General features: G+C 53.6%; 225 protein-coding genes, 2 tRNA genes, 7 pseudogenes and 1 other annotated feature (1 of these 235 cut by a window edge). Of the genes and pseudogenes, 186 read left to right on the plus strand and 48 right to left on the minus strand.

The features are described 5' to 3' along the window. Positions 1-63 precede the first annotated feature (63 nt). From DWZ82_RS05185 to DWZ82_RS05275, 17 genes and pseudogenes are all read left to right on the plus strand, one after another. Positions 64-951 carry a hypothetical protein gene (locus tag DWZ82_RS05185; protein WP_118479271.1) on the plus strand — a complete coding sequence of 296 codons (888 nt, stop codon included), beginning with the start codon at positions 64-66 and terminating at the stop codon, positions 949-951. A 2-nt stretch (positions 952-953) separates the two neighbouring features. Further along, positions 954-4,049, plus strand: a complete 3,096-nt coding sequence (locus DWZ82_RS05190) for a type I restriction endonuclease subunit R (protein ID WP_118479273.1) — start codon at positions 954-956, stop codon at positions 4,047-4,049. 1 nt (position 4,050) lies between these two features. After that, a complete protein-coding gene (locus DWZ82_RS05195) occupies positions 4,051-5,637 on the plus strand; it encodes a hypothetical protein (RefSeq protein WP_118479275.1) in 1,587 nt (528 codons plus the stop codon). A gap of 74 nt (positions 5,638-5,711) precedes the next feature. Beyond that, on the plus strand, positions 5,712-7,028 hold the full coding sequence (locus tag DWZ82_RS05200; RefSeq protein ID WP_118479277.1) for a site-specific integrase: 1,317 nt from the start codon (positions 5,712-5,714) through the stop codon (positions 7,026-7,028). Further along, positions 7,021-8,916, plus strand: coding sequence for a hypothetical protein (locus DWZ82_RS05205; RefSeq protein ID WP_118479279.1), 1,896 nt, complete (start codon positions 7,021-7,023; stop codon positions 8,914-8,916). The genes DWZ82_RS05200 and DWZ82_RS05205 overlap by 8 nt, the downstream gene beginning before the upstream one ends. Next, positions 8,885-10,219 carry a hypothetical protein gene (locus tag DWZ82_RS05210; RefSeq protein ID WP_118479281.1) on the plus strand — a complete coding sequence of 445 codons (1,335 nt, stop codon included), beginning with the start codon at positions 8,885-8,887 and terminating at the stop codon, positions 10,217-10,219. The genes DWZ82_RS05205 and DWZ82_RS05210 overlap by 32 nt, the downstream gene beginning before the upstream one ends. A 320-nt stretch (positions 10,220-10,539) precedes the next feature. Continuing rightward, positions 10,540-11,220, plus strand: a complete 681-nt coding sequence (locus tag DWZ82_RS05220) for a hypothetical protein (protein ID WP_118479285.1) — start codon at positions 10,540-10,542, stop codon at positions 11,218-11,220. Continuing rightward, positions 11,213-11,797 (plus strand): zinc-ribbon domain-containing protein, encoded by a 585-nt coding sequence (locus DWZ82_RS05225; protein ID WP_118479287.1) that lies wholly within the window; start codon positions 11,213-11,215, stop codon positions 11,795-11,797. The genes DWZ82_RS05220 and DWZ82_RS05225 overlap by 8 nt, the downstream gene beginning before the upstream one ends. 273 nt (positions 11,798-12,070) lie before the next feature. After that, entirely contained in the window at positions 12,071-14,677 is a 2,607-nt protein-coding gene (locus DWZ82_RS05230) for a zinc-ribbon domain-containing protein (protein WP_158575091.1), read from the plus strand. An 856-nt stretch (positions 14,678-15,533) separates the two neighbouring features. Continuing rightward, entirely contained in the window at positions 15,534-18,233 is a 2,700-nt protein-coding gene (locus tag DWZ82_RS05235) for a transporter substrate-binding domain-containing protein (protein WP_243022889.1), read from the plus strand. A 337-nt stretch (positions 18,234-18,570) separates the two neighbouring features. Continuing rightward, positions 18,571-18,792 (plus strand): annotated as a pseudogene (locus tag DWZ82_RS15985) (zinc-ribbon domain-containing protein); the annotation flags it as partial. A 155-nt stretch (positions 18,793-18,947) separates the two neighbouring features. Beyond that, on the plus strand, positions 18,948-19,871 hold the full coding sequence (locus DWZ82_RS05250; protein ID WP_118479293.1) for a type II secretion system protein: 924 nt from the start codon (positions 18,948-18,950) through the stop codon (positions 19,869-19,871). Positions 19,872-20,024: 153 nt separating this feature from the next. After that, positions 20,025-21,059: a rod shape-determining protein gene (locus DWZ82_RS05255; RefSeq protein ID WP_116705143.1), complete on the plus strand. Its 1,035-nt coding sequence runs from the start codon at positions 20,025-20,027 to the stop codon at positions 21,057-21,059. A 132-nt stretch (positions 21,060-21,191) separates the two neighbouring features. Then, a complete protein-coding gene (locus tag DWZ82_RS15340) occupies positions 21,192-22,214 on the plus strand; it encodes an SHOCT domain-containing protein (protein WP_199667394.1) in 1,023 nt (340 codons plus the stop codon). A gap of 7 nt (positions 22,215-22,221) precedes the next feature. Next, positions 22,222-22,722 carry a tRNA adenosine(34) deaminase TadA gene (gene tadA / locus DWZ82_RS05265; protein WP_118479295.1) on the plus strand — a complete coding sequence of 167 codons (501 nt, stop codon included), beginning with the start codon at positions 22,222-22,224 and terminating at the stop codon, positions 22,720-22,722. Between the two features lie 92 nt (positions 22,723-22,814). Continuing rightward, positions 22,815-24,182: a sodium-dependent transporter gene (locus tag DWZ82_RS05270; protein WP_118479297.1), complete on the plus strand. Its 1,368-nt coding sequence runs from the start codon at positions 22,815-22,817 to the stop codon at positions 24,180-24,182. A gap of 529 nt (positions 24,183-24,711) precedes the next feature. Further along, positions 24,712-25,263: a hypothetical protein gene (locus DWZ82_RS05275; RefSeq protein WP_118479299.1), complete on the plus strand. Its 552-nt coding sequence runs from the start codon at positions 24,712-24,714 to the stop codon at positions 25,261-25,263. A 63-nt stretch (positions 25,264-25,326) separates the two neighbouring features. On the opposite strand, the gene DWZ82_RS05280 is transcribed toward DWZ82_RS05275, so the two are convergent. Together DWZ82_RS05280 and DWZ82_RS05285 are read right to left on the minus strand one after the other, a co-directional pair. Then, complete coding sequence (locus DWZ82_RS05280) at positions 25,327-26,685, minus strand: C40 family peptidase (protein ID WP_118479301.1); 1,359 nt, start codon at positions 26,683-26,685, stop codon at positions 25,327-25,329. 71 nt (positions 26,686-26,756) lie between these two features. Beyond that, complete coding sequence (locus tag DWZ82_RS05285) at positions 26,757-27,053, minus strand: hypothetical protein (RefSeq protein WP_110437114.1); 297 nt, start codon at positions 27,051-27,053, stop codon at positions 26,757-26,759. 486 nt (positions 27,054-27,539) lie between these two features. On the opposite strand from DWZ82_RS05285, the gene mtaB reads away from it, so the two are divergent. The 4 genes from mtaB to DWZ82_RS05300 all read left to right on the plus strand — a co-directional run bounded on the left by mtaB (position 27,540) and on the right by DWZ82_RS05300 (position 31,151). Next, positions 27,540-28,817 (plus strand): tRNA (N(6)-L-threonylcarbamoyladenosine(37)-C(2))-methylthiotransferase MtaB, encoded by a 1,278-nt coding sequence (gene mtaB / locus DWZ82_RS05290; RefSeq protein ID WP_118479303.1) that lies wholly within the window; start codon positions 27,540-27,542, stop codon positions 28,815-28,817. Between the two features lie 83 nt (positions 28,818-28,900). Further along, positions 28,901-29,071 (plus strand): hypothetical protein, encoded by a 171-nt coding sequence (locus DWZ82_RS15345; protein ID WP_199667396.1) that lies wholly within the window; start codon positions 28,901-28,903, stop codon positions 29,069-29,071. A 1,395-nt stretch (positions 29,072-30,466) separates the two neighbouring features. Continuing rightward, a complete protein-coding gene (gene efp, locus DWZ82_RS05295) occupies positions 30,467-31,033 on the plus strand; it encodes an elongation factor P (protein WP_110437112.1) in 567 nt (188 codons plus the stop codon). Positions 31,034-31,075: 42 nt separating this feature from the next. Beyond that, positions 31,076-31,151 (plus strand) — tRNA-Val (locus DWZ82_RS05300). A 166-nt stretch (positions 31,152-31,317) separates the two neighbouring features. On the opposite strand, the gene DWZ82_RS05305 is transcribed toward DWZ82_RS05300, so the two are convergent. The 4 genes from DWZ82_RS05305 to DWZ82_RS05320 form a co-directional block, all read right to left on the minus strand. Beyond that, positions 31,318-32,394: a tyrosine-type recombinase/integrase gene (locus tag DWZ82_RS05305; RefSeq protein ID WP_158575092.1), complete on the minus strand. Its 1,077-nt coding sequence runs from the start codon at positions 32,392-32,394 to the stop codon at positions 31,318-31,320. Positions 32,395-32,477: 83 nt separating this feature from the next. Beyond that, positions 32,478-33,428 (minus strand): DUF4236 domain-containing protein, encoded by a 951-nt coding sequence (locus DWZ82_RS05310; protein ID WP_118479307.1) that lies wholly within the window; start codon positions 33,426-33,428, stop codon positions 32,478-32,480. A 47-nt stretch (positions 33,429-33,475) separates the two neighbouring features. Continuing rightward, positions 33,476-33,898: an ImmA/IrrE family metallo-endopeptidase gene (locus DWZ82_RS05315; protein WP_118479309.1), complete on the minus strand. Its 423-nt coding sequence runs from the start codon at positions 33,896-33,898 to the stop codon at positions 33,476-33,478. Between the two features lie 4 nt (positions 33,899-33,902). After that, positions 33,903-34,229, minus strand: coding sequence for a helix-turn-helix domain-containing protein (locus DWZ82_RS05320; RefSeq protein ID WP_158574651.1), 327 nt, complete (start codon positions 34,227-34,229; stop codon positions 33,903-33,905). Between the two features lie 146 nt (positions 34,230-34,375). On the opposite strand from DWZ82_RS05320, the gene DWZ82_RS05325 reads away from it, so the two are divergent. The 54 genes and pseudogenes from DWZ82_RS05325 (at position 34,376) to DWZ82_RS05565 (ending at position 69,372) form a co-directional block, all read left to right on the plus strand. After that, a complete protein-coding gene (locus DWZ82_RS05325; protein ID WP_158574652.1) occupies positions 34,376-34,573 on the plus strand; it encodes a helix-turn-helix transcriptional regulator in 198 nt (65 codons plus the stop codon). After that, a complete protein-coding gene (locus DWZ82_RS05330) occupies positions 34,574-34,789 on the plus strand; it encodes a helix-turn-helix domain-containing protein (RefSeq protein WP_118479311.1) in 216 nt (71 codons plus the stop codon). A 33-nt stretch (positions 34,790-34,822) separates the two neighbouring features. Beyond that, positions 34,823-35,269 (plus strand): helix-turn-helix domain-containing protein, encoded by a 447-nt coding sequence (locus tag DWZ82_RS05335; RefSeq protein WP_118479313.1) that lies wholly within the window; start codon positions 34,823-34,825, stop codon positions 35,267-35,269. Beyond that, positions 35,266-35,556 (plus strand): hypothetical protein, encoded by a 291-nt coding sequence (locus tag DWZ82_RS05340; RefSeq protein ID WP_118479315.1) that lies wholly within the window; start codon positions 35,266-35,268, stop codon positions 35,554-35,556. Before DWZ82_RS05335 ends, DWZ82_RS05340 begins: the two co-directional genes overlap by 4 nt. Further along, positions 35,549-35,758, plus strand: a complete 210-nt coding sequence (locus DWZ82_RS05345) for a hypothetical protein (RefSeq protein WP_118360495.1) — start codon at positions 35,549-35,551, stop codon at positions 35,756-35,758. The genes DWZ82_RS05340 and DWZ82_RS05345 overlap by 8 nt, the downstream gene beginning before the upstream one ends. After that, the gene (locus tag DWZ82_RS05350; protein WP_118479317.1) at positions 35,755-36,528 is read left to right on the plus strand and encodes a hypothetical protein; all 774 of its coding nucleotides are present in this window, start codon (positions 35,755-35,757) and stop codon (positions 36,526-36,528) included. The genes DWZ82_RS05345 and DWZ82_RS05350 overlap by 4 nt, the downstream gene beginning before the upstream one ends. Then, positions 36,516-37,817: a replicative DNA helicase gene (locus DWZ82_RS05355; protein WP_118479319.1), complete on the plus strand. Its 1,302-nt coding sequence runs from the start codon at positions 36,516-36,518 to the stop codon at positions 37,815-37,817. Before DWZ82_RS05350 ends, DWZ82_RS05355 begins: the two co-directional genes overlap by 13 nt. Next, complete coding sequence (locus tag DWZ82_RS15105) at positions 37,814-37,984, plus strand: hypothetical protein (protein WP_158575093.1); 171 nt, start codon at positions 37,814-37,816, stop codon at positions 37,982-37,984. Before DWZ82_RS05355 ends, DWZ82_RS15105 begins: the two co-directional genes overlap by 4 nt. Beyond that, the gene (locus DWZ82_RS05360) at positions 37,977-38,210 is read left to right on the plus strand and encodes a hypothetical protein (protein ID WP_117490881.1); all 234 of its coding nucleotides are present in this window, start codon (positions 37,977-37,979) and stop codon (positions 38,208-38,210) included. The genes DWZ82_RS15105 and DWZ82_RS05360 overlap by 8 nt, the downstream gene beginning before the upstream one ends. Continuing rightward, positions 38,200-38,421: a hypothetical protein gene (locus DWZ82_RS15110; protein WP_158575094.1), complete on the plus strand. Its 222-nt coding sequence runs from the start codon at positions 38,200-38,202 to the stop codon at positions 38,419-38,421. Before DWZ82_RS05360 ends, DWZ82_RS15110 begins: the two co-directional genes overlap by 11 nt. Before the next feature lie 25 nt (positions 38,422-38,446). Next, complete coding sequence (locus tag DWZ82_RS05365) at positions 38,447-39,208, plus strand: ParA family protein (RefSeq protein ID WP_158575095.1); 762 nt, start codon at positions 38,447-38,449, stop codon at positions 39,206-39,208. Between the two features lies 1 nt (position 39,209). Beyond that, positions 39,210-40,562, plus strand: a complete 1,353-nt coding sequence (locus DWZ82_RS05370) for a ParB/RepB/Spo0J family partition protein (RefSeq protein WP_118479323.1) — start codon at positions 39,210-39,212, stop codon at positions 40,560-40,562. After that, positions 40,559-41,020, plus strand: a complete 462-nt coding sequence (locus DWZ82_RS05375) for a hypothetical protein (RefSeq protein ID WP_118479325.1) — start codon at positions 40,559-40,561, stop codon at positions 41,018-41,020. The genes DWZ82_RS05370 and DWZ82_RS05375 overlap by 4 nt, the downstream gene beginning before the upstream one ends. A gap of 68 nt (positions 41,021-41,088) precedes the next feature. Further along, a complete protein-coding gene (locus DWZ82_RS05380) occupies positions 41,089-41,697 on the plus strand; it encodes a hypothetical protein (RefSeq protein WP_118479327.1) in 609 nt (202 codons plus the stop codon). Positions 41,698-41,874: 177 nt separating this feature from the next. Further along, entirely contained in the window at positions 41,875-42,705 is an 831-nt protein-coding gene (locus DWZ82_RS05385) for a rolling circle replication-associated protein (RefSeq protein WP_147356906.1), read from the plus strand. Continuing rightward, a complete protein-coding gene (locus DWZ82_RS15990) occupies positions 42,644-42,880 on the plus strand; it encodes a cysteine-rich KTR domain-containing protein (protein WP_118479331.1) in 237 nt (78 codons plus the stop codon). The genes DWZ82_RS05385 and DWZ82_RS15990 overlap by 62 nt, the downstream gene beginning before the upstream one ends. A gap of 59 nt (positions 42,881-42,939) precedes the next feature. Further along, the gene (locus DWZ82_RS05395) at positions 42,940-43,143 is read left to right on the plus strand and encodes a hypothetical protein (RefSeq protein WP_118648596.1); all 204 of its coding nucleotides are present in this window, start codon (positions 42,940-42,942) and stop codon (positions 43,141-43,143) included. Beyond that, complete coding sequence (locus DWZ82_RS05400) at positions 43,133-43,507, plus strand: HNH endonuclease (protein WP_117490899.1); 375 nt, start codon at positions 43,133-43,135, stop codon at positions 43,505-43,507. Before DWZ82_RS05395 ends, DWZ82_RS05400 begins: the two co-directional genes overlap by 11 nt. A 180-nt stretch (positions 43,508-43,687) precedes the next feature. Then, entirely contained in the window at positions 43,688-44,329 is a 642-nt protein-coding gene (locus DWZ82_RS05405; protein ID WP_118479335.1) for a ParB/Srx family N-terminal domain-containing protein, read from the plus strand. Between the two features lie 55 nt (positions 44,330-44,384). Next, a pseudogene (locus tag DWZ82_RS05410) lies at positions 44,385-44,966 on the plus strand (DNA-methyltransferase); the annotation flags it as partial. A 10-nt stretch (positions 44,967-44,976) separates the two neighbouring features. After that, a complete protein-coding gene (locus tag DWZ82_RS05415; protein ID WP_118479337.1) occupies positions 44,977-45,495 on the plus strand; it encodes a phage terminase small subunit P27 family in 519 nt (172 codons plus the stop codon). Positions 45,496-45,897: 402 nt separating this feature from the next. Further along, positions 45,898-46,452 carry a LemA family protein gene (locus tag DWZ82_RS05420; protein WP_118479339.1) on the plus strand — a complete coding sequence of 185 codons (555 nt, stop codon included), beginning with the start codon at positions 45,898-45,900 and terminating at the stop codon, positions 46,450-46,452. Next, positions 46,433-47,164, plus strand: coding sequence for a hypothetical protein (locus tag DWZ82_RS05425; RefSeq protein WP_158575097.1), 732 nt, complete (start codon positions 46,433-46,435; stop codon positions 47,162-47,164). The genes DWZ82_RS05420 and DWZ82_RS05425 overlap by 20 nt, the downstream gene beginning before the upstream one ends. A 173-nt stretch (positions 47,165-47,337) precedes the next feature. Continuing rightward, entirely contained in the window at positions 47,338-47,670 is a 333-nt protein-coding gene (locus DWZ82_RS05430; RefSeq protein ID WP_118479343.1) for a hypothetical protein, read from the plus strand. Positions 47,671-47,905: 235 nt separating this feature from the next. Further along, entirely contained in the window at positions 47,906-48,169 is a 264-nt protein-coding gene (locus tag DWZ82_RS05435; RefSeq protein ID WP_118479345.1) for a hypothetical protein, read from the plus strand. After that, a complete protein-coding gene (locus tag DWZ82_RS15115) occupies positions 48,166-48,321 on the plus strand; it encodes a hypothetical protein (protein ID WP_158575098.1) in 156 nt (51 codons plus the stop codon). The genes DWZ82_RS05435 and DWZ82_RS15115 overlap by 4 nt, the downstream gene beginning before the upstream one ends. Positions 48,322-48,333: 12 nt before the next feature. Beyond that, on the plus strand, positions 48,334-49,602 hold the full coding sequence (locus DWZ82_RS05440) for a phage portal protein (protein ID WP_118479347.1): 1,269 nt from the start codon (positions 48,334-48,336) through the stop codon (positions 49,600-49,602). After that, entirely contained in the window at positions 49,602-50,702 is a 1,101-nt protein-coding gene (locus tag DWZ82_RS05445; RefSeq protein WP_118479349.1) for a phage tail sheath C-terminal domain-containing protein, read from the plus strand. The genes DWZ82_RS05440 and DWZ82_RS05445 overlap by 1 nt, the downstream gene beginning before the upstream one ends. A gap of 38 nt (positions 50,703-50,740) precedes the next feature. Further along, positions 50,741-51,940: a phage major capsid protein gene (locus DWZ82_RS05450; protein ID WP_118479350.1), complete on the plus strand. Its 1,200-nt coding sequence runs from the start codon at positions 50,741-50,743 to the stop codon at positions 51,938-51,940. A gap of 60 nt (positions 51,941-52,000) precedes the next feature. Beyond that, a complete protein-coding gene (locus DWZ82_RS05455; protein WP_118479352.1) occupies positions 52,001-52,429 on the plus strand; it encodes a phage tail tube protein in 429 nt (142 codons plus the stop codon). Positions 52,430-52,440: 11 nt separating this feature from the next. Continuing rightward, a complete protein-coding gene (locus DWZ82_RS05460) occupies positions 52,441-53,184 on the plus strand; it encodes a Clp protease ClpP (RefSeq protein ID WP_118479354.1) in 744 nt (247 codons plus the stop codon). Next, positions 53,181-53,495, plus strand: coding sequence for a head-tail connector protein (locus tag DWZ82_RS05465; RefSeq protein ID WP_118360511.1), 315 nt, complete (start codon positions 53,181-53,183; stop codon positions 53,493-53,495). Before DWZ82_RS05460 ends, DWZ82_RS05465 begins: the two co-directional genes overlap by 4 nt. Next, positions 53,476-53,832, plus strand: a complete 357-nt coding sequence (locus DWZ82_RS05470) for a head-tail adaptor protein (protein WP_117490923.1) — start codon at positions 53,476-53,478, stop codon at positions 53,830-53,832. The genes DWZ82_RS05465 and DWZ82_RS05470 overlap by 20 nt, the downstream gene beginning before the upstream one ends. Continuing rightward, positions 53,822-54,268 carry an HK97 gp10 family phage protein gene (locus DWZ82_RS05475; RefSeq protein ID WP_118479356.1) on the plus strand — a complete coding sequence of 149 codons (447 nt, stop codon included), beginning with the start codon at positions 53,822-53,824 and terminating at the stop codon, positions 54,266-54,268. Before DWZ82_RS05470 ends, DWZ82_RS05475 begins: the two co-directional genes overlap by 11 nt. Then, entirely contained in the window at positions 54,265-54,693 is a 429-nt protein-coding gene (locus DWZ82_RS05480) for a hypothetical protein (protein ID WP_118479358.1), read from the plus strand. Before DWZ82_RS05475 ends, DWZ82_RS05480 begins: the two co-directional genes overlap by 4 nt. After that, positions 54,686-55,069: a hypothetical protein gene (locus DWZ82_RS05485; protein WP_118479360.1), complete on the plus strand. Its 384-nt coding sequence runs from the start codon at positions 54,686-54,688 to the stop codon at positions 55,067-55,069. The genes DWZ82_RS05480 and DWZ82_RS05485 overlap by 8 nt, the downstream gene beginning before the upstream one ends. Before the next feature lie 14 nt (positions 55,070-55,083). Then, positions 55,084-55,269 carry a hypothetical protein gene (locus DWZ82_RS05490; protein WP_118479362.1) on the plus strand — a complete coding sequence of 62 codons (186 nt, stop codon included), beginning with the start codon at positions 55,084-55,086 and terminating at the stop codon, positions 55,267-55,269. Then, complete coding sequence (locus DWZ82_RS05495) at positions 55,262-57,211, plus strand: hypothetical protein (protein WP_118479364.1); 1,950 nt, start codon at positions 55,262-55,264, stop codon at positions 57,209-57,211. Before DWZ82_RS05490 ends, DWZ82_RS05495 begins: the two co-directional genes overlap by 8 nt. Positions 57,212-57,224: 13 nt before the next feature. Next, positions 57,225-57,641, plus strand: a complete 417-nt coding sequence (locus DWZ82_RS05500; protein WP_118479366.1) for a hypothetical protein — start codon at positions 57,225-57,227, stop codon at positions 57,639-57,641. Between the two features lie 13 nt (positions 57,642-57,654). Next, a complete protein-coding gene (locus DWZ82_RS05505) occupies positions 57,655-59,514 on the plus strand; it encodes an XkdQ/YqbQ family protein (RefSeq protein WP_118479368.1) in 1,860 nt (619 codons plus the stop codon). Positions 59,515-59,574: 60 nt separating this feature from the next. Then, positions 59,575-59,838, plus strand: a complete 264-nt coding sequence (locus DWZ82_RS05510; protein ID WP_118479370.1) for a hypothetical protein — start codon at positions 59,575-59,577, stop codon at positions 59,836-59,838. Positions 59,839-59,855: 17 nt separating this feature from the next. After that, a complete protein-coding gene (locus tag DWZ82_RS05515; protein ID WP_118479372.1) occupies positions 59,856-61,505 on the plus strand; it encodes a terminase large subunit in 1,650 nt (549 codons plus the stop codon). A gap of 18 nt (positions 61,506-61,523) precedes the next feature. Beyond that, positions 61,524-61,976, plus strand: a complete 453-nt coding sequence (locus tag DWZ82_RS05520) for a DUF2634 domain-containing protein (protein WP_118479374.1) — start codon at positions 61,524-61,526, stop codon at positions 61,974-61,976. Beyond that, positions 61,963-63,021 (plus strand): baseplate J/gp47 family protein, encoded by a 1,059-nt coding sequence (locus DWZ82_RS05525; RefSeq protein ID WP_118479376.1) that lies wholly within the window; start codon positions 61,963-61,965, stop codon positions 63,019-63,021. Before DWZ82_RS05520 ends, DWZ82_RS05525 begins: the two co-directional genes overlap by 14 nt. Continuing rightward, the gene (locus DWZ82_RS05530) at positions 63,014-63,544 is read left to right on the plus strand and encodes a putative phage tail protein (RefSeq protein ID WP_118479378.1); all 531 of its coding nucleotides are present in this window, start codon (positions 63,014-63,016) and stop codon (positions 63,542-63,544) included. The genes DWZ82_RS05525 and DWZ82_RS05530 overlap by 8 nt, the downstream gene beginning before the upstream one ends. A gap of 11 nt (positions 63,545-63,555) precedes the next feature. Further along, the gene (locus DWZ82_RS05535; protein WP_118479380.1) at positions 63,556-65,544 is read left to right on the plus strand and encodes a hypothetical protein; all 1,989 of its coding nucleotides are present in this window, start codon (positions 63,556-63,558) and stop codon (positions 65,542-65,544) included. A gap of 519 nt (positions 65,545-66,063) precedes the next feature. After that, positions 66,064-66,957 carry an RNA-directed DNA polymerase gene (locus DWZ82_RS05540; RefSeq protein ID WP_279217435.1) on the plus strand — a complete coding sequence of 298 codons (894 nt, stop codon included), beginning with the start codon at positions 66,064-66,066 and terminating at the stop codon, positions 66,955-66,957. Further along, entirely contained in the window at positions 66,926-67,303 is a 378-nt protein-coding gene (locus tag DWZ82_RS05545) for a hypothetical protein (RefSeq protein ID WP_147356908.1), read from the plus strand. The genes DWZ82_RS05540 and DWZ82_RS05545 overlap by 32 nt, the downstream gene beginning before the upstream one ends. Positions 67,304-67,361: 58 nt before the next feature. After that, on the plus strand, positions 67,362-67,529 hold the full coding sequence (locus DWZ82_RS15350; protein ID WP_243022890.1) for a hypothetical protein: 168 nt from the start codon (positions 67,362-67,364) through the stop codon (positions 67,527-67,529). After that, complete coding sequence (locus DWZ82_RS15120) at positions 67,522-67,662, plus strand: hypothetical protein (RefSeq protein ID WP_158575100.1); 141 nt, start codon at positions 67,522-67,524, stop codon at positions 67,660-67,662. Before DWZ82_RS15350 ends, DWZ82_RS15120 begins: the two co-directional genes overlap by 8 nt. A 12-nt stretch (positions 67,663-67,674) precedes the next feature. After that, the gene (locus DWZ82_RS05550; RefSeq protein WP_118479386.1) at positions 67,675-67,881 is read left to right on the plus strand and encodes a hypothetical protein; all 207 of its coding nucleotides are present in this window, start codon (positions 67,675-67,677) and stop codon (positions 67,879-67,881) included. A 15-nt stretch (positions 67,882-67,896) separates the two neighbouring features. Next, on the plus strand, positions 67,897-68,220 hold the full coding sequence (locus DWZ82_RS05555; RefSeq protein WP_118479388.1) for a hypothetical protein: 324 nt from the start codon (positions 67,897-67,899) through the stop codon (positions 68,218-68,220). Positions 68,221-68,230: 10 nt separating this feature from the next. Next, positions 68,231-68,500 carry a phage holin gene (locus DWZ82_RS05560; RefSeq protein WP_118479390.1) on the plus strand — a complete coding sequence of 90 codons (270 nt, stop codon included), beginning with the start codon at positions 68,231-68,233 and terminating at the stop codon, positions 68,498-68,500. Positions 68,501-68,508: 8 nt separating this feature from the next. Next, positions 68,509-69,372 (plus strand): peptidoglycan recognition protein family protein, encoded by an 864-nt coding sequence (locus DWZ82_RS05565; protein ID WP_118479392.1) that lies wholly within the window; start codon positions 68,509-68,511, stop codon positions 69,370-69,372. A gap of 45 nt (positions 69,373-69,417) precedes the next feature. Here DWZ82_RS05565 and DWZ82_RS05570 read toward each other — a convergent pair whose 3' ends face one another. The 10 genes from DWZ82_RS05570 to DWZ82_RS05610 form a co-directional block, all read right to left on the minus strand. Further along, positions 69,418-69,687, minus strand: coding sequence for a DUF1653 domain-containing protein (locus DWZ82_RS05570; protein WP_118479394.1), 270 nt, complete (start codon positions 69,685-69,687; stop codon positions 69,418-69,420). After that, positions 69,674-70,135 carry a hypothetical protein gene (locus tag DWZ82_RS05575; RefSeq protein ID WP_118479396.1) on the minus strand — a complete coding sequence of 154 codons (462 nt, stop codon included), beginning with the start codon at positions 70,133-70,135 and terminating at the stop codon, positions 69,674-69,676. Before DWZ82_RS05575 ends, DWZ82_RS05570 begins: the two co-directional genes overlap by 14 nt. Further along, a complete protein-coding gene (gene dcd, locus DWZ82_RS05580; protein WP_158575101.1) occupies positions 70,125-70,751 on the minus strand; it encodes a dCTP deaminase in 627 nt (208 codons plus the stop codon). The genes DWZ82_RS05575 and dcd overlap by 11 nt, the downstream gene beginning before the upstream one ends. A 487-nt stretch (positions 70,752-71,238) precedes the next feature. Then, the gene (locus DWZ82_RS05585) at positions 71,239-72,336 is read right to left on the minus strand and encodes a M56 family metallopeptidase (protein WP_158575102.1); all 1,098 of its coding nucleotides are present in this window, start codon (positions 72,334-72,336) and stop codon (positions 71,239-71,241) included. A gap of 52 nt (positions 72,337-72,388) precedes the next feature. Then, positions 72,389-72,811 carry a BlaI/MecI/CopY family transcriptional regulator gene (locus tag DWZ82_RS05590; RefSeq protein ID WP_117490976.1) on the minus strand — a complete coding sequence of 141 codons (423 nt, stop codon included), beginning with the start codon at positions 72,809-72,811 and terminating at the stop codon, positions 72,389-72,391. A gap of 441 nt (positions 72,812-73,252) precedes the next feature. Next, on the minus strand, positions 73,253-73,642 hold the full coding sequence (locus DWZ82_RS05595) for a DUF1284 domain-containing protein (protein ID WP_118479402.1): 390 nt from the start codon (positions 73,640-73,642) through the stop codon (positions 73,253-73,255). Continuing rightward, positions 73,639-74,208 carry a biotin transporter BioY gene (locus DWZ82_RS05600; protein ID WP_118479404.1) on the minus strand — a complete coding sequence of 190 codons (570 nt, stop codon included), beginning with the start codon at positions 74,206-74,208 and terminating at the stop codon, positions 73,639-73,641. The genes DWZ82_RS05595 and DWZ82_RS05600 overlap by 4 nt, the downstream gene beginning before the upstream one ends. Positions 74,209-74,348: 140 nt before the next feature. Next, entirely contained in the window at positions 74,349-75,398 is a 1,050-nt protein-coding gene (locus DWZ82_RS05605; protein ID WP_118361558.1) for an FUSC family protein, read from the minus strand. Between the two features lie 311 nt (positions 75,399-75,709). After that, positions 75,710-75,862: a hypothetical protein gene (locus tag DWZ82_RS15125; RefSeq protein ID WP_158575103.1), complete on the minus strand. Its 153-nt coding sequence runs from the start codon at positions 75,860-75,862 to the stop codon at positions 75,710-75,712. 105 nt (positions 75,863-75,967) lie between these two features. Continuing rightward, the gene (locus DWZ82_RS05610) at positions 75,968-76,681 is read right to left on the minus strand and encodes a tetratricopeptide repeat protein (protein WP_118479406.1); all 714 of its coding nucleotides are present in this window, start codon (positions 76,679-76,681) and stop codon (positions 75,968-75,970) included. 255 nt (positions 76,682-76,936) lie between these two features. Between DWZ82_RS05610 and DWZ82_RS05615 the strand changes: the two genes are divergently transcribed. The 3 genes from DWZ82_RS05615 (at position 76,937) to DWZ82_RS05625 (ending at position 80,396) form a co-directional block, all read left to right on the plus strand. Next, positions 76,937-78,211: an SPFH domain-containing protein gene (locus DWZ82_RS05615; RefSeq protein ID WP_118479408.1), complete on the plus strand. Its 1,275-nt coding sequence runs from the start codon at positions 76,937-76,939 to the stop codon at positions 78,209-78,211. 87 nt (positions 78,212-78,298) lie between these two features. Further along, the gene (locus DWZ82_RS05620; RefSeq protein WP_118479410.1) at positions 78,299-79,405 is read left to right on the plus strand and encodes a hypothetical protein; all 1,107 of its coding nucleotides are present in this window, start codon (positions 78,299-78,301) and stop codon (positions 79,403-79,405) included. 13 nt (positions 79,406-79,418) lie between these two features. Further along, positions 79,419-80,396 (plus strand): TPM domain-containing protein, encoded by a 978-nt coding sequence (locus DWZ82_RS05625; protein WP_118479412.1) that lies wholly within the window; start codon positions 79,419-79,421, stop codon positions 80,394-80,396. 67 nt (positions 80,397-80,463) lie between these two features. Here the strand turns inward: DWZ82_RS05625 and DWZ82_RS05630 are convergent, their stop codons facing one another. Together DWZ82_RS05630 and DWZ82_RS05635 are read right to left on the minus strand one after the other, a co-directional pair. Continuing rightward, the gene (locus DWZ82_RS05630; RefSeq protein WP_118479414.1) at positions 80,464-81,321 is read right to left on the minus strand and encodes a hypothetical protein; all 858 of its coding nucleotides are present in this window, start codon (positions 81,319-81,321) and stop codon (positions 80,464-80,466) included. Further along, positions 81,321-81,794: a hypothetical protein gene (locus DWZ82_RS05635; RefSeq protein WP_118479416.1), complete on the minus strand. Its 474-nt coding sequence runs from the start codon at positions 81,792-81,794 to the stop codon at positions 81,321-81,323. The genes DWZ82_RS05630 and DWZ82_RS05635 overlap by 1 nt, the downstream gene beginning before the upstream one ends. A 315-nt stretch (positions 81,795-82,109) precedes the next feature. Here DWZ82_RS05635 and DWZ82_RS05640 point away from each other — a divergent pair, with 315 nt between their 5' ends. From DWZ82_RS05640 to DWZ82_RS05675, 8 genes are all read left to right on the plus strand, one after another. Continuing rightward, a complete protein-coding gene (locus DWZ82_RS05640; protein WP_118479418.1) occupies positions 82,110-83,174 on the plus strand; it encodes an FkbM family methyltransferase in 1,065 nt (354 codons plus the stop codon). An 80-nt stretch (positions 83,175-83,254) separates the two neighbouring features. Further along, complete coding sequence (locus tag DWZ82_RS05645; RefSeq protein ID WP_242988075.1) at positions 83,255-83,695, plus strand: HIT family protein; 441 nt, start codon at positions 83,255-83,257, stop codon at positions 83,693-83,695. A 372-nt stretch (positions 83,696-84,067) separates the two neighbouring features. Beyond that, positions 84,068-85,117 carry an FAD:protein FMN transferase gene (locus DWZ82_RS05650; protein ID WP_158575104.1) on the plus strand — a complete coding sequence of 350 codons (1,050 nt, stop codon included), beginning with the start codon at positions 84,068-84,070 and terminating at the stop codon, positions 85,115-85,117. Beyond that, the gene (locus DWZ82_RS05655; protein ID WP_118479422.1) at positions 85,107-85,478 is read left to right on the plus strand and encodes a NusG domain II-containing protein; all 372 of its coding nucleotides are present in this window, start codon (positions 85,107-85,109) and stop codon (positions 85,476-85,478) included. The genes DWZ82_RS05650 and DWZ82_RS05655 overlap by 11 nt, the downstream gene beginning before the upstream one ends. A 12-nt stretch (positions 85,479-85,490) precedes the next feature. Beyond that, positions 85,491-86,006 (plus strand): Gx transporter family protein, encoded by a 516-nt coding sequence (locus DWZ82_RS05660; RefSeq protein ID WP_118479424.1) that lies wholly within the window; start codon positions 85,491-85,493, stop codon positions 86,004-86,006. 50 nt (positions 86,007-86,056) lie between these two features. Beyond that, complete coding sequence (locus DWZ82_RS05665; protein ID WP_118479426.1) at positions 86,057-86,392, plus strand: hypothetical protein; 336 nt, start codon at positions 86,057-86,059, stop codon at positions 86,390-86,392. 1,105 nt (positions 86,393-87,497) lie between these two features. Next, on the plus strand, positions 87,498-89,150 hold the full coding sequence (gene gltX / locus DWZ82_RS05670; protein ID WP_118479428.1) for a glutamate--tRNA ligase: 1,653 nt from the start codon (positions 87,498-87,500) through the stop codon (positions 89,148-89,150). Positions 89,151-89,285: 135 nt separating this feature from the next. Then, positions 89,286-90,947, plus strand: a complete 1,662-nt coding sequence (locus DWZ82_RS05675; protein WP_118479430.1) for a glutamine--tRNA ligase/YqeY domain fusion protein — start codon at positions 89,286-89,288, stop codon at positions 90,945-90,947. A 177-nt stretch (positions 90,948-91,124) separates the two neighbouring features. Here the strand turns inward: DWZ82_RS05675 and DWZ82_RS05680 are convergent, their stop codons facing one another. The 3 genes from DWZ82_RS05680 to DWZ82_RS05690 form a co-directional block, all read right to left on the minus strand. After that, the gene (locus tag DWZ82_RS05680; protein ID WP_118479432.1) at positions 91,125-91,784 is read right to left on the minus strand and encodes a hypothetical protein; all 660 of its coding nucleotides are present in this window, start codon (positions 91,782-91,784) and stop codon (positions 91,125-91,127) included. A 17-nt stretch (positions 91,785-91,801) separates the two neighbouring features. Then, positions 91,802-92,482, minus strand: coding sequence for a hypothetical protein (locus tag DWZ82_RS05685; protein WP_118479434.1), 681 nt, complete (start codon positions 92,480-92,482; stop codon positions 91,802-91,804). 100 nt (positions 92,483-92,582) lie between these two features. Next, entirely contained in the window at positions 92,583-93,824 is a 1,242-nt protein-coding gene (locus DWZ82_RS05690) for a 6-phosphofructokinase (protein ID WP_110437089.1), read from the minus strand. A gap of 76 nt (positions 93,825-93,900) precedes the next feature. Here DWZ82_RS05690 and DWZ82_RS15845 point away from each other — a divergent pair, with 76 nt between their 5' ends. The 5 genes and pseudogenes from DWZ82_RS15845 to nrdG all read left to right on the plus strand — a co-directional run bounded on the left by DWZ82_RS15845 (position 93,901) and on the right by nrdG (position 98,528). Continuing rightward, a complete protein-coding gene (locus tag DWZ82_RS15845) occupies positions 93,901-94,029 on the plus strand; it encodes a hypothetical protein (protein ID WP_256372130.1) in 129 nt (42 codons plus the stop codon). A gap of 55 nt (positions 94,030-94,084) precedes the next feature. After that, the gene (fba, locus tag DWZ82_RS05695; protein ID WP_118479436.1) at positions 94,085-95,053 is read left to right on the plus strand and encodes a class II fructose-1,6-bisphosphate aldolase; all 969 of its coding nucleotides are present in this window, start codon (positions 94,085-94,087) and stop codon (positions 95,051-95,053) included. 416 nt (positions 95,054-95,469) lie between these two features. Beyond that, positions 95,470-97,803, plus strand: coding sequence for an anaerobic ribonucleoside triphosphate reductase (locus DWZ82_RS05700; RefSeq protein ID WP_118479686.1), 2,334 nt, complete (start codon positions 95,470-95,472; stop codon positions 97,801-97,803). Between the two features lie 75 nt (positions 97,804-97,878). Continuing rightward, positions 97,879-98,019: pseudogene (gene nrdD, locus DWZ82_RS05705) on the plus strand (anaerobic ribonucleoside-triphosphate reductase); the annotation flags it as partial. Continuing rightward, positions 98,019-98,528, plus strand: a complete 510-nt coding sequence (nrdG, locus tag DWZ82_RS05710; protein WP_117487896.1) for an anaerobic ribonucleoside-triphosphate reductase activating protein — start codon at positions 98,019-98,021, stop codon at positions 98,526-98,528. The pseudogene nrdD and the gene nrdG, both read left to right, overlap by 1 nt. A 123-nt stretch (positions 98,529-98,651) precedes the next feature. Here the strand turns inward: nrdG and DWZ82_RS05715 are convergent, their stop codons facing one another. From DWZ82_RS05715 to tsaE, 5 genes are all read right to left on the minus strand, one after another. Then, on the minus strand, positions 98,652-99,236 hold the full coding sequence (locus DWZ82_RS05715) for a GNAT family N-acetyltransferase (protein ID WP_118479440.1): 585 nt from the start codon (positions 99,234-99,236) through the stop codon (positions 98,652-98,654). Between the two features lie 71 nt (positions 99,237-99,307). Then, entirely contained in the window at positions 99,308-99,673 is a 366-nt protein-coding gene (locus tag DWZ82_RS05720; protein ID WP_118479442.1) for a hypothetical protein, read from the minus strand. A 76-nt stretch (positions 99,674-99,749) separates the two neighbouring features. After that, positions 99,750-100,379, minus strand: coding sequence for a uracil phosphoribosyltransferase (upp, locus tag DWZ82_RS05725; protein ID WP_118479444.1), 630 nt, complete (start codon positions 100,377-100,379; stop codon positions 99,750-99,752). A 234-nt stretch (positions 100,380-100,613) separates the two neighbouring features. Then, positions 100,614-101,315: a tRNA (adenosine(37)-N6)-threonylcarbamoyltransferase complex dimerization subunit type 1 TsaB gene (gene tsaB, locus DWZ82_RS05730; protein ID WP_118479446.1), complete on the minus strand. Its 702-nt coding sequence runs from the start codon at positions 101,313-101,315 to the stop codon at positions 100,614-100,616. Continuing rightward, a complete protein-coding gene (gene tsaE / locus DWZ82_RS05735; RefSeq protein WP_110437081.1) occupies positions 101,312-101,737 on the minus strand; it encodes a tRNA (adenosine(37)-N6)-threonylcarbamoyltransferase complex ATPase subunit type 1 TsaE in 426 nt (141 codons plus the stop codon). Before tsaE ends, tsaB begins: the two co-directional genes overlap by 4 nt. A gap of 193 nt (positions 101,738-101,930) precedes the next feature. On the opposite strand from tsaE, the gene DWZ82_RS05740 reads away from it, so the two are divergent. After that, positions 101,931-102,770, plus strand: a complete 840-nt coding sequence (locus DWZ82_RS05740; protein ID WP_117487883.1) for an undecaprenyl-diphosphate phosphatase — start codon at positions 101,931-101,933, stop codon at positions 102,768-102,770. A gap of 306 nt (positions 102,771-103,076) precedes the next feature. On the opposite strand, the gene DWZ82_RS05745 is transcribed toward DWZ82_RS05740, so the two are convergent. Beyond that, complete coding sequence (locus DWZ82_RS05745) at positions 103,077-104,414, minus strand: MATE family efflux transporter (RefSeq protein ID WP_243022891.1); 1,338 nt, start codon at positions 104,412-104,414, stop codon at positions 103,077-103,079. Between the two features lie 78 nt (positions 104,415-104,492). Continuing rightward, positions 104,493-104,918: a MarR family winged helix-turn-helix transcriptional regulator gene (locus tag DWZ82_RS05750; RefSeq protein WP_118361509.1), complete on the minus strand. Its 426-nt coding sequence runs from the start codon at positions 104,916-104,918 to the stop codon at positions 104,493-104,495. 812 nt (positions 104,919-105,730) lie between these two features. Here DWZ82_RS05750 and DWZ82_RS05755 point away from each other — a divergent pair. Next, complete coding sequence (locus DWZ82_RS05755) at positions 105,731-106,090, plus strand: VOC family protein (RefSeq protein WP_118479448.1); 360 nt, start codon at positions 105,731-105,733, stop codon at positions 106,088-106,090. Between the two features lie 161 nt (positions 106,091-106,251). On the opposite strand, the gene DWZ82_RS05760 is transcribed toward DWZ82_RS05755, so the two are convergent. After that, complete coding sequence (locus DWZ82_RS05760) at positions 106,252-106,590, minus strand: DUF4363 family protein (protein WP_118479450.1); 339 nt, start codon at positions 106,588-106,590, stop codon at positions 106,252-106,254. After that, positions 106,587-107,264 carry a DUF421 domain-containing protein gene (locus tag DWZ82_RS05765; RefSeq protein WP_158575105.1) on the minus strand — a complete coding sequence of 226 codons (678 nt, stop codon included), beginning with the start codon at positions 107,262-107,264 and terminating at the stop codon, positions 106,587-106,589. The genes DWZ82_RS05760 and DWZ82_RS05765 overlap by 4 nt, the downstream gene beginning before the upstream one ends. Positions 107,265-107,449: 185 nt before the next feature. Continuing rightward, positions 107,450-107,699: a binding site (T-box leader), on the plus strand. Between the two features lie 107 nt (positions 107,700-107,806). Here DWZ82_RS05765 and ilvB point away from each other — a divergent pair. From ilvB to DWZ82_RS05795, 6 genes are all read left to right on the plus strand, one after another. Continuing rightward, the gene (gene ilvB, locus DWZ82_RS05770) at positions 107,807-109,471 is read left to right on the plus strand and encodes a biosynthetic-type acetolactate synthase large subunit (protein ID WP_118479454.1); all 1,665 of its coding nucleotides are present in this window, start codon (positions 107,807-107,809) and stop codon (positions 109,469-109,471) included. A 13-nt stretch (positions 109,472-109,484) separates the two neighbouring features. Further along, complete coding sequence (gene ilvN / locus DWZ82_RS05775; protein WP_118479456.1) at positions 109,485-109,961, plus strand: acetolactate synthase small subunit; 477 nt, start codon at positions 109,485-109,487, stop codon at positions 109,959-109,961. Between the two features lie 153 nt (positions 109,962-110,114). Continuing rightward, positions 110,115-111,110: a ketol-acid reductoisomerase gene (ilvC, locus tag DWZ82_RS05780; RefSeq protein WP_110437072.1), complete on the plus strand. Its 996-nt coding sequence runs from the start codon at positions 110,115-110,117 to the stop codon at positions 111,108-111,110. Between the two features lie 334 nt (positions 111,111-111,444). Then, complete coding sequence (gene ilvD / locus DWZ82_RS05785) at positions 111,445-113,106, plus strand: dihydroxy-acid dehydratase (RefSeq protein ID WP_270554114.1); 1,662 nt, start codon at positions 111,445-111,447, stop codon at positions 113,104-113,106. 154 nt (positions 113,107-113,260) lie between these two features. Next, positions 113,261-113,749: an Lrp/AsnC family transcriptional regulator gene (locus DWZ82_RS05790; RefSeq protein ID WP_118361494.1), complete on the plus strand. Its 489-nt coding sequence runs from the start codon at positions 113,261-113,263 to the stop codon at positions 113,747-113,749. Next, positions 113,743-114,924 carry a pyridoxal phosphate-dependent aminotransferase gene (locus DWZ82_RS05795; protein ID WP_116705107.1) on the plus strand — a complete coding sequence of 394 codons (1,182 nt, stop codon included), beginning with the start codon at positions 113,743-113,745 and terminating at the stop codon, positions 114,922-114,924. Before DWZ82_RS05790 ends, DWZ82_RS05795 begins: the two co-directional genes overlap by 7 nt. 110 nt (positions 114,925-115,034) lie before the next feature. Here DWZ82_RS05795 and pyrE read toward each other — a convergent pair whose 3' ends face one another. After that, positions 115,035-115,697: an orotate phosphoribosyltransferase gene (gene pyrE / locus DWZ82_RS05800; RefSeq protein ID WP_110437067.1), complete on the minus strand. Its 663-nt coding sequence runs from the start codon at positions 115,695-115,697 to the stop codon at positions 115,035-115,037. 251 nt (positions 115,698-115,948) lie between these two features. On the opposite strand from pyrE, the gene DWZ82_RS05805 reads away from it, so the two are divergent. From DWZ82_RS05805 to DWZ82_RS05850, 10 genes are all read left to right on the plus strand, one after another. Further along, positions 115,949-116,650, plus strand: coding sequence for a DUF2461 domain-containing protein (locus DWZ82_RS05805; protein ID WP_118479458.1), 702 nt, complete (start codon positions 115,949-115,951; stop codon positions 116,648-116,650). Further along, a complete protein-coding gene (locus tag DWZ82_RS05810; protein WP_118479460.1) occupies positions 116,647-117,315 on the plus strand; it encodes a 3'-5' exonuclease in 669 nt (222 codons plus the stop codon). Before DWZ82_RS05805 ends, DWZ82_RS05810 begins: the two co-directional genes overlap by 4 nt. Then, entirely contained in the window at positions 117,312-117,617 is a 306-nt protein-coding gene (locus DWZ82_RS05815) for a hypothetical protein (protein ID WP_118479462.1), read from the plus strand. Before DWZ82_RS05810 ends, DWZ82_RS05815 begins: the two co-directional genes overlap by 4 nt. Positions 117,618-117,671: 54 nt before the next feature. Beyond that, entirely contained in the window at positions 117,672-119,021 is a 1,350-nt protein-coding gene (locus DWZ82_RS05820; RefSeq protein ID WP_118479464.1) for an AI-2E family transporter, read from the plus strand. Positions 119,022-120,042: 1,021 nt separating this feature from the next. Continuing rightward, on the plus strand, positions 120,043-120,957 hold the full coding sequence (gene murB / locus DWZ82_RS05825) for a UDP-N-acetylmuramate dehydrogenase (RefSeq protein WP_110437063.1): 915 nt from the start codon (positions 120,043-120,045) through the stop codon (positions 120,955-120,957). A gap of 60 nt (positions 120,958-121,017) precedes the next feature. After that, positions 121,018-121,875 carry an RNase adapter RapZ gene (gene rapZ, locus DWZ82_RS05830; RefSeq protein WP_118479466.1) on the plus strand — a complete coding sequence of 286 codons (858 nt, stop codon included), beginning with the start codon at positions 121,018-121,020 and terminating at the stop codon, positions 121,873-121,875. Positions 121,876-121,927: 52 nt separating this feature from the next. Then, positions 121,928-122,821 carry a DNA-binding protein WhiA gene (gene whiA / locus DWZ82_RS05835; RefSeq protein WP_118479468.1) on the plus strand — a complete coding sequence of 298 codons (894 nt, stop codon included), beginning with the start codon at positions 121,928-121,930 and terminating at the stop codon, positions 122,819-122,821. Between the two features lies 1 nt (position 122,822). Further along, entirely contained in the window at positions 122,823-126,341 is a 3,519-nt protein-coding gene (locus DWZ82_RS05840; RefSeq protein WP_118479470.1) for a DNA polymerase III subunit alpha, read from the plus strand. A gap of 130 nt (positions 126,342-126,471) precedes the next feature. Continuing rightward, positions 126,472-127,446 carry a 6-phosphofructokinase gene (gene pfkA, locus DWZ82_RS05845; RefSeq protein ID WP_118479472.1) on the plus strand — a complete coding sequence of 325 codons (975 nt, stop codon included), beginning with the start codon at positions 126,472-126,474 and terminating at the stop codon, positions 127,444-127,446. A 1-nt stretch (position 127,447) separates the two neighbouring features. Next, positions 127,448-128,161, plus strand: coding sequence for an SDR family NAD(P)-dependent oxidoreductase (locus tag DWZ82_RS05850; RefSeq protein WP_118479474.1), 714 nt, complete (start codon positions 127,448-127,450; stop codon positions 128,159-128,161). 45 nt (positions 128,162-128,206) lie between these two features. Here DWZ82_RS05850 and DWZ82_RS05855 read toward each other — a convergent pair whose 3' ends face one another. After that, complete coding sequence (locus DWZ82_RS05855) at positions 128,207-128,779, minus strand: N-acetylmuramoyl-L-alanine amidase family protein (RefSeq protein ID WP_118479476.1); 573 nt, start codon at positions 128,777-128,779, stop codon at positions 128,207-128,209. A 105-nt stretch (positions 128,780-128,884) separates the two neighbouring features. Here DWZ82_RS05855 and DWZ82_RS05860 point away from each other — a divergent pair, with 105 nt between their 5' ends. The 6 genes from DWZ82_RS05860 to DWZ82_RS05885 all read left to right on the plus strand — a co-directional run bounded on the left by DWZ82_RS05860 (position 128,885) and on the right by DWZ82_RS05885 (position 133,778). Beyond that, positions 128,885-129,373: an LURP-one-related/scramblase family protein gene (locus DWZ82_RS05860; protein WP_158575106.1), complete on the plus strand. Its 489-nt coding sequence runs from the start codon at positions 128,885-128,887 to the stop codon at positions 129,371-129,373. 11 nt (positions 129,374-129,384) lie between these two features. Next, positions 129,385-130,251: an NAD(P)H-hydrate dehydratase gene (locus DWZ82_RS05865; RefSeq protein ID WP_118479481.1), complete on the plus strand. Its 867-nt coding sequence runs from the start codon at positions 129,385-129,387 to the stop codon at positions 130,249-130,251. A gap of 45 nt (positions 130,252-130,296) precedes the next feature. After that, positions 130,297-130,842, plus strand: a complete 546-nt coding sequence (locus DWZ82_RS05870; RefSeq protein WP_118479483.1) for a hypothetical protein — start codon at positions 130,297-130,299, stop codon at positions 130,840-130,842. 38 nt (positions 130,843-130,880) lie between these two features. Continuing rightward, positions 130,881-131,999, plus strand: coding sequence for an alanine racemase (gene alr, locus DWZ82_RS05875; RefSeq protein WP_118479485.1), 1,119 nt, complete (start codon positions 130,881-130,883; stop codon positions 131,997-131,999). A 405-nt stretch (positions 132,000-132,404) separates the two neighbouring features. Then, the gene (locus tag DWZ82_RS05880; RefSeq protein WP_110437051.1) at positions 132,405-132,767 is read left to right on the plus strand and encodes a type II toxin-antitoxin system PemK/MazF family toxin; all 363 of its coding nucleotides are present in this window, start codon (positions 132,405-132,407) and stop codon (positions 132,765-132,767) included. Between the two features lie 483 nt (positions 132,768-133,250). Beyond that, complete coding sequence (locus DWZ82_RS05885) at positions 133,251-133,778, plus strand: hypothetical protein (protein ID WP_118479487.1); 528 nt, start codon at positions 133,251-133,253, stop codon at positions 133,776-133,778. A gap of 167 nt (positions 133,779-133,945) precedes the next feature. Here the strand turns inward: DWZ82_RS05885 and DWZ82_RS05890 are convergent, their stop codons facing one another. Beyond that, on the minus strand, positions 133,946-135,256 hold the full coding sequence (locus DWZ82_RS05890) for a DUF1015 domain-containing protein (protein ID WP_118479489.1): 1,311 nt from the start codon (positions 135,254-135,256) through the stop codon (positions 133,946-133,948). A gap of 208 nt (positions 135,257-135,464) precedes the next feature. Between DWZ82_RS05890 and ptsP the strand changes: the two genes are divergently transcribed. Further along, positions 135,465-137,180, plus strand: a complete 1,716-nt coding sequence (gene ptsP / locus DWZ82_RS05895) for a phosphoenolpyruvate--protein phosphotransferase (RefSeq protein ID WP_118479491.1) — start codon at positions 135,465-135,467, stop codon at positions 137,178-137,180. 311 nt (positions 137,181-137,491) lie between these two features. Here the strand turns inward: ptsP and DWZ82_RS05905 are convergent. Then, positions 137,492-137,623, minus strand: a pseudogene (locus DWZ82_RS05905) (alpha/beta-type small acid-soluble spore protein); the annotation flags it as partial. Between the two features lie 27 nt (positions 137,624-137,650). Further along, positions 137,651-137,713, minus strand: a pseudogene (locus tag DWZ82_RS15995) (hypothetical protein); the annotation flags it as partial. A gap of 36 nt (positions 137,714-137,749) precedes the next feature. Here DWZ82_RS15995 and DWZ82_RS05915 point away from each other — a divergent pair. The 5 genes from DWZ82_RS05915 (at position 137,750) to DWZ82_RS05935 (ending at position 142,003) form a co-directional block, all read left to right on the plus strand. Beyond that, positions 137,750-138,562 carry a ParA family protein gene (locus tag DWZ82_RS05915; RefSeq protein ID WP_118479493.1) on the plus strand — a complete coding sequence of 271 codons (813 nt, stop codon included), beginning with the start codon at positions 137,750-137,752 and terminating at the stop codon, positions 138,560-138,562. Further along, entirely contained in the window at positions 138,522-139,454 is a 933-nt protein-coding gene (locus DWZ82_RS05920; RefSeq protein WP_118479495.1) for a ParB/RepB/Spo0J family partition protein, read from the plus strand. Before DWZ82_RS05915 ends, DWZ82_RS05920 begins: the two co-directional genes overlap by 41 nt. A 123-nt stretch (positions 139,455-139,577) precedes the next feature. After that, complete coding sequence (locus DWZ82_RS05925; RefSeq protein ID WP_118479497.1) at positions 139,578-139,877, plus strand: hypothetical protein; 300 nt, start codon at positions 139,578-139,580, stop codon at positions 139,875-139,877. Beyond that, positions 139,874-140,695 carry an LPD28 domain-containing protein gene (locus DWZ82_RS05930; protein WP_118479499.1) on the plus strand — a complete coding sequence of 274 codons (822 nt, stop codon included), beginning with the start codon at positions 139,874-139,876 and terminating at the stop codon, positions 140,693-140,695. The genes DWZ82_RS05925 and DWZ82_RS05930 overlap by 4 nt, the downstream gene beginning before the upstream one ends. 108 nt (positions 140,696-140,803) lie before the next feature. Continuing rightward, positions 140,804-142,003, plus strand: a complete 1,200-nt coding sequence (locus DWZ82_RS05935; RefSeq protein ID WP_118479501.1) for an ATP-binding protein — start codon at positions 140,804-140,806, stop codon at positions 142,001-142,003. Here DWZ82_RS05935 and DWZ82_RS14960 read toward each other — a convergent pair. Next, entirely contained in the window at positions 141,967-142,356 is a 390-nt protein-coding gene (locus DWZ82_RS14960) for a hypothetical protein (protein WP_147356909.1), read from the minus strand. The two genes, DWZ82_RS05935 and DWZ82_RS14960, sit on opposite strands and share 37 nt — an antisense overlap. Before the next feature lie 568 nt (positions 142,357-142,924). Between DWZ82_RS14960 and DWZ82_RS05940 the strand changes: the two genes are divergently transcribed. The 15 genes and pseudogenes from DWZ82_RS05940 to DWZ82_RS16000 all read left to right on the plus strand — a co-directional run. Next, positions 142,925-143,275 (plus strand): TnpV protein, encoded by a 351-nt coding sequence (locus DWZ82_RS05940; RefSeq protein WP_243022892.1) that lies wholly within the window; start codon positions 142,925-142,927, stop codon positions 143,273-143,275. A gap of 668 nt (positions 143,276-143,943) precedes the next feature. Then, the gene (locus DWZ82_RS05945) at positions 143,944-149,973 is read left to right on the plus strand and encodes a DEAD/DEAH box helicase family protein (RefSeq protein ID WP_442861218.1); all 6,030 of its coding nucleotides are present in this window, start codon (positions 143,944-143,946) and stop codon (positions 149,971-149,973) included. After that, on the plus strand, positions 149,970-150,731 hold the full coding sequence (locus tag DWZ82_RS05950; protein ID WP_118479505.1) for a DUF3848 domain-containing protein: 762 nt from the start codon (positions 149,970-149,972) through the stop codon (positions 150,729-150,731). Before DWZ82_RS05945 ends, DWZ82_RS05950 begins: the two co-directional genes overlap by 4 nt. Positions 150,732-150,735: 4 nt before the next feature. Continuing rightward, positions 150,736-151,140: a hypothetical protein gene (locus DWZ82_RS05955; protein WP_118479507.1), complete on the plus strand. Its 405-nt coding sequence runs from the start codon at positions 150,736-150,738 to the stop codon at positions 151,138-151,140. A gap of 11 nt (positions 151,141-151,151) precedes the next feature. Continuing rightward, entirely contained in the window at positions 151,152-152,123 is a 972-nt protein-coding gene (locus DWZ82_RS05960; RefSeq protein ID WP_118479509.1) for a DUF3991 and TOPRIM domain-containing protein, read from the plus strand. A gap of 155 nt (positions 152,124-152,278) precedes the next feature. After that, entirely contained in the window at positions 152,279-152,584 is a 306-nt protein-coding gene (locus DWZ82_RS05965; protein ID WP_118479511.1) for a plasmid mobilization protein, read from the plus strand. 1 nt (position 152,585) lies between these two features. Then, positions 152,586-154,055 carry a relaxase/mobilization nuclease domain-containing protein gene (locus tag DWZ82_RS05970; RefSeq protein ID WP_118479513.1) on the plus strand — a complete coding sequence of 490 codons (1,470 nt, stop codon included), beginning with the start codon at positions 152,586-152,588 and terminating at the stop codon, positions 154,053-154,055. Further along, positions 154,012-154,446 carry a PcfB family protein gene (locus tag DWZ82_RS05975; protein WP_243022897.1) on the plus strand — a complete coding sequence of 145 codons (435 nt, stop codon included), beginning with the start codon at positions 154,012-154,014 and terminating at the stop codon, positions 154,444-154,446. The genes DWZ82_RS05970 and DWZ82_RS05975 overlap by 44 nt, the downstream gene beginning before the upstream one ends. Further along, the gene (locus DWZ82_RS05980) at positions 154,443-155,408 is read left to right on the plus strand and encodes a cell wall anchor protein (RefSeq protein WP_118479517.1); all 966 of its coding nucleotides are present in this window, start codon (positions 154,443-154,445) and stop codon (positions 155,406-155,408) included. Before DWZ82_RS05975 ends, DWZ82_RS05980 begins: the two co-directional genes overlap by 4 nt. After that, complete coding sequence (locus DWZ82_RS05985; protein ID WP_118479519.1) at positions 155,299-156,123, plus strand: class D sortase; 825 nt, start codon at positions 155,299-155,301, stop codon at positions 156,121-156,123. Before DWZ82_RS05980 ends, DWZ82_RS05985 begins: the two co-directional genes overlap by 110 nt. Before the next feature lie 76 nt (positions 156,124-156,199). Continuing rightward, positions 156,200-156,472, plus strand: a complete 273-nt coding sequence (locus DWZ82_RS05990; protein ID WP_118479521.1) for a type II toxin-antitoxin system Phd/YefM family antitoxin — start codon at positions 156,200-156,202, stop codon at positions 156,470-156,472. Continuing rightward, positions 156,453-156,767, plus strand: coding sequence for a type II toxin-antitoxin system RelE/ParE family toxin (locus tag DWZ82_RS05995; protein WP_118479523.1), 315 nt, complete (start codon positions 156,453-156,455; stop codon positions 156,765-156,767). Before DWZ82_RS05990 ends, DWZ82_RS05995 begins: the two co-directional genes overlap by 20 nt. Positions 156,768-156,924: 157 nt before the next feature. Continuing rightward, positions 156,925-157,599 carry a thioester domain-containing protein gene (locus DWZ82_RS15900; RefSeq protein WP_330423318.1) on the plus strand — a complete coding sequence of 225 codons (675 nt, stop codon included), beginning with the start codon at positions 156,925-156,927 and terminating at the stop codon, positions 157,597-157,599. A 33-nt stretch (positions 157,600-157,632) separates the two neighbouring features. Further along, positions 157,633-161,841, plus strand: coding sequence for a SpaA isopeptide-forming pilin-related protein (locus tag DWZ82_RS06000; protein WP_330423319.1), 4,209 nt, complete (start codon positions 157,633-157,635; stop codon positions 161,839-161,841). A gap of 306 nt (positions 161,842-162,147) precedes the next feature. Further along, positions 162,148-162,852: pseudogene (locus DWZ82_RS16000) on the plus strand (type IV secretory system conjugative DNA transfer family protein); the annotation flags it as partial. A 96-nt stretch (positions 162,853-162,948) separates the two neighbouring features. Here DWZ82_RS16000 and DWZ82_RS16005 read toward each other — a convergent pair. Next, positions 162,949-163,074, minus strand: a pseudogene (locus DWZ82_RS16005) (hypothetical protein); the annotation flags it as partial. A gap of 81 nt (positions 163,075-163,155) precedes the next feature. Between DWZ82_RS16005 and DWZ82_RS16010 the strand changes: the two are divergent. From DWZ82_RS16010 to DWZ82_RS06080, 17 genes are all read left to right on the plus strand, one after another. Continuing rightward, entirely contained in the window at positions 163,156-163,728 is a 573-nt protein-coding gene (locus DWZ82_RS16010; RefSeq protein ID WP_243038493.1) for a TraM recognition domain-containing protein, read from the plus strand. Further along, a complete protein-coding gene (locus tag DWZ82_RS06010; RefSeq protein WP_243038492.1) occupies positions 163,673-163,939 on the plus strand; it encodes a glutamyl-tRNA amidotransferase in 267 nt (88 codons plus the stop codon). Before DWZ82_RS16010 ends, DWZ82_RS06010 begins: the two co-directional genes overlap by 56 nt. Positions 163,940-164,006: 67 nt before the next feature. Further along, a complete protein-coding gene (locus DWZ82_RS06015) occupies positions 164,007-164,849 on the plus strand; it encodes a hypothetical protein (protein ID WP_118479527.1) in 843 nt (280 codons plus the stop codon). A gap of 115 nt (positions 164,850-164,964) precedes the next feature. Next, positions 164,965-165,210 carry a hypothetical protein gene (locus DWZ82_RS06020; protein ID WP_117487783.1) on the plus strand — a complete coding sequence of 82 codons (246 nt, stop codon included), beginning with the start codon at positions 164,965-164,967 and terminating at the stop codon, positions 165,208-165,210. A gap of 47 nt (positions 165,211-165,257) precedes the next feature. Further along, positions 165,258-165,608 (plus strand): PrgI family protein, encoded by a 351-nt coding sequence (locus tag DWZ82_RS06025; RefSeq protein WP_118479529.1) that lies wholly within the window; start codon positions 165,258-165,260, stop codon positions 165,606-165,608. Beyond that, on the plus strand, positions 165,605-167,935 hold the full coding sequence (locus DWZ82_RS06030; RefSeq protein ID WP_118479531.1) for a VirB4-like conjugal transfer ATPase, CD1110 family: 2,331 nt from the start codon (positions 165,605-165,607) through the stop codon (positions 167,933-167,935). Before DWZ82_RS06025 ends, DWZ82_RS06030 begins: the two co-directional genes overlap by 4 nt. Next, complete coding sequence (locus DWZ82_RS15555; protein WP_243022893.1) at positions 167,932-169,806, plus strand: C40 family peptidase; 1,875 nt, start codon at positions 167,932-167,934, stop codon at positions 169,804-169,806. Before DWZ82_RS06030 ends, DWZ82_RS15555 begins: the two co-directional genes overlap by 4 nt. Positions 169,807-170,051: 245 nt before the next feature. Beyond that, positions 170,052-170,591, plus strand: a complete 540-nt coding sequence (locus DWZ82_RS06040) for a recombinase family protein (protein WP_243022894.1) — start codon at positions 170,052-170,054, stop codon at positions 170,589-170,591. Between the two features lie 286 nt (positions 170,592-170,877). Next, entirely contained in the window at positions 170,878-173,784 is a 2,907-nt protein-coding gene (locus DWZ82_RS06045; protein ID WP_147356910.1) for an S-layer homology domain-containing protein, read from the plus strand. After that, a complete protein-coding gene (locus DWZ82_RS06050) occupies positions 173,781-176,915 on the plus strand; it encodes an S-layer homology domain-containing protein (protein ID WP_118479535.1) in 3,135 nt (1,044 codons plus the stop codon). Before DWZ82_RS06045 ends, DWZ82_RS06050 begins: the two co-directional genes overlap by 4 nt. Positions 176,916-176,958: 43 nt before the next feature. Further along, the gene (locus DWZ82_RS06055) at positions 176,959-180,117 is read left to right on the plus strand and encodes an S-layer homology domain-containing protein (RefSeq protein ID WP_118479537.1); all 3,159 of its coding nucleotides are present in this window, start codon (positions 176,959-176,961) and stop codon (positions 180,115-180,117) included. A gap of 325 nt (positions 180,118-180,442) precedes the next feature. Continuing rightward, positions 180,443-182,275 (plus strand): sensor domain-containing diguanylate cyclase, encoded by a 1,833-nt coding sequence (locus DWZ82_RS06060; protein ID WP_118479539.1) that lies wholly within the window; start codon positions 180,443-180,445, stop codon positions 182,273-182,275. A gap of 2 nt (positions 182,276-182,277) precedes the next feature. Further along, on the plus strand, positions 182,278-182,460 hold the full coding sequence (locus DWZ82_RS06065) for a BRCT domain-containing protein (RefSeq protein ID WP_117490412.1): 183 nt from the start codon (positions 182,278-182,280) through the stop codon (positions 182,458-182,460). Positions 182,461-182,689: 229 nt separating this feature from the next. Further along, positions 182,690-183,121 carry a sigma-70 family RNA polymerase sigma factor gene (locus DWZ82_RS06070; RefSeq protein ID WP_158575107.1) on the plus strand — a complete coding sequence of 144 codons (432 nt, stop codon included), beginning with the start codon at positions 182,690-182,692 and terminating at the stop codon, positions 183,119-183,121. After that, complete coding sequence (locus tag DWZ82_RS06075) at positions 183,099-183,353, plus strand: helix-turn-helix domain-containing protein (RefSeq protein WP_118479543.1); 255 nt, start codon at positions 183,099-183,101, stop codon at positions 183,351-183,353. The genes DWZ82_RS06070 and DWZ82_RS06075 overlap by 23 nt, the downstream gene beginning before the upstream one ends. A 364-nt stretch (positions 183,354-183,717) precedes the next feature. Then, the gene (locus DWZ82_RS15130; protein ID WP_158575108.1) at positions 183,718-183,870 is read left to right on the plus strand and encodes a hypothetical protein; all 153 of its coding nucleotides are present in this window, start codon (positions 183,718-183,720) and stop codon (positions 183,868-183,870) included. 49 nt (positions 183,871-183,919) lie between these two features. Continuing rightward, positions 183,920-185,593: a recombinase family protein gene (locus DWZ82_RS06080; RefSeq protein ID WP_158575109.1), complete on the plus strand. Its 1,674-nt coding sequence runs from the start codon at positions 183,920-183,922 to the stop codon at positions 185,591-185,593. 44 nt (positions 185,594-185,637) lie between these two features. On the opposite strand, the gene DWZ82_RS06085 is transcribed toward DWZ82_RS06080, so the two are convergent. Then, positions 185,638-185,760, minus strand: coding sequence for a small, acid-soluble spore protein, alpha/beta type (locus tag DWZ82_RS06085; RefSeq protein ID WP_118479547.1), 123 nt, complete (start codon positions 185,758-185,760; stop codon positions 185,638-185,640). Positions 185,761-186,448: 688 nt separating this feature from the next. On the opposite strand from DWZ82_RS06085, the gene DWZ82_RS06090 reads away from it, so the two are divergent. From DWZ82_RS06090 to DWZ82_RS06110, 5 genes are read left to right on the plus strand one after another with little or no spacing between them, the layout of a single operon-like run. After that, positions 186,449-186,676, plus strand: a complete 228-nt coding sequence (locus tag DWZ82_RS06090) for a hypothetical protein (protein ID WP_118479549.1) — start codon at positions 186,449-186,451, stop codon at positions 186,674-186,676. Then, positions 186,670-188,355 carry an efflux RND transporter periplasmic adaptor subunit gene (locus DWZ82_RS06095; protein WP_118479551.1) on the plus strand — a complete coding sequence of 562 codons (1,686 nt, stop codon included), beginning with the start codon at positions 186,670-186,672 and terminating at the stop codon, positions 188,353-188,355. Before DWZ82_RS06090 ends, DWZ82_RS06095 begins: the two co-directional genes overlap by 7 nt. A gap of 13 nt (positions 188,356-188,368) precedes the next feature. Continuing rightward, the gene (locus DWZ82_RS06100) at positions 188,369-189,106 is read left to right on the plus strand and encodes an ABC transporter ATP-binding protein (RefSeq protein ID WP_117490400.1); all 738 of its coding nucleotides are present in this window, start codon (positions 188,369-188,371) and stop codon (positions 189,104-189,106) included. Then, on the plus strand, positions 189,103-190,359 hold the full coding sequence (locus tag DWZ82_RS06105; RefSeq protein ID WP_118479553.1) for an ABC transporter permease: 1,257 nt from the start codon (positions 189,103-189,105) through the stop codon (positions 190,357-190,359). Before DWZ82_RS06100 ends, DWZ82_RS06105 begins: the two co-directional genes overlap by 4 nt. 21 nt (positions 190,360-190,380) lie before the next feature. Continuing rightward, positions 190,381-192,756 (plus strand): S-layer homology domain-containing protein, encoded by a 2,376-nt coding sequence (locus tag DWZ82_RS06110; RefSeq protein WP_118479555.1) that lies wholly within the window; start codon positions 190,381-190,383, stop codon positions 192,754-192,756. A 183-nt stretch (positions 192,757-192,939) separates the two neighbouring features. Here the strand turns inward: DWZ82_RS06110 and DWZ82_RS06115 are convergent. Further along, positions 192,940-193,015 (minus strand) — tRNA-Pro (locus tag DWZ82_RS06115). Between the two features lie 241 nt (positions 193,016-193,256). Continuing rightward, positions 193,257-194,459 carry a dicarboxylate/amino acid:cation symporter gene (locus DWZ82_RS06120; protein ID WP_117751173.1) on the minus strand — a complete coding sequence of 401 codons (1,203 nt, stop codon included), beginning with the start codon at positions 194,457-194,459 and terminating at the stop codon, positions 193,257-193,259. Positions 194,460-194,737: 278 nt separating this feature from the next. Between DWZ82_RS06120 and DWZ82_RS06125 the strand changes: the two genes are divergently transcribed. From DWZ82_RS06125 to DWZ82_RS06135, 3 genes are read left to right on the plus strand one after another with little or no spacing between them, the layout of a single operon-like run. Further along, entirely contained in the window at positions 194,738-195,949 is a 1,212-nt protein-coding gene (locus DWZ82_RS06125) for a M20 metallopeptidase family protein (protein ID WP_118479557.1), read from the plus strand. Next, positions 195,946-196,632: an alpha/beta hydrolase gene (locus tag DWZ82_RS06130; protein WP_118479559.1), complete on the plus strand. Its 687-nt coding sequence runs from the start codon at positions 195,946-195,948 to the stop codon at positions 196,630-196,632. Before DWZ82_RS06125 ends, DWZ82_RS06130 begins: the two co-directional genes overlap by 4 nt. A gap of 10 nt (positions 196,633-196,642) precedes the next feature. Then, positions 196,643-197,053, plus strand: a complete 411-nt coding sequence (locus tag DWZ82_RS06135) for a peptide deformylase (RefSeq protein ID WP_117751176.1) — start codon at positions 196,643-196,645, stop codon at positions 197,051-197,053. 271 nt (positions 197,054-197,324) lie between these two features. Here the strand turns inward: DWZ82_RS06135 and DWZ82_RS06140 are convergent, their stop codons facing one another. The 3 genes from DWZ82_RS06140 to DWZ82_RS06150 all read right to left on the minus strand — a co-directional run bounded on the left by DWZ82_RS06140 (position 197,325) and on the right by DWZ82_RS06150 (position 203,012). Further along, positions 197,325-197,663 (minus strand): histidine triad nucleotide-binding protein, encoded by a 339-nt coding sequence (locus DWZ82_RS06140; RefSeq protein ID WP_118358512.1) that lies wholly within the window; start codon positions 197,661-197,663, stop codon positions 197,325-197,327. A gap of 68 nt (positions 197,664-197,731) precedes the next feature. Then, positions 197,732-200,359: an alanine--tRNA ligase gene (gene alaS, locus DWZ82_RS06145; RefSeq protein ID WP_118479561.1), complete on the minus strand. Its 2,628-nt coding sequence runs from the start codon at positions 200,357-200,359 to the stop codon at positions 197,732-197,734. A gap of 1,285 nt (positions 200,360-201,644) precedes the next feature. Beyond that, entirely contained in the window at positions 201,645-203,012 is a 1,368-nt protein-coding gene (locus DWZ82_RS06150; protein ID WP_118479563.1) for an MATE family efflux transporter, read from the minus strand. 178 nt (positions 203,013-203,190) lie between these two features. Between DWZ82_RS06150 and DWZ82_RS06155 the strand changes: the two genes are divergently transcribed. The 5 genes from DWZ82_RS06155 to DWZ82_RS06175 all read left to right on the plus strand — a co-directional run bounded on the left by DWZ82_RS06155 (position 203,191) and on the right by DWZ82_RS06175 (position 208,702). Beyond that, positions 203,191-204,054, plus strand: a complete 864-nt coding sequence (locus DWZ82_RS06155) for an AraC family transcriptional regulator (RefSeq protein WP_118479565.1) — start codon at positions 203,191-203,193, stop codon at positions 204,052-204,054. 68 nt (positions 204,055-204,122) lie between these two features. Continuing rightward, positions 204,123-206,345 (plus strand): ComEC/Rec2 family competence protein, encoded by a 2,223-nt coding sequence (locus DWZ82_RS06160; protein WP_118479567.1) that lies wholly within the window; start codon positions 204,123-204,125, stop codon positions 206,343-206,345. Between the two features lie 3 nt (positions 206,346-206,348). Beyond that, positions 206,349-207,401, plus strand: coding sequence for a DNA polymerase III subunit delta (holA, locus tag DWZ82_RS06165; protein ID WP_118479569.1), 1,053 nt, complete (start codon positions 206,349-206,351; stop codon positions 207,399-207,401). Beyond that, a complete protein-coding gene (locus DWZ82_RS06170) occupies positions 207,398-208,009 on the plus strand; it encodes a toprim domain-containing protein (protein ID WP_118479571.1) in 612 nt (203 codons plus the stop codon). Before holA ends, DWZ82_RS06170 begins: the two co-directional genes overlap by 4 nt. A gap of 111 nt (positions 208,010-208,120) precedes the next feature. Continuing rightward, complete coding sequence (locus DWZ82_RS06175; protein WP_118479573.1) at positions 208,121-208,702, plus strand: xanthine phosphoribosyltransferase; 582 nt, start codon at positions 208,121-208,123, stop codon at positions 208,700-208,702. Positions 208,703-209,884: 1,182 nt separating this feature from the next. Here the strand turns inward: DWZ82_RS06175 and DWZ82_RS06180 are convergent. After that, positions 209,885-211,456, minus strand: coding sequence for a hypothetical protein (locus DWZ82_RS06180; RefSeq protein WP_117492392.1), 1,572 nt, complete (start codon positions 211,454-211,456; stop codon positions 209,885-209,887). Positions 211,457-211,590: 134 nt separating this feature from the next. Beyond that, positions 211,591-211,905 carry a DUF2584 family protein gene (locus DWZ82_RS06185; protein ID WP_117492390.1) on the minus strand — a complete coding sequence of 105 codons (315 nt, stop codon included), beginning with the start codon at positions 211,903-211,905 and terminating at the stop codon, positions 211,591-211,593. Between the two features lie 285 nt (positions 211,906-212,190). Between DWZ82_RS06185 and DWZ82_RS15135 the strand changes: the two genes are divergently transcribed. The 16 genes from DWZ82_RS15135 (at position 212,191) to DWZ82_RS06260 (ending at position 226,775) form a co-directional block, all read left to right on the plus strand. Beyond that, positions 212,191-212,346 carry a hypothetical protein gene (locus tag DWZ82_RS15135; RefSeq protein ID WP_158557260.1) on the plus strand — a complete coding sequence of 52 codons (156 nt, stop codon included), beginning with the start codon at positions 212,191-212,193 and terminating at the stop codon, positions 212,344-212,346. Further along, positions 212,333-213,400, plus strand: a complete 1,068-nt coding sequence (locus DWZ82_RS06190) for a DNA cytosine methyltransferase (RefSeq protein ID WP_117492388.1) — start codon at positions 212,333-212,335, stop codon at positions 213,398-213,400. The genes DWZ82_RS15135 and DWZ82_RS06190 overlap by 14 nt, the downstream gene beginning before the upstream one ends. Positions 213,401-213,428: 28 nt before the next feature. Continuing rightward, positions 213,429-213,752: a YdcP family protein gene (locus DWZ82_RS06195; protein ID WP_117492386.1), complete on the plus strand. Its 324-nt coding sequence runs from the start codon at positions 213,429-213,431 to the stop codon at positions 213,750-213,752. Positions 213,753-213,775: 23 nt separating this feature from the next. Further along, positions 213,776-214,183 (plus strand): YdcP family protein, encoded by a 408-nt coding sequence (locus DWZ82_RS06200; RefSeq protein WP_117492384.1) that lies wholly within the window; start codon positions 213,776-213,778, stop codon positions 214,181-214,183. A 5-nt stretch (positions 214,184-214,188) separates the two neighbouring features. Then, positions 214,189-215,589, plus strand: coding sequence for an FtsK/SpoIIIE domain-containing protein (locus DWZ82_RS06205; protein WP_117492382.1), 1,401 nt, complete (start codon positions 214,189-214,191; stop codon positions 215,587-215,589). Beyond that, positions 215,586-216,008 (plus strand): hypothetical protein, encoded by a 423-nt coding sequence (locus DWZ82_RS06210; RefSeq protein WP_117492380.1) that lies wholly within the window; start codon positions 215,586-215,588, stop codon positions 216,006-216,008. Before DWZ82_RS06205 ends, DWZ82_RS06210 begins: the two co-directional genes overlap by 4 nt. 256 nt (positions 216,009-216,264) lie before the next feature. Then, positions 216,265-217,455 carry an XRE family transcriptional regulator gene (locus DWZ82_RS06215; RefSeq protein WP_117492378.1) on the plus strand — a complete coding sequence of 397 codons (1,191 nt, stop codon included), beginning with the start codon at positions 216,265-216,267 and terminating at the stop codon, positions 217,453-217,455. 48 nt (positions 217,456-217,503) lie between these two features. Beyond that, entirely contained in the window at positions 217,504-217,725 is a 222-nt protein-coding gene (locus DWZ82_RS06220) for a hypothetical protein (RefSeq protein ID WP_110436175.1), read from the plus strand. A gap of 43 nt (positions 217,726-217,768) precedes the next feature. Continuing rightward, complete coding sequence (locus DWZ82_RS16015) at positions 217,769-217,942, plus strand: helix-turn-helix domain-containing protein (RefSeq protein ID WP_382737162.1); 174 nt, start codon at positions 217,769-217,771, stop codon at positions 217,940-217,942. Positions 217,943-218,012: 70 nt separating this feature from the next. Beyond that, positions 218,013-218,507 carry an antirestriction protein ArdA gene (locus DWZ82_RS06230; RefSeq protein ID WP_442861144.1) on the plus strand — a complete coding sequence of 165 codons (495 nt, stop codon included), beginning with the start codon at positions 218,013-218,015 and terminating at the stop codon, positions 218,505-218,507. A 175-nt stretch (positions 218,508-218,682) separates the two neighbouring features. Beyond that, on the plus strand, positions 218,683-219,588 hold the full coding sequence (locus DWZ82_RS06235; protein WP_117492376.1) for a radical SAM protein: 906 nt from the start codon (positions 218,683-218,685) through the stop codon (positions 219,586-219,588). A gap of 16 nt (positions 219,589-219,604) precedes the next feature. Then, on the plus strand, positions 219,605-220,000 hold the full coding sequence (locus DWZ82_RS06240; protein WP_117492374.1) for a conjugal transfer protein: 396 nt from the start codon (positions 219,605-219,607) through the stop codon (positions 219,998-220,000). Next, positions 219,984-222,431, plus strand: a complete 2,448-nt coding sequence (locus DWZ82_RS06245; RefSeq protein WP_117492372.1) for an ATP-binding protein — start codon at positions 219,984-219,986, stop codon at positions 222,429-222,431. Before DWZ82_RS06240 ends, DWZ82_RS06245 begins: the two co-directional genes overlap by 17 nt. Positions 222,432-222,484: 53 nt before the next feature. Next, the gene (locus DWZ82_RS16020; RefSeq protein ID WP_181969001.1) at positions 222,485-224,851 is read left to right on the plus strand and encodes a CD3337/EF1877 family mobilome membrane protein; all 2,367 of its coding nucleotides are present in this window, start codon (positions 222,485-222,487) and stop codon (positions 224,849-224,851) included. Beyond that, positions 224,848-225,849, plus strand: coding sequence for a bifunctional lytic transglycosylase/C40 family peptidase (locus DWZ82_RS06255; RefSeq protein WP_117492370.1), 1,002 nt, complete (start codon positions 224,848-224,850; stop codon positions 225,847-225,849). Before DWZ82_RS16020 ends, DWZ82_RS06255 begins: the two co-directional genes overlap by 4 nt. Before the next feature lie 23 nt (positions 225,850-225,872). Continuing rightward, positions 225,873-226,775 (plus strand): conjugal transfer protein, encoded by a 903-nt coding sequence (locus tag DWZ82_RS06260; protein WP_117492395.1) that lies wholly within the window; start codon positions 225,873-225,875, stop codon positions 226,773-226,775. Positions 226,776-226,820: 45 nt separating this feature from the next. Here the strand turns inward: DWZ82_RS06260 and DWZ82_RS06265 are convergent, their stop codons facing one another. Genes DWZ82_RS06265 through DWZ82_RS06275 form a run of 3 tightly spaced genes read right to left on the minus strand, consistent with a single transcriptional unit; the run spans position 226,821 to position 228,042 of the window. Continuing rightward, entirely contained in the window at positions 226,821-227,261 is a 441-nt protein-coding gene (locus DWZ82_RS06265; protein ID WP_110436182.1) for a hypothetical protein, read from the minus strand. Positions 227,262-227,272: 11 nt separating this feature from the next. Continuing rightward, the gene (locus tag DWZ82_RS06270; protein WP_110436183.1) at positions 227,273-227,668 is read right to left on the minus strand and encodes a hypothetical protein; all 396 of its coding nucleotides are present in this window, start codon (positions 227,666-227,668) and stop codon (positions 227,273-227,275) included. Further along, on the minus strand, positions 227,665-228,042 hold the full coding sequence (locus DWZ82_RS06275; RefSeq protein ID WP_158574423.1) for a PadR family transcriptional regulator: 378 nt from the start codon (positions 228,040-228,042) through the stop codon (positions 227,665-227,667). Before DWZ82_RS06275 ends, DWZ82_RS06270 begins: the two co-directional genes overlap by 4 nt. Positions 228,043-228,240: 198 nt before the next feature. On the opposite strand from DWZ82_RS06275, the gene DWZ82_RS14965 reads away from it, so the two are divergent. From DWZ82_RS14965 to DWZ82_RS06290, 4 genes are all read left to right on the plus strand, one after another. Next, on the plus strand, positions 228,241-228,666 hold the full coding sequence (locus DWZ82_RS14965) for a hypothetical protein (protein ID WP_147323851.1): 426 nt from the start codon (positions 228,241-228,243) through the stop codon (positions 228,664-228,666). A gap of 109 nt (positions 228,667-228,775) precedes the next feature. Further along, on the plus strand, positions 228,776-229,600 hold the full coding sequence (locus DWZ82_RS06280; protein WP_110436185.1) for a hypothetical protein: 825 nt from the start codon (positions 228,776-228,778) through the stop codon (positions 229,598-229,600). Beyond that, entirely contained in the window at positions 229,597-230,259 is a 663-nt protein-coding gene (locus tag DWZ82_RS06285) for a hypothetical protein (protein ID WP_118479575.1), read from the plus strand. The genes DWZ82_RS06280 and DWZ82_RS06285 overlap by 4 nt, the downstream gene beginning before the upstream one ends. A gap of 28 nt (positions 230,260-230,287) precedes the next feature. Further along, positions 230,288-230,686, plus strand: partial view of an ABC transporter ATP-binding protein gene (locus DWZ82_RS06290; RefSeq protein ID WP_117555250.1) — the 5' portion only. 231 nt of this gene lie beyond the right edge of the window; 399 of the gene's 630 nt are visible here — the first part of the coding sequence; the start codon lies at positions 230,288-230,290; its stop codon lies beyond the right edge, outside the window.

The raw sequence follows: 230,686 nt of genomic DNA on the forward strand, positions 1-230,686 counted from the left end.
TCTGTGCTGTCCAACTTTAAGCCGCTAAATTATCGTTTATAATAGAATATAAAGGAGCTTTCTATGGATGATATTCTAACATGGCTGAAGAAACATAAAGTAATTACTTTTATTATTGCATTTCTGGTGTTTTGTGGTCCGTTAATTATCGTGCATGCACTCTTCAAATATCATCCTGTCAATACCTTTTGGACTGCTGAATGGACAGCTGGCGATGTTATCGGCTATATTGCTGGATTTGAAGCGCTGGTTGGAACAGTTATGCTGGGAATAGTATCTATTTCATTGGCTAAGCAAGCTAATACAACAAATGACAAAATTCTGAATATAACTCGAGAAACTGAAAAATTGGCTGTCATTCCATACTTTTCGTTCAATAAATATATTGCACGATATAGTGGCTCTTTGGTGGGAACGATGCGCGAACAAGGCAAGAAGATGGGAAAACTGACGCTGGAGCCATGGCAACGGGAGGACATATTACTTGACAGACTGGTTTATACGGTTAGAAAAAACAAGATTACCTTATCAAATCAATTAACAGAGGAGCAATCTAGAGTACTATCTCAACCATATTCGGTGAATGCGGGAGAGGCAGGGATGATGCTTAAGCCGGTGATGCAGCCATACATTAAAATACTTGTACAGAATTGCGGAAATGGTGCGGCAATCAATGTAAAATGTCGTTTGGCCAAGTGTGGACATGAGCATGATGAGAAGATGGATTTGAGTTCACTGCTGTTTTGTGTGCCGACAACGCACAAATTTGATTTAGAGGTTTTTATAGAGTGTCCGCCAGAATGTGCAGGTAAATACACGATTCAACTACAGTACCAAGACATATATGCAACCAAATATGAGCAAAATATTCTGTTAGAAATCATGGCTGAGAGATATACAATCGATTTAAATGCAGAGCAAGTATGTTGCCTAGCGTATGAAGGGGTGTAATCATGCAAGGAGTATATACAGAAGCAGATTATGAAAATTCGATTATTGAGTTGTTTAATCAAAATTTGGGCTATACCTATGTCTATGGCCCGGATGTAGAACGTGATTATCATTCTCCGCTTTATGAAGATTTGTTGTTACCCTGCCTTCAGCGTGTAAATAAAGACTTATCTATGAACGCTTTGAATGAAGCAATATATAAACTGAAAAATTTTGAAACGGGTACCCTGCTGCAGAAAAATATGGTGTTCATGGATTATCTGCAAAATGGTGTTCCTGTAAAATATATGGACAATGGCGAGGAACGCGCTGGCCTCGTTTATCTTATTGACTTCAAAAATACTGCCAATAATGAGTTTACGGTGGTTAATCAATGGACTTTTATTGAGAATTCTGAAAAACGACCGGATATTATTCTCTTTGTGAATGGATTGCCGCTGGTTGTTGTTGAGCTGAAATCCCCGTCCCGCGAGGAAACGGATGCATCGGCGGCTTATCGTCAGTTGCGTAACTACATGTATGAAATTCCGTCGATGTTTGTCTATAATGCGATTTGCGTAATGAGTGATATGACAACTTCTCGCGCGGGTACGATTACATCTGGCGAGGATCGCTTTATGGCATGGAAGACGGTTGACGGCAGTTATGAGAATACACAATATGCAACGTTTGATACTTTCTTTGAGGGAATGTTCGAGAAAACACGTTTCTTGGATATTCTGAAGAACTTCATTTGCTTTAATGTGGATGGGCAAAATACGTTTAAAGTGCTTGCAGGATACCATCAATATTTTGCTGTCAAAAAAGCACTGGAGTCTACCAAACATGCGACGGTAACGGATGGTAAGGGTGGCGTGTTCTGGCATACCCAGGGCAGTGGTAAATCCTTATCTATGGTTTTCTATGCGCATGGCTTGCAAAAAGTGTTAGAAAGTCCTACGATTGTAGTTATCACAGACCGAAATGATCTGGATAACCAGCTTTATGGTCAATTCTCTCGCTGTAAAGATTTTCTGCGCCAGACTCCACAGCAGGCAGAAAGCCGCAAACATCTGAAAGAACTTCTGGAAAATCGCCAGGCAAATGGTATTATCTTTACGACCATGCAGAAGTTCGAAGAAAGCAGCGAGCCGTTGTCGGAACGTAGAAACATTATTGTAATGGCAGACGAAGCGCATCGTGGACAGTATGGACTTAATGAAAAAGTTGTTGTGACGCAAAAGGATAACGGTGAAGTTGAAGCGAAGACCGTTATCGGTACTGCACGTGTCATTCGAGATAGCCTGCCTAACGCTACATATATTGGATTTACGGGTACCCCTATTTCTACGAAAGATCGCAGTACACGAGAAGTTTTCGGTGATTATATCGACATCTATGATATGACACAAGCAGTCGAAGATGGCGCAACACGACCGGTCTATTATGAAAGCCGTGTTATACATCTCAAACTTGACGAAGCAACGCTGCATCTAATTGACCGTGAATACGATATTATGGCAGAAAATACAGATCCATACGTTATCGAAAAGAGCAAAAAAGAGCTCGGTCAGATGGAGGCGATTTTAGGCGCTGATCAGACTATTAACTCGCTGGTTGACGATATCCTTGATCATTACGAGAATTACCGGCAGAACATTCTGACGGGCAAGGCGATGATTGCAGCGTATTCACGTCCGATTGCGATGAAGATTTATAAGCGGATTCTGGAACTTCGTCCGACATGGACAGAAAAAATCGGCGTAGTCATGACACAGGGTAATAACGATCCTGAGGAATGGCGGGAAATTATCGGAAATAAAGCACATAAAGATGATATGGCGCGGAAGTTTAAGGATAATAACTCACCGCTGAAGATTGCCATTGTCGTAGATATGTGGCTGACAGGATTTGATGTACCATCGCTGGCAACAATGTATGTGTACAAGCCGATGTCTGGTCATAATTTAATGCAGGCGATTGCGCGTGTAAACCGTGTTTTCAAGGATAAAGAGGGCGGTCTGATTGTCGATTACGTTGGCATTGCTTCAGCTTTGAAGCAGGCCATGAATGACTATACTGCTCGTGATCGCAAAAATTACGGTAACACGGATGTCAGTAAGGCAGCATATCCGAAATTCCTTGAAAAACTGGAAGTTTGTCGAGACTTTTTCCATGGATTTGATTATTCTAAATTTATGAATGGTTCAGACTTGGAAAGGGCAAAAACAATCAGCGGCGGTGTGAATTTTATCCTCGGGAAAAGTGTAGCCGAACATGACTTGCCGGATAAGGAAAAGACACAGAATATCTTTATCAAGGAAGCACTGTTACTTCGACAGGCTCTTTCGCTATGCAGCAGTTTAGTCAATGAACAGATTCGCATTGAAGCGGCGTTCTTTGATGCTGTAAGAACGATGGTTGTTCGATTGCTCACAGGCGGAACTGGGAAGAAATTCACACTTCCAGAGGTAAACGAGCGAATCAACGAATTGCTCAAGAACAGCATCAAGAGTGAAGGCGTGATCAACCTGTTTTCGGATGTTCAGACAGAATTTTCGATTTTCGATCCCAAGTTTCTTGAAGAAATCGCGCGGATGAAAGAAAAGAATCTTGCTGTCGAACTGCTGAAAAAGCTGATTGCGGAGCAGGTATCAGTTTACCGAAAGACAAACGTTGTGAAGTCTGAAAAGTTCTCGGAAATCATTCAGAGTGCAATGAACCGGTATTTGAACGGTATGCTGACAAACGAAGAAGTCATTGAAGAGCTGCTGAAATTGGCAAAGGACATTGCAGCAGAGGCGGCAGCTGGTAAAAAGCTAGGGCTGACAGCAGAGGAATTGGCATTTTATGATGCTCTGACAAAACCCCAAGCAATTAAGGATCTTTATAAAAATGAAGATTTGATTGCGCTTACCAAGGAGCTGACAGACCTTCTTCGTAAAAACCGTACCATCGATTGGCAGAAAAAAGAGGGCGCACGGGCGAATATGCGCCGTTTAGTAAAGCGACTTTTGAGACATCACCATTATCCGCCGGAAGGCATGGAAGATGCAATCCAGACTGTAATGAGTCAGTGTGAAATGTGGACGGATAATGTGATGGGATCGGAGAATTAAAATGAACGCAGTAGCACAAGTATTTGTAGATGCCTATGAAAAGGATAGGGATATTACGCCGAAAGAGCTGATTGATGCTGGGTGGACATATAAATATTTGACGGTATATATGCATTGCTGTGAAGTAATTCGAGCAATTGGTATCACTTGGGGACGACTGTGGTTAAAAGGAGAAAGCGAACAAAAAGCAACTGTGCGAGAGTATTGTTATGGTGAATTAGAAAAGATTGCTGAACAATTAACTATATTGATCGGCGAGGAAATTCATATCGATCTTGCAGTAGCTTCATTTTTTAATTATTCTTATGCTGGATCGTCAGGTGGTTTGTTTCAGGTTCGCTGCCGTAATAATTACGATAGCAATTCAAGCGAGTGGTTTAGTTGCCTTTTGAAAAATGAGGAATATGCTTTCTCCACTATTAGCTTTTTCATTGGAAAATATATTGTCAAAGGTGTTATGGTGGAACTTTCGTCACGAGAGGATATATCTCAATTAAGTATAGCAGAAGCAAATCATAAAAGGGATGTCTTAAAATCTAAGCTATACACACTTGAGATGAACGAACCTGATTTTTACGAAGATGAGACGCTGAAAGACTTTTTATCTGTTCATAAATACGGAAAACAGATAGGAATATTTATTCAAGATCAAGAGGATTTTGAAGGAGAGATTGAAGAATTAGATGATTATTTGAGCGATCCACAAAAGTATATACAACATAAAAAAGAGGTAGCGCTATACAGGCGTTGTTTGGTTTTGAGAATAAAATTTAATTTGTCTAGAAAAGACGGGGTTCCATCCAGCGCATGTTTGTCTGTCATTTTGGGCAGTAAAAATGAAAATCATGAAATATTTCTTATAAGTGATGCGCGTGAAAAATCGGATACAAACTTTTGGATTCACCGAGGTTTTTCGCAGACTATTCTTGCAACCTTGATGCAAGGTTTACGGGATTTTGAGTACAAAGGCGAAAAACACCATATTTGCGAAGCAACTATACTAAGCGATGCAGCTATCGACATTCTTGGTGATGATACATTCCGTAATCCGAATAAAATTACAACAGTTTATGTGTATTCGCATAAGCATATCAGTAATATTGAGCAGAATTACACACCGGTTACAGCCTATGTGCTATGCGCAAACAGAAATATGCCGGTTCCGTTCAATGTCTATTATGATAAACAAGGGGATCGGTATTTTATCAATGAAACTAGCTATCTGGAGTATGCAAAGCAATATGGATTCCCTTTGATGAAACTGAAAACATATGCACCGAATAGTACATCGTTTTCTATGGCTGATCTTTCGGATATGTCTACCTTGCGACTGTATGGCTATACCGTCAGCAAGAATGAGGGACTGACTGATGGACAACGGCAGGAATTGCTGAAGAATTTGATGGATTCTCGGTTGATGAGCAAAACGGATATACTGAATCATATCGAATGGCTTGTTAATACCCATGAGGGAAATTATAAATACGCTGATGCGTGCGATAAATGGATGTCGGATATTCGATTTGTAAATCAATATAGGCTAGATACGCAGAGGTCCGTATGGGCTAAATTCATTTCTAATGGCTGAAAATGAAAGATTGTTGGTTCGATGCCTACAATGATTGTTATTCTGACATAAGAGTATAGAAAATAAGGAAACGTATGACGATTGTGCTTGGAATAGTTGCAATCGCGCTGGGTGTGTATATGAGATTTGCGGTTTATAAGCACAAATTAGTCTATAAAGACACGGAACTGATACAGCGGAGTATGATTGTTCTCAAGGAAGACGATGAGGTTCTCGCCTGGACGGATTTTCATAAGTATGTGCGTGGCGGCGGCAGCCGAAGTGTTTCCAGCGATAATGCACCAGCGGCGAATAACATCGTCAAGCTGCTGAACTATGTGTTTTTCGACCAATACCATATCGATAAGCTGACTGACATAAAGAAAGAGATGGTAAGGGATTTCTTGAATGATTACGGCTTATGTCGGCTTCAGGGAGATACCCAGACTGCACATCGTGCCAGGTCAACGGTAGAGCGCTGTATTACCAATGTGATGGATTTTCTGGAGGAAATGCTGCGGCAGAATACAAGCTGCAAAATGAAAATCAGTGATCTGTACACGCAGGAGAAGAAGTACAGCAAACAGAAAAAAAGATATATCACGATTAGAAAACCAATCTTTGAGGTGCTGTACGGTAACGAGGTGCGTCCAATGTTGCGTGACCTGCCGGAAAAGGTTTTTCAGATTATTTTCAATCGGATTATGACCATCTATCCGAACTTGTTGATGCTTGCAGCACTGGGCGCTTTTGCCGGTCTGCGTCCGTCTGAGGCCTGTAATGTCCGCCGAACAGATTCACCGCTTGGCGCAGGTATTCGCTTTGAGATGGCAGACGGTAACATTAAGAATATCTTTATTGACTTGAAAAAAGAATTGGTGCTGCGCTCAGATCTGGTCAGTGTGGGTAAGATCAAAAAGGAACGCGAACAGCGCGTGTATCCGGCATTCCTTGAGGTGTTCTATGCCTGCTATCAGAGATATATGAGTTACATACAAGGCCGTAAGTACGAGGCAAAATATGGCGCACTGACGTTAACCAGAGATGGCAAGGCTTTCGCTTATGACAGCTACCGCAAGGCATTCCATGATGTTGTAGAGGCGTGTATTCCGGAAATGCTGGCAAGTGATGATTTTGAGGTAGTGACCTATGGACAGTTGCTGATGGAAAAACAGATTAGTCCGCATATCTTTCGGCACTGGTTCTCAGTGAAACTGACCTTATATGGAGAAGGCGTAGAAGGCTTGATGTACTGGCGCGGAGATAAATCGCCGGAGTCGGTGCTTACTTATATCAACAATAAAAGTGATCTGGAGCGGCAGTATGAGAAAGTCAGCAGCGAGATTTTTAATTATTCGCTTTGGAAATCGGAGAAGCAGCAAATGGCGCTAAAGGAAGGTATGCATGATTGATTTGTCTGACCAAATTGAAAAACTTAAAACAGAATATCATATTATCAATACCGAATTTATGTTTGATGTTTCCACGTTTTTCGTTAGCAACCAGTGGTTTGGAACGCAGCCTGAAGTTACGGAAAACGGCAGGATCCTGATGGAGGATGCGCAGTTTGAGCGGTGCCGTAAATCATTGGAGGAATTCTGTCAGCATTATGACTGTAATGAAGAAGAAAAAAACAAGAAACTGATAAAAAAATTAAAACAGCAGTTGCCAGCGACAGAAGCAGCATTCAGACGGTATTGCAAAGATGTGGGACTGGAAACAGAGGCAGCCAATAAGGTACTGGATTTCCTTCTGTATTTTCTGCCGGGAGAACTGGAAACTTCAACAGATCAGGAGATCGCCTCACTCATGTCAGACGGTTTCGATCATCTTCCAAAGATTTTCGGTGATATTCTGGCAGATTTTATCAACTGGACTCGGGTACACTGCAAGACACTTTACTATCGGGACTATTTTATGAATCCATACAGTACAAATTCTAAAAATGCAGAAGCCTATGATCCAGACGATTATCTGAAAATTATTTTCCATATGTTCAATGAGAATTATATTGCAGAAAACGATATGTATACCAAGGCTGCGACGTCAAAAAACTTTGTTGATACATGGCTTTTTATTTCGGTACATTTCATCAGCGTGATACGGAATACGGATATTGTGCGAATTCCGCACCCAAAACTTACGATGACGCCGGAAGAGGTACTGGAACGAGTACAGGATGGCTCGTTTGAAGATGTTGATGCCCGGCTGACACTGTACTCTATTTTATATCGCCTATCTGTGCTTCAACTTACGCCGAGCAAAACACAAGGGACTACTGGTGTGGCGAGTATCAAGTTCCATGTGCCGGAAAGCGTAGAAGTACACTTTGGCAAGCTGTTTGCTGTCGCAGAGGCATTCCATCAAATTAGTGGATTGCCTGAGGACAAGCCGCTGATTCGGACGATTGCGACGTATGAACAGATTTCGCGCTATATGGGAGAAGAAATCGGTGAGCTTTTTCTGGAGTCTAATTTCCGGTCACGCTCGGCCAACAAAGCATTCATGCAGATGATCTATGTACTGACAGATGATATTCTGAAAAATGATGACCAGTTTTCTGTCAAAGGATATATGCTGGCTGCTCTGGCGCGTTCTCATAAGGGTTCATATGGCGAATTTGCAAAGACGACCAGCGTTTATCTGCGAGACGCAAAGATGTCTGGATTTTCTCCGGAGTTTGTAGCGAGAGAGTTGTTTGAACGCGGTGTGCTGTCGTTTATACCTTCAACGCTGCTGAAGATACTGGCGGGAAAAGAGTACCAGAAGCTGTCTCTCCATACGCAGACAAAGCTGATTCAAGAACTGAATTTGACACCATCGGAAGTAGAACGGTCTGTGGGTCTGGCCCAAATGACTATGGAACGTGCCGTAAAGACTGCGCGCGAGCTTTATACTGCAGTTTCATCAAAGGATATTCTCCTGGTATTACATCGTATTGGTGCAGGTGAAGCGGTATCTAAACAGGATGAAACGCTTTGTCTGATCACGGCCTGCGGAAAAGTTTGCCCATATACGGACAGAACGAACTGTATTAGCTGTCAATATGAAATCAGCACGAAGTCTACGATGTGGCTGATGATCAGTGAAGTCAACCGTCTGAAAGCACTATATAAGAAGACAGGAAATATTCAGCAGAAGAAAAAGTATATTGCTATCCTAAAAGAGATTATTCTTCCTACTTTGGATGAAATACTGTACTGCATAGATGAGACTTATGGCACAAAGGTGAAAAACGATTTTGAACAGATCATTCGGGAGGTGAACGATGAATACAGTCGAAAAAATCAGCAAGTTTGAATCGATTTTGTCTATTCCGGATATGGATATGCGTTCGGTTGTCTCGGCAAAGAAGATCTTCCGAGGGTATCGAGAAGAACGGGTCATTGAAAACTGCGTATTTGAAGATGATGTCTGGCACCTGTGTGATGAGTACAGCAGATATAACTTCGATTTTCGGATAACAGTCGATGAATTCGGAGAGTACGCTGCCTATTTGAAGATGACTCTTGCCGAGTTTATTGATTACTGGAAAACGTATGTAATGTTCCGTATGGGTGAACTGGCACTGCTGTCGCTGCAGGAGTTCATATACAGCGTAAAGAAAGTCATTCGCTGCCCGATACGGGAACTGGCGCATATCCATGAAAAAGAAAGTATCATGAATGCTTCCCATCTGCTTGATTTTTTCGCGCTGTTGCCGCCGGAAAAACGGGAAAATGAAATCGCGGAAATCGAGGACGCTCTGCAATCGGTTGACGATGCCACACGAATGTATTCTAATGGCGGACAGAGAAAGCTGGCATCATTTGATACATATTTCCGGTTCGGAGATATTGTCGACCGGTTCTGGAAGGAAACTGAGGACGAAAGTGAAAAGCTGTTTTACTTCCCGATTTATCTTTGGTGGAAGGTTTCTGGCGTACTTCCACTGCGGCCGCGCGAGTTTGTCTTAACGCCGAAGAATTGCCTGCATCATGTCAATGGAGAATGGAAACTTACCATTCGAAGAAACCGAATAAAAGGATTGCGTAAAAGGGTATCCTACCATATTCGGGACGATTACGAAGAACGAAGCTATGTTATTCCGGAAACGTTGGGAAAGACAATTCAGTGGTATCAGGATCATATCAAGGACTGCTCGGTGAACGATATTGATACGCTGTTTGCTGCGGATGTGCACTACATGAAATGGGAACGCTGCCGGCCATATAACAGCCGGTATTTTACCTATATAAATTTAAATACTTGCCTACGCTATTTTTACAATCAGATTATATGTGAACGGTACGGATACAAGGTTCTGTATGAAAAGGATTCTACTGCATTGAAGGATGGCGAAATCCAATATATGAATCTTGGCGATACGCGGCATCTTGCATTGATCAATTTGATTGCCGAGGGAGCAACGCCGATGATCGCGATGGAGCTGGCAGGACATGATAATCCGGTGATGTCCGCACATTATTTCAGCAATATTACGAACTGGATTGAGTGCAAAACGTATCATCAGTACAAACGTCTGATTAAAGGCAAACAGGAGTATACCATCAGTCAGTATGTGCCGACTTTAGAGGTAGGAAAAATTTACACGGCTGGATAACGGCGGCAGATGTTACTCAAAACGCTTTTTGGAGGGCGATTTAAGTGAATGCTATAAGGTCAGTGGACCAGCGGGTGAAATCGGGTTTTGTCCAAGTTGCACCTACTATCGAACGGAAGACAGGCAGTTTGTCGGTTCGGAAGATTTGTATCGAAATCGAATTGTTTTGGAATGTGAGAATCTGCATAAGGTCATTACACAGGTAAGAAAGAATAATGGATCGCCGGAAGATATTATTCAGGTATTGCTGAAGCTGCAGAGTTCTGAATATTCGTACCATCAATATCTCCAGGAAAAGATAAAATGGGAGGAGAAGCATAGTGCCGAGAGCAAAGAAAATAACCTCTGAGGATCTGTGCAGGCTGGCACTTGATTATCAGCAAATCGTTGCGGGAATGAAAATTACAATTCCAGCCTTTGGCGAGTATGTGCGCAGTCAGGGATATGCGGTTGAGGATTATCTGATTCGGAGAAATAAAGAAGTCCGAGAGCATATTGAGGCTTATAATCAGGCGATTGTGCAGAGAAACATTGATGCTGTGATTGTATTTCATGGCTTGGATATAGATGCGTTTCTGGCGAAAAACAGTTCTCCACAGGCGCTAAAAGAGGCGCTTACGAAGCGTGATGCATATTATGAGAAAATTGCAAATAATGCTTCAGAGCTGAAAAAGAAAAATGAGAAGCTGGAGCAGGAAAACAACCAGTTGAAAAAAGAACTGGAGAAGGCGCAGCAAGATTTAGCTGTAAAGAGAAACCATGACCGAGATGCAGAGATTCAGACGAAAAATGAATTGATTCGCAAGCTGAGAGAGATTATCTATAGCCGTGTATATCCGGAAATGGCAAACTTGATTCTGCAAAAGGAAGGCATCTTTGAATCAGTCAATAAACTCATTATGCCGGAAGCAATAGATGCCCACATGATGACTGCAGATCAGGAAATTAAGACATTTCGGTCTAATGCAGTCAATGAACTGTTGAGTGATTTCGATGAATGATGAACGTTTTAAATGGATAGAACATAAACCGCATCAAGTACTGCAGACCGAGGAGAGACCGCTCCTGTTTCAAAAGCTGCCGGGAGCGGAAGAGATGTGGGATTATGAGCAGAATACATGCAAACCGGAAGAAATTACTTCGGCTACTTCAAAGGTAACGGTAAACTGGGTGTGCGATAAGGGACATCATTTCCAGGCGGCACCGATACGTTTCCACTATAAAGGACGGGTACATTGTGTAGAGTGTCAGAGATTAAAAGCGACCGTGTATGGCAAAGCTCATATGATGAAGTTCTGGGACTACGAACGCAATATAGAAGATCCGGCATATGTAATGGCAAAGTCTATGAATCCGGTATACTGGAAATGCCCTAACTGTGGATATGAATGGCAGGCTGTTGTTGCCAGCCGAAAAGATGATGTTTGTCCATGCTGCGATGCGGGACTGGCAGTCTGGGGTGGTGTAAACGATTTTGCGACCGTATATCCGGAATTGGGACTGGACTATGTGCAGGAACTGAATCCGGGTGTGGATGCGAAGCGTATCGGTATTGGCTCGCATGAGCGATTAAACTAGAGATGTCATGTCTGCGGATACGAATGGACAGCTCCGGTTTACGGACGTATTCGTAAGAACAAGCCGGAACGATACATTGCCAAATGTCCTGTTTGCGCAGGAAACAAGCGAGTAGAAAGTTATGAAAAGGATTTACCGCAGCTAGCAGAAATCTATTCAGAGAACAATAAAATTCCGTTATCCGAAGTGCGTTTGCACCAAAAGGAAAAATCGATTTGGAAATGTCCGACGCATGGCGAATTTACGGCATCATTTATGCAAGTATATGGCGCTTTGAAGAAAGGCAAAGGGAATATTGGATGTCCATACTGCCATGGCACCAAGGTGCGAAAAGAAGATAGTTTTGCTGTCCGTTATCCGGAACTTGCAAAAGAATGGGCTGATGAAAATGATGTTAGTCCGTATGAAGTGTCAGTTGGTTCTCAGAAAGAAATGTTGTGGCAGTGTGCGGCAGGTCATAAATGGTATGCTCGAATTTATACCCGAATATATGGGTATGGATTTTGCAGAAAATGCAAGCCGTTAAATAAAAATCAACGTTATTTTGCGGAAGTGCACCCGGAATTGAAGGCTTGGTACAGTGAGAAAAATGAAATTCCGTTTGAAGAATTCACAGCTAGGGATCAGACAAAAGTAAAGTGGCGTTGTTTAGCCAAGCAGCATGAATTTGAAGATAGTTTTTTTAATATCAATCAAAGAGTTAGGTTCGACTGTCCGATATGTGAAGGCAGAATTATTAAGCCCGGAGTTAATGATCTGCAAACATTGTATCCGGAAGCTGTGGCTATGTATGATACAGAACGGAACGAAGTGCCCGTAAACCAGATTTCACCTAAAAATGTATTAAAAAAAGTATTTTGGAAGTGCGAATATGGTCATTCGTATAGTCGCAGTCCTGCAATGCAAATCAAGTGGAAGAATGTCTGTCCTATCTGTTCGCGCCATGTATTGAGCGTAGGAGACAACGATTTAAAATCTCAGGTTCCTGAATTGGAGAAGCTATGGGATGCTGAAGCAAATGGCCCGATGGAGGGTTGCTTTGATGCACGCAGTAAGTATTACTGCTTTGCATGTGATAAAGGTCACCGTTTTTCTGCCTCAGTGCAGCAAATGATCGACAATGATTATCAGTGTCTTATATGCAAGGGAGTAAAGTTCTTTGAAGAAATCTCTTTACAAAATACAAATCCAGAATTAGTAGCGGAATGGTCTCCCAATAACACCAGAGCAGCCAACAGTGTTATGGAAACTACAAAAATGGATGTGCTATGGAGAGGTCCTAAATGTAACGGAGAATACAGGTATTCGATTGCAGAACGAAAAGTGGGTGATGATTCGTGCCCATACTGCCAGGGCCGGAAAAGATTAGTGGGATATAATGATTTGACAGTGACTGATCCGGAATTGGTAAAAGAATGGTCGCCTAATAATACCACTTCGCCGACAGAATATCGGAATACATCGGGTGAATATGCTCGTTGGATATGTCCTGAGTGCCATGGTGAATACAGTGCAATGATTCGGGGGCGAAAGGCCGGCGATAAGGCCTGCCCCTATTGTCGAGGTGAGCGAAGATTAGCAGGATTTAATGATCTCACAGCTACACATCCCAATCTGCTGAAAGAGTGGTCACCTAATAACAAACTTGGTCCAGAGAACTATATGAAAAGTTCGCATGACTATGCTCTTTGGATTTGCCCGAACTGTCACGGCGAATACAGCTCGGAAATCAAGAGTCGAGAGATTGGGGATAACTCCTGTCCTTACTGCAGAGGATGGCGTACATTAAAAGGCTTTAATGATTTGGCAACGACACATCCGAGACTGGCAGCAGAGTGGTCACCCGGAAACGAAGACTCCCCCGAATGTTATAAAAAGACGGATATCTATCGGAAACTCTGGATTTGTCCTGAATGCCATCAGGAGTACGGTGCAAAGATTCGTGATAGAGAGGAAGGCGTAAGTGCATGCCCATATTGTCGCGGTCTGTGGGTACGGAAAGGTGTGAACGATCTTACTACAACAGACCCTGAACTGGCTAAGGAATGGTCACCGAACAATAGCGATACAGCTGACTTGCATCAAAAGATATCTGGTGATTATGCTTTGTGGATATGTCCACGCTGCAAAGGTGAATATAGTGCCAAAATACAAAATCGTCAAGTTGGAGATGATGTGTGCCCGTATTGCAATGGCTTGCATGTATGGAAGGGATTTAACGATCTTATAACGACACATCCTGACTTAGCAGCAGAGTGGTCTGAGAAAAATGAGGATTCGGCAGATAAATATTATAAATCGGCAACTGCATATGTTTTGTGGCATTGCTTTGAATGTGGTGGAGATTATCGTGCCCAGATTCGAGACCGAGAAGTAGGTGATGATGCGTGTCCATACTGCAGGGGAAAGAAAGCATTGAGAGGGTTTAATGACCTTACAACGACTAATCCGGAACTGGCAGCAGAATGGTCGAGCAATAATCTGCTATCACCAGACTGTTATTTGCGTATGATGAGTGTTGATGCACTGTGGATTTGTCCACGCTGTGGTGGCGAATATAGCGAACGAATTTGCAACCGAGAAGTAGGAGATAATGCATGCCCCTATTGCAGAGGAACAAGAACCTTAGAGGGATATAATGACTTTGCGACCTTGCATCCCGATTTGCTGTCAGAATGGTCAGTTGTGGAGAATACGCTTCTTGGAATTCGCCCTAATGCTGTGCTGGACACGAATATGTTCAAGGTATGGTGGAAATGTCCAGACTGCAATCATAAGTATTATATGTCAATCAAGGACAGATTGATGAAGCAGAAACGCGGCTTCACGGCATGCACCTATTGCAATGGCAGGCGCATAAAAGAGATTCATTTTTTCTAATCAGCGGATTGGCATAGCGCTTGAAGAATACAGCGAAGGCATGTTATAATGAACAAAGTGAAACGTTCAAAATAGATGAAACGTTCATTTTGAAAAGCAATGGACGAAACGAAAAAACATAGACGGTATATAGCTTTTCGGGGCTTTTAGCGAAAAGTTCATATTTTTCCGGAGTTCCGGAAAAAATTTTTCACCGAATGAACGATAAAATGGATGATTCACAAATTTAGTGCGTAAAAGCGACTGATAAAAATAACGAGTTTTAGAGGCTACATTTTCTTATAATAAGAGAAAATGCAGCCTCTTATTTATTTGAAAATAATTGATGTAGTAAGGGCGTGGAGCAAATTTTTCGATGAGAAGAAATGTATAGAGAAAATATATTGTGTCAGATTGCGGCTGTTACTTTGCTGGCAGGATTTCTCTCGGAGACAATATCTTTAAAAATATATAGAGTAATTACCATAATATGCTATAAATCTCCTTCGGAGTCATTGCTTTGAATGCTTGTTTTGTGTATAATGACTAATAAGAGGTTATAAGATTTCCTCTCTAATAGAGATCTGCTTGCAGATGCGAAGAAATTTATGGATATAGAACGAGATATGACCAATACGTAATACTTATCGTCGTTTAGTACGTTTTGGGGACAGTAAATTTTAAGAATAACATCATGTGAGGTTAAGAGTATGGCAGAAAAGAATACATCAAATATTGGATTTGAAAAACAGATATGGGATGCAAAGCTACAGGGCCTTTAAAATGACAGCCAGTTGCGTAAAATGAGGTGCACTGTCTGTCTGAGAGTGTTTTTTTGAGGAATGACTTATCAACAGAAGATGACAGGAGATTTAATATGATTTCGAGAGCAAAGAAATATGTGGCAGTATTACTGGCTTTTGTATGCGTGTGTATGATATTTTCTCCCCAGACTGCATATGCAGCCGAGGACAGTTCGCAGCATGAAACCGTCAAAGTCGGTTTCTTTGCCATGGACGGCTATCACGAGATGGACGAAAAGGGCAACCGCAGCGGTTATGGCTATGATTTTCTTCGTCTGATGGCCCGTTATTGGGATGTAGATTACGAATATGTCGGATACGATCAGAGCTGGGATGATATGCAGCAGATGCTTGAAGATGGCGAGATCGACATGGTAACATCTGCCCGCAAAACACCGGAAAGAGAAGAAAAGTTTGATTTTTCACGTCCCATCGGAACCAATTATGGGATGCTGACCGTCCGCAGTGACAACAGCACGATTGTGGACGGCAATTACAGCACTTACAACGGTATGCGTGTGGCGCTTTTGAACGGAAACACCCGGAATGAAGAGTTTGCGGATTTTGCAGACAACAAAGGATTTACATATGTTCCATCTTATTTTGATACGACCGCAGAAATGAAGGAAGCCCTTCAGAACGAAAAAGTTGATGCGATTGTTACCAGTTCTCTGAGAAAAACAAACAATGAGCGAATCGTGGATAAATTTGGCAGCAGCGATTTCTATGTCATTGTTAAAAAAGGTAATACAGAATTGCTGAATGAGATCAATTATGCAATCGATCAGATGAATGCAGTTGAGGGTGACTGGAAAACGACACTTTATAATAAAAATTATGAAAGCATCGAAACTAAGAATCTGGAATATACGGAGAAAGAAAAAAGTATTATTTCACAGTATTCCAAGGACAACCCGCTTCATGTTCTGTGTGATCCGACCCGTTATCCATATTCTTATAATGAAAATGGTGAGATGAAGGGTATTATCCCGGATTACTTCCGGAAAATTGCAGACTATGCCGGGATTTCCTATGAGTTTCTTACACCTGCCACCAGAGATGAGTATATTGCTTATCAGAAAAATACGGAAACCACAGATATGAGCATCGATGCACGCCTGGAAACAGATAACTATGCTGAAACGAAAAAATGGGGGATTACTGCACCTTTCATTACGATGCAGTTGGCAAGGGTGACACGGCGTGACTTTGATGGAAAAATTAATGTTGTTGCTACTGTTGACCAGACAGCATCAAAGTCAATTGAAGATGCAATGGCACCCGGTGCAGAAAAGCTGATGTGCAGTACCCGACAGGAAATGATGGAAGCTGTCCGTAAGGGTAAAGCAGATGCTGCCTTCGTCTACTATTACATGGCACAGGCGTTTGTGAATAGTGACACTACGGGCACCATGACATATACTCTGCTGGAACAGCCTACATTCACCTACCGCATGGTAATTTCATCAACTGAGAACCATGCGCTGGCCGGTATTCTGACGAAAGCAATGTATGCCATGCCACAATATCTTATTGAAGATCTTGCAGCACAGTATACTACACACAAAGCAACAGAGCTGACATTTGTTGACTGGATCCGTCTGCATCCTGTTGTGACTGTTTCGGTTCTTTTTATTTTTGGATGGCTGCTGACTGCTATGGCTGTGATAATGGTGCGTCTCAGTGCAAGAAGAAAAGCTCAGAAGGCGGCCCAGGAGAAAGCTGAGGAAATGGCGGAACTGGCAGAGCATGCACAGGCTGCAAACAAGGCAAAAACAGCATTTTTGTCACATATGTCCCATGATATGAGGACACCGATGAATGCAATCATAGGATTTACCGGTATTGCAATGAAAAACAATCCGTCAGACGAAGTGAAAAATTGTCTGGAAAAGATTGACGAAAGCTCAGCGTATTTACTGTCGCTGATCAATGATGTATTAGATCTGACCCGCATCGAAAGTGGAAAAGTGAAATACAATCCGGTACCGGCGGATGTGAAAAACATTACAGATTCTGCATTGGATATTATAACAGGCTTTCTTACGAACAGGGATATCAACTTTAAGATTCAGCGTGAAGAAGCAAAGATTCCAAATGTACTTGCGGATCCTGCACGCCTGCGCGATGTGCTGGTCAATATTCTGAGCAATGCCGTAAAATACACTCCGGATGGAGGGACGATTACATTTGAAGCCCGGTGTCAGGAAAAGGGCGGGGATGGATATATAAATATGCGTTACCGCATTTCGGATACTGGTATTGGCATGAGTGAGGAATTTACAAAAGAAGTTTTTGAGGAATTTGCACAGGAAGATTCCGATGTGAGAACGCAGTACCACGGAGTTGGACTGGGGATGGCTATCGTAAAGAAGTATGTGGATATGATGGGTGGAACCATTTCCGTGCAGAGTAAAAAGCATGAGGGAACCACATTTACTGTGGATATTCCGTTGGAAATTACAGATCAGGAATGTAATAAGTCAGACACAGGTTGTTCTGAAAAGGTAGATCTTACAGGTGTGAATGTCCTTCTTGCAGAGGATAATGAACTGAATGCAGAGATTGCTGCCGTGCAATTGGAAGAGCTCGGGATGAATGTAGAAAGAGCTGTGGATGGAAAGAATGCTGTTGAGATTTTCAGAAATCATCCGAAAGGCACATTTGATGTAATCCTGATGGATGTCATGATGCCTGAAATGAATGGTTATGAAGCGACAAAAGCAATCAGGACAATGAATGACAGACCGGATGGAAAAACATTCCTATTATAGCAATGACAGCTAATTCATTTACAGAAGATGTTCAGGCATCACTGGATGCAGGAATGAACGCACATTTGTCAAAGCCGATTGTGATTGATGAAGTTATAAAAACAATTTTAAGGTATGTATATAATTGATTAGCAGAGGTTCATGAATTAGTGGAATAAAATTGACAGGAGGACTAAAGTTTGACAATGTGAGAGTGCTATGAAGCTATTGGAGGAAACTATGAAGATGTCTTGGGGCGCCTTCACAGCGAAGCACTGATTCGGAGATTTGCATTAAAGTTCCTTGAAGAGCAGAGTTATATACAGTTAAAACAGGCAATCCAGAATTAGCAGCGGAATGGTCTCCCGATAACACCAGAGCAACCAACAGTGTTATGGAAACTACAAAGATGGATGCGTTATGGAGATGCCCTAAATGTAACGGAGAATACAGGTATTCGATTGCAGAACGAAAAGTGGGAGATGATTCGTGCCCATACTGCCAGGGCCGGAAAAGATTCATTTTTTCTAATCAGCAGATTGGCATAGCGCTTGAAGAATACGGCAAAGGCATGTTATAATGAACGGAATGAAACGTTCAAAATAGATGAAACGTTCATTTTGAAAAGCAATGGACGAAACGAAAAAACATAGACGGTATATAGCTTTTCGGGGGTTTTAGCGAAAAGTTCATATTTTTCCGGAGTTGCCGAGTTGCAGTAAAGGTGCTGATAAAATGCAGAAGAAAGAGAAAAATACCTGCAAGGGATTTACGCTGGTGGAATTGATCGTTGTGCTGGTCATTCTGGCGATCCTTGCGGCATTTATGATACCGGCGCTGATACAGTATATCGAGAGAAGTCTGGAGGCATCCGACCTCATCGAGGTGCGGGCGGCGTATATTGATGTGCTGACTGCGGTTACGGAGCAGGACAGCGACAACATGAGCAAGACGGTCAGGCTGAAGCAGAAGCAGGATGACTGGCAGTCGAGAGATCCCATTACAATTGCAGGCGTTACCCATTATAAGGCGGATGGAGATACCCCAAACTGGAAAGGAACCCCTGCCGCGGGCGGGGAATGCGAGGTGTACTACGACAGCGCAGCGGCTGTGATCGTGTTTGACTGGAAAGGCAAGAGCACACCGGGCGGCACGATCGACTGGAACGAGAATCTGCACGGCATACTCGATCGGACCGGTATTTTGAAGACACTGAAGAATAATTCGAATTTTGAGATCGACTCGAAGTGCCCCAATTCCACTATGGTGCCCCTGGTGGAGAAGGAGATGAGAAGCGACAGCCTGCTGAAAAATGGCACATGGGCGTTTCTCGGCAGTTCCACGAACAAGAGTGACCGCTATTTGTTCTGGACATCGGTCGATGTCGCTACAAAGGCCGTCGGTGCGGGCAAGCAGATACCGGTCATTGTCAGCTCGGCGAATGGCGGCTATTACATCTCAGAAACGACCACCGCGGCCCGGAGCAACAACGGCCAAAGCTATGTTGCGATTGCGGACCATATCTACAGTTACAGCACCTTTAAGGATTATATCACAGGAACGAAATATGACACGCTGGCGGAGGCGTATGCAGCCTATAAAGAACGAGTGGAAAACAATGTAAAATACCGGGATTATAAGGACACGCTGCCGGAGTGATGCCGGTTTCACTGTCGAATTTTCGGTATTTGCCCCGGAGTCTTGCAAATGGCGCACAAAATCTGTATAATGGTAATACTGTCAATCCACGCGAACAGAGCGCGGAGAAAGGAATGAAATATGGCTTCTTTTCTGCAAAGAATCGCGAAAAAGATGTCGCTTTTTTCAAGCGATATCGGCATCGACCTCGGCACGGCAACCGTGCTGGTCTATGTAAAGGGCAAGGGTGTTGTACTTAACGAGCCGTCCGTTGTGGCGGTGGACAAGGTTTCCGGCAAAATCCTTGCCGTGGGCGAGGAAGCGCAGAGCATGCTTGGCCGTACACCGGGCAACATTGTCGCCATCCGTCCGCTGCGCGAGGGCGTTATTTCGGATTATGAGATGACCGAGCGCATGATCAAGGAATTCATCGCAAAGGTGCAGGGTATCCACCTGTTCAAGCCGAATGTGGTCATTTGCGTGCCGTCCATCATCACCGAGGTGGAGGAGCGTGCCGTCATTGATGCGGGCACGCAGGCGGGCGCAAAGCGCGTTTTTCTGGTCGAGGAGCCGGTCGCGGCGGCCATCGGCGCGGGCATCGATATCAACAGGGCCAACGGCAATCTGGTGGTCGATATTGGCGGCGGCACGACCGATGTGGCGGTTATTTCGCTCGGCGGCATCGTCGAATCCACGTCCATCAAGGTCGCGGGCGATAAGTTCGACGAGGCCATTGTCAAGTACGTCCGCCGCAAGCACAATGCGCTGATCGGCGACCGCACGGCAGAGGAGATCAAGCGCACGGTCGGCTGTGTGTATCCGCGCAGCGAGGAAGCAATCATGGAGGTCAGGGGACGTTGTCTGATGACCGGTCTGCCGCGCACGTTTACCGTAAGCTCGAGTGAGATTCTCGATGCACTCGAGGAGGTCTCCTCAGCGATCGTCGAGGCGGTGCACTGGGTGCTCGAGCGCACACCTCCCGAGCTGACCGGCGACATTTCTGCCAACGGCATCACCATGACAGGCGGCGGTTCGCTGATCTGGGGCTTCGATAAGCTGATCGCCTCCAAGACCGGCATTCCGACGCGCGTCGCGGACGAAGCGGTTTCGTGCGTGGCGTACGGTACCGGCAACTGTCTGGAAAACCTGTCGAAAATGCAGGACGGCACGATGAATCTGTCGCGGCAAAGACAAATGAAAGCGCGCTGACGCTTTATAGGGGGATTGGGTACCCCCTATATACGGCAGGCAGTTCCGGAAGGAAAATCTGTCATGCGGATGCAATTTGCAAGCAAATTGAAATTTTTAAGATTGGCTTTATTGTGGGGCAGGTGAATCTTGATGAGTAAAAACGTAGTTGCAACCATTCGAGAGGACGCACCGTTCGTACCGGCGGGACGTTATTACTTATTTTCTGAGTCGGCGGCGTGGACGCTGATGCCGACCGACGAGGGCAGCGGGCAGCTGCCGCTCACGCTGGACAAGGTCGCGTACACGCTTACCGCGGACGCGGCACCGACCGAGCCGGACGAAATGCAGGGCATGCTTCGTGTGTACAAGCTGCGCCCTGTCGCGTTGACATTGACATTCCGGGATAACGGCGCGAAAGCGGCGCTCACCGTGTCGTACAACACGGAAAACCTTGCGGTGCTGAAAAGCTGGGGATTCGACTGCCGCAGTGCCGGTGAGCCGATGGACAAGCCTGCGGAAACCTTCACGGTTGCCGTTAAAAACGGCGGCGGACTGCTGCCGAAGGGCAAGCTGGAGGTCTGGCGCGACGGCGATGCGCTGCGCTTTTTCCGTCGGGATAAGGGTCTCTACACGGGCAAGGGCAGCCTGCAGAGCGGTGAGCTGTCGGTTCGTTCGATTCGCTCGGTAAAAGCAGCGGGTGAAGTGCGTCGAGAGGCTTATCAGGTACACGGCACAGAGGGCGGTCTTATGACCGGCAGAGCGATCGCGATCGGTTCGGCGCTGGCACTTGTCTTTGGCTTGTTCGGTACACTTCTGCTGAATATTATCGGTCTGGTAATCGGCATCGTGATCGGCATAATCGTCGGCATTCAGACCAGTTTGCAGGAGGGTGAACCGGACCGTACGGAATACCGCGAGGTAGACGAGCGCAGCACAGCGGTAGAGATTGACGCACCGACAGGCGGTGCTGCAACCTTGTTCTTTGAACCGCAGGCAATGGAGAGCTTCGCTAAATTGCTGACGTTCGAGGAAATGCGCGGAGAAGCAAGGAAAACTGCACCAAAGGCGGATATGATCGACCAGTTGGAGCGGCTGGCTGGACTGCACGAAAAAGGGCACCTGACAGATGAAGAATTTGAGCAGGCGAAAGCGCGTCTGCTCGGGAAAATCTGAGGAATTTATGACCGAACAGGAAAAATACATGAAGGCCGCACTCAAGCTGGCGCAAAAGGCGGCAGACGAGGGCGAAGTGCCGGTCGGCGCGGTGGTTGTCTGCGCCGGCAAAATTGTCGGACGCGGACGCAACCGCCGGGAAACCCAAAAAAACGCACTGCACCATGCAGAAATCGAGGCCATCGAGAAGGCGTGTAAAAAGCTGGGCGGCTGGCGGCTGCACCGCTGCGACCTGTACGTTACGCTCGAGCCGTGCCCGATGTGCGCAGGTGCGCTCATCAACTCGCGCATGAAAACCGTGTACTACGGCGCACCCGACCCGAAGGCCGGTTCGTGCGGCTCGCTGATAAACCTGTTCGCACTGCCGTATAATCATCAGCCCGCGCTGGTGAGCGGCGTGCTGGAGCAGGAATGCGCGGACATTCTGCGGAATTTCTTCCGCGAGCTGCGTAAAAAACGGAAAGAAATCCGAAAAATCGAAAAATCCGCAGTCTCGGACGCGGAATGATAGCAATAATTGTCTAAATTGCTATACGAGAGTAAGTCATGCGTCTCGGACGCTTGATATAGTATGTAAATTAAAAGGGGTAAAAACAAGCAATGCAAAGAGAAAGACTCGGCTCGCGCCTCGGCTTCATCCTGCTTTCCGCAGGCTGCGCCATCGGCGTGGGCAACGTATGGAAGTTCCCGTGGATGGTCGGTCAGTACGGCGGCGGCGCGTTCGTCGTGTGCTATGTGCTGTTCCTGCTCATCCTCGGTCTGCCGATCATGACGATGGAATTTGCCATCGGCCGTGCGAGCCAGAAAAGTCCGGTGCGGGCGTATCAGGCGCTCGAGAAGCCGGGCAGCAAGTGGCATATCCACGGCTATCTGGCGATGATCGGCAACTATCTGCTGATGATGTTCTACACCACCGTGTGCGGTTGGATGCTGTACTACTTCTACCTGACGGTCAGCGGCCGATTTGTCGGCGCGACCGGTGAGCAGGTGCAGGCAGCCTTCCCGGAAATGCTCGGCAAGCCGGTGGTTATGACGGTCTGCATGGTTGCGGTTGTTGTCATCGGCTTTATGATCAACTCGTTCGGTCTGCAGGGCGGCCTGGAGCGCGTTACCAAGGTGATGATGATCATTCTGCTGGCCATCATGGTCGTTCTGGCAATCAACAGCATCATGACCGAAGGCTCGGGCGAGGGCCTGCGCTTCTATCTGATTCCAGATCTCGGCCGTATGCAGGAGTGCGGCATCGCCAATGTCATCGTTGCCGCGATGAATCAGGCGTTCTTCACGCTGTCGCTCGGCATCGGCGCGATGGCTATCTTCGGCAGCTATATCGGCAAGGGCCGTGCGCTGCTCGGCGAGGCCGTCAATGTTGCGATTCTGGATACGTTCGTAGCATTTACTGCCGGTCTGATCATCTTCCCGGCGTGCTTTGCCTTCGGTGTGGCACCGGACAGCGGTCCGAACCTGATCTTCGTTACGCTGCCGAATATCTTTAACCATATGGCGCTCGGCCGCCTGTGGGGCAGCCTGTTCTTCGTTTTCATGGCGTTTGCGGCCTTCTCGACCGTCCTCGCCGTGTTCGAGAACATCATGTCCTGCTGCATGGATCTGACCGGCTGGAGCCGTAAAAAGACTGCAGCCATCAACATCGTGCTGATGATCCTGCTGTCGCTGCCGTGCGTGCTCGGCTTCAATGTCTGGTCCGGCTTCCAGCCGTTCGGCGCAGGCTCGAATGTGCTCGACCTCGAGGACTTCCTCGTGTCCAACATCTGGCTGCCGCTCGGCTCGCTGTTTTACCTGCTGTTCTGCACCTCCCGCTACGGTTGGGGCTGGAAGAACTTCAAGGAGGAGGCCAACGAAGGCGGCGGATTCAAGGTCAAGGATAATATCCGCTTCTATGTAAGCTATATCCTGCCGATTATCGTGCTCATCATCTTTGCACTCGGCATTAAGGATAAGTTCTTCTAAAGAAATGCGAAAAGCACCGCGAAAGCGGTGCTTTGAGGCTGTCGAAAAACTTTGTTTTCCGAACAGCCTCTCGATTGAAACCACGCTTTCGAGCGAATCTCGAAGAAAAACCGCGTCCTGCGGACACATTTTTTCTTCCCTTGTATAAATTCCGAGATACATGCTCCCGGAATTTATGAATTTGCAAAGCAAATTCGATTGAATGCGTGCTGCCGCACGAAGCATAAAAATCGAATATTGCTTTTTCGACAAGCTGAAAGCACCGCGAAAGCGGTGCTTTTTTCGTATCCGGAGCAGTGATTGAGAATTGAAAATGGAGATTGACCCTGCGGTAAAGCAATGTTCAGATGGGTTGCACGGCGGGGCACCCCAGTGTGGCCTCTCTTGCCCTTAGGGCAATTTGCCTTGTGCCGCGGGTGCGGCGAACCTCATAGCCAAAGGTTGGCTCCAATTCCGTATCCGATAGCACGCATATAAACCCCAATCCCGCATAAGCTGTTGCAAGAAGCAAAAAAAGGAGGCACCCGCCATGCAGGAGGAAAAAAGCGCAGTCTATACCGTAATCTTAGGCGTATGCCTGCTCCTGTGCCTGCTGATGTTGGGAAATATGCTGATGGGCAGGGCGGATACCGGAACGGCGCCTGCCGCACCTGAGGAGGGCGATGCAATGGAATTTCACATCACGGAGGACGATATCGCGTCTGTGCTGACCGAAGCGCTGCCGTTTCCGGTCGAGGACACGGCGGTCAAAATCAGCCGTGACGGCACGATTGCCGTGACGGCAGCCGTAACCCGTCAAGCACTGACGGAAAGCAATCTGGTACCCGGCAAGCTGCGCACGGCGCTGCTGTTTCTGCCGGAGCGCTGCAAGCTGTACGGCGCGTGGAGCGCAGCTGTTTCAAACGGCAAACTCAGCCTTACCTGCCGGACCATCAAGCTGGAAGGCTTCACCTTGCCCGAGCAGACCGCTCAGGCACTCTCCGATGCGTTCGCCGCACAGTGGAATATCCGCATGGAACAGCGGGACTTCACGCCGCAGACCATACAGTGGCAGGACGGGGAAGCGGTGCTGCTGGGATAACTGCTCTCAACAGGCAAAAGAAAAATCCCTTCGGAAAACCGAAGGGATTTCTGGTATGTAACCTTACTCAAAAATTACGCGGCCTGCGCCCTGATAGCGGGTCGCATAGCTGCCAGTCAGCGACGAGTACTTAACCACATCGCCCGTGCTGGGTGCGTGAATAAACTGGTTACTGCCGACATAAATGCCTACATGGCTGATGGACGAGGTGCTGCTGCCGAAGAATACCAGATCGCCCGGCAGAAGATCGTCGCGGGAAACACGGGTGGTTGCATCATACTGAGCCTGAGCGACACGCGGGATGGAGCCGACCGTGTTCTTGAATACATAAGAGGTCAAGCCGGAGCAGTCAAAGCCGCTCGGCGTGCTGCCGCCGTATACATACGGAACACCGAGGAACTGTGCAGCATAGTTCAGCACGCTCTGGCGCTTTGCGCTGATCGAGACAGAAGCTGCGGTGTTCGACGGGGTGATCGCCGTACCGGACGAAGCAGTTACGAGGTAGTCCGCACTGATGTAGCCGGTCGTGCCTGCGTAGGATACCTTGCTCCAGCCGTTCGAGGTGCTCAGCACGGTAATAGCGGTGCCGTTCTTCAGCTCACCGAGAACGGTGGAAGAGGTGCTTGCCGCAGAGCGGAAGTTTACGGTAGAGGAGCACTTAACTACTGCTGCCGTACCGGTGGACGCGGACGTGTTATTGGATGCCGAACCGGTGGTCGATACATAATCCTGCTTGATGTAGCCGGTCTTGCCGGAGCAGTTTACCTTGCACCAACCGTTTGCGGTGCTGACAACGGTAACTGCAGTGCCGTTCTTCAGCTCTGCCAGAATGGAAGAGGAAGTATTGGCCTCGGAACGCAGGTTTACACTCGAGGAACACTTCACCGTACCGGCGGTGCCGGTCGTAGAGGTAACGGTGTTCGACGGAGCGATGGCGGTGCCGGCGGAGCTGCTTGCGAGCGTGATATAATCCGGATGGATATAGCCGGTCTTGCCATTGTATGTAACCTTGTACCAGCCGCTGCTTACGCCGACTACATTTACCTTGGTGCCGTTCTTCAGCTCACCGTAAGAGGTGGACGAGGTGTTCGGCGCCGAACGGAAATTTACACTGCTCGAGCACTTTACAGTGCCGGTGCCGAGTGCAACGTCGGTTGCGGTGGTGCCGGTCAGGTACTCGCCGCTGACGTAGCCTTCCTTGCCGTTTACGGATACCTTGTACCAGCTGGAGCTGTTATTCAGTACCGCAACCGTGGTACCCTTGGAGAGGGTCGTGATCACTGCACCGCCGGGGGACTGACGCAGGTAAAGCGAATCTGCGTTTACCTTGGCCTGAAATACTGCCAGCGAGTTCGGCAGGACCATCGACATCGCAAGTGCACCGGAAAGTGCGAAGCGAGCGAGTTTTTTAGAAAAAGACATGAAATTGAAGCCTCCGTTTCAAAATGGGAGAAAACAGCCTTTACACTGCCGCAGCAAGCTGCGGGGAAGTCTTACTTCGTGTGCAGTGCTCTGCCGAGCCAGATGGATGCAATATCCATCGCTGCCCACATGCTGTTCTTCTCGGTTTTCTTGACGATACGCTCTTTCATACGTACGTTGGGATCGGTCTGCTGAAGCTGTACGGATACACGCTTTGCAACCGGCAGACCCTTGTAATCACTAGATTCGAGGATCTGCATCATAATGATGTGAGAGTCACTCATCGAGCCGTAATAGATGATGTTTTCCTTACGCATCAGCGGGTGACCCTTGTATTCCAGAAGGTTATTCTTCTTGGTGGTAGGCATTATCTGCACTCCTTATAGTTACAAAATGGTTACATTCCAAAGTTACATTACGGTTACAGTATAGCATGCTTGAACAGGTTTGTCAAACATTGTTTTGAAATTTCGCATTTTTGTGATAAAATAGAGCCTGTCAAACGCGAAAAAAACGCAGGAATCGACAGCGAAAATCCACAGCGGCCGCACGCGCACGAGAGTAAGGTTACAGACGCTGTAACCCAATCAAACACCATAGGCAACACCCCACAATTAAAGCTGCGGCTTCTTGTGCAGGCTCCGGTCGCACTGCCGCGGCGCTTTGCGGTAATTTTGTGTCCTAACTTCGTTGTAATTTCACGGTAATACATCAAGTATTACCGCAAAACTACGCCTCGTTAGTACGCAAAATTCCTCGCAAATCGCTCTTGTTCAATTATGCGGTGTTACCTATTATATATAGGCGTTCACAGAGCGCGTGTCGGGCCGCTGAGAGCAAAGGAATGTACATTTGTGAAATTTGCTTTTTTCACCTTGGGCTGCAAGGTTAATTTATTTGAGACGCAGGCGCTCAGTCAGCTGGCGCAGGCGCGCGGACACGAGATTGTTGATAAGGACGCGGACGCCGTAATCGTCAACACCTGTACGGTAACATCGGTGTCCGACCATAAGAATATCCGCGCGTTCCACAAGCTGCGGAGAGACAATCCGAACGCAGTTATCGCGGCGTGCGGCTGCTTTGCACAGACCGACCCGGAGCGTGTCCGCGCCACCGGTGAGATCGACCTCATCTGCGGTACCAGGGACAGGGCGCAGGTGATCGACCTGTGCGAGCAGGCCGTCAGCGGACAGGCCGTACAGGTGCATGAGAGCGAGGACAGCGGCTTTGAAACTCTGCCTGCCGGTATTCCGCACGGCCGCACGCGCGCGCTGCTCAAGATCGAGGACGGCTGCAACAACTTCTGCACCTACTGCATCATTCCGTATGCGAGAGGGCGGGTGCGCTCTCTGCCGGTTGAGCAGGCGCTCGAGCAGACGGCGCGGCTGGCTGACGCAGGTGTGCACGAGATCGTGCTGACCGGCATCGAGATCGCGTCCTACGGCAAAGACTTCAAGCCGCAGGTGCCGCTCACCGAACTGTTAGAGAAGCTGCTGACCGCGCAGCCGAACGTGCAGTTCCGGCTCGGCTCCCTCGACCCGCGGGCGGTGGACGATGCGTTTTGTGAACGGCTTGCCGGCTTTGCCAATCTCGCACGACATTTTCATTTGTCTATGCAGAGCGGCTGCGATACCGTTCTCCGGCGCATGAACCGCCACTACACGAGTGAGGAATTTTACCAGTGTGTCGAGCGGCTGAGACGTGCGTTTCCGGACTGCTCGGTTACGACCGATTTGATTGTCGGCTTTCCGGGCGAGACTGAGGACGAGTTTACGCAGACGCTGGCCTTTCTGGAGAGATGCGCGTTCGCGTCCGTGCATGTATTCCCGTATTCTGTGCGCGAGGGCACAAAGGCGGCCGCCATGCCGTGTCAGCTCGATCAGCAGACCAAAACCGCCCGCGCCGAGCGGGCAAAACAGGTGGCAGAAACGCTCAGCATTGCCTATCGAAAGCAGTTTGTCGGCCGCACGCTGTACGCGCTGCCTGAGCACCCGACCGGCGGCCTGTGGGCGGCGCACGGACGCTACGGCTTTCCTGTATATATAGAGGATAAGGCGGAGAAAAATCATCCGGTCACCGTAAAGGTTATCGGTCTGCACAAGGACGGCGTATTGGCGAAAATTGAGAATTGAAAATTGAGAATGGAGAATGTGTAACCACTTTCGGCCTCTTACCATAGAATGTAATGAAATCTTTGATAGGAGGAAATGACAGTATGTGTTCTTCTAACGGCTTCTGGGGCGAAAATTCCTGGTGGTGGATCATCATCCTGATCATCTTGATCTGGGTATGCTGCGGTCAGGGCAGCGGCGGCTGCGGTTCCTGCGGTACCTGTGGTGATAATACCTGCGGCGGCTGCGGTAATTGCGGCAACTGCTGCTGCTGAGCAGCCGACATATCCGCAGAAGGGAGAGGCACCGCGTGAGCGGTGCCTTTTTCGTTTTCGCGGTATAGGGCAACCGGGGGGATGCGAACCGCGCAGGCGGTCTTTTCGGCACCGGCTGACCGGGGGACGCGAACTGCGTAAGCGTGTTCGCCCCTAACGGGCGGGGAGGTTTTCGCTGAACCTCAGCGGGGAGTGCGCCTACCCGGCGGGGGCACAAGAGGGTAGACACCTGCGGTTTCCACCCTCTTGTGAATTTCCCCTTTCCCTTGGAGAGTCTGGCGCAGATTGCCGACATGTGACCGCTGCGAAAATAGGGGAACGGCAGAGGATTTTTTTTACCGTAGGGGAGCACAGTGTGCTCCCATGTCCCGACATATTCGCAGCGTCAGATAAATTACTGCTACATATGTGGGTTCATCTACGCAGGCGCGACATACCCGTGTCGCGCAAATCCTTGGCACGTTGTAACGCACGGCACCTACGAATTAAGCGTTTGGTACAATTTATCCTCGTAGGTGCTGTCTATCATAACGCGCTCACGAATTGCGCGGCACTGCTATGCCGCGCCCAGCGGAGGTTTTCTGATCTGTGTAGCAGTAATGTATCTGACACTGCGAACAGGTTGAGAAAGATACGGAAGAAAAAATCCTCTGCCGTACCCCTTTTCGGAGCGGTCACATATAGGAAATCTGCGCCGGGCTAACAAACAAGGGAAAGGTAGGAGTTCAAAGAGGAAGGAAAACCGCAGGTTGTCCTTCCTTTTTGCCCCCGCCGCGGGGCGCGGCACGCTCCCGCCGTCCGCAGACGGCGAATCCCCCCGCTGAGGTTCAGCGGAAAACTTCCCGCCCGGAAAGGGCGAACCCGCCTGCGGCAGTTCGAGCACCCCGGTCCGCTGGTGCAGAAAAGGAGCCGCCCGTCAGGGGCGAACACGCTAACGCAGTTCGCGCACCCCGGCTTTCCGGTGCAGAAAAAGGAGCCGCCCCGTCAGGGCGAACACGCCTGCGGCAGTTCGAGTGCCCCGCTGGGTCGGTGCAGAAAAGGAGCCGCCCATTAGGGGCGAACACGCTAACGCAGTTCGCGCACCCCGGCTTTCCGGTGCAGAAAAGGAGCCGCCCCGTCAGGGCGAACCCGCTGACGCAGTTCGAGCACCCCGCTCAGCCGGTGCAGAAAAGGAGCCGCCCCGTTAGGGCCGAACCCGCCTGCGGCAGTTCGTGTGCCCCGGTCAACCAGTGCAGGAAAGCGCCGAGTTCCACCGCAATAAAATTTTTCAAGAAAATATGCGTTACCCTCTTGCAAAATACGTGAAAATAGGGTATTATATACAAGCACTGTTTTGTATGAACAGTCGAATGATGCTTAATGATGTAAAAAATACTATTATTTGGAGGCATAGCGATTATGACCGCAGGTGAATTTCGTAACGGCGTAACTTTTGAAATGGACGGTCAGGTACAGCAGGTTATTGAGTTCCAGCATGTAAAGCCGGGCAAGGGCGCTGCTTTTGTTCGTGTCAAGATGAAGAACGTCGTAACCGGTGCGGTTACTGAGACCTCCTTCAACCCGACTGCTAAGTTCGAGGAGGCTTTCGTAGAGCGCCGCGAGATGCAGTATCTGTACAATGAAGGTGACCTGTACTACTTCATGGACAACGAGACCTACGAGCAGATTCCGATCAGCAAGGATACTCTGGGCGACGATTTCCGTTTCGTGAAGGAGAACGAGAACGTTAAGGTTCTTTCCTACAAGGGCAGCGTTTTCGCAGTTGAGCCGCCGCTGTTCGTTGAGCTCGAGATCACTGAGACCGAGCCGGGCGTTAAGGGCAACACTGCTACTAACGTACTCAAGCCCGCTACCGTTGAGACCGGTGCTGTTGTTAAGGTTCCGATCTTCATCGAGCAGGGTGAGCGCATCCAGATCGACACCCGTACCGGTGAGTATCTGGGCCGCAGCAAGACCAAGTAAAAACTTGCAGCCAGCAGGGATGGCAGCCGCCGTCCCTGATTTGGACATTTAGCTCAGCTGGAAGAGCATCCGCTTGACGTGCGGAAGGTCAGCGGTTCGAACCCGTTAATGTCCACCAATTCAAATCCCGTCAGAAATGACGGGATTTTTTCTATATTTAAGACTTTTAGGTATTTGCGGTGGAAAATGTTCTGGAAAACGTAAAAAGCAGAATGTGCATTTCACAGCACATACAGCACAGAAAACCAACAAAAATAAAAATGATGTAGGAAACGTGTTGGAAATCAAACCTGCAATTCCCGTACATCTTCCTCGGTGACGTGGCTGTAAATATTGGCGGTGGTGCTGATGTCTGCGTGGCCCATGAGATACTGGGCGGTTTTCAGATCCACGCCCTGACGGCGCAGATTACTGCAGTAAGTGTGCCGGAGATAGTGCGGCGTGATCGCCGGATCAAAGGCGTGCTTGACAACGGCGTTGCGGTACAGCTCGGCACCGGCCGCAATGTCGCAAGCCCGGTAGAAGCTGTGCCACATGCGGCGCATTTTGGTCATGGACAGCATGCGGCCGTTTCCGATATGAAAGAAATACCTCGATTTCATGTCCAACTGTTTTTGAAGTTCGGCAGGGATGGGAACATAGCGTGCTCCGGCTGCGGTTTTCGTAGACTTCAAAGTCGGCTGGTTCGATTTCGTCTTATATTCGACGGACTGCGAGATACACAGCAGGCCATCCTTGACATCGCGGGCACCGATCGGCACGGTTTCGCCGCGGCGCAGGCCGCAGTCAAGCATGAGCAGCACCCACGGTCCGGCATAGTGACGCTTTGCGACTTCGCGCACGATCTGCTCCTCGGCGCGGGTCAGTGCACGGCGGCTTTTTTCATCCTCGCCCACAGTTTCGATACGGCGGAACGGAGAGGAGGCAATCAGGCCGTTGATCTCCGCCTGCTCAAAGATAGCGTGCGTGATGTAATGCAGTTTGGCGGCGGTGCTTGCACCGAGCGGCTTGCCTTTACTGGTCCTTGCGTTGTTCATCATTTCCTGCAGTTGGAACGGCTTCACGTTATCCAACGCCAGAAAACCAATCGCCGGACAGATGCGCAGCCGCAAGTGCTCCTCGTAATTGTTGCGCTGGCTCTCGCCAACGTGCGGCTCCTTGTAGGTGTGATACCACTGCCACGCCCACTGCTCGACAGTAACCTTGCCGGGCGTGCCGCCGCGTGCGACCAGCATTTGCACGGCGCGTACCTTGGCCTCAAATCTTGCCTTGTTGTTGTCTTGGATGTACTTGCGGATCGGTGTGCCATCGTCCTTGTGGCCGATGACAATGGTGCGCGAGTATTTGTATTTGTTAGCCATAAAAACCTCCAAAAACGTACATTTGTTCGATTGCATGATTGAAAATATAGCAGACCCCAAGGGGAGAGGTCTGCTGTTTATTTTTATGCGCACTTTTGGCAGGGCGTGCGGCTGCCGACCTGATCCATCGTGACTGCGCGGGCATTCTTGCCGGCACAGCTTGCGGAACGGTGCCAACGCTTGCCGCTGGGCGTGATGTAAACAGTCTCACTCTGCTGAGCGGCGGCCTGTTCCTGCGCTGCTTGCTGAGTCGCTGCAGCTTCGGCGGATGCCTGTTCTTGCGCAGCCTTTTCAGCGGCAGCCTTTTCAGCTGCCTCCTGCTCGGCTGCTCGATCATGGACAGTAACTTGTCCGGTCTGTTGCACATCACTGTCGGCGGCGCGAACGGTGTAGTCTGCGGTGCCTGCGGCTTTGCCAGTAAGCGTCACCTCTACGCGTGCCGGATCGCTGAGACATTCCGCCGATACGGCAAGCACATCGCTGTCTGAGGTGGTGGCATATACTGCGTCAGCGGTCATCGCAAAGTCGGACGGATCAACGGTATAGGTCAGGGTCTGACTGCTGCCGAGGTCAATCTCGGTAACAGCATCGCTTGTCTGCGTCAGCTGTGTAATGACTGCGGCCTGTGTGCCATCGTTAGCCGTATCGGTCTGCTTGTCTTTATCATCCGTGCCACCGATGCAGCTGCCAAGCGCACCGATAATCAGCAATGCAATAAAAGCATATACGGCACAGCCACAGCAGCCGTTTTTCTTCTTTTCTTCTTGCGGCTGCGCAGGCTGCAGGTCAGGTCTAATGGGTTGCGCGTTATTGGACGAGGAGGAACGGATAGAAGTCTTGCTGCCGCCGATCTTCTCGGTTTTGCTGTACGACAGACCGGTGCCAGGCAGACCGACGGTCGTAGTTTTGCGGCCGCTACTATTGACCGACACGCGGGCACCCTTGACGCCGGCAGAAATGCCGACTGATTTTTTACCAACGTTTACACGCACGCCCGGTGCGATTTTAAACGATTTACGAAATCTGAATCCCATAGCCTAAACCCCTTTATCGAGGTGTTCAATTTGAACACCTTTATTTTTTACTCAAATTTATAGTTTTTGCGCTCTGTGTAGTAGGAGAGCGCCCAACGCATGAAATCCTCGGTCACGTCAAAATACTCGGCCAAGTCCCACACTTCGGTGATGCCGTTTTTGACGGCTTGCTTGAGCTTACCCCAAGGGATAAGCCGATACACCGCCCAGGCATTTGCCTTGTTCTCGTGCTGGGCGCGGACATCAAACGGCGTGTATTTGTTGTAAAAACCACCGTAGACACAGTGGCCGAGTTCGTGCGACAGCTTGACTGCCTCGTCCGCTTCGGAGCGGATCTTGGTCGGGTCCAGAGCGATGGCGCAAGTGCCACCGATTGGAACCGAGAAAGCCTCGGCTGTCTGCATGGGGAAGTAGTCCACGTCAATGTGGTTCCGCCATGCGTATAGATATAAGCTCGTTCTGCGATCCATAAAGTTACCTTTTGTTATATTGCTCACGCTTGAAACGCGCGTAAGCCTTGATGTCCTCTAATGTTGCATCGTCTATATCAGTCGTCCCAAAAAGTGCAAATTTGATGTCATCATCGTAAATTGATGGTCGTTTATTGCTCGATCGTCCCATCAGGTACTCAATCGAAACGCCGAAAAAGTCTGACAGACGGGAGAGCGTGTCAAAATTCGGTTCGCTGTCTCCGGTTTCGTATTTAGCGTATGTGGAGCGATCAGCCCCCAAAAAATCAGCCACATCCTTCTGCGTTAGCTTGCGTGGGTCTGATTTCCGTACAGTTTTGAGGTTGTTCATAATCATCACCTGATTCAATTATATGTGAAAGAAATTCACATTGCAATGATAAGAGAAAAAACTCCACAAAATACTTGACAATGTGGAGATACTCCACTATAATAGAATCATCAAATGTGAAGAATGTTCACAAAAGAGGTGAGAACGTGGAAAAAATTAGAATTTTACGAGAATCAAAAGGCATCACACAGCAGGCAATGGCGGCAGAACTCAATGTCGATCGCAGTACAGTTGCAAAGTGGGAATTAGCAGGAACGTATCCTCGTCCGAAATTCCTGCCGATGATTGCACGCTTGCTCGGCTGCACGATTGATGCGCTGTATGACGAAAAGGAGGTAGTCTAAATGGCATCGAACAAGTACATGACGGTCGATCAGCTTGCCGAGCGCTGGATGTGCTCGCCGTCATACGTTCGCACCTTGCTCCGGAGCGGTCAGTTGTCAGCAGTAAAAATTGCAGGCTGGAAGGTCCGCCAGGATGAAGTCCTGCGTTTTGAAAAAGCAAAGGAGCAGGCCGACACAGAAGCGCTGCGGCAACAGCGTATCGGTTACATTGTGTAATTATTGTAACGCACGGCAAAGGAGGAAACCAGTGTGCGAGAGAACAGAAATATCTATCAATCTGCACGCGAGCTGAAAGGTTTGACGCAGGAAGTTGCCGCCGAGCGACTGGATCTGTCGGTTGAAAGCCTCGGGGCCTACGAGCAAGATCGCCGTCGGCCACCGGACAGCACGGTGCTCCGCATGGCGCAGCTGTACGATTTCCCGTACTTATGCTATCAGCATATCCAGTCGGGTGATTTGGCAGGTGTGATGCCGGAGGTCAACGTAAAATCACTGGAGCACGCGGCAATGCGGATCGTGCGGCTGATCGGTGGTTTTGCACGCAATGGTCAGTTCGATCAGCTGCTGCAAATCTGCGAGGATGGCGTTATCGCCGAGGAAGAACGCCCGGCATTCGACTGCATTACATCCGAACTGGGCGAGATCGTGTCTGCGGCATTGGAGCTGACATACGCATCGAAAGGAGCAGAAAAGTGAAATCCAGACAAAGAAAAAGCGCCTGCACGGCGGCAACCGTAGCAAGCGCAAATGCGAAAACATCTTACGATTATTATACCACGGCAGCAGTTAAGCGTCAAGTACCGGATTTTGAGGTGCTGAACGGCGGCTGTGCGGGCGTGCGCCCGCACATGGTCGGCATCGGCTTTGCGCTGCTGCTGCTCACGGCCGGACTGACGGACAACGGCACGCTGCCGCTGTGGGGTACGGTGCTGGCCGGTATGGTCGGCATGGCTCTGTTGATGGGAGGGGTACGCAATGCATGAAGTAAACGTGCGGCTGCCAATCCCTGACGAGCTGTGGACAGAAATTGCGGAGCTGGCAGAGAAGAAGAGCAGCCGACCGGGAGAACTGGCTGAATTTCTGGTGATGGTCGGTCTGTATCATCATCTGCGCCAGAACATCGACATGTACAAGGCAAGCATTATGCTGAGCGAGAGGCGAAAGGAGGGGAAGGTTGACACATGAATTTCCATTTTGACGGTGCTGTGGCTGAAATGTACGGCGTGGACGGTGCGGTTTTTATATCGCGCCTGCAGTTCTGGATCGAGAAGAATGCCGCCAACGACCGGCACTATCACGAAGGCCGATACTGGACGTACAATAGCCTGCGTGCCATGGAAAAACTGTTCCCGTTTTGGTCACGGCGGCAGATTGAGCGCATTGTCAAAAACCTCAAGGACAAGGGCGTTCTGCTGACCGCGAACTACGCCAGGGACAGCCATGACCGCACCCTGTTTTACGCCCTCGACGAGAGCAAATTACCCATTTCACCGTTTGGTGGTGACGTGTCACCGTTTGGTGACACCACCCCGTCACCGTCCGGTGACAACCTGTCACCAAACGGTGAAATGATTAATGAACAGTTAAAGACACAGATAAAAGAAGAGGAAGATAAGGCAAATAAGCTCGAAATAAGCAATAAGCCTCAGCAGCTTGCAGACCGGTACAACGCCATCTGCACCAGTCTGCCGAAGGTCGTCCGTCTGACGGACAAGCGCCGCCGAGCGGTGCGCCTGATCTACGGCAAGGGCTACACACCGGAGCAGCTCGATGAGGCGTTCCGCAAGGCCCAGAGCAGCAGCTTCTGTACCGGCCAAAACGACCGCAACTGGAAAGCAGACTTTGACTGGATGCTGAACGAGAGCAATCTGGTCAAGGTGCTCGAGGGTAAGTACGATAATCAGGCGGCAGCTAAGCCGCCTGAGAAGGGAGGCGGACGCAAATGGCTGAAATGATGGACCTGTACAACGAGGCCGAGAACAGCGTGCTCGGCACGCTGATCGCGGACGCCGAGGTAAACGCCTCGCTGGTGTTCACACGGGTACGGCCCGAGGATTTCGTCACCGGAATCTCGCGGCAGATTTTTGAGACCTGCCGGGCGATGTACGGCCGCGGCGATGTGATCGACCCGCTGACCGTCAAGGCGGCCTGCGGCTCTGAGTTTGCAACATGGCTCAAGGAGCTGGAGCAGATCACGCCGTCGGCACGGTACTGCGGCGCGTATGTGGACAAGCTGCTCGAGCTGTCCCGTCGGTATCGGCTGCAGAAGCTGTTCCGCGAGGCGCTGGACGGCAACTTCGCGGGTCTGCCGATGGAAGAACTCATCGGCAAGATCGAGTGCATGAACAACGTGGTCGCGGATGACAACGACCAGCGCAGCAGCACGATGACCGACCTGCTCGCGGATTTTTACACCCGCATGGGGCAGGAGCGGCAGTATCTCGATTGGGGCTTTGACGAGCTGAACCGCTATGTCAAGGTCAACCCCAAGCACTATGTCGTGGTTGGCGCTCGACCGAGTGCAGGCAAGACCGCATTTGCCCTGCAGGTGGCGTTACATATGGCCGAGAAGCATAACGTCACGTTTTTCTCACTCGAAACCGACAGCGAGACGGTCGAGGACCGCATCATGGCGGCGCAGGCCGGTGTTGACCTGGCGCACATCCAGTCCGGCAATCTGGAGGAGGCCGAAACAGTCACACTGGTCGAGGCCAAGCGCAAACTGGCCGACCGGAATTTCCACTTTTACGAGGCAACCGGCGTTACGGTCGATGAGATTCGCGCCGTGACCTGCCGAAACAAGTCGGACATCATCGTGGTGGACTATCTGCAGCTTGTCCGGTCGAGCGATCCCAAGCACATCGGCAAGGAGTACGAGACCATCACCGAGGTTACGACCGCATTGCAGCGGCTCGCCAAAAGCGGCGTGTGCGTGATTGCGCTCAGCCAGCTCAGCCGAGGCGGCGAGGGCATGGCAGCCTTGCGTGGCTCCGGCCAGATCGAGCAGGACGCCGATGTGGTTATGCTGCTCGACTACCCGTCCGAAAAGGATGTGGAGAGCGACGAGGAGGCCGCTGATCTGGAAGCAGGCCGCCTGCGCGTGATCGAGATTGTCAAAAACAAGGGCGGCCGCCGAGGGTCTATCCCGTTCTGGTTCTGCGGCTCGCAGCAGCGGTTCCTCGCCCAGTGGCAAGGATTTTACCAGTCCAAATTACGCATGATGGAGGATGATGCAACAGCATGAGATTAAGCAAAGCAATCCCGCGCCTGCGGTTTGAGCGCCGCCGGTTGTACGCGCAGAGTAAGGTCTGTCCGCCGGAAATGCGGCGGGAATACCGAGAGAGAGCCGAGGCAATCGGCGCGGTGCTTGGATATATCAAACGGAACCGGAAGGAGAAACAGCATGATTGAGATTAAAATTGACGGGACAACGGTTGAAATTATGGCAAATCCTCGTGATGATGACGATTTGCTTTGTGATTCCGCGCGAGTGCTGTGTGCCTTGCAGTATGTTGCGCGTAAATACATCATCCGCGAGATTGCAGACAGCATGATCAAGCAACTGTGCGAGATGCTGATGAATGGCGATTTTGATAGCGCCGAGTTTAAGCCACACGAGGTGCAACATGGCAGCTGAGACACGCCGCGTCATTTGGCGGCATCCGCGCGGCATCTACGAAACGGTTGAGGTATCCGGCACCGGCGTATTCGGCGTGCCGTATAGCTATCGTGAAACCGTCTACACAGCGAACCGCGACACACGCGGCGTGGCCCACAAGGAAATCCAGCCTGCACCGCCGAACGGCGGCAGACCGGCCGGAGGTCCGCGCACAAAGAAAAACCACTAAAACAAGAAAAAGGAGCGAAAACATCTTGAAAACGATTAGCATAGTGAATTTGAAGGGCGGCGTCGGCAAGACCGTCACCGCCGTAAACCTTGCAGGCATTTTGGCTGCCGACTATGGCAAGCGCGTCCTGTTGGTAGACAGCGACCCGCAGGGTGACGCCAGCCAGTACATCGGCGTAGTACCTGACGCCTGCAGCACGGCCGACCTGTTCGACGGCGGCACGGCCTACTACGAGGACGTCATCCAGCACACCATTTACCGTGATCTTGACATCGTCCCGTCCGACATGCAGCTCGCCTCGGTTGATCTGGACGCCGACATTGACCGCAAGCAGGCGGTTCGCGTGTACGCCGATCTGCGTGACGCACTGGTCGAGGATGATGCGTACGACGTGATGATCTTCGATTGTCCGCCGTCATTCAGCTTGCCGTGCATCTCGGCGATTGCTGCCAGTGATATGGTCTTCGTGCCGATCAAGCCGGGCGCGTTTGAGATGGCCGGCATGCGGCTGCTTGCCGATCAGATTGCCAGTGTGCAGAGCACCGGCCTTGCCAAGCGCAGTGTTCGCGGTCTGCTGACCATCTGGCACAACGCTGACGCAACGCGCCAGAGCGAGGACTGGCTGCGAGAGCACAGCCCGATTCAGCTGTTTACGCAAAAGATCAGACGCACCGACAAGGTGACCGAGAGCACCTACGCCGCACAGCCGGTCACGCGCTGGTCTCCGACCTCGGCGGCCGCCCGTGATTACCGGGCGTGGGTTGAAGAACTCATGGAGGTGCTTTGAGATGGCAAAGAAATTTAATCTTGCGGAGCTGATGGGCGAGGCGGTGTCCAAATCGGACACCGGAGAAATGCGGGTGGAGCAGATTCCACTCGCCGAAATCGAGGAAAACGAGAACAACAGCTACGCGCAGACCGGCATTGACGAGCTGGCGGAATCCATCAAGGTCATCGGCTTGCAGCAGCCGCTTGTAGTGCGCCGCAAGACCGAGGGCGGGTACTTACTCCTCGCAGGGCATCGCCGCCGGAACGCACTGGCGCTGCTCGACCGCAAGACCGCGCCCTGTATTGTGCTCGATGCCGACCTTGACCCGTCCATCCAGACGCTGATCCTGCACTGGACCAACACCATGGCGCGCGGCGGCGGCGGTCTGACCGCTGAGTACACCGGTCAGGCGGCAAAGGAGATTGAGGCCGCGCTCAAGGACCTGCAGGCCCGCGGCGTGGTCGAGCTGCCGGGCAAGCTGCGCAGCTACGTTGCCGAGGTGCTCAAAACGTCCGAGAGTCAGATCGCCAGGGCAAAGGCTATCAACAACGGGCTGACCAAGGCGTGGCAAGGCGATTTTAAGTGCCATCGTATCAACGACAGCGCCGCCTATGAGCTGAGCCAGTGCGATGCGGATCTGCAAAGGGAACTGCACGGCGCGTACAAAGACCGCTATTGGAGTCTGGACAGCAAAAAGATTAAAGCGCACCGCAAGGCGGCGGAATTTGACTTTACACCGCTGACCTGCCCGGAAGCATCGCCCGGCATAGAGCCTTGCACCGGAGCGGACAAGCGTGCCGCATGGGTCAAAGGCGGGCGCTGCGAGGGCTGCTGCCATGAGTGTTCGCTTGCCGCCAACTGTAACCGCGTGTGCGGCAAGGTCAAGCAGCGCATTGAGCGGGAGAAAAACAAGGTCAAGGACAACGAGGAACGGGAACGCAGACTGGCAGAGTTCAACGCTTCGCCGCTGGCAGAAGCTCGGCGCAATATCCGCTTTGCGCTGGCCTGCAAGGATATTCGGTGCGCTGATGATTTTGAGGATAAGCGCTTCCGGTGGAATATGAGTTGGCTGTGGGCTTCGCAGCCGTTCGGCTGTGTGCCTGACCTTGCGGAGCTGTTTGAGATGGCAGCATCGGTCGGTATTGACCCATTTGAGATGATTGCCGACCATCCGGCGTGCAGCATCTGGCACAAGTACACCGAGGAGCGGCCGCCGGAGGGCGCTCGGGTACTGTGCAAGCTGTGCGGCTGCACTAATCGCTATGGCGAATATGTTTACCGCGGCGGCAAGTGGTTCTTCCCGGATATCGACGATGAACAGTGCGAGGCAAACATCCTCGTCAGCGCGTGGACGGAGGTGATTCCGGAATGAGATGTGACCTTTGCCCATTATCCAGTCCGGAGGACGTCTGCCCGGAAGCGGAAGGCGCACACGGCATGGAGCACAAGGACGGCACGCTCGGCTGCAAGCACCCGCGAAGCTGGGTGGAAAAGCGGAACGCGGAGCACGGCGAGTATCTCGGTGCCATGGGACTTGACATGGGGATCGAGATGGACTTGACGCCGGAAGAACTGGAACGTGCGCTTGAGATCTGTCAGCACATGGTCGGTCTGGACTATAAGCGACCGTATCACCGACACGGAAAAGCGTTTTACCGCGCGTATCGGAATTACTACGGTGATGTGCCGGAGGGCAATCGGATTTTGGACAAAATGCCGCAGGAGCTGTTCCGCGTCCATCACAATGAGCGCGGCACGACCTACTACCTGACGCAGACCGGTCTGGATTGGCTTGGGCGGCAGCTGCATGTGAAAATTATACGGAGGTAATGAGCATGAAACTGGTTGACGCAGAGGAGATTATTCGCAAACAGCGGGAAAGCGAGAAGATGTAAAACATGAGTAAGTACAAGCCCGGTGAAATTGTCACCATTAGGGGAACGGAATTTGTGGTGCTGGATGTGGAAGAAGGCACGGCGAAGGGCGGCAAAGACAAGTTGTTTGTGCTGCTGAAAGAACCGGTAGGAATCACGATGTTCAGCAGCGACGGCAACGACTATACCAAAAGCAAGTTGCGTGAAGCGGTGGGACACTGGTTCGGAGAATTTGCATCTGATCTCAACAAGGAACTGATTTTTTCGAGAGAAATCAGCCTGCTGACGATGGACGGGCGCAAGAATTACGGCAATATGCGCTTTCTGGCAGCACCGTTGACTTTCGATGAATGGCGTAAGTATTCCCGCTATATTCCAGATTGCGAAAGAGAGTATTGGCTGGCAACCGGTGATAGCGCACCGGGTCGCGACGGCGCGACTTGCGCGCTGTTCGTGTACTTCAATGGCGGTTGGAACTACAGCGACTGTTCGGAATCGTATGCGGTGCGTTCGGCGATGTGGGTATCCGCAGAACTGTTAGACGAGCCGAAAGACGAAAAGCCGGATTTGAGCGAGTACAGCACGATGACGCTGATTCAGGAACTTGCGGAAAGGGCGATGAGGGATGAGTGAATATATTAAGCGCGAAGCGGCTGACAAGCTGCAAGCCATTTAGGATTTTATAAATCGACGGGAATGAATATTTCTTAGACTTGACAAATCAAAAATCTGCGGATATTCTATAAAACTACGCGGACGGGGACAGCCTCGTCCGCTGTGGTGTTCAATTTGGACACCGTTGGAGGGAAAATGAAGAGGAGAAAGACAATCCGAGCCGGACGGCTTGTGTGGGACATTACCTACACGGTGCCGCGGCCGAACGCCAGCAAGCAGGAGCGCAAGCGCATCCGCGAGGTGACGGAGGAGCAGGTGGCGAGAACCAACGCGAACACCGCGCAAAGAAAATTGGAAATGCTGATGGCGACCAACTTTGACGAGGGCGATTTAGTGCTGACAGTCACCTATCGAGATGCGGACCTGCCGGACAGCGCCGACGTGACACGCAAACACCTCGGCAAAGTGTTCTCGCAGATGCGGGCCTACCGCAAAGCGCGAGGCCTTCCAGATCTGAAATACATTTATGTGCTCGAGGGCAGGCACGGTGATCACCGACCTCACGCGCATATTATTATCAATGCCGCAGGCGGTGACTTGGAGCTGATGCGGTCGCTCTGGATTTGGGGCGATGATATACAGCTCAACTACATCCGCGAGCGCGGGTACGACGGATGGGCCGGTTACTTAACCAAAGAGCGGAGAGAAGCGTCGCTCAACGGCAAGAAACAGTTTGTCGGATCGCGCAACCTTGACCGACCGGTCACAACCTATGCATGGGTGGATGACGGCACGACCGTTGATGCACCGCCCGGAGCACAGGTGCTCGATGAGGGCGGCGGCAGAAATGAGATTGCATCCTGCCGGTTTGTTAAATATTTAATGCCGAAAAATACCTATTATAATACACACGCAACGCGCACACGCACGCGCGTTGTTGCTGGCTTGGAATGCTCTATAACATATGACACGGTTGTGGAGAAACGAAAGCGAACGGGTAGACATAGGAGGACGAAAGGTGTATAATCAAGACAAAAGAATAAAACTTGTGTGCCCGCGATGCAAGCGGCCGACCAACGTGGTCGCAATCAAGGGACGCACAGTGTTGCGGGATTTCCCGTTGTTTTGTAAGTTTTGCAAATGTGAGACCGTCATTGAGTTTGACGGGGAGCGCCAGCGCCTGAGAGCCAGAGCCGAATAACTGCACCGAATGGTGTGGCTATTTGGCTCTTATTTTTTGCCAGGAAGGCGGTGAGTGGCGTGCAAACAGTGCGCGAGATGATACCTGAGTACAAGCGCAACCTCGACCGGCTGCGTCAGCGGCGGCTTGATCTGCTGCGGGAGCGTGAGCTTGAACCGAGCTTTGAGAAGCGCTACAAGCTGACAGTGCGCATCTGTCGGCTCAAGAGCATCATCACGTCTACCGAGTCTGCCCTGCACGACATGCTCGAGTATGACAAGTAAGCCGCTGAGGCCGTGCCTGCATCCCGGCTGCCGGGAGCTGGTGCGGTGCGGGTACTGTGACAAGCACAGACCCAAGGACAGCGCACGGCGCAGCACAGAGAGCCGCCGGTGGCGTGGCTGGTACAGCCTGCCGATCTGGACGGACAACCTGCGGCCGGCACAGCTGCTGCGTGAGCCGTGGTGCCGCGAGTGCGCACGGCAAGGCCGCCGAGTCCGAGCGACAGACGTTGACCACATCGAGCCGCACAACGGAGACTGGCAGCGCTTTACCGACCCAAGCAACCTGCAAAGCCTGTGCCACGGTTGCCACAGCGCAAAGACCATGGCCGAAAGCAGGGCTAAAGGCAAGACGAAACGGCGCTGACCGGCGGAACGCTTGGACGGGCGCAGGCAGGTGGGTGTGCGCGAACTTGGCGAGAAATCTCAAGATTTCTCGGGGTCCCCCCCACCCTTGGAAAGTTTTGCGGCGGGGCGCTCTTGACCGCAGCCCCCCATTCGTGCGAGATTTTTTCCCAATGGAGCGGGAATTTTGGAGGTTTTGAAAATGGCGAACAAGAAAAGCGTCGGTCCGGCAGGGCCGGGCGAGGTAAAAGCGGCGTGGTTTATGCCGGAGCAGCTGGCGAGGGTGCCGATCGGCGAGCTGGTGCCGTATGCCCGCAATGCGCGGACGCATAGCGAGAGCCAGATCGCCCAGATCAGAGCGAGCCTGCGGGAGTTTGGTTTTGTCAATCCGGTGCTGATTGACAGCGACCGGAATATCATCGCCGGGCATGGGCGTGTGCTGGCGGCGCAGGCCGAGGGCATGACCGAGGTGCCGTGCGTACTCGTTGAGCATCTGACGGACGCACAGCGGCGTGCATACATCTTGGCAGACAACCGCCTTGCGGAGCAGTCCGGCTGGGACACCGAGATGCTGGCGCTCGAGTTGGGCGAGATGCAGTCCGCGGGCATGGATCTGACAATCACCGGATTCACGGCAGCGGACATGGAAATAGAGGACCCGAACGAAGAACCGCCTGCCGCCGAAGATGACGGCGATAGCGGCGAACCGGATTCCGACACGCCCAGTCGCGCCCAGGACGGCGATGTGTGGAAACTCGGTGACCACGTTCTTTTGTGCGGAAATTGTACCGAAAAAGCGTATTTAGACAAAATTTTCGGGGGGGGGGGTAACACAAAAAGTTGATTTACTACTTACTGACCCGCCGTATGGCGTTGATTACGTCGGCAAGACCGGCGACGCAATGACCATCGAGAATGATGGCGCTGACCGTGACGCGCTGATGGAACTGCTGACCGGCTCGTTTGCTGCTGTCAGCGAGTGGCTGCGAGATGGCGCAGCGTATTACATCTGGTGTGCGAGCAAAACGTGGGATGTGTTCGCTCGGGCGGTGGAACAGCTTGGATGGCCGGTGCGCGAGCAGCTGATCTGGAACAAGGATTGCTTCGTGATGGGCCGACAGGATTACCAGTGGAAGCACGAGCCGTGTCTGTACGGTTGGAAACCGGGAGCCGCGCACAAGTGGTGCAGCGACCGCAGCCAAACTACCGTGATCGACTGTCCGCGTCCGAAGGCGAACCGCGACCACCCGACCATGAAGCCGATTCCGCTGTTTGACTACCTGATTCGCAACAGTACGGACGTTGGTGACACGGTGTATGACCCGTTCTGCGGCAGTGGTACGACGCTGCTGGCCTGCGAACAGGCAAACCGTAAATGCGTGGCGGTGGAGTTGTCACCGCGGTATTGCGATGTAATTTTACGCCGATGGGAGGCGCTGACCGGCCGGAAGGCCGAGCGGCTTCAGAATTTGAGAGAGTGAGGTGAGAGATATGCCAGCCAGCAAGCCGATTCCGCGGGAGGCGGACGGTACGGTGGACATCAAGCAGGCGCGAAAGCGCATGGCAGGACACCGTACAAACGCCGAGATCGAGGCAAAAGCCAAAAGCGAGGTGCGGGGCAAGGAGCCGAAACGCATCACGGTGCCCAAGTATCTGCCGCAGGTGATGGAGGCAGAATACCGGCTGACCGCGAAAAAGCTGGTGGCGCTGCATATCTTTTCCGACCTTGACTATGACATGCTGGCGCGGTATTTTATCGCTCGCGCCGCATGGCAGAACGCCCAGAACTGGGCGAACCGTGCGATCATGCAGGGCGACGCCAAGGAGGCGGGCAGCTGGACCAAGACGGCGAACGTTTACTTTGGTCAGTGCCAGAGCTGTGCGTCGGCGCTCGGTCTGAGCGTGTCGGCGCGGTGCCGCCTCGTGATGCCGGAGCCGCCCAAGGATGAGGCCGACGAGGACCCGCTCAGCAAAATGCTGCGCGAGCGGGCAGAGCGCCGGAAGGCGTGAGACATACGTCCGAGGTTGTGACGGGCAGTGTAATGCCTGCTCGAGCTTCGACCTTTGGCGGTAGGTGAGTTTTGTGATATTTCCTCGCCTGTCCGTCAGAGCCTCGGACAGCTTCCTGCGCTGCGGCGGACGGTGGTCAGCCATTACGCCGTCCCCCACATCAAAGTGGCAAGGATACAAGCGGGTGCACCCGGAATGCAGACGAGTGGGTGCGTCCGCCGGAGCGCAGGAGGAGCAAACAATGCAAGATCGAACAATCTGTCCGGCTATGTGCCCGATGCTCAACGTCCAGGGCTTTTGCGAGAGCGCATGGAGACGGGCAGGCCAGGTGCGGGAGTGCCCGCATAAGAAAATGCGCAAAGCGGTGTCCAGTTTGAACACCGAAAATAGGAGGAAAACAAAATGAAGAAAACCACTTTAATCGTGCTGGCTATCGTGGCTGCGCTGGTACTTATGATCGCCGCTGCGTTCGTGTCGGTCAATAACCGCGCGGTATCGGCGGAGGAACAGGTCAGCTCGGCAGCAGCTGACGTGCAGGTAGCAGAGAAACGCCGTGTTGATCTCGTTTACAATCTGGTGGACGCAGTAAAGTCCTATCAGACCTATGAGAGCGACACGCTGACGAAGATTACGCAGGCTCGCACTGCTGCTGCATCGGGCAAGGTAGAAGAAGCACAGGTTACGTTAAATGCTGTTGCGGAGCAGTACCCGGAACTCAAGGCAAACGAAAATTACAAGCAACTCATGACCGAACTTGCGCTGACCGAGAACCAGATCGCGCAGTACCGCAACAACTACAATCAGCAGGTACGGGCATACAACAAGCTGGTACGGTCTTTCCCGACCGGTTTTCTGCTGAGGGTAATGAACTATCAGACAATCGACACGACCTACACGGACTACGATGCACCGGAAGATGCTCCGCAGAACCTGTTCGGTGGCGGCGATGGAGATTAAGCCTCGTGAGATTGCGTTCAGCGTTGCAATCGTGTTTGTTATGGTGGCACTGGGATTTCTGCTCGGTAGCAAAATCAGTGACCATATCGCTGAGACAAACGAGGAATTTACCACGGCAACGCAGATTACAGACGATCAGCAGTTTCAATATGCGCTGGATACCGACTTCGGGAATGTCATCGCTTACGGCAATCTGGTTGCCGAACAACCCGTTTCGGCTGATGATTTAGATGGCGAATATGCGCAGCTGACCAAAATCACGGAGCAATATACCATGCACACGCGCGTTGTAACCTCTACGGACGGAAAGGGGCACACATACACTCGCACCGAGGTGTATTGGACGTGGGACGAGGTTGACCGGAAGGAAGAAAGCACAGAAACGTTTACATTCATGGGCGTATCGTTCCCGGCGGATAAGTTTTCCGTTACAGCGCACCAACAGGGCGATACAATCTATGACAGTAAACTTGTGCGGCATTATTACGAAGTTGTGGATGCAAATATAGTTGGCAGTATATGCACGCAAATCAAAGACCATACGATCGCAGACAGCAACCGGTTTTATGCCGATGCGGAACCTCAGGCAGTTATAGACCTTGCTGTAAGACAAGGTAATATTGCCATCTTTTTGTTCTGGGTATTATGGATTGTGCTGACCGGTGGTGCAGTATATGGTTTCTGTTTGTTGGAAAACCGGTGGCTGGATTGAAAATGCGGTGTCCAGTTTGAACACCGCAGACAAAAAAGTAAAATCCGGTGCTGTGACGGGCGACCCACCCAAAACACCTTACCTAATTCTTTTGGCGGCGGCGAGGTTTTGTCCTCTTGTACCTCGTCCGTCCGTCAGAGCATCGGATGGTGCAAATTATGGAGGTTTTGACGATGTATGACCGCGAGGAGTATGAGTGGTATAAGACGCACGGCATCTGCGTCCGCTGCCGCAAGGCTAAAGCACGCCGAGGCCGCACGACCTGCGCCGCGTGTGCGGCTCAAAACACAGAGCGCACCTTGCGGTATTTTAACGAGCTGACCGCCGAGAAGCGCAAGGAATACTCTCAGCGAGCCACCGAGAAACAGCGTGAGCGGCGTGACGCTCGCTACGCTGCCGGTCTGTGCGTTATCTGTGGCAAGCGACCGCCGAGAGACAACCGCCGGACCTGTGCGCTGTGCAGCAGCAAGCGCACAGGCGCACAGCAGAAACAGGCGGAAAAGTGACAACAGCACTCCGGTGCTGTGACGGGCGGCAGCAGCTGCCCGAGAAACAACCTCCAAAAACAATTTTGCGCAGGGCACGGCGGCAACGGAACGCCGCCGCGTCCGTCAGAGCACCGGAAACCAATTTAACAGAGCCGACGCGGGAAAGCGGTAGAGAGCCAGAGCCTGAGAGCCAGAGCCAACGAGCAATTTGTCTCGTCGGCTCTTAATTTTTGCTCGGAAAGGGGTGAGAGAGATGGCAAAGAAAGAAAAACGCATCGACTACATCAGCAAAGCGGAGGATATCCGGCTGATTGCGAGCGGCGTAAACGCGGAGCACCGCACCATGACATGGCGAGAGGCGACCGAGTATTGGGAGCGCGACAACGGCACCGACGATTACGGCCGTGCGGCGCTGATGGCGTATCTCGGCATTGCAACGGCAGGCGAGTGTGCCCTGCTGGACGATCTGGTTGACGCGCCGGAGGATGACGAACCGGCAGAGGAGGAAAGTGAATGATGAAGAAAATCGTAGTCGCGCTGCTGTCTGATGCTCTGCTGTTGGGCGGCGCGGTTGTTATTATGGTTGGACTCTACACGATTTGGCCGCCGCTGGCCGCAATCGCGGGCGGTGTGCTCGCTATCTTGCTGTCGATTTTGATGGTCGTGTAAGGCGGTGCAGCAATGATCGCAGACAAGATTATGAGCCGCATCCGCGGACAGACCCGGCTGACACTGGACGACCCGACCGGCTGGAGCACGGGCGGCGCGGCGATCTTTGGCGGAAAAGAGCTGCAGGCCATGAAACTGCCTGCCGTCAATGCCTGCATCGAGATCATCTCGGACAGTGTGGCGAAAATGCCGATCTACCTGATGGACGGCGAGACCCGCGAGCGGGTGCCCGACCATCCGGCGGTGCGGCTGCTGACCGGCAGACCGACAGAGGCCCTGACCGCCTTTGACTATCACAAGCTGATGGAGAGCCGCCGCATTGCGTACGGCAACGCTTACGCGCTCATCCTGCGCGACAAGTGGGGACAGCCGGTGGAGCTGCTGCCGATCGCGCCGGGCTACATGCTGCCAATCCTCGACACCAACGCAAAGCTGTGGTATGTCGGCATCAATCCCAAGACGCACGAGTACCGCAAGTTCTGGCCGACCGATGTGCTGCATTACAAGGCATTCAGCACAGACGGCCTTGAGGGCATCAGCTATCTGCGCCGCGGTGCCGAGACCATTGAGGCGGCCCTGCAGGCACAGCGATACGAGAGCAATTACTACCGCAACGGCGGTCAGGTAAGCGGCATTCTGACCACCGACACCGACCTCTCGCCAAGGCCGACCACCATCGGCGGTGAGAAAGTGGACATCAAGAGCAAAATCCGTGCCGAGTGGGAAAGCATCCACTCCGGAGCGGACAACGCTTACCGCATTGCGGTACTCGATAACGGCCTCAAGTATACGCCGCTGACCGCCACCAACCGTGACGCGCAGTTTATCGAGAGCAAGGCCGCCAGTGTCGAGGACATTGCCCGGCTGTTTAATATCCCGTTTTACAAACTGGGCGCGGGCAAGGAGAGCTACGCCGCCAACACGCAGGCGGCGATCGAGTACATCCAGCGCACGCTGTCGCCAATCGTCAGTGAGCACGAGCAGGAGGACACGCACAAGCTGCTGCTTGAGAGCGAGTGCAGCCGCGGTCTGCAGCTGCGCCGCAACATGATGGGCGAGCTGCGCGGAGACTGGACGGCTCGGGCCGCATGGTACAAGTCCATGCGCGAGATCGGCGCGTACAGCGTGGACGATATCCGCGCACTCGAGGACCTGCCGGACGTGCCCGGCGGCGATGACCGTCTGGCAAGCCTTAACTACGTTCCGCTGGAGGACTGGCGGGACCTGAGCCGCCGCCGCAACGGAGCGGACGGCGAGGAACAGAAAGGAGTGACCCCATAATGGCAATTACAATGCCTAAAATCGACATTACGTTTGAGCAGCGTGCTGTGAGCCTAATCGGCCGCAGTGAGCGCGGTGTCGCAATCCTGATCGTGAGAGACGACACCAACAAGACATTTACGCATAAGCAGTACAGCGACCTGTCCGCCGCACAGGCAGACGAGAGCCTGTATACCGCAGACAACTACGCTGCTATCTGCGACATGCTGGGCTTTGCACCGTATCAGGCGCATGTGTTCCGCTGTGACGCGGACGGCGCTCTGGCAGATACGCTCGCCGAGATCGGCAAGCGCGTCAAGACCGGCTGGCTGACCATTGCCGGCCAGAATGCCGCTGACGGTCTGGCGCTGTCTGCGTGGGTCAAGACGCAGGCGGGCACCAAGCACAAGACCTATAAGGCGGTCTGCTACAACCTGACCACCGCACCGGATGATATGCACGTTGTCAATTTTGTCAACGAGTCGGTTACCTACACGGATGACCGCGGCAAGAAAGACGGCGTGACCTATCTGCCGAGCCTGCTCGGTATCTTCGCGGTGTGCAACGTCACCCGCGGCTGCACCAACTACCTGTGCAGCAACCTCAGCGAGGTGCAGGAGGTCGCTGACAACGACGCGGCGCTCGGCAGCGGCAAGTTTATCCTTGTCAACGATGAGGACGGCAATGTGCGCGTGGCGCAGGGTATTAACTCGATGACCACGACCGACGGCAAGACCAAAACCGAGGACATGCAGTTTATCGAGACGGTCGAGGCGATGGACATGATGCGCGACGACATTACGTCCGTATTCCGTGAGACCTACCTCGGCAATTACAGAAACTCGCGTGACAACCAGATGATGCTGGTGGCCTCGCTCAACATGAGCTATTTCCGCCAGTTAATGCAGCAGAGCATCCTTGACCCGGACTACGCCAATGCGGCAAGCATTGACGTGGACGCGCAGCGTGCCGCGTGGGTGGCATCCGGCAAGAGCGAGGCTGCGGACTGGGACGATGATACCGTCAAGGCCAACCCGTTCAAGCGCACTGTCTATCTGACGGCCAACGTCAAGATTCTCGGCTCGATGACAGATCTCATTTTCCCGATCACGATGGCGTGACCGGATAACCTACAACAACAATTAAGGAGGCAAGACCTATGAAGAAGAAACTGCTTGACCTGCTCGCTAAGAAGCGCGGCATTGTAGACCGCATGAGACAGGCGGACGCAGCAGGCGACCAGACCGCATTTGACGCGGCTCTGGCAGAGAACACCGCCGTTGACGCGGAGATTGCCCGCGTAAAGGCAATCATGGAAGCCGAGGAGAATGTACCGGCAGAGCCGGAAGGCGTACCGACCAGCGGCACCGATCCTCCGGCGGCAGAGCCGGTCAACAGCCGCGAGTGCGTGCATGCCTTTGCGGAGTGCATCCGCGCCCAGGCACGCGGCCAGCGTGCAGCCTTTGAGACCAACGCAGACGTTCTGCGCCGTGCCATGGCAGCCGAAAACGCCGGTGCCATGACCGAGGGTGTAGAGGCAGACGGCGGCCTGCTGGTGCCGCAGGACATCCAGACCCGTATTAACGAGCTGCGCCGCTCTCTGGTGCCGCTGTCCGACCTGTTTGCGGTCGAGAATGTATCGTTCCTGTCCGGCTCGCGTGTGGTAGATACCGCGCCGAACAAGGGCTTTACCAAGATTGACGAGATGGATGAGATTCCGCAGGATGACAAGCCGGCGTTCCGCAAGATCGCCTACAAGGTCGAGGACTACGCGCTGATCCTGCCGGTCTCCAACGACCTGCTGCGCGACACCGATGAGGCGCTGCTGGCGTACATCTCTCGCTGGCTCGCAAAGAAGCAGATCATCACCGAGAACAACCTACTTGTAACCAAGCTCGCCGCGCTCGACACCGGCGCCGCAGCCGCGACCGAGACGGACGTTGTAAAGGTGCTGAAGACTGCGCTTAACAAGACGCTCGACCCGGCAATCTCCGCAACGGCACACTTTGTGACCAATCAGGACGGCTTTAACGCCCTCGACCAGCTGGTGGACGGCAATAAGCGCCCGCTGCTGCAGCCTGATCCGACCGGCTCGACCGGCAAGCTGCTGTTTGGCCGCGGCATTACCGTAGTAAGTAACGGCATCCTCAAGACCGCGACCAGCAAGGCGCCGATCTACTTCGGTGATTTCACCCAGTACGCGACCCTGTTCCGCCGTCAGCCGCTTGAGATCGCATCGACCGACATCGGCGGCAACGCATGGAAGACCAACAGCACCGAGGTCCGCGCGATTACCCGTCTGGACGCACAGGTGTTTGACGCTGAGGCCGCTGCTGCGGTATCTCTGACCATTGCGTAAGGACTGACCCAAGGGCGGCGCTGCTGCCGCCCTTCCTATTTTTAGAGAGGAGGGCACAGGATGCCTGAATTTAACCCCAATCGCATTATGCACGGCAACGGCGGTCATGCGTGGTTTAACGGCAAAAAGCTGACCACGCTGCAGTCGGTTGAGGCCAAGGTTTCCGGTGATTTTGAGGAGATCAGCGTGTGCGGCGATCCGGCTACTTACCGCGTTTTTAACGGCTACTCGGGCGAGGGCACGCTGACCAAGCTCAAGATCGACAGTGATGTGCTGAGCCTGATGGCTGCGGCGTATAAGTCCGGCGAGATGCCGACCATCACCATCATCACCAGCCAGACCATGCCGGGCACGAGCAAGGCCGAGCGTGTTGCGTACAGCGACATCACGATTGACGAGCTCACGCTCGCAAAATTTGAGAAGAAGTCCAAGACCGAGGAAGAGATTCCCTTTAAATTCGGTAACTTCGAGGTTCTCGAAACCCTGTAAGGAGGTGCGGCATGAGATTCAGCTTAAACGGTCACATCGTGGCCGACAGTGACGCGCCTATCCTGCGTTGGTGGGGTATCCCGGCGGCCTGTCCGGCGGATATCCGGTCGGCGCTTGCCGAAAATCCCGCAGACGAGGAATTTGTTCTGGAGATCAACTCCGGCGGCGGCTCGGTCTTTGCGGGTTTTGAGATGTACAGCCTGCTGCGCAATGCGTCCCGTCAGGGTGTACATACCCGCGCCGAGGTGCAGAGCCTTGCCGGTTCTGCCGCGTCTGTCGTGATGGCAGGTGCGGATACGGCGGCGTGCTCGCCGGTCGGTCAGGTGATGATCCACCTGCCGAGCACGGTCACTGAGGGCAATCAGGGCGTGCACCGCGAGAGCGTGCAGATGCTCGAGAGCATCACCGAGAGCATTATCGCGGCGTACGAGAGCAAGGTCGGCGGCAAGACCAGTCATGACGCACTGCGCCGCATGATGGACCGCGAGACCTTTCTCAGCGCCCGTGCGGCGCTTGACGCCGGTCTGATCGACGAGATCATCGGCGAGACACAGCCGGGCGAGCCTCTCGACCTGAATAACATTTACAACGCTTGCGGAACTGTCCCCGATATGGACAAGCTGCGTGCGGCGTACATCGCTGCACAGAGCCAGAGCCAAGAGCCAGAGCCGCAGCCGCCGGTGTCCAATTTGAACACCGCCCGCAAGCGGGCCATCGCTATCGCTGAGGCAGAACTCCGGGCGGTGGTCGTATGATCACCGCCGAGAGACTGGATGCAATCAAGAAGTACTGTCGTGTCGATTACGATGAGGACGATGCGCAGCTGACCGGCTTTGCGGAGATGAGCGACAGCTATCTCGCGCAGTGCGGTATCACTCGTGACGGCCACGAGGCGATGTATGACCTTATTGTGCAGGCAATGGTGCTGAACCAGTACGAGGGCAAGTGTGCAGACAATGCAGCCGCTGCCCTGGCTACGGTTCCGCCGCTCGTGCGGCAGATGGTAAACCAGCTCAAACTGGTGTGTGCGTTTGGAGGTGCGGGCGATGGCAACACAGGTGCGTGATCTGCGCGACCGCGCCGAGGTATGGCTTGCCGCACCGGTGGAGCAGCCAAACGGCGAGACCGACTACTGCTACACCAAAGCCCGGACAATCTGGGCGGCCGTCAACCCGACAAGCGGGCGCACGGAGACGCTGACCGGTGACGCTGAGCGTGCCGAGATCACGCACCGCGTGGTCTGCCGGAGCGCCAGCCTGCCGGAGCTGTGCCGCGAGATGTACTTTATTATCCGCGGTCAGCGGCTGGATGTGTCGTACTGGCTGCCGATCTATAACCGCCGCGGCTGGGTGGAGATTTACTGCACACTGCGGCAGGGAGAGGTGACACGCGATGGCTCGTGATGGTTTTGACTGCTCGGAGCTGATGGCCTTTGCGGAGGAGCTGGGCGCACAGCCCAAGGAACTGGAGAAGGTGCAGAAAAAGCTGCTCCGAGATCAGGGCAGCAAGCTGCGCCGCAAGACAGCCCAGCAGGCGCGTGCAACGGTCAACCGCACAGCGGTGCACCGCAAAGAGTATGACCGCGCCGCCGGTCAGTACCACAAGAGCATTAAGCGCGGCAAGGTGTACACCAAGGACGGTCAGATGCGTATCCGCGTGTATTCGGGTGACCCAATCGGCCATTTGGTCGAGCAGGAATGGACGCCCAAAGCGCGTGACGGTTCTCGCGGCAAGAAGCAGCTGGGCCACGAGGTCTTTGACAAGGCCGCGCAGGGCTTTGATGAGCAGTTTCAGCAGGCCGCCGAGGACGCTCTGGACGAGGTGATTAACAAGCTATGATCCATTGGAAAGAGATAGATGACGCACTCGGTGCGGTGGTAAGTGCGGCACTCAAGGCCGCCAATCTGCCTGCTGTGCGTGAGCGCAAGGACGTTAAGGCGCCTCTGGTGCGGCGCAGTTACCGCATTGACGTTGGTCAGACCGACGGCATGGGCACGGACGACTACGCCGAGACCGGCTGCGACATCGAGATTTATTTTTATCCCGCCGACGGCACGCGCCCGCGGGACGAACTGAACGCCGCCGCTGACGCGATCCGCACGGCGCTGCGGGAAGGCGTGACCGTGCAGGACGTGGTGCTCATCCCGGAGGACGACATCACCTGCGACGCAGACGGCGAGACGCTGACAGTCATGCTGCGGCTCACCTGGATCGAGACCGCCGAGGAGACCGGCGAATTTATGGAGGAAATGGTATATGGATAAAAAGTTACTGGACGCGCTGGCGGCGAAAGCCGAGCAGCGCAAGGCTGACAAAGCCAAGGTCATTCAGTTTAAGGTCGGCGGTCAGCTGCTTGATTTTGTTAAGATCGGGCACACCGCCCAGCTGGACGCTTATGAGGCTTTTCTGGCAGCACGCGACCAGCCGTCGCAGATGCTGGATGTTGGCGCACAGCTGATCTACGACTGCTGCCCGGCATTGCAGGACCCGGAGCTGCACACTGCGCTCGGCGTGACCGACCCGTATGATGTGATCTGGGTGCTGATGGATGTCCGCGAGGTCAATGCGCTCGCGGCATCCCTGTTTGCTTGGCTCGGCCTGATTGCCGGTGACGAGGATGAGGACCCGGCAAAAAACTGATTGAGCGCGACCCGGTGCTCGACCTTGCAGCATTTTACGCGGCACGAGGCATCACGCCGGAGCAAATCCGGCAGATGAGCTACGCCGACCGTGCCGTGCTGCGAGTCGGGCGGGCGCGCTGGTACGTGGATATGATAAACCTGATTGCGGCAGGCATCTGCCGCGCATACGCACCGGAGGAGGGACGGAATAGTGGCTAAAAATAAGGTTATCAACACCGTCCTGACGGTGCGGGATAATATGTCTGGCGGTTTGGTCAAAGCCGCCCAGAACGCGAAGAAGTCCGGCAAAGCTATCGACAGCAGCATGATCTCCGCTACGCGCAGCGTGGTGGCGTTTAAGAATAAATCGGTCGCAGCCTTGCAGGACTATGCGAAGAAAGCCGGTGCGGCAATCGTCGCCGGTACAACTGCTGTGGCAACCGGTTTGTCGGCGCTGACACTCAAAAGCGCACTCGCTGCCGATGATCTGAACACTCTGGCAAAGCAGAGCGGTTTTTCTACTGCCGATATCCAGAAATGGCAGTACGCCTCCGACCTGATCGACGTATCCATTGATGATATTGTCAAGTCTGCAGGAAAGATGAAGAAGAACATGATCTCGACCAGCAAGACGACGATTGCGGCGTTCGACCAGCTAGGCATCAAGGTCAAGGACGGCAACGGTCAGCTGCGTAACAGCACAACGGTCTTTTACGAGACGTTGACCGCGCTGTCCAAAGTGCAGAATGAGACCGAACGCGACACGTTGGCAATGACCATCTTTGGCAAGAGCGCGGACAGCCTCGCGGGTATCGTCGATGACGGCGGTGCCGCCCTGCAGGAGTTGGCTGGTAAAGCGGAGAAGGCCGGTGTTATTCTATCGCAGGATACGCTGGACGGGGCAAACGCCCTCAACGATAAGGTGGACACGCTCAAGGCTACGGTCAAGGGCTTTGCCGGTAAGATTGGCTCGGAGCTGGCCGGTCGTGCGTCCAAGGCTCTGGATATTGTCGGCTCGCATTTTTCCCAGGCATTTAATACGTCGCCAATGGACTGGCTCAACGGCAAGCTGGACACGCTGATGGCAAAACTCGACAGCTGGATTGCCGGAGGCGGACTGGAACAGCTGGCTGATTTACTGGTCAATGGCATACAAACCGGTGCCCAGAAGGCAGGCGAGATGCTGCAAAAGGCCGGGGACGCGCTGAAATGGTGTAAAGACCACAGTGATACGCTGGTAGACGTGCTCAAAGGCTTAGCTGCTGCATGGGCTGTCAAGAAGGTGCTGGATTTTAACAATGGACTGGCCGACTGTGTAGGCAATATCGGCGGTATCATCAAGACAGTGCTGACTATGACCGGTGTACTGGGCGGTCAGGCTGCCGCAACCGGCACAGCAACAGCCGCGCAGACCGGACTTAATGCTGCAATGACGGCAAACCCGATCGGTGCAGTCATCCTTGCTATCGAGGCGCTGATTGCAGTGGGCGTGCTGCTCTACAAAAACTGGGACACAATCAAGGCCGGTGCGCAGAGCCTTTGGAATAAGTTCAAGACCGTCAGCATCAAAATCGGCACTGCCTTTTCCGGTGCGTTTGATAAGGTTAAAAATGCCGCTAAGACGGCGCTGGAATGGGTAGCAAGCAAGCTGTCGTGGCTCAATGACAAGATTGAGAGCATTCCTATCCTCGGCAGTCTGTACAAGGGTGCCAAGGGTGTACTGGGCGACGCTATCGAGTGGGTAGACAATGCCACAACGGGCAATCGCTCGGGCACGTCTACCACCGGAACAACCCAGACCAAGACCAACAGCAAAACGACAACCACGGCCGGTCCGGTCAAGACCACGACCTCGACCACTACGACGGTACCTAAGCCGACACCCAGCGGCCTGCTGAGCCTGCCGGGACTCGGCAAGGCAACCGGCACGCCCTACTGGCGTGGCGGCTTTACAAGAGTCAACGAGCGCGGCGGCGAAATTATGAACCTGCCGAGCGGCACGCAGATCATCCCGCATGATGTGTCTGTCAAGGCGGCAGGCGGTCGGAGTGTGACGGTCAATGTTACCATCCAGGGCAACGTCATCGGCAACCGTGAGTATACCGAGCAGGTCGGTGAGTACGTCGGCCGCAAGGTGCTTGCGGCGCTCGGCAACACATAAGGAGGTGCGGTGCGTGTACAAGATTATCATCTCGGTCAACAACAACGAGGAGGTTTGGACGCTGCCGCACTGTCCGCCGGATTTCCCAATTCCACAGCCGGAGCAGCACCACGAGACCTACGAGGGCCTGAGCCGAGACTATCGCCGCATCGGTCCGCTCGGTCTGCGGCACATGGAGTGGACGGCGCTGTTGCCGGTGCACAGATATCCGTTTATGCCGTCCGAGGCATCTGCGGATGGTTGGGCGTATGTCGATTTCTTCGACCGGTGGCGCGACAAGAAGATGCCGTTCCGTCTGATCGTACTCGACAGCAAGGGTGCGGCACGGCTTAACATGCCGGTGACGGTGAACAGCTTTGATGTTACCGTGCGAAAAAACGGCGATTTGGAGTATTCCATCGCCGTGACAGAATACCGATTTATCACATGAGGAGGTGCGCCGCATGGCGGCAGGCTATGTAGACGAGCACAAGCTCGTCTTGTACCGCGACGGCGCACAGCCGCGCGACATTACGGCGTTTGCCAGTGATATGACGCTGACGGATGACCTTGACACACTGGCGGCGGAGCTGACGTTTACGACGTTTATCTCGCCGTGGGACAAGTACACGCCTAAGCTGGCGCTTGCGCCGGGCGACAAGGTGCGCGTGACCAATCAGGGCAAGACCGTGTTCTCGGGCATCATTATCACGGTGACGCTGGACGGCGGTGTTACCGCCTATGACCGCGGCTGGTATCTCAACAAGAGCGAGATCGTGCTGCAGGTCAACAACCTTGCAGCCGATCAGGTCATCCGCAAGGCGTGTGCCAAGGCGGGCGTGACAGTCGGCAAGGTGTGCAGCCTGCCGACCAAGATCACGCAGTTGTGGACCGGCAGTACGCCCGCTGACATTATCAGCGATGTGCTGAACACCTGCACGTCTGCGACCGGCAAGGGCTATCGCCACAGGGTCGGTGACAGTGGTCTGGTGGTGGAAGCGCTGCCGACCGCGCCCATCAAGGCATACCACAAGCCGGCGAAAAATATCGCCGCGTTTGACATCACATGGGCGCTCGGTCAGGTGAGCGGCGAGGACAGCATTGAGGACACCTACAACGCTGTTGTCATTGCCGCCGAGGACGACGGCAAGGCGTACATCGGCGCACAGGCCAGCAACGCGGCGTCTATCAAGCGCTATGGCTTTATGCAGCATATCGAAACGGTCACGGAAAACCCCGGCACGGCTGTGCTCGGCCAGATGGTCAAAAACTTGCTGAAAAACGCCGACAAGGTAGGGCAGACCCGCTCTATCTCGGAGATTTGGGGCTGTGATGAGGTGACAAGCGGCGTAGTGCTGCGTTTTAACTCTCCGGCGTTTGGCATCAAGGGCAACTTCCGCATTACGCGCGTGGAGCATCACTACGGCGGTGCAGGGCACACCATGGCGCTGGAAATCACGGCGCTCGAGCAGGTGCGAGCCGCCGCCGAGGGCAAGACTGACGCGGCAGCCATCAAGGCCGCCAGCACGGATAAGGTGCAGGTGTTCGGCTTGCCCGACCTGTCCGGCGGCAGTGACGGCGGCTCGGGCGGCACCATTGTCAAGGCGCTGTTTACCGCCTACTATCCGGCTAATAATGCGCTGGAGGGCGGATATTTGGACGCGCAGGGCAACAGGCTCGACCCAAGCAAGCACACCTGCGCCGCACCGCCGTCTGTGCCGTTTGGCACCAAGATTACGGTGCGCGACACCGGCACAAGCCTTGACGGTACGACCTACACTGTCAACGACAGAGGCGGCGCGATCCAGATCGTGAACGGCGTGTACCACTTTGACCTGCTGATGAGCAGCAACGCCGAGTGCAATCGCTGGGGACGTAAAAACGGCTCTGCGATCATCGGCGGCTCGGGCGGCGGCTCTGGCAGCGCGGTGTCGTTTATCAACACGGCACTGGGCGAGGTCGGTTACAAGGAGTCCGGCAAGGACATCAACAAGTACGGCCAGTGGGCCGGTCACAACGGTGTTGCCTGGTGTGTTTATTTTGTTTGCTGGTGTGCGTACAAGTCCGGTGCACCTATCCCGACAAGTTACGGCTACGTTGGCGATATGAGCAGCTATTTCAAGTCTCGCGGCAAGTACAAATCGGCAGGCAGTTACAAGCCTAAGGCGGGTGACCTGATGATCCAGGGCGACCGACACATCGGCATTGTAATTTCTGCCGGAGCATCAAGCTGCGAAACCGTTGAGGGCAATTACAGCAACTCTGTCAAGCGTGTTACTCGCAGTTACGCGGAGATTTCCGGTTTCTGTACGCCGTGGGGATAACACAAGATATTGTATGCTTGTGGATAACACTGTGGAAGATGTGGAAAGGAGTGCGTGCCTATGGCATGGGATACGGCACTGGCGCGGGTCATCCGAGAGACAAGCCGTGCCGAGGTCAACCGCAAGCCGCAGCCGTGGTACAGGGCAGAGGTCGTGCAGGTAACGCCCAAGCTGATCTTTGCGATTGCAGACAAGGAATTTAAGTTTGACAGCAGCACCGGCCTGATTATGACCGCCACGGCAAAAAGCAAAACGTGGAAAGTCGGCATGCAGGCGGCGGCGCTGCTGCATGGGGCACAGCTGCTGGTTTTGGATAGTCTGTAACGGAGGAGGTGCAGCGGATGTTTGACGAGGAGCAGGCGCAGTTTGTCTGCGATTTTTTGGAGTGCCTGACGTGCTCCAGCGGTGTGCCGCTGCGCCTGATGGACTGGCAGCGCGACATGATAACCGAGTTTTACGGTCAGCTGATCGAGGACGAGGACGACCCGGCAGGCAGTTACCTGCGGCGGTACCAGTACCTGTACCTTGAGATTGCAAAGAAGAACGGCAAGTCGGAAATCGCTGCTGGTCTGGGTGTGTACCACCTGTTTGCCGACGGCGAGATCAACGGCGAGGTGTATGTCGTAGCGGCTGACCGCGACAATGCGGGCATCGTCTTTGCGGCGGCCAAGTACATGGTCGAGCAGAGTCCGGCGCTCAAAAAGCGCAGCCGCATCGTGGACAGCACCAAGACCATCTACGACGAGACGAGCGGCTCGAGGCTCAAGGTGCTGTCCTCGGAGGCGTACAGCAAGCACGGCTACAAGCCGAGCTGCGTGATCTTTGACGAGCTGCACGCCCAGCCCAATCGCGACCTGTGGGACGTTATGACGTTTGGTGCCGGTGACGCTCGCCGTCAGCCGGTGTGGATCGTACTGACGACCGCCGGAGATGACCCCGACCGAAAATCCATCGGCTGGGAAGTACACGAGAAGGCGCTTGCTATCTACCGATGGCGGCGCGGCGCGAGGGACGAGAAAGCCTACGATGACCCGCGCTGGCTGCCGATCATCTACGGCCTCGGACTGATCGAGGACGAGGACGAGCTGAAAGACCTCAACATCTACGACGAGGACCTGTGGCGGCGGTGCAATCCGTCGCTCGGCAAGACGCTCAAGCTGGCTACCATCCGCGCCCAGGCGGCGGACGCCAAGAAGAGCGAGGCCGCCGAGCGGCTGTTCCGTTGGCTCAGGCTTAACCAGTGGATTGCCACGGCGACTGTCGGGTGGATACCGATAACTATCTATGACAAAACGCAGTGGAATCCGCCCGGCTGCAAGGACTGGCGCGAGGCCGTGCAGCTGCTGCGCGGCAAGACCTGTTACGGCGGCGTTGACCTCTCCAAGAGCACCGACCTTACCGCCTTTGTGCTGGTGTTTCCGCCGCAGGAGGGTTTGGACCGCTGGGTGGCACTGCCGACCGGGTGGATGCCGCTCAACGGCATAGAGGCACGCGAGCGCGAGGACCATGTGCCGTACCGCGACTGGATACGCGCAGGCTTCCTTCATGGCTGCAAGGGCGATATCATCGACTTTGAGGATGTGGCTTACGCTGTGGTGCAGGCGGCGCGGGACTACGACCTCAGGATGGTGGGCTTTGACCCGTATCTGGGCGCGACTGTGATGCAGAACATCCGCGAGCGGCTTGCCGGTACGGTGACTGAGGTTGTCGAGATACCGCAGGGTATCCGGTCCATCTCGCCACCGATGAAGGAGCTGGAACGGCTCATCCGAGCGCATGAGATGCTGCATGTGCACAACACGGCAGCACGGCAGTGTTTCCTCAATCTGCGGTGCGTGTCGGATGATAACGAAAATATCAAGCCAACCAAAAAGCGGAGCCGCGGACGCATTGATATCACGGTGGCGTGGATCATCGCGTTTGCGACGGCGATGCTGCAGCCTGCACCGACGCTGGCAGACAGCGTGGCGGCTGCGGATTGGCACATGTGAGTTTAGGAGGTGTCGGCTATGGCCGATGTGTTTCCGGTTATCCCGGAGGAGCTGCCCGCGCAGGTTGCGGAGAGCATTGGGCGCTCTCCGGCGTTTGGGTTCCACGAGGATGGGCGCTCGGGCCGTTTCCAGCTGGTTGACGGCGCTCTGGTCGAGCGGCAGGGCGTGGAGGCTGTCAAGCAGTGGCTTGAGCTGATGCTGCGCCAGAAACCGGGTGCAATCCCGATCTACCGGACGAGCGGCACGACCCAGCCGGGCGTGGAGGCGGTCAGCCTTGACCGGCGCGTTCCGGAGGGCTGGATTTTTGCCGAGATTGAGCGCAACGTGCGGGAGACCGCCGCGTTCTGCCCGGCCATCCGGTCACTTGACAGTTTTAAGTTTATGCGCGTGCGGCGCGGCGTGGAGGTACGCTTCACGGTCCGCCTGCACACCGGAGAGAGTGAGGAGGTGACGACTTATGTCAGCGAGTGAGATTTTAGACGAGATGCTGTCCGCAATGCCGGAAAGCTATCAAAAGACCATCGGCTTTCCGACGTATGACCTTTTAGCCGCAGTCAGCCTGCGGATGGAGGGCACGGACACAACGATTGACGAGGCCAAACAGCAGCTTGACCCCGAAAACCTGCACGACAGCGCCCTTGACCGCTATATCTATCCGCGCTCCGGCCTGGAACGCAAGGCCGCGACCTTTGCCCACGGCAGCCTGACCGTCACCGGCACAGGCACGGTCGAGCAGGGCACGCTGTTTGAGTCCGGCGGCGGTGTCCAGTATTACGCAACCGAGACCGTAGCCATTGAGGGCGAGGGCACTGTACCGGTCACCTGCACGGTGGACGGCACGGCAGGCAACCTGCCCGCGCACAGCGTGACGCAGATGCCGGTGGCAGTGCAGGGCATTGCCTCGTGTGATAACCCTGAACCGATTGGCGGCGGTTATGCCGAGGAGTCGGACAGCGAGTATTATGCGCGTTATCTGGTCGTGCTGCGCACGCCTGCTACGTCGGGTAACATCTACCACTATGTGCAGTGGGCGCTGGAGGTGGCCGGTGTCGGTCATGTCAAGGTGTTCCCACGCGTACAGGGGGCGAACACGGTTGACGTGGTAATTGCCGACAACGCCGGTCAGCCTGCATCGCCTGCGTTGGTGAAGTCGGTGCAGGACTACATCGACCCCGAGAGCGAGGGCGCGGGCCGAGGACAAGCTCCGATCGGTGCACAGTGCTTTGTCACCGCTGCGACCGGCAAGGCCATCACGGTCAGCTGCACGGTGTCCAAATCGGACACCGCAGACGAGGAGAGTGTAACGGCAGCCATCAAGTCAGCGGTTGCGGACTATCTGGCCAGCACAGTGTTTGCGCAGAGCTATGTCTCGTATGGACAGGTTGCGGCGGCTATCCTGTCAGCCGACGGCGTTGCGGACTTTGAGGGTTTGACGGTCGGCGGCGGCACAAGTAACATCGCGGTCGGTGAGCGCGAGTGCCCGGTGCTCGGAGAGGTGACAATTACCTATGGCTGAGTTTGACAACATGCTGCGCAGTCTGCCGGTGGCGTACCGGACGGACAAGTGGGTGTGCGACCTGCTGGAGGCCATCCGCGGGCTGGATGAGAGCCAGCGCACGGAGATGCTGGACACGGCGGCGCAGCTCTTTCCAGCCAGCATGACGTGGCTGCTGGAGACCGAGGAACGGGCGGCCAATCTGCCGTCAACCGGCACGCTGGAAGAGCGCCGCACGGCACTGATCGCACGCTGGCGCGGTGCCGGCAAGTGTGACGTGGAGCGCATTCAGAGCGTATGTGACTCATGGCGCAACGGCGAGATCTCCGTCGGCTTTGCCGAGGGCGTGATCGTGCTGACGTTTGTAGACGCGTATGGTATGCCTGACGGCACAGCGCTGGCGGCACTTAGGGATGCGATTGAGCAGACTGTGCCGTGTCATCTGGCGGTCGAGTATTTGTGGCGCTGGCTGCTGGTGAGCGAGGTGTCTGCTATGACGGTCGATGAGCTGCAAAGGCACCGTATCGGCGATTTTGCCTTCTGAGGAGTGATATATTGAGTACAAAAACCAAAAATTTGGAGCTGTTTAAGTATGATCCAGCGACAGACGGCGCAAACACGTTTAACATCGATCAGGCGTTGAATGGCAACTGGGACAAGCTGGACAACGAAGTTGCAGCCCGCGTGAAAACCGCTGAACTTGCAGCAGAAGTGAAAAAGGTTGTCAAGGACGGCAGTCTGACCGCTGCTGACCTCGGTGCAGAAAAAGCCGGAGCGGCAGCAGCGCTTGAAGAGAAAGTAGACGCACTGGGTGCCGGTGACGTTGGTGCTGACCCGACCGGCACGGCTGCAAGCGTGGTATCCACGCATAACACGAGCGCAAGTGCGCATTCTGCACAGTTTGCCAAGAAACAGGATAAAATCAAGGGCAAAAAAGGTAAATTTGTTGGCTTTACGGCGGACAACACCGTGGGCGAGGTGGATGCACCGGCCTCCGGCGGCAGTCGAATTACGCTAGCGTTTGCAAGTGATTTTGTCGGTCAGACATGGACGCTCAAGGGCGGCGGTGAAACCTACACCGGCACGGTTGACAGCAGCAAGACGGCAACGGTAAGCGTGCTTGGCATTAACACTACCTACACCCTGAGTACTGCACTGTCCGGTACGACGTATACAACCGAGGTTACAACCAAGGCTTATTATACGGCGCTGAGTGTTAATCTTGAGAAATTCCAGTCCACGATTACCGTAACCGTAGATAGCGGTTCAACAGTTACGGCGACACTGGGCAGCACGGTATTGACCAAGACGAGCACCGGCACGGCGGTGTTTACCATCGGTAAGGCGGGTACTTGGGCAATCAAGGCCACTAAGGGTGACCAGACCGCAGAGGGTACGGTAAACATTACCGCCAGCGGGCAGAGTAAGACGTTGACCTTGACCTACGCCAATGTGTTCGGCGTGGTGTGGGATACGAGCAATTCGAGCACGGCGCTGACGCGCTTAACACCGAGCACTGACCCTTACGGATTGGTTACGCGGTCGGTGACAACTGAGCCAATTCCAGCTGTCGGAGCTGGCTCTGGAAGCAGCTTATTCGACAGCTATGCACCGTGGAGCGGTATGAAAGAGTGCAACCTTAATGCGTCCGGTGCAGTGACTGCATGGAAGGGAAACAGCGCGTTTACTCGTAGCAGTGATTATACCATGGTGTTTATCCCTGTTTTTTACGTTGCTGCTAAGAGGAGCGGTACAAAACAATATTTCTATGTGTCAGACAAACCTAAAACAGGTATGACAAAACACCCAGGCAGTGGAAAGTATATCGGCAGGTATACCTCTAATGGTGAATATGGCGGAGGCTCGGCTAACTTCGTGCCGCGCGTTAACATCTCACGAGCAGGATTTCGTAGCTTAGTAAAAAGCGGAATTACTAACGGCGCGTTTAATAGTAAATTCCATTTGTACGACTTTGCAACATACTGTGCAATCATCTTTTTGTATATCGTTGAATTTGCAAACTGGAACTGTCAGTCTAAGATCGGACAAGGATACACGAACAATAATTCCTCTGCAATCAAATCTGGTGGCACAGACAACATGACCTATCACACCGGACGCGCATCCGGTACAGATGGTAAGACCGCTGTTCAATACAGAGGTATTGAAAACCTCTGGGGCAACGTGCGACAGTGGGTAGACGGTTTTAACGCCAACGGCACGACTGCTTACTACTGCACTGACCCGAGCAAGTATGCGGACGATACCGCAACCGGCTACACCAAGATTGGTACACTGCCTGCATCTGGCTACATTAAGGATTTGATCGTAACCGACAATGGTTTACTGATTCCGAAAACTACTGGCGGTTCGGAAACGACGTACATTCCAGACTACATGGGCTCGTCCTCTGGCTGGCGCGTTCTGTGTGTCGGCGGCGGCTGGTGCGGCGGCTCGGATGCGGGTCTTTTGTGCTTCGGTGCGTACGACGCCTCGTCGCATTCGGACTCGAGCATCTCCGCGCGTCTCCTGTGCGAGGCGTAGCCGCGCACAATCCCCTGTGGGGGACCGGGGGTCGCAACCCCCGGCGCTTTGCAAAGCGTAAATTTTAAGTGAATAAGGGACTGTCTGCGCTGTCGCGGTGAGCTTGACTTCTGGGCGAACTCGTCCTCTGGCTGGCACGTTCTGTATGTCGGCGGCAACTGGAACGACGGCTCGAATGCGGGTCTTTTGTACTTCAATGCGAACAACGCCTCGTCGAATTCGAACTCGAACATCTCCGCGCGTCTACTTAGCAACTCAATTATCATTGCGCAGGCTTTCCCTCACCCCTTGGTGAAAATCATGCCCAGAGGACGGGAGTTAGTAGGTTGCTCGAATACTCTCGCAGGCAATAAGGATGTGATAACAATCCCTAAAAGAGTTGGATTCCTCTACGAAAAGATGCTCGACAGAGTATTTATAACAGAAACAATACGGCTCGCTGCAAACGGCAAGAAAAATCGTCGCAGCGTCCGACGTGTACTGGCGAACATTGACGCATACGCTGAAAAGCTGTTGGTCATGCTGCGAACGGACAGTTTTATACCGTCAAAACCGAAGGTTAAGCGCGTGTATGACGTATCAAGCCGGAAATGGCGTGATATTAAGGTTGTACCGTTTTACCCGGACGGCTGTGTGCATTGGCTTTGTGTCCGCGCAATGCAGCCGGTACTGATGCGCGGTATGCATTATTGGTCGTGTGCAAGTATTCCTGGGCGAGGTGGCGCTCGTGCTATGCGGCAGATTAAGCGCATGGTACAGCGCAGACCGAAGGACAGTAAGTATTGCGCACAGATGGACGTTCGCAAGTTTTACGACAGTATTCCGCTGGACGGTATGCGGCGTGCACTGGAACGCAAGATTAAGGACAAACGGTTTGTCCGTCTGGTGACACGCATTATTGCTGACGGTTTAGCGATTGGTTACTATATCTGTCAGTGGCTTGCAAACTACTATCTGGAAACGCTTGACCGCACGTTGTGCGCGTGCAAGGGCGTTGTCTGCGAAGTGCGTTACATGGACAACGTGACAATCTTTGGACGCTCCAAAAGAGCACTGCACAAGGCTGTCAAGGCGGCGGAACAGCACCTGCAAACACTCGGTCTGACGCTCAAGAATGACTGGCAGGTGTACCCGATCAGGAAGCGCAAGGTTGATGCGGTCGGGTATAAGTTTGGTCGCAATGCGGTCGTACTGCGTAAGCGCAGCCTACTGCGAACACTGCGACAGTTTAGACGAGCAGCAAAGCGGGAGCGTGTGTCAGCAAAGATGGCACAAGCTCTGCTTAGTCGGCTTGGGCGGCTGAAATGGTGTGCCAGCAAAACGATAATGGTTAAATATGTACGTCCGGTGGGCGTGCAAAATTTGAAAGGAGTGGTACGAATTGAGAGTGCACGGAGATGTCAAACCGCCTGAGGTTGCGGCAGGCAGTATGCCAAACAAGCCCGGTAGGGCATGGGTACGGCTGACCCAGAATGCCAAGCAGGAGAAGGACGAGGACGGTCACACCGGCTGGGTGTACGATGAGTACATTACTGAGGTGGAGGACACGCCCGGTCTGCTGGATGAGGTAAAAGCCAACTATGACAATCTGCTGCGGGAAGCCAAGGCGAACGAGAAAAGCAAGGCTGACCTCGTAGCAGAAAATGAAGAACTGGCGGCGCAGAACGCAACGCTCAAGCAGCAGGTGGTTGCACTGACAGATCAGCAGTCTTTTTATGAGGATTGCATCGCGGAAATGGCGCAAATAGTTTATGCGTAAGTTGTTAGCGGGAATCGCCTTAAAAATCTACATTTTATTATCAGAAGGAGAATTAGAAATGATGGCTATGTTATTTTCTCAGCGTGTGATTCTTGGTAAGTGTGAGTTTGAGCAGGTGCCGAAGAAGCTCCAGAAGCAGGTAGCGGGAATCCTGATCGACGAGTGCGGTATGCCCGAGCTGGTACCGTCCGAGTTCGGCGGCGCGAAGGATGCTGTAAGTGAGTGACGCACAGCTGATTGACGAGCTGTGCGGCATCTGCGTGCAGCTTGCGGAAATTGTGCGGCGACAAAGTGAAATGCTCGCACAGGATAAGGCAGTTGAGGACGCACTCGGGCGTCTGGATGCAATCGTAAAGTAAAGGAGCAGAACTATGTACGAATCGAATATCTACATCAAGAACTACGCAGAAGTGAAGAAGTACCACGGAGACATGGGCGTGCAGCTCGACCAGTACGACAACGATCACCACATCAAGCATGACGCGCTCGCGCGCGCCCAGTACAAGCACTGGCGCGCACAGCAGACCGGCGTGCCTGAACTCCTCAGCGTTGAGGATAAGCGCTTGCTGGGGCTGTAATAACGGAGGTTATCAATGACGGAAGTGATTTGCGCCGCACTCACGGGCTTTTGTGCAATCGTCTGTGCGGCCATCGCTTCTCAGGCGTCTAAGCGCGAGAAGCGTGAGAAGGAGGAGCAGGAGCGCATCAATCGCCGCGCTGAGCAGCGAGCCAAGGAAGGCCGTCTGCAACTGGCGATGATTGACGCGAACTGCAAACTGACGGTTGGTGTAGCGATGGCACTCAAGCGCGGACACTGCAACGGCGAGGTCGAGCAGGGGCTTGCCGCCGTGCAGAAAACACAGCGCGAGTACGAGCAGTTTTTAGAGGGTATCGGCATCGACCATATCACGAGATAGGAGGCAAACTATGAACTGGAAAATCAGAATCAAGAACCCGGTATTCTGGGTGCAGATCGCCCTTGGTGCGTTCGCAACGGCGCTGGCCTATGCCGGTCTGACCGCCGCGGACATGACCACATGGTCGGGCGTGTGGCAGATTATCAAGGCCACGGCGTCAAACCCGTACTGCCTGTTTTTGATTGCCTGCAACGTGTGGTCGGCGCTTAACGACCCGACCACCAGCGGCCTGACCGACTCGGATCGCGCTAAGTCGTACACTGCGCCGTTGGAAAAGTGAGGTGCGCTATGACGAATATTCCGTTTCTGCAGGCTGACTCGAGCAACTTCTATTCCGGCCGAGGCGGCAACAGTATCAAGTATATTGTCGTACACTATACGGCCGGTAACGGTGATACCGCCATGAATAATGCGCAGTATTTCCACAACAACAGCGGCTTGCAGGCATCGGCGCATTATTTTGTCGATGAGCACAGTGTTGTGCAGTCTGTCCGCGATACAGACGGTGCATGGCACTGCGGCGGTCCCCTGGAAAGCTCGCATCACCCGCTGCATAACATCTGCATGAACCGTAACAGTCTGGGAGTGGAGATGTGCAGTGACATTGTAGGTGGTAAGTACACCATCACGCAGCAGACGGTAGACCGCACGGTTGAACTGGTGCGCTGGCTGATGGACAAGTACGGCATCGACGTGGATCATGTTGTGCGCCATTATGATGTCACCGGCAAGGACTGCCCCGAGCCGTGGGTGCGTGATGAGAGCCTGTGGCGCAAGTTTAAGGCGCGGCTGACTGCGCCGGTTGAACCCGAACCGAAGAAGGAGGACGACGAAGTGGTAGAGAAGAAGAGCGTTATGCTCAACGGCAAGACCTACGAGTGTGACGTCATTACAAAGGACGCCACTAACTATATCAAGATGAGATCGCTCCAGCAGGCAGGCTTTACAATCGGGTATGACGCTGTTCGCAAGGTTCCGAGCATCACCGCACCGCAGTGCCGCACATTTGTCCCGGACGGCGATGAGGATGTACAGGCCGCAGTTGATACGCTGCAGGAGAGTGCCGGCCTTGAGAAGCAGACGATTGAGTACCTACTCCGCTATCAGTGGGGTGAGGAGCTTGTGAAGAAGCTGGCGGCAGCGGTTAAGTAAATAGTAAGGCCCTCGGTGTTCGATTTGGACACCGAGGGCCTGTTGTTATTCAGTTGGTTTTGGAGTATTGCCATCAAAAATCACATGAGCAAACCGAAAACGCTGTGTGACATTCGGATACTTCTTGTGATCTACCTCTGATGCAAACATATCGTATGGCCGTGCATAGATTTTGAAATCATCATAGAGGGCCTGATAAATTACCAAAGGCTCACTGGTTTCTGTATGCGTGGCAATGGCGAGAACCTGATATAGTTTGCCTTTGAAGTGCAGATATTTCTCGCTAACTAATATTTTTCGACTACTTGGATTCATTTTCCTCTCCTATATTGAAAAACTGGCTAATGTTCCGGAGAATTAAGCCAACAAAAACTACAACGATCAAGAATGATAAGATTGCGATAATCCAACCAGAATATCCGTCGGGACAAATATATTTAGTCAAAAGACTAGTCACTTGATTGACCAAAATGCCAATAAGGAACGCTAATAAACCGCTTTCTAAAAGAAGAGTTGTCAACTGGATAAAGCGTTCCTTTCCTACGGCACGCTTTATTTCTTTGAGCTTCTTTTTCTTTTCATCTTCTGTGATGTCACGGAGTATTTCGTTTCGAATATCTTTATAGATATCACGTTCGGCATGCTGCTGTAATCGAAGTAATTCGGATGCAGCTATACCATCAGTAGCATTATCTTTTAAGCGATCGGACACATATGCATGAATAAGTTCCTCGGTAGTGATATGATCGTTGTTATCTGTCATTGAGGTAGGCTCCGCTCATGATTTTTCTATATAGTTCTTGTGCCTTAGGTGAAAAATCGGATTCTGTAAATTTAGCACCTAAAAACTCATTTTCATTATGGTAAGAAGCATCTGCCTTAGCACTATAAACTTTTTCAGGCGAAGGCTCGCTTTTTAGTTCTTCAAAAACAATCTGAGCGATAGGCATGTCAGACGTCAAAGCGATAGAATTAGGGCTTACATTTCGCAGACCAATCTGCAGAGTTCCTCGATATCCAGGATTGCAGTGCTGATCCGAAACAATAATACCCAATCGAGTAAACTTGGTCCTTGGACGAATATGTGCAATCATATTGGAAGGAATGCAGATAGTTTCTTTCAATGTCACTAAGATGTATTCCATCGGTTTCAGAATGAATGAAGAAGAATCGGGAATAGGAACTTCTTTGTACAAAGAATCAATCGCATTTTGGTCGGTTAAAGAAATTGTTCGCACATCATCTTTGAAAACATGGATAACATCTGACATGGAAACATCGTAAGAAGCACCTTGCAGGCGAAACTCGTCGAAAGGAGATATCAAAGGATGCTCTGGCTGCGTGCAGAGGACGCGGATATCTTTATCGGATAAAATCACTCTAAACAACTCCTGCTATAATAGAACTGTAACATAATAATAAGCAAATAGTAGGGGTTTGTCAATGTTTTTATTGACATTTTTGATATGATAGGTTATACTATATAGCCTGTCATAAGCGGTTAGGCTATCAGGAATGTTGATGACTATGCTGTGTTTATGGAGAAAGGTACAGCGTAAAAGATATAACAGGGAAGATATTATAAAGAGTTTTGATAGATGTAGGAAATGTGTAGGAAAATGAGAAAAACGAACCTCGAAAAGTGACGATATATCTAACAAAATCGGCATTTTCTATAACCGCTTGACGTGCGGAAGGTCAGCGGTTCGAACCCGTTAATGTCCACCACCAAGCCACTCATTGTGAGTGGCTTTTTCTTTTGTCTGAACAAAAAGCAGCTGAGACCCCACATCTCAGCTGCTTCTATTTTCGTCCCACATTTTGCTTTTACTCTCTGTGCTGCCGCTATCCTTCGGCAGCTGCCTTTTATTGCTCGGTCTCGCGGATATATTTGAAAACCGAGTGCTCCAGATAAAATTGCACGTCACCTTCTGTCAGCTCATACGGCTTGTGGCCGTCAATGCACAGCCAGTATCGTCCGTCCGCGCTTTGCTTGAGATAGGCATTCTCGTCGTTAAAATAGACGGTCGAGCTGCTGTCAGGCTCGGCCGGCGGCTCGAATGCCGGCTGCGGCAGCACCGCATACGACAGTGCCAGCAGGACGGCAAAGCTGCCGATGAGTACGGCGCTTGCGGTTCGGCCGTTCGGCTGCTCTGCGCAGGCGAGCACGGCGGTGAATCGCTCCCGCATGGCCTTGTCCGCCTCGGCGCGAAACAGGGCCGTGGACGGCTGCGGCACCGGCTGCTGTGTGCAGCCTTGCTTCATCGCGGAGAGGATGGCGCGCAGATAGGCTGTGCGTTCCTGTGCATTCAGCGTCTGTGCAATCGCACGGTCGCATTTAAGCTCGAGCGTCTGTTCCAAATCCTTCTGCAGCAGGTATACGACCGGATTCCACCAGAAAATGATGCAGTACAGCGTTACGAGCAGCTTGACAGCCGTATCATGGTTGAGAAAATGCGTGTACTCGTGCAGCAGAATGTAATGCAGCTCGGCATCTGTGTACGTCTTGTCCGGCAGAATGATATATCGGCGCAGCACACCTACGCCAAAGGCGGATTCGATATTCGCGGTTGTACGTCCGCGAACTTTGATGGTGCGGCCGGTCTGCCGCTGGATCTCGCTCAGCAGGGAAGCCGTGCGGCTGTCCCATGGCCTGGCTTGCCGCGCAGCGCGGATGGCTTTGCGATACTGCAGCGCGTAATGAATCAGCAGAAAAACTGTGCCGAACAGCCAGATTGCACACAAAAACAGTCCGACCGATAGGTGTGTGACCGGCTCGGGCTTGCGCGTCAGAAAGCTGTAGATGCGCGGATACACGACGCTGTCGCTCACAATCACTGTGTGCGGAAACTCGAGCGGCAGCAGCAGGCGCGCGGCGCAGAACAGGTACAGCAGCACCATGGTCAGCACGCCGAAATGCGGCCGGAAGCGTGTGCGCCGCACAAGATAGATTACAATAATCAACAAACTGCTCCACAAAAGTGCAGATATAAAGGAAAACAGGGTTATTTGCATATTATTTCTCTTCTTTGTTCTGCAGCGCAGCTTCGTACTGATCGACCATTTTTTCCAGCTCGGCAATCAGCTTTTCTTCCTGCTCGGATTCATTTGATTTGGCAGGTTTTTTGAACAGCGCCACGGCGATTCGGGCAAACAGTGCCTGGTTCACGCCTTGCTCCTCGAGCATGTTCGCCAGAAATTCGTCCTTGGTGTAGCAGGGGACGAACTGCCGCGACTGATAGCGTCCGTTCTGCAGCAGACCGCTGACCTGCACCATGCCTTTTTTGACAAGCTGACCGAGCAGTTTGTCGATATAATTGGTGTTCCAGCGGGCTTCCGTAACTTTTTCGGCAAGCTGCAGCGTTGTGAGCGGACGGTTTTCCCGCCATAAGGTGTCCATCAGAATTTCCTCGGAGTTGGACAGCTTGAAGCGCTTCATTGACCTCACCTCTGTTTGGATAATCACCTGCAAGGTGTTTAGTATAAGATAAGAATAACCACCTTTAAGGTGATTGTCAATATCTTGATGGAAATTTGTAGGAATATCTGAAACTGGACATGATAAATTGTGAGAAGTGACAACATGTTTTCGGACGACAGGGGGAGAGGCACACCTTTTGGTGTGCCTCACAGCTTGTCGAAAAAGCAATATTCGATTTTTATGCTTCGTGCGGCAGCACGCATTCAATCGAATTTGCTTTGCAAATTCATAAATTCCGGGAGCATGTATCTCGGAATTTATACAAGGGAAGAAAAAATGTGTCCGCAGGACGCGGTTTTTCTTCGAGATTCGCTCGAAAGCGTGGTTTCGAGCGAGAGGCTGTTCGGAAAACGAAGTTTTTCGACAGCCTCAGAGGCACACCTTTCGGTGTGCCTCATTTCATTTTCCGCAGATATTCTTTTTGCAGGCGCTGACGGGGTACCATGCACATCCGCGACAAATATCCTCCAGCATGGCTGGGGTCATTTGTGTGTCGATTGCACGGATCAGGTCCTGATAAACATACTTGCCCTCGTGCAGATCAAAGTATTCGACCGTCTTTCGGTCAAAGCGAGAGACCTTTTCCTGTGATTCGCACAGGTCGTCAGCGGTATGGTGCGGGCAGTGCGCGCACAGAGAATCCGAGCCAAAGACAAGCCGGATTCGGGTTCCCGGTACATTTCGCAGAGAATGCACAATCGCACTCATATTTTGCACAAATTCTGTGCTATAGCCCTTGCCGGAGTAGCCTTGTGTGCAAAGCAGATGATGCGGGCGCAGCCGGATCATGCCTTTAGCCCCGGGATGCGCTTGCGAACGAGAAAGCCGATCACGGTTGCAAGAACAGCCTTGATGACAGCGGTCGGGATGAACGGCAGCACGCATGCGGTCACGCCTGCGGCGATCGAGCTGTTCATGAGTACGCAGAACATTGCTGTGCCGACAACGTAGTTGGCAATCGTGCCGACGATCAGCGCGATGACATACGCGCCGCGGAATGCATGACGGTGATCGGCGCCCCAGCCGATGATAAACGCCATCAGCGGGAAGGAGATCAGAAAACCGCCGGTAGGACCGATAAACTTGTCAAAACCGCCGGAAAAGTTCGCGAGCACCGGTACGCCGACGGCACCGAGCAGCAGATAAATTACGCATGAAACTGTGCTCAGCTTGGCGCCGAGTACGACAGCCGCCAGCGTAATCGCAAACGTCTGCATGGTCATCGGTACGCCGCCGGGCATCGGAATGGAAATCTGCGCCATGATCGCGATGACCGCCGCGAACAGTCCGGAATAGCAGATGTCGCGCACGGAAAACGCGCTGCGCTGTGCGGGCTTGCTAGAAATGTCACTCATTGGGAGTTCCTCCTCGTTGTTTTGCTTATTGCATTAAACCACAGATTTACTGCAATGTCAACTGATTTCGGAAAAATGGTTGACGGTGTACGCAAAAAAGAAACAGCCGTTCCGTGCATTTGCACAGAACGGCTGTTTGCTCAGCTTGCGGATTGCTCCCAGCGGGCGAAAATGCGGTGGAGGATCAGGCAGAACAGCAGCGCGAACACCACGCCGAACATATTCTGCGCGACACGCAGACCGACCGCGCTTTTGAGTCCGTACGCGCTGGTTGCAATAGCGAGCGCACCGAACGTGTTGAACACAGCCTGCCAGCCGTATTTCGCGGAAAAACCGACACCGATGCCGCCAATCACGCCGATATAGGCGTAAATCGAGGACGGAAGCAGAAAATACAACACTAAAAAGCAGCAAACACCTGCGATATTTCCGATGATACGCCAGCGAACGCGGTAGCGCATATCGTCCATCGCGGGAAGGATTGCGCTCATGGCGGCAATGCCCGCCCACATCGCACGCGGCATGCCGCTCAGCTCTGCAAGGAAAAGCACGAGCGGAACGCAGATGATCTGGCAAAGCTGCCATTTGGAGCGCGGATGGCGCAGATCGAAAGCAGGAAGGATGTCTCCTGCACAGAGCTCATAGGCATTGCCGCGATGGTTGCCGTAGAATACCGCGCAGACCAGAAGCGCACCGACAGCAAGTCCAAACAGGCGCATTTGATAGGCGTGCCCGCTCACATCGTAACCATATAGCAGCAGATAGCCGAGCACGAGTGTGGACTGATTGAACATTCTTGGTTCGTGGCAGCCGAACAGAATGAGCAGGGCAATCGCAGCAGCATTGATGAACAATCCGCCGACCGGGCCGGCCAGATTGGCTGCATGCGGTCCGACGGCCATAATGCCGAAAAATCCGGCGAGCAGCAGCGTGGACTGCCCTGTGCGAATGCACAGATGTGCGCTGCGGAATACGAGCAGATACAGCAGTACGACCACGCCGACAATGCTGTTGTCCGCGCCGAAGCCCAGACTGTAAAGTGAAACGAAAACAAAGCAGAATGCGACGGTTATCGCAATTTTGGTCAAGTATACGGCAATATGGTACAGCTTTTCGCGCTGTGACGCACTCTCACGGATGATTTTCTTTGAGCCTGCCTGATTGACCTGTAATTCCTGATAAAATGTCATGAAATTCCTTTCCAATCGGTGAAAATGAGTAACTGTATAACTATATCACCATCGAGAAGGAATTTCAACTGTTTTTTTCAAAATCGAACAACAGGCCGGATATACTTCCAGAAACGTACACAATCGTGCACAAAATAGAACACACGACCGGGTGCGGTATCCAGACAGCAGCCGGCGGCCGCTCGGCTCGTTCACGAACGCCATCTGCTGCTCGGCTTCGGGGGCAAGCTGCCGCAGAAGCGCGCTGACCGTTTCTAAATCCGCTCCGGGAATGCGAGCCTGCTTTTACATAAAATCCCAGTAACCGATGCTCACGTAGTTGCGAATGTATGCGAAACCTGCGACTGCGAATAGTCAAGCAGCCGGGCTAAATACGCGAGTGTCAGCGTTTCGCCCTCATGCGCACGGATACAGCGGTCAATCTCGGCGATCAGCCACAGAACATTGTCATGCCAGTTTTGCATGAAAATCCCTCCTTGTCCCTGCATTATACAGGAAAATGAGCTGTGCCGCTTGATCTGACCTGCAAAAAAAAAGAAAAACCGACGTAAAAACGCCGGTTTTCGATCTTATCCGTTCTTCTTGATGGCATTGATGAGCTGCTCGGCCTGCGGAGCGCCGTGCTTCTTGGCCTGCTCGGCCCAGTAGAGCGCCTCGCGCGCATTATGCGGCGTGCCTTCGCCGCGTGCGTACAGGATGGCGGTGTTCATCATGCACGCTGCGTTGCCGCCCTGAGCGGCCTTGAGAAAATACTGGAAGGCGAAGGCCGCATCCTGCGGAACGCCGGTACCGGTGCTGTACAGCCATGCCAGACGACCCATCGCCAGTACGTTGCCGCGGTTTGCGGCAATCTGGTACCAACGGACAGCCTCGTCCATGTCCTTTTCCAAGCCGCGGTCGCCCGTCTCGATCAGGCTGGCGATCAGTGCCGCAGCCTCCGGATGACCGTATTCAGCGGCCTTGCGGTACCAGGTGAGCGCGGTCTGCTGGTTCTTTTCCGCGCCGAAGCCCTTGTCATGGTAGCACGCCAGATTGAACATAGCAACCGGATCGTTTTGCTCAGCCGCCTTTTTTGTCCATTCAAAGGCATTCTCAGCATTCTTTTCCACGCCCTGTCCGCGCTCATACAGCGAGCCGAGCGCACGCTGCGCCGGTGCGCAGCCGTCCTCCGCAAGAGCCAGCCACTGACCGGCCGCTTCAGCAAAATTGCCTGCCTTATATGCGTCCAGAGCCTGATTGAACGCCTGTTCAACGCTCTGCTGATTTTCCTTGTTCGCTTCCATTGTTTACTCCTCCAGACAGTACCGCCTCCGAAATATGCGGTATGCAGATATCTTATTTTATCACACCGCACGTCGAAAGTCTACGAAAAAGCGAAAGAAATAGCATGGCACAACCGTATCTTGACAAAAATGTGAAATGTGTGTGAATGGACTTGCGCTTTGCGCTGAAAAAACGTAAACTGGAAATAGGATTTCTTAAACCAAGGTATAGATTGTAAAACAACGGCACTCTATCAGATAAAAGGAGAATGTCAAATGGGACTTATCAAAGCAGCAGCAGGCGCGGGCGGCGGTGTGCTGGCTGACCAGTGGAAGGAATATTTTTACTGTGATGCGATAAACGCGGACGTGCTCGCGGTCAAGGGTCACAAAAAGGTCACCAAGCGGTCGAGCAACACCAAGGGTGATGAGGATATCATCACAAGCGGCTCGGTCATCGCGGTGGCGGACGGACAGGCGATGATGATCGTCGATCAGGGCAAGGTCGTGGAAGCCGCGTTCGAGCCGGGCGAGTTCGTCTACGATTCGTCCACCGAGCCGACTATTTTCGCCGGTTCGTTCGGTGACAGCGTGTGCAAAATGTTCGCTAACATGGCCAAGCGCTTCACGTTCGGCGGAGAAGCGCCGCGCACGCAGCGTGTCTACTATTTCAACACCAAGGAACTGACCGGCAACAAGTACGGAACCGCGTCTCCGGTGCCGTTCCGCGTGCTTGACGAGCGGGCGGGCATCGACATGGATATTGGTCTGCGGTGCTTCGGCGAGTACAGCTACAAGATTGTCAATCCCATGCTGTTCTATACCAACGTGTGCGGCAACATGGCAGAGGAATACCGGCGGGAAAATCTGGACAGCCAGCTCAAAAGCGAGCTGCTGACCGCGCTGCAGCCCGCCTTTGCACGCATTGGTGCAAATGGTGTGCGCTACTCGGCGCTGCCCGCGCATACGATGGAAATTGCAGACGCACTCAACGAACAGCTTTCGTCCAAGTGGCGTGAGCTACGCGGCATCGAGATCGTATCATTCGGCGTCAACTCGGTCAAGGCGGACGAGGAGGACGAAAAGACCATCAAGGAAATGCAGCGCGAGGCCGCCTACCGCGACCCGACCCGTGCGGCAGGCTCGCTCGTGCACGCGCAGACCGAGGCGATGAAGTCTGCGGCAGCGAACGCGAACGCCGGTCCGGCGATGGCATTCATGGGCATGAATATGGCCGGTCAGGCAGGCGGCGCCAGCGTGCAGAATCTGTACGCAATGGGTCAGCAGCAGACCCGGCAGGCGCAGACGGCAGGTGAGTGGACGTGCTCGTGCGGACAGACTGGAAACACCGGAAAATTCTGCATGGGCTGCGGCAGACCCAGACCTGAGCAGAGCAGCTGGAAATGCGTTTGCGGTACGGTCAATACCGGAAAATTCTGCTCCGAGTGCGGAAAGCCCCGACCGGAGAATACGACCTGGACGTGCTCGTGCGGCGCAGTGAATCAGGGAAAGTTTTGCTCGGAGTGCGGCAAGGCAAAACCAAATATGTAAAAATGATAGACGATTCAATGCATATCGTAGGGTGAGGGCAACCCGCCCTACGGATTCACTTCAAAAATAAAAAGTGATGGTGAAGAAATGTCAGACAAAGCAACAAACTACCAATGCCCGTCCTGTACGGGACCGCTGCACTACGACGGCGCCGCGGGACGGCTGCAATGCGACTACTGCGGCTCGTCATTTGACCCGGCAGAGATCGAAAAGCTGTACGCCGAAAAGGAACAGCAGGCCGCGTCTCAGCCGGAGACGGGGAGCGACACCGGCGAATGGCAGTCCTCCGCAGATGAGGACTGGGGCACGGACGCGGACAAGATGCGCGTATACAGCTGTCCGTCCTGCGGTGCGCAGCTGATCTGCGAGGAGACCACGGCGGCGACCTCGTGCCCGTACTGCGGCAACCCGACCGTCATTCCCGGGCAGTTCAGCGGCATTCTCAAGCCGGACTACATACTGCCGTTCAAGCTGAGCAAGGAGGATGCGGTTTCCGCGCTCAAGCAGCATTACAAGGGAAAGCTGCTGCTGCCCAAGCTGTTCCGCGATAATAACCATATCGAGGAGCTGCGCGGCATTTATGTGCCGTTCTGGCTGTTCGACGGTGAAGCCGAAGGCAGCGCGAATTACATGGCAACGACCACGCGCGTGTTCCGTCACGGAGACACGGAAATCACCGAGACCAGCTTTTACGAGGTGCAGCGCGCGGGTACGCTGCCGTTCAGCCGTGTTCCGGTGGATGCATCGCGCAAGATGCCGGATGATTATATGGATTCCATCGAGCCGTTTGATTATGCCGGCCTGAAGCCATTTTCGACCGCCTATCTGCCCGGATTTTTCGCGGATAAGTTCGATGTTTCCATCGAGGAGAGCAGCAGCCGCGCGGACAAACGCTGTCGGCAGTCGCTGTCGGATGCGCTGCAGGGAACCGCGCGAAACGGCCGTCCGTATACCTCGGTCACGCCGACCGGCGAGGATATTCACCTCAAACGCACCGGCGTGCATTACGCGCTGCTGCCGGTCTGGATGCTGAATACCCGTTGGAACGGCAAGAATTACATGTTTGCGATGAACGGTCAGACCGGGCGCATGGTCGGTGACCTGCCGGTGGACAGAAAACGGTTCTGGGGTCTGTTTGCCGCCGTTGCCGCGCCCATGACTGCGGTGCTGACGGCGCTGCTGTATTTTCTGTAAGGAGGCGGCGTAGATGAAAAACAAGAGAAAACTGCGTCTGGCTGCGCTCTTAGCCGTGCTTTTGCTGCTGTTTCCGGCCTTTGCGGTTGAGGACGATATAACGGATGAGAGCGACATCTCGACCACCCAGACGGAGGAAACTGACCAGACCGCACCGCTCGGCGGCACGGATTCGATTGACCCGTCGGCAGACAAGCCGCGCGTGTTCGACTATGAAGAGGTGCTGACGCAGACCCAGATTGACACGCTCGAGGAAAAGACCAAGGCGATCGCGGAGAAATACAGCATCGGCGTCGGCATCATCACGATTGACGACTACACGCCGTACGGCGATGACGCTTATGATGCGGCAGAGCAGCTCTACAACGAGCTTGATCTGGGTGCGAGCGAGGACGGCGACGGCGTGGCGCTGCTCATCAGTCTGGATGACCGCGATTTTGCGACCTATGCGCACGGCGCGAAAGCCGAGGAGATTTTCAGCGATGCGGTCCTGCAGGATTTGGAGCCGTATTTCCTGGATAATTTCGGAAACGACGACTGGTACGGCGGCTTATCGGACTTCGTTTCCGGCTGTGAGTGGTATCTGCAGCATGTAGCCGAAGGCGGCGAAGCCGGTGTGCCGGTGCATAATGAGGTTGAGATTTCGGACAGTACGCAGGAAGACACAGCGGACGATTCGTTTACGCTCGGCGGTGCATTCGGCCTGTCGCTGCTCATTTCGTGCGTGGCGGCGCTGATCGTGTGCATGGTGTTCCGCTCGCAGATGAAATCCGTGCGTACGCAGACGTCCGCAAACCAGTATGTGGGAAACGGCGGTCTCAATCTGACGCTCAGCCGCGATATTTACCGTTATACCTCGCAGAAGCGGCGGCAGATTCCGCGGAATGACAATAATAACAACCCGACCGGCGGCGGTCACGGCGGAGCCGGATTTTCCGGCAGCGTCAGCCATACCAGCAGTTCGGGACATGGGAGAAGCGGTAAATTCTGAATGGAGGATGAACATAGCTGCATTTTCCGTAAACAAAAAGCAAAAGACAGCCGACAGGCTGTCTTTTTTATGCAAAAAACGGAGATAATTCCGCAATGTTCGCAATCGTTTTGGATTCCTCCGGAAAGTCCTTCTGCAGCCTTGCGGCACACCGTCTGCAGAAATCCTCATACAACTCGGGATTCTCCCGCATTTGCTGCTTGAAGCCCCAGATATGGGTAAAATATCCGTTCTGCGCACCGCCGAACAGCGCAGGCAGGTCACTGAGGGCAGTTGCGCGTGCGTGCTTTTTCTCGGCGCACATGGAGAGCAGCCGCTGCTCGGCGAACACCATGTAGGTGAGTGTGTCGTCGGCATCCGGTGAGCAGCGCATGAAGCGGATGGCGGTGTCCGTGTAGTACCGTCGGAACTCGTCATTGCCGAAATAGGCGAGCGCGGTATTGAACGGCTGCACCGTCCAGTCAAATGAATCAAGCGGGAAGCCTTCGGTTTTGGCGAATGCCGTTTGATCCGGATAGATGGACGGCATAATGTCCTCGCGGTGGATGGCTGCGGTGTCCGGTCCGTCGAGCAGATTACTGATGGATTTCCAGCAGATGAAATCTGTATCAAGCATCACGCACGGCGATGGCACAGCGGAGAGCGCGTACAGCTTGCCGGCCGCCCAGAAGGCTGTGGCGTTTATGTCCTCGGGCATGGTGTCCAACAGGGGATACACGCCGTCATCCCACAAACAACAAAGCCCGAGCGATTCATAATAACGCTTGGCAGGTGTGTCGCAGATCATGCGGATCGAACCGTTCTCTCTGCGCCACTCGAGCGCGGAAAGCGCGGTCGTGAGCAGTTCAAACGGCTCGATTCGGTATTCCATATGGGGATTGCGGACGAAAAACGGCCTTGTCCAGTTGGAGTGGAACGCCTGCATCAGATCAGCTCCAATCCGTAGCCGCCGACCGGGCACGAGCCGGAACCGAACCGGAACGAACCCGATCCGGAACCGGAATAACTGGTGCGGTAAGAGGTGGTGTACGAGGTCACATACGAGCCGGAGCCTGAGCCGCACGGCACGCAAACGGTCTGTATAACGGTGGTTTCACCGGATGCGGAGACAGCGGTTTCCTCACCTGCTGTCGAGGGGACAGCGCCGCCCATGATGGGCACCGGCGGGCGCTCGTCATCGGCCGGATACCAGCCCTCCGGATACGGGTCCACTGCGAAAACAGGTGCTGGTGCGGCAGACTGTGCTGGATCACTTGCTTCGGGTACGGTCTCGGGAGCAGGTGCTTCTTCGGTTTTCGGCTGGCAATGCCGCGCATAGCTGGCTTCATCGAACACAACGCCGTCGATTTCGCGGTATTTTTCCGGATTCATTGCCAGAATACCGTTCGGTTTGGACATAACACCACACACCTCTCATTCACTAATCATAATTATATATGAAGGGAGCGCAATCCGCAACCGCAAACAAGCAAAATTTTGGCTTTACAATCCGCAGACGGTTTTCGTATAATAGTAGGGAGAAAACAGATACGGTGTTCCGGTCAGTTGATTATGCCGTACCATGTAAAATATTGTAGGGGTGCGCATTGCGCATCCGTTTTATCCGGTTAGCACAATATCAATTCTGCGGATTGGATTAAACAACTACCGTGAGGCACCCGCCCTGCGGTAAAAGTTAGATAAATGTCATTTGTATATAGAATGGGAGAAATTATGGACTTTTTATCAGTAGAGCAGTCGGTCTGGCGCCGATTGCAGCAGGAAACGCGCCCGATCGCACTGTACGGCATGGGCGACGGCGCAGACAAGATACTCGCGCAGTTTGACCGTCTGGGCATTCGCGCATCCGCGGTGTTCGCGAGCGACGAATTTGCCCGCGGCAACCTGTTCCATGGGTTCTGCGTGCGCAAGCTGTCGGACACGGTGGCCGAGCTTGGCGAGGATATTGTAATTGTGATTGCGTTCGCCAGCCAAAGAGCCGAGGTGCTGCAGCTGATGTATGCGCTCGAGGACAAATACGATGTGGTGGCGCCGGACGTGCCGGTGGTCGAGGGACCGCTGTTCGATGAGGATTTCGTGCGCACGCACCGGGACGAAATGCAGCGCGCGTATGATCTTCTGGCGGATGATTTATCGCGCGAGGTTTTCCTCGATACCGTGCGCTTTAAGCTGTCCGGCAAAATGGAATACCTGCGTCACAGCGAATCCGACAAGGATGAGGTGTTTCATAATCTCCTGCGCCCGACCGCAGAGGAGCACTTCTCCGACCTCGGCGCATACAACGGCGACACCATCCGCGAGCTGCTGCACTACACGGACGGCAAATTTGCGTCCGTTACCGCCCTCGAACCCGATCGCCGCAGCTTCCGCAAGCTGAATGAGTGGGCGAGTGCCAATATCACGGGCGATGTTACGCTCGTGCAGGCAGGCGCGTGGAACGAGGACACGGTCAAATGCTTCACCGATCAGGCAGGCCGTCAGTCCCGCGTAGCGGGGCAGGGCAAAGAGACGCAGATGCGTGCGCTCGACAGCGTGCTGTCCGGCCGCCCGTGCACCTATCTCAAAATGGACGTGGAGGGCGCAGAGCGCGAAGCCATCGCCGGTGCCGAGAAAACCATTCGGCAGTACGCGCCCAAGCTGAACATTGCTGCCTATCACCGCAGTGAGGATTTTTTCCAGCTGCCGCTGCTCATCCATGCGCTGCAGCCGAGTTACCGGCTGTATCTGCGTCACCATCCTTATGTTCCGGCGTGGGATACGAATTTGTACGCAATATAAAAAACAGTGGAAATCCCGGTCGGGCCGTTGTATAATAAAGATAGATTACGGCAGGGTGTGACCTGCCGGAGAATTTATACATGAAGGAGATCATAACAATGGGTTGTTTTTACTGTGATGAGCACCATGAGGGCCGCGAAGCAATCATGTTTAAGGTTGGCGACATGAAGGCAGGTACCCTGTACCTGTTCAAGGATCAGGCACACAAGGGCCGCTGCGCACTGGCGCTTAAGAGCCATAAGAAGGAGCTGTGCGAGTGCGACGAGCAGGAGCGCAACGATTACTGTGCAGATCTGGCTGCTGCTTCCGGCGCTATTAAGAAGCTGTGGGGCTGCACCAAGATCAACCTCGGTTCGTTCGGCGACAGCAATCCGCACCTGCATTTCCACATCGTACCGAAGTACGAGGGCGGCTTTGAGTTCGGCGGCAGCTTTGCCATCACCAATCCGGAGCCGGTTATCCTGAAGGACGAGGAGTACAAGGAAATGATCGAGGCTCTGAAGAAAGAGCTGAACCTCTGATTTTTGTTCCTGATACGAGAACAGCATCGAACTTTACGGTTCGGTGCTGTTTTTTATACCTAGAGTTTAAGATTTGTTGTTTCAGGTATCGCGCGGCAGCGCGCATGAAATAGCATTTGCTCTGCAAATGCTCAAAAAGGGGGAGCATGGATCACCCTTTTTGAACTTCTGGAGGGAGAAAGTTTCTGTATAGGAACTTTCGGACGACTTTGGAACGGCCCACGGTCCGTTCCTGCTTGTCGGCGAAACTGTAGTTTCGCGACAGCCGACGGTTCGGTGCTGTTTTTTTGTCTTATATGATACTTGCGCGCTGCGGGAACGTGCGGTATAATGTACAGTGATTTCGTATTGTATAAACAAAGGAGCAATGCTATGAAACGCTATCTTGCAGCGGCGATGCTGCTGCTTGCGCTGTCCGGCTGCGGCTCAAGCGGCAGCAGTACACAGCTTTATACTACCACCGAGGACTTTTTTGCGATGGACACCTACATGTCGGTCGATGTGTCAAGTGAAAAGAGCGAAAGCGCGGCAGAGGACATGGCGATTAAGATCGAGCAGCGCGTCAACCAGCTGGACGCGGCGCTCTCGCGCACGCAGCAGGCGGGCGATCTCTACAAGCTGAATCACGCGAACGGTCAGCCGACCGAGGTGAGCGATGACACATACACCGCGCTTGAGAAAGCGCTCGAGTACGCCGAGACGACAAACGGTGCGTTTGACCCGACGATGGCGCCGCTGACCGACCTCTGGGGCATCGGCACGGACAACGCGCGTGTGCCCGCGCAGAGCGAGATTGATGAAGCGCTGACGCATGTCGGCTATCAGAACGTCAAGCTGCTCGGCAACAATCAGGTGCAGCTGCTGAACGGCGCACAGGTCGATCTGGGCGGTATCGGCAAGGGCTACGCAGGCGACATCGTGCACGAAATGGTGGAGAGCGACACCTCGGATCAGTGGCACGTTCTGGCGCGGCTGAGCGGCAATGTCGAGATGTACGGCGGCAAAACCGCAGACAGCGGCACGGACAACTGGAATATCGGCATTGCCGATCCGGACGACAACACGGACTCGATTGCGGTGGTGTCGCTGCGTGACGGCTCGGTTGTTACCTCGGGCGATTACGAGCGCTTTTTTGAGCAGGACGGCAAACGCTACCACCACATTTTTGACCCCGCAACAGGGTATCCGGCGGACAGCGGCCTGCGCGGCGTGACCGTCATTGATCCCTGCTCGACCAGGGCGGATGCGCTGACAACGGCGCTGTTCGTCATGGGTCTGGATAAGGGTATGAAATTCTGCGAGGAAAATAAGATTGCAGCGGTGTTCATTACCTCGGACAAGCAGGTGTACACCACATCCAAGACAGAGGACTACGCGTTTGAGTTCCTCGGCGAGAAAAAAGGATACAACTATGCGGAATAAGCTGAAATTCGGTGATTTCGTTATCATCGGCGTGGTTCTGGTGATGGCAGGCGCACTGGCGGCAGCGCTGGCGTTCCACAGCTCCGGTGACAAGCTGTACGCCGAGATCTGGCAGAACGATACGCTCATCGAGCGGGTACAGCTGACCGACGCGACCGACCGCACGATCAAGCTGGACGGCAACACGATTGTGCTCTCGGGCAAAACGGCGAAAATGGCGGACGCAGACTGTCGGGATCAGGTGTGCGTGCGCACCGGTACACTTACCCATGCCGGACAGGCGGCGGTCTGTCTGCCGCACCGCGTGGTGCTCAAGCTGGTCGGCGTGAATGACAGCGGCATCGACACTGTGGTATCGTAAGGGGTGCAGCACATGAAAAATGCAAAACGATTGACACTCTGCGGCATGCTGGCGGCGGTGGCTGTCGTGCTCTCACTGGTTGAGCGCATGTTCCCGCTGGATGCCATCGTGCCCGTGCCCGGCGTCAAATTAGGGCTGGCGAATGTGGTGACGCTGTTTGCGCTCACGCGGCTGAGCGCGAGAGACGCATTCGCCATCGTGGTAACGCGTGTTGCCATTTCCTCGCTGCTGATGGGCAGCGTGTCGGCGTTCCTGTTCTCGCTGTTCGGCGGTCTGCTGTCGCTCATCGTGATGGGGATCCTGCTCAAAGCCGAAGGCAGATTCTGCTCGCTGTTCGGCGTGAGCGTAGGCGGCGCCGCGGCGCATAATATCGGGCAGATGGCAGCGGCTGTGATCTGGCTGAAAAACTGGGCCGTGATCGCATATCTGCCGTTCCTGCTCGTGATGAGCGTGCCGCTCGGACTGGTGACGGGACTGACCTGCTCGGTCGTGTTACATCACCTCAAAAAAATTGATTTCGGTGCATAAATTTGAAAAAGCAGTCTCATACTAACGGAAACAGATTAGGAGGGACTGCTATGAAAAAGCTGATCGCCCTGCTGGCGGCGCTGACGATGCTGTTCGTCTGCGGCTGCGGCAGCAACAGCAAGGATAACGGCACAGACAACGGCAATGGCACCAACAACGCGGTGGATAACAACACTGTTGATGAGCGGCACGACACCAACACGAATACCGTCGGTGATGATGTTCGCAACGGCGTGGACAATGCAGGCAACGCCGTCGGAGACGCGATGGATGAGGCAGGCAACGCCATCCGCGACGGCGCAGACGCCGTGACCGGAGATAACAATAACGCGGCGAAGCAGCCGAATACGGCGAATGGGACGAATGCTCCGGCGGAGAATCCGTAAAACAGAAACGGCATGGCGTAAGCTGTGCCGTTTCCTTTGTTTTTCTGCACCGATTCACTGGGGCACACGAGTTGCGTTAGCGGGTTCGCCCTGTCCGGGCGGCAGTTTTTTCAGCACCGGCTGAGCGGGGTGCGCGAACTGCGTCAGCGTGTTCGCCCCTAACGGGCGGGGGGGGCTGAACCTCAGTGGGGGGATTCGCCGTCTGCGGACGGCAGGGACGTTGCGGCGCCCGCCGCGGGGGCAAAAAGGAAGGGACACCTGCGGTTTCCCTTCCTCTTTGAACTCCTACCTTTCCCTTATTTCTTAGCCTGGCGAAAATCGGAGAGCGGCGACCGCTTCGAAATAGGGGAACGGCAGTCGGGTTACCTCAGCGTGTCTTTCTCCGCCTTTTCGCAGTTCACAGACAGCGTACTGCTACACAGGCGGTTTACTCTACGCAGGCGCGGCATAGCAGTGCCGCGCAATTCGTCAGCGCGTTATGATGGACAGGGCCTGCGAGGATAAATTGCACCGAACGCCTAATCCGTAGGTGCTGTCCGCAAACTCCAGACTTACGAGTTGCGCGGCACTGCTATGCCGCGCCTGCTTAGATGAAATCACATGTGTAGCAGTAATGTATCTGACCCTGCGAACAGGTTGCTCAAGAGGACGGACTCCGAAGGTAGTTCGTCCGTAGCAGAGGAAAAATCCTCTGCCGTTCCCCCATTTCGCAGCGGTCACATGTCGGCAATCTGCGCCAGGCTATCTAAGGGAAAGGGGAGATTCATAAGAGGGCGGAAACCGCAGGTGTCTGTCCTCTTGTGCGCCCGCGCGGCGTCAGCGCAGTTCCGTTCGCTTCTCAAGCGACACTCCCACGTTAGGGAAAGGGTGAAAATCAGAGGGTAGAAACCGCAGGTGTCTACCCTCTTGCCCGCCGCCGCGGGTGCGGCGAACCTCCCCGCCAAAGGTTGGCGCCCATTCTATATGCGCAGGAAGCAGCGAAACCGCAGTTTACGTCTTGCACAGACCGCAATCGTGTGCTAAAATAATACTATTATGGGAAAAACACTCGTGGAGCGCACAAACCGCGTCTCCGCGCAGTCTAACGAGTTGGAGTGAGAGATAAATGGATTACAACCGTTTGGCGGAACTGCTGTTTCCGCATATCAATACCACGCCGGAGGAGATGGAGGCTCGCTATCCCAAGCGCGAGCTGCCCGAGGGCGCAAAGGTAACCCGTATGGGCCCGAGCCCGACCGGCTTCATGCACCTCGGCAACCTGTACGGCGCACTGGTGGATGAGCGCCTGGCGCACCAGTCCGACGGCGTATTTTATCTGCGTATTGAGGACACCGACCGTAAGCGTGAGGTAGAGGGCGGCGTGCAGATGATCATCGACGCGTTCAAGTCGTTCGGCCTGCCGTTCGACGAGGGTGCAACGACTGACGGTGAGACCGGCATCTACGGTCCGTACCGACAGAGCCAGCGTGCCGAGATCTACCAGACCTTCGTCAAGTCCCTCGTGCAGCGCGGCATGGCGTACCCGTGCTTCTGCACCGAGGAGGAGCTCTCCGCCGCACACGAGCAGCAGGAGAAGAACAAGGAAAACTTCGGCTACTACGGCAAGTACGCCGTATGGCGCGACCGTCCGATGGAGGACATCGAGGCAGAGCTTGCCAAGGGCACGCCGTATGTTGTTCGTTTCCGCTCGGAGGGCAGCATTGAGCACAAGATCCGCCACGAGGATCTCGTAAAGGGCAAGATGGAAGTCACCGAGAACGATCAGGACGTGGTTATCCTCAAGTCCGACGGCATCCCGACCTACCACTTTGCACACGTTGTGGACGACCATCTGATGGGCACGACCGTCGTTGTCCGCGGTGAGGAGTGGCTGGCAACGCTGCCGGTACACCTGCAGCTGTTCCGCGCGATGGGCTGGAAGGCGCCGAAGTACGCACACACCGCCCAGCTGATGAAGATCGACCCGGAGACCGGCGGCAAGCGCAAGCTGTCCAAGCGCAAGGACCCGGAACTGGCGTTGACGTTCTACGCGCAGGAGGGCTATCCGGTGCCGGCGGTACTGGAGTACCTGATGACGCTCCTCAACTCCAACTTCGAGGAGTGGCGCCGCGCAAATCCGGACCTGCCGATGAACGATTTCCAGTTCACCACCAAGAAGATGAGTGGCTCGGGTGCGCTGTTTGACATTGAAAAGCTGCGCGACGTTTCCAAGAACGTTATTTCGCGCATGACGGCAGAGCAGGTTTACGACTTTGTTGCCGAGTGGTCTGCTGTCAACGACAAGGAGTTTAACGCACTGCTGACCCGCGACCCGGCATTCTCCAAGGCGTACCTCGCCATCGGCCGCGGCGGCAAAAAGCCGCGCAAGGACCTCGCGCTGTGGTCGGATGCCAAGGGCTATATGGACTTCATGTTCGACGAGCTGTTCCAGCCGGATTACACCATGCCGGAGCGCGTTTCCGCTGAGGACGCCAAGGCAATTCTGAGCGATTTTGCAGGCATGTTCGACGAGAACGATACGCCGGACGGCTTCTTCGACAAGATGAAGCAGATCGCTGCCGCACACGGCTACGCCGCCGATACCAAGGCGTATAAGGCTGACCCGTCCACCTATAAGGGCGCCGTCGGTGATGTGTCCATGGTTGTCCGCGTAGCAGTGGCGGGCCGCCAGAACGCACCGGACCTCCAGACCGTAATGGGTATTCTGGGTAAGGATAAGGTTCTGGAACGCCTGTCTAAGTGCGCAGATGCGCTCTGAATAATGGAAAATGTAAAATGGATAATGGAGAATGAAGGAGCCGCCCAAAGGGCGGAATTAAATCATCGCGCGCAGCGCGATACCGCAATTTTCAATTTTCCATTTTCAATTCTCAATTCCAAGGGAGAATAATAAATGTTAGAGAATGTAAACAACTTCCTCACAGAAATCATCGACGAGGATATTAAAAACGGTCTTTCCGAGCGCATCCACACCCGCTTTCCGCCGGAGCCGAACGGTTATCTGCACATCGGCTCGGCCAAGGCCATCTTCATCAACTGGTCTATCGCGAAAAAATACAACGGCCTGTTCAATCTGCGCTATGACGACACCAACCCGGTCAAGGAGGATACCGAGTATGTAGACTCCATCTGGGAGGACATCAAGTGGCTGACCGGCGAGGAGCCGAGCGGCGGTGTGTATTACGGCTCGGACTACTTCGAGACCTGCTTTAGCTGCGCGGTACAGCTGATCAAGGACGGTAAGGCGTATGTTGACGATCTGACGCAGGAGGAAATGCGCCAGTACCGCGGCTCTCTGACCGAGCCGGGCAAGCCGAGCCCGTACCGCGACCGTTCGGTTGAGGAAAACCTGCAGCTGTTCCAGGATATGCGCGACGGCAAGTTTGCCGACGGCTCCAAGACGCTGCGTGCAAAGATCGACATGGCAAGTCCGAACATGAACCTGCGCGACCCGGTGATTTACCGTATCGTGCGTGCACACCATCACCGTCAGGGCGATAAGTGGTGCATCTATCCGCTGTACGACTTTGCACACCCGATTCAGGACGCACTTGAGGGCATCACGCACTCCATGTGCTCGATTGAGTTCGAGAACCACCGTCCGCTGTACGAGTGGGTGGTTGACAACTGCCCGCTGCCGCATCATCCCAAGCAGCGCGAGTTTGCCCGCCTGAACGTAACGCACACCGTTATGTCCAAGCGTTACCTGCGTCAGCTGGTATTTGAAAAGCACGTTGAGGGTTGGGACGACCCGCGTATGCCTACGCTGTGTGCGCTGCGCCGCCGCGGCTACACGCCGAGCGCTATCCTCGATTTTGTACAGCGCGCCGGCATCGCAAAGGCCAACTCGCTGGTTGACATCAAGCTGCTCGAGCACTGCATCCGCGAGGAGCTGAACGAGACCGCGCTGCGCCGCATGGCAGTCACCGAGCCGGTCAAGCTGGTTATCACCAACTATCCGGAGGGGCAGTGCGAGGAGTTCGAAGTGCCGAACAATCCGCGCAATGAGGAAGCAGGCAGCCGCAAGGTTCCGTTCACCCGTGAGCTGTATATCGAAAAGAGCGATTTCGCGGAGGTTCCGCCTCCGAAGTTCCAGCGCCTCAAGCCGGACGGCGAGGTTCGTCTGATGGGCGCGTATATCGTCAAGTGCAACGAGATCGTCAAGGACGACAACGGCGAGATCGTGGAAATCCGCTGCACGGCTGATCTTGAGACCCGCAACGGCATGCCGGTGGACGGTCGCAAGGTCAAGGGCACCATTCACTGGGTATCTGCCGAGCACGCCATCGACGCGGACCTGTATCTGTACGATAATCTGTTCACCCTCGAGAACGTTAATGACGTACCGGAGGGCACGGATTATCTGGATTACCTCAATCCGGATTCGCTCAAGAAGCTGACCGGCTGCAAGCTCGAGCCGTCGCTGGCTGATGCCAAGGAAGGCGAGCGCTTCCAGTTTGTCCGCATGGGCTATTACTGCAAGGACCGCGAGAGCGGCCGATTCAACCGCATTGTTACCCTTAAGGACAGCTTTGCAAAAACGCTGAAAAAGTAAGCACAGATAAGAAAAGCTCTCTGAACTTTGTTCAGAGAGCTTTTTTCGTTAGAGATGAATTGAGAATGGAAAATGGAAAATGAAGGAGCCGCCTGAAAGGCGGGATTAAATCATCGCGCTGTGCGCGATACCGCAATTCTCAATTCTCCATTTTCAATTTTCCATTACTGCAATCGCTTAAATGATGCGGCTTTCGATTTCTGCATCCGGTGCCAGAACCTTCACGAAGAACTCGAGCCGCCGGAGTGCGTTCTCGATAACCGCCTTATCGGTATCCGGCGTGCCGAACACGGGATGGAACACATGGCGGCTGTCCGGATGGATGCAGGTTCGGTCGTCCGCACCGGCGATCATGCTGAAAATGATACCCGAGCTATCGCGTCCGCAGATGTCCTTCGGGTAGGTATGCGTGCTTGCGGCGCGCATGCCCAGGAACGGCAGCTTTTCGCTCGGCGTGAAGATGGTCAGCGGGCCGTCCATGCGGTCGATGTCATGCGTGCCGGAGAGTACGAACGTGGTCAGCTCCAGCAGGAAGGGAACACCCATCACCGGGTCGTCCTCCGGGAAGGGACGGCCTTTGAACATCACGGATTCAAACTGCTGCATGACCGGATAGGTTTTCTTGAACTTCTTGAAGAAGCGAAAATACGGATTTTCACCGAAAACAGCCTTGCGGTCGTAGTCGGCATACTTTTCGCGCAGGGCATCCAGTTCTGCGTGAACAAGGTCGTAAAATTTCGTTATATTCCATGCAGAACGGTCGGGATAGGTGACTTCGAGGATACCGAGCGGAATATTGCGCTCGGCAAAGGTCGGGTCCTTGATGATTTCAAACATAGGAACACCTCGATTTGTTAAGCGGGTTTGTAGGAACTGTGATAATCGTCAGTGGCTTCGCCGGTCAGCACATCGTAGTAGTAGCACTGCGATTTATCCGCGCTGGTGAAGAAATACACGCCGAGGGGGTGCTCTGCGGTATCGCTGGTCAGCCGACCGACATATTCGCCGCTTGCACCGCCAGCCGCTTCTCCGGTGCGGATGATTTCGTCAACGGACACCGGATGCAGCACGGCGATCATGCCAAGCTGCGCGATGGCGTAGGACAGGTACAGCAGGAAGATGGTATAGGCGGACTGCCGCAGCGAAGCCTCCTGCAGAGGATGGTTCATGCACTTGCCGATCAGCAGGCCGATGAAGGACAGCACGATCAGCGCCGCAATCCACCAGAAGCTGATCTCATACAGCGGGTTCATGCCGGACAGCAGGGCAATAAACAGCATCAGCGCCACCAGAAAGACGAGCAGCGCCTGCGCCCAGCGGCTGTGGTCCCTGCCGTCGGGATTACTGGGTCTGCTGTTCATAAAAATGTTGAAGATGAGCGCAACCGGCGCGAACACCCACAGATAGGTGGGAGGCCCGCCGACGGCACCGTCATACACGGTGTTCCAGTGCATGGCGAGCAGGCACACGCCCACCCAGACGATGACCGAAGATACGAGCAGCAGCAGATTTTTCTTGGATTGAAAAAGATTCATACAGGAAATTCCTCTTAAAAGCAAACGGGCAGAGCCTTGCGGCTCTACCCGTTTTGATTACGCACCGCAAGGCACGCTCTGTTCAGTTAAACCGAAAAGATTAAGCCTCAGCCTTGATCTTCTTCAGGTTAGCGAAGCGCGGCAGACCGGATACCTTCGGGCCAACGTTCTCGCCGTTGATGAGCGGCAGAGCGTAGTCAACGAACTCCTGCGTTACGCCGTTGCCTTCCTCGTTGATCCACTCACGCGGAACCTTCTTCTCGGTGTTGGCAACCTCGGACAGCGGGAGCAGCTCGATCTCGCACTTGTAGCCGTTCTCGTCACGGGTGCACTTGAAGCCCGGCATGTAGTCGGTCTTGCCTGCAACTGCATTCTCAACAGCAGCCTTGCCGGACATATAGGACTCGTCAACGTCGGTCTTGGAAGCGCAGTGAGCAGCGCAGCGCTGCAGCAGGCTCAGCTCGATGCCGCGAACCTTGCAGCCCAGCTCGTTCTTAACGGTGTCAGCCAGCATGGAAGCCAGACCGCCGAGCTGTGCATGGCCGAAGCCGTCGGTAGCAGAGGTCTTAGCCTCGGATACGAAGGAGCCGTCAGCGTAGTGGATACCCTCGGAAACAGCTACCAGGCAGTTGCCCTTCTCGTCGTAGATGCGCTTTACGTCAGCCAGGAACTTCTTCATGTCGAAGTCGGTCTCCGGCAGGTAAACCAGATCCGGACCTGCGCCCATAGCGGTAGCCAGACCGGCAGCACCAGCCAGCCAGCCAGCGTGACGGCCCATGATCTCTACGATGCAGACCATGCCGGTGTCGTATACGCGAGCGTCCTGATAGATCTCCATGCAGGAAGTAGCGATATACTTAGCAGCGGAAGCAAAGCCCGGGCAGTGGTCGGTGCCGAACAGGTCATTGTCGATGGTCTTCGGAATGCCCATTACGCGGCACTCGTAGCCGGACTTCATCATATACTTGGAAACCTTGTTGCAGGTATCCATGGAGTCGTTGCCGCCGTTGTAGAAGAAGTAACGGATGTCATACTTCTTGAAGATCTCGAGGATGCGCTTGTAATCGGTGTCATCAACATCCGGATCAGCCAGCTTGTAGCGGCAGGAGCCCAGAGCAGAGGACGGGGTGTAGCGCAGAAGAGCCAGCTCGTCGCGGTCTTCCTTGTCGATATCATACAGGTCGTCGTTCAGCAGGCCCTTGATGCCGTGTGCCATGCCGAATACGCGGGTGATGGACGGATTGTCCAGTGCTGCCTCCAGCGCACCCAGAACAGAAGAGTTGATTACGGAAGTCGGGCCGCCCGACTGACCGATGACGCAAGCGCCTTTCAGTTCACTCATTGATAAAACCTCCTAAGCAAATTAAAACGCAGAGCTGTGCCATGCATTTTCTTACTCATAAAGAGTATCATATAATATGAAAAAAATCAATGAAAATCCTGCGTTTTCGGCAGGTTTGGCAATTTTGGCAAAGTTGCCGCAGGAATTCGGCGAAAAAATGACAGGATTTTTTGGATATGGACTTGATTTTAGCATGCTTAACTGATAGAATAAAAGCAGAATTTTTAAGATTCAGTTTTTATCAGAAAGGAAGTATTCCCATGCCTTTAGTTACTACTACTGAGATGTTCAAGAAGGCTTACGACGGCGGCTACGCTGTTGGCGCTTTCAACGTGAACAACATGGAGATCGTTCAGGGTATCACCGAGGCTTGCCAGGAGCAGCACGCTCCGGTAGTCCTGCAGGTATCCAAGGGCGCACGCGCTTACGCAAACCACACCTACCTCGTTAAGATGGTAGAGGCTGCTGTTAAGGAGTGCCCGGACATTCCGATCGCTCTGCATCTGGACCACGGCCCGGACTTCGAGACCTGCAAGTCCTGCATCGACGGCGGTTTCTCCTCCGTTATGATCGACTGCTCCTCCCGTCCGTTCGACGAGAACGTTGAGGAGACCAAGAAGGTTGTAGAGTATGCTCACGCTCACGGCGTTGTTGTCGAGGCTGAGCTCGGCACCCTGGCTGGCGTAGAGGACGACGTAAAGGTTTCCGCTGAGGATTCCTCCTACACCCATCCGGAAGAGGTTGAGGAGTTCGTAACCCGCACCGGCTGTGACTCTCTGGCTATCGCAATCGGCACCTCTCACGGCGCTTACAAGTTCACCCCGGATCAGTGCACCCGCAACGAGCAGGGCATTCTGGTTCCGCCTCCGCTGCGTTTCGACGTACTCGAGGAAGTTTCCAAGCGTCTGCCGGGCTTCCCGATCGTACTGCACGGTTCCTCTTCCGTACCGCGTGAGTTTGTTGACAAGATCAACAAGTTCGGCGGCAAGATGCCGGATGCAATCGGCATTCCGGAGGAAGAGCTGCGTCACGCTGCACAGCTGTCCGTCTGCAAGATCAATATCGACTCCGATATTCGTCTGGCTATCACCGCTTCTATCCGCGAGCACTTCGCTGAGCATCCGGATCACTTCGACCCGCGCCAGTACCTGAAGCCGGCTCGTCAGGCTGTCAAGGACATGGTTACCCACAAGCTGATCAATGTTCTGGGCTGCAACGGCAAGGCATAAGATCATTTTCTGATCGAAACCAAAGAACCTCGGAATCCTGTTCCGGGGTTCTTTTTTCGTCTTGCGATGGGGAATAGAACGGATACCATATATAGTGTATCTGCTTTTTTGCGGGAGAAATTACCACGGAGAAAATAAAGGAGAAACTTTGTGGAATTTGTCGCGCTTTTCTGATAAATTTTTCGAGTCAAGAGGAAAAGTTTAGAGAATGCTCCAATAAAAATAGTGCTTTTCTTGCAAATGTGCCAAAAAGAATTTAGCGCCTTGACAGGGCGGTGTTTCGGCGGTAGAATATATAAGCAAGAGATAAGCAGACACAAGATGTTGTGCGATATTGAATGCACCACTACATAATTTAGTAAATAATCAAGAAATCGCCGTTAGGCGGTTTTTGTATGAGAGAGGGATTTTTCTTTATGATTCAGCAGATCGTCAAGCGGGACGGGCGCATGGCTCCCTTTGAGATCGACAAGATCACAAATGCAATTTTCGGCGCAGCACAGGCCTCCGGCGGCCAGGATCACGATATGGCGCAGGAGCTGGCAGAGCAGGTCGAAAAAACGCTGGAGGAGACTGCTGGAACCGAAACTCCCACCGTTGAACAGGTGCAGGACACTGTTGAGAAGGTTCTGATCGAAAGCGGACATGCCCGCACGGCCAAGAAGTACATCCTGTACCGCAACGAGCGCACCCGCGTGCGTGAGATGAACACCCGTCTGATGAAGGTGTACGAGGATCTGACGTTCAAGTCCTCGCTCGAGAACGACGTCAAGCGCGAGAACGCCAATATCGACGGTGATACCGCGATGGGCACCATGCTCAAGTACGGCTCCGAGGGCGCCAAGCAGTTCTATGAGATGTTTATCCTCGATCCGGCGCATGCTAAGGCGCACCGCGAGGGCGATATCCATATCCACGATCTGGATTTTCTGACGCTGACCACCACCTGCTGTCAGATTGACCTGCTGAAGCTGTTCCGCGACGGTTTTTCCACCGGTCACGGCTTCCTGCGTGAGCCGAACGACATCCGTTCGTACTCTGCGCTGGCATGCATTGCTATCCAGTCTAATCAGAATGACCAGCACGGCGGTCAGAGCGTGCCGAACTTCGATTACTCGATGGCGCCGGGTGTGCGCAAGACCTTCCGCAAGCTGTTCCGCGACAATCTCGCCAAGGCCCTCGAGGTGTTCGGTGAGGACGACAACAACGAGGTCGATGCGCGTGCGCTGACCGAGCGTGTTGAGCAGGAGACCGGCAAGTGGGCTTGTCTGGCAGGCGGCAACGGCTACGACGAGGCGATGGCTAAGGCACTTTCCGAGACGCTTGACGAAAAGACGGTTGCAAAGTGCATGAAGTTTGCTCGCAAGTACGCGGATAAGGAGACACGCAAGGGCACCTATCAGGCGATGGAAGCGCTGGTTCACAATCTGAACACTATGCACTCGCGTGCAGGTGCGCAGATTCCGTTCTCGTCGCTCAACTACGGCACGGATACCTCTCCGGAGGGCCGTCTGGTCATGGAGCAGCTGCTGCTTGCGACCGAGGCCGGTCTGGGCAACGGTGAGACCCCGATTTTTCCGATTCATATTTTCAAGGTCAAGGAAGGCGTCAACTACAACGAGGGCGACCCGAACTACGACCTGTTCAAGCTGGCATGCCGCGTTTCCGCGAAGCGTATGTTCCCGAATTTCTCGTTCCTCGATGCGCCGTTTAACCTGCAGTATTACAAGCCGGGTCATCCGGAGACCGAGGTCGGCTACATGGGCTGCCGCACGCGTGTTATGTCCAATGTGTGCGATCCGACCCGTGAGATCACCTACGGCCGCGGCAACCTGTCGTTCACGTCGGTCAACCTGCCGCGCATCGCAATCCGCAGCCACGGCGATCTGGACTGGTTCTTCGAGGATCTCGACCGCAAGATCGACCTCGTAATCGATCAGCTGCTCGACCGTTTCCGCATCCAGTGCGGCAAGCGCGTGCGCAACTACCCGTTCCTGATGGGCGAGGGCGTATGGCTGGATTCCGAAAAGCTGGGTCCGGATGACGAGGTTGGCGAGGTGCTTAAGCACGGAACGCTGACGCTCGGCTTCATCGGTCTGGCAGAGTGCCTCAAGGCGCTCATCGGCGTACACCACGGCGAGAGCGACGAGGCGCAGAACCTTGGTCTTGAAATCGTTGGTCACATGCGTCAGCGCATGGACGAGGCAACCGAGAAATACCACCTCAACTTCTCGCTGATCGCTACCCCGGCAGAGGGTCTGTCCGGCCGGTTTGTCAAGATCGACCGTGAGAAATACGGCACGATTCCGGGCGTTACCGACCGTGATTACTACACCAACTCCTTCCATGTGCCGGTTTACTATCCGATTTCGGCGTTTGAGAAGATCGCCCGCGAGGCACCGTATCACGAGCTGACCAACGGAGGCCACATCAGCTACATTGAGCTGGACGGCGACCCGACGCAGAACCTCGAAGCGTTTGAGGCTGTCGTTCGGGCGATGAAGGAAGCCGGCATCGGCTACGGCGCGATCAACCACCCGATCGACCGCGATCCGATCTGCGGCTATACCGGCATTATCGGCGAAGTATGTCCGCGCTGCGGCCGCCGCGAGGGCGAAGGCGTTCCGCTGTCCAAGCTGCAGAAGCTGGGACTGTATAAAAATTGCAACAGCACCACGATCGGCTATCACGGCGACCCCGCCGAAGAAGCCGACCGTCAGCCGAATACATTGAAAATCGTCAAAAAGTGACAGGAAAGGGAGAATTCTATCATGGAAACTAAGAATATCGCTGTACAGGAGCCGATGATTGGTGAAGGTGTAGGCTTTGAACGTATCCGCCGCATTACGGGTTATCTGGTAGGTACGCTCGACCGCTTCAACAACGGCAAGCGCGCGGAGGAGCACGACCGCGTAAAGCACAGCGTTCCGAGCTGCTGCTCCATGCGTCAGGAGCACACCGCCTGATGGAAGGTAAAATTCGCATTGCAGGTACAGTCGGGGAGTCCATTGTGGACGGCCCCGGCTTCCGCTATACGCTGTTTGTGCAGGGTTGTCCGCATGGCTGTCCGGGCTGCCACAATCCGCAGACGCACGACTTTGAGGGCGGGCAGGATATTGAGCTGGACACGCTGCTGAAGGATATGTGCCGCAATCCGTTCATCAAGGGTGTGACGTTCTCGGGTGGCGAGCCGTTTTGTAAGGCGGAGCCGCTGTATTATCTTGCGGTGGAGCTGAAGCGCAAGGGCAAGCACCTGATGGCGTACTCGGGCTATACGTTTGAGCAGCTGTTGGAGCTGAGCGATCCGTTTGTGAAAAAGCTGCTCGGGCAGCTGGATTTACTGGTAGACGGGCCGTTTATCATGGCGGAGAAGAACATCGAGCTGCGGTTTCGCGGCAGCGCGAACCAGCGGGTACTGGATGTGCCGAAGTCGCTGGAGGCGAATGAGGCTGTCTGGGCGGAGCAGTATCGGTGAGGCTGGTCGCTTGCGAAGCGAGCGGAATCTGCCCTGATGCCGCGCGGGCGCACCGTGTAAACCGCATGCACCATTGCTAAACAATGTGTATCGCACAAAATGATAATAAAAGAGCACCGAAACTCACGTTTCGGTGCTCTTTTCATCTTCCGACAGTTCATTTTCTGATTTTGCCTTCTCCGCGAGGTGCGGATTCCGGACCACACACCGTACACACGGTGCAGTCTTGCCGAAGGCGGTATGGCTGACCTTTTCGGTCGGCTGCATACGGCAGGCAACGGCAGTATGCAGTCCTGCGAGATCATCCTTCTGCACGAAGGTGCTGACCTCGTCGGCGTGCATGGACTCGAACGCGTACAGCAGGCACGCGGCGATGCACTCGCGGCCGACGCCGATGCCGCGCAGCTCATGCCGGACGATGCAGTTCGCGGTCAGCACGCGTTCCGCGCCGACCTGCTCGTAAGTCAGGCCGCACAGAGCCGCGGGAACGCCGGTCGGCTTATCAAGTGCGAGCAGCCAGCCGCAGCCCTCGGCCTGATAGCGGCGCAGCGTATCCACCAGCCAGTCCAGCGTCTGCTCGTAGGAGAGTGCGCCGCCGAGCGTCTGCATGGTCTCCTCGCTGCGCAGGAGCGGCGTCAGCAGGTTGAGGTCGTCCGCACTCAGCTCGCGGTAGTCCATGCGGCTGGAGTTTAGTTCGTAAAATTGCATAGGTTCAATTTTCTCCCAACAAAACGGTGCGGCTCGAAAGCCGCACCGCAAAAGTGTCCTTAAAAGTGTCTCTATCTGTTTCGATACCAGAATACAAATTTGCGCACCAGTACGCCCAGCGTTAAGCCGACCAGCGAGGGAACAAGCCCGTAAAACAGGCTTTGCATCTCAGTCGAGCGGAACGTGGCAAGCGGCAGAACAATCGCCCACAGGCCGACGAACACGGGCATCAGACCGTATCGCGGCAGGGCGCGGTATGCCGCCCGAAATGTGCACAGCAACGCCGAAAACGGCAGGATCAGCCAGAAGCCGAGCAGCCAGTACCCCATTTCGTTGCCGTACAGCAGACCGGGGATCAGCCCGACCGCCGTCACAAGACCATAGCAAAGGACAAAATTCCAGTATGGAGAAAAGCGTTTGATGCCATCAAATGTCATACGGTTCACCCTCCTCTGCAGGAACGGTCGGTGTGAAATTGTACTGCAGATACCGAAAAATTCAGCGGTATATTGCTTACTTGGTGCCGAAGATACGGTCGCCGGCGTCACCCAGACCCGGAACGATATAGCCGTGGTCGTTCAGCTTCTCGTCGATACCGGCAACGAAGATCTCAACGTCCGGATGTGCCTTCTGAACAGCGGCAACGCCTTCCGGAGCAGCGATGAGGTTCATCAGCTTAATGTGCTTTACGCCGCGGCGCTTGAGGCCGTCGATCGCAGCGATAGCGGAACCGCCGGTAGCCAGCATCGGGTCGAGCAGCAGTACGTCACGCTCCTCGATGTCGTTCGGCAGCTTGCAGTAATACTCGATCGGCTGCAGGGTTTCCGGGTTGCGGTACAGACCGATGTGGCCGACCTTAGCTGCCGGAATCATCTCCAGAATGCCCTCAACCATGCCCAGACCTGCACGCAGGATCGGCACGAGCGCAATCTTCTTGCCGGAAATAACCTGTACGCGCGCATCAGAGACCGGAGTCTCGATGGTGATCTCCTTGAGCGGCAGATCGCGGGTAGCCTCGTAGCACATCAGCATTGCAATCTCAGCAGCAGCCTCGCGGAACTCCTTAACGCCGGTGGTTTTGTCGCGCATCAGCGCCAGCTTGTGCTTGATCAGCGGGTGGTCCATTTCATGTACGGTTGCCATAGTAAAAATCTCCTTTATCCTAAAACTTTTTTGCTTCAGGCAATATCGCATAATTGAACAAGAGCGATTTGCGAGTGGGTTTTGCGCACTGACAAGGCGCGGTTTTGCGGTAATACTTGGTGTATTACAGTGAAATCGGAACGAAGTCAGGGCGCAAAATTTCCGCAAAGCGCCGCGGCAGCGCGACCGGAGCCTGCGCAAGAAGCCGCAGCTTTCATTGTGCGGTGTTGTCTGCTATTTGGTCTGTGCCAGACGCGCCATGCGCTCGCGCTCTGCCTGCGGACGACGCAGATAGAAGGCGTCCAACTCCTGGGGGGAGCAGGATTTGCCTTCGCGGAACAGGGGGAGTGCGGCGGCGGCAACACCAAATCCGGTCGCAAACCGCAGCTCGGCAGGTGCGAGCCGCAGACCGGTGCAGTTCTCTTTGATAGTATTATAACACAGATCCGCGCCATCTCCAACCAGAAAATACGGCGCTTCTCCGATTTCTTCGGCAAGCTCGGTCAGCTTGATCGCACGGTCATCGCACAGACGGCGTACCCTGCCGTCCTCCACGGTGAAAAGCGCGTTGTAAACCTGACCCGCACGCGCATCCATCACGCAGCACAGGTCGCCGCCGAGTGCGCGGGCGCCCCATGCCATTGCCTCGAGCGTGGAGACACCGAGGCACGGCTTGTCTGCGCCGAGCGCCAGACCCTTGACCGTGGCCACACCGATGCGCACACCGGTAAACGAGCCGGGGCCGTGCGCGACAGCGATCGCGTCCACGTCAGCGAGTGATACGCCGCAGTTTGCCAGCAGGTTTTCCACCATCGGCAGTAGCGTGCGCGAGTGCGTCAGGCCGCAGTTCTGAAAGGACTGCGCCACCAGTTTTTCGTCCTCGGTGAGCGCGACAGACGCGCTGACCGCCGAGGATTCCAGTGCAAGAATTTTCATACAGTCACTTCTCCAATCGTAATGCGGCGGTCGTTGTCCGCATCGCCGTAGGCAATATGGACGGTTTTGTAGGCTTCCGGCAGAACGTCCGCGGCGTTTTCGCTCCATTCGATGAGCACAATGCGGCTGCCGTCGAGATATTCGTCAAAGCCGATCTCGAACAGCGCTTCGCTGTCGAGAATGCGGTACAGGTCGAAGTGCGCGACCTTGACCGTCGGCGTTTCGTATTCGTTTGCAATGGCAAAGGTCGGGCTGGTGACGCGGCCCTCGTAGCCGAGTCCGTGCAGCACGCCGCGCGTGAATGCGGTCTTGCCGGCACCGAGGTCGCCGGAGAACGCAACAACGTCGCCTGCCTTGAGGCTTTTGGCGTATTCTGCGCCGAGTGCTTCGGTCTCCTCGGGTGAGTGGGTGATATATTCCATGAAAACACCTTTCTGTCAATCATAACTATACATTTATAATATACCACGGTACACTCGGAATGGCAAGTCAGCCTGCTGCAAAGTATAACTTTTTTATGACATTTCCGCTTGTTTGCTTGCTGGATGGCATAAGTTGTGGTAAGGTATAAAATAACATAAAAAACTGAACAAAAATTTTAAGGAGGAAAACCCTGTGATAGAATTGCTCAAAGCCTTTCTGTTTGGCATTGTAGAGGGCATCACCGAGTGGCTGCCGATCAGCAGTACCGGACACATGATTCTGCTCAATGAGTTTGTAAAGCTGGATGTGTCGGAAGCGTTTTACAGCATGTTCGAGGTGGTTATTCAGCTCGGTGCGATACTCGCGGTTGTTGTCCTGTTCTGGGGACAGATTTTCCCGTTTGAGCGGCGAAAGGGCCGTCACGGCGGCGCATCCATCGTGCTGAATACGGATACCGTCAAGCTGTGGATCAAGATTCTGGTAGCTTGTGTTCCGGCGGCGATCGTCGGTCTCAAGTGGAACGACCTGTTTGAAGAACTGTTCTACAATTACCAGACGGTTTCCATCGCGCTGATCGTGTTCGGCGCAGCATTCATTCTGGTGGAGAACGCGCACAAGGGCAAGCCGGCGCGCATCAATGCACTCACTGAGCTTACTTACCCGACCGTATTTATGATCGGTATGTTCCAGCTAATCGCGGCTGTGTTCCCGGGCACCTCGCGTTCCGGCGCAACGATTGTCGGCGCGCTGCTGCTCGGCGTATCGCGTACTGTGGCTGCGGAGTTTACGTTCTTTCTGGCCATTCCGGTCATGTTCGGCGCAAGCCTGCTCAAGATTCTCAAGTTCGGCTTTGCGTTTACATCCACCGAGCTGATGATCCTCGGTATCGGTACAATCACCGCGTTCGTGTCCTCGCTGCTCATCATCCGTTTTCTGATGAGCTTTGTCAAGAAGCACGATTTCAAGGTGTTCGGCTGGTATCGTATTATCCTCGGTATCGCCGTGCTGGCGTACTTTATGCTGGCGAAGTGAATAGGGAAAAGAGGTCTGCGGGGCAGACCTCTTTTTGAGGCTGTCGAAAAACTATCGTTTTCCGAGCAGCCTCTCGCTCGAAACCACGCTTTCGAGCGAATACTGAAGAAAAACTGCGCCCTGACGGGCACATTTTTTCTTCCCTTGTATAAAAAGTCAGGTACACGCCCCGACTTTTTATGAATTTGCTTCGCAAATTCTATTTTATGCGTGCTGCCGCACGAAGCGTAAAAATTAAAATAATATTTTTTTGACAAACTGAAAAGAGGTCTGCATTGCAGACCTCTTTTGCTGTATGGTTTTCTATTAGGTACGCTGTTCCAATCCGTGCCGAATCCTTCTCCAAACCACGCACGACAGCGCAATAGTGACATAATCCGTGATGGACTGTCCGAGAACTGCGCCATTCAGACCGAAAACCGCATTCAGCAGATACAGCAGGGGAATGAGCAGCAGACCCTGCCGCAGCACGGACAGCACGGTAGCCGGAAGGGCGCGTCCGACCGACTGCATGCAGTTCATATTGACGAACAGAAAACCGATGAACGGGCCGGACAGCATGTAGGCGATCAGCATCTGCACGCCGTATGTAATAACGCCGCTGTCGTCCACGAACAGGCCGATGATCGGCTTGCGCAGGAAGAAATAGAGCGCGGTTGCCGCCAATCCGACAACAAAGCAGCACAGCTTGGTAAAACGCTCGGTATCGGTAAAACGCTTGATATCACCCGCACCGTAGCTGTAACCGAAAATCGGCTGTACACCGTTTGCAAGGCCCATTTGCAGGAAGGTGATGAACATATTCGCTTTGAATACGATGCCGATCGCCGCAACGGGCGCGTTGCCGTAGGCGACCAGAATCAGGTTGAGCACAATGGTTGAAACACACATCAGCGCGGAGAAAATGGCGGTCGGGAAGCCGGCAGAGCACACACGCACGGCAATGTGCGTGCCGCAGAGCGCGTCCTTCGGCGCAAGCGAAAACCGCCGCGACTTTTTGAGAAAATACCACAGGTAGTACAGCGCCGCAAGCATATTGCCGATGGTGGTTGCAATGGCTGCGCCTGCCGCGCCCTGTCCCAGACCGGAGACGAAAACCGGGTCGAGTACGATGTTTGCAATCGTGCCGATCATGCTGCCGATCATGGCCTCCTTGCTCGCGCCTTCTGCACGCACAACGAAGCTGGCTGCAGCCGACCAGATGACGAACGGTGCGCCGAACGCGATGTAAACCGTGTAGCCGCGGGCAAACTCAAATGTACTTGCGTCCGCGCCGAACAGATGCAGGATGGGTGCGGTGAAGCACAGCAGCACGGCGGCAAACGCTGCGCCGACGACCAAGCTCGCCCATGAGATGAACGAGGAGATTTTCTTCACGCTTGGGTGATTGTTCTCGCCGAGCGCGACCGAGATCATCGCACTGCCGCCCATGCCGAACATGTTGGCGAACGCCATCAGCAGGATGAAGATCGGGTTGGTCAGGCTGACGGCGGCTACCTGCAGGGCGTCGCCGGTCTGTCCGACGAAAAAGGTGTCCGCCATGTTGTACACCACGGTGACAAGGCTGCTGATGACGCTCGGAATCGCCATTGCGGCTACTGCACGAGGTATCGGCGCTTTGCCGAGGAGAGTGTCGTTGTCCAAGTTGTACACGTTCCTTCCTTTGGAAATTTAACGGTTGTTTTCATCGAAGCGGCAGGGCAGTCCGCCCTGCGGTAATGGTTAATCGTTTTTTTCAAAATTTGAAAGCATTTTCAGCCCGATCCGCATAAATGTGTCCCGCTCCTCGGGCGAGATGCCGCGGAGCAGCATGGCTTCGGTCTCCGTAATCTCCTGCAGGCAGGCGGGACGGAAGGCTTCGGCTTTTTCAGTGCAGACAATGCATTTGCGCCGTGCGTCCGCAGGATCGGGTTCGCGGCGGATGAGATCGGCAGCCTGCAGGGCCTGCAGCATTTCGGTTGCGGTGGAAGGCCGCAGGCCGAATTCCTGCTCGACGTCGCGCTGTACGAGCGGGTGTTTTTGACTTTCTATCAAAATATAGTTGAGAATCTGACCTTTGGTGCCGCTGATATGAATGCGTTTTTGCGTTTCCGCTGATCGGCGGCGCAGGCAGTTAGATAGCTTGTTGATAAGCCGCCCGGTATCCATGAAATCACCTCGTTTAATTACTTCGTTTCCTAAGTAATATTGTAGTCGGTGATTGCGGAATGTCAAGAGGGAATTTTACTGCTTGCCCGGGGAGATGGGAGCCGTCCGGACGGCTCCTTTTTCCTGCACTGGATGACTGGGGAACACGAACTGCCGCAGTGGGTTCGCTCTGACGGGGCGGCTCTTTTTCCTGCATCGGCTGACCGGGGCGCGCGAACTGCGTGAGCGTGTTCGCACCTAACGGGCGGAGAGTTTTCCGCTGAACCTCAGCGGGGGATTCGCCGTCTGCGGACGGCGGGAGCGTTGCCGCGCCCGCGGCGGGGGCAAAAAGGAAGGACAACCTGCGGTTTTCCTTCCTCTTTGAACTCCTACCTTTCCCTTGGATAGTCTGGCGCAGATTGCCTACATGTGACCGCTGCGAAAAAGGGGAACGACAGAGGATTTTTTCTTCCGTGTCTTTCTCAACCTGTTCGCAGGGTCAGATACATTACTGCTACACATGTGAGTTCATCCACGCAGGGCGCGGAATAACCGTGCCGCGCAATTCGTGAGCGCGTTATTATAGACAGCACCTACGAGGATAAATTGCACCAAACGCCTAAATTCGCAGGTGCCTTCCGGTATAACGGGAAAAAATCGCGCGACACTGTTATCCCCCAGGGGACCTTCTCTTGCCCTACGGGCAATTCACCTTGTGCCGCGCCTGCGCAGAGTAGCCCGTATGTGTAGCGCTAATCTCCGGAATTTCCCTATTGACACAGGCTGACTCTGCTTTGTACAATAACACAAAACAACGAAACGAGGTGCCTGCTATGCACATCCACCATTTAGCGCTCCGTGTGCGCGATTTCGAGAAATCGCTGCATTTTTACCAGACGCTCACCGAGCTCAAGATCCACACGCAGTTCTCCGCGAACGGCGGCAGCATTGCCTACCTGCAGAACGCCTCCGGCGAAACCCAGCTGGAGCTGATCGGCATGCCGGAGGGCGAGACCGTCAAGGCGTTCGGTATGTTCCTCTGCTTCGGTACGGAGGATATCGCCAGCGCGCATGAGCGTGCCGTCCTGCACGGCATGAATCCGTCCGATATCCGTCAGCCGGAGCCGGACGCGCGCTATTTCTACGTTTACGATCCGGACGGTCTGTCCGTGCAGGTGCGTGAATACCGTTAAGGGAATACCGCATAATTGAACAAGAGCGATTTGCGAGCAAATTTTGCGTACTGACGAGGCGCAGTTTTGCGGTAATACTTGATGTATTACCGTGAAACTGCAACAAAGTCAGGACACAAAATTTCCGCAAAGCGCCGCAGCTTTAATTGTGCGGTGTTGCCTTAAAACAGATTTTTAAGCGTCGGACGCTGCACATCCGGCAAATGTCTCAGTTGAGCGAGCAGCTCCGCACGGTCGAGCGCCAATTCGTCCGTCAAGCCGTTTTGCTGCGCGGCAAGCATGCGGTCAAACAGCCGGTCAGCCTGATCGATCTCGCTGTGCAGCAGCAGAGCGCCGAGTAGGGTCTGTGCTGCGTCCCATGTCTCCCGCGCTTCATTCAGGCGGTCGTTCTCTACGTCGAGGGCGACCGCCTGTGCCGTGTTATCCACGGCTCTTACGCTCCACACACTGCCGAGGATGAGCACGGTACACAGCACGGCAGCCGTCAGCAATCGCTTCATACACGGCCCTCCTTTTTCTGCAGGAACGTGTTGCCGCAGTCGTCGAGCGTCATCAGGAACACATCCTCGACCGCGATACTCTGGTTTTTCAGCCGCCGCTCGATATCCGCAGGGGAGAGGTGCAGCAGCTCGAGCGAGCGCGGAACCATCTTGCCGTCCGACACGACAACGAGCGGCAGACCGGTATCCTTGGGCGTAATGCCGAGCATTTCCGCCGTGACCGGCTGCTGCGGCTGCTTGAGGATAACCGTCAGCGTGCCGTCCGGCTCGATGACGCCGTATTTCACATCGGACACGGCTGCGACATTCTGCTTGCGGAGTGTTTCTATCACCTCGTCGGTCGTCAGCCGCATTTGCCGCAGCTTGTCAATATCGAGCTGACCCTTGCGAATGATGATGGCCGGCTGACCGTTCAGCAGCCGTCGGAATCTGCGGCTTTTGAGTGCGGCGAAGCTGAGAAAAATCTCGAGCACCACGAGCGTGGCGATCGGCACCAGACCGGAGAGCAGCGGAATCCCTAAATCCTGCATGGGCACAGCCGCCAGATCGGATACCAGAATGGTAACGACCAGCTCGGACGGGTCCAGCTCGCCGATCTGCCGTTTCCCCATCAGCCGCACGGCGCAGATGACCGCGCAGTATAAAATCAGCGTGCGCAGCAGCGGCACTGCCATACGCCCGCACCTCCTTCGCTTGTGAAAATCGCACAGTTTACCGAAGTAAAAACTGTATATGTTTGGCATTGTGTAGTATGGCGAAAAAACAAAGAAATATGCACGACAGTTTTCGCATATTTGCAGTCGGAAAGACGTTGACATTCTGAGGAAACGCCTTTATAATATAAACAACATTCAAAAAGATACAGGCTGCGAACGGAAAAGTAGCGTCCCGGACCCATGATAGAGAGCTGTCGGCTGGTGTAAGACAGTGGGAAACGGAAAGTGCGAAAGTCCTCCGGGAGCCGGATTGCTGAAATGAAATGAAACAGGGTTCAGTGTAAGCTATCCCGCATGATCTGCGTTAAACGATCGGGTGAGTGGTCATACCGCCGAATAGGGCAGTGTGGCAAAAAGAGTGGTACCGCAGAGTTTTTGGTCTTTGTCTCTTTGTGAGACAAGGGCTTTTTTGTTTATACGGTATCTTGCGGCAATCGTTATCCGGCTGCTGCATAAGTATGTATGCTATGTTGAAATGAGAGAAAGGAGGCGGATTCGCAATGGTAAAGAACGGCGCAGAGATTCTGATCGACGCACTTGTAGAGCAGGGAGTTGATACCATTTTCGGTTATCCCGGCGGTGCGGTTTTGAACATCTATGACGCACTTTACAAAAACAGCGACCGCATTCGACATATTCTGACCGCGCACGAACAGGGCGCAGCACACGCAGCGGACGGTTACGCCCGTGCGACCGGCAAGGTAGGCGTCTGCCTGGCAACAAGCGGACCGGGTGCGACCAACCTCGTAACCGGTATTGCTACCGCGTATATGGATTCCATCCCGATGGTTGCCATCACCGGCAACGTCGGCACCAGCCTCATCGGCCGTGATTCCTTTCAGGAAGTTTACATTGCCGGCATCACCATGCCGATCACCAAGCACAATTTCGTTGTGCGCGATGTGGAGGATCTGGCGGACACCGTGCGCGATGCGTTCCGCATTGCCGCTTCCGGACGTCCGGGTCCGGTGCTGATCGACATCCCGAAGGATATTACCGCCGCTAAGTGTGAGTTTATCCCGAAGGGCAAGGTTGAGATCAACGAGACCTACGAGATTTCGGACGAAGAGCTGCAGACCGTAGCGGATATGATTGCCGCCTCCGAGCGTCCGATGATCTATTACGGCGGCGGTGTTGAAACCTCTGACGCAGGCGACATGCTGCTGCAGCTGCAGCGGAAGGCGGATATTCCGTCGGCGCACACCATGATGGCCATCGGCTGTATCCCGGATACCGAGCCGCTCAGCCTTGGCATGATCGGCATGCACGGTACGGTTTCTGCCGCATGGGCGGTTGAGCGCTGCGACCTGCTGGTCTGCATCGGTGCCCGCTTCTCCGACCGCGTTGCGACCAACACCAAGCGTTTTGCACCGTCGGCAAAGGTTATCCATATTGACATTGACAATGCGGAGATCAATAAGAACATCGGCGTTGATTATGCCATTGTTTCCGATGCGGAGACCTTCCTCGAAAAGGTTATGCCGTATATTAAGGAGGCAAAGCACGACGCATGGCGCGCGCAGATTGCCGAGTGGCAGACAAAGCTCGACTATGTGCCGAAGGACGACGAGAGCGTTATCCATCCGCACCAGCTGCTCCACACGGTTGCGGAGGAGACCCCGGAGGACACCATTATCGCAACCGACGTTGGTCAGCACCAGCTTTGGAGTGCGCAGTACAACGGCCGCAAGCACGTTCGTCAGTTCCTGACGTCCGGCGGTCTGGGTACGATGGGCTTCGGCTACGGCGCGGCAATCGGCGCGCAGGTGGCCTTCCCGGACAGAACGGTTGTCCACATCACGGGCGACGGCTCGTTCCACATGAATCTTAACGAAATCTGCACCGCGGTTTCCTATAACCTGCCGGTGATCACGATCATTATGAATAACCGCGTGCTCGGCAACGTGCGTCAGTGGCAGACCATGTTCTATGGCAGCCGTTACTCGCAGACCGATCCGCACCGCAAGACAGATTACGTCAAACTGGCCGATGCCTTCGGCGCACGCGGCGTCCGTGTTACCAATATCGCCGAGCTGCGCGACGCGCTGCGGGAAGCGGTGAAGCGAACCGGTCCTGTGCTGATCGATGCACAGATCGACAAGGACGAGCGCGTCCTGCCGATGATCCCGGCAGGCGGCACGGTTGACGATCTTGTAACGGAATAAGGAAGGAGAAATCATGGAAAAGTATATCCTTTCTGTCACCGTACAGAACAACGCCGGTGTTCTGGCCCGCGTATCCAGCCTGTTTGGCCGCCGCGGCTACAACATCGACTCGCTGACCGTTTCGGCCACGACTGATCCGAAGGTTTCCTGCATGTCTATCATTGTGCAGGGCGACCATATGGTGCTTGAGCAGATCATGAAGCAGCTGGCAAAGCTGGAAGAGGTCATGCATGTTGTACACCTCGAAGAAGACAGCTCCTGCTGCAGTGAGCTGGTGTTCGTCAAGCTGCATACGCCGGACGTAAGTGTCCGCAGCGATATTCGCCAGCTGTGCGAGCTGTACGGCGCACGGGTCGTAGAAACACAGGAGAGCGAGATCATCATCGAGCTGTCCGAAGTGCCGAGCCGCATCGATGCCTTCCTCGACGTCATCTCGAACTTTAAGATCCTCGAGATGAGCCGTTCGGGTGTTACGGCAATTGAAAAATAATTTTGGTTAATTAGGAGTTAGAAATTGGGAATGAAAAGCGCTGCCGCGCCGGAGAAATGTTTCATAACCGGGGAGGAAGCACCTTGCAATCACTGATTACTGACTGCTGATTCATATAATTGACTCTTTATAAATTTTTAGGAGGAAATAAAAATGGTAAAGATGTTTTATGACGCAGACTGCAACCTGTCTCTGCTCGACGGCAAGACCGTTGCAATCATCGGCTTTGGTTCTCAGGGTCATGCTCACGCAATGAACCTGAAGGACTCCGGTGTACACGTTGTAGTAGGTCTGCGCCCGGGCTCCAAGCACGAGAAGAAGGCTAAGGACTACGGCCTGGAGGTTATGACTCCGGCTGAGGCTGCAGCAGCAGGCGATATCATCATGATGCTGACCCCGGACGAGAAGCAGGCTGACATCTACAAGGACGTTATCGAGCCGAACCTGAAGCCGGGCAACGTACTGGCTTTCGCTCACGGCTTCAACATCCACTTCAAGCAGATCGTTCCGCCGGCTGACGTTGACGTTATCATGATTGCTCCGAAGGGCCCGGGTCACATCGTTCGCCGTACATACGAAGAGGGTCAGGGTGTACCGGATCTGGCTTGCGTATATCAGGACGCTTCCGGCAAGGCTATGGACATCGCTCTGGCATACGCCTGCGGTATCGGCGGCGGCCGTGCCGGCATCATCGAGTCCACCTTCAAGACCGAGACCGAGACCGACCTGTTCGGTGAGCAGGCTGTCCTCTGCGGCGGCGTTTGCGAGCTGATGAAGGCTGGCTTTGAGACCCTGGTTGAGGCTGGTTACGCTCCGGAGAACGCTTACTTCGAGTGCGTTCACGAGATGAAGCTGATCGTTGACCTGATCAACGAGGGCGGCTTCGCTAAGATGCGTTACTCCATCTCCGACACCGCTGAGTACGGCGATTACCGCACCGGCAAGCGCATCATCACCGAGGAGACCCGCAAGGAGATGAAGAAGATCCTGCGCGAGATCCAGGACGGTACCTTCGCTACCGAGTGGATTCAGGAGAACCGTGCAGGCGGCCGTGCCAAGTTCCTCGCTACCCGTGCTCTGGAAGCAGACACCGAGCTCGAGAAGACCGGCAAGAAGCTGCGCGGCATGATGAGCTGGCTGAAGAAATAATCTCGCGCTCCGCTTGAGACTATTTCTTATAGGGGGCTTCAAAAGCCCCCTATATACAAATCATGGTTCCGTAGAAACCATGATTTGATACCCGAATGACGCGCTCCAAGAGCGCTGAGTCGGGGTGTAAAAAGTCAGGCGCATGTCCTGACTTTTTACGGCACACTTTGTGTGCCGAATGATTGCCGCAACCTTTGGTTGCGGTTAGACGTGAAGCATTTCGCGTGCTGATCGTCAGCTTTTAGCTACCCCGAACGGGCGGACGGATTTTCCCGTCCGCCCGTTTTTTCTATCAGGCAGTCTGCTGGACTGCTTTCAAAGGAGGAAAATCCCCGTGAGAAGAAGTGATAACATCACTGCAGGACCCGAGCGCATGCCGAACCGTTCGCTGCTGCGCGCCTGCGGTATGACCGACGAGGAAATGAATCAGCCGATCATCGGTGTGGTTTCGGCATATTCCGAGATCATCCCGGGCCATATCAACCTCGATAAGATCGCGGATGCGGTTAAGGCAGGCGTTCGCATGGCAGGCGGTACGCCGGTGCTCGTTCCGGCCATCGGCGTATGCGACGGCATTGCCATGGGTCACATCGGCATGAAATATTCGCTGGCAAGCCGTGAGCTGATCGCGGACAGCGTAGAGACGCTGGCGCAGGCGCACCAGCTGGACGGTCTAGTGCTCATCCCGAACTGCGACAAGATCGTGCCCGGTATGCTGATGGCCGCCGCTCGTCTGAACATTCCGTCCATTCTGGTTTCCGGCGGCCCGATGCTGGCAGGCCATTTCGGCGGTGAGGAGGTATCCCTGTCCAAGACCTTCGAGGCGGTCGGCGCTTACAAGGCCGGCATGATGGACGAGGCGACCTTCTACGAAGCCGAGTGCAATTCCTGCCCGGGCTGCGGCTCGTGCGCAGGCATGTACACCGCAAACTCGATGAACTGCCTGTCCGAAGCGATCGGCATGGCGCTGCCGGGCAACGGCACGACCCCGGCGGTTTCGGCTGCCCGTATTCATCTGGCAAAGCATGCCGGCATGAAGATCATGGAGCTGATCGAGAAGGACATCAAGCCGCGCGACATCCTCACGCCGGCAGCGTTCCGCAACGCGCTGACCTGCGAGATGGCGATCGGCTGCTCGACCAACTCGGTTCTGCACCTGCTGGCAATCGCAAACGAAGCAGGCGTTCCGCTGCAGCTTGAGACCCTGAACGAACTGTCCGGCAAGGTGCCGAATATCTGCCATCTGGCTCCGGCAGGCCCGCATCACATTGAGCAGCTTTACATGGCAGGCGGCGTTCCGGCCATCATGAAGGAGCTGACCAAGCGCGATTTCCTCGACCTGTCGCTCATCACCTGCACCGGCAAGACGGTCGGCGAGAACCTTGAGGGCGTTGTCAACAAGAACCCGGAGGTCGTTCGTCCGCTCGAGAATCCGTATTCGCAGACCGGCGGCATCGCTGTTCTGTGGGGCAACATTGCAAAGAACGGCTGCGTTGTCAAGCGTTCGGCAGTTGCACCGGAAATGATGGTGCACGAAGGTCCGGCACGCGTGTTCGACTGCGAGGAGGACGCAATTTCCGCCATCTACAACGGCAAGATCGTGCCGGGTGACGTTGTTGTCATCCGCTACGAGGGTCCGAAGGGCGGTCCGGGCATGCGCGAGATGCTCAACCCGACCTCTGCGCTGGCCGGCATGAAGCTGGATACCACGGTTGCGCTCATCACTGACGGCCGTTTCTCCGGTGCGTCCCGCGGCGCATCCATCGGTCACGTTTCGCCGGAGGCTGCTTCCGGCGGCGAGATCGGTCTGGTGCAGGAAGGCGATATCATCTCCATTGATATTCCGAACAGCAAGGTAAATGTCAATGTTTCCGACGAGGAGCTGGAGGCACGCCGTGCCAAGTACGTTCCGCGTGAGCCGAATGTCAAGTCCGGCTGGCTGTACCGCTATTCGCGTCTGGTCACCTCTGCAGATCAGGGCGCTGTGGTTCGTTGATTTTTGCGTAATGAAAGAAGTCCGAAAATTTTTCGGACTTCTTTTAATTCTTCATTCCGCAATCGCAAAATTTCTACTCCAAGCGTAGACAGAACTGCACCGCAGTGCTATAATAAAGTAATTCTTGAAAAACGAAAAAGGGAGGTCATTTATTATGAAAAACCCTGAAAAGCTGCTTGATCTGCTGGCGCAGGACGCGCGTCTGACTCCGGCACAGCTGGCCGCGATGCTCGGTGAGACCGAGGAGGATGTGGCTGCTGCGATCAACGCGTATGAGAAGAATTCGACGATCCTCGGCTACAAGACCGTGGTCGATTGGGATAAAACATCCAAGGAGAGCGTAACCGCACTCATCGAGGTCAAGATCACCCCGCAGAAGGGTATGGGCTTTGATGAGATCGCCCGTCAGATCTATTCGCACCATCAGGTGGAGAGCGTGTACCTGATGAGCGGCGGCTTCGATCTGACCGTTATCATCAAGGGACGCACCATGCGCGAGGTTGCCCGCTTTGTCTCCGAGCAGCTGGCGCCGATGGAGAACGTGCTGTCCACCGGTACGCATTTCATCCTCAAAAAATACAAGGACAACAGTGTGGAATTCGACCCGGCAGACAGCGATAAGAGAGAGGTCATGGCATGGTGAACTACGAGCAGATTCTCTCTGCGCGTGTAAAAGAGGTACAGCCTTCCGGCATTCGCCGCTTTTTTGAACTGGCGGCTAAAATGCCGCACGCGATCTCGCTCGGTGTGGGCGAGCCGGATTTTGAAACGCCGTGGCAGATTCGCCGCGCTGGCATTCAGTCTCTGGAAAAAGGACAGACCTTCTATACCTCCAACTGGGGTCTTGCCGAGCTGCGCAATCAGATTGCCGCGCTCGTGCGCCGCAAGTACCGCCTGTGCTACGATGCGGACAAGGAGATCCTTGTGACGGTCGGCGGCTCCGAGGCGATCGACAACACCATCCGCGCGATTGTCAATGTGGGTGACGAGGTGCTCATTCCGGAGCCGAGTTTTGTATGCTACAAGCCGCTGACGCAGATGGCAGGCGGTGTTCCGGTGCCGCTGCCGACCCGCGCGGAGGACCAGTTCAAGCTGACGGCGGACAGTCTGCGCGCTGCTATTACGCCGCGCACCAAGCTGCTCATCCTGCCGTACCCGAACAACCCGACCGGCGCGATTATGACGCGCGATGAGCTGCAGGCGATTGCGACGGTCATCAAGGACACGAACATCATCGTGCTGTCGGATGAGATTTACAACAGCCTGACCTACGGCCCGGATCGCCACGTCTGCTTTGCGGAGCTGGACGGCATGAAGGAGCGCACCATTGTTGTGGACGGTTTCTCCAAGTCCTATGCGATGACCGGTTGGCGTCTCGGCTGGGCAATGGGCCCGAAGGAGCTGATGCGCCACATCTGCAAGATTCATCAGTTCGGTATTATGTCCGCGCCGACGACCGCGCAGTTCGCGGGCATTGAGGCTATCCGCACCGGCGAGGACGATATCGAGCGCATGCGCGAGCAGTATGACCTGCGCCGCCGCTACCTGCTCGGCGAGCTGCGGAGCATGGGCCTAGAGTGCTTTGAGCCGCAGGGCGCGTTCTATATGTTCCCGTCGATCGAGTCCACCGGACTTTCCAGTGATGAATTCTGCGAGAGACTGCTGCATGAGCAGGAGGTCGCGGTCATTCCGGGCAGCGCCTTTGGTGAGAGCGGTGAGGGTCATGTGCGTATTTCGTATTCGTACTCGATGAACCATCTGCGCGAGGCTTGCCGCAGGATGCGTAAGTTTTTGCAGACTTTGCAGGCGGAAAAGTGAGATAAAATGAAAGCACCGCCCGAAATGGGCGGTGCTTAGTGGAAAAAAGGCAAACAAAAAGAACGCTCCATCGAGCGTTCTTTTTTTCTTATGCGATTATGCCGCGATAGTTAAAATACGCAATACTGCTTCATATAAGCATCCATCAGCGGCAGGAGATGTGCGTACTCCTCCTTATCCGCAAGATACTCACGGATATCCTGCACGGTAACGAGCGCGTGGACCTTGATGCCAAAATCCTCGCCGACCTCCATAACGGCGGTCTTGCCCGGGTTCTGGCCGACCTCACAGCGGTTTACCGAAATGAACATATCGGTAACCTTCACATCTGCGCAGCCCTTGAGCACCGGCATGGTCTCACGGATAGCGGTGCCTGCGGTGATTACGTCCTCGATGATGATAACGCGGTCGCCGTCCTGCGGCTTGTAGCCGACGATATTGCCGCCTTCGCCATGGTCCTTGGCCTCCTTGCGGTTGAAGAAGAACGGCTTGTCGATGCCGTAATTGCGGGCCAGCGCACCGGAAACCGAGGTAGCAAGCGGGATGCCCTTGTACGCCGGACCGAACATTGCGTCGAACTGATCGCCGACGGTCTCCTTGACCAGAGCTGCGTAAAACTCACCCAGACGGGAGTTCTGCAGGCCGGTCTTGTAGTTGCCGGTGTTGACGAAATACGGGGTCTTTCGACCGGATTTGGTTGTAAAATCGCCGAAGCGCAGTACGTCGGCACTCATCATAAATTCGATAAATTCCTTTTTAGCAGCAGTAAGCATGATCGTTCCACCTTTTTCTATCAATATACTTATCCTCAGTATACCAGAATTTTCGGCAGGGAACAACCCTTTCTGTCAAGCGGCGGTCAACAAATTGCACAAATACACAGGGGGATTAACGTGTTATGAACGGAAAACTGTCAAACTCCTGTTGCAGAAAATGAAAAAACGCGGTAAAATATACTTAGGTATTTCTATGCCTGAACGACGATTTACAATCGTCAAAAACAAAAAGGTGGCTAACAACACAAATGGCATTTCACGGTTTTTCCGCAGAAGGCGTGGATCTTCTGCAACTGAATCGTCTGCAAAACAGCAAAGAATTTTACGATGCACACAAGGACGAGATCAAGCGGTTATCCATCCGGCCCTTTCACGAACTGATCGCGGAAATGACGCCGGAGATGGTCAAGATAGACCCGCAGTTCGTCACCGTGCCGTCCCGCATGGTATCCCGCGTGCGGCGTGATACCCGATATACCAAGGATAAAACGCTCTACCGGGCGAACATGTGGCTGTTCTTCCGCAGAGCACGACGGGAACGCGAATCCGTTCCTGCATACTACTTTGAACTGCATCCCGAATACTGGGCCTTCGGCTGCTGGGGCGCGTGGGGCAGAGGCGAAATGGAAGCGCTGCGCGAAATGATCCTCGCAGAAGACAGGCTGTTCCTTGACGCCTTTCGTGCGGTGAACAGCTGTCCGCAGGTGCACCTTGCGGGCGAGATGTACAAGCGCCCGAAATTCCCGGACGCAAAGTCGGAATATCAGGACTGGCTGAACCGCAAGGAGATCGGCGTGGATTACACGAACGGTGAGGACTTTGCTCCGGTGCTGGACGGCACGTTTGTTCCGTTCATGCTGAAGACCATGCGGCAGCTTGCGCCGCTGTACAGACTGCTGCTCGCGGCGAAGGAACGCGCAGAGGCGGCAGGACGGGAGGCGCTGCAATGAGATATCTTGCACTGGATTTCGAGACCGGAAACGCCTCGCCGCTGAGCGCGTGCGCACTCGGCGCAAGCGTGTTTGAGGATAATCAGCTGGTAGATGAGAAAATCTCGCTCATCCGTCCGCCGGAATGCGTGGGCAAGTTCCACTGGGGCAATGTCCGCGTCAACCACATCAAGGAGAAGATGGTCGCGGACGCACCGTCGTTCGCCGAGGTGTGGGAGCCGCTCGCCGACATCGCGGAGGGCTGCGTCATCGTGTGTCACAACGCTATGTTCGATACGAATGTGCTTTGCAGCTGTCTGGCGCATTACGGACTGAAAATGCCCGAATGTCGGTACTTATGCACGGTAAAGGTGTCCAAGCGGGTATGGCCTGAGCTGGAAAATCATAAACTGGATACGGTATCTGCCGCGCTGCACATCGACCTGAACCACCACGAGGCTGGATCGGATGCGCGGGCTGCGGGACTGATCCTGCAGGCGGCTCTGCGCAGGACGGGCAGCGCGGACGCCGACGCACTGGCAGAAAAAATCGGCATGCGGCTCGGCCGGATTTCCTCGATGGGGAAAACGCCGTGCAGCATCGCCGGGGACCCCAAACCCAGGGAGCACAGGCGGACAGCGCGTCCGCGTAATACGGTAAAACGAAAAGGAGAGAACAAGCTATGAAAAAATATCTGGATAGTATTGACCGCGATGCGCTGCGCAGCCGTGCCGAGCAGATGCTGCACACCGCAGGAAACGCTTGCGATCAGGCAGGACGCTTTATGAACACCACGACCGAAAAGATCCGCGGCTTCTCGCTCATCGAGTTCTTCATCTACGAGACCTGCCTGCTGTCGTTCGGTCTGTGGCTGGGCACCTGCTTCTCTAAATTCTTCAAGAAGTTCCGCGCGATCATCTTCGCAGCGTTTGCCGCAACGTGGCTGTATCTGCTGTGGCGCGTGTTCTTTGATGAGGATGAGGACTAAGCGTATTCAATCTTCATTTTCATTCTCTGACAGCTGACAGGAAGGAGTTTATTGTTGGAAGATCCCAATCAGGAAAAAAAGTCCCGGCTTGACCTGCAGCCGCACTATATTGAGTGGGGGCTGACTGCGTTAGGTGTCATTGTAGCCTGCGTACTGGTCGTGTTCGTGCTGTTCCGCATGACAATAATCTGGGGCGTAATCAAGAAATTTTTCAGCATCCTCAGCCCGTTCATCTACGGCTTTGTGATGGCGTACCTGCTCATGCCGGTGTTCAACATGCTGTACCGCAATCTGCAGCCGCCGATGTCGCGTAAATTCAAAAACGGCACACGGCTTGCCAAAGGCTTGTGCAGCGCGCTGACGCTGGCCTTCGGTCTGGCGGTTGTAGGCGTGCTGCTGTGGATGGTGCTGCCGCAGCTGGTCACGAGTATCACCTCGCTGGTAGACTCGATGGACCTGTATATGAACGAGATATCCGGCTGGGTGGCGTCGCTGCTGCACAACAACCCGGAAATTGAGCACAGCTTCATGCGCCTGTACGATCAGTTCTCCGCACAGATAATGAACTGGGCGCAGAATGACCTGCTGCCGCAGCTCGGCAACATGATGAGCGGCGTTGTTACGACCGTAAACGTGCTGATGAATCTGCTGATCGGTGTCATTATCGCGCTGTACATTCTCAACAGCAAGGACACCTTCTGCGCACAGGCGAAAAAGATGACGTACAGCTTTTTCACGGTTGAAAAGGCGAATGCCATCATGGCTCGTGTGGCGCATATCCACCGCGTGTTCGGCGGCTTCATCACCGGCAAGCTGATGGACTCGTCGATCATCGGCGTGCTGTGCTTTATTGGTATGCGTCTTATGATCTCGTTCGGCTGGATGACCATGCCGACGTCGTACGCGCTACTGATTGCGGTTATCATCGGCGTGACCAATATCATCCCGTTTTTCGGGCCGTTCATCGGTGCGGTTCCGAGTACCATTCTGATCATGGTCATCAGTCCGGTGCAGGCGCTGTATTTCGTCATTTTTGTGCTGCTGCTGCAGCAGTTTGACGGCAATATCCTCGGACCGAAAATCCTCGGCAACGCCACCGGACTGTCGAGCTTCTGGGTCATGTTCGCCATTCTGCTGTTCGGCGGCGTGATGGGCTTCGCAGGCATGGTGATCGGCGTGCCGCTGTTTGCCGTGCTGTACAGCATGTTGACCGAGAAGATCAATCATCTGCTGAAAAAGCGCGGTCTGTCCGTGGATACGAACGACTATCGCGGGCATAAGCGCATCGACCCGGAGACACACGCGTTCGTTGAAGCGCAGGAGACAACGCCTCCGGTGAGTGCAAAAGAGCGCCGCCGTGCGGCAAATGCTGCACAGAAGCAGAAAGATCAGGAAACCAAATAATTGTGTGCAATGAGGGACACTGTGAGTTAGCGGTGTTCCTCTTTTGCGTTCTGGTGCAGAACGGCGGGAGCGTCGCCTGCGAAGCGAGGGAAATTGCGCTGACGCCGCGCGGGCGCACAAGAGGGTAGACACCTGCGGTTTCCACCCTCTTGTGAATCACCCCTTTCCCTTGGATGGTCTGGCGCAGATTACCGACATGTGACCGCTGCGAAATAGGGGAACGGCAGAGGATTTTTTCTTCCGTGTCTTTCGCAACCTGTTCGCAGCGTCAGATACCATACTGCTACACATATGGTTTCATCTCCGCTGGGCGCGGCATAGCAGTGCCGCGCGATTCTTTAGCGCGTTGTTATAGACAGGGCCTGCGAGGATAAATATTACTAAATAGATAGATTCGTAGGTGCCGTCCATAATCTCCAGACTTACGAGTTGCGCGACACTGTTATGTCGCGCCTGCGGAGACAAAACCACCTGTGTAGCAGTACGCTGTCTGTGAACTGCGAATATTTCGCGAAACAAACGCAAGAGTAACCCGACTGCCGTTCCCGTATTTCGAAGCGGTCACATGTCGGCAATCTGCGCCAGACTAAGAAATAAAGGGAAACGGGAGTTAAGAGGGTAGAAACCGTAGGTGTCTACCCTCTTGCCCCGCCGCGGGGCGCGGCGAATCCCTGCGCTCCGCAGAGCGCAACTCCTCGCTTGATTTCAAGCGAAAAACCTCCCGCCCGTTAGGGGCGAACACGCCTGCGGCAGTTCGAGTGCCCCGCTCAGCCGGTGCCGAATAGAGAAAAAACCGATTTTTAACCGAAAAAATCTGCGGAAACCCGCTTGGACTGATTGCGCATCCCATCTACATTTGTTATAATAAACAGTAAAGCAAAAACCAAAACGGCATGGCAGGACAAACCGGAGCCTGCTCCCGGTGCCGGACCTTCGATGCGCCGCCGCATGACGCGGCAGGAATTCCGAGGGTATACTACTTAAACTTTTTTATATAGATTTTTGGAGGATTAAACGCCTTATGGAACATATTAAGGATTGCATCGCGGCATTGCGAGAGGCCGCACCTGAAATAGATATTGCAGAAAATGAACTCATGCGCCGCCATACCACGTTTGCCATCGGCGGACCGGCCGACCTGTTCGTGCAGCCGAAGACCCGCAGGGAACTGACCGCGGCACTTGCCGTACTGCGCGAGCGCAATATTCCGTTCCTGCTGCTCGGCAACGGCTCCAACATGCTGGTGGCCGATGCGGGCATCCGCGGTGCGGTTGTCTGCACATCCGAGCTGGATGAAGTCCGCGTAAACGAGGATAACACCGTCTCTGCCGAGGCGGGCGCGCTGCTCAGCCGCATTGCCCGCCGCGCACAGCGTTCCGGTCTGACCGGAGCCGAGTTTGCAGGCGGCATTCCGGGCAGTCTGGGCGGCGCGGTTTACATGAATGCGGGTGCGTATGACGGCACGATGGCCGGCATTGTGCAGGAGACTGAATTTGTAGACGGCGAAGGCAATATCTGCACCCTCAAGGGCGATGAGCACGGCTTTGACTACCGTACCAGCGTGTTCCGCAAGCATCCGGACTGGACAGTGCTCCGTTCGACCATGCAGCTGCAGAACGGCGATTCGGCGGCGATTCTGGATAAGATGAACGATTTCGCGCAGCGCAGACGCGACAAACAGCCGCTCAACTTCCCGTCGGCAGGCTCGACATTTAAGCGTCCCGTGGGACACTTTGCGGGCCAGCTTATCGAGCAGGCCGGTCTCAAGGGCACGAGCGTCGGCGCGGCACAGGTTTCGGAAAAGCACGCGGGATTTCTTATCAACCGCGGCGGTGCAACATGCGATGACATGCTGCGCCTGATCGAACTGGTGCAGAACAGGGTGCGCGAGCAGTTCGGCGTGGAGCTGGAGTGCGAGGTGCGCATCGTAAAATAATCAGCAGCGCCGCTCGGCGGCGTTATCACAGCAGAAACACAGGGCAGGGGGAAAGGTAACATGTATTTTTTGATCATTTCCGGTATGTCGGGCGCAGGCAAGAGCCGCGCGGTCGCCACGCTTGAGGACTTAGGCTATTACTGCGTCGATAATCTGCCGATCTCCCTCATACCGCGCTTCGCGGAGATCTGTCTGGCGGCAACCGAACGCTATGAACGTGTGGCGCTCGTCACCGATGTGCGTGCAGGCGGCGATTTCCAGCAGCTGTTTGATTCGCTGGATTCGATCAAGAGCATGGGCTGCGATTACCGCATCCTGTTCCTCAACACGGACACGCCGACGCTCATCCGCCGCTACAAGGAGACGCGCCGCAAGCATCCGCTGATGGAAAAGGGCATGTCCATGACAGCCGCCATCGAAAAGGAACGCGAAATGCTGTCCGGTCTGCGCGACCGTGCCGACTTTGTGGTGGACACCACCGGACTGTCTGCCGCCGGTCTGCGCGAGCGTCTGCTGACGCTGTTTTCCGGCACCGAGAGCGGAGAGGTGTTCGAGGTCATCGTGCAGTCGTTTGGCTTCAAGTACGGTATTCCGCCCGAGAGCGACCTTGTGTTCGATGTGCGTTTCTTGCCCAATCCCTATTACGAAATGAGCCTGCGCGAGCGCAACGGCACCGATCCGGAGGTGCGCGATTATGTGTTCCGCGGCGGTACGGCGGATGTGCTGATGCGCTACCTGACGGGCATGATCGACTTTCTGCTGCCGCGCTATATCGCGGAAGGCAAGGCGAATCTGATCATCAGCATCGGCTGCACCGGCGGCAAGCACCGCTCGGTCGCTATCACCGAGGCGCTGAGCGAACACCTGCGCAGGAAGGAATACGGTGTAGTAACCATGCACCGCGATTACCAGAGATAAACCCGCTTCGTTCCGGACAGGCGAAGCGTGCTGTACAGAACGGAGAGAATATATGTCTTTTTCAACCGAGGTCAAAAACGAGCTGTGCCGGGTATCCATGCAGCGCGCCTGCTGCACGCGTGCCGAGGTTTACGGCGCACTGCTCCATGCCTCGGTTTTTTCGCACAAGGAGATACGGCTGTCGGCGGAGAACATGACCGTTGTCCGTCGCCTGCAGGCGCTGCTGCAGCGCGCGTTTTTTGTCGAGTGCGAGCCGCAGAAGGCAGGCCGCAAGCAGCAGCTTGTGCTCACCGAACCGGCGCAGATCGGACGCGTGTTTGATGCGCTCGGCTACGACTGCAAGAGCCATATCACCTATCATATCAACCGTAATCTGCTCGAGGAGGACTGCTGCATTGCGTCCTTTCTGCGCGGCGCCTTCCTTATGGGCGGCACGGTCGCGGGACCGGACAAGAAAAGCCATCTCGAGCTGAAAACCACCCACCAGAGTCTGTCGGGTGAGGAGACAAGCCTGATGCTTGATTTAGGTTTATCGCCCAAGCAGGCACGGCGCAGTAGCGCGTATCTGCTGTACTTCAAGGACGGCGCAAGCGCGGAGGATTTCCTCACGCGCATCGGTGCGCCGCACGCGGCGATGGAGCTGATGCAGGCGAAGGTGGAGAAGAATCTGCGCAACACGATCAACCGGCAGGTCAACTGTGAGACTGCAAACATGATGAAGGCCGCCGATGCATCGGCACGGCAGATCGCGGCGATTCAGGCGCTGATCGACAGCCGGGGGGAGGACGCATTTCCGGGCAACCTGTGGGAGACCGTGCGCCTGCGTCTGGAATACCCGACGGACAGCCTGTCCGAGCTGGCGCAGCGGTTCGACCCGCCCATCTCCAAACCGGGACTGAGCCACCGCCTGAAAAAGATTATCGAGCTTGCGGAAAAGGAGGACTAAATTGGTACCATTTGCACATCTGCATGTCCACAGCGAATACAGCCTGCTGGACGGCGCCTGCCGTATCGAAAAGCTGGTGGACCGTGTGGCAGAGCTGGGGCAGACCTCTTGCGCGCTGACCGACCATGGCGTCATGTACGGCGTGATCGACTTTTACCGCGCCTGCAAGGCGAAGGGTATCCATCCGGTCATCGGCTGCGAGGTGTATCTGGCGCCGCATTCGCGCTTTGACCGCAGCTACATCAACGGCGAGTGGCACACGCACCTCATCCTGCTGTGCGAGAACATGACCGGCTACCGCAACCTCATCCACATGGTGTCGTGCGGTTTCTCGGAGGGCTTTTACATGAAGCCGCGTATCGACATGGAGCTGCTGCGCGCGCACAGCGAGGGACTCATCTGTTTGTCTGCCTGTCTGGCGGGCGCGATCCCGCGTGCGCTGGCGGATGGTGATATGGACGGCGCGTATGACCTCTGCGAGCAGTTCCTCGATATTTTTGACCGGAAGCATTTCTATCTTGAGATTCAGGACCACGGCATTCCGCTACAGCAGAAAGTCAATGAGGGTCTGTACCAGCTTTCCAGAGAGCTGAATATCGGTCTGGTGGCAACGAACGACGCGCATTATCTGACTAAGGCGGATGCGCGCATTCAGGACGTGCTCATGTCCATCCAGATGGGCAAGACCGTGGATGACCCGACCCGCATGAAGTTCGAGACACAGGAGTTCTACATCAAGGACGCGGACGAAATGGCGGCGCTGTTCCCGGAGCACCCGGAGGCACTCGCCAACACGGTAAAGATTGCGGAACGCTGTCAGGTCGAGTTCGAGTTTGGCAAGTACCACCTGCCGGAATTCGATGTGCCGGACGGCTACACCTCGCTCGAATATCTGCAGAAGCTGTGCGATGAAGGCTTCGCAAGACGCTATCCGAACGACGACGGCACCGTGCGCAAGCGTCTGCAGTACGAGATCGACATGATCGCCAAGATGGGCTTTGTCGATTACTTCCTCATCGTGTCCGACTTTATCGGCTACGCGAAAAGTCAGGGCATTCCGGTCGGACCCGGACGCGGCTCGGCAGCAGGCTCGATCGTATCGTACTGTCTCGCTATCACTGACCTTGACCCGATTCACTACTCGCTGTACTTCGAGCGATTTTTGAATCCGGAGCGTGTCTCCATGCCGGATATCGACGTGGACTTCTGCTATGTTCGCCGTCCGGAGGTCATCGAGTACGTTACCCGCAAGTATGGCAAGGACCGCGTGGCGCAGATTGTCACGTTCGGCACGATGGCTGCCCGCGGTGCCATCCGCGATGTCGGCCGTGCGCTCAACATTCCGTACAACGATGTTGACGCGGTTGCCAAGCAGGTGCCGAACGAGCTGCACATTACGATCGACAAGGCGCTGACCATCAACGCGGAGCTGAAAAAGATGTACGACGAGCAGCCGCAGGTCAAAGAGCTTATTGATACGGCGCGTGCGCTCGAGGGCATGCCGCGCAACGCATCGACGCATGCGGCAGGCGTGGTTATCACCAAGGACCCCGTGGACACCTACGTTCCGCTGTCGCGCAACGGCGACCAGATGGTAACGCAGTTTACGATGGTGACCATCGAGGAACTGGGTCTGCTCAAGATGGACTTCCTCGGCCTGCGCAACCTGACCGTTATCGCGGACGCAGAAAAGCTGATTCGCCGTCACACGCCGGATTTTTCCATCGAGAACGTGGATATGAGCGACCCCGCGACCTATGAAATGCTCGGCAAGGGCTCGACCATGGGCGTGTTCCAGCTGGAAAGCGCGGGCATTACCAACGTCGTTACCGGTCTGCGGCCGCAGTCTATCGAGGATATTACCGCAGTCGTTGCGCTGTACCGGCCCGGTCCGATGCAGTCCATTCCGCGCTACATCGAGTGCCGTCATCATCCGGAAAAGGTAACGTACAAGCATCCGCTGCTCGAGCCGATTTTAAGCGTCACCTACGGCTGTATGATCTATCAGGAACAGGTTATGCAGGTGTTCCAGAGCCTTGCGGGTTACTCGCTCGGCAAGGCAGATATGGTGCGCCGCGCCATGAGTAAAAAGAAGATGAAGGAGCTGGAAAAGGAGCGCGTCAACTTCATCTACGGCAATGAGGAGCTGGGCATTGACGGCGCCATCAAGCGCGGCGTGCCCGAAGCTGTTGCGGCAAGTCTGTTTGACGAGATCATGGATTTCGCAAACTACGCGTTCAACAAGGCACATGCCGTATGCTACGCAGTCGTATCGTTCCGCACGGCGTACCTCAAGTGCCATTACCCGCGCGAGTATCTGGCGGCGCTGCTGACGAGCGTTCTGGATGTTTCGGATAAGATCTCCGAGTATATTCAGGCGGCGCGTGATATGGGCATCGCGGTGCTCCCGCCGGACGTAAACGAGTCTTACGATGAGTTTTCGGTTGCGGGCGAGAATATCCGTTTCGGCCTTGCTGCGGTCAAGGGTGTGGGACGCTCGTTTATGAAGCAGCTTGTCGAGGAGCGAGAGGCGAACGGCCTGTTTACCTCGTTCCAGGATTTCTGTGAGCGCATGTACGACCGCGAACTCAATCGCAGAGCCCTTGAAAGTCTCATCAAGGCAGGCTCGTTCGATTCCATGCACTACTACCGCAGTCAGCTTTTGAAAATCGTCAATCCCGTGGTAGATGCCATTGCCCAGAACCGCAAGAAGAACATCGAGGGGCAGATGGACCTGTTCGGCATGGGCAACGACGAGGTGCGCGACACGCAGATTGCGATGCCGAACATTCCGGAAGTACCCAAGCGGGAACTGCTGGCGATGGAGAAGGAGACCACCGGTCTGTACCTCTCCGGTCACCCGATGGACGAGTACCGCAGCCTGACGCAGAAGGCGCAGGCGGCCTCCGTCAAGCAGATCATCGACGACCTGACGGGCGAGAGCAGCCAGCCGGTCTACAAGGACGGCATGACCGTCCGGCTTGCTTGTGTTATCACGGCGGTGCGTCTGAAATCGACCAAGAACGGCTCGATGATGGCATATGTCACCGCAGAGGACGACACGGCGGCGATTGAACTTGTCGTGTTCCCGCGTTCGCTGCAGCAGTGCGGCGCATATCTCACCGAGGACAGCGCAGTCCTGCTCACCGGTAAGATCGACGCCCGAGAGGACGAGGCGCCCAAGGTGCTGCTGAACGAGGCGCAGCCGCTCACTGAGAGTGCGGTGGAGAGCCTGCAGCAGCCGAAAAAGGGCACGCAGAAATCGGTCTACACCGATGCGCAGGCGGCGAAGCTGGCGCCGCAAAAGCTGTTTTTGCGTATTTCCAGTCTGCAGGGCGATGAATGGACGCAGATTAAAGAGGTTTTGCGCACGCAGCCCGGCGATACGCCGGTCTATCTCTACCCGATGGACACGAAGAAAAAGACGCTCGCTGCCCGCCGGTACTGGTGCAAACCGGATATTGCATTTTTAACAAGATTACGCTTTCTCTTGCGCGAGGAAGATGTTATAATACAATAGGAGACTGTGTTTATCCGTAGGGAGAGAGACGGTTTCCGCAGAGGGAAACAAAACTGCAATACAGAGGTCAGTGCGGCATCGACTGTGCCGCTAAGAAAGAAAACAGACCCGACAACAGGGAGGCTTTATCATGGATAAACAAATTCGCAGAATCGGCGTACTTACCAGCGGCGGCGACGCACCCGGCATGAACGCACTTATCCGCTCGGTAGTCCGCAGCGCAAGCGCACACGATATTTCCGTTCTTGGCATTCGCCGCGGCTACAGCGGTCTCATCAACGGTGACATCATCGAGATGGGTGCCCGCAGTGTAGACGGCATTATCCGCAAGGGCGGCACCATGCTGTACACCGCACGCTGCAAGGAAATGCTGACCGAGGAAGGTCTGCAGAAGGCGGCTGACACCTGCCGTTACCTCGGTATTGACGGCCTGATCTGCTGCGGCGGTGACGGTACATTCCGCGGTGCACAGGCGCTTTCCCGCAAGGGAGTTCCGTGCATCGGCGTTCCGGGTACCATTGATAATGATATCGGCTGCTCGGATTACACCATCGGTTTTGACACCGCCTGCAATACCGCGATCGAGTGCATCGATAAGCTGCGCGACACCATGCAGTCCCACGAGCGCTGCTCTGTTGTAGAGGTTATGGGCCGCCGTGCAGGTCATCTGGCACTGCAGGTTGGCTGTGCAGTCGGCGCGACCGCAATCTGCCTGCCCGAGCGTCAGCTGGATTTCGACACCGAGATCGTAGAGAAAATGCGTATCGGCCGCATCAAGGGCCGCAACCACCATATCATCATCGTAGCCGAGGGCTATGGCTCCGCACAGGACGTTGCAGACCAGATTCACGAGGCTACCGGCATCGATACCCGTGTTACCATCCTCGGCCATATCCAGCGCGGCGGCTCTCCGTCTGCTATGGATCGTGTTATGGCGACTCGCATGGGTTATGCTGCGGTTCGTGCTCTGATGGAGGGCAAGACCAACCGCGTTGTTGTTTCGGATAACAGCATTGTTACCGATATCGACATTGAGGAAGGTCTGGCACAGAGCAAGGATCTGAACCAGTGTCTGTTCGAGGCACAGCAGACGGTTGCCATCTAACATGGCGCAGACTGTTCTCATCACCGGAGGCTCGCGCGGTATCGGTGCCGCCTGTGTGCGTGTGTTTGCCGAAAACGGATGGAATACCGCGTTTACTTACAGCAAAAGCAGGGAAGCGGCGGACAGGCTCGCTGGGGAGACCGGCGCACTTGCACTTTCAGCCGATCAGCAGGATACGGCGGCAGTGGAACTCGCGGTCGCGGAAGTGAAGGCGCGGTTCGGCACGATAGATGCTGTGGTCTGCAACGCAGGCATTGCCGAACAGAAGCTGTTCCAAAATATCACGGACGCGGACTGGATGCACATGTTGGATGTCAATCTCATGGGTACGGTGCGCACGATTCGCGCCGTGCTGCCCGAAATGCTGCACAACCACAAGGGAAGCATCGTCACGGTGTCGTCCATGTGGGGGGAGTGCGGCGCGTCCTGTGAGAGCCATTATTCCGCGAGCAAGGCTGCGATTATCGGCCTGAGCAAGTCGCTCGCGCAGGAGCTTGGCCCGAGCAATATCCGGGTCAACTGCATTGCACCGGGCGTGATCGACACCGACATGAACGCCATGCACAGTGCGGATACCATGCAGGAGCTTGCCGATCAGACACCGCTCGGAAGAGTCGGCGCGGCAGCCGAGGTCGCGGACAGTATTCTGTATCTGTGCTCGGATAAGTCGTCTTTCATTACCGGACAGGTGCTCGGTGTGACTGGCGGTTTCTAATAAAATAAGCGCAAAGCGAGAGGTAAAACCTCTCGCTTTTTTTCGTTAATACGGTTCAAAGTCAAAATAACTGAGCAGACCGTTATAAATGCCCTGTGCAAACCCGAACGGATCGTTTTCCAGCTTCATCGCATCGGAAGTATTGGTCAGGTATGCCAGCTCGACCAGAATCGCAGGCATCTGCGTCCGCCGCAGGACATACAGGCTTGGACGGATGCGCACACCGTTATCACGCGTGCCGACACGCGCAACGATGCCGGCGAGCACATGCTGCGCCAGCCAGTACGCCTGCGTGTTTTCCCGATAAACATACACCTCGGTGCCGTTGACGGCGGGATTTACGTTCGCGTTGCAGTGGATGCTGATGAAGTAATCCGCAGGCCACTCGTTCGCCAGCCGCACGCGCTCGGCCAGACTGGTGGCGTTGCTTATGCCGAGGATCTCATCGGGCGTATTGCGGCTCAGCCGTACCTCAAACCGCGGGTCGGCCCGCAGAAGATCGGCCAGATACACGCCGACCGCGTAGGTCACATCCTGCTCGAGCAGTCCGCTGCCTTCCGCGCCGGTGTTCGGACCGGACGGATTGTGTCCCTGATCGACAAAAATCTTGATCGCCAAAGTATCACCTCCTCGTGTCAGCCTATGCGGCGGTGCAGCGAAGCGTCCGTACTTGACGGTCAGCACACGCCGTGTTATCCTGTAAGAAAAGAGGGGGGGATCAATATGAAATTATATATCAAACAAAAGGTGTTCTCCTGGGTGGATCGGTTTACCGTGTTTGATGAAACCGGCGCCGACAAATACTACGTCGAGGGCGAATTTTTCGCGTGGGGAAAGAAGCTGCATGTTACCGACCTGACCGGCCGGGAAACTGCATTCATCCAGCAGAAGGTGTTCAGCATGATGCCTCGCTTCTTCGTGTACATCGACGGCGTGGAACGCGCGGAAATCGTCAAGCGGCTTACATTTTTTCACGAAAAATACGAAATCGAGGGTCTTGACTGGACGATCGAGGGCGATTTCTGGGCACACGAGTACCGTATTACGCAGAACGGACGCGAGATCGTGTCCATCTCCAAGGAGTGGTTCACCTGGGGTGACTGCTATCAGCTGGACATTGCCGATTCTGCAGACGAAACACTTGCGCTGGCGGTCGTGCTGGCTGTCGATGCGGTACACGCGCAGGCGAACGCGGCAGCGGCTTCGACTTGAAAGGAAACGATATGATTGAGATAAACCAGGACTTCGCGGACGGTGTACTGCATTCGCGCAATCCGGAGACAAATAAAAACGACTACGGCCGCATTCTGTGCGTGTGCGGCTCGGCAGGATATACAGGCGCGGCATATTTTTCGGCGCAGGGCGCGGTCCGCATGGGAAGCGGCGTTGTGACGCTGGCAGTTCCGCAGGGCGCGTGGCCGGTGCTGGCGGTCAAGCTGAATGAGCCGGTCGTGCGGCCCATGCCGCAGGATGAAAACGGGCTGTTTTCCATGGACGCACTGCCGAAGCTGCTTGCGCTTGCCGAAAAGGCGGACGCGCTGCTCATCGGGTGCGGACTCGGCCGTTCGGATACGCTGACCGAAATCGTGTGTACCCTGCTTGAAAAAGCCAAATGCCAGATTGTACTCGATGCGGACGGCATAAATTCGATTGCCGGGCATAAGGATATATTGCGGCGAACGGCAAAGCCGGTCGTGCTCACGCCGCACGCGGGCGAGTTCGCACGGCTTAGCGGCAAGCCGGCCGCGACCGCTGCGGATGCGGCACAGTTCGCGCAGGACTATCGGTGCATTGTGCTCTACAAGGGACACCGCACCCGCATTTTCACGCCGGACGGCGGCTGCTATCGCAATACCTCGGGCAATCCCGGCATGGCGAAAGGCGGCAGCGGGGATGTTCTGGCAGGCATGCTGATTTCGCTGTGCGGACAGGGCATTGACGCGGTTCCGGCAGCCTGTACGGCGGCGTGGCTGCACGGCAGAGCCGGAGATCTGGCTGCGAATGCGCTGAGCGAATACGGCATGACGCCGAGCGATATGCTGACGCAGCTGTCGATTCTGCTGAAACGATATAACTCGAAAACATGGTGATAAACCGGTCAAAGGAGTGGTAATCTGAACAAGCTGCTGTGTGGTTTGGCGGCGCTTGTTCTGCTCTGCGGCTGCGGCCGCTCGGCGGAAATGAGTGCCGAGGATGTGCGTGCGCATTTCGCATCGTTGGACAGCTGTACGGCGCATTTGAAAATAATCTCGGATTTGGACGAATCTGTACTGGAATTTGAAAGCGACTATGTCTATAATAAAGAGGACAGCGATTCCTTCACGCTGACCGCACCGGAGTCGGTCGCCGGTATCGGCGGACGCATCTCGGGTGAGGAGAACGGCGCGTTCACGCTGCAGTACAACGACTTGCAGCTGGATGATATTGCTCCTCGGCACACCGGACTGACCCCGGCAGATGCGTGGTTCTGTCTGCTGAACGATCTGCGGTATGCTGCGCCTGCACAGGTGTGGAGCGAGCACACAAACGGCGAGAGCCTGCTCGTGCTGCGCTATGAGAAGGCAGACGACAGTGTGGAAAAGCAGGTGTGGCTGCGGCAGAGCGATCTGCAGCCGGTCTATGCCGAGCTGTATGCGGACGGTGCGCGCGTGCTGACCATACAGGTGGAATCCTGTCAGTAAATCAGGAACCAAACGGTTCTGTTGGAGTGACGAAAACAATGGAAGTAAATCAACACCGCGCTTGGGCGGTGATCGACCTCGGTGCGATCGAGCATAATTATCGCGTGATCTGCGAGCAGGCGCAGGCGCCGGTCCTGTGTGTCGTTAAGGCGGACGCATACGGTCACGGTGCCGTGCAGGTAGCTAAGCGGCTGGAGAAGATGGACGCACCGTATTTTGCGGTAGCGACCATTCCGGAGGGTGTGGAGCTGCGGGAAGCAGGCATCGAAACGCCCATCCTCATCCTTGGCTATGTGGACGAGAAGGATATGGACACGGCGGTACAGTACGGCATCACCGTGCCGGTGTACGACCGCGAGACCGCAGAGTTTATCAGCGCGGCAGCAGAGCGCACCGGCAAGCCGGTCACCGTACACTACAAGCTGGATACCGGCATGACGCGGCTCGGCTTCCCGTCGTGGGAGTGTGAGCAGACCGTGCAGGATATCCTTGCGTGCTCCAAGCTGTCGGGCCTGATCAGCGAAGGCATTTTCACGCATTTTGCGGTTGCCGACGTGCCCTCCGGCGAGGCGTACACGGAATTGCAGTACAAGCGCTTCTCGGATGTGTGCGAGGGTCTGCAAGCGGCCGGTCTTGACCTGCCGCTGCGCCACTGTGCGAACAGCGGCGCCATCCAGACCTACGAGAAGATGCACTGCACGATGACCCGCGCGGGCATTATCCTGTACGGCTATCGGCCGGATGCCTCCGTGCCGCCGGTGCTCGATCTGAGACCCGCCATGACCGTCAAGGCGCGTGTGGTGCAGGTGCGCGATATTCCGGCGAATACGACCATCAGCTATGGCCGCACCTTCGAGACGGCAGAGCCGACCCATATGGCGGTTATCTCGATGGGTTATGCGGACGGCTATCTGCGTACCGGTTCGGGTAAGGCGCAGGTGCTGCTCGGCGGCGTGAAAGCGCCCGTGCTCGGCCGCATCTGCATGGATATGTGCATGGTGCGTATTCCGGAGGGCGTAGACGTACATCGCGGTGACGAAGTGACCGTGTTCGGCCCGGAAGGCTGGACGGCAGAGGATGCAGCAGACGCGGCGGGCACCATCTCGTACGAGGTGCTGTGCGCCATCAGCCGGCGCGTGCTGCGCTTCTATCGGTAATTTACTGACATTGCGTGCATAAGATGAAGCAAGGGATTTTCCCTCGCTTCATTTGTCTCTCAAAGTCGGTATCCTGTTAGTTTGATAGTATCGCGCGGCAGCGCTATTAAAACAGCATTTGCGTTGCAAATGCAAGAAAACCGGGAGCATGTATCACGGTTTTCTTACTTCTGGAGGGAGAAAGTTTCTGAACAGGAACTTTCGGACGACTTTGGAACGGCCTGCGGTCCGTTCCTGCTTGTCGGCGAAACTGTAGTTTCGCGACAGCTTTGAAGCGGAGGAGATTTTTCTCTCTCCGCTTTTCTGCATTATACAGTTATAATTTTGTGTGACACGGGGAAAATAGGTTTGCGGGAAAACCATCAGGCAGCACCGTAAATCTATTTCATCGGAGTGTGAACCAAAGTGGATAGCAACATCAAACGAGGCGATATTTACTATGCCGATCTCAGTCCGGTGGTTGGCAGTGAGCAGGGCGGTATCCGGCCGGTGCTGATCGTGCAGAATAACGTCGGCAATCGGTACAGTCCGACCGTGATCGCCGCCGCTATTACATCGCAGATCAACAAGGCGAAAATGCCGACGCATATCACAGTCGGTGCGCCAAACTACGGACTGACTAAGGATTCCATCATCCTGACTGAGCAGATCCGCACGCTGGACAAACGCCGTCTGCGCGAGAAAATGGGCTCGCTCGACGAAAAAGCCATGCGGCACGTCGATGAAGCACTGGCGGTCAGTTTCGGACTCGGCTCGGTGCAGGGGTAAGCCGTATAACGGCGGGAGAAAGCGCATATCCTTTTATGGGGTATGCGCTTTTTGCGTATAGACTGGGATTTGCCGTCTACGGACGTCTTTTCTGCGTCAGACAGCGCGTGCCACACTGCAATCGCAGGCGTAATCTTTGGGCGGCATAGCCGTGCCGCCCTCTGCGTAGGCTTTCCGATATGTGTAGCAGTACGCTGTCTGCGAACTGCGAATATTTCGTGAAAGAAACGCTGTGGTAACCCGACTGCCGTTCCTCCTTTTCGGAGCGGTCACATATAGGAAATCTGCGCCAGACTCTCTAAGGGAAAAGGGGAGATTCATAAGAGGGTACGTACTCATTAAATCCGCGCACGGCGCGGGAACAAGGTTTAGTGGCCTACGGGCAAAACCGCAGGTTGTCTACCCTCTTATGCGCCCCGCCGCGAAGATGAGTTTCGCTCGCTTCGTTTAACAAATTATAACTTGCAGAAAGGAGAACCGTCCATGCGCGCAGACGTATTCTGTAACGACAACCCAATCGGCACGATCGACTGGACCCCGGACAAGAGCGGCGTGCAGGTCAATCTCGACTGCGCTGTCTGCGGAGACGAACTGCTGCGCTGCTATACGGTCGTGAACGGAAACATCCTGCGGGTCGGTCTGCCTGCACCGGAGCATGGCCGTCTGCGCCTGCGCCGGCATCTCTCGCGGCAAATGCTGCATGAGACTGGCTGCGAGGGCGAACCCGAACGGTTCTACCTCGCGTCTGCGCCGGAGACTTTGCCGCAGAGCAATGCGCCGCCCGAGCCGCCGCTTGTCACCGGAGATGCGGTTCTGGACGCGCTTCTATCCAACGAAAGCGTGCAGATTCAGCCGACCGAGACCGGACTGCGTCTGCAATGCCCATTCGACCCGAAAAAGCCGTTCGCGCTGGCACCGGCGTTTGTACTTTGCCACACAGAAGGAAACACGGCAGTTCTGGAATGGAAAAAGGACGCAGCCGATGCGGCTGCGTCCTCTGAAAAAGCGTAACTTTAGGTAATACCGCATAATTGAACAAGAGTGATTTGCGAGTAAATTTTGCGTACTGACGAGGCACAGTTTTGCGGTAATACTTGATGTATTACCGTGAAACTGCAACAAAGTCAGGACACAAAATTTCCGCAAAGCACCGCCGCTTTAATTGTGCGGTGTTGCCTTTACTTTACGATGGTCTTTGCCTCCATGTAGTAGCGCTTCTCGTGCGCCTCACCCATGGAGAAGGTCTTGCGCGGCAGAACACCGTCGAAAACAACGCCGCGGAACAGGTCGTTCTTGGCGATGTCCGGCAGGATGAAGCCGAGGTTGCCCGGCTTTTCCGCCAGCGAAACAACAACGTCCGTGCCGTGGATGTAGTCGATCTTCGCGGAGGTGTGGGTTTCAAGATAAGCGTCCAGACCGGTCTGGATGGTAGCGACCGGAATGGCCCACTTCGGGTTCTCGACAACAAACACGCCCGACTTGTTCGCCGAGCAGAACGGGAAGAAGTGCACGTTTTCACTCTTGGGAGCCTCGTCGGCAACGTAAGCCTTGCAGCCTTCGCCGTTGTAGAAGTCGGTCAGTGCGCCGAGCAGCTCATCTGCGTCTACGCCGAACAGAGCACGGTGGATCGGCTCGATGATCAGGCTCTCGTCATGGATGTTGACAACCTCAACGAGTGCAAAACGTGCCGGATGGTTCTCCTGCTCCTCGGCAGTCAGGTCCTTCTTGACCTCTTCCCAGTACGCCTTTGCGGTGGCCATGGAGTGGTTGCCGTCGCCTACTGCATACGGCAGCAGCGCCTGTGCATCCGTGCAGCCGTACTTCTTGTTGAAGGTCTCACGATCGCAGAGTGCTTCGAGCTTGGCCTCGATGACCTCGGTCTCCGGACCGTTCGGCAGGAACCAGCCGGTGATATGGCCGCCGTTCTGCATCAGGTCGGTATCGTACAGCTTGTCATAAGAGGCGGTCTGCTCGAACAGCGGCTCGATGATCTGACGGTCGGGATCGTCGATCAGGATCATAATGTGCGGCAGCTCCAGGCACGCACCCTGACGAACCTTGAGACGGGGCGGAATACGCTCGACAACCGTCTTTTCGGTCGGGCGGATGAGGGATGCGGAACCGGGCGTGTATTCATACGCTTCCAGATCGACCGACAGCACGATGCCGCGGCGCGGGCAGGAGCCGCCGGACCAGCGCTCGGTCAGAACGACGCCGGCGGGCAGGGTGCGCAGCGTGCCGTCCTGCACATACTGCTGCATGGTCTGATGGATTTTCTCCGTGCGGGCAGCAACGTCCGCGTCCTCCAGATAAACTTCCGGCAGGGTCAGACGCAGGGTAGAGGGTGCGTCACCGACGGCCTTATCAGTCTCGGCCCAGTAGTCCGGCTGAGAGGTGTACTGGTCGCAGGCGATGACTGCCCACTTGGACAGATCCACGCCTTCACGCGGAAACATGATCTCGGGAATACGAGTGCAGCGATTAGCCATAATTATCCTTCCTCCAGTAGAAGTAGTGTGGAATGCCTCTATTATAGCAGACAAATCCCGAGTGCGGCACTCGTTTTTAAAAAATAAATGTCGGTTTGCAGAAAAAACTTTATTTGCTTGACGAAAGTATAGGGATGTTGTACAATATAATATAGGTTTGGTTGCGAAATTTGTATAAAAATACAATCGTAAAAACGGAGGAAAACCCATGGTTAAATTCAAGGCTATCGGCGTTTCGGAGGGTCTGGCGAAGGCAAAGGCTCTCGTTATCAAGGAAGAAGATCTTTCGGTCGTTAAGGAGACCGTTGCCGATGCGGAAGCCGAATGCAAGCGCGTTCTCGACGCAGTGGAAAAAGCCAAGCAGCAGATCGAAGTGCTGCGTGACGATGCGGAAAAGAATATCGGTGCGGCTGAGGCGGAAATTTTTGACGCGCATCTGATGATGCTCGACGACCCTGATTTTGTCGAGGGTATGACAAACATTGTAACGGATGAGAAGGTTTGCGCGGAGTACGCGTGCTTTGTCAACTGCGAGAACTTTCAGGCGATGTTCCGCGCGCTCGACGACGAATATATGCAGGCGCGTGCAGCAGACATCGGTGATATTTCTCAGCGGGTCATTAAGAATCTGAAGGGCATTGCGGACAACGCGATTGACACGATCACTGAGCCGTGCATTATTGTGGCGAACGACCTTACGCCGTCCGACACGGCGAAGATCGGCGGCAAGCCGGTTGCCGGTTTTATCACGAAGATCGGCGGCCGCACGAGCCATTCGGCGATCATGGCGCGTTCGATGGGCATTCCGGCGATTGTCGGTGCCGGCGAGAAGGCGGACGAGATCGCGGACGGCGACCTGCTGCTGATCGACGGCGCGGCAGGTGAAGTAGTCGCGCAGCCGGATGAGCAGACGCTTGCCGACTTTGCGGAGCGCCAGAAGGCCGATGCGGCGCATCGTGCCATGCTCGCGCAGTACAAGGATAAGGAGGGCGCGACCTCGGATGGCCGCCGTGTAATTATCGAGGGCAACATTGGTACGCCGGATGACGCGGTCCGCGTAGCGGAGCTTGGCGGTGAAGGCGTTGGTCTGTTCCGCTCGGAGTTCCTGTTCATGGATCGTACCGACCTGCCGAGCGAGGAAGAGCAGTTCGCCGCCTACAAGAAGGCGTGTGAGATCATGCAGGGCAAGCCGGTTATCATCCGCACGCTGGACATCGGCGGCGACAAGGAAGTGCCCGCACTGGCGCTGGAGCAGGAACAGAATCCGTTCCTCGGCTACCGCGCGATCCGCATTTGCTTGAATCAACCGGAGCTGTTCCTGATTCAGCTTCGCGCGCTGCTGCGTGCCGCGCAGTACGGCGATCTGCGCATTATGTTCCCGATGATTTCGTCGGTGGATGAGGTGCGTGATGCAAAGCAGGTGCTCGAGCAGGCGAAGGACATGCTGACCGCGGAAGGCGTACCTTTCAACCCGAACGTCAAGGTCGGCATTATGGTCGAGATTCCGGTGGCGGCTGTCTGCGCGGATGTGCTGGCGAAGGAGGTTGACTTCTTCTCGATTGGCACGAACGACCTGATTCAGTATTCCTGCGCGGTGGACCGCATCAACGAGAAGATTTCCTACCTGTACCGTCCGCTTCATCCGGGCGTGCTGCGCCTGATCGCCATGACGGCCAAAGCAGCGAACGAGAACGGTATCGAAGTCGGCGTATGCGGCGAGATGGCAGGCACGGCCGGCATGGCGCCGGTGCTGTGCGGTCTCGGCGTGACCAATCTGTCCATGTCGGCATCCGCAATGCTGGCAGCAAAGGCAGACCTTGCAAAGCATTCCTACGACGAATGCAGGGAACTGGCTAATAAGCTGCTCGCGTGCGCAAGCGCGTCTGATGCAGAGCGTATTTTCACGGACTGGAGAGAGTCCTGAGTAAGAGTAAAAAGCCGCCGTTTCCCTGTGAAGCGGCGGCTTTACACTGTTCGGATGGATAGAAATTGACTTGTATCGGAAAACGATATTGTTTATCAGGATAACAAGCATTATCTGAGCAAGTCCATGTCGTTTTCCTCGCCCAGTGCGACGCCTGTTTCGTTTTGGGCGTAAGCGCAAACGGCTGGGCGGAGTGGAAGAACAGGAATGGCAGAACACTTGATGAGCTGTTCCGCAGACAGGCAGAGAAAGCATAAGTAAAGGGACACGGAATGATTCTGTGTCCCTTTTTACGCAGGAAAGAGAAGCGTTTAGCCCTGGTTTGCCATATTCTGCTCGTAGGATTCGATCATCTTCTTCACCATCTGACCGCCTACGGAGCCGGCCTGACGGCTGGTCAGATCGCCGTTATAGCCCTGCTTGAGGTTTACGCCGACCTCCTTTGGCGTTTTTTCACCTCAAAACATACACTATTTTGTACATAGAACGCACTCATTTACATAAGAGAAATCGTCTGTTTTGCACAGACGATTTTCTTTTGCTTAAAAATAGAAAAGAAAGGAAAAAAGATGCAGACCATAGCAATCGTGAACCAAAAGGGCGGCGTGGGGAAAAGCACTACGGCGGTCAATCTGGGCGCTGGACTGGTGCGGCAGGGCAAGCGCGTGCTGCTCATCGACGCAGACAGTCAGGCGAATCTGACAGAAATGCTCGGCTGGCAGCAGCCGGACGAGCTCTCCCCCACGCTGGCCACCATGCTGGAGCGCATCATCTCAGACCGCCCCATCGAGCCGCAGAACGGTATCCTCCACCACAAGGAGGGCATGGACCTACTGCCCGCCAACATTGAGCTTTCCGGCTTGGAGGTGTCCCTTGTGAACACCATGAGCCGCGAAACGGTGCTGCGAACCTATCTGAGCGAGGTCAAGCGGCAGTACGACTACATTCTGGTGGATTGCAGTCCGTCCCTCGGTATGCTGACGCTGAACGCGCTGACGGCGGCAGATCGGGTCATTATCCCGGTTCAGTCACATTACTTACCCGTCAAGGGCTTGGAACAGCTTCTCCGTACGGTCAGCAAGGTGCAGCGCCAGCTGAATTCCAATCTGAAAATCAGCGGTATCCTCATCACCATGACAGAAAGCCGCACGAACTTTTCTAAGGAGATCAGCCAGCTTGTGCGGAACGCCTACGGCAAAGCGATACGAGTCTACGACACCGAGATACCGCGTGGTATCAAAGCGGCAGAAATGAGCGCCAGAGGCACCAGCATTTTCAGCTTTGACCCGCGCAGTCCTGTAGCGACCGCCTATGAGAAATTTACGAAGGAGGTGCTGGAGCATGAAAAGTGCCGCGAAAAATATCCAACTCGCCAGCTATGATGACCTGTTCAAGACAGACGAAGAACGGCAGGCAGACGCGCAGGAGCGTGTGCAGAGCCTTCCGCTGGATAAGCTGGAGCCGTTCCCGAACCATCCGTTCAAGGTAATAGACGATGATAAAATGCTGGAAACAGTTGAGAGTATCAAGGAACGGGGTGTTTTGGTTCCCATTCTGGTACGCCCGAAAAATGACGGCAATTTTGAAATCGTATCTGGACACCGCCGTCATCACGCCAGCCAGCTTGCGGGTCTGACCGAGATTCCTGCCATCGTGCGGGAGATGGACGATGATACCGCGATTTTGCTTATGGTGGACAGTAACTTGCAGCGCGAGGAACTGCTTCCATCCGAGAAAGCCTTTGCGTATAAGATGAAGCTGGACGCGATGAAACGACAGGGGCAACGGACGGATTTAACTTGTGCGCGAATTGCACACAAGTCAGACGGTATAAAATCGCGTGATATTTTGGCGGAGCAGGTTGGAGAAAGCAAAGACCAAATCCGACGCTATATCCGTTTGACCAGTCTTGTCCCTGACCTGTTGAACCGTGTGGATAACAAGACGATTGCGTTCAATGCGGCGGTGGAGGTGTCATACCTCACCGAGCCGGAACAGCTTATGCTTTGCGACGCTATCGAGCGCGAGGAATGTACGCCCAATCTCAGTCAGGCCAAGCGGCTCAAACAGTACAGCCAAGATGGCAAACTGGACGAGAATGTGGTGGACGCTATTATGACCGAGGAGAAACCTATCGAGGAAAAGCTGGTGCTGAAAGGCGATGTGCTGGCGAAATATTTCCCCCGAACTTATACGCCGTCACAAAAACAGAAAATCATCGTCAAGCTGCTGGAGGATTGGCACAAGCGGCAGCTTCGGCAGCAGGAGCGTTAGGCTTTGCATGGGTTTTCCCCTTACAATCCCTTTTCCTAACTAAGCCGAAAGAGAGAAGAAAACTACTGTGCCGAGAAAGAATATTCTTCTTTCGGCCAAGTAAAAAACCGAGGAGGCATGAGAATGAACGAAAAAGAGCAGGTCAATGAGGGCTATGTCATTATCGAGAGCGTGACCGTCGGCAACGCCCGGTTCGTCATCGGAGAAAATCCGAACAATCAGGCAGCGCCCTATGTCACATGGCAGGCCAATGTAAAAAATGACCCGAATAACTTTTTCTGGGGTCACTACTGCGCGACCAAGCTTGATGCTGTTGCAGACTTTGCCCAACGCATCAACGCAGAAGCCGAATATTTGCGGGAGCGTACAAAGGCCAACACAGCGCCGTTACAAGAACGAAAAGAACGAGGTGAAACCAGATGAGCTATGACGCGCAGAAGGTGACCTATCAGGAGGTCACGATTTTTGACCAACCGGCACTGTTTACAGAATACCGCGTTGACCGAGCCACCGTGCCGGAGGGTGTATATCGCTACGAGCTGCGCCACGGGGATGAGGATTGGGGCGAACCCGTTGAACTGGCCAGAAGCATTTTCGCCAACTACTACGGCACCGTCCTCACCCGTGAGCCGTTCCAACTTCCCATTGATGGGTGGATTCCAATGGAGAATGACAGTCTTTCCTTTCTGGATGGTGAGTGTCGCACCCTTGCGGAATTTCAGCAGAAGTACCCCGCCAGTGAAAAGCGGGTCATCGACTTTTTTGTAGCCGATGACACTGCGCTGCATGACCTCTGTTACTCCCAGACTGAGGAGCAGGACAAGGTCGCTGGCTGTATCGGCCATCTGCGCGGCGACTTTGGCAGCGGCAAGCAGTTTTTTACGACTTGGTGGCCGCACCAGAATGACATGCTGAACACACCTGAGTTCAAGGCAGATATTGACCGCACCGTGAATTGGTTGAGAGAACAGCCAGATTCCCCGCTGCGGGACTTTGACACCATGAAACGATGCTGCACTTACTATCAGCGAAGCTGCGCCATCAAAGATGCTATTCTTCCATCCTGCGCGTTTCTGGTGGAAAGCAAGCAGTATGTGTATATGCTGCGCTGTACGCCGACAAAGGGCGATTATAATTTTTATATGTATTGCTACCAGCGTGATACCTTTGAAAAATACCGCGCACAGCTGAAAGCCAAAGCGCGTTCCCTTGCTAAGAAGCGAGCGGAGCCGGAACGATAAGTCATATCGCCTCTGAATAGATATAAAGTTTTTACGGTTAGACCAGAAAAACTCATTGCATATCCTGATTTTTCTGGTTATACTAATAGCTATAGGGGAGGCGATATCATGATTAACAGACCGGACTATATTGAAGCTATCGAGCCGTTTATTGATAAACCGCTTGTCAAGATACTGGCTGGCGTTCGCCGCTGCGGCAAGTCTACCATTTTTGAAATGCTGAAAGAAGAATTTCTGCGCCGTGGCATATCCGAGGACCATATTATCTCCAAGCGATACACGGAGATGGACATTCCTGAAAACATCACCGCCAAGCAGATGTATGATGAACTGCTGGAAGCTATGAAAGGAAAAGACCATTGCTACCTTCTGCTGGACGAGATTCAGGAGATAGACGGATGGGAAAAAGCGGTCAACAGTCTGCTGGAGGGTGCAGATGCCGACATCTATGTAACCGGCTCCAATTCCAAACTGATGTCCAGCGAAATCTCAACCTATCTGACAGGGCGCTATGTTTCCATTCCCGTCTATACGCTGTCGTTCAAGGAGTATCTGGACTTTAAGGCAGACAGCACCCTATCACGCAGGGAACTGCTAGAGGAATATATTCGCTTTGGCGGCTTTCCCATTATTGCGCTGAGCGAGTATGATGAGCAGAGTGCCTATCAGATCGTCAACGGCATTTATCACACCGTAGTTTCCCGCGATATTGTAAAGCGCCACCGTATCAACAAGCAAGATCTTTTTGATCGCGTGGTGAAATACATCATCGAGAATATGGGCAAGACCTTTTCGGCTAACTCTATCTCTACTTTTTTGAAAAGTGAGCACCGTAAAGTTTCGGTGGAGAGCATTTACAATTATCTGCGCTGGTTGGAGCAGGCGTTCATCATTTATCCATGCGAACGCTATGACCTGCAAGGCAAGAGCATTTTGAAAACGCAGGAGAAGTATTATCTTTCCGATGTATCGCTCAAATATGCTCTGCTGGGCTATAATCGAAAGATGCTGGATGGTGCGATGGAAAACATCGTCTTTCTGGAATTGAAGCGCCGCGGTTACGATGTTTTTATCGGCAAGAACGATACGAAGGAGATCGACTTTGTAGCAACGCGCCGTGACGAAAAGATTTATGTGCAGGTCTGTGTCCAGATTCCGGCAACTTCAGATCGAGAGGTCGGAAATCTGATGGAGATTCGTGACCATTATCCTAAATATGTCGTTACGCTCAACGAAATGGATACCGGCATTGAAAACGGTATTAAAATCGTTCATCTTGTCGATTTCCTGCTTGCCGAAACATGGTGAGTAATACTTCCATATCGTAAAATTAAATCATCCGCTGAAAGCAGTCCATAAGGGCTGCTTTTTTCATACCTTTGGAAAGGAGGACAACACATTTGCCAACCAAATTTCAGTTCATCACCGAACTGTACGACCAGACCGTGCGAAGCGTCACCAGCAGCTACAAAAGCTGGACAGGCTTTCTCCGTGCGGCCTGCTATAACTACAAATGCCCGTTTGATGAGCAAATCCTGATCTATGCCCAGCGCCCGGACGCAACTGCCGTTCTGGAAATGGAACGCTGGAACCGGCAGTTTGGCCGCTGGGTCAATCGCGGTGCAAAAAGCATTGCCGTGTTCGGTGACGATGGACAGCATCTGTTGAAACTCTACTTCGATGTGTCGGATACGCACGAGTCACGATTTTCTCGTCCGCTGCCGATCTGGACAATGCAGCCTGCCTTTGAACCGGCTGTCATTGAAACGCTGGAGGCCACCTTCGGAAACCTTGCCGAGAAAGAAAATCTCGCAGAGGCGGTGCGCTCTGCCAGCCATAACGCCGTGGCAGATAACATCACGGACTATCTGCATGACCTACTGGATTGCCGCGAGGACAGTCTGCTGGAAGAACTGGACGACCTCAATCTGGAGGTATTCTACCGGGATGCACTGGAAGTCAGCGTGTCCTATATGCTACTGACCCGTCTGGGCCTGCGGGCAGATGATTACTTTTCACCTGATGAATTCGGCCATATCTATGAATTCAACACGCCTACTACCATCAACGCCCTTGGCATCGCTACCAGTGACATCGCAGAAATAGGACTGCGCGAAATCAGCCGAACCGTCATGCAGGCTCAGCGAGAGCAGTTATTTGCAAAGGACAGCAAAAACCGGTATGATTCCAATACCGAACGAAATATTGACGCTGAAAGGAGCGATGAACATGGAAATCACCTATCACGAGCAGAACGGCTTTCAGATTCCGAACCTGCTGCTTCCGCAGGAGCCGGAAGTCCATCTGGGCAAGTACGCGGAACTGCGGCGGCAGTACCTCAAGCAGCACCGCCGCGTGCTGTACACCAACTTGAAAACGAGCTGTCGGCTGACGGAACATCTGGCGGAGATCGAGCAGACCGCGCAGAGGATGGTAGCACAGGCCGTGGCGCAGATGGCGAAAGCCGAGGGCGTGACGGAGGAGTTGAAAGCGACCGATCCGCTGCGCTGGACGGGTCTGATGAACAATCTCCGGCACAGCGCGGAGGAGCAGGTACTGAACGATCTGATTTACAGCTAAACAAAACCAACGAAAGCGCTGCAGCCACCGAATTTCCTCCCTTTCTGGATACCCACCTCATTGAAGCGAACCTGCTGGACGACGGCGGGCGCAAGCACAAGCGGCAGGAGATTTTTGAGTATTTCCAGAGCCACAAGAATCTTGCAGAACGCACAGAGTTCTTGAAAAACAGCTACAACGATATATGGGTGGAAGTCATGACCGACGGCATTCGGACAGGCTACCACGCCGAAAAAGACGGACTTTTGATGTGGGAGGGTAGCTACCTCTCCCGTACTTCGGAGTCCGTTTTTTCGTGGTCAGTCATTACCGAAATGACAGAAAATCTTATTGAACGCGGCGAGTATAAGATCAAGCTGGGTCTGCAAAATGCCCCTGTCATGGCAGAGCAGCTTGCCCTGTTCGATATGGGCGGTGATACGCTGGTGTATGAGATACCCGAGGGTGAGGTGTCCGGCGTTCCTACATCCGCACGCACGGTGTCGCAGGAGGTCATTGACCAGGTACTCTGCACAGGCGGAAATGAGCCCAACAGCGCGGAGCGTATCGCCATATTTTATATGCGGGAACGGCCAGAGCAGGAAAATGAAGAGTTTTTGCGCCGGGAGTTTGGCACGGAAAATGGGCGCGGCATTGAATATGAAGGCCGCAAATATGCCGTGTGGTTCATGGAAGATGGCATCCATCTTGCTCAAGGTGACAGTATCCGCACCGGGTACAGCAAAACTGTGGTCACATGGGAGCAGGTTTCAACTCGTATTTTGGAACTGCTGGAGGTAGGTACTTACCTGTCGGCAGCAGAGTTGGAGCAGGCCCCGGACAAGGTGCTGCACGAAGCAATGGAAGCTCTGCTGATGACCGCCCGTGACCTGAACGAAGAAGGGCGCGCACAGGGCCTATTCCCACAGACATTGGCGATCCATGACCAACACAAGGGCTATCCAGAACTGAACGACGATATGGTGGCGTTTGCAAAAAACGAAGGCGGATTGCAGACGCTCTCACAGGAATACCACAATTTTCTCGATGCCTATGCCGCAGATCAGAGTATCACGAGATTCCACTTAAGCGGTTATAACACACACCGTATCGGCGTTGTGCTGGACGGTCTGAACCTGCCGGAGCGCCACTTCACCGCACAGCCAAACTTCCTGCGCCAATGCAAAATGTTCATCACGCAGGATGAAATTGACCGATATTTTCTTCGTCAGTCCACAGATACCAGACTGGCAGTTTACTCGCATTTCTGCAATTCTAACGATACAGCCGAACACCAAAAGTTTATCAAATCCCTTTTTGGCGAGTACAGCGGTTCGGCTATGGATGGTTATGATTACGAGGAAACGCACGCGGGCATTAGAATGCGCCGCCGCTATGCACGCAAGAACTATGATGAAGTCAAGCTGACAATCCCCAAGGTGGTCAAAGAGTACGAGCAGCTGATTGCACAGAAGCGGTTTCCCGGCGAGGATGCTATCGCACAAATCCCGAAATATGAGCGTGGACAGCTGGCACGAATTGTTTATCACGGTTTTTACAATGCGCCTGACGATGTTCCGCGGCCCTATCCCAAAAGTGCGGATTTCTACGAAGCTGTCCATGCTATCGAAGCACAGCTCCCGGATAGAGCAAAAGCGGCTGAGATGCTGGCGGCGTTAACCTATCGGTTGGACAGCCTGGACGAGAATGACCGGTATTTCGATTCCGTCCGCCGCGCAAAAGAGCGGCTTTCGGAGTATGTGGACGGCACTTTCAGCCTGTTCAACCATCGGCACGATACGCCACAGCAGGAACAAGCTGAATTTTCTGCTGAACCCGAACCCGTGCCGCAGGAAATCCCACCGACTATCGAAGCGGAGCAGCCGCAGATAGACGAACCCACTGTAGTACTTACGCCGCTGAGAAAGAAAAAGCAAAACGCGCTTGCCTATCCGCTGGACGCAAACGGCAGCAACTATCGCATCACCGATGACCATATCGGAGAGGGCGCGCCGCTGGAGCGTTTTCAGCGCAATTTGGATGCGATTCGCACACTGAAAACCGTGGAAACGGAGAACCGCGCCGCCACATCAGAGGAACAGGCGGTGCTGGCACAGTATGTGGGCTGGGGCGGTCTTGCCAATTTCTTCGACGGAAAGAACCCGCGATACAGCGAGTTGAAAAACCTGCTGACCGATGAGGAATACACTGCCGCCCGTGAATCCACGCTTACGGCATTTTACACGCCGCCTGCGGTGATTCGCAGTATTTACACCGCACTGGGACAGATGGGCTTCACACAGGGCAACATTCTGGAGCCGTCCTGCGGCATCGGCAATTTCCTCGGTATGCTGCCGGAAAGCATGAGCGGCAGTAAGCTCTATGGCGTGGAGCTGGACGACCTCTCCGGCCGCATTGCCCGCCAGCTTTATCAGAAAAGCAGTATTGCGGTACAGGGCTTCGAAAAAACCGCCTTCCCAGATAACTTTTTTGACATTGCCATCGGCAATGTTCCCTTCGGCCAGTTCCATGTAGCGGATAAACGCTATGACCGGCTGAATTTCCCCATCCATGAGTATTTCATCGCAAAGGCTCTCGATGAGGTCAGACCGGGCGGCGTCATCGCCGTTGTGACCTCCAGCTACACGATGGACAAGCGCACCGCCAGTGCCCGTAAATACATCGCACAGCGAGCGGAGCTGCTGGGTGCGATCCGACTTCCCAACAATGCGTTCAAATCCGCGGCAGGAACCGAGGTCGTTTCAGACATCCTGTTCCTCCAAAAGCGTGAGCGTATGGTGGACATCGAACCAGAATGGGTACACCTTGCCACCAACGATAACGGCATTCAGATGAACAGCTACTTTATCGACCACCCGGATATGATCTTGGGCGAGATGAAGATGGTGTCCGGGCCGTTCGGCCCCACGCCCACCTGCGAGCCGTACCCGGAGCAGCCGTTGGAAGCACTGCTGGCGGAGGCCGTTCAAAATATCCACGGCGAGATCACCGCCTATGACCGGGAGGAAGAACTGGAGGGTGAGGATCATTCCGTTGAGGCTGATCCCGCTGTCCGCAATTTTTCCTATACACTGGTGAACGGGCAAATCTACTACCGTGAAAACAGCCGCATGAACCCGGTGGAGGTATCCAAGACGGCGGAGAGCAGAATCCGCGGCATGATCGAGCTGCGGGACTGTGTGCGGACGCTGTTGGAATACCAGACCGAGGACTATCCCGATGAAGAAATCAAGGCGCAGCAAGCCAAGCTGAATGCCCTCTACGATGCCTTCACCCGGAAATACGGACTCATCAATTCCCGCGGCAACGCCATCGCCTTCGATCAAGACAGCTCCTATTTTCTGCTGTGCTCACTGGAAATTCTGGACGAGGATCGGAACCTGAAAAGGAAGGCAGACCTGTTCACCAAGCGCACCATCCGCAGTCACAAACCCGCTGAAAAGGTAGATACAGCGGTGGAGGCGCTGGCGCTGTCCATTGGCGAAAAGGCCCATGTGGATATGGACTATATGGGCAGGCTCACCGGCAAGGATGAGGAAACGCTGTTTTCTGACCTCAAGGGCGTGATTTTTTTGAACCCCGCTTATACCGGCGAGAACGATGGGCATGAGAAATACCTGCCCGCAGACGAGTATCTTTCCGGCAATGTGCGTCAGAAATTGGCGGTTGCCCAAGGCAAGGCAGAACAGGACCCGCAGTATCAGATCAACGCCGAGGCATTGGCGCAGGTGCAGCCCACCGACCTCACTGCCAGCGAGATCTCCGTCCGGCTGGGCGCTACATGGCTGGACACCGAATATGTCCGCCGGTTTATCTTCGAAACGTTGGGGACACCCCGCAGCGTGCAATGGGGCATGAAGGTCCACTATTCCGGCATCACCGGCGAGTGGCGCATCGAGGGCAAGAGCAAGGATCGCGGCAATGTGAAGGCCAACAGCACCTACGGCACCAAGCGCATCAACGCCTATGAGATTATCGAGGACACCTTGAATTTGAAGGACGTCCGCATCTTCGATTATGTGTACGACGCAGATGGCAGGAAAACCGCTGTCCTCAACAAGAAGGAAACCGCCATCGCCCAGAGCAAACAGGAACTCATTAAAGAGGCTTTTGCCGAGTGGATCTGGAAAGACCCTGACCGGCGCGAGGCCATCTGCAAGACCTACAATATCCTGTTCAACAGTAACCGCCCCCGTGAGTATGATGGCAGTCACATCAGCTTTTCAGGCATGAACCCGGAAATCACGCTCCGCAAGCACCAGGTCAACGCCATCGCCCATATTCTCTACGGTGGAAATACTTTGCTGGCTCATGTAGTGGGCGCGGGAAAAACCTTTGAAATGGTAGCCGCCGCCATGGAGAGCAAGCGACTAGGCCTGTGTCAAAAATCTCTCTTTGTGGTGCCCAACCACCTGACAGAGCAGTGGGCCACTGAGTTTTTGCAGCTCTATCCGGCAGCGAACATCCTTGTCGCTACCCGTAAGGATTTTGAAACCAAAAACCGCAAGAAATTCTGTGGTAGGATCGCCACCGGCGACTATGACGCCGTTATTATCGGACATTCGCAGTTCGAGAAGATCCCTATGAGCGTAGAGCGCCAGCGGGCCATTCTGGAACAGCAGATCGACGAGATCATGGTGGGGATTTCCGATGCCAAGCGAGAAAAAGCCGAGAACTTCACCATCAAACAGATGGAGAAAACCAAGAAGGGCCTGCAAGCCAAGATCGACAAGCTGAATGACCAGAGCCGCAAGGACGATGTGGTCACCTTTGAGGAATTGGGCGTTGACCGCATCTTCATTGACGAGTCGCACTATTTTAAGAACCTCTTTTTATACACGAAAATGCGGAATGTGGGCGGTATTGCCCAGACTGAGGCGCAGAAAAGCTCAGACCTTTTTATGAAGTGCCGCTATTTGGACGAGATCACCGGAGGCCGCGGCATTGTCTTTGCCACCGGTACCCCTATTTCCAACAGCATGGTGGAGCTTTACACCATCCAACGTTACTTGCAGATGTCGGCACTGGAAGAGCAGGGCTTACAGCACTTTGACGCATGGGCGGCGAACTACGGGGAAACCGTCACCGCCATTGAGTTGTCCCCGGAAGGCACCGGCTACCGCGCCAAAACGCGCTTTGCCAAGTTCTATAACCTGCCGGAGCTGATGAGCGTATTCAAAAATGTGGCGGACATTCAGACGGCGGATATGCTCAAGTTGCCCGTGCCGGAGGCGCATTACCACAACATCGCCCTGAAACCCTCCGAGTATCAGAAAGAGATTGTGGCGTCGCTGGCGGAGCGGGCCGAGAAGGTCCGCAACCGCGAGGTGGACAGCAGCGTGGACAATATGCTGATGATTACCAACGATGGCCGCAAGCTGGCGCTGGATCAGCGGCTGGTCAACCCCATGCTTCCCAGCAATCCCAACAGCAAAGCCGCCAAGTGCGCGGAAAATGTGTTTGAGATCTGGCAGCGCACCGCTGGCCAACGCTCCACGCAGATGATTTTTTGCGACCTCTCCACCCCAAAGGATGACGGAACCTTCAGCGTTTATGATGATATTCGCGCGAAGCTGCTGGAATTGGGTATTCCCGAAAACGAGATCGCCTTCATCCACAACGCCAAGAGTGAGGCGCAGAAGAAAGACCTGTTCGGCAAGGTGCGGAGCGGTCAGGTGCGTATCCTGCTGGGCAGTACCCAGCGCATGGGCGCTGGCACCAACTGCCAGCAAAAGCTCGTCGCTTTGCACCATCTGGATTGCCCGTGGCGTCCGTCCGACCTTCAGCAGCGTGAGGGGCGCATTATACGGCAGGGCAACGAGAATTCTGAGGTAGACATTTACAGCTATGTCACCGAGGGTACCTTCGATGCCTACTTGTATCAGTTGGTAGAATCCAAGCAGAAATTCATATCGCAAATTATGACCAGCAAATCGCCTGTCCGTTCCGCCGAAGATGTAGACGAACAGGCACTTTCTTATGCCGAGATCAAGGCACTGGCCAGCGGCAACCCCATGATCAAGGAAAAGATGGATCTTGACATTGAGGTGTCCAAGCTGAAGCTGTTGAAAGCCAACCATCTTTCTCAGAAATACGCGCTGGAGGACGCCATCAGCAAGGGCTTTCCGAAACAGATTGCGGAAACGCAAGAACGGCTCACTGGTTATGGCACGGATATTGCCACGGTCAAGGAGAATACCCATCCTAACGAAGATGGCTTCTCTCCGCTTACACTGACGGGCGTCACCCATGCCGACAAGAAGGAGGCGGGCGCAGCGCTGCTGACCATGTGCCAGAATATGCTCTCGCCGGAGGCAACGCAGGTGGGTTCCTACCGGGGCCTGACGCTGGAGCTGGCCTTTGATACCTTCGCACGAGAATACCGCCTGACCATGATCGGGCAGCTTCGTCACACGGTCACGCTGGGAACCGATGTGTTTGGCAATTTACAGCGCATGGACAATGCGCTGGAGGGCCTGCCCATCAAGGAACAGGCTTGCCGGGAGCAGATTTCCAATCTGCAAACGCAGTTGGAAACCGCAAAGGCAGAGGTACAAAAGTCGTTCCCCCGTGAGGAGGAGTTGAAAGCCAAGTCCGCCAGATTGGAGGAACTGAACGCCCTGCTGAACATGGATAATAAAGCGCCGGAACCGGTGCAGGAAGAAAAATACAAACGCAAGGAGGAACTGGAACGATGAGTACGACTGAAGAACGCGCCCAGATGCTTTATGACAAGGCGCTGACCGAACTGAACACCTATCTGGAGGATATGAAAACCAAACCGCCGCAGGAGATTATCAACAGTGCCTATCAAATCGTGAATAAGCAGGACTTGCTGATGATTTTGGAAAGTGCGGAGTTTACGCCAGCGGAACTCAATGTGCTGAACGAACTGGATCATCCTCTACAAGTGCTGTATGAGGAATGGCTGCCTGTGGAGGACAGGCATATGGAGGAGCTGCGTGACTCTGTACAGAGCTATCTCGACACTCGCCTGCAACACCGGGCAGAGAAACTGTACGCTGACCCGTCTGTGTTCCGTTACGAAGGCTCGTACTCGGAAGCACGCGAAAAGGGAGAGGTACATCTCTACCGCGCCAACCGAAAACGCGACCGTGCGTGTATCGATGCTTTCACAGAGAATATCAGCGATGCCAACGAAGCGCGTAGGATGCGCGAGTTTGTGCAGGAGTGGACACAGGAATTCGGACATGACCGCTGTAAATTTCTTCTTGGATACACGGTGCAGTGCGCCGACTGGGACGGACGGTACTCTGTTGCATCCAAGCGTGAAGCCGCCAAAACGAACTATCACATTACGCCGGAACATGACCCGTTTTCGGAGTTCCACACGAACGCGCATCCCTGCCTGGTAAACTATGCTTATGAATTGCTGATTGAGCAGGAGCGCGACAAGAAAAAATCCGCACCGAAGCGCGATGAGCCGGAGAGGTGACGAGATGGGGTATCAAGAAAGCTGGCTGTATGTACAGCCGCAGGTGTGTTTTTCTAATCTGATCCGTGCCTACGAAAAGACAGCCAGAACGGATTATTACCGCACGATGGGTGCTGAACCGATGTCCGTTGTCATCCTAAAACGCCCGTTTGGTGAAGTGCCGAAAGGTGTGAAACTTCTCTGGGAATGCGGCGACCGCTGTTTCCATACGCCAGTCGGCGTATTTAACGGCAATCTGAAATCTCCGGCAAAGCTGTGTTTTATTCCGGTGGAACAAGTTCTTGACCCGGATGACTACAGGCTAAAGGGAATCGACCTGAACAGCCGTGCGCCCAGTGAAAATGCCTATATGAAGCGATACAGCGTGAAAGACTACGCAGAGAAAATAAGAAATGACCGAGAACGATAGGAGTTGATTCCATGCCCTATGCAACCAAAGCGCAGATCGAGCGTGCCCGTCAGCCTGACCTGCTGACCTTTCTCCGGCGATACAAGCCGGATGAACTCATTCCCACCGGCCCCGGAGCGTATAAGCTCCGCAGCCACGACAGTCTGAAAATCTCCAACGGAAAATGGTGCTGGTGGTCCCACGATAAAATGGGTGGTGTCAACGCGCTGGAGTATCTGATCAAAGTCGAAAATATGAAATTTCCCGATGCCGTACAGCTTGTCAATGAGCAGTGCGGCTTTTTTGATGCCCGCAAAGTGCAGTCCGCACCTGTCCAAAAGGAAGAAAAGCCAAAGGCGGATTTTCTCCTGCCGGTACGCTTCCAAAACAACAAGCGTGTGACCGCCTATCTGCTTTCACGCGGCATCGACATAGCGATACTCGACTACTGTTTTCAGCATGGCCTACTGTACGAAGCCGCAGACTACCACAATGCCGTGTTTGTCGGCTATGACGGCAAAACACCACGGTACGCTACACTGCGCGGAACGCTCTCCGGCAGCGGCTTCAAGCGGGATGTGACCGGCAGCAGCAAGCAATTCTGCTTTTCCATCACCGGAAAAGGCAATGGAAAACTGAATGTGTTCGAGTGTGCCATTGACGCGCTCTCATATCTCACACAGGTAAAAATGCAGGGTGCGGACTGGCAGCAGGAGTCCGTTCTTTCTCTCGGCGGCGTCTACCAGTCCAGACCGAATGAAACGCCCAAGGTGCCTACTGCTCTGCAAGGTTACCTGAAGCGCCACATCGATGTGCAGGAAATCGTGCTGCGGCTGGACAACGATGCGGTAGGACGCGGCGCGGCCGGTGCTATTTCGCAGGCAATCAGCGACCTGCCCGTATCGGTGGAACTGCCCGCTGAGGGTAAGGACTACAATGAATGGCTCATGCGGCAGAAAGGCATTTCTCCTCGGCAGAGGGCGAGGAACGAGCCGGAACGGTGAGCCGCAGGCGGCTCAAAATTCGGTGTGGCTGCGGCCGCTCCGAATATTTTTGCAAGCATAGCAAAATGACAGCATTTTGCGAAAAGCGCCGTTCGTCACCGAACAGCGCCGCTTGTTAGGGAGTGCCCTAATACCCTAAATTGGAGGAATAACGAATGAAACTCAGAGAACGAAAAATCACCGTCCGTCTAACGGACGCGGAGCGCGATCACCTGTTGGCGCAGGCGGAACTGGCCGGATTGAAAATCGAGCCGTTTGTCCGCAATGTGATCCTCGGCGTGCAGATGCAGCCCCGGCCTAAAGAGGAATGGGCGGAGCTGCTGCGGCAGACCTCCGGCATTGCGAACAACATTAACCAGATCACTAAGCGTGCCAACTCCGGTGAGCCGGTAACGGAGGAAACGCTCCGGCTCATCGCAGATATGCAGGTGCAGATTTGGGACAAGCTCAAATCATTCTGATATGGCCATTACCAAAGTTTTTGCGATTCGGCTAGACTTTAAGCAAACTGTCCGATATGCCGTCAATGAGCAGAAGACCTCACTGGACGACATGATCGACTACGCTGTAAACCCAGATAAGACCGAGCAGCGATTGTTTGAAAGCTGTCTGAATTGCAGCAGCGTGGAAAACGCCAGCCGTGATATGGAGCGCACTAAACGGCGTTACAACAAGACGGGCGGCGTGCAAGGCTATCACATCATTCAGTCGTTCAAGCCGGGTGAGTTGACCCCAGAGCAGACCCATACCATCGGCGTGGAGTTTGCCAAACGGCTGTTCGGTGAGCGGTTTGAGGTGGTCATCGGCACCCATCTGGATAAACATCACTTGCATAACCACATCGCAGTCAATTCTGTGTCCTTTCTGGACGGCAAGAAGCTGCGCTGCAACATGAAAACCTACTTTCAGGAGATACAGAAAATTTCCGATGAACTGTGCCGGGCGCATGGATTATCCGTCATTGAGCCGAAAAGCAAAGGCAAAAGCCATCAGGAATGGCAGGCGGACAAGTTCAAACATCCAACCATCCGCGAGCAGATACGCCGGGACATTGACGGTATTATCGGCAAGTCCTTGAACTTCACCACTTTTCTGGACGAATTGCAAATGGCCGGGTATCAAGTCCGCAGCGGCAACCGAAAGCATACCGCCGTCAAGCCGCCCTACGGCAAGAAGTTCATCCGACTGGACAGTCTGGGCGAAAATTACACCGACAGCGCCATTGAGCAGCGGATTTTATCACAGCGTTCATGGAACCGACCCAAACAGTTACCTGTTACACGGCATTACACCTGCAAGGGCAGTTTCAAGAAGCACCCCAAGGTACATGGTTTTCGTGCGCTGTATTTTCACTATGTTTATCTGCTGCGCGGTGCAGCCAAAGGGCGCGGTTCCCAAAAGGTCAGCCGGTATCTGCTGGAGGACACGATACAATTTCAAAAATATCTGGCACAGCACAGGTTTCTGGCAGACTACCGAATCGAAACCGCCGAGGAACTGCAATCCACCAAGAATCTGCTCACCGTGCAGCTTGATACCGCTGTGCGGGAGCGAAAACCACTCTACGAAGAAAGAAGGCACGCCGATGAAGAACAGAAAGAGGTGCTGTCGCTGGAGATCAGCACGCGCACCGCCCAGATTAAACAGCTCCGTCGAGAACTGCGGCTCTGCCAGCAGATCGAAGCGGATGCGGAACGGGTGCAGACCCATGTTTACGATGTAAAAAATATCAAGAAGGAGGAGCGATACCATGAGTATCGGCAGCGAAACCGCCGAGCAAATGACGCGCGAGGCTATCCAAATCTCCGAAGCAGCGGCGAAGCTGGCCGCACTGGGAGCCAAGAACCTTGCGGCCCTGTGTCTGGCGCTGGCGAACGAGAATCAGAAGCTGCGGGGCAAGACACACATGAACGCCCTGCTTCGCAGCGGTAAGGAACTGCGGGTGTTCGACCTGAAAGAACAGGACTTAGCCGCCTTTCGACGCGAAGCGAAAAAGTACGGTATTCTGTTTAGCGTTATCAAGGACACCGCCAGTGACAGCGGTCATGTGGATATTCTGGCGAAAGCCGAGGATGTTTCCAAGCTGAACCGTGTTTTCGAGCGTCTGCATTATGCCGCGCCGGAAAAAAAGCCGACAGAGGACGAGCCGTTAAAAAAAGTCGAGTCCCGTGTTCCGCAAGAGAACAGATCCGCAGAGCGCGGGACTGGCTGGCCGCAAGAGATGATGGAGAGTGAACCAATCTCCATCATCGACCGGATACGGCAACACAAACAGCAGTCGCGGCAGACGCCGCCTCGGCCCGGAAAGGATAAAGAGAGATGAAGAAACCCATCACCATTCTGGTGGTGCTGCTGCTTCTCAGCACCACCGCATTTGCGGCGGAATATCCGTCGCAGGTCAGTTACAGTATGAACAACGGTATTTTCGAGGTGCGGAAAACCTACGAACTGCCGGTCGATCAAGAGCCGTCCATGCAGGCAAAGCAGAGCTTTGAGCAGGACGGTTATTCTTTTACGCTGACCGACCTGCTGCGGCAGGAACTGCCCGAACAGCAGGCCAAGGAATACACTGAAACCGTAACGGTCAGCAGCGAAAGCAAGGAACTGACCGCTATTCTGCCGCTTCTGGCGGATACCAAGGCAGTCACCACCGAGGACGGCTTCACCGGCACGCTGAAGCTGGATACCGGTTCCATCACCGTAGAGCCTGCCGGATACAAAAACAATTCGTGGACGGTATCCGCGACCCGCACCTATCCCAATCTCAGCAGCATGGATTTGGAGTACATCCCCAAGACCACGACCGAGAACGGGCGGACGCTGAATTTCTCCACGGTGGACTGGCAGACCGACAACACAGAAAATGTGGACGATGATGCCATCGGAGATCGTTTCTCCGCTATCGTAACCTACACGGGAACCGCGTCCAGTCGCAATGTGACTGGGTATACCGTCACCGCACAATACAGCGGCGAGGTGGAAAAGGTATCGCTGGATAAGGTGCAGTATGTGGCGGTGTTCCACGGCACACCGCTTGTCGTGCCGGAAGTGGAAGTCGAAGAAGCCCCGAAGATAGACTGGCGCTATCTTGCCATTCCGGGCGGACTGATTTTGCTCTGCCTTGCCGGTTTTACTGCAGCAAAAATCAAGAACAGGAAGAAAGGAAAGCACGATGATGAAACAATTCTGGACGCAGATTACACCTCTGCCGAGAACGGCAAAACTGCTGGGACTGACGCTTCTGACAGCGACCGTTCTGACCACTACCCCGGCGTTGGCTCTTGAGTACACCGAGGCGGACGCAGCCGCAGGCAGCTTCGGCAAGCCGACCAGCGTGAAGCCGGTGACGGTAGTCGGCGGCTCGAACATCTACGAAACCGATGTGAGCAAGAACGCCGCCTATATTCCGCCTGCATTTGGCAGTCCGATGGCAGATATGCCCGGTTCTGGTGAGCGGCTGACACCCAATCTGCTGACCGGTGGGTATCTGGAAAGCGGCACGGCAAGTAGCGGCACTACTGGCACTGCTACGGTCATGCCGCCTGCCGCAGAAACGCCCTCGAACAGCGGCACTACTTGGAGCAGCGGCTATACCGCTGTGACCAACAGCCTGTATTACAAGGATGGTTCCCTCGGCACGCTCTCCGCGCCTGCCATTGGGCTGAGTGCGAAAATCTATCAGGGCACGGACAATGCCGCCATGCGGAAAGGTGCCGGACACTTTACTGAAACCTCTATCTGGGACGGCAATGTAGCGTTTGCCGGACACAATCGCGGCTCCAGCAACTACTTCGGAAAGATCCACACCTTGAAAAACGGCAATACCATCAAACTGACGACCCGACTCGGCGCAAGAACCTATTCGGTGTACTCGGTGCGAAAGGTATTCGTGAACGATGTGAGCGTGCTGAACCCAACCACGGATAATGTGGTAACGCTGGTGACCTGTGTGATGAACCAGCCGCAGTACCGCTGGTGTGTGCAGGCGCGGCAGAAATAACAGTTGATTTCATGATAAAATACTGATAATATAATGATAGGAGTGATATAATAATTTCATGCGAGGAGGTAGTGTTATGATCAACATCAGACCAGTTTCCGATCTGAGAAACAAATTTCCCGAAATCGAAAAAATCGTCATGGAAACCGGTGAACCTGTTTATCTGACCAAAAACGGTTATGGTTCGATGGTCGTTATGAGCATTGAGCGGTATTCTGCACTCACGGATGAAGTAGAACTGAAATTGGATGAAGCAGATCGTATGGCAGATTCCACCGATGTTCGCTACTCCGGCGATGAAGTGTTCAAACGAGTAAGAGGTCGTATTCATGGCAGAAAAGTATTATAAACTGCGTATCCTGCCACTTTTTGAAGATGACCTGAATGAAATTGTTGATTATATCAGCATTCATCTTCAAAACCCAATCGCCGCAGAAAATTTCGTTGATGCGGTTGAAACGGCGATTTACGAGCGGCTTTCCTGTGCAGAAGCATTTGAACCTTATTCATCTGCTAAAGAGCGCAGGTACCCATACTATCGTATTTCTGTGAAAAACTACACTATTTTCTATGTAGTGATTGGTGATACAATGGAAATTCGCCGTATCATTTACAGCCGCAGAGATTTAGACAAACAGATATAGTCTACCGATCCGTCCTGAACTTTCAGGGCGGATTTTTTGCGATTAGGGAAGGGGAGAGGCACCGAAATCTAATTGATATGTAATAATCTAATAACCACTTCACAGCAGCGCAAGCCTGAATACGGTTTGCGCTGCTGCTGTTTTTCAGGAGGTTTTTATGCGAAAAAGACTGATAGCGATACTTTTGTGTGTCTCCACTATGCTGAGCCTTTGCACAGGCTTTGCTTCTGCCGCCAGCAACACCATCGGCGGTGCGCTGGGTGAGGTAAATATCACCAACGGCGGCTATAAAATGTCCTACCTCAGCATGAACGGCGTTGTCCGTTCCCAGTCCTACACTTACTTCAACTTTAAGTCGGCTAGCGGCGCGATCAAGGAAATCCCGGCCTACTGCATCAATCCTACGACAAAGGGCGTACCGCAATCGGTAAATCCCGGCGAGAGTATCAAGTACATCGCCAACGAAGCCAGCAGCGATCCGAAAATCATGGGTATCATTGCTAACGGCTATCCGCACAAAGGTTTATCTGAACTCAAGCTGGATAATAAGCAGCAAGCCTATTACGCTACAAAAATGGCGCTTTGGTGCTACCTGATAGACGATTGGAGTATTGACCGGCTAACACTTAATCCTTCACTGTCCGGTGCAGAAAAGGAGCGCGGTGAGAAAATCCTCGCGGCTGCAAAGAACATCTATAAAAACGGTATCTGGTGGAACCGTGTGCCGCAGCCTACCATCACGGTGACAGCCGATAAAGATTCGGCCTATCCCGTCACTGTGGACGGCAAGGAATACTTGCAGCAGGTATTTACGGCGGATTCAGAAACATGAGTTTGCGACTATGACATCGACATCGGTTTCACTATGCCTGATGAAGTGCCGGAGGGCACCCGCATCGTAGACATGAACAACAACGACATCACCAAGATCAGGACCTCGTCCAACGTGGCCAGCTATGCAGGTCAGTTCAAGGTGCTGTACCCCAAGGACAGCGTAAGCGACCAGACCGGCTCTGTGCAGATGTCGCTCCACGCCAATGTCTATAAGTACGCCATCTACTATGCCCTGTGTGCGGAAACCAGCAAGTATGGCACCCTCCAGCGCTATATGTGCGACACCGATCCTACGACGGAAATTCGCCAGTCTACCTTCAGCCGTTATTCTTCCACGCCGTCTGATACCCCGGACGAACCGGAAACACCCACAGAAACGACCCTTATCATCCAAAAGGTAGAAACCGGAACGAATACGCCCCTTTCCGGCGCAACTTTCGAGGTAAAGGCACCGGATGGGACTGTCCTCGGCAGTTTTGTTACGGATACCAGCGGCAAGATCATTATTCCGCTGACCCTCTCCGGCCAGTATGTCATTACAGAGAAAGCAGCGCCCAAGTGGCACCTGCTGGGCATGGAAACCACCAAGACCGTTTCCGTGGACTACGGCAACACCGCGACTGTCACCTTTGAAAATGCACCCTACGGCAATCTGCGCGTGGACAAGATCGACGCGGACAGCGGCGCTTCTCTCGCCGGTGCGACTGTGGAAATCAAGCACATCGAAAGCGGCGTCACCCAGACCGGCACCACCGACCTCGACGGCAGCGTGTACTTCGACAAGCTGAAGCCCGGTGCATATCAGGTGCGCGAGGTGTCTGCCCCCGGCGGCTATGTCAAGGACGACCAGACCTACACTGTCAATGTGACTTCCGGCACGGAAACCAGCTTTGTGCTGAAAAATCAGGCAAAGCCGGGTCTTACCATCACCAAGTACGATGAGCAGACCCATGAAGTTCTGCCCGATGTGACCTTTGAAGTTTACCGTGATACTGTCCTCATCGGCTCGTTCTCCACGGATGAGATGGGCCAGATCCGCCTGACCGACCTCCAGCCGGGAACCTATCTGGTGAAAGAGGTTTCCACCAGCGCAGGCTATGTGCTGGACAGCTCACCGCAGCAGATCGAACTGACCGCAGGCGGCGGTATAAAAACGCTGACTTTCTTCAACACTGTCAAGCCCGGTATCCACATCATCAAGGTGGACAGCCGCACGATGGAGCCGCTGGCCAATGTCAAGTTCCGCATTTCTCTGGTAGGCGGCACTTTCTCCAAGGAATATGTGACCGACAAGAACGGCGAGATCGACCTGACCACGCTGGAGCCGGGCGCGTACACCGTGGAGGAGATCACCGCGCCGAATGGTTATCTGATGGATGATGACAAGCGCGTTATCCGGATCAATGCCGGAGAAAACGCCCGTTTCGTGTTCACCAACACGGAAAAGCCGGTCCTGTCCGTGGTGAAATACGACGCGGAGAACGACACCTATCTTGCCGGTGCAACTTTCCGTATCGCAAAGATCGAGGACGGCAGCCACTACCTCGACCGCGTGACCGACACCAACGGGCGCATCTCCATCTCTGATTTGGAACCCGGCGTGTATTCAGTCAAGGAGATCGCAGCGCCCAGCGGCTATGTGCTGAACGATACGGAATACCATGTGGAACTGTTCCCCGGCAAGGACAGCACGCTGGTGGTGAACAACGAGAAGAAGCCCAACCTCAAAATTGTAAAAACCGATGCTGTGACCGGCGCACCGCTCTCTGGTGTAACTTTTACCGTCAACAAGGCGGACAGCAGCACGCTCACCACTGTCAAGACCGACGCCAACGGCGAGGCTCTGCTCACAGCCCTTGACCCCGGTGTGTATGTGGTGCGTGAAACCAGTGTGCCGGATGGTTATCTGCTGGACAGCGAACCCCAGACCATCACCCTCGTTCCCAACAAAACCGGCACGGTGCGTTTCCGCAATTATCCCAAGCCTACGCTGACCATCAACAAGGTGGACAGCATCACGAAAGACCCTATCAAGAGCGCAAAGTTCCACATCACCTATGCCAGCAACAACAGTTTCACCGGCGAGTTGAACGACCTCGGCACTTATTTCACCGATGAAAAAGGTCAGATCAAACTCACCAAGCTACGCGACGGCTGGTATCGTGTGACCGAAGTGGAACCGGCAGCTGGCTACGCCATCAAAGACCCGGCCACGCAGGACTGTTTCATTCAGGCAGGCACCGGTAAGACGCTGACCTTTGAGAACACGCCGCTTTCGGCGCTCATCATCAAAAAGGTGGACGCGGACAGCGGAGCCATGCTGCAAGGCGCGAAGTTCCGTGTGCGTTATCTGGGCGGAACCTCCGGCACCGGCGGCACGGTCATCGGAGAATACACTACCTCGGCCAACGGCACTATCGTGATCACTGGGCTGAAAGCCGGGACCTACATCGTAGAGGAAACCAAAGCTCCCGCAGGCTATGAGATCGACGACACGCCGCAGACCGTCTATCTCTCCGGTAAGGAGCAGGATGTGGTGACGGTGGAGTTTTCCAACGGCAAACACGGCGATCTTATCATCGACAAGATCGACAGCGTGACCAAGCAGCCGCTTCCCGGCGCGCAGTTCAAGATCACGACCTCAGATGGTTCGTTTGTCGGAAACTACGGCGGCACGGTCACTTCCAACGGCATTTACACCACGGACAGCAACGGCCAGATCAAGTTGGTCAACCTCAAACCAGATACCTATGTGGTAACGGAGATCAAGGCTCCGGACGGTTATGTACTGGACAGCACCTCGCAGACCGTCAAGGTTGACCGAAACGACACGCAGACACTGACCTTTACCAACACGCCTATCGGCGGCGGCCAGATCATCAAGGTGGACGCGGACAGCGGCAAGCGCATCAAGGGTGTGCAGTTTGAGATCGCCAAGATGAACGGCGAGCGCATCGGCACTTATACCACGGACAGTAACGGCGTTATCACGCTTCCGCAGCTTGCGGACGGCTGGTACACCGCCACCGAGATCAAAGCTGCAAAGGGCTATCTGCTGGATACGACACCCCACAATTTTGAGGTGAAAGCCGGAAAGACGACCTCGCTGACCGTAGAGAACACGCAGGCCAGCTCCATGCTCATCCACAAGATCGACAGTGTGACCGGCAAGGGCATTTACGGCGTGACCTTCCTCGTTTCGGACAGCAAGGGCAACCCCATCGGCCAGTGCACCTCCGACCAGAACGGCTATGTCTATATCGACAAGACGCTGACGGACGGAAAGTACCTGGTGCGGGAAATCCAGGCGGCGGACGGTTATGTGCTGGATACCACAGTTCGCACCTTTTATGTGGAATATGGCGCGACTTCTACGATTACATGGAAGAACACGCCCACGATGGGACAAATCCAAATCACCAAGAAATCCGCAGACGATAACCCATTCAATGCGCTTGCGGCCGGAACTTTTTTGCCCGGTGCAACCTTTGAAATTTATAATCGTGCTGGTGATTTGGTAAATACCGTTGTTACTGATAAGAATGGTGTTGCGAAATCAGATACCCTGCCTTTGGGACGCTATACCATCCGCGAAACCAAAGCACCGGTATTTTACAGCGCCACCACACAGCCCATCGAGGTGGAGATTGAATTCTCCGGCCAGATCGTGCGCGTGGAGGTACTGAACCAGAGCGTGTACACTAATGTTTCCGTGACCAAGCGCGGCTACAAGCAGGTCACGCCGTCCCAGACCATCCGCTACGACTTCAAGAACATCGCCAACAACTCCACCGTACCGCTGAACAGCTTCTACTGGCGCGACACACTGCCGACTTCGGCGGTGCGTCTGACCAAGATCATTACCGGCACATGGAACCAGAAACTCAGTTATAAGGTGGTCTACAAGACCAATCTGCATGACTACCGCACGCTGGCGGACAACCTATCCACTATGAAGAACTATTCGCTGGACGCTTCGCCTGCGGCACTGGGACTGGCCTCCAACGAGTATGTGACCGACTTCATGTTTGTTTTCGGCACGGTCAAGGCTGGCTTTGCACAGGTGGATGCACCCTATATTCTCTGCTGGACAAATAGCTGGCTGAACAACGGTTACCAGTTTGCAAATCGCACCGATGTAGGCGGCCTGCACGGCGGACAGTGGATCATGGCGACAGACCGCTGGGTAACAACGGTCTACAAACCGGGTGTTACTACTCTGCCTAAGACCGGCTACTAAGCCGTGAAGCGCGATTCCAACGGAAGCGCCGTCCTGCTTTGGGCGGCGCTTGCCGTTTTCGTGGTCTGGCTGGCACTGCTGGGCGGTGGGTGCTGTGGTGAAGGTCTTAGGCTGTTTGAATGGCTGAACGCCTTTTCCGCTGCATTGGAAGCCCCGTTTTCCATCCACATTACGCCATACACAAAGAAATTTGTGCTGATTGCGCTGGCGTTCTATGGCTTTGCCGTGGCGTGGTACTACTCCGAAAAAGGCAACCGCCGACCGGGTGAGGAACACGGCTCTGCCTACTGGGGGCGTCCGAAAGAGGTGTGCGCCCACTTCCGAACCAAGAAGAACGACCGCTATCTGCTCATTTCCAAGCATATCCGTATCAGCATGAATGTCCGGGCACTGCCGCCACAGCATCAAGTGAACGCAAACATTCTGGTGATTGGCGGCTCCGGCGCAGGCAAGACACGCTTTTTCATCAAGCCTAATCTCATGCAGGCGGAATGTTCCTACATCGTATGTGACCCAAAGGGCGAAACCTACCGCGCTGTGGGCGGTCTGCTGGAGAAGATGGGCTACGAGGTGACGATTTTCAACCTCATCGACATGAAGCAGTCCGACTGCTACAACCCGTTTGCCTACCTGCACACGGATATTGACGCCTTTCGGCTTATCAACACACTGATCCAGAACACCACACCGCAGAAGTCGCAAACCTCTGACCCGTTCTGGGACAAGGCGGAAACAGCGTTCCTTTCGGCGCTGATTTTGTACCTGTTCCACGAAGCACCGGAAAGCGAGCGCAACTTCGGCACGCTGATGTACATGGTCATCAACGCCGAGGCTCGTGAGGAGGACGAAAGCTACCGCAGTCCGGTGGATCTGCTGTTCGACGATTTAGAGCGTGTGGACGAGGATCACATCGCAGTGAAGAACTGGAAGGTGTTCAAGCAGGCCGGACCGAAAACCGCAAAATCCATTCTGGTATCTGCATCCACTCGACTGGCGGCGTTCAACACGGAAGAAATGGCGCACCTGACCAGCCGCGATGACCTGTCGCTCGGCACACTGGGCGACCGCAAGCGAGATTTCACGGCTGCGGCAGGTTGCCAGCACGCGCTCAAAGTCCTCCGGCAGTGCGACATTGGCGAACTCGTCCATCAGCACGCGCACCGGAACCGGCAGTCTGCCGCCGTATTTATTGTCTGCGGCATGGTACAGTTCGCGGAACGCCTGCGAGTACATCAGACCCACAAGATAGTTGAAAGTGGTATCCTCATCGGGAATAACGGCGAAAATGTCTCCATCAATATCGTCATTCAGAACATGGCGCAGCTCAAGAAGCTGTTCAAGGACAGCTGGGAGAATGTGACCGGCAACTGCGACACACTGCTCTATCTGGGCGGCAACGAGGCCAGCACCCACGAATACATTTCTAAGCTGCTGGGCAAGGCCACCATCGACACCCGAACGCGCGGCGTGACGAAGGGACGCAGCGGCTCCAGCAGCACCAATTATCAGAACGCAGGTCGCGAACTGCTCATGCCGGACGAGGTGCGGATGTTGGATAACCGCAAGGCGCTTATCTTTATTCGCGGTGAACGCCCGGTGATGGACGACAAATATCCTATTCAGAAGCATCCGAACTACCGTTTGACCGCTGACGGCGGCAAGCCGCCCTATCAAAAGAAGTTTGACATTCCCAGCTATGAGCAGAATGACCTGCCGCATGAGATCAACATCGAAAATCTTGAAATCTTGGAGGAAACTGAACATGAAGAAGAAATCCACTCTGAACCCCATCGACCGGACGCGCAAGGCAAAACGGCGTTACTTCGCCGCTGTGCTGACTTGCGTGCTGGCCTACGCCGTCTGTACGCCCGCTTTCGCCGCAGGTGAAGATCCGCTGACCGCCATCAACAACCTGTCCACCTTTGTCTTTTCCGCAATCAAAGCCATCGGCGTGATCCTGCTGGGCTGGGGTGTGGTGCAGATCGGTCTGAGCTTGCAGTCCCATGACCCCTCTCAGCGCAGCACCGGCTTTCTGACTTTCTTCGGCGGTCTGGTGATTGCATTTGCGAAAGAAATTCTGGATCTGATCTTGAAGTAAACGATATAAATAGTGACAGCCGCCTGTTTTTTCATGGAACAGGCGGCTGTTTTCTGGAGGTGATAACTTGGACGACAACTGGATCGTAGAAAATCTGGAGGGCGCATTTGCCACATGGAACTCCAAGCTGACCGAGATATGGTCGCTGGTGAGCGAAACGCCGCAGCACTTCAAGAACGGTGCAATTTGGGCGATATGCCAGAACATCAACACCGCATTACAGGCTATCGGCTACGGGCTGCTCATTCTGTTTTTCGCCGTCAGTATTTTCCGCAGCACGGCAAATTTTCAGGACTTCTGTAGACCCGAACAGGCGCTACGATACTTTATACGCTTTGTCGCAGCAAAAACCGCCGTGACCTATGGCATGGACATCATGACCACGCTGTTTACCATCTGCGGCGGTATCGTCAGTGCGGTAGCGGGCAATCTCGGCAATCTCACAGGCGCGTCTGTGACGCTCCCAGAGGAAATCAAGACTGCCATTGACGAGGTAGGCTTTCTGGCGAGTATCCCGCTGTGGCTGGTGACGATTTTAGGCAGCGTGTTCATCACGGCACTGTCTTTCGTGATGATAATGACCGTGTACAGCCGTTTCTTTCGGCTCTATATGTACACGGCGCTTGCGCCTATCCCACTGTCCACCTTTGCAGGCGATGTGACCTCGAATACCGGACGCACCTTTATCAAAAGTTACCTCGGCGTGTGCATGGAGGGCGCAGTCATTGTACTGGCCTGCATGATATTTGCCGCCTTTACCGGCGGCGGCGCACCGGGTATCGCAGACCCGGACGCTTCGGCGGTGACGATGGTGTGGAGCTATCTGGCGGAAACCATCTTCAATATGCTGGTGCTCGTAGGGCTGGTAAAGGGCGCAGACCGCATTGTGAAAGAGATGATGGCACTGTAAATTGTCCGTTTTTTCGGACAGAAGTTTTACTATGATTTTATCAGAACAGCAAAGCTGATTTTTTGCACAAAACCCCAGACTGCGTTACACTGGTACCATCAAGGAGGTGCTGACCATGTTCAGACAAATTATTTTCCCCATCTTATTTTTTCTGCTGCTCCCGTTGTGGTTCAAGCTGCTCATCAAGCTGAGGCTGGGGCCTGCGCTGGTTTATGTGATCCTCGGCAACACCGTCTGGCTGGACTGGGCGGCACACCACACGTCGCTGGCGGATGGTATCCTGTTCGCCATTCTCGGTGTAACGGCACTAAGCTGGCTCGTGACCTTTTACCGCAAAATCCGTGACCATCAAATCGAATAAACCCTGTGAGGAGTGCAAACGCACTCCTCTTTTTCTTGGAGGTGACTATGGAAATCCGTATCAATCGTGAAGTGCGAAATTATCACGAATCCATCTTTTTCGGACTGTCTGCACGGCAGTTCGGCTGCTCCCTCGGCGCTGTTGCAGTTGCCGTGGGAGCTTATTTTTTGCTCAAAGACCCCATCGGAAAGGAAAACGCAAGCTGGCTGTGTATGCTCTGTGCCGCGCCGCTGGCGGTCGCTGGATTTTTCAAATACAACGGTCTTTCCTTTGAGCGGCTGCTTTGGGCGATGTTCAAGACCCACATCCTGTGTGCCGGACGGCGGCTGTATAAGAGCGAAAACCTGTATGACCAACTTCTGCACATTCCAGAAAAGAAAGCGAGGAAACGCAAGTGAAGAAATTCGGACGAAAGAAAGAGCGTGCTTCTGTACGTCTGCCGAAAACGGCCCAGCAGTCCATTCCCATTCGCCGCATCCACCGGGATGGTATCTGGGAGGTGGACGGCAAATTCAGCCGTTGCTGGCGCTTCACCGACATCAACTATGCTGTGGCGGACGAGGAAGATAAAAAGGAAATGCTCATCCAGTATTGTGCGCTGGAAAAGGCGTTGCCGACGGACGCGATCACGAAAATCTCTATCATCAACAAGCGGCTGAATCCGCTGGAATTTCAGAAAGAAATGCTCATGCCGTCCAAGCAGGACGGGCGCGACGATTACCGCAAGGAATACAATCGTATGCTGCTCGACAAAGCCGCAGAGGGCAACGGCATTGTGCAGGAGCGGTACATCACGGTTTCCGTGGAGCGCCGCAGCATTGAGGAGGCGCGCAGCTTCTTTGCCCGTGTGGGCAGCGACCTGTCCGCCAACATGAAAAAGCTGAACTCCAAGCTGTACGAACTGGACAACAAGGAACGGCTGGGTATCCTGCATGACTTTTTCCGTATTGGTGAGGAGGATTCGTTCCGCTTTGATTTCGATACTGTGGCCAAGCGCGGACACTCGTTCAAGGACTCCATCTGTCCGGACAGTATCCAGTTTCACTCTAACTATTTTGAACTTTCGGACAGCAAAGTGGGCCGCGTACTGTTCCTCAAGGATTATCCGGCCTATTTGGAGGACAGCTTTGTAAAAGAACTGACCGAACTCAACCGCAATCTGATTTGGTCCATCGACATCCAGCCTATTCCCACGGATAAGGCGCTGAAAGAGATACAGAACCAGTCCCTTGCGGTGGAAACGGATATTACCCGTTGGCAGAACAAGCAGAATCAGAACAACAATTTCTCCGCCATTCCGCCCATGCAGCTTACCGATGCACGGGACACGATGCGTTCCATGCTGGACGATCTGACCATGCGCGACCAGCGCATGACTCTGTGCGTGATGACCCTCGTTCATGTGGCGGACAGCAAAGCACAGCTTGACGCTGACACCGACACCATCCGCAGCATTGCAGGCGGCAAGAACTGTGAAATGAGCGTGCTGACCTACCAGCAGGAGGATGCGCTGAACACCGTTTTGCCTTACGGTCTGCGGCGAATTGACACCTTGCGGACACTGACCACCGAGAGCGCCGCCGGTCTGGTGCCGTTTTCCTCGCAGGAGATTCGACACCGCGGTGGCGTGTACTACGGTGTGAACGCCACCAGCCGCAATCTGATCGTCTGCGACCGCCGACAGCTTTTGAACAGCAACGGCTTCATTCTGGGCGTGTCCGGTTCGGGCAAGTCCTTTGCGGCCAAGGAGGAGATCACCTCTATCGCGCTTTCTACCGACGATGATATTATCATCGTTGACCCGGAACGCGAGTATGCGCCGCTGGTGCGGGCATTGGGCGGCGAAATCGTGCAGATTTCAGCAGGCAGTCCCAACCACATCAACGCGATGGATATGACCAGCGGTTACGGCGAGGAAGAAGGCAAAGCGGACGATCCCCTGATTTTGAAAAGCCAGTTTGTCATGTCCCTGTGCGAGCAGTTGATGAAGCCGGAGCCGGTGGGCGCGAAAGAGCGTTCTATCATCGGGCGGTGCGTAGGCAATGTGTACCGTGAGTATATCAAAGATTACCGCAATCCGCCTACACTGAAAGACTTCCGTGAGGAACTGCTGCGCCAGCCGGAGCCGCAGGCCCAGTCCATCGCGCTGGCACTGGAATTGTTCGTAGATGGCACACTGGATGTATTCGCCTATCAGACCAATGTGGATATGAGCAACCGCATTATGCTGTTCGATATTTTTGACCTCGGCAGTCAGCTAAAAACCGTGGGTATGCTGGTCATGCTGGACGCGATTCTGAACCGTGTCATTGAAAACCACAAGCGCGGACGGCGCACATGGATCTACATTGATGAGATTTATCTGTTCTTCGCCAATGAGTACAGCAGCAACTTCCTCGAAGAAAGCTGGAAGCGTTTCCGCAAGAAAAACGCCGCCGCGACCGGCATTACACAGAATGTTACCGACTGTCTGCGTTCTCCCACAGCAAAGAATATGCTGGCAAACTCCGAGTTCCTGCTCATGCTGTCGCAGGCTCCCACCGATCAGCAGGAGCTTGTAAAAATGCTCCGCATTTCGGAAGAACAGCTTTCCTATATCAGTAATGCGGAGTCGGGACATGGCCTTATCAAAGTCGGCGGCGCAAAAGTGCCGTTCATCAACCAGTTCCCACGCAACACGGCGCTGTACCGCCTTATGACGACAAAGCCGGGTGACTTGTTGTGAAAGAGATACGAACACGCCCGAAAAACCGGGATATTCAGACCCGGCAGACCACCGCCTTTCTGCCAAAACAGGCTGTTCGGCGGCAGTTCAAGAACAAGAATGATACGCCGGAGGAAGAACAGACTTCACCTTATCAAGAGCCGGTGGAACGGTTTCAGACCAAGGAACAGCGTGCGGCGGAGATCAGCAGCCGCACGGCGTTCCGCTCCGGCAAGGCGCTGGCGCAAAAGCAATTCGACCGCAAGTTCAGCGCCGCCGAGCCGAAAGACAACAGCGCTTCACCCTCTGCAACGGTACAAACCGAACCGCCGCAAGTCACCCATGCTAAGCAGAGATTCCGGCAGGCACAGGCCAAGAAGCAGACCGAACGCTGTCGAGAAACTGCGGATATCATGGAAAAGCATGAAGCCGCACAGGTGCAGACGGATATTGCAACGCTGGAGCAGCAGGTAGAATTACCATCCCTCAATGGCGATACACCAAAGTATACCGGACAGCATCGTACTCCAAAACAACGAAAATCATCCGCCACAGCGCCGAAAGAGAAAAAGCCGCTCCGTGAACCGATGTTCACAGGGCGGCAAGCGCAGTCCATGCGTCAGCAGGCGGCGGCGAAAGCGCAGGCACAGGTCGCAACGAAAACAAAAGAGAAAATGCAGCAGCAGTTCGTGCAGGAAACCGCACAAAAGACCGCACAGACGGCAAAACGCGCCGCAAAAGGCTTTGTATGGCTTAAAAATGCAGTCATTCGCGTCGGACAAGCTGTGGCGCGGGCGGCGGTGGGACTTCTGGGCGGTGCCGGGGCGCTTATCGCTCTGATTCTGCTCATCGGCGGTGCGGCGGCGGTCATCGGGACACCCTTCGGTGTATTCTGGTCGGGCAACGACAGCGACGCACAGTCTGTTCCGCAGGCGGTAGCGCGCATCAACAGCGAGTTCGCCGCCGAAATCAGCCGGATACAGGTTGAGAACCCGACCGATAGCGTGGTGATCCACCGGGAGCCGGACGGCGGCAGTGACCTGACCATCCGCAACTGGACGGATGTCATTGCTGTGTTTGCGGTCAAAACCGCCGGTGCGGACGCCGATGCCACCGATGTCGTGACGATAGACGAGGAGCGTATCGACCTTATCCGCACGGTGTTCTGGGATATGAATACCATCAGCTACTATGTGCAGACCATTGAGCATAAAGATAGCACAGAAAACATCCTGCATATCACCATCACCAGTAAAAAAGCAACCGATATGCCGGATTTTTATAACTTCACTAAGAGCCAGCGTGAAGCCTTGGAGGAAGTGCTAAAACCGGAGTACGCGCAAATGCTGGCAGAATTAGTGGGCACCTACGGCGGCGAGGTCACGCTGGATGAAGCGCAGATCCGCGCCATGCTTGCCGCCATGCCCAAGGACATTTCCGAGCGACGGCGTGCTGTGGTAGAAAAAGCATATTCACTTCTCGGCAAAGTGAATTACTTTTGGGGCGGCAAAAGCAGCACAATCGGCTGGGATGCCCGTTGGGGAACGCCAACTCGTGTCACTGCCGCCGGAAGCAGAACGACCGGAACCGTTCGCCCGTATGGACTGGACTGTTCCGGTTTTGTCGATTGGGTATTCAACAATTCGCTGAGCTATGTGATTGGGCACGGCGGCGGCGCAGCCAGCCAGCATGACCACTGCAAACCCATCTCATGGAGCGAAGCACAGCCGGGTGATCTGGTGTTTTACCCCGGCGATACTCATGTAGGCGTGTTCGTCGGCAAGAACAGCAACGGCGATCCGCTTATCATCCACTGCGCCAGCTCGCAGAATAATGTGGTGCTGACAGGCTTGCAGGGATTTGTGAGCATTGGCAGGCCGGATTGTTTTTAATCAAAAAGTACAAAGATCCCGGTACGGTGCAACTACCGTACCGGGATTTACTCATTTAAGAGGTTTACTACTCTGATTCGTCAACAATTTGTGACGCAGAAACATCTGTTATACTAAAGTTGCCAGGATTCTCTGATTTTCAAGTGTGACATCAACTGTTAAAAGGAGTGTTAATCATCGCAGAAATCTACGCATATGTCCGTGTTTCCACGCGGGAACAAAATGAGGATAGGCAACTTATCGCAATGAACGAATTACAAGTGCCGAGAAAGAATATTTTTATTGATAAACAATCCGGCAAGGATTTTGAACGACCGCGCTACAAAAAACTGATAAAGCGACTGAAAAAAGACGATTTGCTTTACATCAAGAGCATTGACCGACTTGGACGCAATTATAACGAAATTCAGGAGCAATGGCGTATTCTGACGAAAGAGAAAGCCGTTGATATTGTCGTGCTGGATATGCCACTGCTAGACACCCGGCGAGGAAAGGATCTGATGGGAACCTTCCTCAGCGATATCGTATTACAAGTGTTGTCCTTTGTTGCGGAAAACGAACGTATTAATATCCGCCAGCGGCAAGCGGAAGGTATCGCGGCTGCAAAAGCGAGAGGTGTACGGTTTGGAAGAGTGCCAAAACCATTGCCACCTAATTTCCGCACCGTCTATCAACGCTGGAAACACGGTGAAATTACCGGGACCGCAGCAGCTAAAGAATGTGGGATGCCGATCTCTACATTTCGTTATCGAGCAAAAATCTATCAAAACGCCAAGTTATCGTAAGAAATGTATTTTTTACAAGAATGTGTACTTTTTTGTTAGTTGAGGTTTATATTGGGTAAGATATTATTTAATGGTAGTAATTCCTATGCAACAGTGCTATAATAGAGAAAAAATATAAGCAGTTGAGCTGCCAAAAAGTACACCTTTTGACATCTTGTAACTGCCATTGCACGGAAGGAGGACAGCACAGCATCAATGCGGCGGACGAAAGAACTGCCGCGCAAGATTAGAAACCTGTCAGGATATTGCCTTGGCAGGTATTACTATATGTAAAGGAGCATTTGATGTGAAAACGAAATTATTGTCATGGCTGTTGACAGTAAGTCTGCTCATGACCATGCTTCCGACTGCTGCGCTGGCTGCTGCGGCTCCCGGAACAAGCAGCGGTACAAGCAGCGGTACAGTTATCTATGTATCCGAAAACGGCGATGATTCAGCCGCCGGCGATGAGAGCGCACCCCTAAAAACAATTGGTGCAGCATTTACGAAGGCAGCTGACGGAGATACCATCTGCCTGCTTTCAGACATAGTTTTGCCGAGTGAAACCGTCTTGTCAGGTGATAAGTCAATCACGCTGGTGGGTAATGCCGGAGAAGCTGCACCTACGATCAAATATAGTTGGGATGGTGTCACAACCAATAACCTCTATATGATTGAAATCGGTGCCGAAAGTGGTACAAGCACACAGACGAATATTACGCTGCGAAATCTGACGGTAGATGCAGAAGCCCAGGATATTCGCTGCCTGCGTGTTTGCCCTGGCAGTCAGCTTATCCTTGCAGATGGTGCGACTGTTCGCAATGGCCGAGCAATCAATCAGGATGAAACGACTGGTACCAGCGACTGCGGTGGCGGCATCGTTGTAGATAACGGCGCCAAACTGACGATGGAGGATGGTTCCAGTATCACCGGCTGTTCTGCCGAATGGGGTGGTGCTGTCTATCTCAGTGGCGAAATGGCGATCAACGGTGGCGAGATCAGCAACAATACTGCCGTTGGTGACATTTACGAGATCAACGGCGTTGATCGTTCCGCCAGCGCACACGGCGGCGCAATTATGATCCGCGCTTGCCGAGCAGACTATGCTACATCTTATGACGCTCCTGCCAAACTGACCATGCGTGGAGGTACGATCAGTGGAAATGCGGCTACCAGCGATGTCAGCGCCTTTGGCGGTGCGATTTCTATTATCGGTACACCCAATACAGGAAACCTGACGAACACATTTGTCATGTCTGGCGGTACGATCTCCAACAACAAGGCAGGTTACGGTGGTGCCGTCTCGGCGTATGCAGCCGACAATTATTGGCATGGCAATACCAGCATTCAGTTGTCTGGCAATGCTCAGATCAAGGACAATATCGCCCGCAACTATGGCGGCGCTATCTGCCTGTTCGGCAATAATGCGCAGAATTATACCGACACGCTTACAATGAGCGGCGGCATGATTTCCGGCAACAAAGCAAACTCTGCCGGTGGCGGTGTGTATCTCTCTGCCCATGGCGACCAGATGTTTATGACCGGAGGCAGCATCCGAGAGAATGAAGCCGGTTATGGCGGAGGTCTGTCAATCCGTTCCGGCAACAGCGGTGCAAATCCCAATGCCGCTGCTTATCTGCTGGGCGGTACCATTCAGAATAATAAGGCAACTGAGGGATACCCCCACTATGATGATGCTTCGGAGCGAAGCTATTACGGAAACGCAGTTTATCAGGATGGCAGCCTCTATCTTGACGGCACAAAAGCCAACATCAGCGGCGATATTCGTATCGGCTGCCGCTTTGATACAAGCGGAGGAATTTCCACCAACCGTTTTGTAGCTTTGGTCGGCGCATCGGATACGATGAACGATTACGAGTTGACTTCTTTTGATAGTGAATCCTTGGACGGCAGAGTAGTTGTTGCCCCCGGTGCGATTACTTATGGCACAGAAACCTATAGCGTAGCAGATGCCGAGCCGTATCTGTCGCATTTTACACACAACCATAAGGAAATTATTACAGATACTGATTATACGGCAAAAACGGGAACTTCTTCTCAGGCGAAGAGCCTTGTTCTGTACGGAGCGATCCAAAAGTATTCTGTTACCTACACAGACGGTATCGGCGGCGCCAGCTTTGCGGATGAGGTGACCAGCGACCTGCGCCGTGGAACACCCACCCCGGCTTTCACCGGCGGAACGCCGACCCGCAGTGGATATACCTTTACCGGCTGGGAGCCGTCCGTAGCCGCAACGGTAACGAACAATGCCGTTTATACCGCACAGTGGGCAAAGAACAGTTCCTCATCCCATCATTCGACCCGCTATACGCTGCACTATGAGTCGAACGGCGGCACGGCTTACAAGGATGAGCGCTATTCTTCCGGCACGAAAGTGACGCTCGATAAGACCCCGACCCGCGAGAGTTATACCTTCACCGGCTGGTATGCGGATAAGGAACTGACTCAAAAGATCAGCAGCATCAAGATGACCAGCGACAAGACCGTCTATGCTGGCTGGAAGGCATCCACTGTGCCGGATATGCTCAACGGCGATGACCACTACGCCTATGTAGTCGGTTACTCCGATGGCACTGTCCGTCCGAACGCGAACATCAGCCGCGCCGAAGTTGCAACGATTTTCTTCCGCCTGCTCAAGGAGGAAGTGCGTGATGGCAACTTGACCACTGAAAATATATTTGCTGATGTAACGAATGGCCAGTGGCACAACAAGGCGATTTCCACGATGGCAAAGCTCGGTATCGTCAAGGGCCGCCGTGCGGACAGCTTTGACCCCGATGCCTCGATCACTCGTGCGGAATTTGCGGCAATCTGTGCGCGCTTCAACACCAAACCGGTCGAGAACAACGGCAGCTTCTCCGACATTTCCGGTCACTGGGCGGAAAACGAGATCGAGAGAGCGGCGGCGTTCGGCTGGATTTCGGGCTATCCGGACGGCACATTCCACCCCGACGCCCGCATCACCCGCGCTGAGGCTATGACGATGATCAACCGCGTGCTCTGCCGTATGCCGCAGAGCGAAAGCGACCTGCTGGACAGCATGGTAACGTGGCCGGACAACAAGCCGTCCGACTGGCACTATCTCGCCGTACAGGAGGCCACGAACAGCCATGACTTCGACCGTCAGGGCGAGGTCGGCGAAAGCTGGACGAAGCTGACGAGCGTCCCCGACTGGACGCGGTATCAGAAATGATACTTAATAAATTTGTAGAAAAGCGGGGATTAGATGTGAAAAGAAAAGTGTTATCGTGGTTGTTGACATTTAGTCTGATTCTTGGACTATGGCCAACGGCTGCACTGGCAGCAGATGATGTTGCTGCGCTCACTGAGAAAACGGTAAGTGTATCAAATTGGGCTGATTTGAAAGCATCTGTTGCTGCTCTTACTGACGATGAATATCTCCGTGCGGATATTACTGCACCCTTGACTGCTGATTCAGAGTTGGATATAGATGGTAAAGTAGTAGTGCTTTCTGCGACCGCAGGCGACATCTCTATTACCAGAACGCTTCAATCTGAGGCAAACTCTACTAATCCGATTTTTAAGTTAACCAACAATGCCTCCTTAAGCATTAGCGGAACAGATAATGGTATTACATTACTGGATTCCACAGAAAGAAAAAAGAGCAGAGGGTTGATTGAAGCTGATAGTGGAACCACGCTGAATCTCTCTAATGTGTCGTTTCGTGATTTTAAGTTTGGCTATACTCTTGCAGGTAGTGGATATGGTGCAATCTATGCAGTTAATGCAACTATAGCAATGCAAAATGTTACTATGTCAAATTGTATAGGCGATAATGGCGTACTAATTTATGCAAAAAACTCAAAAGTCAGCATGAACGAATGCGCCGTTGCCAATACAACATATTGGGGCAATAGTAATAGTATTGGCGGTGTGATTCAGATTGAAGGTACTAACTCGGATGTTACCATGACCAACTGCAAAATTGAAGGTTGCGGTTCTGCCGAAGAAAATGGTGCAGCTAATAGTGTAGGTCCGGTGTGGCTACGCGGGGGCACGATCAAGATTTCTGACTCAACCTTTAGCAAAAATATGGCCATGCGTGGTGTGGGCATCTTAGCTGAAGATACGAATTTAACCTTGAAAAGTGTGAATATCACCGATAATATTTGTCGTGGTGATGGATACAATCCTACTACAAAAGAACCAGACAGCAACCGTGGATATGTTGTATGGTGGCAAGGTGCCGGCCTTTATATTGAAGACTGCACGCTTTCTATGTCTGATGTGAATATTACCGGTAACACAGGTTCGTTTATTGGCGGCGGTATGTATATTACCGGTACAAATGCAACAATGGATGATACCATCAACATCTCCAATAACTCTGCCGTATGTGGAGGTGGTATCTATACGGATGATGATCAGCATACTATTACATTAAATGGCACTACAATTCAAAATAATGCCGCTGTAAAAAAAGATGCGTACAGTCGGTATTCTTCATATAATGGTTGCGGTGCCGGTATTGCTAATGATGAAGGCAATGTAGTGCTCAATGGTACCGATATTAGTGGTAATATTGCATCTGCACATGGCGGCGGTATTATAAATTATGGTACAGCGACGATTCATAGTGGCAATGTAACCGGCAATAAAGCAGATGCTGTTGATGGCTGCGGCGGTGGTATCTGCCTCGCAAAAGGAACAGTTCATGTAGACGGTGATACCCAAATTACTAATAATACTGCAAACTCTGGCAATGGTGTTTATGTATCTGGTGGTACGACTTTTGAGATTCAGGACAAGGTCGTTATTGACCAGAATAATGATGTTGCGTTGGAGGGTGCTGATGCAGCGAATAACATTCCGAGTGCCTATATTACGATTACAGCTCCGTTTACAGGTGCCACGAAGTCGAATCCAATCAATATCACCAGTCAGGATGTAAGTGTAGAAGATCAAAAATCTGAGCCGGCTACAGATGGTACGCCACTTGTTATCTATACCGACGATGCAGGTGGTGAGAATGCAGCGTTGAATGCTGATGGTAGTATGCTTTTTGTACCAAGTCAGTATATGCAGGACGGATTGCTGATTGGACATAGTCAGAAATCAGGCCATCAGCAATGGTTAACCTATGTAACCGAACGAATTTTACCTAATGTTGAAGTAACTTACAAGAATAGCAGTACAAGTCAAGAAGCTACTGATCAACTCGCTTATGGTACAGATATTGTTGTAGATCCTAATGAAGGTGCGCTGAATTGGCCTGATTCGGTTTGGGATAACAGCAAGAATAGCGAGCAACAAACGCTGACGGTTACAAAATCGATAACCATCCCTGATGCAACACGTGATGGTTATACATTTGTAGGTTGGCAAAAGACACAAGAAAATAATGTATTAACCTTTACCGCGCAGTGGAAAAGTAATCACAACAGTTCCTCTGGTGGTTCGTCCGGTAGCTCTACTAAGTACACCCTGCACTACGAATCCAACGGCGGTACGGCTTACAAGGATGAGCGCTATTCTTCCGGCACGAAGGTGACGCTTGATAAGACCCCGACACGCGAGAGCTATACCTTTACCGGCTGGTATGCGGATAAGGAACTGACTCAAAAGATCAGCAGCATCAAGATGACCAGCGACAAGACCGTCTATGCTGGCTGGAAGGCATCCACTGTGCCGGATATGCTCAACGGCGATGACCACTACGCCTATGTAGTCGGTTACTCCGATGGCACTGTCCGTCCGAACGCGAACATCAGCCGCGCCGAAGTTGCAACGATTTTCTTCCGCCTGCTCAAGAAGGAAGTGCGTGATGGCAACTTGACCACTGAAAATATATTTGCTGATGTAACGAATGGCCAGTGGCACAACAAGGCGATTTCCACGATGGCAAAGCTCGGTATCGTCAAGGGCCGCCGTGCGGACAGCTTTGACCCAGATGCCTCGATCACTCGTGCGGAGTTTGCGGCAATCTGCGCGCGCTTCAACACCAAACCGGTCGAGAACAGCGGCAGCTTCTCCGACATTTCCGGTCACTGGGCGGAAAACGAGATCGAGAGAGCGGCTGCGTTCGGCTGGATTTCGGGCTATCCGGACGGCACATTCCATCCCGATGCCCGCATCACACGCGCTGAGGCTATGACCATGATCAACCGCGTACTCTGCCGTATGCCGCAGAGCGAAAGCGATCTGCTAAACAGCATGGTAACGTGGCCGGACAACAAGCCGTCCGACTGGCACTACCTCGCTGTGCAGGAGGCCACGAACAGCCATGACTTCAACCGTCAGGGCGAGGTCGGCGAAAGCTGGACGAAGCTGACGAGCGTCCCCGACTGGAAGCAGTATCAGTAAAAAGTTAAAACGACATACAATAGCGATATTAGATAAGGACATTATGAATAAAAGAATTATTGCAAGTATTTTGACGGTTATAATGCTCATGACCATGCTTCCGACTGCTGCTTTTGCGGCAGACGGAGAGAGCACGGAGACAGGTGACTCGACCACCCCGGAAACCGCCATTTATCTCGACCAGCAGCATGGCGCAGATGATAATGACGGACTGAGCAAAACGACTGCTGTACAGACGATTGAAAAGGCAAAAGAGCTTGCAAATGAAAAGAATATCAATGATATTTGCCTTTCAAGTTTTTATAGGGTCACAGGGACGGAAACTTGGGACCTTGGCGGAAAGACACTGCACCGCTATGGGCTCGGCGGCTATATGATCGAACTCGCCGATGCGTCTGCCTCGCTGACACTGAGTAACATTGTGATTGATGGCGCAGAGTGTACTGTGGATGCAACACATGCTGCGGAAACCGACTCGATCATCAAGGCGGCGAACGGCGGCACTATCGTGCTGAACAGCGGTGCTATTTTACAAAACAATAAGGCGGCTCAGTTTGGTTCCGGTATTTTGGCGAATAACCGCGTCAACATAACGATGGAAGACGGCGCAATCATTCGTAACAATACAAACCGCAACTACGAATTGGGCGGCGGCATTCTGATTGGCAACGGCAGCACCTTTACCATGAACGGCGGCGAAATCAGCGGCAATACGGCAAACGGTGGCGGCGGTGTCGCGATCATCGGCTCAACGATGGTCATGAACGGCGGCACGATCTCCAACAACAGCACCTACAAGACATCCGGTCAGGGCAGTTACGGCGCCGGTGTTTATGTTGCGGACTACGCCAACGCAAGCGGCGGCGATACATTGTTTACAGCTACCCCAGCCTCTTTTGAAATGAACGGCGGCAGCATTTGTGACAACACCGCGCTTGATTACGGTGGAGGTGTTCTCACCTTCCCGCAGTACAGTAAGAAAATTACCATCAATATTAACAACGGCGAAATTTCCGGCAATAAGGTTACAAAGGGAAGCGGCGGCGCAGTCGCAGCATTCTTCGGCGTAACTGAGCTGAATATCAAGGACGGCACGCTAACGGGAAATAGCGCGTATCAATTCGGCGGCGGTGTCTTTCTGTATCAAGCAACGAATGTAACGATTTCCGGCGGTACGATTTCCGAAAACAAGGCCCTTCGGGGTGGCGGCGGTGTATGCTTGCGCGAAGGCTCTGCTGTTAAGCAGACCGGCGGCTCTATTGAAAATAATGTTGCAAAAGTAGGCGGCGGCATTTACAGCGGCACCTATACCATGACAGGCGGTGTCATCAAGGATAATAACAATTCTCTGACTGAGGAAGCACGGCTTTCGACCAGAGGTGACGGTGTTTATGTAGGAACCGCCTTCAATCTGGGAAATAATGCTGAAATCAGCACGAATAACGATGTCTATCTGACAGCGGGCGACTCTATTTCCAAGGAAGGCCGTTATATCAATGTGATTTCCCCGTATACGGGCGCAAGTACCGCAAAACCGATTCAGATCCACAGCGAGGATCGCACGGTAGAGAATACCGAAATCGGTACGCAGCTTGTTCGTTATACGACGGACGCAGGCGGTGAAACTGCGGCGGCGACGGCCGATGCGGACGGTATTTTCGTCCCGAGCTGGAAAATGCCGGAGGGTCTGGCCATTGGACAGAGCAAGGCGGCAGGAAAGACCGACTGGATGACCTTCGTACCGGCTGTTAAAATCCAGTATCAGTGGGTCAGCACGGATAACCCCAACGATGTAACACCCCCTGCGAATGATTATATCCGTACCGGCAGAGCATATACGGCGAAAGCACAGCAGAATTCCCACCAGGGATATACCTTTGATGGCTGGTACACGGATACCACATGTACAGTGCCGTATGTGAACGGTACGGTTCTGAATACGGATACGGTTCTTTACGGTCGCTGGAAGGCGGAGCACGGCAATCTCTCCGTTGCCAAGACCGTAGCCGGAAACAACGGAGATACCTCCAAGGCGTTCAACTTTACCGTGACGCTCGGCGATACCGGCATCAACGGCACATTTGGTGAAATGACTTTTGCCGATGGAGTCGCAACCTTCGTTCTGAAGCACGGTGAGAGCAAGACTGCTGTCGGCCTGCCTGCAGGAATCACCTATACCGTAACCGAGGCGGAGGCAGATAAGGACGGCTACACCACAACGTCTGTCAACGCCAGCGGCAGTATCATCAAGGATGACACCGCAGCGGCGACCTTTACCAACACCCGAAACAGCTCCTCCTCCCATCATTCGACCCGCTATACGCTGCACTATGAGTCGAACGGCGGCACAGCTTACAAGGATGAGCGCTATTCTTCCGGCACGAAGGTGACGCTTGACAAGACCCCGACCCGCGAGAGTTATACCTTTAACGGCTGGTATGCGGATAAGGCGCTGACGCAGAAGATCACAAGCGTGACGATGAACAGCGACAAGACGGTCTATGCAGGCTGGGAGGCGACCGGCGTACCGGACAAGCTCAACGGCGATGACCATTTTGCCTACGTCATTGGCTATCCGGACGGAAAGGTGCACCCGGAGGGCAATATCAGCCGCGCGGAAACAGCAACGATCTTCTTTAGACTGCTCAAAGCGGACATTCGCGACGGAAATCTGACCGCCGATAACGATTTTTTCGATGTTTCGGACGGCCAGTGGCACAACAAGGCGGTTTCCACGATGGCGAAGCTCGGTATCGTCAAGGGCCGCCGTGCGGACAGCTTTGACCCCGATGCCTCGATCACCCGTGCGGAGTTTGCGGCGATCTGTGCGCGCTTTAGCACCAGAACGGTCGAGAACAGCGGCAGCTTCTCCGACATTTCCGGTCACTGGGCGGAAAACGAGATCGAGAGAGCGGCGGCGTTCGGCTGGATTTCGGGCTATCCGGACGGCACGTTCCGCCCCGACGCCCGCATCACCCGCGCTGAGGCTATGACGATGATCAACCGCGTGCTCTGCCGTATGCCGCAGAGCAAAAGCGACCTGCTGGACAGCATGGTAACGTGGCCGGACAACAAGCCGTCCGACTGGCACTATCTCGCCGTGCAGGAGGCCACGAACAGCCATGACTTCAACCGTCAGGGCGAAGTCGGCGAAAGCTGGACGAAGCTGACAAGCGTCCCCGACTGGAAGCAGTATCAGTAATACAACAAGGAATTTTCGGAGCAGTGGCTCTCAAAGAATGACAACATCCCCTCTGCTGCTCCAAGACGGCAAATATCTATACATTCACCATGCTTGCGGCATAGTGAGAGTAGAGTTGTTTTTCCCCGTTCAAGACACAGCCAGAGTTAAGGATGTTGCGAACGATTCCTATTTTTCACGGAAAGCTGGGGCATTTGCCCCAGCCTTCTCCAAGCGCTTGACCACTGGTGGAGCGCTTGGAGAAGGTTCTCAGAATGATACCATATATTCCGCGCAAAGAAAGATTTACTGATTGATACAGAGATAGACAAAGGAAATTGCAGATATGGATATTCACAAAAACTTGAATCAGACCACAGAACTGGATAGCGCACGGAACGATCTGTCAGTGGAAAAGAAGCTGCTTGACTGTATTGAAAACCTTGTCATGAACGATGACTTCACAGCAGCGGTCAACTCTGGGCTGACGACTATCCTCGAATATTACGATGCGGATCGTACCTACATATTTGAATTTCAATGGAAGGAAAATCTTACTCGGAATACCTACGAAATTTGCAGAGATGGTATCTCTCCGCAGATTGAGAATCTGCAGACAGTGCCCGTTGATGTAGTAGCACGATGGGTGGATAGTTTTGAGGACCAGGAACAGAATACCATCATCTTTATCGGAGATGTTGATGCACTCAAGGATGATCCTACCCACCGCCTTGAGTATGATTGCCTGCATCCGCAGGGGATCAAGAGTCTTATTGCCGTTCCCATTTTTATAAATGGCAAACTGCACGGCTTTCTTGGAATCGATAATCCCCGTAGCCACATGGATGCGCTGACGTTGTTAACGCAGCTTACTTATATCATTGCAAACGAGCTGCAAAAGCGGCTGCTTACAGAAGCACTGACGAAAAAAAGCTATCAGGACCCGCTGACCGGTCTAAACAACCGCTTGGCCTATGACGAGATGTTGGATCATTTGCGCGGAAAGGAGTTTCCGGTAGGCGTAGGATTTTTGGACATCAATGGGCTGAAATGGATCAACGATACGCTCGGTCATGACATGGGCAACAAAGTGATCCAAAAGATTTGCACTATTCTCAACGAGCACATCGAACAGCAGTATATCTACCGCATCAGCGGCGATGAGTTCGTTATGATCTGGCCAGATGTTGATTATAAGGTTTTTATGAGCGCCGCAAAAAAACTGGAGGCGGCGCTGTTTGCCGAGAAAAACATTGCATCGTTTGGTTTTGTATGGGGAAAAGAAGAAGATACGGGTATTGCCGTTCGCAAGGCAGAGAAAGCAATGCAGACAGCAAAGAATAAGTTCTATGCCGCAAATGCCGAATTAAAAGATAGTCGCCCCGGCTATCTGGACGCACTATTGCAGGAGTTTCGGGATAGCACCTTTATCCCGTATCTACAGCCGCTTTACAGCATCCAGTATAACCGTGTTTATGGTGCAGAAGTTCTCGTCCGCAAGATTGATCCGCATGGTAATATCCATACACCCGTGGAATTCATCAGCATCATGGAGTGCGAGCACATGATCTCTATGGTGGACTTCACAATGCTGCGACAAGCCTGCGAACTGATCCAAAAATGGAAACCTGTATGGCCAGATATTGTACTCAATGTGAACTTTTCACGCAACACACTGATGGAGCCAGACTTTCTGGAGCGGATTGATCAAATTCTCTCCGAGACCGGTGCTGACCCGGCGCAGCTTATCTTTGAGATCACGGAATCTTCGCAAAACATCCAGCTGGAATCCCTGTGCAGCCTGTTGGATGAAGTGAAACAACGAGGTATTTCGCTAGCGATTGATGACCTTGGCACCGAGGCTGCCTGCCTAGAAATGCTCTACCTCCCGCAGATCAGTGTTGCAAAAATTGATAAAAGTTTGATCGACAAGGCTGAACACATCGACCGCGAACAACTTGTTATCAGACATCTTATCGACCTGTGCCACGATTTGAATATGCGCTGTGTGGCAGAGGGTATCGAAACAGACAGCCAGATCGAATTGCTGAAAAAACTCGGATGTGATAAGCTACAAGGCTATAAGATTGGTAAACCCATGCTATCGGAAGACTTCCTTCGCCAGTTTGGAGAGAGCGCTCTCTACAAAAATAAGGAAAAGAATCTGACAGGAAAATAGATGTGCTGAAGGAATGCTTGATGACCTGCGGTGCATCACTGACAGAAACGCTTTCTCCCACTGTTGATTATCTGATCACCAATACACCGGATTCTGGTACGGCAAAGAATAAAAAGGCGATCGAATTGGGAATTAAACGCATCACTGAGGCACAGTTCAATGAAATGATTGGCAGAATTACATGACAAAAAACATTTATCAAAGGCAGAACGATTATCCGTTCTGCCTTTTTTCGTATCTTCACACTGCGTCTAATGATATTTGGATTGTATAATCATATATTCTGCACTCCAAATTTTTTTGAAATTTAACCGGCAAGATTGGCATTCTGCTTTTCTAAATCGTATTAGTCAGTATCAGGACAGAAAGCAGCACCTCCCCATCAACGCCATGCGCGGAAAGGGGGTGTGGACTATGCAATGGTCTGATAAAGACATTTCCCGCATTGAAGGCAAGTTCGATAGCTTCTGCAAAACTGTCCTGCGGAATTTTGCAAGGGACTGGTACAGAGCCGAACAGAGACACCATGCAACGGAAGTTTTGTTTTCGGAACTGCCGGACGGCCAGCTATTTGAGCCGATACATAACGACCCAATCTGCCCGTTGGAACAATACCTGTTTGATGATTTAGAATTGCCAATAAATATCACCGATGATGCACTGGCACAGGCATTACGCCAGCTTTCAAGACGAAAACGGCAAATCGTTCTGCTTGCCTATTTTTGCGATTGGACAGACCAACAGATTAGCGAACGGTTTCATGTCGTGCGAAGTACGATACAATCAGCCAGAACCAAAGCACTGAAAGAAATGAGGGAATTACTTGAAAAACAATCAGAAACATAATCGGGCAATCATCCGCCGTGTGCCGCTGGCCACCATCGTAAAGGCGAAAAATGGTGATAATACGGCGCTTGAAAAGATTTTGCGGCACTATCAGGGATATATGCTGAAACTCAGCCAGTTTGAACTGTACGATGCCAGCGGTACGGTCTATACTTGCTTCGATGAAGAACTATACCAAGAACTGCAATTCAAGCTGATGAAAGCCATTCTTGATCGTTTTGAACTGCGATAAATAACCTTGCCAATCCTTCACAGAGGATAACAATTCGTTGTCCTCTGTGAAAGGCTGGTAAGGATTGTTCTCAACCTTTCCGCCTTTGCACCTTGAAAACTGAAATGAGCGTCCGTATTAGATACTGCACAGGGGAAGCAGGCCACGACCTTCAGAGAGGAGGTTTCGGAGCGAGCGTGCCAATGTGCCGAATACGGTGTCCTGTCACAACAGGCAGTCCATCAGGAACAGGATACGGGTACAAACGCCGACAATAGAAGAATAGCGGGGCCGCTGTGTATACGGCGGCTCCACTTTACAATAAAACCGTATTTTAGAGAGTAATAATCTCTTTTTAGGAAATACTTATCCGAGAGGTGATAACTTGGAAGACAAGGAAAACTTATATCAGATAGGACCTGCAACCTATGTGATCGAACGGGTGTTCACGCAAAGCAAAACACCACAGGATGTTGTAGTCGAGGAAATCATTACCACGGCCAAACAAGGCATCAAAATTAGCCACTCAGCCAAATAGATGATATAATAAAGGTATGTAAATGAGTGGTTCGGGAAAGGAGAACATTATGACGAACCACTTGAAGCTGGCTGACAGCTATCTGCGTCTGTCTGACGAAGAAAAGAAATACGGTAACGAATCGGAAAGTATCACCAACCAGCGCGAGATTATCCGGGACTACTGTAAAAAACAAGGCATCATCATCGTGAGCGAGTTCGTGGATGACGGATATTCTGGCGGCAACTTTGAACGCCCGGGCTTTCAGGCAATGCTCAATCACCTGGCGGCAGGAAAAGCGAACACGGTCATTACCAAAGACCTGTCCCGTCTGGGCCGTGATATGACCGAATCCAGCTACTACGCGGAACGCTTTTTCCCGGAGCATGGTATCCACTATCTGGCACCAGGCAACGATTTTGACTCTATGGGCGATAATCTGATGGCACCGTTCCAGTTTGCTATGAACGATGTTTACCTGCGTGATACCTCGCGCAAGGTCAAGCAGACGCTCGACATGAAGCGCAAAAAGGGAAAGTACGCCGCGTGCCCGCCGTATGGCTACCGCAAGGCCGAACGCACTACTGACCAGCTTGTCCCGGATGAAAACACCGCGCCGGTCGTACAGCGGATTTTCGTGCTGGCGGCCGAGGGACAATCCTGCCGCAGTATTGCGAAGCAGCTTAACGAGGACGGTATATGTCCGCCGCTGAAATATCGTGTGGAGTTTCGAGATAACTTCACTGACCGCGGTGCTGCACGAGCATCTGATTTTTGGAATTACACGACGGTCAAGCGTATTTTACGCAATCGGGTCTATCTGGGGCATACCATTCTCGGCAAGACGCGAAAGGTCAATGTCAAGTCCAAGAAGAAACTGCCTGTGCCGCACGAGGACTGGGCCATCACTGAAAACACCCATGAACCGCTGATAACACAGCAGCAGTTTGATTTGGCGGAACACTTTTTGAGCGAAAACACCAAGGCGAATGCAGCAAACCCATCATTCCGACACAGTATTTTCGGAGGTATCGCATACTGTGCGCACTGCGGTGCAGCGATGTGCTCCGGCGGCTCGGTCTACAAGGGTGAGCGCAAGAAATACTGGTATCTGGTATGCAACAATCTGGCGAATCGCACGATAAACCGCTGTCAGCACGGTGCACGTATCAAATATGAGGATCTGCTCGAAATCGTTCGCTGTGACCTGAATGAATTGCTGTCCTTTGACGATGCAGAGATTGAGCAGATCACGCAGGAAGCCATCCGGCAGGCGAATGCTTCACTGGGTGTGGAGAATAAAGAGCAGACGCTCGCAGACATCGAAACCAAGTCCAAGCGTATCATTAAAATGATTGAGCGGGCTTATCGGGATAACGCCGCAGGCAACCTGAGCGATGACCTGCTCGACGAAATGATGGAGCGGTTTGGCAAGGAACGGCAGGCACTGGAGGAACAGCGGCAGAAGCTGCTTACGGACACCTCGGAAGACCAGAGCATCCGAAATGCCTATACACTGTTCTTTGATATTGCCAAGCGATACTCTCATATCGAAAAGCTGGATCGTGACATCCTGCACACATTCATCGAGCGCATTGAAATCGGCGAGAAGATTTTACCGAAGGGTCAGAAGATTGCAAGCCCTCGGACTTCGTACCGCCAGAGTATCCGCATCTTCTACCGCTTCATCGGCGAGATGAACGGAGAGGCCATCCGTGAAGTCAACAAAGCAGTCAATTTTTAAGGAGGTCAACACCAACCCCCGTTGGCGTTTATTGACCTCAAAAATCACCGCAGTTTTTGTGGCGAATAAACACCAAGGTCGGCAGCTGCCTCCATTTTGAAGCGATCCATTGCCGCGCGTGCTTCCGGTACCATGCCCTGATTAGAACCATTTTTCGTGTTAGTCATGTTTGTTCGCTCCTTTTCGATTCGGTTTGGTGTGTTGGGTTTTGCTGATAGTAGGTTGCGCACCAAAGGTCGAAATATGAGATGCAAATGCTGTGACGGAAGCCAGAAAATATGATAAGCAAACGCGTTTTGCCAGCACAGGAAAACAAGCGTTGAAAATTTGCTTTTGGACAGCGCATAAAACCTGCTCTGTTCATATAATAAAGGAAAGCACAGACATATACAGCCTTATTAGTTACGGTATATACTGCAGATAGGTTAGTTTATTCTAACTCATCGTTTCCGCCCGTCACTCAGTCGTCCGTGCTGCCGAGATTTCCTGCAATACGGCAGGTTTGCTGCGAAACCGCGCCTCATCAGTACACAAAATTTATTCGCAAATCGCTCTTGTTCAATTATACGGTATTGCCTTAACTAAATTGTAAGCAAACACGTCTTGCAAGAGTTTGTGCAATATGCTAATATGATGGTAATACATGTCCGATGCACAAATGTGCAATATGCGGACAGGGGAACGAATCCCGAGAAAGTCTGACAGCGATCGGAAGCGGCAGTGGAGGTGCCGCTGAAAAAGTCATATTCACTCAGATTAGGATGCTTAACCTTTTACAAGCACAGATTTACGTGGAAATAGGGCGGCTATGCCGCTTTATCAATAATGGATAGAGAACAGAAAGGACATCATAGTATGAGTCAAAACGAGAAGAAGGTATTCGGCAGACACAAAAAACAGGAAGAATCGCCTTTAGAGCAGACGCAGGCGGTGCCTGCGGTACAGGATGAAATCGCGGCAGAGCCTGCAGCCGAGGCGTCGCCCAAGCGCAACAAATACGCAGACAAAATGAATCGCAAAAAGCGCAGACTGAGCAAGGGTGCGCGTATCGGCATTACGGCGGCGGCATCTGGGCTGTGGTGAAATCCCGCGATGCGGGCACGGAGAATGTGACGCAAACCACGGCTGCGGTCAGCTGCGGCGATCTGGAGACCTACATAGAGGGAAGCGGCGTTACTGCTGCCAAAAAACGTGAGGAGCTTGGCCGGGAGGTTAAGGGCAAGGTAACACAGGTGCTGGTTGCCGAGGGCGACGAGGTGCACACCGGCGATCCGCTGCTGGTGATCGACCCGACCGAAACCCGCAAGGAGCTTGCGGATGCACAAAAGGAGTTGACCGAGGCGGAACGCGGTGTCTCGGACGCGCAGCTGGAGGTCTCCAAGGCACAGTCCGACTTGAGCGCGGCGCAGAGAAAACTGAGCCGTCTGCACATCACGGCGCCGTTTACCGGCAAACTGATTCCAACCAAGGATTCGGACAACAAGGATGTGTCCTTCCGTGTCGGTGAGCAGGTGAGCGAGGGACAGGTCATCGGCTACATGGTAAATGACCGCCAGATGAAGCTGACGCTGGCGTTCAGCGCAGAATATGCCCGCAGCATTCGCACCGGACAGGCGGCCACGGTATCCATCGCTTCTGCGATGAGCGAGGTGAGCGGTACGGTATCGTCGGTCGAGACAGCGCAGCAGATTTCGAGTGAAGGTGTGCGCGTTATTCGCGTCGGCATTACGGTGAATAACCCTGGTTCGCTGACAAAGGGCATGACAGCCACAGCGACAATCAATGCCGGACGCCTCGGTGCGATCTATCCGGCGAACGCAGGCACACTGGAATACAGCCGCGAGGAAGCCGTCACCGCACAGATAAGCGGCGAGATCATCAAGCTGAACGGCACAAGCTACAGCACCTACAACGGCGGTGCGCTTATCATGTCCCTGTCGAGTGACGCTTCTCAGGATGAGATTTCAGCCGCGCAGAATGGTATTGCGGCGGCAAACCGCACGGTTGCCAGCGCAAAGACGGTTGCAGACGAAAAGCGGGCACATATTGCCGAACTGCAGCAGAAGATTCAGAACTCGACCGTTACCTCTCCGATAGACGGCGTTGTTGTCAGCCTGAACGCCGTTGAAGGACAGGAGGCGACCGGCTCGGAGACGCTCGTTGTGGTTGCCGATTTGAATGATATTGTCGTCAACGCCGAGGTCTCCTCGATGGATATCGGCTCGGTGCAGCAGGGACAGCAGGCGACTATGACGATGTACGCGTCGGACGGCTCCGAGATTTCGCTGACCGGCGAGGTGCAGTCGGTTGCGCTGGAGCCGACACAGAACTCCAGTAACGGGCAGGGCAGCATGCCGACCTTCAAGGCGGTCATTTCGGTGGATCCGCTGGAGGGACAGAAAATTTACAGCGGTATGTCGATCGAATATAAAATCACGACGGCCTCGTCCTACGGCTGCCTGATGGTACCGTCGTCGGCTATCGTCAACACGGACAGCGGCACAGCTGTATTCGCCAAGCCGCTGACGGACGAGAACGGAAACGAGATTCCGTTTGAGGAAACCCTGCCGATTCCCGAGGGTACCGAAGGTATTCCGGAGGATTATCAGCTTGTACCGGTTGAGACCGGCATTGCCGATTCGACCAACACGGAAATCCTCGGCGGTCTGGAAGAGGGCACCGAGGTATTCCTCGCCGGTCCGAGCGATCTGTATGCCGAAATGTCGGGTGACGGCATGTCCGCCGGTATGTCCGTCGGTTGAGGAGGGCGCGCTTATGTGGGAAAGAAACGCGCAGACTCCTGACACGGAGCGCCGCGCTGAATTGTTAATTGACGTTCAGCGCATGAGCAAGATTTACAACGAAGGAAGAGAAAACGAAGTGCGTGCACTGGATGACATCTCGCTGCAGGTGCAATGGGGGGAGTTCCTGTGCATTCTGGGACAGTCCGGCTCGGGCAAGTCCACGCTGATGAACATTCTCGGCTGTCTGGATATTCCGACCTACGGCTCTTATCATCTAAACGGGCAGCTGGTCAGCGATATGAAGCCGTCCGTGCTGTCCGGTATCCGCAACCGGGAGATCGGGTTTATCTTTCAGGGCTTTAATCTGATTCCGGCGCTGACGGCGCTCGAAAACGTCGAGCTGCCGCTCATCTACCGCGGTATGCCGCGGGAGGAGCGCCGCCGTCTGGCGCAGGAGGCGTTAGTCTCGGTCGGTCTGGAAAAGCGCATGGATCACCGTCCGGGCGAGATGTCCGGCGGACAGCAGCAGCGTGTTGCGATCGCGCGTGCAGTGGCGGCAAAGCCGCCGATCATCATGGCGGACGAGCCGACCGGCAATCTGGATTCTGCCTCCGGTCTGGATATTATGCGCAAGCTGACTGCACTCAATGAGCAGGGAACCTCCATCATCCTCATCACGCATGACAACCATCTTGCACAGATGGCAAAACGCATCGTGACGATACAGGACGGCAGGATCATTTCGGACACGAAAGGAGGGGCCGTATGAATTGGATGCAGACGGTTCGTATGGCGTTCAAGTCCATCCTGAACAACAAGGTTCGCTCGATTCTGACCATGCTCGGCATCATCATCGGTGTGGCATCGGTTATCGCTATCGTGGCGTCGATTCAGGGCACGAGCAAGCTGCAGCGCCTGCAGTATGAGGCGATGGGCGTCAACCGCATCGACATTTACGGATACGGTGCGAAAAACCGCGATTGGCAGGAGTTTGAGGACTATATAACGAATGATTTATCCGACAAAATCGCTGCATGGTCGCCGCAGAGCCAGTATTACGACTGGCAGAACAGCGGCATCCAGTACCGGGCCAAAAGGCTGGATAACAACGACAGCAACAGCGGCTACACCTATATGTACTTCGGCAACGAGCATTACGGCGAGGTGACAAGTCATGCGATTTCCGCCGGACGGGATATTTCCGCTGCGGACTGCCGCACGCGCGCCCGCGTCTGTGTGATCGGAGAAACACTGCGCAAGTATTTCTTCGGGGCGATGAGTCCGATCGGGCAGAAGCTGCAGATCGGCGGCAAGGGCTTTGAGGTCATCGGCGTGTATGCCGGCAAGTATGACGGTAAGCTGAATACAGAGGATCAGATGATTGTGATGCCGTACACGCTGCAGAGCACGATGATGAGTGTATACGGCATGGCAGACCGCCAGTATATCGTGAAGGCGGCGGACAAGGAAGCGATTACCGAGCTGACAGACGAGCTTCTGCCGGGCTTTATGCAGGGCCGCTGCGAGGCGGGAAACGGATACTTTTCTGCTTCGTCGGACAGCCAGTGGCAGGAGCAGAGCGAGTCCTCCAACAACATGCTTGCGCTGCTCGGCGGCGGTGTCGCCGGAATCTCGCTGCTTGTTGGCGGTATCGGCATTATGAATATCATGCTGGTGTCTGTTACCGAGCGCACCCGCGAGATCGGTATCCGTATGGCAATCGGCGCCCGAAAGCGGGATATTATCGGGCAGTTTCTGGTAGAGGCCTCGGTGGTCTCGTGCTGTGGAGGTGTGATCGGCATTGTGCTCGGCTGCTTCCTTTCGGCGGTGCTGGGCAATCTGCTGCTCGCAAAAACGCAGAACAGCTACATGCCGACCGTGGAGCAGTTCACCGTACTGCCCTCTGCGGGACTGGTCATCGGCGCATTTCTGTTTTCTGCGCTGCTGGGTATCATCTTCGGACTGTATCCCGCCAATAAAGCCTCGAATCTGCAGCCGGTAGATGCGCTGCGGACGCAGTAAAAGGAAAGGACAGGTAGGAAAATGAAAAAAAGATTTGTAAGCCTGTGTCTGGCAGGCTTGATCATGGTTGCACCGGCTTCGGCGGTGTTTACCGATATTTCAGACAGCAGGGTATCGCAGACGGCCGCCGTTCTGGATGCACTGGGTATCATGCAGGGCGTAGGCGGCGGCAGCTTCGCGCCGGGCAAGGCGCTGACGCGGGCGCAGTTCTGCAAGCTGGCGGTTACCGCCATGGGTGTGACGGATGTAAGTCCGTATGCCAGCTACACGATTTTTCCGGATGTTAAGCATTCGCACTGGGCAGCGCCGTATATCAACGCGGCAGTACGCCATCCGGAGCTGAAGGAAAAGTCCATCATCCGCGGCTATGCGGACGGCAGCTTCGGCCCGAATAAGATTGTCAGCTACGGTGAGGTCTGCACCATGCTGCTGCGTATGCTGGGCTATAAAGAGGAGGACGTCGGTCCGTTCTGGCCTGCGGACTATATCGCGCAGGCACAGGCCATCGGTCTGACGGACGGTGTCACGATTGCGGATGCGCGTGCCGCAGTCAAGCGCGGAGACGCGGCGGTGCTTCTGCTGAACGCTCTGAATACGGATAAAAAGGGAGAAGAAGGCAGCACACTGCTCGACAAGGTCGCGTCCTCGACGATCAAGGACTGCATTCTGCTTGAGACCGGAAAAACATACAGCGCCCTTGCTGCAGATGCGGCATTGTTCTATGAGGACGGTGTTGTGGATAAGGAATCTCCCCGTAAGACCGCCGGTACGCTGGACAGCAGCATGATCGGTGTGTATGGCACAATCGTTGTCGGCAAGGGCAGCAGCAAGGTTGCGGTCGGTGTGATTCCGAACGGCAACAAGACTGAAACTTATGAGGTTGTCAATGCGGAAGCGGATCGTATCGTTACCACGAACGGAACACTGCGTCCGGACCGTAAGACCAAGCTGTATATCAGCCGCGACCATGTCATGAATGAGTACGAAAATGCATGGGCGAACCTGCAGTCCGGCGACACGCTGACCCTGTACTACAACGAGTACGGCGTGCTGCAGCTGATGGCAGTCCTGCCGAAAACGACAGCAGGCGCCACGCACTCGTTTGTTTACGGTCTGGCGACCTCGCGCCGGATTCCGGCGGAGTATACGATCATCAAAAACGGTGCGAAGATCGACGCAAGCAAGCTGAAAAAGTACGATGTTGTGACGCTCGATGCCGCAAACCGTCAGGCGATCGTTTCGGATACCAAGCTGAGCGGAAAATATCAGACCGACTCGACAACGTACAGCCATCCCTCTCAGGTGAAGATTCTGGGAAAGGACTTTGAGGTTTCCTCCGAGGCGGCGGCAACGTTTAAGGATATGAAGCTGAACGATTACATCACGCTGCTGTTTGATGCGGACGGCAATGTTGCGGCTGCGTACCCGAAAAAGGACGTCAGCGCGGAGATGCAGGGCATTGTAACCAAGATTGGCGAGGGAAAGGCCACAGTCACGCTGACAAACGGTCTGACCCTGCGGGATATTAAAATTACACCGTTAATAAATCCGATTTCTGGTCAAGATATTACTTCGAGTTTGCTTGGTCGTCTTGTTACGGTCAGCCAGTCCGGTGAGAAGGCAGACCTGATTCGCCGCACGCTCTCCGGAAAGACCGCCGGAAACTGGTCTGTTGCGGAGGGCAAACTGGGCAGTAACGCTGTTTCCTCCAAGGTGCGCGTGTATGAGGAGGTGCTCTCCGGCGCACCGCTGAACGCGATCAACGTCAGCGATATTGACCTGACTTCGGTTCCGGCTTCGCAGATTAAGTATACCGTGCAGGATAATGCAGGTACGGTTACGAATATTGTTCTGGGCGATGTGACCGGAGAAAGCTGGATTTATGGTATTGGCTATGGCAAGAAGATAAAAGGTAACTTTTATCCTCCGGCTGATTCGGGATATTCAGCTATGCAGCCGGAAGAGCAGGAAGAATATCAGCGTAAGCATCCAGAGTATTATTCGTATACATATGCTGTTGTTCCGAAATACTGGCAAGATGGGAAAATGGTAGATGATAAAGAGTATCGTGTACCGTCCCTGCCGAGCGGCTTAAACGGCAATCCGATTGGCATTCCCAGAGGGTACTCAACCGATGCAAGCATCGTCAATACCTCGCTGGATACGCTCAAGCTGACATTGATCGACACGGTAAAGTCGTCTGCATTTGACGGTTCCTCCGGTGTCCGTACCAAGGACGGCTATTACGAGCTGGCAGAGAACATCGGCGTTTATATCTCGGAGCAGAACAGGTTTGTTTCGCTGCAGACGGCGAAATCCAACTACACGAGCTTCCGCGTATACGCCAATAAAACAGCGGAAAACGGCGGAAAAATCCGTGTGATTGTCGCTTCGTGATTTGCTGTGTGCTGCGGTTATAGTTTTTCGTTAAATAATTGAAATTGCAAAAACGGATGCTTCTCTGTACATGGAGAGGCATCCGTTTTGTTTCAGCTTGGATTTTAATGCAGTCTGCGAGATTCATAAACGCCACAAAAGCAACAAAAAACCGCCTATTCATTACGAATAAGCGGTTTTGCATGGTCCGAGTGACAGGACTTGAACCTGCGGCCTCTTGACCCCCAGTCAAGCACGCTACCAGCTGCGCTACACCCGGATTTGCAACGGTCTATCAAACCTTGCCTAAATAGGATACCAAATCCGGAGGGAAAAGTCAAGTGTTTTGTGAAAATTATTGCAGCAAATTTGCTTTGCAGCGCTTGCTTTCGGTGCAGTCGAAACAGCCATCGCATACGCTGCACCGTATGCGATACACCGCACTTTTCCCATCATAGCACCTGCTTTCTCTCGATACAAAAAAGAAGCCCGCAAAAGCAGGCTCCTTTTCTCATATTTGATTACTGAACTTCTGCTGCCTCAACCTCACGCTTTTCCTCCGCGATATGATGCTTATTCGCGTAGCCGGTCAGAATAAGCGTCAGCGCGCCGTCGCCGGTGACGTTGCAGGCGGTGCCGAAGCTGTCCTGCAGGGCAAAGATGGTCAGCATAAGCGCAGTGCCGGTGCCGTCAAACAGCAGGATGCCGGTGATCAGACCGAGCGAAGCCATAACCGTACCGCCCGGCACGCCGGGTGCGCCGATGGCGAAAATGCCGAGCAGCACGCAGAACAGGATCATGGTTCCGACAGACGGAATCTTGCCGTACAGAATCTGCGAGATTGTCATGACGAAGAAAACCTCGGTCAGCACCGAGCCGCACAGATGGATGTTGGCGAACAGCGGAATACCGAAATTAACCATGTCCTTGCGCAGCACCGTGGATTTCTTTGCGCAGCGCAGAGCAACTGCCAAAGTCGCCGCGGAGGACATCGTGCCGACTGCGGTGATGTACGCCGGACCGTAGTGCTTCACTACTTCGATCGGGTTCTTGCCCGAGTACGCGCCCGCAACTCCATAGAGCAGCGCCATCCAGATATAATGACCGATCATAACGATGATGATGACCTTGATGAACACCGGAAACTGCTTGGTGATCGTGCCCTCATATGCCAGACCGCAGAAGGTGGACGCGATAAAGAACGGCAGAATCGGGATGATGATCTTGGTGACGATGGCGAGGACAATGTTCTGCACCTCGTCAAGCAGGGACTCCATCATCTTGGATTTGGTCCAGGTGATAGCCAGACCGACCATCAGCGACAGCGCCAGTGCACTCATCACGTTCATGATCGCCGGAATCTCCAGCTGGAACAGTACCTCGGGCAGTTCGCGCAGGCCGTCAACCTGCGATACGATCGACAGGTGTGGAATGAGTGCGTAACCGGCTGCCGTGCTCATCAGCGCCGCGCCGACCGACGACACATACGCGATAATGAGCGCAATGCCCAGCATCCGGGATGCGTTGTGGCCCAGCTTGGTGATGGACGGCGCAATAAAGCCGATAACGATCAGCGGCACACAGAACGTGATGATTTGACCGAGCACCTGCTTGATCGTCACGACCACGTTCATCACGGCCTCGTTCGCCACCAGACCGAGCACGATGCCCACCGCAACGCCAAGCAGCAGCTTGAACGGCAGGCTGTTTAGAATTTTTTTCATACCTACATACTCCCTTTGTTTGCGTTGCATCTGGATGACATCGGCGGATTTCTCCTCAGCCTGTCACGCTGCCGCCAAGTTGCCATGTGGACACAATGATATACCTATATGATACAATTTACAGCGCGTTTCGTCAAGGCAAATACGGGAAATGGCTGCGCCAAATAAAAACAGAGCGGTTTTTTCCTGCAATTTATGGTATACTTAAGGCATACCACAATCGCTTCTGTCCAATTATGCGGTATTGCCATAGAAACACCGACAAGGGAGGAAAAATCATGTCACAAACCTTAACCATAACGGCGGAGCAGGTGCTTGCATCGGCAGAGCGCATCCGCGAGGATATTGTCCGCGACCGGCGGACGCTGCACGCTGCACCTGAGGTCGGCACCGACCTGCCGAACACTGTAGCCTGCGTCAAAAAACGCCTGCTTGAGATGGGCTATCAGCCGCGTGAACTGGCAGGCGGTGTCGTCGCGGAGATAACCGGCACCGAGACTGGCCGCTGTCTGCTCCTGCGCGCCGACATGGACGCGCTGTGCGTGACCGAGCAGACCGGACTGGATTTCGCATCCGCGAATGGCTGCATGCACGCCTGCGGCCACGACATGCACGCGGCGATGCTGCTCGGTGCGGCACAGCTGCTGCAGGAGTACCGGACGCAGCTGCAAGGCACGGTCAAGCTGGTGTTTCAGCCGGACGAGGAAGGCTTTACCGGCGCGAAGGCCATGCTCTCGGCGGGCGTGCTGAAAGACCCGGCACCGCAGGCAGGCTTTGCGCTGCACGTCAATTCGGGCACGCCGTCTGGACTGGTTCTGTGCGGACGCGGCACATTTATGGCGGGCTGCACGCTGTTCCGCATTACGGTAAACGGCGTTGGATGCCATGGCGCAATGCCGGAAAAGGGCGTGGATCCGCTCAATATCGCAAGCCATATTTACCTGTCGCTGCAGGAGATCATCAGCCGCGAGATCGGCGCAAAAACGCCTGCTGTCGTGACCATCGGCCGTATGACCGGCGGTGAGGCGCCCAATATTATCCCGCAGACTGCGGTGCTCGAGGGCACCATCCGCAGCTTTGACCGCGACCTGTCCGCACAGATCTTCACCCGCATCGGGGAAATCGCCCGGTGTACCGCACAGGCGTTTCGTGGCACAGCCGTCACGGAAGAGATCGCGTCCGCGCCGCCGCTCAGGAATGACGCTGCGCTGACCAATCGTATGGCAGACCTTGCCGGTGCACTGTTCGGCGAAAAGCTGATCTATCGGATGGACGAGGGCGGCATGGGCTCGGAGGATTTTGCGTCCTACACCTACGATTTACCGTGCGCATACCTGCTCATCGGTGCAGGCACCAAGCAGGAAAATCCTGCATTCGGTGAGCCGATGCACAACGAAAGGGTCGTGTTCAACGAGGATATCCTGCCGCGCGGTGCAGCGCTGCATACCTGGTGTGCGCTGAACTGGCTGGCAGACAAGGATAACGCATGAAAACCGAACAATTCTTCATCGAAAACACACCGGCGGTGTTGTACGGAGAGCCATCGGACACGCTGTGGCTGTTCGTTCACGGACAATTCGGCTGCAAGGAAGAAGCCCTTCCGTTTGCCGAAATCGTGGCTCCGGACGCACAGGTTTTGTCCATCGACCTGCCGAATCACGGCATGCGCCAAAACCGGAATGAGGAATTTGCACCATGGACAGTCGCACCCGAACTCACCCGCGTGATGGCTTACGCAAGAGCACACTGGCGCACGATAAACGTGCGCGCGACCAGCATCGGCGCGTATTTTGCGCGGTTGGCGTTTGCTGCACCGGAAAAAGCGCTGTTCGTGTCGCCCATCGTGGATATGGAGCGCTTGATCTGTGACAGGATATGCGCGGCAGGCATTACCGAGCAAATCCTGCGCGAGCGCGGCATGTATCCCGCAAGGGAAGGGGATATGCTCTCGTGGGACTACCTTTGCTGGGTGCGTGCGCATCCGGCAAAGGACTGGTACTGCCCGCAGTACATTCTCTACGGCGAAAATGACAGCATGACTGACTTGGCGACTATCCGCACTTACACGGCAAAATCCGGTGCGGAGCTGATCATCATGCCGCAAGGCGAGCACTGGTTCCACACACCGGAGCAGCTGGCCGTCATGGCTGCCTGGGAACGCAAACATAAATAAGGAGCACAATATGATTCAGGAAATCTGCAAAGACGAGAAATTTTTAGCGCAGAAGGCCGAGCAGGCCACGCCGGACGATATCCAAACTGCAACCGACCTGCTGGAAACGCTCGAAGCGCATAAGGACGGCTGTGTCGGCATGGCGGCGAACATGATCGGCGTGAACAAGCGCATCATCGCGTTCGATAACGAGGGAACGTATATGGTGATGTTCAACCCGCAAATCGTCAAGCAGTCCGGCGGCTATGAGGCCGAGGAGGGCTGTCTGTCGCTGACCGGCACGCGCAAAACGCGCCGCTGGCAATCCATCAAGGTGCAGTACCAGAACGAAAAGTTCCAGACGAGACTGAAAACCTTCACCGGCTGGACCGCACAGATTATCCAGCATGAGATCGACCATTGCAACGGCATCATTATTTAAGGAAAAAGCAAAACGTAAACCAACGCATACAAAAAGGCACACCAAACGGTGTGCCTTTTTTCTGCCGTTCTGCTAAGCAGCAGGCAGCGGCGTACCGCAGTACGCCGATTCAATTCCCTGAAAAAGTCCGGCTCTGCCGGACTTTTTCTCTACTGCCCGTGCTCCGTTGCACGGCCTCGTCCGTTGTGCGGACGAGAGGGGGATATCCCACAAAGTTTCTACGGAACTTTGTGGGTATCTAAGGGGGACAGCGTCCCCCTTAGAAGAAGGTTTAGCCCGGCGGCCAGGTCATATCCCGTCCGGAAAGGACGTGGAAATGCAGATGGAACACGCTCTGACCCGCCTGCTCTCCGATGTTGGAGACCACGCGGAAGCTGTCCATGCCGCGCTCCTTGGCAATCTTCGCAATGACCTCAAAGCAGTGCGCCACAACCGCGCTGTTGGATGCATCAACGGCGGCAACAGACTTGATGTGCTGCTTCGGAATCACGAGAAAATGCGTGGGAGCCTGCGGGTCAATGTCGTTGAAGGCGTAGCAGAGGTCGTCCTCGTACACCTTGCTCGACGGGATATCGCCCGCGATGATCTTACAGAACAGACAATCTTCCATGGAATGATCGCTCCTTTCTGAAAGGGGAGTGCCGCGAGAGCGTTCCCGCGGCTTTCCCCTAAAGTTTATTACAGCATTGCTTCAACGATGTTGTTGACAGCCTCGAGTGCTTCCTCCAGCTTTGCCGGATTCTTGCCGCCTGCGGTTGCGCTGTCCGGACGACCGCCGCCGCCGCCGCCAACGATCTTGGCAACTTCCTTGATGATCTTGCCGGCGTGTGCGCCCTTCTTGACGGCCTCAGCGCCGCAGACACAAAGCAGGCTTACCTTGTCGCCGTTGACTGCGGAGAGAACGGCAACCATGTTCTCCTTCTTGCTCTTGATGTCATCGCCCATGGTGCGGAGCATGTCGGCAGATGCGTCATCCAGCTTGGTGGCAACCACGTCTACGCCCTTGATGTTGCGGGATACGTTGAACAGGTCAACCATCTGCATTGCAGCGACCTTTGCGCCCATCTTCTCGAGCTTCTTGTTGAGGGTACGCATATCGTTTACCTGCTGCTCAATCTTGGCAGACAGCTCGTTCGGGTTGGTCTTGAGTACGGCAGCAGCCTCGTTGAGAACCGCCTGACGGTCGTTCATCAGCTTGAGAACAGCCTTGCCGGTAACAGCCTCGATACGGCGCACGCCTGCTGCAACAGAAGCCTCGCCGATGATCTTGAGCGAACCGGCCTTCGCGGTGTTGTCCAGATGCGTACCGCCGCACAGCTCGATGGAGTCACCGGCCTGTACCACGCGGACGGTCTGGCCGTACTTCTCGCCGAACAGCGCCATAGCGCCCTTCTTCTTGGCATCGTCGATGCTCATTTCCTCGGTGATAACCGGGCTGCCAGACAGAATCGCATCGTTTACCATATCCTCGACCTTGGCCAGTTCCTCGGCGGTCAGCGCTGCAAAGTGGGTGAAGTCGAAGCGGATATGATCGTTTGCAGTGTAGGAGCCTGCCTGCTCAACATGGTCGCCGAGCACGGTGCGGAGCGCCTTCTGGAGCAGGTGGGTGGAGGTATGTGCACGGCAGATAGCCTGACGGTAAGCCGCATCAACAGAAGCCGTAACCTCGTCTTCAACCGACAGCTCGCCCTCGGTGACAACGCCGATGTGCATATACTTGCCGTCCTTGGTCTTCTGAACATCGGAAACGGCCATTGCGCCGTTCTTGCCGGTGATAACGCCGTGGTCACCGATCTGACCGCCCATCTCCGCGTAGAACGGGGTGCGGTCGAGCACAACAGTGATCTTCTCACCCTTGGCAGCTGCGCCGGAAACTTCGCCCTCGTTTACGATAGCCAGAATCTTTGCGGACTCCTCAAGGGTGGTGTAGCCATCAAATGCGGTCTTGATGGACTTGTCCAGACCCAGATCCTCGCTCTGCCAGCCGAGGTCGCCCATCTTCTTGCGGTCCTCACGGGCACGCTCGCGCTGCTCGTTCATCAGGCGGTCGAACTCCTCGCGGCTGGTGGTCATGCCCTGCTCCTCGAGTACCTCAAGGGTCAGGTCGATCGGGAAGCCGTAGGTGTCGTACAGCTGGAATGCGTCCGCAGCGGACAGCTCCTTGCCGTCGGAAGCGGCGATCTTGTCATTCAGGATAGCCAGACCGCTGTCGATGGTCTTGTTGAAGCTGGCTTCCTCGTTCTCGATAACCTTGTGGATATATTTCTGCTTCTCAACCAGCTCCGGATATGCGCCGCCGGACTCGTTGATAACGGTGGAAGCAACGTCGGACATAAACGGCTTGTCAATGCCGAGCAGCTTGCCGTGACGAACAGCGCGGCGCAGCAGGCGGCGCAGAACGTAGCCGCGGCCCTCGTTGGACGGGATAACGCCGTCGCAGATCATCATAACGGTGGAGCGGATGTGGTCGGTGATAACGCGCAGGGAAACATCGGTCTTGTCGCTCTCGCCGTAGTGCTTGCCGGCGATCTCGGAAACCTTGTTGGTGATGTTGCGCACGGTGTCAACGTCGAACAGGGAGCCAACGCCCTGTACCACGCATGCCAGACGCTCCAGACCCATGCCGGTGTCGATGTTCTTCTGCTTCAGCTCAGAGTAGTTGCCGTGGCCGTCGTTGTCGAACTGGGAGAATACGTTGTTCCATACCTCCATGTAGCGGTCACAGTCGCAGCCGACGGTGCAGCCCGGCTTGCCGCAGCCGTACTCGGGGCCGCGGTCGTAGTAGATCTCAGAGCACGGGCCGCACGGACCGGAGCCATGCTCCCAGAAGTTGTCCTCCTTGCCGAAGCGGAAGATACGCTCCGGTGCAATGCCGACCTCCTTGTTCCAGATCTCGAATGCCTCGTCATCGTCAACGTAGATGGACGGATACAGGCGATCCGGGTCAATGCCGACCCACTCCGGACTGGTCAGGAATTCCCAGCTCCAGTGAATGGCCTCGCGCTTGAAGTAGTCGCCGAAGGAGAAGTTGCCCAGCATCTCGAAGAAGGTGCCGTGACGGGCGGTCTTGCCAACGTTCTCGATATCGCCGGTGCGGATGCACTTCTGGCAGGTGGTAACGCGGTGGCGCGGCGGCTCCTGCTCGCCGGTGAAGAACGGCTTCATCGGCGCCATGCCGGAGTTGATGAGCAGAAGCGACGGGTCGTTCTGCGGGATGAGCGAAAAGCTCGGCAGGCGGAGATGACCCTTGGTTTCAAAGAAACTGAGGTACATCTCGCGCAGCTCGTTGAGTCCTCTGTACTGCATATAAATTGATTCCTCCAAAAAAGAATTTACGGAAATAAAACAGAAAATGAAAAAAGCCTCCGCCCGGACTTCAAGGGCGAAAGCATGCTTCCACGGTACCACCTTGATTTGAATATGGGTATGCCATATCCATCTCGGTAATCCGGTATCGGGGATCGGACGGTCTGTTTCAGTTGCAGACTGCTCGGAAGTGGCTGTTTTCCGCACCGGACAAGGACTTGCAGCGAATGTCCTCTCTCTGAAGAACGGCGGATGGAAAACTCGTTTCCTCATCGCATTTTCTGTATTGCGTATCTATTATGCCACTTTTGCGGGCAGTTGTCAACTGAAATTGCGGAAAGTTGCGCTCTGCGGGGTAACGCCGTACCCACGGCGGGGGGCAAAAAGGAAGGGACACCTGCGGTTTGCCCGTAGGCTGCTAAACCTTTTTCCCGCGCCGTGCGCGGATTAAATGAGTGCCCTTCCTCTTTGAACTCCTGCCTTTCCCTTGTTAGATAGTCTGGCGCAGACCAGAGACCGGCAACCGCTCCGAAAATAGGGAACGGCAGAGGATTTTTCCTCTACTACGGACGGACTGCCTTCGTTGTCCGTCCTCTTGAGCAACCTGTTCGCAGTGTCAGATACCGTTCTGCTACACATGTGATTTCATCTGCGCAGGCGCGACATAACCGTGTCGCGCAACTCGTTTGCACGTTGTTACGCCCGGCCCCTGCGAATGTAGGCGTTCGGCAGCATTTATTCTCGCAGGCCCTGTCTATAACAACGCGCTAAAGAATTGTGCGACACGGTTATCCCCCAGGGGACCCTCTCTTGCCCTTCGGGCAATTCACCTTGTGTCGCGCCTGCGCAGAGCAGCCCGTATGTGTAGCAGTACGCTATCTGTGAACTGCGAATAGGTTGCGAAAGATACGCTGCGGTAACCCGACTGCCGTTCCCCATTTCGCAGCGGTCACATGTCGGCAATCTGCGCCAGACTAAGAAATAAAGGGAAATGGGAGTTAAGAGGGTAGAAACCGTAGGTGTCTACCCTCTTGCCCCTTGCCGTGGGTACGGCGAATCTCCGCGCTCCGCAGAGCGCACTCCCCGCTGAGGTTCAGCGAAAATCCCCTGCCCGTCAGGGGCGAACCCGCCTGCGGCAGTTCGTGTGCCCCGGTCAGCCGGTGCAGAAAAAGAAGCCGCCCGTTAGGGGCGAACACGCTAACGCAGTTCGTATGCCCCGGAAACCCGGTGCAGAAAAAGGAGCCCGCCTTGCAGCGAGCCCCAAAGAGAGAGGATAAATTCGATTTTAACCTTCTGCGGTATCCGGCCGAGTCACCTTCTTGACCCACTTCCAGCTGTGCAGGCGGATAGCCACGGGAATGATCTTATACAGCTGATCCCACTTGAGCAGGAAGAACACGACAACCGGCGGGAACTTCCACCAGAAAGCCGCCATTGCCGAGAACGGCACAACGATAAGCCACATGCTGATGATATTCATCTTAGCGCTGAACTTGGTGTCGCCGCCGCCGCGGATGATGCCGTTATCGCACGCCATCTGGTACGAGGTGCCGACCGTTGTGATGGCGAGCACCAGCATGAACTGCAGGGAATACTTGTACGCCGTTTCGGTGAGCGTACCGCCGAGCAGCGCAAGGATCGGTACGCGCAGAAGGAAGATCAAAAGACCCGAGCACAGTCCGATGGAGACGAACAGGACCTGCAGCGTATGTACGAGCGGATGCAGCCGCTGCTGGTTGCCCTCGCCGATGGTGCGGCCGACCACAATGCCGGATGCGGACGCGGCGCCATAGCAGACAACCGACAGAACCTGATATACCTGCACCGCGATCGCGTTGGCAGCCGTGGCATCGCCGCCGAGATGACCGAGGATACCGGTCTGTACCATCTGCGCGATGCCCCAGAGCGCCTGATTGATGAGCACCGGCAGGGAAACGTGCATGTAATCCTGCACATAGCTGGTGTCGATGTGAACCAGCTTGCGCAGGCTCAGATTGAGCTTGTGCTCCTTAAACTTCAGGTAGTAGATAACGATGAGCAGCTCCACACAGCGGGAAACCAGCGTTGCGATAGCCGCACCGCGCACGCCCAGCTCCGGACAGCCGAAGTGGCCGTAAATCAGGCAGTAGTTCAGGCACACGTTGATGATGAGCGTCGAACCCGAGATCATGTAGCCGATCTTTACTACACCGATCGAGCGGAGAGACGCGACCAGAATATTGGTTATTGTAAAGATAATATAGGTAAAGCAGATGATCTGGAAATACTTTTCACCTTCTGCGATGACCGTCGGTGAGTTGGACAGCAGCGACAGCAGCTGGTGCGGGAAGAACAGCACAATGCCGAACATCAGCACCGCCAGTGAACCGCCGAAGCGCAAAGCCACACCGATGATGTGCGGGATTGGCTCCAGCTTGTTTTTGCCCCAGTACTGCGAGCCCATAACGACTGCGCCCTCGCCTGCACCGACGACCAGCATCTGCAGCAGAAACTGCACCTGATTGCACAGGCTTACGCCGCCCATGGCATCCTGACTGTACCGTCCGAGCATCATGGTGTCCATCAGGTTTACGCCGTAGGTGAGCAGGTTCTGCAGCGCCAGCGACAGTGCCAGCACCATAAAGGATTTATAAAACGTCTTTTCCTTTATCATTACAACAACCCCTTGCCTTCAAAGCTGATCGGACGGAACGAACCGCAATATCTATCGTTCCGGCTCAGCTTTTTTACTTCTGCTAACAGCATACCGAATTTTCTTTGATTTGGCAATAACAAAATACTGCAATCTATTCATATTTTGTGCTATCATAGAAGGCGGAGGAGGGAATGCCGTGAAGGTTTTCAGTGAGCCGGGTGTGCTGTCGCGCTCGGAACGATTTTTCTCAACGCCGTCCGCGACCGCTCGGCGGCTGTTTTACTACGTCACCCGCGTGGGACATTATTACTACGATGCGCGGTATAATTTTCTCGACAGCTGCGACATCGCCCATCTGGAGAGCCACAAGAATCTCTTTCTGACCTACGTTCGCTCGGGTACGATGTACTTTGAGACCGACCAGCTCTACTGCGCCGAGCGCGGACAGATCGGACTGGTGGACTGCCGCAGACCGCATCATTTTTATACCAAGGGCGACGCGGAAGCGCTCTGGATTCACTTTGACGGCGCAAATGCGGCGGCATTTTTCGAGCAGATACTCGCGTTCCGCGGCGGCAGGCAGGTGCTTACGCCGCCGGCGGATTTACGCATCGAGCAGGAGCTGGCACAGATCATTTCCGGTCTGCGCACCGGCGATATGACCGAACTGGACCGCTCGCAGCGCATCTACCGAATCCTGTGCGCGCTGCTGTTTCCGGCGCAGTCGGGACCCGACCGGAAAAACGATGCCATTGCACAGGCGGTCAAGTATATCGGAGAACACCTGTTTGAATCGTTATCCGTGGAGAAGGTGGCGGACGCGGTCAGCTTGAGTCCGTCTCATTTCTCGCGGCTGTTCCGCAGCACGACCGGATTTTCTCCGCACGAGTACATCATGCTGCACCGGATTGACGAGGCCAAGGCCCTGCTGCAGTCCACGTCGCTTTCGGTCAAGGAAATTGCGTTCCGCGTCGGCTACCGCAGTGAGGTCAACTTTATTACAGCCTTCACCGAGAAAACCGGCGCAACACCGACCCAGTTCCGCAGAAGTACGCTGTAAGGCGGTCTGCGGTTGCGGCGCGTTCCGGTCTTTGCTATAATAGTAGAAAAGGCAAGGGAGTGACCCGTATGCGAGAACGCCCTCTGGTTTATCTGGTGCCGCCGATGGCTGCCGCGCTGTACGCGGCAGTCTGCCTGGAGCTGCCGGTGCAGCTGCATATCATTGCACCGATCGCGCTTCTTCTGGTGCTTGCGGCTGTGTTTCTGCGCCGCCGCAAGTGTCTGCTGAATGTGTTTGCTGTGCTGGCGGCTGCCGCTCTTGCGCTGACCGGCTTTGCCGTGTTCCGGGATTTGCGGGTCGTGCCCATTCGTGCTTTAGCCGGCGAAACGCAGGAGATCACCGCAGCCGCCCTGCGGGATGCCGAGGTGTACGACACCGACCAGCGCGTGCTGCTCTCGGCGGAGACTGCGGACGGCAGGCGGTTTCGCCTGCGGTGCTACTTGCCGGAAACCGAACCGCCATTGCTGGCAGGAGACAGGGTACGCGTCATGGCCACACTTTATGTGCCGGACACGCTCGGCGGCTTTGACCGTGCGGCATATCAGGCGTCCGAGGGCTGCTATATCGCGGGCGCGTATGCGACCGACGAGGAGCACAACGCGGTGCAGTTCGAGGTCTTGGACTCTAAACGGGACAGCCTGCGCTTTGCGCCGCAGAGGATCGCGCGGTTCTGCCGAAATGCGGTGCAGCGTACCCTTCCGGAACGTGAAGCCGGACTGCTGACCGGACTGCTGGTCGGCGGCAGCAAAAATCTGAGCGATACCGACCAGACCGCGTTCCGCATTGCGGGTCTCAGCCATCTGGTGGCCGTTTCCGGACTGCACATCGGCTTTCTCGTCGGGTTCTGCACGCTGCTGTTCGGCAAACAGTGGGGAACGGTTGCGTCCATCCCGCTGGTGCTGCTGTTTGTGCCGGTCGCGGGAGCCACGCCGTCCGTGCTGCGTGCGGCACTGATGTACCTGACGGCTGCAGGCGGATTTCTGCTGCGGCGCCGCTCAGGCGGATTGAACGCGCTGCTGATGGCACTGGCTGTCCTGCTGCTTGTCAATCCGTACGCGATCGCAAGCGTGGGCCTGCAGCTTTCATTCGCGTCCACGCTCGGTCTTATTCTGTTCGCAGGGAAGCTGCAGCATGCACTCGAAAAGCCGTTTGCCGGTGCGCCGAAACTCGTGCGCAAGGCGCTTGCGGTCATCACGAGCGCACTCAGCTGCACGGTTTGCGCTACGATATTTACAGTACCGATTCTGCTGACCTCGTTCGGCGCGGTGTCCGTGCTGTCGCCCATCAGCAACCTGATGACGGTCGGCGTGACCTCGCTCTGCTTTGTGGGCGGGTTCGTGCTGTGTGTTGCAGCAGCCGTCTGTCCGGCGCTTGTGCCGATGCTCGCCGGACTGGTGCGTCCGCTCATAAGCTATCTGCTCTGGTCAGCGAATATCATCGCGGACCTCGGCTTCGGCACGCTGCACCCGAACAACACCTTCGGTCTGGCGGCGCTCGGCATCGTGTTCGCGGCGCTGCTCGTGTGGCTGACTGCTGGAAAGCACGTCAAATGGAAAGCCGTGCTGCCGTGTCTGGCGGTGGTGCTGATCGGCTTATGTATTGCCGAGGTGCAGCACCAGAACGGCCGGTATACGGTGACGTATCTGCCGTGCGGCAGCGGTCAGGCCATTCTGCTGAGCGACACCGAACACGCGATGCTCATAGACTGCGGCAGCTACCGGAACGCTGCGCGTCAGGTACGCGAGTGGCTGCGCTGGAATGGTCTGAAGCGGCTGGATACGGTCGTGCTGACCGCGGTCGATCAGGGACATGCGCGCAACCTGCCGGAGCTGATGGAAACGGTCGAGGTTGGGGAACTGCTCATGCCCGCAGGCTGTCAGGAGCGCAAAACCAACGCTGATTTGCTTTCTTTCGTGCACGAGCGTGAGGCGCGGGAGATAAGCGAGCCGGTGACGCTTGCGAACCCGATCGCACCGGTGGAGATTTTCCCGGTCATCGAGGGAAAACTGGCCGTAAGCATAGCGGACGAGGTGCTCATCCTGCACAGTCCGACCGAGAAACAGCTATCGGCCTATTTAGAGAAAAACACGCTGCCTGCCGCAGCGGAGCTGGTGCTCAGCGCAAACCATCTGAGCAGCGGCGAAAGCATGGCACAGTACGCCGAAGCGGCAGGTGCACAGCATATCATCATTGCGGCGAGTTCGGAGAAGGGACTGCGGTCGCACAAGGGACTGGACGTGCAGAGCACCTATAAGGAAGGTGAGATCGCACGGCAGTTCAAAAAGGAGTAACACATGGCGGCAAGAGAAACCAAACCAAACGGAAAATCACAGCTGATCCGCGACCTGAAAAACGGCGAATTTGCCACGCTGTACATCATTTCGGGCGAGGAAAGCTACATGAAGGAATACTATCTGCGGCAGCTGCGGCAGAAGGTGGTGGACGAGACCTTTGCGGATTTCAATCTTATTGAGTTCGAAGGCAAGGGCCTGACACCGGAAATACTGACCGAAGCCATTGACAGCTATCCCGCGATGGCAGATAAAAAGCTCATCATCGTCAAGGACTTCGACCTGTTCAAGCCGCCTGCCGGCTTCGCAGACGTGCTGCCGAGCGTACTTGGTGATCTGCCGGAGTACGTCTGCCTCGTGTTCTACTACGACGTGCTGGACGGCAAGCCGGACAAGCGAACCAAGCTGTACAAGACACTCGAGAAGCGCGCCTGCTTTGCCGAGTTCGCACACGCGGAGGAGCAGGAACTGGTGGCGTGGCTCGAGCGGCGTGCCAAGGCGCTCGGCTGCATGATCGAACCGGGAGATGCGTCGTACATGATCTTCCTGTGCGGCAATTCCATGACCAACCTCGCCGGTGAGATGGAAAAGGCAGCCGCGCATACCACAACCGGCGTTATCAAGCGCTATAACATCGACGCGGTATGCTCGCCGGTGCTGGATGCCGTCGTGTTCGATCTGACCGACGCGGTAACCGCAGGCAGGTTTGATCGGGCGGTCGCACTCGTCGGGGAGCTGCTCGCGCAGAAGAACAACGAGGTCATGATCTTCACTGCCATCACACGTCACATCCAGCGTCTGTATGCCGCCAAGCTGTGCGCGGAGAATCGCGGCGGCGAAAAACAGCTGATGGAGATGATCGGCTCGAAATCGCCGTACTACGCAAGGCAGATTCAGAATGCAGCACGGCGTGTGCCGCTCAGCTGGCTGCGAAAGGCGGCCTCGCTGTGCGCGGAGACCGATGCCACACTCAAGGGCGGCGCGGCAGACCGGCAGAAGCAGATCGAGCTGACGCTGCTCACCATGGCGGCAGAACTGAAGGGGGAAAAGAAATGACGCGCATCAGGGAAGCGATTCTGGTAGAGGGCCGGTATGATGTGAACACCGTCCGGCAGGTGGTGGACACCGTGGTGCTCGAAAGCGGCGGATTCCGCATTTTTAACAATAAAGACCAACTCAAGCTGCTGCGCCGTATTGCGGAAACGCGCGGTCTCATCGTGCTGACCGATAGTGACGGTGCGGGCTTTGTCATCCGCAACTATCTCAAGGGCGCGCTGCCGAAGGGCTGCATCAAGCAGGCGTATGTGCCCGATATCGCGGGCAAGGAACGCCGCAAGCGGCATGGCTCCAAGGAGGGCAAGCTGGGCGTGGAGGGCATGCGTCCGCAGGTGATTCTGGACGCGCTCCGCCGAGCGGGTGCAACCTTTGCACAGCAGGACGAGAGCGAAATGCCGGTGCATCCTGTCATCACCAAGGCGGATTTTTACGAGTGGGGACTGTCCGGCAGACCCGACAGCACCGCACGCCGCGCTGCCGTGCTGCACGCGCTGGATTTGCCCGCGCACATGACGGCAAATGCCCTGCTGGAGTTTATCAACGCTGTTGGCACGCATGAGCAGGTTGCGGAAATCATTCGGCAGTATGCGGAGAAAATTGAGGAATAATTTCCGCACGAATGATTGAAAAACCTGTCGAAGTATAGTACAATGATAAAATACCAAGTGCAGCTATTGCAGAGCTGATGAAAATAAAGCAAAAAAACAGGGAGTGGCAGCATGAACTTTTTAGAGGAACGAATTGTCAAGGATGGCGTTGTTAAGGAAGGCAACATTCTGAAGGTAGACAGCTTTCTGAACCATCAGATGGATATTAACCTGTTTGATCAGATGGGTGAGGAGTTCAAGCGCCGTTTCGCGGACAAGCCGATCAACAAGATCGTTACCATTGAGGCATCCGGCATCGGCATTGCCTGCATCGTGGCTCGTCATTTCGGCGTTCCGGTTGTGTTTGCGAAGAAGACCCAGAGTGTCAACATCGACGGCGAGGTTTATGTTGCCGAGGTTGAATCCTTTACACATAAGTGTAAGAATCAGGTTATCGTTTCTAAAAAGTTCCTCGGTCCGGACGACCATGTGCTTGTTATCGACGATTTCCTGGCAAACGGCTGTGCGCTGCAGGGCCTGATCTCTATCGTGGCACAGGCCGGCGGTACGGTCGAGGGCATCGGCATTGCCGTGGAGAAGGGTTTCCAGCAGGGCGGCCGTATTATCCGCAATCTGGGCTATCAGCTCGAGTCGCTCGCTATCGTGGACGGCATGGACGCCGAGACCGGTAAGGTGCACTTCCGGGAGCAGTAAGTGCATATGAGAAAAAAGGAGGTGTGCAGCCTCCTTTTTGTTTGAGTAACCGCAAATGTGGGAATGATGTAACACAGCGGTGCGCCGTGGCACGGCGGGTGACGCTGCCGTACCCACGGCAGAGGGCAAAAAGGAAGGACAACCGGCGGTTTTCCTTCCTCTTTGAACTCCTACCTTTCCCTCAGAAGGCTTGGGCGCAGATGGTGGACTTCGTAAGCGTTGAAAAGGGGAACGGCAGTCGGGTTACCTGTCCGTAGGGGCGCGCATTGCGCGTCCATTCCTGCACCGATTCGCAGTTCACGGCTGCCTTGCTGCTACGTCTGTCGTTCGCGTTCCGTAGGGGCGCACCAGCGTGTGCGTCCGTTTTAACGACTGGTGTAACGGTTTACAGGGCGGACACATTGGTCCGCCCCTACGGAGTATGTGTCAAGGAATTGAAATTGTGCAGAAGGTAAAAAGGACGCGCAATGCGCGCCCCTACAGGCACGTGCCGATAAATTAAAATTGTGCAAAAGGTTTGCAAGGCGGCATGGGGTCATGCCGCCCCATGGTAGTAGTATTCATCAATAAGCAGAAGTTTTACCCGCAGGTGATGGATAACCTGCACCGGAAAACGTGTTGCGCGGCACGGGTATGCCGCGCCTGCGTAGAGTAAACCATATGTGTAGCAGTAATATAGCCGACAATGCGGAAAGGTGTTATACCACGAAGTAGAAAAAATCCTCTGTCGTTCCTCCTTTTCTACGCTTACGCAGTCTACCATCTGCACCCAAGCCCTCTAAGGGAAAAGGGGTAATTCACAAGAGGGTGGAAAACCGCAGTTTTTCAAAAGCAGTTTCCCTTCAATTATACGAAAAGTTCAAAGGTAGAACAAAAGTATAGCATTTCCCCTTTAAAATGCTTACAGTCTGTAATTTTGAAATCAGAAGTTTCAATAATGCAGTGTAAAGGATCTACGAAAAGCACCGTTTCAGGCCGTTTCAAAATTATAGTAGCCGAAATCTCTGGTGTCATTTGTGGTGTCAAAATCCAGGTGGCAGCAGCAGCTAACATGAAATGACACTATTTTAACGAAATTGATGTCATTTTTTAGATGATCTCGTCCGTATATCTAAGATGGGGATGGGCGAGTTTGCATTAAAATAAAGATTTAAGGCTCTAGTCTCCCTGTGTAAAAATTGATTAAATTTCCAAAATATGCAAAAACTGTTTGATAAAATCCACTGCATCTTTTAACAAGGGCCACAGCTTTGGTGCGTTGACGGATATCGAGCAAATTTGTGAAACCTTTGATAGCATATCAGAGAATCGTGATTTTTTCTTGTCCGTTTTACTTTCATGTGCCAATTCTCTTAAATCGACTTCTACTTTAGATAGTAGTTCCAGAACCTCTTTTTCCTTAACTACGTTGCTACGTTTTGCCGAATTAAATCCATATTGCACTTTTTCAAAAAGCGCCTCTAACTCATCGTTTTCGCCTTCAAAATATCCATCAAATTCACCGGCAACGACTTTTTCTTTTATTTGATTTACATCTTGCTGAATAGACTGCGGATTTAATGTCGAATCGGATTCTGTATAAAATAAAATATTATTTTGGTTTGCCATTGATATTCCTTCATTATTTTGAATATTTCCAACATTCCCGTTGATAACTATTCCCATATTAGATTCCTCCGTGATTATCCCTTCACGATACCATAATAATCTTCTCAATTCATCACAAGTTGTTGAATCGCTATAATCTTTCAATATTTTGGTGATTTCCCCGCTTTCTTTTTCATGATCAATTAGAATTTGAATAAATAGTATCACCAAGGGTAACTGTTTATCATCGTTCTCATCTAATTCTAAAAATGCACTTGCTATTGGATATAACATTTCCCCTAATGGATAATGTGCACTACAAATGCCTCTTAATATACCCATTTGCACAACTTGAGGGTAAATCAGAAAGTCTTCAAGAATATTTATAATATGATCCACATTTTCTTGAATATAATTTTCATCTTTAAATAATCCTGTATAGTACCATGCTAGACTTTTAGATGGTAATTTTTTTGCATCATATGGATTGATTTCAATTACTTTTACATTGACTTTTTCTAAAGTAGAAAAGGCCCATAAAGCATATCTTTGAATGCTGGTATCTTGCAACAAAGAATTCATCACGTTAGCGTTGATCAAATTCGAATAATCTCTCTTTTTTTGTCGATTATAATTACAGCCAAAAACTTTGGTTAACCACATTTTAGACAGAAAATCTTCCCCATCAACAATATGATTGATTTCTTGAGCGTTAAGCATATTTGAATTTGAAGAAAACAAGGTAGAGCATAAAGTATATGTTTGCTGTGATATTTTTGTATCTGGACATTTTTTATATAACTCGTGAAGCATATCCGAGTTATAAGATCTTGACACAATCGCCAATATCCAACTAATATTTTCTGCATCTTTTTCGAATCCAGATTTCAAGTTATGAATGCAACGATTTACCAATGCACGATTTTGTTTGTAAACAATGAGGTGATATGCCCATTTCCTGATTTTATAATCATCGTTCTGAACAACATCATATAGTACTGCACATAAATCTTTTGAACAGACATTATTCATACGTTGACCATATTCTAACTTAGTAATAAGATTCTGTAATGCAATTTTTATCAGTTGATTGTTGTTAGATACCAGATTTTTTCGTATTGAATCATATTCGGCCTTAGTGATATAAAATCCTCGCATTCCTAGCATAATGACCTCCATCATCATATCTAAAAATACGACACCCCGATCTTCAATTTTATGGAATTTATATCATAGCTCAATGATATACCATAAAAACTTAGATTAGGGTGCCACAGATATAATAATTATGGTGATATGAATCAAGGATTTATTTCTTTCTCACGTTTTTTGAAATCTAAATATCTTTCATAGTAATGAGTGGCTACTGCACTCTTCATATCAAAAGACTCAGTTTTATTGAAATAAATCCTTGTTTCTTTTTCATTAATAACAGTTTTTAAAACTTTTATCATGCCGATGCAACCCTGTTCTTTAACGATTAATGGAATTTGGAAACCTATTGGATAAATGCGTTTTTCACTCTTTATTGTATAGAATAGGTTTTCTTGCTCTTCAAGTATTTTATTTTCATTAGCGACAACCATAAACCAATTAAACTCAATAATCATACCCATGTAGCAAATCTCCTTTGAAATATCTTTTGATGTTAGAAATTATGTTAAAATTCTGTATTCTGCTTTTTCTAATAAAAGGATATCTTAGATTGCCTTTTTTGTCAAGGTGAATCATGTGTGACAAAAATATTATGTAGAAAGAATAAGTTTATGAACAACCGAACAATCCACCGAACCGCCCTGTCCGGGCGGTTATTTTTATGCCCTGAGATCGTCACTCACCATGCCCGCCCGCCGCCGGGATCTGTGCAGGCCATCAACCAACCATCAAAAGGAGGACAGCTTATGTACTATCACACCTGCCCCTACTGCGGGGCGAATTTGGACCCGGACGAACGCTGTGACTGCTTCTCCCGCATCCGTGGGAAATCCCCAAAGTGGAACAGCATGGACGGCGTGCGGGCGCGGGGGCGCAAGAGGTCCGGCCGTGTCCGCACTTAAACTCGGCAGTCTCTTTGACGGCATCGGCGTGTTCCCTCTCGCCGCGTCCCGCTGTGGCATTGTCCCCGTGTGGGCCAGCGAGATCGCCAGAGCGCCGGTATCCATCACCAAGCGGCATTTCCCTGAAATGCTGCATCTGGGCGATATTACGCAGATAGACGGCGGCAAAATACCGCCCGTGGATGTGGTCACGTTCGGCTCGCCGTGCCAAAATCTGTCGCAGATCGGCAACCGTACCGGTCTGGCAGGCAGTAAATCCGGCCTGTTCTATCAGGCCATGCGTATTATTGAGGAAATGAGGAATGCAACAGATAACCGGTATCCAGCTTTCGCTGTCTGGGAGAACGTCGCGGGAGCTTTTGTGTCAAATGACCGGCTGGATTTTGCAGCCGTGCTCCACGCATTCACAGGTACCGAGATTCCAATGCCTGATAGTGGTATCTGGGCGCACGCCGGAATGGTGCGAGGGGGACGGGCTGATACCGCTTGGCGGCTCATGGACGCCCAGTATTGGGGAGAACCCGCTCTTTCGCAGCGTAGGCGGCGGGTGTTCGTCGTGGCGGATTTTGCAGGAGAACGTGCCGCAGAAGTATTATTTAAGCCCCGCAGTATGCTCCCGTATCCTGCGCCTTGCGGCGAAAGCAGGCTGCCCGCCGCCCGCGGAGATCGAATACCTGCTGCTCAAGCAGGGCGGCAGGTACCCGTCGTGCGTCCCTTCCAGCTCCGGCGGATGCGGTCAATGGCAAAGCAGGGCGATCAAAAAGGTTTCCGCACGTGTTTCGGCAGAAACGGCGAACCCTTCCCAACTTTGCTTGCCAGTGTAGGTCAGCCCTTCGCATTCTGGTATGAGGGAAAAGAGCAGGACGGTTTTATCCGTGACCTTACGCCCTTGGAATGTGAACGGCTCATGGGCCTGCCCGAGGGCTGGACGGCATACGGCTGCAAGGATGAACCCATCAGCAACCATGCCCGCTGCTTTGCGCTCGGCAACGCGATCGCCCTGCCCTGCGCGGAGTATATCATGGCGGGTATCGCAGAAGTAATGACAGAATAAACCATAACAGCAGTTTGGAGGTAACATTATGAATTTACTGTTTGTAGTCCCGGACAAGGAAAAAGACCTTGGCAATCTGGAATTTGGCGGGCCGGAACAGGCCAGCCGTGAAGATAAAAAGCGTGTCGGGCGGCAGGAAGTTGTTGTCCAGCGGCGGTACAAGCTGTTTTCGGATGTACAGCGTGCGGACGATATCGAAGTCGTGATCCCGGCGCAGGCGGGCGAAAAACATTTTGACTATATGGAGCCGGTGCAGCTTGTCAACCCGTGGGTGACGGCGGAAGGTTACGCGATCAACGGGAATGGTTATATAGATTTTATTATCCACGCGGATGATATCATCAAGGCGTAAGGAAGAAAGGACGGGTATTGTTTATGGCAAGATTCGGAAATGGATTTACAGGGAGACATGTCCCTACGCTGGGTGAGCTGCGCTTTTCTTCCATGCGCCGTGAGGTCTATGTGCAGAATGAGGACGGTACGCGGTCGGATGTGGTAAAAGAACGTACCTACGATCTGAAAAGCAAAACGCAGGGCCGCATGATCCAGGTGAGTATCCCGGCCAGCGTCCCGGTCCGGGACTATCCGTATAATGCGGTGGTAGACCTCGTGGGCGCGAAATTCGGCGCTGTGGCGCACGCGACGTTCGGCGACAACGCAGATGTAGACTGGTATATCAAGGCGGAGGATATCGTATTGGTCAAGCCCGAACCGGCTTCTGCGCCGAACAGCGGGCAGCCCGCCCAGCCGCGCAAGGACAACCCGCCGGAGAAGAAAGCGTAAGTGATATGAAGCTTTTCCGGTATCGCGGCAAGCGTATCCGTCCGGCAGATAGGGATTTGGTGTTCCGGTCTGCCTGTTGTGTGGTGCTTCCGGTGTTCCTTGCGGCTTTCGCTTTACTCAACTTGAAAACCATCCTGCAAACAGACTGGCGCAGGCTGTTCATGCTGGGCGTCGGCGGCTTTGGTTGGCATATGCCGTATCTGCTGCTCAGTAGTATTGTGTCGGCGGCGGTTGCTGGGACAGTGCTTGTCCTGCTGTACCGTCTATTCCCGGATGTCGTGCGGCAGCTCATGCACCGTCAAAAGCTGGCGCGCATGGTGCTCGAAAATCAGTGGTACGAGCAGGCCGAACGGACAAAGCAGGACGGCTTTTTCAAGGATTTACCCAGTCCGGATACAAAAACGAAGATAGCCCGTTTTCCACGGATGTATTACCGCATGGAAAACGGGCTTTTGCATTTTCAAGTGGAAATCACGATGGGGAAATATCAGGAACCGCTGCTTCATCTGGAAACCAAGCTGGAAAGCGGCCTGTACTGCGAGCTGGTCAGCCGCGAGCTGCGGGACGGGTATGTGGAATATACCCTGCTTTATGACATGGTGGCAAACCGTATCCCGATTGCCGAAGCGAAAGCCGAGGGCGGGCGTCTACGGCTGATGAAGAACGTCTGGTGGGAGTATGACACGCTCCCGCACATGCTGATCGCAGGCGGTACGGGCGGCGGCAAGACGTATTTCATCCTGACGATCATCCAGGCGCTTTTACAGACCGATGCTGTGCTGCATATTTTAGACCCGAAAAATGCTGATCTGGCAGACCTGTCTACTGTGATGCCGGAGGTGTATTACCGCAAGGAGGATATTGCTGCCGGTGTCAGCCGGTTTTGCGACAGGATGATGCAGCGAAGCGAAAGCATGAAATCCATGCAGGGCTATAAGACCGGCGAGAACTACGCCTATCTCAGCTTGGAACCGCACTTTTTGATATTCGACGAATACGTCGCGTTCATGGAAATGCTGAACACGCGCGAACGTGAGGACGTATTAAACAAGCTCAAGCAGATTGTCATGCTGGGACGGCAGGTGGGATTCTTCCTGATCCTCGCCTGCCAGCGCCCGGATGCAAAGTATCTCGGTGACGGTATCCGTGACCAGTTTAACTTCCGTGTCGCGCTGGGGCGTATGTCCGAGCTGGGATACAGCATGATGTTCGGTGAAGTGAAGAAAGAGTTTTTCTTCAAGAACGTCAAGGGGTGCGGCTATGCAGATACCGGTAAGGGTGTCATTACCGAGTTTTATACGCCGGTCGTACCCAAAGGGTATGACTTCCTAAGGGAGATCGGCACACTGGCGGCTGGACTAAAGCAAGTGTGTTCAGATAGGGATATAATGGAGGATTTGCAGTGAATGACAAAGTAGAACGCTTCGTTACAACAAAGGATAGGGACGAAAATATTACGGGAATGGTGCTGTTTCCATACAATGAGGACAAGATAGCAACATGGTTTCATGTAAACGAGCTGGATGAATTGCAGTTCGTAGGAGGTTCGGCATCTGATCTCACCGTACCGGAATTTAATCAGGTCATGCGGGAAGCAGACGGACGGATGCAGAAGGTCGAAAGCAGTATTGACGCTGCTGTGCGTTTCCTTGAAGCGAAGATGCGGGATAATCCGGAGCAGAAAAAAGTTTCCGAAATGGTCTGGCTGGGGTTTGAGGATGCGGCAGTGTGGGAGTTCTGTATGCAGGACAGTTACCGTCCAGCGGATGAGCATGTCGAACTTTCCTTTTCCGGCATACTCCTGCAAGTGACATACCATGTATAGCATTTCTGTCTGCACGCCCCGCCCTGCCGCGCGCGGTGTGCAGCGCGAAAGCCGCCAGCGCGGCAAGGGCGGATGGCGGGCGCGGCGAAGCCGCGCCCGCGTGCCTGAACCCCCTGTATCTAACAGGGGGGTACAAATCGCCAATGGCCAGCCGCTTTACAAAGTAGAAACCCTGATGCCGTCTGGATTTTGGGCTTTTAAGGGTTATGTCAAAAACGGGCGTCAATGTCACATGACGCAGAAAGGAGACCATCTCATGGAAAACAACGAATGGATTTGGCATTTCCGTGAAGAACGGGAACGCAACGGTATTTCGCGCAAGGCGGTTGCCGCTGTTGCAGGTATTTCGCGTGAATACCTGTGCCGTCTGGAAACCGGAAAGCTGCCGGTGACAGACAAGACAAGGAAAAGGCTCGCCGCGGCGCTCAAGACCCTGTACCCAGACCCGCTTAACCTGATGATCGACTATGTGCGGGTGCGCTTCCCTACGATGGACGCAAGGCATATTATTGAAGATGTGCTGCGGCTCAAAATGAACTATATGGCGCAGGAAGATCACGGGCTTTATTCCTATTCCAGTATGTATGTGCTGGGCGATATTGCGGTCATGACTTCACCGATGGAGGAAAAAGGTGTGCTGCTTGAGCTTAAAGGCAAGGGCTGCCGCCAATTTGAAGCCTATCTGGATGGACAGAAAAGAAGCTGGATTGAATTGTTCCGGATGTTTCTCGATGAAAAAGCGGTTTTCAAGCGGATAGACCTTGCAATCAATGATCGGGCGGGGATTTTGGATATCCCCTATCTGTGTGATAAATGCGACCGCGGGGAATGTATCTCGGTATTCCGCAGTTTCAAGGCGTACCGCACGGGCGGGCTTGCACATCTGCGGGAGGAAAACAAGGAAAGCATGGGTGCGACGCTGTATATCGGCTCGATGCAGTCTGACTTGTATTTCTGCATTTACGAAAAGGCATATGAACAGCTTGTGAAAAAAGGAATCCCCGTTGAAGATGCGGAAGTCAAAAACCGGTTTGAAATCCGGCTCAAAAACGACCGTGCTTTCTATGCGGTTTATGATCTGGTGTCTAACGAAAGCCCCGAAGATACTGCATTCGGCATCATCAACCGGTATGTCCGGTTCGTGGATAGGGATAGCCGTAAGCCGCCCGAAGATTGGCCGCTGAATCATATGTGGTCGGTGTTTATTGGGGAACATCGTGACCGGCTCAAACTGACGACTGACCCTGAGCCGTACAGCCTTGAAAAAACGCTGAACTGGCTGTCCCATCAGGTCGCGCCGTCGTGGAAGATGCTGCTGGAGTTAGACCGCAAATGCGGGACAAATATCATGGAAGAAATGCTTGCGGCAACCGAGCTGGCAGATAAGCACCGCAAGATCATTGAACAGCAGCTTCAGGAAATCGGGGATGTTGTAATTACAGAATAAAATGCAAGCAAAAGTTTAATTACAAGCGGAATGGAGGAATATTAGCCTATGAATTTCGGCGTCAACCTTTACAACTGGTTTCTTACGAACGCCCAGTCTCTTGTGCTTATGGCGATCGTGGTGATTGGTATTTATCTCGGCTTTAAGCGCGAGTTTTCCAAGCTCATTGGTTTTCTGGTCGTGTCGCTGATCGCGGTCGGCCTTGTATTCAATGCGGCAGGCGTGAAAGACGTTCTGCTCACGCTGTTCAATCAGATCATCGGCGCATAAGGAATGGGGTGTGGATGTGCGCTATCGTCAAAACCGTATCAAGATGCTGCGCAGGGCGCGTGGTATCACAGTAAAACGACTTGCGGTACTGGTAGGCGTATCACAGAGTATGCTTACAAACTATGAAAATGGAAGCAGTATACCGAGAGATCAGGAAGTATGGGACAGGCTCGCAGTGTATTTCGGTGTGTCTGTCCCTTATCTCATGGGCTTTTGAGTTTGATGTAACGGCTGGTTTCAATGTGAGACCGGCCGTTTTTATGCCTGCATGGTGGAGGTGAGAATGGATTATGGAAGAAATGCGGGTATATGTAGCGAACCTCGGCAAATACAACGAGGGCGAGCTTGTCGGCGACTGGTTTGAACCGCCCATAGACTATGACGAAATGGCGGAGCGCATCGGCCTGAACGAATTTTACGAGGAATACGCCATCCACGACTACGAGCTGCCCTTTGAGATAGACGAGTACACGCCTATTGAGGAAGTCAACCGCCTGTGTGAAATGGTGGAGGATTTGCCGGAGTATATCCAGGATAATTTACGTGAACTGCAAGGCTATTTCAGCAGTATTGAGGATTTGTGCGACCATCAGGACGACATTATCTATTACCCCGGCTGCGAAGATATGGCGGATGTAGCGCGTCAAATGGTGGAGGAAGGTTATATCTCCGTACCAGACCACCTGATATACTACTTTGACTATGAAGCGTATGGGCGCGACTTATCTATGGAGGGTACGTTTGTTGAAACGCGGAATGGTGTGTTTGAGATCGCAGTTTAACCGTTTTCTCTTTCGCCCGCCGCTGTGAGAATGGTGTGGGGGTGTGTCCGGCTGTGGGTAACTGCATGGCAGTTATCCATAACCGGGCGCAGGGGGCGAGGAAAGACGCAGGCGGCGTGGGGCCCCTTCCTCGCCCCCTTACCCATATATTTTTTGAAAACAGGAGTTAGAACAAATGAATCATACTAAAGATGCCCGCCGTATCGGCCTTGTCGATGTGGACGGGCACAACGGTTTCCCGAACCTTGCGTTGATGCGGATTTCTGCATGGCACAAGGCACTGGGTGATATGGTCGAGTGGTGGGACGGGATGCTGCCCTATGACCGCATCTATATGAGCAAGGTGTTTACCTTTTCACCGGATAACGATACGGTCATGCAGTCGGATGAGATCATCAGGGGCGGTACCGGGTACAGGGATTACGGCAGCCTGCCGGAGGAAATAGAAGCCATGCCGCCGGACTACTCGATTTACCCGCGTTACCCGTATGCTGTCGGTTTCCTTACGCGCGGCTGTATCCGTTCCTGCCCGTGGTGTATCGTCCCGCGCAAAGAGGGCGGCATCCGCCCTGCCGCGACATGGCAGGAGATCAAGCGTCCGGACAGCCGGACGATCATTTTTTTGGACAATAATGTGCTGGCGCACGAGCACGGTTTGCAACAGATAGAGGAAATGGGCCATGCGGATGTGAAAGTGGATTTCAACCAAGGGTTAGACACCCGGCTTATTACACCGGAGATCGCCGCAATGCTCGCTAAGCTGCATTGGGTGAAGTATGTGCGGCTGTCCTGTGATACGTCTGATATGCTGCCTGTGATCGCGCAGGCCGTCGCCTATCTGCGGGAAGCCGGTATCGGTACACACCGCCTGTGGTCGTATATGCTGGTGCAGGATGTAGAGGAAGCGTATCACCGCGCGCTTGTCTTGAAAGCATTAGGCATCCAGCCATTCGCACAGCCGTACCGGGACTATGACGGCGGGTGTGAGCCGACAGCAGAACAAAAGCGGTTTGCCCGCTGGGTAAACCGCAAAGAAATATTCTATACCTGCGGCTGGCATGAGTACCGCAGACGGAAATAGAAAGAGGTGCAATGATGTGAAGAAAATACGAAGTTACAGCAGTATCTGGTCTGTTGAGAAAGTCATATACGCGATCAATGATATGCGCCTGCCGTTCCCCATCACCTTTTCGCAAATGGCTTGGTTTGTCGCCTGCGAGTTTGCGGTGCTGGCGCTGGGCGGACTGCCGCCGCTCTCCATGATAGACGGTGCGCTGCTCAAGTATTTCGGTATCCCCGTCGGCGTCACATGGTTTATGAGCCAAAAAACGTGGGACGGCAAGAAGCCGTTCAGCTTTGTCAAGTCGTATACGGCCTACCTGCTGCGCCCTAAACAGACCTTTGCAGGCAAGGCAGTAAAATTCCGCAAGGAGAAAACAGGACAGCCCATTACGGCGGTTAGGAGCGTGATAATAGATGCAGTATCCGATTAAATATATCGAAAACAACCTTGTCTGGAACCATGACGGGGAATGCTTCGCATACTATGAGCTTATCCCATACAACTACTCGTTTTTAAGTGTGGAACAGAAAGAAGCGGTACACGATGCGTTCCGTCAGCTTATCGCCCAGAACAGGGACGGCAAGATACACGCCCTGCAGATCAGCACGGAATCCAGCATCCGTGCGGCGCAGGAGCGTTCCAAGGCGTATGCTTCCGGCAACCTGCGGGAAGCGGCGCTGCGCCGCATAGACGGACAGACGGAAGCCCTTGTCTCCATGATCGGGGAAAATCAGGTGGACTACCGGTTCTATATCGGCTTCAAGCTGCTGCTGAACGAGCAGGACAGCGGGAATATCGGCCGTCAGGCGGCAAATATCTTTTCCGGTTTCCTGCGGGATGTGAACCATACCCTGATGGGTGATTTCGCATCCATGCCGAATGATGAAATACTGCGCTATCAGAAGATGGAAAAGCTGCTGGAAAGCAAGATTTCGCGCCGGTTTAAGGTGCGGCGGTTGGATAAGGATGATTTCGGCTATCTGCTGGAACACCTGTACGGGAAAAGCGGCACCGCGTATGAGGACTATGAATTTCATTTGCCCAAAAAGAAATTAAAGGGTGAAACGCTTGTCAAGCGGTACGACCTGATCAAGCCCACGCGCTGCCTGATGGAAGAATACGGGCGGTACCTGCGCATATCGCATGATGACTGTGAGGCGTATACTGCTTATTTCACGATCTCGGATGTGGTCGGGGAGCTGGATTTCCCGTCGTCCGAGATTTTCTATTATCAGCAGCAGCAATTCACGTTCCCCGTCGATACCAGCATGAATGTTGAGATCATCACCAACAAGAAAGCCCTGTCCACTGTCCGCAATAAGAAAAAGGAATTAAAGGATTTGGACAACCATGCGTGGGAAAGCGGGGACGAGACCAGCACATCAATTGCGGAAGCACTGGACAGTGTGAATGAGCTGGAAACCGAACTGGGGCAAAGCAAGGAAGCCATGTACAAGCTGTCCTATGTGGTGCGCGTCACCGCGCCGGACGAGGAAGAACTCAAGCGGCGGTGCAATGCGGTACGGGATTTCTACGACGATATGAACGTCAAGCTGGTGCGCCCGGTGGGTGATATGATCGGCCTGCACCATGAGTTTATCCCGGCAAGTAAGCGGTATATGAACGACTATATCCAGTATGTTACGAGTGATTTCCTTGCGGGTCTCGGTTTCGGCGCGGCGCAGATGCTCGGGGAAAAGGACGGTATCTATCTTGCCTATGGCGTGGACACCGGCCGGAATGTGTATTTGCAGCCCGCGTTGGCCAGCCAGGGCGTGAAAGGCTCGGTCACAAACGCGCTGTCTGCGGCGTTCCTCGGCTCGCTCGGCGGCGGCAAGAGCTTTGCCAATAACCTGCTGGTGTATTACGCGGTGCTGTACGGCGCGCGGGCGCTGATCGTAGACCCGAAAGCGGAGCGCGGGAACTGGAAGCGTGATTTCCCTGAGATCGCGGACGAGATCAATATTGTCAACCTGACCTCGGACGAGCGCAACCGTGGGATGCTGGACCCCTATGTCATCATGCGCCGCCCCAAGGACGCGGAAAGTCTTGCGATAGATATTCTCACGTTTTTAACCGGCATTTCCTCGCGGGATGGCAACCACTTCCCCATCCTGCGGCGGGCGGTGCGCACGGTCACGAACAGCAAACGGCGCGGCCTGTTCTGTGTCATTGAGGAATTACGCAAAGAGGGTTCACCGCTTGCGGTGAGTATCGCAGACCATATTGAGAGCTTCACGGACTACGACTTTGCGCACCTGCTGTTTTCGGATGGGAACATCAAAAAGTCCATCAGCCTTGAAAAGCAGCTCAATATCATACAGGTGGCCGATCTGGTGCTGCCGGACAAGGGTACTTCGTTTGAGGAATTTACGACGATGGAGCTTTTGTCTGTCGCCATGCTCATTGTTATCAGCACCTTTGCGCTGGATTTCATCCATACGGACAGGAGCGTGTTCAAGATCGTGGATTTGGATGAAGCATGGTCGTTCCTGAACGTGGCGCAGGGCAAGACGCTGGCAAACAAGCTGGTACGTGCAGGCCGCGCCATGAATGCAGCGGTGTATTTCGTCACGCAGAACGCGGCAGACCTCGCGGACGAAAGTCTGAAAAACAATATCGGTCTGAAATTCGCGTTCCGCAGTACGGACATTGTGGAGATCAAAAAGACGCTGGAATTTTTCGGCCTTGACCCTGAGGACGAGGGTAACCAGAAGCGGCTGCGGAACCTCGAAAACGGACAATGTCTGATGCAGGACTTATACGGGCATGTGGGCGTCGTGCAGTTCCATCCGGTGTTTGCGGATTTCCTGCATGGGTTTGACACAAAGCCGCCGATGAAAGCCGGGGTGGCAGTATGACGTACGGGAGATATAATTTCAGACAGATAAAGCGTACAGCGGTTGCCTTGCTGATGATAACGGCAATCGCTGTTTTGCTGTTTACTGCTTTTTGCCCGTCTGCGGGCGCGGTGGGGCTGGTGGATGATAGTGTGGATGCGGCGCACGAGTACAGCCGCTACCCGCTGGAAAATTACCAGCTTGACTTCTACGTTGACAACGGGTGGGATTGGCTGCCGTGGAACTGGATAGACGGCATCGGCAAGCAGGTCATGTACGGCCTGTACTGCATCACCAACTTTATCTGGACGATCAACCTGTATCTTTCCAACGCATCCGGCTATCTGGTGCAGGAAGCATACGGGCTGGATTTTATTTCAGATGCGGCGGACGAGATCGGCCGGAACATTCAGTCTATCGCAGGCATTTCGCCCAGCGGACTTTCTTCGGATGGGTTTTATGCGGGATTCCTCCTGCTGATTATCCTGATTGTTGGCGCGTATGTGGCTTATGTTGGTCTGATAAAAAGGGAAACCACAAAGGCCGTACGCGCGGTGATGAACATGGTGATGATCTTCGTGCTGTCCGGTGCGCTGATCGCCTATGCGCCGGACTGTGTGAAGCGCCTGAACGAGTTTTCCGAGGACGTCAGCACAGCGAGCCTTTCGGTTGGGACAAAGATCGTCCTGCCGGACGCGGAGAACAGCGGCGCGGACAGTGTGGATTTGATACGGGACAGCCTGTTTTCCATCCAGGTAAAGCAGCCGTGGCTGCTTCTGCAATTCGGCGATACGGACACGGACGCGGTAGGCGAAGAACGCATTGATAACATCCTATCCGCGAGCCCCAGTGAAAACAATGGCGAGGATCGGGAAAACGCAGTCAAGGCCGAGATCGAGGACAACGGGAATACAAACCTCACGGTTACGAAAACGGTGAACCGGCTCGGCACAGTGTTTTTCCTGTTCCTGTTTAATATCGGCATTTCGGTGTTCGTGTTCCTGCTTACCGGCATGATGATCTTCTCGCAGGTGCTTTTCATCATCTATGCGATGTTCCTGCCGGTGTCGTTTGTGCTCAGCATGGCGCCGACGTTCGAGGGCAGCAGCAGGCGCGCGGTAATCAAGCTGTTCAATACGATCCTGGCGCGGGCGGGTATTACGCTTGTCATCACGGTGGCTTTCAGCATTTCCACGATGCTGTACCGCATTGCAAGCGGCTATCCGTTTTTTATCATTGCGTTTTTGCAGGTGGTCGTGTTCGCGGGGATCTATTTCAAGCTGGGCGACCTGCTCAGCATATTCTCCCTCCATGACGACGGTGCCCGCGGCATGGGCAGGTATATCATGCACCGCCCGCGGATGTTCCTGCACCATCAGCTTCACAGGCTCAACCGTACCATGCGCGCGGCGACGGCCAGCAGACCGAATGATGGCGGCAGTGCGCAGAACAGCCGTTCCAGCAGCGCATCAGGGGGAGCATACCGGTACCGCAGTAACCGGCCGAACGGTGGAAGCAGCGGGGCATCACAGCCGGGTGCTGTACACAGTTTACCGGAAACATCTGCAAAGGAGATTACGTCTGGTGGGGTATCCCATACAGAGGGCTATGCGGATAAAGCCGTTTCGGCTGATGCAGAGAACCGCAGACCGGATGCCCCTGCGGTTTATCTGCTTGGCGCAGCGCGGCAAGTATCCGGACAGTCCGAAACGGATATGCCGCGGCAGGCAGCAGATTCGGATAGTGCAGCGCCGGACAGTGCGCACAGGGCGACAGAAAGCAATGCGCGCCCGATGGCAGTCCCGGTTTCTCACAACTATGATATTTCGGATAGGAAAAATATGAAACAGGCGGAGCAGTCGTCCATACACGCAAGGCCGGCCGTAGCAGCTCCAGCGGCAAAGCCGGTGCAGGAGGAAGGGCAGCGGACAGCGGCAAAACAGCCTGCCCCGCCACAGCAGGAGCGCCCTGTCAGCCCGGTACACAGTACAGAGACACAGCCGCATGAGCGTCCGGCAGCGGTGGCAGCGCCGAAACTCGTATCATCTACAGGTAATGCGTCAAGCAATCCAGCGCCGCACAAGCGTCCGCTGGCAGCACAGCCGGTAAGTACAGTCCAACAGGCCGCGCCGCAGACAGAAGCGGCAAAGCAGCCCGTCCATGTCGGGATCCGGAGGACGGATGCAGTAAACCGTCCGGCTGTGCGGCAGGACGCAGAGGGCAAGCCTGTTATGCCTATGCAGGAAAACCATGCCGCGCGGGAACAGGACAAACCGGCGGTTTCGCGGCCTGCGGTGAAGGGTTCGGTTGTATCAAAGCGGGCTTCCGCAAAAGGGAAGGCGGGAAAGGCACAGCGGAAAAATGCTTCCTCTCCGAAAAACAGGGGGGATAGCAATACCAGCCGTACAGACAGCACGAAGGACGGGGGCGGCGGCAGATGAAACTGAAATATCTTGCGCTGCCCCTTGCAGGGCTGTTTGCCGCCTTTTTCTGCCTGCTCCTGTTGGTTGCCCTCCTGTTTGCATCAGACGAGGACGGCGGCAGGGGCGGCATTTACTATGGCGGCGCAAACCTGTCTGCCGAGGTGCTGGCGCACAGGCCGATGGTGGAGCGGTACGCGGCGCAGTACGGCATTTCCGAGTACGTCGATGTCCTGCTTGCGATCATGCAGGTGGAATCCGGCGGTACGCTGGAGGACGTGATGCAGTCGTCAGAATCTATGGGCCTGCCGCCAAATTCTCTGGATACAGAAAGCTCAATCCGGCAGGGCTGTGAGTATTTCTCGGAGCTGCTTGCCAAGGCGGACCGGCTCGGCTGCGATCTGGACAGCGTGATACAGGCGTACAACTACGGCGGCGGGTTTCTGGATTATGTAGCGTCGCACGGCGGCAAGTACAGCTTCGAACTGGCGCAGGCGTTTGCAGAGGAAAAGTCCGGCGGGGTGCGTGTTACCTACAAGAATGAAATATCCATCGCGGAAAACGGCGGCTGGCGCTACAACTACGGCAATATGTTCTATGTCCGGCTGGTATCGGAGTATTTGTATGCCGCACAGTTTGATAACGAGACCGTAAATGCGATCATGAATGAAGCACTGAAATACCAGGGCTGGGAATATGTCTACGGCGGTGCGTCCCCGACAACATCCTTTGACTGCTCCGGCCTGACGCAATGGTGTTATGGCGTGGCGGGTATCACGCTGCCGCGCACCGCACAGGCGCAGTATGACGTGACCCGGCACATCCCGTTCGGGGACGCCCAGCCCGGCGATCTGGTGTTCTTTCAGGGGACGTATAACTGCGGCGATTATATCACGCACGTTGGGATTTATGTGGGCGATAACCGGATGTACCACGCAGGAAACCCGATCGGGTTTGCAGATTTGACCAGCGCCTATTGGCAGGCGCATCTGGTCTGTGCCGGACGGGTAGGACAATGAATGACGAAAGGCAGGAAAATGATATGTTCCAGAATAGAAACAAAAGTCAGGAGAAACAGAAAAAACCGCGTGTCCTCAGCATTGGGACGCGGCGGCCGGTGGTGATCGCGCTGTGGGCGCTGCTTATCTGCGCGTTTGCTTTCGCGGTGTATAAGGATTTTACAGCGGTGGATACGCATACCGTCCATGAAACGACGGTAGTGCAGGAGGAAGTCACGGACACGAATGCAATAGAGAGCTTTGTGACCAATTTCGCCAAGGTGTATTACTCATGGGAACAGTCTGCGGCTTCAATAGAGCAGCGCACGGAAAATCTGAAATATTATCTCACGGACGAGCTGCTGACCCTGAACGTGGACACGGTGCGCAGTGATGTGCCGGTATCTTCTAAAGTGGAAGATGTGCAGATTTGGTCTGTGGAAGAAATTGGGGATAAAGTGTATAAAATTGTCTATTCTGTGTCGCAAAATGTCATAAACGGGGAGGAAAGCAGTGTTATAACGTCTGTTTATGAGGTTTCCGTGTATGTGGACGATGCGGGCGATATGGTCATCATCCAGAGCCCTACAATCACGGGCAAGCCCCAAAAGTCCGGCTACGTTCCTGAAACTGCCGAGCCGGACGGTACGGTATCCGCGGAAGAAACTACGGAGATCACAGAGTTTTTGACCACGTTTTTCACGCTGTACCCAACGGCGACGGAACAGGAGCTTTCTTATTATGTCAGCGGTGGTGCGCTGCCGGTGATTGGGAACGACAGCTATGTGTTTGCGGGGCTGGTGAATCCGGTCTTTACCAAGAACGGCGATGCTGTGACGGCGAATGTGGCGGTGCAGTATCTTGACCAGCGGACGGGTATGACGCAGGTGTCGCAGTTTACGTTGCATCTGCGGCAGGTTGAGGGGAATTGGAAAATCAGTTGTTAATATTAGAAAAACCATCCGTCCAATGGGCGGATGGTTTCCTTTTTATCAGTCATAGCTGATTTTACCGTTCTTATCACAGGTTATAGACATAGTGAGTTTTTTCCCGCCTGCATAATTGAAAGTGCAGTAGCCGGATACTTTGTTCCCCGACCGCGACGAATCGCCGGAATAACCATACGAGGAGGAAGCGGACCAGCTATCGGCCGTTGCCTTAGAAGTTACAGTATCATACTGAAATGTTCCATTCAAATAGAACGTGCCGATATAGGTGTTTCCATGATAAGCATCAGCTTTAGATGTTGCGGTTTTCTGATAAATGGCTCTGGTTGCTGCTTCGGGAACATACTCAGTTAGCGTTACTTTCAGGTAATAGCCGTCTCCACAATCAATAATTGTGGTGTTGGAAACATCAGCAGCAAAGGCTGGAATTGTAAAACATACAAGCATAAGAACTGCTAAAACTATGGAACAAATACGCTTTTTCAAAATGAAGCCTCCTAATTTTCTAACATTTCATCAGAAATAAGTTGCCCGTCGCTTTCTGTGTTAGAACGAGTAAAATAGAAATCTCCGCGTATAACTTGCTGTGCATGTATGTAATATGCAGCCAGCAATAGTAACAATACGATTAAAATGCCTATTACGAGAGTAATGACAAATCGATGCTTGCGCTTGCTAACAGCAATTTCAGTCTCGTCAACGCTTTCCAGCAGTTGTTCTGCAATCTGCTCAGGATTACCAACTTTTGCACATAGTTCGTTGTATGACAATTCCGAATAAGCCGATAATTCCTGTTTCAATCCGTTCAATAACTTGGAGCGTGTTGCTTTAGAACAGATTAGTTTGCGGGAAACTGCACGTACATATTGACGCACAATCTTATCCTCCATCATGCGTTGCCACCTCCGGTGTTTTGATGAATTTGCTGTATCGCTTTAGACATTTCAGCATAAACGGCCTCTATCTGTCGCAAATACGATATCCCATCGGAAGTGATTTCGTAATACTGGCGGACACGGTTATCGTCTGAAATCGCTTTTTGGCCTTCGCACACATACCCTTGAGATAACAGGCGTTGGATTACAGGATAGAGCAGAGAAATAGTATATCTGCCATCACTGCGTTTAGATATCTCTCGCATCATCTCATAGACATACATTGGTTGCTCAGATAGCAACAAAAGCACGAGCAAGGGATTCAATGCGCGTTTGAAGTAATCTGCAAAGGAGTGGCCAGTATCCTTGGTAGATTTGCTTTCCTTTTTCATGGCGCCACCAAACATGTTTGTTGAAATTATACTATCACATCATTTCAGTTTCGTCAATATTTAGTATTGCTTAATAATTTGCATTTATATATAATTGGATTATCAAATTACATCATATAAAACAGTTTTTTACAAAGGGGTGATAGAAGAATATACTTTAGGAAGATTTACTATCTAATCGAGAAAGAAGGGTGAAGTATGTATAGTAAATGTAAAAGAATGGTTGGTTTATTACTGATCTGTGTCCTTGCATTGGGAGTTTCAGCCGCTGCGTTTGAAACGCAGATAGAGCCTCGTGATAATTGGCATGATTATACCGGTGAGCTTCCGGCGGATACTGGTGATGTGGAAGTTTCAACAGTTAAAAAGGCATATACAAACAACTATTTTGCTGTGTCTTGCAAATCATCGCGATCCGGATTAGGTTCTGTAAATGTTTGGACTGAAACCGGTTGGGGGGTAAATGCTTCATCTCCCAATCACCCCATTACCGCAAATGGAATAATTAATAATGTGAATTATACTAACAAACCGTCTATTCAAACTGAAGTCACACTGAATATTGATAATAATAGCGTTACCTCTACCACTTATCCAATTGAGGGTAGGTGGTCTCCATACTAAGCGTATTGCTATTATGAATTTAAGTTAAACGTATTGTATAACATATTATATGAAGATACCTTGGGGAGTGCTTATATGGCGACTTCCCAAGGTTATTTATGAGGTTAATATGAGTTGCTTAAGAATAGATATCAAAAGGTTATATAATTCAATTACTGTAAGGATAGTTTTGGGTGTGCTGTTTTTTTTAGCAATTGTAGATCCCTTATATTCTCGTTTTTTAACGCTTGATTCTATGTTTGCTTCATACTATGGAATCAACGCTTACCAGTATTGGCTTTTCAACTTTCCCGGTGGCATTGGATTTAAAGTTTATCATGCACTGTTTTTACTTCTTCCTGTATTATCGACTGGTTTTATTCTATTTTATGATCAGAAAACCTCTTTCAAAATATATAACATTGTTAAACAAGGTAGAGCAATATATTTGACTTCCAAGGTTATATCTGTGTTTCTTGTTACAATGGTAAACTCAATTGTCTCTTTTTCTATAAATATTTTAATAACATTTTCCATATTTCCACAAAATTCGATCATGACAGATGTCTATCGGATGTTTATTCCTATTGAACATTCTGCAGCAAATTTTTTTTACGAAATTTCACCTGTTTTATCAGCAGTTTTTTTCGCATTTTTAAATTCCCTGGCACTGTCTGTATTGGCGGCTTTAACTGTTATTATACATATGATATTTAGATTTCCAAACATATATGTGGCTTTTTTCGTTCCCTCTATTTTATGCCTATTAATAACTTATGGAAGTGACTTTTTACTACCTAAACGTTTTGTCTTACGAAATTTTTTGCAGCCGTTGAATTCGTGTTACGAAGGAGCTGCGCAGCTTAAGGACATACTATTGGTTTTAAGTGGATATTTTATTCTCGAAATATTATTATTTACGATTGCTTATAGAAGAAATAGGGATATAATATGATTCTATTTAGTCACAAAAGTAAATATTTTATTTGGGTGGGATTCCTTTACGTTATATTCCCGTTATTATGTATTTCTTTTTTTGCTGATACGCAAGATTTGTGGTTCAAAAACATTTTCTCAGACAAAACATTTGTTATGCTTATTATGCCTGCATTTGTGCTTGGTGCTGTCATAATAGATTCTTCTATCAGTCCAGTTATTATGGTACGTACAAAAAATAAGTTACATTCATTTACTTTGTTGCGTGATCAGCAGTATTGGTTTGCAATAATTTATACCATTATTTGGATGCTTTCTATCATTTTCATTACTCAGATTATTTTCGGAAAAATTTATGCAATATCCTTTTGGGGGTTAATTAGAGAATTTGCAAGATGTATTTGTGGATTTATTATATTTATAAATATATCTTTAATTATAAAAGTAAAATGCAAGAAAAAATATATGGCAGCATCATATATTGTAGTCTATATTTTTTTTACTGCAGAAATTTTTTCGATTGTTCCACTATTAAATAAGTTTTTCCCAATTAATATATATTTGATTTTTAGCTGGTTATTTAGAGATACTATAATAAGTTATTTAGTTATCGCCGGCTGGATAAGTGTTACATATTATCTTGGAAGAAAATCGTCCAAAAATATGGATGTCCTTTAAATGATAATAGTGTTGGAAAGAGGATATTATGCTTATTAAATTACAAGATGCTACAAAAATACTTGATCACAGATTTGTAATTAATAATATAAATTTTGAGTTTAAAAGTGGAAATATTTATGGGATTGTTGGACAAAATGGTAGTGGAAAGACAATGCTTCTACGAGCTATAGCAGGGCTAATCTGTTTAAATCGTGGTACTATTACTGTAGATGGCAAAGTTTTGAATAAAGATATATCTTTCCCGCCTGATATAGGAATCATTATTGAAAAGCCTGAACTATTACCATATCTTAGCGGGTTAGAGAATTTAAAATTACTTGCAGAGATAAGAAACATAATATCTTATGATGATATTAAGCATTATATGGATAAATTCGGATTAAATTTCAACTCCAAGCAGATTGTAAAAAAATATTCTTTGGGA

This window comes from Butyricicoccus sp. AF35-5AC (genome assembly GCF_003477715.1).
GTDB lineage: Bacteria > Bacillota > Clostridia > Oscillospirales > Butyricicoccaceae > Agathobaculum > Agathobaculum butyriciproducens.

What these genes read in the sequence shown, in the direction of transcription:
- DWZ82_RS05185 (WP_118479271.1), top strand. Translation starts at nt 64, where the DNA reads ATGGATGATATTCTAACATGGCTGAAGAAACATAAAGTAATTACTTTT.
- DWZ82_RS05190 (WP_118479273.1), top strand. Translation starts at nt 954, where the DNA reads ATGCAAGGAGTATATACAGAAGCAGATTATGAAAATTCGATTATTGAG.
- DWZ82_RS05195 (WP_118479275.1), top strand. Translation starts at nt 4,051, where the DNA reads ATGAACGCAGTAGCACAAGTATTTGTAGATGCCTATGAAAAGGATAGG.
- DWZ82_RS05200 (WP_118479277.1), top strand. Translation starts at nt 5,712, where the DNA reads ATGACGATTGTGCTTGGAATAGTTGCAATCGCGCTGGGTGTGTATATG.
- DWZ82_RS05205 (WP_118479279.1), top strand. Translation starts at nt 7,021, where the DNA reads ATGATTGATTTGTCTGACCAAATTGAAAAACTTAAAACAGAATATCAT.
- DWZ82_RS05210 (WP_118479281.1), top strand. Translation starts at nt 8,885, where the DNA reads ATGAATACAGTCGAAAAAATCAGCAAGTTTGAATCGATTTTGTCTATT.
- DWZ82_RS05225 (WP_118479287.1), top strand. Translation starts at nt 11,213, where the DNA reads ATGAATGATGAACGTTTTAAATGGATAGAACATAAACCGCATCAAGTA.
- DWZ82_RS05235 (WP_243022889.1), top strand. Translation starts at nt 15,534, where the DNA reads ATGATTTCGAGAGCAAAGAAATATGTGGCAGTATTACTGGCTTTTGTA.
- DWZ82_RS05250 (WP_118479293.1), top strand. Translation starts at nt 18,948, where the DNA reads ATGCAGAAGAAAGAGAAAAATACCTGCAAGGGATTTACGCTGGTGGAA.
- DWZ82_RS05255 (WP_116705143.1), top strand. Translation starts at nt 20,025, where the DNA reads ATGTCGCTTTTTTCAAGCGATATCGGCATCGACCTCGGCACGGCAACC.
- DWZ82_RS15340 (WP_199667394.1), top strand. Translation starts at nt 21,192, where the DNA reads ATGAGTAAAAACGTAGTTGCAACCATTCGAGAGGACGCACCGTTCGTA.
- tadA (WP_118479295.1), top strand. Translation starts at nt 22,222, where the DNA reads ATGACCGAACAGGAAAAATACATGAAGGCCGCACTCAAGCTGGCGCAA.
- DWZ82_RS05270 (WP_118479297.1), top strand. Translation starts at nt 22,815, where the DNA reads ATGCAAAGAGAAAGACTCGGCTCGCGCCTCGGCTTCATCCTGCTTTCC.
- DWZ82_RS05275 (WP_118479299.1), top strand. Translation starts at nt 24,712, where the DNA reads ATGCAGGAGGAAAAAAGCGCAGTCTATACCGTAATCTTAGGCGTATGC.
- DWZ82_RS05280 (WP_118479301.1), bottom strand. Translation starts at nt 26,685, where the DNA reads ATGTCTTTTTCTAAAAAACTCGCTCGCTTCGCACTTTCCGGTGCACTT.
- DWZ82_RS05285 (WP_110437114.1), bottom strand. Translation starts at nt 27,053, where the DNA reads ATGCCTACCACCAAGAAGAATAACCTTCTGGAATACAAGGGTCACCCG.
- DWZ82_RS15345 (WP_199667396.1), top strand. Translation starts at nt 28,901, where the DNA reads ATGTGTTCTTCTAACGGCTTCTGGGGCGAAAATTCCTGGTGGTGGATC.
- DWZ82_RS05305 (WP_158575092.1), bottom strand. Translation starts at nt 32,394, where the DNA reads ATGGCTAACAAATACAAATACTCGCGCACCATTGTCATCGGCCACAAG.
- DWZ82_RS05310 (WP_118479307.1), bottom strand. Translation starts at nt 33,428, where the DNA reads ATGGGATTCAGATTTCGTAAATCGTTTAAAATCGCACCGGGCGTGCGT.
- DWZ82_RS05315 (WP_118479309.1), bottom strand. Translation starts at nt 33,898, where the DNA reads ATGGATCGCAGAACGAGCTTATATCTATACGCATGGCGGAACCACATT.
- DWZ82_RS05320 (WP_158574651.1), bottom strand. Translation starts at nt 34,229, where the DNA reads ATGAACAACCTCAAAACTGTACGGAAATCAGACCCACGCAAGCTAACG.
- DWZ82_RS05330 (WP_118479311.1), top strand. Translation starts at nt 34,574, where the DNA reads ATGGCATCGAACAAGTACATGACGGTCGATCAGCTTGCCGAGCGCTGG.
- DWZ82_RS05345 (WP_118360495.1), top strand. Translation starts at nt 35,549, where the DNA reads ATGCATGAAGTAAACGTGCGGCTGCCAATCCCTGACGAGCTGTGGACA.
- DWZ82_RS05350 (WP_118479317.1), top strand. Translation starts at nt 35,755, where the DNA reads ATGAATTTCCATTTTGACGGTGCTGTGGCTGAAATGTACGGCGTGGAC.
- DWZ82_RS05355 (WP_118479319.1), top strand. Translation starts at nt 36,516, where the DNA reads ATGGCTGAAATGATGGACCTGTACAACGAGGCCGAGAACAGCGTGCTC.
- DWZ82_RS15105 (WP_158575093.1), top strand. Translation starts at nt 37,814, where the DNA reads ATGAGATTAAGCAAAGCAATCCCGCGCCTGCGGTTTGAGCGCCGCCGG.
- DWZ82_RS05360 (WP_117490881.1), top strand. Translation starts at nt 37,977, where the DNA reads ATGATTGAGATTAAAATTGACGGGACAACGGTTGAAATTATGGCAAAT.
- DWZ82_RS15110 (WP_158575094.1), top strand. Translation starts at nt 38,200, where the DNA reads ATGGCAGCTGAGACACGCCGCGTCATTTGGCGGCATCCGCGCGGCATC.
- DWZ82_RS05370 (WP_118479323.1), top strand. Translation starts at nt 39,210, where the DNA reads ATGGCAAAGAAATTTAATCTTGCGGAGCTGATGGGCGAGGCGGTGTCC.
- DWZ82_RS05375 (WP_118479325.1), top strand. Translation starts at nt 40,559, where the DNA reads ATGAGATGTGACCTTTGCCCATTATCCAGTCCGGAGGACGTCTGCCCG.
- DWZ82_RS05380 (WP_118479327.1), top strand. Translation starts at nt 41,089, where the DNA reads ATGAGTAAGTACAAGCCCGGTGAAATTGTCACCATTAGGGGAACGGAA.
- DWZ82_RS05385 (WP_147356906.1), top strand. Translation starts at nt 41,875, where the DNA reads ATGAAGAGGAGAAAGACAATCCGAGCCGGACGGCTTGTGTGGGACATT.
- DWZ82_RS15990 (WP_118479331.1), top strand. Translation starts at nt 42,644, where the DNA reads ATGACACGGTTGTGGAGAAACGAAAGCGAACGGGTAGACATAGGAGGA.
- DWZ82_RS05400 (WP_117490899.1), top strand. Translation starts at nt 43,133, where the DNA reads ATGACAAGTAAGCCGCTGAGGCCGTGCCTGCATCCCGGCTGCCGGGAG.
- DWZ82_RS05405 (WP_118479335.1), top strand. Translation starts at nt 43,688, where the DNA reads ATGGCGAACAAGAAAAGCGTCGGTCCGGCAGGGCCGGGCGAGGTAAAA.
- DWZ82_RS05415 (WP_118479337.1), top strand. Translation starts at nt 44,977, where the DNA reads ATGCCAGCCAGCAAGCCGATTCCGCGGGAGGCGGACGGTACGGTGGAC.
- DWZ82_RS05420 (WP_118479339.1), top strand. Translation starts at nt 45,898, where the DNA reads ATGAAGAAAACCACTTTAATCGTGCTGGCTATCGTGGCTGCGCTGGTA.
- DWZ82_RS05430 (WP_118479343.1), top strand. Translation starts at nt 47,338, where the DNA reads ATGTATGACCGCGAGGAGTATGAGTGGTATAAGACGCACGGCATCTGC.
- DWZ82_RS05435 (WP_118479345.1), top strand. Translation starts at nt 47,906, where the DNA reads ATGGCAAAGAAAGAAAAACGCATCGACTACATCAGCAAAGCGGAGGAT.
- DWZ82_RS15115 (WP_158575098.1), top strand. Translation starts at nt 48,166, where the DNA reads ATGATGAAGAAAATCGTAGTCGCGCTGCTGTCTGATGCTCTGCTGTTG.
- DWZ82_RS05440 (WP_118479347.1), top strand. Translation starts at nt 48,334, where the DNA reads ATGATCGCAGACAAGATTATGAGCCGCATCCGCGGACAGACCCGGCTG.
- DWZ82_RS05445 (WP_118479349.1), top strand. Translation starts at nt 49,602, where the DNA reads ATGGCAATTACAATGCCTAAAATCGACATTACGTTTGAGCAGCGTGCT.
- DWZ82_RS05450 (WP_118479350.1), top strand. Translation starts at nt 50,741, where the DNA reads ATGAAGAAGAAACTGCTTGACCTGCTCGCTAAGAAGCGCGGCATTGTA.
- DWZ82_RS05455 (WP_118479352.1), top strand. Translation starts at nt 52,001, where the DNA reads ATGCCTGAATTTAACCCCAATCGCATTATGCACGGCAACGGCGGTCAT.
- DWZ82_RS05460 (WP_118479354.1), top strand. Translation starts at nt 52,441, where the DNA reads ATGAGATTCAGCTTAAACGGTCACATCGTGGCCGACAGTGACGCGCCT.
- DWZ82_RS05465 (WP_118360511.1), top strand. Translation starts at nt 53,181, where the DNA reads ATGATCACCGCCGAGAGACTGGATGCAATCAAGAAGTACTGTCGTGTC.
- DWZ82_RS05470 (WP_117490923.1), top strand. Translation starts at nt 53,476, where the DNA reads ATGGCAACACAGGTGCGTGATCTGCGCGACCGCGCCGAGGTATGGCTT.
- DWZ82_RS05475 (WP_118479356.1), top strand. Translation starts at nt 53,822, where the DNA reads ATGGCTCGTGATGGTTTTGACTGCTCGGAGCTGATGGCCTTTGCGGAG.
- DWZ82_RS05480 (WP_118479358.1), top strand. Translation starts at nt 54,265, where the DNA reads ATGATCCATTGGAAAGAGATAGATGACGCACTCGGTGCGGTGGTAAGT.
- DWZ82_RS05485 (WP_118479360.1), top strand. Translation starts at nt 54,686, where the DNA reads ATGGATAAAAAGTTACTGGACGCGCTGGCGGCGAAAGCCGAGCAGCGC.
- DWZ82_RS05505 (WP_118479368.1), top strand. Translation starts at nt 57,655, where the DNA reads ATGGCGGCAGGCTATGTAGACGAGCACAAGCTCGTCTTGTACCGCGAC.
- DWZ82_RS05510 (WP_118479370.1), top strand. Translation starts at nt 59,575, where the DNA reads ATGGCATGGGATACGGCACTGGCGCGGGTCATCCGAGAGACAAGCCGT.
- DWZ82_RS05515 (WP_118479372.1), top strand. Translation starts at nt 59,856, where the DNA reads ATGTTTGACGAGGAGCAGGCGCAGTTTGTCTGCGATTTTTTGGAGTGC.
- DWZ82_RS05520 (WP_118479374.1), top strand. Translation starts at nt 61,524, where the DNA reads ATGGCCGATGTGTTTCCGGTTATCCCGGAGGAGCTGCCCGCGCAGGTT.
- DWZ82_RS05525 (WP_118479376.1), top strand. Translation starts at nt 61,963, where the DNA reads ATGTCAGCGAGTGAGATTTTAGACGAGATGCTGTCCGCAATGCCGGAA.
- DWZ82_RS05530 (WP_118479378.1), top strand. Translation starts at nt 63,014, where the DNA reads ATGGCTGAGTTTGACAACATGCTGCGCAGTCTGCCGGTGGCGTACCGG.
- DWZ82_RS05540 (WP_279217435.1), top strand. Translation starts at nt 66,064, where the DNA reads ATGCTGCGAACGGACAGTTTTATACCGTCAAAACCGAAGGTTAAGCGC.
- DWZ82_RS15350 (WP_243022890.1), top strand. Translation starts at nt 67,362, where the DNA reads ATGATGGCTATGTTATTTTCTCAGCGTGTGATTCTTGGTAAGTGTGAG.
- DWZ82_RS05550 (WP_118479386.1), top strand. Translation starts at nt 67,675, where the DNA reads ATGTACGAATCGAATATCTACATCAAGAACTACGCAGAAGTGAAGAAG.
- DWZ82_RS05555 (WP_118479388.1), top strand. Translation starts at nt 67,897, where the DNA reads ATGACGGAAGTGATTTGCGCCGCACTCACGGGCTTTTGTGCAATCGTC.
- DWZ82_RS05560 (WP_118479390.1), top strand. Translation starts at nt 68,231, where the DNA reads ATGAACTGGAAAATCAGAATCAAGAACCCGGTATTCTGGGTGCAGATC.
- DWZ82_RS05565 (WP_118479392.1), top strand. Translation starts at nt 68,509, where the DNA reads ATGACGAATATTCCGTTTCTGCAGGCTGACTCGAGCAACTTCTATTCC.
- DWZ82_RS05570 (WP_118479394.1), bottom strand. Translation starts at nt 69,687, where the DNA reads ATGAATCCAAGTAGTCGAAAAATATTAGTTAGCGAGAAATATCTGCAC.
- DWZ82_RS05575 (WP_118479396.1), bottom strand. Translation starts at nt 70,135, where the DNA reads ATGACAGATAACAACGATCATATCACTACCGAGGAACTTATTCATGCA.
- DWZ82_RS05590 (WP_117490976.1), bottom strand. Translation starts at nt 72,811, where the DNA reads ATGAAGCGCTTCAAGCTGTCCAACTCCGAGGAAATTCTGATGGACACC.
- DWZ82_RS05595 (WP_118479402.1), bottom strand. Translation starts at nt 73,642, where the DNA reads ATGATCCGGCTGCGCCCGCATCATCTGCTTTGCACACAAGGCTACTCC.
- DWZ82_RS05600 (WP_118479404.1), bottom strand. Translation starts at nt 74,208, where the DNA reads ATGAGTGACATTTCTAGCAAGCCCGCACAGCGCAGCGCGTTTTCCGTG.
- DWZ82_RS05605 (WP_118361558.1), bottom strand. Translation starts at nt 75,398, where the DNA reads ATGACATTTTATCAGGAATTACAGGTCAATCAGGCAGGCTCAAAGAAA.
- DWZ82_RS15125 (WP_158575103.1), bottom strand. Translation starts at nt 75,862, where the DNA reads ATGCAAAACTGGCATGACAATGTTCTGTGGCTGATCGCCGAGATTGAC.
- DWZ82_RS05610 (WP_118479406.1), bottom strand. Translation starts at nt 76,681, where the DNA reads ATGGAAGCGAACAAGGAAAATCAGCAGAGCGTTGAACAGGCGTTCAAT.
- DWZ82_RS05615 (WP_118479408.1), top strand. Translation starts at nt 76,937, where the DNA reads ATGGGACTTATCAAAGCAGCAGCAGGCGCGGGCGGCGGTGTGCTGGCT.
- DWZ82_RS05620 (WP_118479410.1), top strand. Translation starts at nt 78,299, where the DNA reads ATGTCAGACAAAGCAACAAACTACCAATGCCCGTCCTGTACGGGACCG.
- DWZ82_RS05625 (WP_118479412.1), top strand. Translation starts at nt 79,419, where the DNA reads ATGAAAAACAAGAGAAAACTGCGTCTGGCTGCGCTCTTAGCCGTGCTT.
- DWZ82_RS05630 (WP_118479414.1), bottom strand. Translation starts at nt 81,321, where the DNA reads ATGCAGGCGTTCCACTCCAACTGGACAAGGCCGTTTTTCGTCCGCAAT.
- DWZ82_RS05635 (WP_118479416.1), bottom strand. Translation starts at nt 81,794, where the DNA reads ATGTCCAAACCGAACGGTATTCTGGCAATGAATCCGGAAAAATACCGC.
- DWZ82_RS05640 (WP_118479418.1), top strand. Translation starts at nt 82,110, where the DNA reads ATGGACTTTTTATCAGTAGAGCAGTCGGTCTGGCGCCGATTGCAGCAG.
- DWZ82_RS05645 (WP_242988075.1), top strand. Translation starts at nt 83,255, where the DNA reads ATGAAGGAGATCATAACAATGGGTTGTTTTTACTGTGATGAGCACCAT.
- DWZ82_RS05650 (WP_158575104.1), top strand. Translation starts at nt 84,068, where the DNA reads ATGAAACGCTATCTTGCAGCGGCGATGCTGCTGCTTGCGCTGTCCGGC.
- DWZ82_RS05655 (WP_118479422.1), top strand. Translation starts at nt 85,107, where the DNA reads ATGCGGAATAAGCTGAAATTCGGTGATTTCGTTATCATCGGCGTGGTT.
- DWZ82_RS05660 (WP_118479424.1), top strand. Translation starts at nt 85,491, where the DNA reads ATGAAAAATGCAAAACGATTGACACTCTGCGGCATGCTGGCGGCGGTG.
- DWZ82_RS05665 (WP_118479426.1), top strand. Translation starts at nt 86,057, where the DNA reads ATGAAAAAGCTGATCGCCCTGCTGGCGGCGCTGACGATGCTGTTCGTC.
- gltX (WP_118479428.1), top strand. Translation starts at nt 87,498, where the DNA reads ATGGATTACAACCGTTTGGCGGAACTGCTGTTTCCGCATATCAATACC.
- DWZ82_RS05675 (WP_118479430.1), top strand. Translation starts at nt 89,286, where the DNA reads ATGTTAGAGAATGTAAACAACTTCCTCACAGAAATCATCGACGAGGAT.
- DWZ82_RS05680 (WP_118479432.1), bottom strand. Translation starts at nt 91,784, where the DNA reads ATGTTTGAAATCATCAAGGACCCGACCTTTGCCGAGCGCAATATTCCG.
- DWZ82_RS05685 (WP_118479434.1), bottom strand. Translation starts at nt 92,482, where the DNA reads ATGAATCTTTTTCAATCCAAGAAAAATCTGCTGCTGCTCGTATCTTCG.
- DWZ82_RS05690 (WP_110437089.1), bottom strand. Translation starts at nt 93,824, where the DNA reads ATGAGTGAACTGAAAGGCGCTTGCGTCATCGGTCAGTCGGGCGGCCCG.
- DWZ82_RS15845 (WP_256372130.1), top strand. Translation starts at nt 93,901, where the DNA reads ATGAAAAAAATCAATGAAAATCCTGCGTTTTCGGCAGGTTTGGCAATT.
- fba (WP_118479436.1), top strand. Translation starts at nt 94,085, where the DNA reads ATGCCTTTAGTTACTACTACTGAGATGTTCAAGAAGGCTTACGACGGC.
- DWZ82_RS05700 (WP_118479686.1), top strand. Translation starts at nt 95,470, where the DNA reads ATGATTCAGCAGATCGTCAAGCGGGACGGGCGCATGGCTCCCTTTGAG.
- nrdG (WP_117487896.1), top strand. Translation starts at nt 98,019, where the DNA reads ATGGAAGGTAAAATTCGCATTGCAGGTACAGTCGGGGAGTCCATTGTG.
- DWZ82_RS05715 (WP_118479440.1), bottom strand. Translation starts at nt 99,236, where the DNA reads ATGCAATTTTACGAACTAAACTCCAGCCGCATGGACTACCGCGAGCTG.
- DWZ82_RS05720 (WP_118479442.1), bottom strand. Translation starts at nt 99,673, where the DNA reads ATGACATTTGATGGCATCAAACGCTTTTCTCCATACTGGAATTTTGTC.
- upp (WP_118479444.1), bottom strand. Translation starts at nt 100,379, where the DNA reads ATGGCAACCGTACATGAAATGGACCACCCGCTGATCAAGCACAAGCTG.
- tsaB (WP_118479446.1), bottom strand. Translation starts at nt 101,315, where the DNA reads ATGAAAATTCTTGCACTGGAATCCTCGGCGGTCAGCGCGTCTGTCGCG.
- tsaE (WP_110437081.1), bottom strand. Translation starts at nt 101,737, where the DNA reads ATGGAATATATCACCCACTCACCCGAGGAGACCGAAGCACTCGGCGCA.
- DWZ82_RS05750 (WP_118361509.1), bottom strand. Translation starts at nt 104,918, where the DNA reads ATGGATACCGGGCGGCTTATCAACAAGCTATCTAACTGCCTGCGCCGC.
- DWZ82_RS05755 (WP_118479448.1), top strand. Translation starts at nt 105,731, where the DNA reads ATGCACATCCACCATTTAGCGCTCCGTGTGCGCGATTTCGAGAAATCG.
- DWZ82_RS05760 (WP_118479450.1), bottom strand. Translation starts at nt 106,590, where the DNA reads ATGAAGCGATTGCTGACGGCTGCCGTGCTGTGTACCGTGCTCATCCTC.
- DWZ82_RS05765 (WP_158575105.1), bottom strand. Translation starts at nt 107,264, where the DNA reads ATGGCAGTGCCGCTGCTGCGCACGCTGATTTTATACTGCGCGGTCATC.
- ilvB (WP_118479454.1), top strand. Translation starts at nt 107,807, where the DNA reads ATGGTAAAGAACGGCGCAGAGATTCTGATCGACGCACTTGTAGAGCAG.
- ilvN (WP_118479456.1), top strand. Translation starts at nt 109,485, where the DNA reads ATGGAAAAGTATATCCTTTCTGTCACCGTACAGAACAACGCCGGTGTT.
- ilvC (WP_110437072.1), top strand. Translation starts at nt 110,115, where the DNA reads ATGGTAAAGATGTTTTATGACGCAGACTGCAACCTGTCTCTGCTCGAC.
- DWZ82_RS05790 (WP_118361494.1), top strand. Translation starts at nt 113,261, where the DNA reads ATGAAAAACCCTGAAAAGCTGCTTGATCTGCTGGCGCAGGACGCGCGT.
- DWZ82_RS05795 (WP_116705107.1), top strand. Translation starts at nt 113,743, where the DNA reads ATGGTGAACTACGAGCAGATTCTCTCTGCGCGTGTAAAAGAGGTACAG.
- pyrE (WP_110437067.1), bottom strand. Translation starts at nt 115,697, where the DNA reads ATGCTTACTGCTGCTAAAAAGGAATTTATCGAATTTATGATGAGTGCC.
- DWZ82_RS05805 (WP_118479458.1), top strand. Translation starts at nt 115,949, where the DNA reads ATGGCATTTCACGGTTTTTCCGCAGAAGGCGTGGATCTTCTGCAACTG.
- DWZ82_RS05810 (WP_118479460.1), top strand. Translation starts at nt 116,647, where the DNA reads ATGAGATATCTTGCACTGGATTTCGAGACCGGAAACGCCTCGCCGCTG.
- DWZ82_RS05815 (WP_118479462.1), top strand. Translation starts at nt 117,312, where the DNA reads ATGAAAAAATATCTGGATAGTATTGACCGCGATGCGCTGCGCAGCCGT.
- murB (WP_110437063.1), top strand. Translation starts at nt 120,043, where the DNA reads ATGGAACATATTAAGGATTGCATCGCGGCATTGCGAGAGGCCGCACCT.
- rapZ (WP_118479466.1), top strand. Translation starts at nt 121,018, where the DNA reads ATGTATTTTTTGATCATTTCCGGTATGTCGGGCGCAGGCAAGAGCCGC.
- whiA (WP_118479468.1), top strand. Translation starts at nt 121,928, where the DNA reads ATGTCTTTTTCAACCGAGGTCAAAAACGAGCTGTGCCGGGTATCCATG.
- pfkA (WP_118479472.1), top strand. Translation starts at nt 126,472, where the DNA reads ATGGATAAACAAATTCGCAGAATCGGCGTACTTACCAGCGGCGGCGAC.
- DWZ82_RS05850 (WP_118479474.1), top strand. Translation starts at nt 127,448, where the DNA reads ATGGCGCAGACTGTTCTCATCACCGGAGGCTCGCGCGGTATCGGTGCC.
- DWZ82_RS05860 (WP_158575106.1), top strand. Translation starts at nt 128,885, where the DNA reads ATGAAATTATATATCAAACAAAAGGTGTTCTCCTGGGTGGATCGGTTT.
- DWZ82_RS05865 (WP_118479481.1), top strand. Translation starts at nt 129,385, where the DNA reads ATGATTGAGATAAACCAGGACTTCGCGGACGGTGTACTGCATTCGCGC.
- alr (WP_118479485.1), top strand. Translation starts at nt 130,881, where the DNA reads ATGGAAGTAAATCAACACCGCGCTTGGGCGGTGATCGACCTCGGTGCG.
- DWZ82_RS05885 (WP_118479487.1), top strand. Translation starts at nt 133,251, where the DNA reads ATGCGCGCAGACGTATTCTGTAACGACAACCCAATCGGCACGATCGAC.
- DWZ82_RS05890 (WP_118479489.1), bottom strand. Translation starts at nt 135,256, where the DNA reads ATGGCTAATCGCTGCACTCGTATTCCCGAGATCATGTTTCCGCGTGAA.
- ptsP (WP_118479491.1), top strand. Translation starts at nt 135,465, where the DNA reads ATGGTTAAATTCAAGGCTATCGGCGTTTCGGAGGGTCTGGCGAAGGCA.
- DWZ82_RS05915 (WP_118479493.1), top strand. Translation starts at nt 137,750, where the DNA reads ATGCAGACCATAGCAATCGTGAACCAAAAGGGCGGCGTGGGGAAAAGC.
- DWZ82_RS05920 (WP_118479495.1), top strand. Translation starts at nt 138,522, where the DNA reads ATGAAAAGTGCCGCGAAAAATATCCAACTCGCCAGCTATGATGACCTG.
- DWZ82_RS05925 (WP_118479497.1), top strand. Translation starts at nt 139,578, where the DNA reads ATGAACGAAAAAGAGCAGGTCAATGAGGGCTATGTCATTATCGAGAGC.
- DWZ82_RS05930 (WP_118479499.1), top strand. Translation starts at nt 139,874, where the DNA reads ATGAGCTATGACGCGCAGAAGGTGACCTATCAGGAGGTCACGATTTTT.
- DWZ82_RS05935 (WP_118479501.1), top strand. Translation starts at nt 140,804, where the DNA reads ATGATTAACAGACCGGACTATATTGAAGCTATCGAGCCGTTTATTGAT.
- DWZ82_RS14960 (WP_147356909.1), bottom strand. Translation starts at nt 142,356, where the DNA reads ATGCTGTCCATCGTCACCGAACACGGCAATGCTTTTTGCACCGCGATT.
- DWZ82_RS05940 (WP_243022892.1), top strand. Translation starts at nt 142,925, where the DNA reads ATGGAAATCACCTATCACGAGCAGAACGGCTTTCAGATTCCGAACCTG.
- DWZ82_RS05945 (WP_442861218.1), top strand. Translation starts at nt 143,944, where the DNA reads ATGGAAGATGGCATCCATCTTGCTCAAGGTGACAGTATCCGCACCGGG.
- DWZ82_RS05950 (WP_118479505.1), top strand. Translation starts at nt 149,970, where the DNA reads ATGAGTACGACTGAAGAACGCGCCCAGATGCTTTATGACAAGGCGCTG.
- DWZ82_RS05955 (WP_118479507.1), top strand. Translation starts at nt 150,736, where the DNA reads ATGGGGTATCAAGAAAGCTGGCTGTATGTACAGCCGCAGGTGTGTTTT.
- DWZ82_RS05960 (WP_118479509.1), top strand. Translation starts at nt 151,152, where the DNA reads ATGCCCTATGCAACCAAAGCGCAGATCGAGCGTGCCCGTCAGCCTGAC.
- DWZ82_RS05965 (WP_118479511.1), top strand. Translation starts at nt 152,279, where the DNA reads ATGAAACTCAGAGAACGAAAAATCACCGTCCGTCTAACGGACGCGGAG.
- DWZ82_RS05970 (WP_118479513.1), top strand. Translation starts at nt 152,586, where the DNA reads ATGGCCATTACCAAAGTTTTTGCGATTCGGCTAGACTTTAAGCAAACT.
- DWZ82_RS05980 (WP_118479517.1), top strand. Translation starts at nt 154,443, where the DNA reads ATGAAGAAACCCATCACCATTCTGGTGGTGCTGCTGCTTCTCAGCACC.
- DWZ82_RS05985 (WP_118479519.1), top strand. Translation starts at nt 155,299, where the DNA reads ATGAAACAATTCTGGACGCAGATTACACCTCTGCCGAGAACGGCAAAA.
- DWZ82_RS05990 (WP_118479521.1), top strand. Translation starts at nt 156,200, where the DNA reads ATGATCAACATCAGACCAGTTTCCGATCTGAGAAACAAATTTCCCGAA.
- DWZ82_RS05995 (WP_118479523.1), top strand. Translation starts at nt 156,453, where the DNA reads ATGGCAGAAAAGTATTATAAACTGCGTATCCTGCCACTTTTTGAAGAT.
- DWZ82_RS15900 (WP_330423318.1), top strand. Translation starts at nt 156,925, where the DNA reads ATGCGAAAAAGACTGATAGCGATACTTTTGTGTGTCTCCACTATGCTG.
- DWZ82_RS06000 (WP_330423319.1), top strand. Translation starts at nt 157,633, where the DNA reads ATGCCTGATGAAGTGCCGGAGGGCACCCGCATCGTAGACATGAACAAC.
- DWZ82_RS16010 (WP_243038493.1), top strand. Translation starts at nt 163,156, where the DNA reads ATGGCGCAGCTCAAGAAGCTGTTCAAGGACAGCTGGGAGAATGTGACC.
- DWZ82_RS06020 (WP_117487783.1), top strand. Translation starts at nt 164,965, where the DNA reads ATGTTCAGACAAATTATTTTCCCCATCTTATTTTTTCTGCTGCTCCCG.
- DWZ82_RS06025 (WP_118479529.1), top strand. Translation starts at nt 165,258, where the DNA reads ATGGAAATCCGTATCAATCGTGAAGTGCGAAATTATCACGAATCCATC.
- DWZ82_RS06040 (WP_243022894.1), top strand. Translation starts at nt 170,052, where the DNA reads ATGAACGAATTACAAGTGCCGAGAAAGAATATTTTTATTGATAAACAA.
- DWZ82_RS06050 (WP_118479535.1), top strand. Translation starts at nt 173,781, where the DNA reads ATGATACTTAATAAATTTGTAGAAAAGCGGGGATTAGATGTGAAAAGA.
- DWZ82_RS06055 (WP_118479537.1), top strand. Translation starts at nt 176,959, where the DNA reads ATGAATAAAAGAATTATTGCAAGTATTTTGACGGTTATAATGCTCATG.
- DWZ82_RS06060 (WP_118479539.1), top strand. Translation starts at nt 180,443, where the DNA reads ATGGATATTCACAAAAACTTGAATCAGACCACAGAACTGGATAGCGCA.
- DWZ82_RS06070 (WP_158575107.1), top strand. Translation starts at nt 182,690, where the DNA reads ATGCAATGGTCTGATAAAGACATTTCCCGCATTGAAGGCAAGTTCGAT.
- DWZ82_RS06080 (WP_158575109.1), top strand. Translation starts at nt 183,920, where the DNA reads ATGACGAACCACTTGAAGCTGGCTGACAGCTATCTGCGTCTGTCTGAC.
- DWZ82_RS06085 (WP_118479547.1), bottom strand. Translation starts at nt 185,760, where the DNA reads ATGACTAACACGAAAAATGGTTCTAATCAGGGCATGGTACCGGAAGCA.
- DWZ82_RS06090 (WP_118479549.1), top strand. Translation starts at nt 186,449, where the DNA reads ATGAGTCAAAACGAGAAGAAGGTATTCGGCAGACACAAAAAACAGGAA.
- DWZ82_RS06100 (WP_117490400.1), top strand. Translation starts at nt 188,369, where the DNA reads ATGTGGGAAAGAAACGCGCAGACTCCTGACACGGAGCGCCGCGCTGAA.
- DWZ82_RS06105 (WP_118479553.1), top strand. Translation starts at nt 189,103, where the DNA reads ATGAATTGGATGCAGACGGTTCGTATGGCGTTCAAGTCCATCCTGAAC.
- DWZ82_RS06110 (WP_118479555.1), top strand. Translation starts at nt 190,381, where the DNA reads ATGAAAAAAAGATTTGTAAGCCTGTGTCTGGCAGGCTTGATCATGGTT.
- DWZ82_RS06120 (WP_117751173.1), bottom strand. Translation starts at nt 194,459, where the DNA reads ATGAAAAAAATTCTAAACAGCCTGCCGTTCAAGCTGCTGCTTGGCGTT.
- DWZ82_RS06125 (WP_118479557.1), top strand. Translation starts at nt 194,738, where the DNA reads ATGTCACAAACCTTAACCATAACGGCGGAGCAGGTGCTTGCATCGGCA.
- DWZ82_RS06130 (WP_118479559.1), top strand. Translation starts at nt 195,946, where the DNA reads ATGAAAACCGAACAATTCTTCATCGAAAACACACCGGCGGTGTTGTAC.
- DWZ82_RS06135 (WP_117751176.1), top strand. Translation starts at nt 196,643, where the DNA reads ATGATTCAGGAAATCTGCAAAGACGAGAAATTTTTAGCGCAGAAGGCC.
- DWZ82_RS06140 (WP_118358512.1), bottom strand. Translation starts at nt 197,663, where the DNA reads ATGGAAGATTGTCTGTTCTGTAAGATCATCGCGGGCGATATCCCGTCG.
- alaS (WP_118479561.1), bottom strand. Translation starts at nt 200,359, where the DNA reads ATGCAGTACAGAGGACTCAACGAGCTGCGCGAGATGTACCTCAGTTTC.
- DWZ82_RS06150 (WP_118479563.1), bottom strand. Translation starts at nt 203,012, where the DNA reads ATGATAAAGGAAAAGACGTTTTATAAATCCTTTATGGTGCTGGCACTG.
- DWZ82_RS06160 (WP_118479567.1), top strand. Translation starts at nt 204,123, where the DNA reads ATGCGAGAACGCCCTCTGGTTTATCTGGTGCCGCCGATGGCTGCCGCG.
- holA (WP_118479569.1), top strand. Translation starts at nt 206,349, where the DNA reads ATGGCGGCAAGAGAAACCAAACCAAACGGAAAATCACAGCTGATCCGC.
- DWZ82_RS06170 (WP_118479571.1), top strand. Translation starts at nt 207,398, where the DNA reads ATGACGCGCATCAGGGAAGCGATTCTGGTAGAGGGCCGGTATGATGTG.
- DWZ82_RS06175 (WP_118479573.1), top strand. Translation starts at nt 208,121, where the DNA reads ATGAACTTTTTAGAGGAACGAATTGTCAAGGATGGCGTTGTTAAGGAA.
- DWZ82_RS06180 (WP_117492392.1), bottom strand. Translation starts at nt 211,456, where the DNA reads ATGCTAGGAATGCGAGGATTTTATATCACTAAGGCCGAATATGATTCA.
- DWZ82_RS06185 (WP_117492390.1), bottom strand. Translation starts at nt 211,905, where the DNA reads ATGGGTATGATTATTGAGTTTAATTGGTTTATGGTTGTCGCTAATGAA.
- DWZ82_RS15135 (WP_158557260.1), top strand. Translation starts at nt 212,191, where the DNA reads ATGTACTATCACACCTGCCCCTACTGCGGGGCGAATTTGGACCCGGAC.
- DWZ82_RS06195 (WP_117492386.1), top strand. Translation starts at nt 213,429, where the DNA reads ATGAATTTACTGTTTGTAGTCCCGGACAAGGAAAAAGACCTTGGCAAT.
- DWZ82_RS06200 (WP_117492384.1), top strand. Translation starts at nt 213,776, where the DNA reads ATGGCAAGATTCGGAAATGGATTTACAGGGAGACATGTCCCTACGCTG.
- DWZ82_RS06205 (WP_117492382.1), top strand. Translation starts at nt 214,189, where the DNA reads ATGAAGCTTTTCCGGTATCGCGGCAAGCGTATCCGTCCGGCAGATAGG.
- DWZ82_RS06215 (WP_117492378.1), top strand. Translation starts at nt 216,265, where the DNA reads ATGGAAAACAACGAATGGATTTGGCATTTCCGTGAAGAACGGGAACGC.
- DWZ82_RS06220 (WP_110436175.1), top strand. Translation starts at nt 217,504, where the DNA reads ATGAATTTCGGCGTCAACCTTTACAACTGGTTTCTTACGAACGCCCAG.
- DWZ82_RS16015 (WP_382737162.1), top strand. Translation starts at nt 217,769, where the DNA reads ATGCTGCGCAGGGCGCGTGGTATCACAGTAAAACGACTTGCGGTACTG.
- DWZ82_RS06235 (WP_117492376.1), top strand. Translation starts at nt 218,683, where the DNA reads ATGAATCATACTAAAGATGCCCGCCGTATCGGCCTTGTCGATGTGGAC.
- DWZ82_RS06245 (WP_117492372.1), top strand. Translation starts at nt 219,984, where the DNA reads ATGCAGTATCCGATTAAATATATCGAAAACAACCTTGTCTGGAACCAT.
- DWZ82_RS16020 (WP_181969001.1), top strand. Translation starts at nt 222,485, where the DNA reads ATGATAACGGCAATCGCTGTTTTGCTGTTTACTGCTTTTTGCCCGTCT.
- DWZ82_RS06255 (WP_117492370.1), top strand. Translation starts at nt 224,848, where the DNA reads ATGAAACTGAAATATCTTGCGCTGCCCCTTGCAGGGCTGTTTGCCGCC.
- DWZ82_RS06260 (WP_117492395.1), top strand. Translation starts at nt 225,873, where the DNA reads ATGTTCCAGAATAGAAACAAAAGTCAGGAGAAACAGAAAAAACCGCGT.
- DWZ82_RS06270 (WP_110436183.1), bottom strand. Translation starts at nt 227,668, where the DNA reads ATGATGGAGGATAAGATTGTGCGTCAATATGTACGTGCAGTTTCCCGC.
- DWZ82_RS06275 (WP_158574423.1), bottom strand. Translation starts at nt 228,042, where the DNA reads ATGAAAAAGGAAAGCAAATCTACCAAGGATACTGGCCACTCCTTTGCA.
- DWZ82_RS14965 (WP_147323851.1), top strand. Translation starts at nt 228,241, where the DNA reads ATGTATAGTAAATGTAAAAGAATGGTTGGTTTATTACTGATCTGTGTC.
- DWZ82_RS06280 (WP_110436185.1), top strand. Translation starts at nt 228,776, where the DNA reads ATGAGTTGCTTAAGAATAGATATCAAAAGGTTATATAATTCAATTACT.
- DWZ82_RS06285 (WP_118479575.1), top strand. Translation starts at nt 229,597, where the DNA reads ATGATTCTATTTAGTCACAAAAGTAAATATTTTATTTGGGTGGGATTC.